At 57.7% G+C, this 229,795-nt stretch carries 213 protein-coding genes, 4 tRNA genes, 1 other RNA gene, 2 pseudogenes and 1 riboswitch (2 of these 221 only partly in view); of the genes and pseudogenes, 131 read left to right on the top strand and 89 right to left on the bottom strand.

The annotated features are described in order from the left end of the window. Positions 1–677: the 3' portion of a DUF2235 domain-containing protein gene (locus J7399_RS05155; protein WP_209065222.1), read on the top strand. The gene continues 415 nt to the left of window position 1, outside the view; the window shows 677 of its 1,092 coding nt (coding positions 416–1,092); its start codon lies off the left edge, out of view; the stop codon is at positions 675–677. 20 nt (positions 678–697) lie between these two features. Here J7399_RS05155 and J7399_RS05150 read toward each other — a convergent pair whose 3' ends face one another. The 7 genes from J7399_RS05150 to J7399_RS05120 form a co-directional block, all read right to left on the bottom strand. Continuing rightward, on the bottom strand, positions 698–1,369 hold the full coding sequence (locus J7399_RS05150) for a nitroreductase (protein WP_209084477.1): 672 nt from the start codon (positions 1,367–1,369) through the stop codon (positions 698–700). A gap of 17 nt (positions 1,370–1,386) precedes the next feature. Further along, positions 1,387–2,493, bottom strand: coding sequence for a TFIIB-type zinc finger domain-containing protein (locus J7399_RS05145; protein WP_209084476.1), 1,107 nt, complete (start codon positions 2,491–2,493; stop codon positions 1,387–1,389). Positions 2,494–2,602: 109 nt separating this feature from the next. Next, positions 2,603–3,766, bottom strand: a complete 1,164-nt coding sequence (locus tag J7399_RS05140) for an SPFH domain-containing protein (protein WP_209084475.1) — start codon at positions 3,764–3,766, stop codon at positions 2,603–2,605. Between the two features lie 24 nt (positions 3,767–3,790). After that, positions 3,791–4,687, bottom strand: coding sequence for a DUF2927 domain-containing protein (locus tag J7399_RS05135; RefSeq protein WP_209084474.1), 897 nt, complete (start codon positions 4,685–4,687; stop codon positions 3,791–3,793). Positions 4,688–4,707: 20 nt separating this feature from the next. Then, positions 4,708–5,904 (bottom strand): toxic anion resistance protein, encoded by a 1,197-nt coding sequence (locus J7399_RS05130; protein WP_209084473.1) that lies wholly within the window; start codon positions 5,902–5,904, stop codon positions 4,708–4,710. Between the two features lie 29 nt (positions 5,905–5,933). Beyond that, positions 5,934–6,824, bottom strand: coding sequence for a 5-bromo-4-chloroindolyl phosphate hydrolysis family protein (locus tag J7399_RS05125; RefSeq protein ID WP_209084472.1), 891 nt, complete (start codon positions 6,822–6,824; stop codon positions 5,934–5,936). A gap of 217 nt (positions 6,825–7,041) precedes the next feature. Next, positions 7,042–7,941: a pseudouridine synthase gene (locus tag J7399_RS05120; RefSeq protein ID WP_209084471.1), complete on the bottom strand. Its 900-nt coding sequence runs from the start codon at positions 7,939–7,941 to the stop codon at positions 7,042–7,044. A 76-nt stretch (positions 7,942–8,017) separates the two neighbouring features. On the opposite strand from J7399_RS05120, the gene J7399_RS05115 reads away from it, so the two are divergent. Further along, complete coding sequence (locus tag J7399_RS05115) at positions 8,018–8,467, top strand: nucleoside deaminase (protein ID WP_209084469.1); 450 nt, start codon at positions 8,018–8,020, stop codon at positions 8,465–8,467. A gap of 5 nt (positions 8,468–8,472) precedes the next feature. Here the strand turns inward: J7399_RS05115 and J7399_RS05110 are convergent, their stop codons facing one another. Together J7399_RS05110 and J7399_RS05105 are read right to left on the bottom strand one after the other, a co-directional pair. Further along, positions 8,473–9,642: a M24 family metallopeptidase gene (locus J7399_RS05110; RefSeq protein ID WP_209084468.1), complete on the bottom strand. Its 1,170-nt coding sequence runs from the start codon at positions 9,640–9,642 to the stop codon at positions 8,473–8,475. Continuing rightward, positions 9,642–10,337, bottom strand: coding sequence for a metal-dependent hydrolase (locus tag J7399_RS05105; RefSeq protein ID WP_209084467.1), 696 nt, complete (start codon positions 10,335–10,337; stop codon positions 9,642–9,644). The genes J7399_RS05110 and J7399_RS05105 overlap by 1 nt, the downstream gene beginning before the upstream one ends. 81 nt (positions 10,338–10,418) lie before the next feature. On the opposite strand from J7399_RS05105, the gene J7399_RS05100 reads away from it, so the two are divergent. The 10 genes from J7399_RS05100 to J7399_RS05055 all read left to right on the top strand — a co-directional run bounded on the left by J7399_RS05100 (position 10,419) and on the right by J7399_RS05055 (position 18,617). After that, positions 10,419–11,096, top strand: a complete 678-nt coding sequence (locus J7399_RS05100; protein ID WP_209084466.1) for a ceramidase domain-containing protein — start codon at positions 10,419–10,421, stop codon at positions 11,094–11,096. A gap of 85 nt (positions 11,097–11,181) precedes the next feature. Further along, complete coding sequence (gatC, locus tag J7399_RS05095) at positions 11,182–11,469, top strand: Asp-tRNA(Asn)/Glu-tRNA(Gln) amidotransferase subunit GatC (protein WP_058239744.1); 288 nt, start codon at positions 11,182–11,184, stop codon at positions 11,467–11,469. A gap of 69 nt (positions 11,470–11,538) precedes the next feature. Beyond that, on the top strand, positions 11,539–13,026 hold the full coding sequence (gene gatA, locus J7399_RS05090) for an Asp-tRNA(Asn)/Glu-tRNA(Gln) amidotransferase subunit GatA (protein WP_209084465.1): 1,488 nt from the start codon (positions 11,539–11,541) through the stop codon (positions 13,024–13,026). Positions 13,027–13,060: 34 nt separating this feature from the next. After that, positions 13,061–13,858: a hypothetical protein gene (locus J7399_RS05085; protein ID WP_209084464.1), complete on the top strand. Its 798-nt coding sequence runs from the start codon at positions 13,061–13,063 to the stop codon at positions 13,856–13,858. Positions 13,859–13,862: 4 nt separating this feature from the next. After that, positions 13,863–14,525: an N-acetylmuramoyl-L-alanine amidase gene (locus J7399_RS05080; RefSeq protein ID WP_247742726.1), complete on the top strand. Its 663-nt coding sequence runs from the start codon at positions 13,863–13,865 to the stop codon at positions 14,523–14,525. A 102-nt stretch (positions 14,526–14,627) separates the two neighbouring features. Continuing rightward, an RNA gene (gene rnpB / locus J7399_RS05075) (RNase P RNA component class A) lies at positions 14,628–15,007 on the top strand. Positions 15,008–15,075: 68 nt separating this feature from the next. Beyond that, entirely contained in the window at positions 15,076–15,786 is a 711-nt protein-coding gene (locus tag J7399_RS05070; protein ID WP_209084462.1) for a lysoplasmalogenase, read from the top strand. Between the two features lie 48 nt (positions 15,787–15,834). Further along, complete coding sequence (gene ftsY / locus J7399_RS05065) at positions 15,835–17,001, top strand: signal recognition particle-docking protein FtsY (protein ID WP_209084460.1); 1,167 nt, start codon at positions 15,835–15,837, stop codon at positions 16,999–17,001. A gap of 79 nt (positions 17,002–17,080) precedes the next feature. Continuing rightward, positions 17,081–17,983: an EamA family transporter gene (locus J7399_RS05060; protein ID WP_209084458.1), complete on the top strand. Its 903-nt coding sequence runs from the start codon at positions 17,081–17,083 to the stop codon at positions 17,981–17,983. 25 nt (positions 17,984–18,008) lie between these two features. Next, a complete protein-coding gene (locus J7399_RS05055; RefSeq protein WP_209084457.1) occupies positions 18,009–18,617 on the top strand; it encodes an inner membrane-spanning protein YciB in 609 nt (202 codons plus the stop codon). Positions 18,618–18,623: 6 nt separating this feature from the next. Here J7399_RS05055 and J7399_RS05050 read toward each other — a convergent pair whose 3' ends face one another. Next, on the bottom strand, positions 18,624–19,316 hold the full coding sequence (locus J7399_RS05050; protein WP_209084456.1) for a glutathione S-transferase N-terminal domain-containing protein: 693 nt from the start codon (positions 19,314–19,316) through the stop codon (positions 18,624–18,626). A 146-nt stretch (positions 19,317–19,462) separates the two neighbouring features. Continuing rightward, positions 19,463–19,540: riboswitch (SAM riboswitch) on the top strand. A gap of 67 nt (positions 19,541–19,607) precedes the next feature. On the opposite strand from J7399_RS05050, the gene metZ reads away from it, so the two are divergent. The 4 genes from metZ to J7399_RS05030 all read left to right on the top strand — a co-directional run bounded on the left by metZ (position 19,608) and on the right by J7399_RS05030 (position 25,278). After that, a complete protein-coding gene (gene metZ / locus J7399_RS05045) occupies positions 19,608–20,795 on the top strand; it encodes an O-succinylhomoserine sulfhydrylase (RefSeq protein ID WP_209084455.1) in 1,188 nt (395 codons plus the stop codon). 178 nt (positions 20,796–20,973) lie between these two features. Next, complete coding sequence (folE2, locus tag J7399_RS05040; protein ID WP_209065201.1) at positions 20,974–22,074, top strand: GTP cyclohydrolase FolE2; 1,101 nt, start codon at positions 20,974–20,976, stop codon at positions 22,072–22,074. Positions 22,075–22,189: 115 nt separating this feature from the next. Further along, positions 22,190–23,638: a TrkH family potassium uptake protein gene (locus tag J7399_RS05035; RefSeq protein ID WP_209065200.1), complete on the top strand. Its 1,449-nt coding sequence runs from the start codon at positions 22,190–22,192 to the stop codon at positions 23,636–23,638. Continuing rightward, positions 23,638–25,278, top strand: a complete 1,641-nt coding sequence (locus J7399_RS05030; protein ID WP_247742725.1) for a 5-guanidino-2-oxopentanoate decarboxylase — start codon at positions 23,638–23,640, stop codon at positions 25,276–25,278. Before J7399_RS05035 ends, J7399_RS05030 begins: the two co-directional genes overlap by 1 nt. A gap of 69 nt (positions 25,279–25,347) precedes the next feature. On the opposite strand, the gene J7399_RS05025 is transcribed toward J7399_RS05030, so the two are convergent. Further along, a complete protein-coding gene (locus J7399_RS05025) occupies positions 25,348–27,129 on the bottom strand; it encodes a trypsin-like peptidase domain-containing protein (protein WP_209084454.1) in 1,782 nt (593 codons plus the stop codon). Between the two features lie 152 nt (positions 27,130–27,281). Here J7399_RS05025 and J7399_RS05020 point away from each other — a divergent pair, with 152 nt between their 5' ends. After that, entirely contained in the window at positions 27,282–28,211 is a 930-nt protein-coding gene (locus J7399_RS05020; protein WP_209084453.1) for a glycine--tRNA ligase subunit alpha, read from the top strand. A gap of 8 nt (positions 28,212–28,219) precedes the next feature. On the opposite strand, the gene J7399_RS05015 is transcribed toward J7399_RS05020, so the two are convergent. Further along, positions 28,220–28,858, bottom strand: coding sequence for a MarC family protein (locus J7399_RS05015; RefSeq protein WP_209084452.1), 639 nt, complete (start codon positions 28,856–28,858; stop codon positions 28,220–28,222). Between the two features lie 107 nt (positions 28,859–28,965). On the opposite strand from J7399_RS05015, the gene J7399_RS05010 reads away from it, so the two are divergent. The 8 genes from J7399_RS05010 (at position 28,966) to glmM (ending at position 39,757) form a co-directional block, all read left to right on the top strand. Next, the gene (locus J7399_RS05010) at positions 28,966–29,487 is read left to right on the top strand and encodes a DUF6446 family protein (protein WP_209084451.1); all 522 of its coding nucleotides are present in this window, start codon (positions 28,966–28,968) and stop codon (positions 29,485–29,487) included. A gap of 12 nt (positions 29,488–29,499) precedes the next feature. Beyond that, positions 29,500–30,711, top strand: a complete 1,212-nt coding sequence (gene gltS / locus J7399_RS05005; protein WP_209084449.1) for a sodium/glutamate symporter — start codon at positions 29,500–29,502, stop codon at positions 30,709–30,711. Positions 30,712–30,720: 9 nt separating this feature from the next. After that, complete coding sequence (gene glyS / locus J7399_RS05000; RefSeq protein WP_209084447.1) at positions 30,721–32,883, top strand: glycine--tRNA ligase subunit beta; 2,163 nt, start codon at positions 30,721–30,723, stop codon at positions 32,881–32,883. 133 nt (positions 32,884–33,016) lie between these two features. Then, on the top strand, positions 33,017–35,509 hold the full coding sequence (locus J7399_RS04995) for a putative PEP-binding protein (RefSeq protein ID WP_209084802.1): 2,493 nt from the start codon (positions 33,017–33,019) through the stop codon (positions 35,507–35,509). Positions 35,510–35,658: 149 nt separating this feature from the next. Then, positions 35,659–36,300, top strand: a complete 642-nt coding sequence (locus tag J7399_RS04990) for a cell wall hydrolase (protein ID WP_209084445.1) — start codon at positions 35,659–35,661, stop codon at positions 36,298–36,300. 125 nt (positions 36,301–36,425) lie between these two features. After that, positions 36,426–37,361 (top strand): dihydroneopterin aldolase, encoded by a 936-nt coding sequence (locus J7399_RS04985; RefSeq protein ID WP_209078598.1) that lies wholly within the window; start codon positions 36,426–36,428, stop codon positions 37,359–37,361. Positions 37,362–37,401: 40 nt separating this feature from the next. Continuing rightward, entirely contained in the window at positions 37,402–38,421 is a 1,020-nt protein-coding gene (folP, locus tag J7399_RS04980) for a dihydropteroate synthase (protein WP_209084443.1), read from the top strand. Further along, complete coding sequence (glmM, locus tag J7399_RS04975) at positions 38,411–39,757, top strand: phosphoglucosamine mutase (protein ID WP_209084441.1); 1,347 nt, start codon at positions 38,411–38,413, stop codon at positions 39,755–39,757. Before folP ends, glmM begins: the two co-directional genes overlap by 11 nt. 6 nt (positions 39,758–39,763) lie before the next feature. Here the strand turns inward: glmM and J7399_RS04970 are convergent, their stop codons facing one another. Both J7399_RS04970 and ilvC read right to left on the bottom strand, forming a co-directional pair. Next, positions 39,764–40,690 (bottom strand): DMT family transporter, encoded by a 927-nt coding sequence (locus J7399_RS04970; RefSeq protein ID WP_247742724.1) that lies wholly within the window; start codon positions 40,688–40,690, stop codon positions 39,764–39,766. 73 nt (positions 40,691–40,763) lie between these two features. Next, entirely contained in the window at positions 40,764–41,786 is a 1,023-nt protein-coding gene (ilvC, locus tag J7399_RS04965) for a ketol-acid reductoisomerase (protein ID WP_209065189.1), read from the bottom strand. Positions 41,787–41,917: 131 nt separating this feature from the next. On the opposite strand from ilvC, the gene J7399_RS04960 reads away from it, so the two are divergent. The 3 genes from J7399_RS04960 (at position 41,918) to J7399_RS04950 (ending at position 44,034) form a co-directional block, all read left to right on the top strand. Next, a complete protein-coding gene (locus tag J7399_RS04960) occupies positions 41,918–42,373 on the top strand; it encodes an Lrp/AsnC family transcriptional regulator (RefSeq protein WP_209078601.1) in 456 nt (151 codons plus the stop codon). Beyond that, positions 42,370–42,825, top strand: coding sequence for an Lrp/AsnC family transcriptional regulator (locus tag J7399_RS04955; RefSeq protein WP_209065187.1), 456 nt, complete (start codon positions 42,370–42,372; stop codon positions 42,823–42,825). Before J7399_RS04960 ends, J7399_RS04955 begins: the two co-directional genes overlap by 4 nt. Positions 42,826–42,915: 90 nt before the next feature. Continuing rightward, a complete protein-coding gene (locus J7399_RS04950) occupies positions 42,916–44,034 on the top strand; it encodes an aminotransferase class V-fold PLP-dependent enzyme (RefSeq protein WP_209084440.1) in 1,119 nt (372 codons plus the stop codon). A 78-nt stretch (positions 44,035–44,112) separates the two neighbouring features. On the opposite strand, the gene purD is transcribed toward J7399_RS04950, so the two are convergent. Beyond that, positions 44,113–45,375, bottom strand: a complete 1,263-nt coding sequence (gene purD, locus J7399_RS04945) for a phosphoribosylamine--glycine ligase (protein WP_209065185.1) — start codon at positions 45,373–45,375, stop codon at positions 44,113–44,115. An 83-nt stretch (positions 45,376–45,458) separates the two neighbouring features. On the opposite strand from purD, the gene xseA reads away from it, so the two are divergent. Next, positions 45,459–46,997 carry an exodeoxyribonuclease VII large subunit gene (gene xseA, locus J7399_RS04940; RefSeq protein ID WP_209065184.1) on the top strand — a complete coding sequence of 513 codons (1,539 nt, stop codon included), beginning with the start codon at positions 45,459–45,461 and terminating at the stop codon, positions 46,995–46,997. Between the two features lie 3 nt (positions 46,998–47,000). Here the strand turns inward: xseA and J7399_RS04935 are convergent, their stop codons facing one another. Then, entirely contained in the window at positions 47,001–47,408 is a 408-nt protein-coding gene (locus J7399_RS04935; RefSeq protein ID WP_209084438.1) for a hypothetical protein, read from the bottom strand. A 39-nt stretch (positions 47,409–47,447) separates the two neighbouring features. Further along, positions 47,448–48,479, bottom strand: coding sequence for an alkane 1-monooxygenase (locus J7399_RS04930; RefSeq protein ID WP_209084436.1), 1,032 nt, complete (start codon positions 48,477–48,479; stop codon positions 47,448–47,450). 220 nt (positions 48,480–48,699) lie between these two features. Here J7399_RS04930 and rpmG point away from each other — a divergent pair, with 220 nt between their 5' ends. Together rpmG and J7399_RS04920 are read left to right on the top strand one after the other, a co-directional pair. Further along, a complete protein-coding gene (rpmG, locus tag J7399_RS04925; protein ID WP_007814563.1) occupies positions 48,700–48,867 on the top strand; it encodes a 50S ribosomal protein L33 in 168 nt (55 codons plus the stop codon). A gap of 109 nt (positions 48,868–48,976) precedes the next feature. Next, positions 48,977–49,504: a GNAT family N-acetyltransferase gene (locus tag J7399_RS04920; protein WP_209084434.1), complete on the top strand. Its 528-nt coding sequence runs from the start codon at positions 48,977–48,979 to the stop codon at positions 49,502–49,504. A 74-nt stretch (positions 49,505–49,578) separates the two neighbouring features. Here J7399_RS04920 and J7399_RS04915 read toward each other — a convergent pair whose 3' ends face one another. Together J7399_RS04915 and J7399_RS04910 are read right to left on the bottom strand one after the other, a co-directional pair. After that, the gene (locus J7399_RS04915; RefSeq protein ID WP_209065180.1) at positions 49,579–50,355 is read right to left on the bottom strand and encodes a Bax inhibitor-1/YccA family protein; all 777 of its coding nucleotides are present in this window, start codon (positions 50,353–50,355) and stop codon (positions 49,579–49,581) included. A 360-nt stretch (positions 50,356–50,715) separates the two neighbouring features. Further along, positions 50,716–50,925, bottom strand: coding sequence for a DUF1127 domain-containing protein (locus J7399_RS04910; protein ID WP_209078608.1), 210 nt, complete (start codon positions 50,923–50,925; stop codon positions 50,716–50,718). 160 nt (positions 50,926–51,085) lie between these two features. On the opposite strand from J7399_RS04910, the gene J7399_RS04905 reads away from it, so the two are divergent. After that, positions 51,086–51,979 (top strand): LysR family transcriptional regulator, encoded by an 894-nt coding sequence (locus J7399_RS04905; RefSeq protein WP_209078609.1) that lies wholly within the window; start codon positions 51,086–51,088, stop codon positions 51,977–51,979. On the opposite strand, the gene J7399_RS04900 is transcribed toward J7399_RS04905, so the two are convergent. Beyond that, positions 51,972–52,934, bottom strand: coding sequence for an NADPH:quinone oxidoreductase family protein (locus J7399_RS04900; protein ID WP_209084433.1), 963 nt, complete (start codon positions 52,932–52,934; stop codon positions 51,972–51,974). The genes J7399_RS04905 and J7399_RS04900 overlap by 8 nt on opposite strands. A gap of 331 nt (positions 52,935–53,265) precedes the next feature. On the opposite strand from J7399_RS04900, the gene J7399_RS04895 reads away from it, so the two are divergent. The 3 genes from J7399_RS04895 to J7399_RS04885 all read left to right on the top strand — a co-directional run bounded on the left by J7399_RS04895 (position 53,266) and on the right by J7399_RS04885 (position 55,995). Beyond that, positions 53,266–53,634, top strand: a complete 369-nt coding sequence (locus J7399_RS04895; RefSeq protein ID WP_209065176.1) for a helix-turn-helix transcriptional regulator — start codon at positions 53,266–53,268, stop codon at positions 53,632–53,634. Between the two features lie 57 nt (positions 53,635–53,691). Then, the gene (gene hisN / locus J7399_RS04890; RefSeq protein ID WP_209084432.1) at positions 53,692–54,486 is read left to right on the top strand and encodes a histidinol-phosphatase; all 795 of its coding nucleotides are present in this window, start codon (positions 53,692–53,694) and stop codon (positions 54,484–54,486) included. A gap of 159 nt (positions 54,487–54,645) precedes the next feature. Next, a complete protein-coding gene (locus J7399_RS04885; RefSeq protein WP_209084431.1) occupies positions 54,646–55,995 on the top strand; it encodes an 8-oxoguanine deaminase in 1,350 nt (449 codons plus the stop codon). A 66-nt stretch (positions 55,996–56,061) separates the two neighbouring features. On the opposite strand, the gene J7399_RS04880 is transcribed toward J7399_RS04885, so the two are convergent. Continuing rightward, a tRNA-Gly gene (locus tag J7399_RS04880) sits at positions 56,062–56,136 on the bottom strand. Between the two features lie 179 nt (positions 56,137–56,315). Next, positions 56,316–56,390: transfer RNA gene (locus J7399_RS04875), tRNA-Gly, on the bottom strand. Positions 56,391–56,541: 151 nt separating this feature from the next. Between J7399_RS04875 and J7399_RS04870 the strand changes: the two genes are divergently transcribed. Both J7399_RS04870 and J7399_RS04865 read left to right on the top strand, forming a co-directional pair. Then, a complete protein-coding gene (locus J7399_RS04870) occupies positions 56,542–56,892 on the top strand; it encodes a hypothetical protein (protein ID WP_209078613.1) in 351 nt (116 codons plus the stop codon). A 77-nt stretch (positions 56,893–56,969) separates the two neighbouring features. Next, on the top strand, positions 56,970–57,821 hold the full coding sequence (locus J7399_RS04865; RefSeq protein WP_209084430.1) for a YHYH protein: 852 nt from the start codon (positions 56,970–56,972) through the stop codon (positions 57,819–57,821). 39 nt (positions 57,822–57,860) lie between these two features. On the opposite strand, the gene J7399_RS04860 is transcribed toward J7399_RS04865, so the two are convergent. Further along, complete coding sequence (locus J7399_RS04860) at positions 57,861–58,703, bottom strand: isocitrate lyase/phosphoenolpyruvate mutase family protein (RefSeq protein ID WP_209084429.1); 843 nt, start codon at positions 58,701–58,703, stop codon at positions 57,861–57,863. Positions 58,704–58,958: 255 nt separating this feature from the next. On the opposite strand from J7399_RS04860, the gene ctaD reads away from it, so the two are divergent. From ctaD to J7399_RS04840, 4 genes are all read left to right on the top strand, one after another. Then, positions 58,959–60,632, top strand: a complete 1,674-nt coding sequence (gene ctaD / locus J7399_RS04855; RefSeq protein WP_209065170.1) for a cytochrome c oxidase subunit I — start codon at positions 58,959–58,961, stop codon at positions 60,630–60,632. Positions 60,633–60,725: 93 nt separating this feature from the next. Continuing rightward, positions 60,726–61,355 carry a class I SAM-dependent methyltransferase gene (locus J7399_RS04850; RefSeq protein WP_209084428.1) on the top strand — a complete coding sequence of 210 codons (630 nt, stop codon included), beginning with the start codon at positions 60,726–60,728 and terminating at the stop codon, positions 61,353–61,355. A gap of 114 nt (positions 61,356–61,469) precedes the next feature. Then, positions 61,470–61,979: a DUF2244 domain-containing protein gene (locus J7399_RS04845; protein ID WP_209084427.1), complete on the top strand. Its 510-nt coding sequence runs from the start codon at positions 61,470–61,472 to the stop codon at positions 61,977–61,979. Between the two features lie 239 nt (positions 61,980–62,218). Beyond that, positions 62,219–62,527 (top strand): EthD family reductase, encoded by a 309-nt coding sequence (locus J7399_RS04840; protein ID WP_209084426.1) that lies wholly within the window; start codon positions 62,219–62,221, stop codon positions 62,525–62,527. A gap of 31 nt (positions 62,528–62,558) precedes the next feature. Here J7399_RS04840 and J7399_RS04835 read toward each other — a convergent pair whose 3' ends face one another. After that, entirely contained in the window at positions 62,559–63,635 is a 1,077-nt protein-coding gene (locus J7399_RS04835) for an Mrp/NBP35 family ATP-binding protein (protein ID WP_209084425.1), read from the bottom strand. A 244-nt stretch (positions 63,636–63,879) separates the two neighbouring features. On the opposite strand from J7399_RS04835, the gene J7399_RS04830 reads away from it, so the two are divergent. Then, positions 63,880–64,095 carry a DUF1127 domain-containing protein gene (locus J7399_RS04830; protein WP_209065166.1) on the top strand — a complete coding sequence of 72 codons (216 nt, stop codon included), beginning with the start codon at positions 63,880–63,882 and terminating at the stop codon, positions 64,093–64,095. A 597-nt stretch (positions 64,096–64,692) separates the two neighbouring features. On the opposite strand, the gene J7399_RS04825 is transcribed toward J7399_RS04830, so the two are convergent. Continuing rightward, a complete protein-coding gene (locus J7399_RS04825; RefSeq protein ID WP_209084424.1) occupies positions 64,693–65,322 on the bottom strand; it encodes a glutathione S-transferase in 630 nt (209 codons plus the stop codon). 79 nt (positions 65,323–65,401) lie between these two features. Then, the gene (locus tag J7399_RS04820; RefSeq protein WP_209084423.1) at positions 65,402–67,840 is read right to left on the bottom strand and encodes a UvrD-helicase domain-containing protein; all 2,439 of its coding nucleotides are present in this window, start codon (positions 67,838–67,840) and stop codon (positions 65,402–65,404) included. 125 nt (positions 67,841–67,965) lie between these two features. Between J7399_RS04820 and J7399_RS04815 the strand changes: the two genes are divergently transcribed. Further along, on the top strand, positions 67,966–69,096 hold the full coding sequence (locus J7399_RS04815; protein WP_209084422.1) for an alpha-hydroxy acid oxidase: 1,131 nt from the start codon (positions 67,966–67,968) through the stop codon (positions 69,094–69,096). A gap of 177 nt (positions 69,097–69,273) precedes the next feature. After that, positions 69,274–72,714: a pyruvate carboxylase gene (locus J7399_RS04810; RefSeq protein ID WP_209084421.1), complete on the top strand. Its 3,441-nt coding sequence runs from the start codon at positions 69,274–69,276 to the stop codon at positions 72,712–72,714. 119 nt (positions 72,715–72,833) lie between these two features. Here J7399_RS04810 and J7399_RS04805 read toward each other — a convergent pair whose 3' ends face one another. Together J7399_RS04805 and lipB are read right to left on the bottom strand one after the other, a co-directional pair. Next, positions 72,834–73,244 carry a cytochrome C gene (locus J7399_RS04805; RefSeq protein ID WP_209065161.1) on the bottom strand — a complete coding sequence of 137 codons (411 nt, stop codon included), beginning with the start codon at positions 73,242–73,244 and terminating at the stop codon, positions 72,834–72,836. Between the two features lie 250 nt (positions 73,245–73,494). After that, positions 73,495–74,166, bottom strand: a pseudogene (gene lipB / locus J7399_RS04800) (lipoyl(octanoyl) transferase LipB); the annotation flags it as partial. A gap of 201 nt (positions 74,167–74,367) precedes the next feature. Here lipB and J7399_RS04795 point away from each other — a divergent pair. The 4 genes from J7399_RS04795 to J7399_RS04780 all read left to right on the top strand — a co-directional run bounded on the left by J7399_RS04795 (position 74,368) and on the right by J7399_RS04780 (position 77,108). After that, a tRNA-Leu gene (locus J7399_RS04795) sits at positions 74,368–74,454 on the top strand. 240 nt (positions 74,455–74,694) lie between these two features. After that, on the top strand, positions 74,695–75,519 hold the full coding sequence (locus tag J7399_RS04790; RefSeq protein WP_209084418.1) for an ABC transporter substrate-binding protein: 825 nt from the start codon (positions 74,695–74,697) through the stop codon (positions 75,517–75,519). Beyond that, positions 75,520–76,380, top strand: coding sequence for an amino acid ABC transporter permease (locus tag J7399_RS04785; RefSeq protein ID WP_209084417.1), 861 nt, complete (start codon positions 75,520–75,522; stop codon positions 76,378–76,380). Next, on the top strand, positions 76,377–77,108 hold the full coding sequence (locus J7399_RS04780) for an amino acid ABC transporter ATP-binding protein (RefSeq protein WP_209084415.1): 732 nt from the start codon (positions 76,377–76,379) through the stop codon (positions 77,106–77,108). Before J7399_RS04785 ends, J7399_RS04780 begins: the two co-directional genes overlap by 4 nt. An 89-nt stretch (positions 77,109–77,197) precedes the next feature. Here J7399_RS04780 and J7399_RS04775 read toward each other — a convergent pair whose 3' ends face one another. The 18 genes from J7399_RS04775 to J7399_RS04690 all read right to left on the bottom strand — a co-directional run bounded on the left by J7399_RS04775 (position 77,198) and on the right by J7399_RS04690 (position 93,716). Beyond that, the gene (locus J7399_RS04775) at positions 77,198–77,764 is read right to left on the bottom strand and encodes a chemotaxis protein CheD (protein WP_209065156.1); all 567 of its coding nucleotides are present in this window, start codon (positions 77,762–77,764) and stop codon (positions 77,198–77,200) included. Positions 77,765–77,840: 76 nt separating this feature from the next. Next, the gene (locus J7399_RS04770; RefSeq protein WP_209084413.1) at positions 77,841–79,964 is read right to left on the bottom strand and encodes a methyl-accepting chemotaxis protein; all 2,124 of its coding nucleotides are present in this window, start codon (positions 79,962–79,964) and stop codon (positions 77,841–77,843) included. A 44-nt stretch (positions 79,965–80,008) separates the two neighbouring features. Continuing rightward, positions 80,009–81,220, bottom strand: a complete 1,212-nt coding sequence (locus tag J7399_RS04765) for a PAS domain-containing protein (protein ID WP_209084411.1) — start codon at positions 81,218–81,220, stop codon at positions 80,009–80,011. 39 nt (positions 81,221–81,259) lie between these two features. Further along, positions 81,260–81,604, bottom strand: a complete 345-nt coding sequence (locus J7399_RS04760) for a hypothetical protein (RefSeq protein ID WP_209065153.1) — start codon at positions 81,602–81,604, stop codon at positions 81,260–81,262. 23 nt (positions 81,605–81,627) lie between these two features. After that, positions 81,628–82,014, bottom strand: coding sequence for a response regulator (locus tag J7399_RS04755; RefSeq protein WP_209065152.1), 387 nt, complete (start codon positions 82,012–82,014; stop codon positions 81,628–81,630). Further along, the gene (locus J7399_RS04750; RefSeq protein WP_209084409.1) at positions 82,011–82,919 is read right to left on the bottom strand and encodes a protein-glutamate O-methyltransferase CheR; all 909 of its coding nucleotides are present in this window, start codon (positions 82,917–82,919) and stop codon (positions 82,011–82,013) included. The genes J7399_RS04755 and J7399_RS04750 overlap by 4 nt, the downstream gene beginning before the upstream one ends. Next, positions 82,916–83,386: a chemotaxis protein CheW gene (locus J7399_RS04745; protein WP_209065150.1), complete on the bottom strand. Its 471-nt coding sequence runs from the start codon at positions 83,384–83,386 to the stop codon at positions 82,916–82,918. Before J7399_RS04745 ends, J7399_RS04750 begins: the two co-directional genes overlap by 4 nt. Then, the gene (locus tag J7399_RS04740) at positions 83,379–85,574 is read right to left on the bottom strand and encodes a chemotaxis protein CheA (RefSeq protein WP_209084408.1); all 2,196 of its coding nucleotides are present in this window, start codon (positions 85,572–85,574) and stop codon (positions 83,379–83,381) included. Before J7399_RS04740 ends, J7399_RS04745 begins: the two co-directional genes overlap by 8 nt. 13 nt (positions 85,575–85,587) lie before the next feature. Beyond that, complete coding sequence (locus J7399_RS04735; RefSeq protein WP_209065148.1) at positions 85,588–85,953, bottom strand: response regulator; 366 nt, start codon at positions 85,951–85,953, stop codon at positions 85,588–85,590. Next, positions 85,950–86,252, bottom strand: coding sequence for an STAS domain-containing protein (locus J7399_RS04730; RefSeq protein ID WP_209065147.1), 303 nt, complete (start codon positions 86,250–86,252; stop codon positions 85,950–85,952). Before J7399_RS04730 ends, J7399_RS04735 begins: the two co-directional genes overlap by 4 nt. Before the next feature lie 415 nt (positions 86,253–86,667). After that, positions 86,668–87,309 (bottom strand): DsbA family oxidoreductase, encoded by a 642-nt coding sequence (locus J7399_RS04725; RefSeq protein ID WP_209084406.1) that lies wholly within the window; start codon positions 87,307–87,309, stop codon positions 86,668–86,670. 72 nt (positions 87,310–87,381) lie between these two features. Next, the gene (locus tag J7399_RS04720) at positions 87,382–88,311 is read right to left on the bottom strand and encodes an AEC family transporter (protein ID WP_209084404.1); all 930 of its coding nucleotides are present in this window, start codon (positions 88,309–88,311) and stop codon (positions 87,382–87,384) included. Positions 88,312–88,338: 27 nt separating this feature from the next. Further along, positions 88,339–89,142: an MBL fold metallo-hydrolase gene (locus J7399_RS04715; RefSeq protein WP_209084403.1), complete on the bottom strand. Its 804-nt coding sequence runs from the start codon at positions 89,140–89,142 to the stop codon at positions 88,339–88,341. Continuing rightward, positions 89,139–89,945 (bottom strand): TatD family hydrolase, encoded by an 807-nt coding sequence (locus J7399_RS04710; RefSeq protein WP_209084401.1) that lies wholly within the window; start codon positions 89,943–89,945, stop codon positions 89,139–89,141. Before J7399_RS04710 ends, J7399_RS04715 begins: the two co-directional genes overlap by 4 nt. A gap of 3 nt (positions 89,946–89,948) precedes the next feature. Beyond that, entirely contained in the window at positions 89,949–91,100 is a 1,152-nt protein-coding gene (locus tag J7399_RS04705; protein WP_209084399.1) for a DNA polymerase III subunit delta', read from the bottom strand. Next, a complete protein-coding gene (gene tmk, locus J7399_RS04700; RefSeq protein WP_209084397.1) occupies positions 91,097–91,732 on the bottom strand; it encodes a dTMP kinase in 636 nt (211 codons plus the stop codon). The genes J7399_RS04705 and tmk overlap by 4 nt, the downstream gene beginning before the upstream one ends. Continuing rightward, entirely contained in the window at positions 91,729–92,898 is a 1,170-nt protein-coding gene (locus J7399_RS04695) for a D-alanyl-D-alanine carboxypeptidase family protein (RefSeq protein ID WP_209084395.1), read from the bottom strand. Before J7399_RS04695 ends, tmk begins: the two co-directional genes overlap by 4 nt. A 14-nt stretch (positions 92,899–92,912) precedes the next feature. Next, positions 92,913–93,716, bottom strand: coding sequence for an SPOR domain-containing protein (locus tag J7399_RS04690; protein ID WP_348539431.1), 804 nt, complete (start codon positions 93,714–93,716; stop codon positions 92,913–92,915). Between the two features lie 277 nt (positions 93,717–93,993). Between J7399_RS04690 and J7399_RS04685 the strand changes: the two genes are divergently transcribed. The 7 genes from J7399_RS04685 to J7399_RS04655 all read left to right on the top strand — a co-directional run bounded on the left by J7399_RS04685 (position 93,994) and on the right by J7399_RS04655 (position 101,733). Then, a tRNA-Ser gene (locus tag J7399_RS04685) sits at positions 93,994–94,083 on the top strand. 408 nt (positions 94,084–94,491) lie between these two features. Beyond that, entirely contained in the window at positions 94,492–95,574 is a 1,083-nt protein-coding gene (locus J7399_RS04680) for a hypothetical protein (RefSeq protein WP_209084391.1), read from the top strand. A 29-nt stretch (positions 95,575–95,603) separates the two neighbouring features. Further along, positions 95,604–96,653 (top strand): TAXI family TRAP transporter solute-binding subunit, encoded by a 1,050-nt coding sequence (locus J7399_RS04675; RefSeq protein WP_209084389.1) that lies wholly within the window; start codon positions 95,604–95,606, stop codon positions 96,651–96,653. A 282-nt stretch (positions 96,654–96,935) separates the two neighbouring features. Next, positions 96,936–98,495 carry a sugar ABC transporter ATP-binding protein gene (locus J7399_RS04670; protein WP_209084388.1) on the top strand — a complete coding sequence of 520 codons (1,560 nt, stop codon included), beginning with the start codon at positions 96,936–96,938 and terminating at the stop codon, positions 98,493–98,495. An 8-nt stretch (positions 98,496–98,503) separates the two neighbouring features. Next, positions 98,504–99,793 (top strand): ABC transporter permease, encoded by a 1,290-nt coding sequence (locus tag J7399_RS04665; protein ID WP_209084386.1) that lies wholly within the window; start codon positions 98,504–98,506, stop codon positions 99,791–99,793. Positions 99,794–99,876: 83 nt separating this feature from the next. Beyond that, positions 99,877–100,833 carry a substrate-binding domain-containing protein gene (locus J7399_RS04660; RefSeq protein ID WP_209084385.1) on the top strand — a complete coding sequence of 319 codons (957 nt, stop codon included), beginning with the start codon at positions 99,877–99,879 and terminating at the stop codon, positions 100,831–100,833. A 102-nt stretch (positions 100,834–100,935) separates the two neighbouring features. Further along, a complete protein-coding gene (locus J7399_RS04655) occupies positions 100,936–101,733 on the top strand; it encodes a helix-turn-helix domain-containing protein (protein WP_209084384.1) in 798 nt (265 codons plus the stop codon). Positions 101,734–101,940: 207 nt separating this feature from the next. Here the strand turns inward: J7399_RS04655 and J7399_RS04650 are convergent, their stop codons facing one another. The 4 genes from J7399_RS04650 to J7399_RS04635 all read right to left on the bottom strand — a co-directional run bounded on the left by J7399_RS04650 (position 101,941) and on the right by J7399_RS04635 (position 107,284). Beyond that, the gene (locus J7399_RS04650; protein ID WP_209065127.1) at positions 101,941–102,819 is read right to left on the bottom strand and encodes an SGNH/GDSL hydrolase family protein; all 879 of its coding nucleotides are present in this window, start codon (positions 102,817–102,819) and stop codon (positions 101,941–101,943) included. Between the two features lie 28 nt (positions 102,820–102,847). Further along, a complete protein-coding gene (locus J7399_RS04645) occupies positions 102,848–103,711 on the bottom strand; it encodes an SGNH/GDSL hydrolase family protein (protein WP_209084383.1) in 864 nt (287 codons plus the stop codon). A 312-nt stretch (positions 103,712–104,023) separates the two neighbouring features. After that, entirely contained in the window at positions 104,024–106,135 is a 2,112-nt protein-coding gene (locus tag J7399_RS04640) for a methyl-accepting chemotaxis protein (RefSeq protein WP_209084382.1), read from the bottom strand. A gap of 240 nt (positions 106,136–106,375) precedes the next feature. After that, positions 106,376–107,284 (bottom strand): LysR family transcriptional regulator, encoded by a 909-nt coding sequence (locus J7399_RS04635; protein ID WP_209084381.1) that lies wholly within the window; start codon positions 107,282–107,284, stop codon positions 106,376–106,378. 342 nt (positions 107,285–107,626) lie between these two features. On the opposite strand from J7399_RS04635, the gene J7399_RS04630 reads away from it, so the two are divergent. The 15 genes and pseudogenes from J7399_RS04630 (at position 107,627) to J7399_RS04570 (ending at position 118,584) form a co-directional block, all read left to right on the top strand. Next, the gene (locus tag J7399_RS04630; RefSeq protein ID WP_247742788.1) at positions 107,627–108,643 is read left to right on the top strand and encodes an extracellular solute-binding protein; all 1,017 of its coding nucleotides are present in this window, start codon (positions 107,627–107,629) and stop codon (positions 108,641–108,643) included. A gap of 66 nt (positions 108,644–108,709) precedes the next feature. Continuing rightward, complete coding sequence (locus J7399_RS04625; protein ID WP_209084380.1) at positions 108,710–109,816, top strand: ABC transporter ATP-binding protein; 1,107 nt, start codon at positions 108,710–108,712, stop codon at positions 109,814–109,816. Between the two features lie 3 nt (positions 109,817–109,819). Further along, a complete protein-coding gene (locus J7399_RS04620) occupies positions 109,820–110,686 on the top strand; it encodes an ABC transporter permease (RefSeq protein ID WP_209084378.1) in 867 nt (288 codons plus the stop codon). Next, positions 110,683–111,540: an ABC transporter permease gene (locus J7399_RS04615; protein WP_209065121.1), complete on the top strand. Its 858-nt coding sequence runs from the start codon at positions 110,683–110,685 to the stop codon at positions 111,538–111,540. The genes J7399_RS04620 and J7399_RS04615 overlap by 4 nt, the downstream gene beginning before the upstream one ends. A gap of 200 nt (positions 111,541–111,740) precedes the next feature. After that, a pseudogene (locus J7399_RS04610) lies at positions 111,741–112,916 on the top strand (substrate-binding domain-containing protein). 68 nt (positions 112,917–112,984) lie between these two features. Beyond that, entirely contained in the window at positions 112,985–113,752 is a 768-nt protein-coding gene (locus tag J7399_RS04605; protein WP_209084377.1) for an ATP-binding cassette domain-containing protein, read from the top strand. 140 nt (positions 113,753–113,892) lie between these two features. Beyond that, positions 113,893–114,090 carry a hypothetical protein gene (locus tag J7399_RS21165; RefSeq protein ID WP_348539443.1) on the top strand — a complete coding sequence of 66 codons (198 nt, stop codon included), beginning with the start codon at positions 113,893–113,895 and terminating at the stop codon, positions 114,088–114,090. Positions 114,091–114,165: 75 nt separating this feature from the next. Further along, the gene (locus J7399_RS21160; protein WP_348539430.1) at positions 114,166–114,360 is read left to right on the top strand and encodes a hypothetical protein; all 195 of its coding nucleotides are present in this window, start codon (positions 114,166–114,168) and stop codon (positions 114,358–114,360) included. Positions 114,361–114,539: 179 nt separating this feature from the next. Beyond that, positions 114,540–114,809 (top strand): hypothetical protein, encoded by a 270-nt coding sequence (locus tag J7399_RS04595; protein WP_209084376.1) that lies wholly within the window; start codon positions 114,540–114,542, stop codon positions 114,807–114,809. A gap of 292 nt (positions 114,810–115,101) precedes the next feature. Next, entirely contained in the window at positions 115,102–115,593 is a 492-nt protein-coding gene (locus J7399_RS04590; RefSeq protein ID WP_247742723.1) for an alpha/beta hydrolase, read from the top strand. Beyond that, positions 115,593–116,012, top strand: coding sequence for a TetR/AcrR family transcriptional regulator (locus J7399_RS04585; protein ID WP_247742722.1), 420 nt, complete (start codon positions 115,593–115,595; stop codon positions 116,010–116,012). Before J7399_RS04590 ends, J7399_RS04585 begins: the two co-directional genes overlap by 1 nt. Positions 116,013–116,392: 380 nt before the next feature. Then, a complete protein-coding gene (locus J7399_RS20915) occupies positions 116,393–116,701 on the top strand; it encodes a hypothetical protein (RefSeq protein ID WP_247742721.1) in 309 nt (102 codons plus the stop codon). Beyond that, a complete protein-coding gene (locus tag J7399_RS04580) occupies positions 116,590–117,873 on the top strand; it encodes an AMP-binding protein (RefSeq protein WP_348539442.1) in 1,284 nt (427 codons plus the stop codon). Before J7399_RS20915 ends, J7399_RS04580 begins: the two co-directional genes overlap by 112 nt. Further along, positions 117,866–118,222, top strand: a complete 357-nt coding sequence (locus J7399_RS04575; protein ID WP_209084375.1) for a MaoC family dehydratase — start codon at positions 117,866–117,868, stop codon at positions 118,220–118,222. The genes J7399_RS04580 and J7399_RS04575 overlap by 8 nt, the downstream gene beginning before the upstream one ends. Then, on the top strand, positions 118,216–118,584 hold the full coding sequence (locus tag J7399_RS04570) for a phosphate acetyltransferase (RefSeq protein ID WP_209084374.1): 369 nt from the start codon (positions 118,216–118,218) through the stop codon (positions 118,582–118,584). Before J7399_RS04575 ends, J7399_RS04570 begins: the two co-directional genes overlap by 7 nt. A 63-nt stretch (positions 118,585–118,647) precedes the next feature. On the opposite strand, the gene J7399_RS04565 is transcribed toward J7399_RS04570, so the two are convergent. Then, entirely contained in the window at positions 118,648–120,411 is a 1,764-nt protein-coding gene (locus tag J7399_RS04565) for a PQQ-dependent methanol/ethanol family dehydrogenase (RefSeq protein ID WP_209084373.1), read from the bottom strand. A gap of 325 nt (positions 120,412–120,736) precedes the next feature. Between J7399_RS04565 and J7399_RS04560 the strand changes: the two genes are divergently transcribed. Beyond that, positions 120,737–121,666 (top strand): ABC transporter substrate-binding protein, encoded by a 930-nt coding sequence (locus J7399_RS04560; protein WP_247742785.1) that lies wholly within the window; start codon positions 120,737–120,739, stop codon positions 121,664–121,666. A 59-nt stretch (positions 121,667–121,725) separates the two neighbouring features. After that, on the top strand, positions 121,726–122,265 hold the full coding sequence (locus tag J7399_RS04555; RefSeq protein WP_348539429.1) for an ATP-binding cassette domain-containing protein: 540 nt from the start codon (positions 121,726–121,728) through the stop codon (positions 122,263–122,265). Here J7399_RS04555 and J7399_RS04550 read toward each other — a convergent pair. The 5 genes from J7399_RS04550 to J7399_RS04530 form a co-directional block, all read right to left on the bottom strand. Next, complete coding sequence (locus J7399_RS04550) at positions 122,262–123,053, bottom strand: ABC transporter permease (protein ID WP_209084372.1); 792 nt, start codon at positions 123,051–123,053, stop codon at positions 122,262–122,264. The two genes, J7399_RS04555 and J7399_RS04550, sit on opposite strands and share 4 nt — an antisense overlap. Beyond that, positions 123,050–123,763, bottom strand: coding sequence for an ABC transporter ATP-binding protein (locus J7399_RS04545; RefSeq protein ID WP_209084371.1), 714 nt, complete (start codon positions 123,761–123,763; stop codon positions 123,050–123,052). The genes J7399_RS04550 and J7399_RS04545 overlap by 4 nt, the downstream gene beginning before the upstream one ends. Continuing rightward, positions 123,760–124,179 (bottom strand): hypothetical protein, encoded by a 420-nt coding sequence (locus J7399_RS04540; protein ID WP_247742781.1) that lies wholly within the window; start codon positions 124,177–124,179, stop codon positions 123,760–123,762. The genes J7399_RS04545 and J7399_RS04540 overlap by 4 nt, the downstream gene beginning before the upstream one ends. Positions 124,180–124,301: 122 nt before the next feature. Continuing rightward, complete coding sequence (locus tag J7399_RS04535) at positions 124,302–125,228, bottom strand: YVTN family beta-propeller repeat protein (protein WP_247742780.1); 927 nt, start codon at positions 125,226–125,228, stop codon at positions 124,302–124,304. Positions 125,229–125,292: 64 nt separating this feature from the next. Continuing rightward, positions 125,293–126,465, bottom strand: coding sequence for an ABC transporter substrate-binding protein (locus J7399_RS04530; protein WP_209084368.1), 1,173 nt, complete (start codon positions 126,463–126,465; stop codon positions 125,293–125,295). 163 nt (positions 126,466–126,628) lie between these two features. Between J7399_RS04530 and pedF the strand changes: the two genes are divergently transcribed. Together pedF and J7399_RS04520 are read left to right on the top strand one after the other, a co-directional pair. Further along, entirely contained in the window at positions 126,629–127,291 is a 663-nt protein-coding gene (gene pedF / locus J7399_RS04525; RefSeq protein WP_247742779.1) for a cytochrome c-550 PedF, read from the top strand. Further along, a complete protein-coding gene (locus J7399_RS04520) occupies positions 127,292–128,185 on the top strand; it encodes a transporter substrate-binding domain-containing protein (protein ID WP_209084365.1) in 894 nt (297 codons plus the stop codon). Positions 128,186–128,210: 25 nt separating this feature from the next. Here J7399_RS04520 and J7399_RS04515 read toward each other — a convergent pair whose 3' ends face one another. Continuing rightward, entirely contained in the window at positions 128,211–130,253 is a 2,043-nt protein-coding gene (locus J7399_RS04515) for a 4Fe-4S binding protein (RefSeq protein WP_247742720.1), read from the bottom strand. A 114-nt stretch (positions 130,254–130,367) separates the two neighbouring features. Between J7399_RS04515 and J7399_RS04510 the strand changes: the two genes are divergently transcribed. Beyond that, positions 130,368–131,162, top strand: a complete 795-nt coding sequence (locus J7399_RS04510; RefSeq protein WP_209084361.1) for an ABC transporter permease — start codon at positions 130,368–130,370, stop codon at positions 131,160–131,162. Positions 131,163–131,184: 22 nt separating this feature from the next. On the opposite strand, the gene J7399_RS04505 is transcribed toward J7399_RS04510, so the two are convergent. Then, positions 131,185–131,772 carry a VWA domain-containing protein gene (locus tag J7399_RS04505; protein ID WP_209084359.1) on the bottom strand — a complete coding sequence of 196 codons (588 nt, stop codon included), beginning with the start codon at positions 131,770–131,772 and terminating at the stop codon, positions 131,185–131,187. Between the two features lie 280 nt (positions 131,773–132,052). Here J7399_RS04505 and J7399_RS04500 point away from each other — a divergent pair, with 280 nt between their 5' ends. The 12 genes from J7399_RS04500 (at position 132,053) to J7399_RS04445 (ending at position 147,229) form a co-directional block, all read left to right on the top strand. Next, the gene (locus J7399_RS04500; protein ID WP_209084357.1) at positions 132,053–134,203 is read left to right on the top strand and encodes a S8 family peptidase; all 2,151 of its coding nucleotides are present in this window, start codon (positions 132,053–132,055) and stop codon (positions 134,201–134,203) included. Positions 134,204–134,493: 290 nt separating this feature from the next. Next, the gene (locus J7399_RS04495; RefSeq protein ID WP_209084355.1) at positions 134,494–135,801 is read left to right on the top strand and encodes a serine/threonine-protein kinase; all 1,308 of its coding nucleotides are present in this window, start codon (positions 134,494–134,496) and stop codon (positions 135,799–135,801) included. 11 nt (positions 135,802–135,812) lie between these two features. Beyond that, positions 135,813–137,042 (top strand): FHA domain-containing protein, encoded by a 1,230-nt coding sequence (locus tag J7399_RS20910; protein WP_247742719.1) that lies wholly within the window; start codon positions 135,813–135,815, stop codon positions 137,040–137,042. Beyond that, positions 137,026–137,985: a protein phosphatase 2C domain-containing protein gene (locus tag J7399_RS04485; RefSeq protein WP_209084353.1), complete on the top strand. Its 960-nt coding sequence runs from the start codon at positions 137,026–137,028 to the stop codon at positions 137,983–137,985. Before J7399_RS20910 ends, J7399_RS04485 begins: the two co-directional genes overlap by 17 nt. Continuing rightward, entirely contained in the window at positions 137,982–139,178 is a 1,197-nt protein-coding gene (locus J7399_RS04480; protein WP_209084351.1) for a hypothetical protein, read from the top strand. Before J7399_RS04485 ends, J7399_RS04480 begins: the two co-directional genes overlap by 4 nt. Continuing rightward, entirely contained in the window at positions 139,175–141,265 is a 2,091-nt protein-coding gene (locus J7399_RS04475; RefSeq protein ID WP_209084349.1) for a dynamin family protein, read from the top strand. Before J7399_RS04480 ends, J7399_RS04475 begins: the two co-directional genes overlap by 4 nt. Beyond that, positions 141,262–142,215: a dynamin family protein gene (locus tag J7399_RS04470; protein WP_209084347.1), complete on the top strand. Its 954-nt coding sequence runs from the start codon at positions 141,262–141,264 to the stop codon at positions 142,213–142,215. Before J7399_RS04475 ends, J7399_RS04470 begins: the two co-directional genes overlap by 4 nt. 66 nt (positions 142,216–142,281) lie before the next feature. Next, a complete protein-coding gene (locus J7399_RS04465; RefSeq protein WP_209078680.1) occupies positions 142,282–142,641 on the top strand; it encodes a hypothetical protein in 360 nt (119 codons plus the stop codon). Positions 142,642–142,670: 29 nt separating this feature from the next. Further along, a complete protein-coding gene (locus J7399_RS04460; RefSeq protein ID WP_209084345.1) occupies positions 142,671–143,420 on the top strand; it encodes a hypothetical protein in 750 nt (249 codons plus the stop codon). 489 nt (positions 143,421–143,909) lie between these two features. Next, a complete protein-coding gene (locus J7399_RS04455; protein WP_209084343.1) occupies positions 143,910–144,887 on the top strand; it encodes an efflux RND transporter periplasmic adaptor subunit in 978 nt (325 codons plus the stop codon). A 3-nt stretch (positions 144,888–144,890) separates the two neighbouring features. Next, positions 144,891–146,081 (top strand): ABC transporter permease, encoded by a 1,191-nt coding sequence (locus tag J7399_RS04450; protein WP_209084342.1) that lies wholly within the window; start codon positions 144,891–144,893, stop codon positions 146,079–146,081. Beyond that, a complete protein-coding gene (locus tag J7399_RS04445; RefSeq protein ID WP_209084341.1) occupies positions 146,078–147,229 on the top strand; it encodes an ABC transporter permease in 1,152 nt (383 codons plus the stop codon). The genes J7399_RS04450 and J7399_RS04445 overlap by 4 nt, the downstream gene beginning before the upstream one ends. Before the next feature lie 5 nt (positions 147,230–147,234). Here J7399_RS04445 and J7399_RS04440 read toward each other — a convergent pair whose 3' ends face one another. The 3 genes from J7399_RS04440 to J7399_RS04430 form a co-directional block, all read right to left on the bottom strand. Continuing rightward, entirely contained in the window at positions 147,235–147,756 is a 522-nt protein-coding gene (locus J7399_RS04440; RefSeq protein ID WP_209084340.1) for a CBS domain-containing protein, read from the bottom strand. 323 nt (positions 147,757–148,079) lie between these two features. Beyond that, positions 148,080–148,328, bottom strand: coding sequence for a (Na+)-NQR maturation NqrM (gene nqrM, locus J7399_RS04435; RefSeq protein ID WP_209065098.1), 249 nt, complete (start codon positions 148,326–148,328; stop codon positions 148,080–148,082). 14 nt (positions 148,329–148,342) lie between these two features. Next, positions 148,343–149,602: an FAD:protein FMN transferase gene (locus tag J7399_RS04430; RefSeq protein ID WP_247742717.1), complete on the bottom strand. Its 1,260-nt coding sequence runs from the start codon at positions 149,600–149,602 to the stop codon at positions 148,343–148,345. Between J7399_RS04430 and J7399_RS04425 the strand changes: the two genes are divergently transcribed. The 9 genes from J7399_RS04425 to J7399_RS04385 all read left to right on the top strand — a co-directional run bounded on the left by J7399_RS04425 (position 149,594) and on the right by J7399_RS04385 (position 159,539). Beyond that, the gene (locus J7399_RS04425) at positions 149,594–150,937 is read left to right on the top strand and encodes a Na(+)-translocating NADH-quinone reductase subunit A (RefSeq protein WP_209084339.1); all 1,344 of its coding nucleotides are present in this window, start codon (positions 149,594–149,596) and stop codon (positions 150,935–150,937) included. The genes J7399_RS04430 and J7399_RS04425 overlap by 9 nt on opposite strands. A 2-nt stretch (positions 150,938–150,939) precedes the next feature. Beyond that, entirely contained in the window at positions 150,940–152,139 is a 1,200-nt protein-coding gene (locus J7399_RS04420; RefSeq protein WP_209084338.1) for an NADH:ubiquinone reductase (Na(+)-transporting) subunit B, read from the top strand. Next, positions 152,132–152,941: a Na(+)-translocating NADH-quinone reductase subunit C gene (locus J7399_RS04415; protein WP_209084337.1), complete on the top strand. Its 810-nt coding sequence runs from the start codon at positions 152,132–152,134 to the stop codon at positions 152,939–152,941. The genes J7399_RS04420 and J7399_RS04415 overlap by 8 nt, the downstream gene beginning before the upstream one ends. Then, positions 152,941–153,594, top strand: a complete 654-nt coding sequence (locus J7399_RS04410) for an NADH:ubiquinone reductase (Na(+)-transporting) subunit D (protein ID WP_209078689.1) — start codon at positions 152,941–152,943, stop codon at positions 153,592–153,594. Before J7399_RS04415 ends, J7399_RS04410 begins: the two co-directional genes overlap by 1 nt. Continuing rightward, positions 153,594–154,202, top strand: coding sequence for an NADH:ubiquinone reductase (Na(+)-transporting) subunit E (nqrE, locus tag J7399_RS04405; RefSeq protein ID WP_209065093.1), 609 nt, complete (start codon positions 153,594–153,596; stop codon positions 154,200–154,202). The genes J7399_RS04410 and nqrE overlap by 1 nt, the downstream gene beginning before the upstream one ends. A 13-nt stretch (positions 154,203–154,215) precedes the next feature. Beyond that, positions 154,216–155,439, top strand: coding sequence for an NADH:ubiquinone reductase (Na(+)-transporting) subunit F (gene nqrF / locus J7399_RS04400; RefSeq protein WP_209084335.1), 1,224 nt, complete (start codon positions 154,216–154,218; stop codon positions 155,437–155,439). A gap of 160 nt (positions 155,440–155,599) precedes the next feature. Beyond that, a complete protein-coding gene (locus J7399_RS04395; protein WP_209084333.1) occupies positions 155,600–156,202 on the top strand; it encodes an NAD(P)H-dependent oxidoreductase in 603 nt (200 codons plus the stop codon). Continuing rightward, positions 156,199–158,148 (top strand): cation:proton antiporter, encoded by a 1,950-nt coding sequence (locus J7399_RS04390; protein WP_209084331.1) that lies wholly within the window; start codon positions 156,199–156,201, stop codon positions 158,146–158,148. The genes J7399_RS04395 and J7399_RS04390 overlap by 4 nt, the downstream gene beginning before the upstream one ends. Before the next feature lie 35 nt (positions 158,149–158,183). Then, entirely contained in the window at positions 158,184–159,539 is a 1,356-nt protein-coding gene (locus J7399_RS04385) for an MATE family efflux transporter (protein WP_209084329.1), read from the top strand. A gap of 6 nt (positions 159,540–159,545) precedes the next feature. Here J7399_RS04385 and eda read toward each other — a convergent pair whose 3' ends face one another. From eda to gap, 4 genes are read right to left on the bottom strand one after another with little or no spacing between them, the layout of a single operon-like run. Beyond that, positions 159,546–160,193 (bottom strand): bifunctional 4-hydroxy-2-oxoglutarate aldolase/2-dehydro-3-deoxy-phosphogluconate aldolase, encoded by a 648-nt coding sequence (gene eda, locus J7399_RS04380; protein ID WP_209084327.1) that lies wholly within the window; start codon positions 160,191–160,193, stop codon positions 159,546–159,548. Next, positions 160,193–162,007, bottom strand: a complete 1,815-nt coding sequence (edd, locus tag J7399_RS04375) for a phosphogluconate dehydratase (RefSeq protein WP_209084325.1) — start codon at positions 162,005–162,007, stop codon at positions 160,193–160,195. Before edd ends, eda begins: the two co-directional genes overlap by 1 nt. Before the next feature lie 34 nt (positions 162,008–162,041). Further along, complete coding sequence (gene zwf, locus J7399_RS04370; protein WP_209084323.1) at positions 162,042–163,496, bottom strand: glucose-6-phosphate dehydrogenase; 1,455 nt, start codon at positions 163,494–163,496, stop codon at positions 162,042–162,044. 5 nt (positions 163,497–163,501) lie between these two features. Continuing rightward, positions 163,502–164,509 (bottom strand): type I glyceraldehyde-3-phosphate dehydrogenase, encoded by a 1,008-nt coding sequence (gene gap / locus J7399_RS04365; protein ID WP_209084322.1) that lies wholly within the window; start codon positions 164,507–164,509, stop codon positions 163,502–163,504. Between the two features lie 155 nt (positions 164,510–164,664). Between gap and J7399_RS04360 the strand changes: the two genes are divergently transcribed. Beyond that, positions 164,665–165,663, top strand: a complete 999-nt coding sequence (locus J7399_RS04360) for a LacI family DNA-binding transcriptional regulator (RefSeq protein WP_209084791.1) — start codon at positions 164,665–164,667, stop codon at positions 165,661–165,663. Here J7399_RS04360 and J7399_RS04355 read toward each other — a convergent pair. From J7399_RS04355 to J7399_RS04335, 5 genes are all read right to left on the bottom strand, one after another. Then, positions 165,660–166,361, bottom strand: coding sequence for a CbiX/SirB N-terminal domain-containing protein (locus J7399_RS04355; protein WP_209084320.1), 702 nt, complete (start codon positions 166,359–166,361; stop codon positions 165,660–165,662). The genes J7399_RS04360 and J7399_RS04355 overlap by 4 nt on opposite strands. Then, positions 166,358–166,927 (bottom strand): DUF4202 domain-containing protein, encoded by a 570-nt coding sequence (locus J7399_RS04350; protein WP_209084319.1) that lies wholly within the window; start codon positions 166,925–166,927, stop codon positions 166,358–166,360. The genes J7399_RS04355 and J7399_RS04350 overlap by 4 nt, the downstream gene beginning before the upstream one ends. A gap of 136 nt (positions 166,928–167,063) precedes the next feature. Continuing rightward, complete coding sequence (locus tag J7399_RS04345; protein ID WP_209084318.1) at positions 167,064–169,277, bottom strand: PAS-domain containing protein; 2,214 nt, start codon at positions 169,275–169,277, stop codon at positions 167,064–167,066. Between the two features lie 4 nt (positions 169,278–169,281). Continuing rightward, complete coding sequence (locus tag J7399_RS04340) at positions 169,282–170,436, bottom strand: FIST N-terminal domain-containing protein (RefSeq protein WP_209084317.1); 1,155 nt, start codon at positions 170,434–170,436, stop codon at positions 169,282–169,284. 56 nt (positions 170,437–170,492) lie between these two features. Next, positions 170,493–171,179, bottom strand: a complete 687-nt coding sequence (locus tag J7399_RS04335) for a response regulator transcription factor (RefSeq protein ID WP_209084316.1) — start codon at positions 171,177–171,179, stop codon at positions 170,493–170,495. Positions 171,180–171,385: 206 nt separating this feature from the next. Here J7399_RS04335 and J7399_RS04330 point away from each other — a divergent pair, with 206 nt between their 5' ends. Together J7399_RS04330 and J7399_RS04325 are read left to right on the top strand one after the other, a co-directional pair. Next, positions 171,386–172,138, top strand: coding sequence for an META domain-containing protein (locus tag J7399_RS04330; protein ID WP_209084315.1), 753 nt, complete (start codon positions 171,386–171,388; stop codon positions 172,136–172,138). Between the two features lie 91 nt (positions 172,139–172,229). Further along, positions 172,230–172,412 carry a CTP synthetase gene (locus J7399_RS04325; RefSeq protein ID WP_209065079.1) on the top strand — a complete coding sequence of 61 codons (183 nt, stop codon included), beginning with the start codon at positions 172,230–172,232 and terminating at the stop codon, positions 172,410–172,412. A gap of 22 nt (positions 172,413–172,434) precedes the next feature. Here the strand turns inward: J7399_RS04325 and J7399_RS04320 are convergent, their stop codons facing one another. Continuing rightward, the gene (locus J7399_RS04320; protein WP_209084314.1) at positions 172,435–173,193 is read right to left on the bottom strand and encodes an alpha/beta fold hydrolase; all 759 of its coding nucleotides are present in this window, start codon (positions 173,191–173,193) and stop codon (positions 172,435–172,437) included. Between the two features lie 172 nt (positions 173,194–173,365). Here J7399_RS04320 and J7399_RS04315 point away from each other — a divergent pair, with 172 nt between their 5' ends. Beyond that, positions 173,366–173,740 carry a hypothetical protein gene (locus J7399_RS04315; RefSeq protein ID WP_209084313.1) on the top strand — a complete coding sequence of 125 codons (375 nt, stop codon included), beginning with the start codon at positions 173,366–173,368 and terminating at the stop codon, positions 173,738–173,740. 5 nt (positions 173,741–173,745) lie between these two features. Here the strand turns inward: J7399_RS04315 and J7399_RS04310 are convergent, their stop codons facing one another. The 8 genes from J7399_RS04310 to iolD form a co-directional block, all read right to left on the bottom strand. Continuing rightward, complete coding sequence (locus J7399_RS04310) at positions 173,746–174,918, bottom strand: crosslink repair DNA glycosylase YcaQ family protein (RefSeq protein ID WP_209084312.1); 1,173 nt, start codon at positions 174,916–174,918, stop codon at positions 173,746–173,748. A 52-nt stretch (positions 174,919–174,970) separates the two neighbouring features. After that, positions 174,971–175,846, bottom strand: a complete 876-nt coding sequence (locus tag J7399_RS04305; protein WP_209084311.1) for a LysR substrate-binding domain-containing protein — start codon at positions 175,844–175,846, stop codon at positions 174,971–174,973. 329 nt (positions 175,847–176,175) lie between these two features. Next, complete coding sequence (gene iolG / locus J7399_RS04300) at positions 176,176–177,162, bottom strand: inositol 2-dehydrogenase (RefSeq protein ID WP_209084310.1); 987 nt, start codon at positions 177,160–177,162, stop codon at positions 176,176–176,178. Between the two features lies 1 nt (position 177,163). Next, entirely contained in the window at positions 177,164–177,994 is an 831-nt protein-coding gene (locus J7399_RS04295) for a class II fructose-bisphosphate aldolase (RefSeq protein WP_209084309.1), read from the bottom strand. Continuing rightward, a complete protein-coding gene (locus J7399_RS04290) occupies positions 177,991–178,848 on the bottom strand; it encodes a 5-deoxy-glucuronate isomerase (RefSeq protein ID WP_209084308.1) in 858 nt (285 codons plus the stop codon). Before J7399_RS04290 ends, J7399_RS04295 begins: the two co-directional genes overlap by 4 nt. Before the next feature lie 11 nt (positions 178,849–178,859). After that, positions 178,860–179,837 carry a PfkB family carbohydrate kinase gene (locus J7399_RS04285; RefSeq protein ID WP_209084307.1) on the bottom strand — a complete coding sequence of 326 codons (978 nt, stop codon included), beginning with the start codon at positions 179,835–179,837 and terminating at the stop codon, positions 178,860–178,862. Further along, the gene (locus tag J7399_RS04280; protein ID WP_209084305.1) at positions 179,834–180,673 is read right to left on the bottom strand and encodes a phytanoyl-CoA dioxygenase family protein; all 840 of its coding nucleotides are present in this window, start codon (positions 180,671–180,673) and stop codon (positions 179,834–179,836) included. The genes J7399_RS04285 and J7399_RS04280 overlap by 4 nt, the downstream gene beginning before the upstream one ends. Further along, positions 180,673–182,541: a 3D-(3,5/4)-trihydroxycyclohexane-1,2-dione acylhydrolase (decyclizing) gene (gene iolD, locus J7399_RS04275; RefSeq protein ID WP_209084303.1), complete on the bottom strand. Its 1,869-nt coding sequence runs from the start codon at positions 182,539–182,541 to the stop codon at positions 180,673–180,675. The genes J7399_RS04280 and iolD overlap by 1 nt, the downstream gene beginning before the upstream one ends. A gap of 133 nt (positions 182,542–182,674) precedes the next feature. Here iolD and J7399_RS04270 point away from each other — a divergent pair, with 133 nt between their 5' ends. From J7399_RS04270 to J7399_RS04260, 3 genes are all read left to right on the top strand, one after another. Beyond that, on the top strand, positions 182,675–183,778 hold the full coding sequence (locus tag J7399_RS04270) for a Gfo/Idh/MocA family oxidoreductase (protein WP_209084301.1): 1,104 nt from the start codon (positions 182,675–182,677) through the stop codon (positions 183,776–183,778). Positions 183,779–183,797: 19 nt separating this feature from the next. Continuing rightward, positions 183,798–184,691: a TIM barrel protein gene (locus tag J7399_RS04265; protein ID WP_209084300.1), complete on the top strand. Its 894-nt coding sequence runs from the start codon at positions 183,798–183,800 to the stop codon at positions 184,689–184,691. A gap of 104 nt (positions 184,692–184,795) precedes the next feature. Beyond that, positions 184,796–185,929, top strand: a complete 1,134-nt coding sequence (locus J7399_RS04260) for a Gfo/Idh/MocA family oxidoreductase (RefSeq protein WP_209084299.1) — start codon at positions 184,796–184,798, stop codon at positions 185,927–185,929. Between the two features lie 60 nt (positions 185,930–185,989). On the opposite strand, the gene J7399_RS04255 is transcribed toward J7399_RS04260, so the two are convergent. Next, positions 185,990–186,997 (bottom strand): LacI family DNA-binding transcriptional regulator, encoded by a 1,008-nt coding sequence (locus tag J7399_RS04255; RefSeq protein ID WP_209084298.1) that lies wholly within the window; start codon positions 186,995–186,997, stop codon positions 185,990–185,992. Positions 186,998–187,182: 185 nt separating this feature from the next. On the opposite strand from J7399_RS04255, the gene J7399_RS04250 reads away from it, so the two are divergent. From J7399_RS04250 to J7399_RS04240, 3 genes are all read left to right on the top strand, one after another. Next, the gene (locus J7399_RS04250; RefSeq protein ID WP_209084297.1) at positions 187,183–188,133 is read left to right on the top strand and encodes a sugar ABC transporter substrate-binding protein; all 951 of its coding nucleotides are present in this window, start codon (positions 187,183–187,185) and stop codon (positions 188,131–188,133) included. A 106-nt stretch (positions 188,134–188,239) separates the two neighbouring features. After that, positions 188,240–189,364, top strand: a complete 1,125-nt coding sequence (locus J7399_RS04245; RefSeq protein ID WP_209065061.1) for an ABC transporter permease — start codon at positions 188,240–188,242, stop codon at positions 189,362–189,364. 1 nt (position 189,365) lies between these two features. Further along, a complete protein-coding gene (locus J7399_RS04240; RefSeq protein WP_209084296.1) occupies positions 189,366–190,154 on the top strand; it encodes an ATP-binding cassette domain-containing protein in 789 nt (262 codons plus the stop codon). A 64-nt stretch (positions 190,155–190,218) separates the two neighbouring features. Here J7399_RS04240 and J7399_RS04235 read toward each other — a convergent pair whose 3' ends face one another. Beyond that, complete coding sequence (locus tag J7399_RS04235) at positions 190,219–191,166, bottom strand: sugar kinase (protein ID WP_209084295.1); 948 nt, start codon at positions 191,164–191,166, stop codon at positions 190,219–190,221. Positions 191,167–191,394: 228 nt separating this feature from the next. Here J7399_RS04235 and J7399_RS04230 point away from each other — a divergent pair, with 228 nt between their 5' ends. From J7399_RS04230 to ugpC (J7399_RS04205), 6 genes are all read left to right on the top strand, one after another. Continuing rightward, positions 191,395–192,528, top strand: coding sequence for a LacI family DNA-binding transcriptional regulator (locus J7399_RS04230; RefSeq protein ID WP_247742716.1), 1,134 nt, complete (start codon positions 191,395–191,397; stop codon positions 192,526–192,528). 21 nt (positions 192,529–192,549) lie between these two features. After that, a complete protein-coding gene (locus tag J7399_RS04225) occupies positions 192,550–193,902 on the top strand; it encodes an extracellular solute-binding protein (protein WP_209084293.1) in 1,353 nt (450 codons plus the stop codon). A 72-nt stretch (positions 193,903–193,974) separates the two neighbouring features. After that, positions 193,975–195,210, top strand: a complete 1,236-nt coding sequence (locus J7399_RS04220; protein WP_209084291.1) for a sugar ABC transporter permease — start codon at positions 193,975–193,977, stop codon at positions 195,208–195,210. Next, complete coding sequence (locus J7399_RS04215) at positions 195,211–196,419, top strand: carbohydrate ABC transporter permease (RefSeq protein WP_209084288.1); 1,209 nt, start codon at positions 195,211–195,213, stop codon at positions 196,417–196,419. Between the two features lie 4 nt (positions 196,420–196,423). Further along, a complete protein-coding gene (locus J7399_RS04210) occupies positions 196,424–197,668 on the top strand; it encodes a hypothetical protein (protein ID WP_209084286.1) in 1,245 nt (414 codons plus the stop codon). Further along, complete coding sequence (ugpC, locus tag J7399_RS04205) at positions 197,668–198,729, top strand: sn-glycerol-3-phosphate ABC transporter ATP-binding protein UgpC (protein ID WP_209084285.1); 1,062 nt, start codon at positions 197,668–197,670, stop codon at positions 198,727–198,729. The genes J7399_RS04210 and ugpC (J7399_RS04205) overlap by 1 nt, the downstream gene beginning before the upstream one ends. Positions 198,730–198,838: 109 nt before the next feature. Here the strand turns inward: ugpC (J7399_RS04205) and J7399_RS04200 are convergent, their stop codons facing one another. Continuing rightward, positions 198,839–199,666, bottom strand: a complete 828-nt coding sequence (locus tag J7399_RS04200) for a methyltransferase domain-containing protein (RefSeq protein ID WP_247742715.1) — start codon at positions 199,664–199,666, stop codon at positions 198,839–198,841. Between the two features lie 274 nt (positions 199,667–199,940). Between J7399_RS04200 and J7399_RS04195 the strand changes: the two genes are divergently transcribed. After that, positions 199,941–200,840, top strand: coding sequence for an FAD:protein FMN transferase (locus J7399_RS04195; protein WP_247742714.1), 900 nt, complete (start codon positions 199,941–199,943; stop codon positions 200,838–200,840). A 203-nt stretch (positions 200,841–201,043) separates the two neighbouring features. Then, complete coding sequence (locus J7399_RS04190) at positions 201,044–202,480, top strand: methyl-accepting chemotaxis protein (RefSeq protein ID WP_209084284.1); 1,437 nt, start codon at positions 201,044–201,046, stop codon at positions 202,478–202,480. Between the two features lie 64 nt (positions 202,481–202,544). Here the strand turns inward: J7399_RS04190 and J7399_RS04185 are convergent, their stop codons facing one another. From J7399_RS04185 to J7399_RS04160, 6 genes are all read right to left on the bottom strand, one after another. Then, positions 202,545–203,381 (bottom strand): NAD(P)-dependent oxidoreductase, encoded by an 837-nt coding sequence (locus J7399_RS04185; protein ID WP_209084283.1) that lies wholly within the window; start codon positions 203,379–203,381, stop codon positions 202,545–202,547. Positions 203,382–203,383: 2 nt separating this feature from the next. Further along, entirely contained in the window at positions 203,384–204,160 is a 777-nt protein-coding gene (locus J7399_RS04180) for an HpcH/HpaI aldolase/citrate lyase family protein (RefSeq protein WP_209084282.1), read from the bottom strand. Next, positions 204,160–205,377 carry an FAD-binding oxidoreductase gene (locus tag J7399_RS04175; RefSeq protein ID WP_209084281.1) on the bottom strand — a complete coding sequence of 406 codons (1,218 nt, stop codon included), beginning with the start codon at positions 205,375–205,377 and terminating at the stop codon, positions 204,160–204,162. The genes J7399_RS04180 and J7399_RS04175 overlap by 1 nt, the downstream gene beginning before the upstream one ends. After that, positions 205,378–207,096, bottom strand: a complete 1,719-nt coding sequence (locus tag J7399_RS04170) for a hydantoinase B/oxoprolinase family protein (RefSeq protein WP_209084280.1) — start codon at positions 207,094–207,096, stop codon at positions 205,378–205,380. Continuing rightward, entirely contained in the window at positions 207,093–209,180 is a 2,088-nt protein-coding gene (locus J7399_RS04165; RefSeq protein ID WP_209084278.1) for a hydantoinase/oxoprolinase family protein, read from the bottom strand. The genes J7399_RS04170 and J7399_RS04165 overlap by 4 nt, the downstream gene beginning before the upstream one ends. Before the next feature lie 93 nt (positions 209,181–209,273). Beyond that, a complete protein-coding gene (locus J7399_RS04160; protein WP_209084277.1) occupies positions 209,274–210,182 on the bottom strand; it encodes a LysR family transcriptional regulator in 909 nt (302 codons plus the stop codon). Between the two features lie 209 nt (positions 210,183–210,391). Between J7399_RS04160 and J7399_RS04155 the strand changes: the two genes are divergently transcribed. The 15 genes from J7399_RS04155 to J7399_RS04085 all read left to right on the top strand — a co-directional run bounded on the left by J7399_RS04155 (position 210,392) and on the right by J7399_RS04085 (position 227,143). After that, the gene (locus J7399_RS04155; protein ID WP_209084276.1) at positions 210,392–211,396 is read left to right on the top strand and encodes a Gfo/Idh/MocA family oxidoreductase; all 1,005 of its coding nucleotides are present in this window, start codon (positions 210,392–210,394) and stop codon (positions 211,394–211,396) included. Continuing rightward, complete coding sequence (locus J7399_RS04150) at positions 211,393–212,964, top strand: CoA-transferase (RefSeq protein WP_209084275.1); 1,572 nt, start codon at positions 211,393–211,395, stop codon at positions 212,962–212,964. The genes J7399_RS04155 and J7399_RS04150 overlap by 4 nt, the downstream gene beginning before the upstream one ends. Further along, positions 212,961–213,728, top strand: a complete 768-nt coding sequence (locus tag J7399_RS04145) for an enoyl-CoA hydratase/isomerase family protein (RefSeq protein WP_209084274.1) — start codon at positions 212,961–212,963, stop codon at positions 213,726–213,728. Before J7399_RS04150 ends, J7399_RS04145 begins: the two co-directional genes overlap by 4 nt. A 3-nt stretch (positions 213,729–213,731) precedes the next feature. Then, on the top strand, positions 213,732–215,267 hold the full coding sequence (locus J7399_RS04140; RefSeq protein WP_209084273.1) for an aldehyde dehydrogenase family protein: 1,536 nt from the start codon (positions 213,732–213,734) through the stop codon (positions 215,265–215,267). Between the two features lie 31 nt (positions 215,268–215,298). After that, positions 215,299–216,549, top strand: a complete 1,251-nt coding sequence (locus tag J7399_RS04135) for an ABC transporter substrate-binding protein (protein ID WP_209061976.1) — start codon at positions 215,299–215,301, stop codon at positions 216,547–216,549. A gap of 89 nt (positions 216,550–216,638) precedes the next feature. Continuing rightward, on the top strand, positions 216,639–217,532 hold the full coding sequence (locus J7399_RS04130) for a sugar ABC transporter permease (RefSeq protein WP_209061973.1): 894 nt from the start codon (positions 216,639–216,641) through the stop codon (positions 217,530–217,532). Further along, positions 217,532–218,413: a carbohydrate ABC transporter permease gene (locus tag J7399_RS04125; protein WP_209061972.1), complete on the top strand. Its 882-nt coding sequence runs from the start codon at positions 217,532–217,534 to the stop codon at positions 218,411–218,413. The genes J7399_RS04130 and J7399_RS04125 overlap by 1 nt, the downstream gene beginning before the upstream one ends. A 6-nt stretch (positions 218,414–218,419) precedes the next feature. Continuing rightward, positions 218,420–219,532, top strand: coding sequence for a sn-glycerol-3-phosphate ABC transporter ATP-binding protein UgpC (ugpC, locus tag J7399_RS04120; RefSeq protein WP_209084272.1), 1,113 nt, complete (start codon positions 218,420–218,422; stop codon positions 219,530–219,532). Next, positions 219,532–221,025: a GMC family oxidoreductase gene (locus J7399_RS04115; RefSeq protein ID WP_209084270.1), complete on the top strand. Its 1,494-nt coding sequence runs from the start codon at positions 219,532–219,534 to the stop codon at positions 221,023–221,025. Before ugpC (J7399_RS04120) ends, J7399_RS04115 begins: the two co-directional genes overlap by 1 nt. After that, positions 221,022–221,780, top strand: coding sequence for a 3-ketoacyl-ACP reductase (locus tag J7399_RS04110; protein ID WP_209084268.1), 759 nt, complete (start codon positions 221,022–221,024; stop codon positions 221,778–221,780). Before J7399_RS04115 ends, J7399_RS04110 begins: the two co-directional genes overlap by 4 nt. A 9-nt stretch (positions 221,781–221,789) precedes the next feature. Continuing rightward, positions 221,790–223,382, top strand: coding sequence for a GMC family oxidoreductase N-terminal domain-containing protein (locus tag J7399_RS04105; protein WP_209084267.1), 1,593 nt, complete (start codon positions 221,790–221,792; stop codon positions 223,380–223,382). Continuing rightward, positions 223,379–223,687, top strand: a complete 309-nt coding sequence (locus J7399_RS04100) for a Dabb family protein (RefSeq protein WP_209084266.1) — start codon at positions 223,379–223,381, stop codon at positions 223,685–223,687. Before J7399_RS04105 ends, J7399_RS04100 begins: the two co-directional genes overlap by 4 nt. A 24-nt stretch (positions 223,688–223,711) precedes the next feature. Further along, positions 223,712–224,872 (top strand): dihydrodipicolinate synthase family protein, encoded by a 1,161-nt coding sequence (locus J7399_RS04095; protein WP_209084265.1) that lies wholly within the window; start codon positions 223,712–223,714, stop codon positions 224,870–224,872. Between the two features lie 12 nt (positions 224,873–224,884). Beyond that, positions 224,885–225,892 (top strand): LacI family DNA-binding transcriptional regulator, encoded by a 1,008-nt coding sequence (locus J7399_RS04090; RefSeq protein WP_209084264.1) that lies wholly within the window; start codon positions 224,885–224,887, stop codon positions 225,890–225,892. A gap of 3 nt (positions 225,893–225,895) precedes the next feature. Further along, positions 225,896–227,143 (top strand): glycerate kinase, encoded by a 1,248-nt coding sequence (locus J7399_RS04085; RefSeq protein WP_348539441.1) that lies wholly within the window; start codon positions 225,896–225,898, stop codon positions 227,141–227,143. Between the two features lie 38 nt (positions 227,144–227,181). On the opposite strand, the gene J7399_RS04080 is transcribed toward J7399_RS04085, so the two are convergent. Next, positions 227,182–228,537 carry a hypothetical protein gene (locus J7399_RS04080; protein WP_209084261.1) on the bottom strand — a complete coding sequence of 452 codons (1,356 nt, stop codon included), beginning with the start codon at positions 228,535–228,537 and terminating at the stop codon, positions 227,182–227,184. 347 nt (positions 228,538–228,884) lie between these two features. Between J7399_RS04080 and J7399_RS04075 the strand changes: the two genes are divergently transcribed. Both J7399_RS04075 and J7399_RS04070 read left to right on the top strand, forming a co-directional pair. Further along, entirely contained in the window at positions 228,885–229,571 is a 687-nt protein-coding gene (locus tag J7399_RS04075; protein WP_209084259.1) for a D-lyxose/D-mannose family sugar isomerase, read from the top strand. Between the two features lie 9 nt (positions 229,572–229,580). Then, positions 229,581–229,795: the start of a carbohydrate kinase gene (locus tag J7399_RS04070; protein ID WP_209084257.1), read on the top strand. 715 nt of this gene lie beyond the right edge of the window; only the first 215 of its 930 coding nucleotides appear in the window; it begins with the start codon at positions 229,581–229,583; the stop codon falls past the right edge of the window.

The following is a 229,795-nucleotide window of genomic DNA, read 5'->3' as shown; positions in this document are numbered from 1 at the left end:
TGAAAGCAAGCTGCGCCACAGAGCGCAATATCCGCACCGCCTATCGTCATTATGAGCTGACGCCTGACAGCGCCGCCGCCGCCGATTTTGCGCAGGCCCATTGCCACGAGAGCGTCGACATCGAGATGATCGGCGTCTGGGACACGGTCAAGGCGCTGGGCGCGCGGGTGCCGCTGCTGTGGCGGTTCACCGAGCGGCGCCATGCCTTTCACAACCACCATCTGTCACCAATCGTGCGCCACGGCTTTCAGGCGCTAGCGCTGGATGAAACTCGCGAGGTGTTTGAGCCGGAAATGTGGATGTGTCCCACCCGCTGGGACGCGCGGATCGAACAGGTCTGGTTTCGCGGCTCCCATGGCGACATTGGCGGCCAGCTGGGAGCGTTTGAGGAGGCGCGCCCGCTGGCCAATATCCCGCTGGTCTGGATGCTTGAGCGGCTGGAGATGTGCGATTTGAAGCTGCCGGACGGCTGGCGGGATCGCTTTATCATGGACCCGCATGCGCCCTCCGTTGGCACCTGGCGGCACTGGGGCAAGTTTTTCCTGTTTCGGGCGCGGCGTCTGGTCAGCGCGGATCGCTCAGAAAGCATTCACCCAACGGCGCAGCCCTTCGTGAATGCAGGTGACACCAAGGCGCGCCTGCCGGAGCAGCAAGGTACGCTTGCGGCGCAGGATTAAGCCCCGCGCCATCGCATTGGTCAGCCGCGCCAGTCCACAAATTCGTCAAGCGCGGCCCGCTCGGTGCGGAAGGTGTTGATCGCGGCGGCATCATCGGGAAAGCCAAAGGAGATCGCGGCCAGCATGTTGTAGTCTTCAGCGATGTCAAAATGGCGGCGCACCACATCGGAAAAGAGCGATAAGGCCGCCTGTGGCACGGTGCCAATGCCCTGTGCTTTGGCCGAGAGGCAAAAGGCGGTGATGAAACCGCCGCAATCCAGCACACCATAGGGGCCAAGCTCCTTGGGGCAGGAGATCACCGCCACGTGGGGCGCGCCAAACAGAGTGTAGTTCTCCCGCATCTGCTGGGCGCGGGCATCACGGTCTCCACGTCCGATGCCAACCGCCTCATAGAGCTGCATGCCGCAGGTGCGGCGGCGTTTCTGATGCGCGCCGGTGTAGGTTTCCGGGAAAGGGTAGTCCGGCGCAGGCGCGCCGCTGTCAAAGGCTTGGGCCATGGTGGCACGAAACGCATCGGTTTCAGCACCCGAGGTCACGGTGACCTTCCAGGGCTGCGCGTTGCACCAGCTGGGCGCGCGGCCTGCATCCAAAAGAATTTGCGCAATGGTGTCCTGCGGCACCGGATCAGGCCGAAAGGCGCGGCAGGAATGGCGGGCGTGCAGCAACGCCTGTAATGCGGCGTGGGGGCTCATCACTTGTCTCTCAAAACTTACTGGTTTTGGGCGATGATATAGCCAAAGGCCGCGGCTGCAAGGGCTGTGCACGCAACGGCAAAGGCGATTTTCCAAGTTGAGTAGGGGCGTTCGCCCTGAACGCGACCGGTTTGGCCGTTGACCACAAACCGATAGGACTTGCCGCGGTATTTGTAAGCCGCCAGCCAAACCGGCAGCAGGATGTGTTTGAAGGTCACATCGCTGACAGCGGTTTGTACATTGTGAATGCGCTGGCGGTCCCCGCCGATGTCAAAAGCCACATCGCGCCGGATCACACGATCCATATGGGCGCGGGCCTCCTCATAGCCTTCGGTGAGTTCGACCGTGTAGCCTTCGGCTTGAAATCCCGCGAGAAATTCCGGGCTGTAGGGCTCCAGCGCAGAGAGATCCCAGGGCTGCAGCGCATCGGTGTATTTTTTGGGCAGCGCTTTTGAAGCCAGCACCAGAATGTCGTCAAACCAGCGCGCCACACGGCCGGAGGCAGGCCGCCAGCGGATTTTCTGCACCCGGCGCTGCTCCGCCTTGCCGTCACGCATCACGGTTTCGGTGACGTAGTAAACTGTGCCGCGCTCGCCGCGATAGCTGGATTTCGTGTCCGCATCATAGGTCCAGTAAGGCACATAGATGCCGTCCATCTTACGCCCCTTGCGGGCGTAATCCTGCAGGCCATTTGGGGCAAACCAGAGCCCGCCCAGCCAGTCGTTCATGGCGTCGTGCGCCGCAGGCTCGGCGAGTTGAAACGGCAGCACCGCCCGCGGTTTGATCTGCCGGTGGGTGCCGGTATCCACCACCACAGGTGTCGCGCAAAAGGCGCATTCCGTGGCGTGGGTGCCCCCGTCAAAGACCACATGGGCTGCGCAATTGGGGCAGGTGGTGGCGCGGGTTTCCATAACTTCCGCCGCCGGAAGCTGCTCTGCCAGAGCGGCGCGAAAATCCAGCTCAGTGATGGCGGCGGCACGGTCGCCCTGTTCGGTGGCTTCCTCATGGCCGCAATGATCGCAGATCAACTTGCCCTGCGCGGGCGCAAACCTGTAGTCCGCCCCGCACTGTGGACATGGGAAGCGGGTGGTCTCTTGGGGGGCGGGCGGCGGTGTGGCGGTCATCTGAAAGGTCGGTGCTGTCTGGGTTGGAGCGCGTGTGTGGCAGAGAAAGTGCTGCGCCCGGCTGCGTTATCAAGAACGTGTGCGCAGCCGGGTACAGGAGATTTTCAGTTCAGCTTCCCGGTGGCGGGGGCGGAAGAATGGTGAAGAGCTGGGCCAGCTCCGCCACGTCTTCAGCGTGTTTCCAGCCGTCCTGACCGGCGGTCCAGACATGGGTCTGGCGGGTGATCTCACCAGCGGTGGCCATCCGGCCCAGCGCGGCCTTGGAGAACGGGCCTCGGGTCTGCCCGTTTTCGGCGACATGCCAGACATGTTCCACCGGTGGTGGCGGAGGTGGGGCCGCATGGGCTGCTTGCGGAGCAGGCGCTGCCTGCGCGGCAGGGCGGGCGCCCCATGGTCCGGGCTGATGGGCGGCGTGGGGTTGCGCGGTTTGAGCCGCCATCTGCTGTGCCATCGCCATGCCCATCCCCATGCCAAGGCCTGCGCCCATGCCGGAGTTTGGCGTCTGCGCGGCGGCGGTCATCGCCTCTGCGGCGGAAAACTGTGTGTATTTGCCCAGATCGCCGACAATGCCCATGGAGGTGCGCTTGTCCATCGCGGCCTCCACAGCGGCGGGCAGCGAGATATTTTCGATATAAAGCTCGGGGATCGCGAGGCCGTATTCGGCGATGGTGCCGGAGATTTCCGCCGCCACCAGCTTGCCCAGATCTGCGGTGTTGGCGGCCATGTCCAGCACTGGAATGCCAGAGGCCGCGATCACGCGGGAGAATTCCTGCACGATGATATTGCGGATCTGGAAGCTGATCTCATCCATGGTAAATTCGCCGTCGGTGCCCACAATCTCGGTGAGGAACCGCGCCGGATCGACCACGCGGATCGCATAGGTGCCATAGGCGCGCAGTCGCACCGGGCCGAACTCCGGATCACGCACCATGATCGGGTTCTTGGTGCCCCACTTCAGATTGGCAAAGCGGGTGGTGTTGACGTAGTAGATCTCGGATTTGAACGGGCTTTTGAAGCCGTGATCCCAGTGCTGCAACGTGGTCATCACCGGCATGTTGTTGGTTTCAAGCATGTAAAGCCCCGGCGTGAACACATCCGCCAGCTGGCCCTCATGCACAAACACCGCAGATTGCCCTTCGCGCACGGTGAGTTTGGCGCCGTATTTGATCTCATGGCCCTCGCGTTCAAAGCGCCAGACCAGCGTGTCGCGGGTGTCATCCACCCAATGGATGACGTCGATAAATTCGCCGGTGAGAAAATCAAAAATTCCCATTTGTTAGTCCTTTCAATGGGCGCATTAAAATCCTTGGCCGGTCTGCTCGCGGGCCAGGATGTAGAGCACAGGGCGGGCGTCCTCCGCGCTCATACCAGTGGCAAGGCGCGGGTCATAGAGCATGCCCAAAAGCATTTCGTCATGGGTGGTCAGAAGCGCAAATTCCTCGTCATCATTAAAGATCGAGGGCCGCGCGCGCGGGCTGTCATTGGTCAGGCCCAGACCCTGCGCGATCTCTTCCTGCAGGCAGGATTTGCGCATCAAATCAGGGTGTTCCGCACGGATCAGCGCCACTGCGGACGTATAGGCATTGGGCGTGGATCCAGAGGCTTGCGCCACCACAAAACAATAGATCGAGCGCGGCGCATTGGTGAACAGCGCGCGGGTCTGCGGTGACGCATTGGGCAAGAGAACATCCAGTCGCTTCTCAAGCGTTGCGCGGTCATTGGCGCCCATCACAAGCACATGGAAATTGGCAGAGCCGCTGGTCTGGCGGATCGGATGCCCGGTGACGCGGGCCAGCCTTGGCACATAAGCGGCGAGGGTTTCGCGATCTGTGGCGCGCTGGCTTTCCGGCACCGAGGGGCCAAATTCAAGGTTCACGCGCACCGGACCGTCCCAGCGGCGCAGCTGTCCCGGCGTGGCGGCGGCGCGCTCAAGACCGGCATCAAGCACGTATTCGTCGTAAAACGCGATCTGTTCGAAGTTGCGCGCCAGCATGTCTGGCGTGAATGGCGTGTCCGGCCCGCCGCCGTCGGTGCGCAGCAGCCCGCGCGCCAGCAGATCGGCCTGCACCTGACTGTAGTAGGTGGCAAGCCGCTCGCTTTCGACCGGCACGGGCTTTGGCTTGGGCGCTTTGGGCGCAGGAATAGAGACGCCTGCTTCCTCACAGGCGGCCAGCAGGCCCAAGGTGAGCCCCATGGCTATGGCAGTGGCGCGCCTCACGCCTTGGGCACGGAGGTTGCGGCGGTGTCTCCCAGACCGTCCTGGCGGGCTTTGGCAGAGGCCAGCGTGTCGCGCAGCTCCGCTTCCATCTTCTTCATGTCCTCTTCCGCAGCGGCGCGTTTGGCTTTGCCGGCATCCGCGATCTGCAGCGATTCATTGATGGTGGCAATCAGCTCCGCATTGGCGGTTTTGACCGTCTCAATGTCAAACACGCCGCGCTCCATTTCGGTGCGCACCGCCTTGTTGGTGTCGCGCAGGTTCTTGGCGTTGGCGGTCAGAAGCTCATTGGTGAGGTCATTGGCATCGCGCACCGCAGCCGCCGCCTCGGCTGAGCGCTGAATGGTCACCGCCTGCGCCAGCTGGGTTTCCCAGAGCGGCACCGTGTTGACCAGAGTGGAGTTGATCTTGGTGACCAGCGATTTGTCGTTTTCCTGCACAAGGCGGATCGAAGGCAGGGACTGCATGGTGACCTGACGGGTCAGCTTCAGGTCATGCACCCGCCGCTCCAGATCATCGCGTGCGGCGCGCAGATCGCGCAGCTCCTGTGCTTCCATCACCTGCGCATTTTCATCCGCAGCGGCGACCTCGGCCTCTTTGGCAGGAATGTCGGTGCCATCCAGCTCGGCAATCTTGGCCTCGCCCGCCGCGATATAAAGCGCCAGCTCGTCATAGAAGTTCAGCGTTTTTTCATAGAGCAGATCGAGCGATTTGATGTCTTTGAGCAGAGTGTGCTCATGCCTCAGCAGGTCGTCGGTGATCCGGTCGATCTGATCCTGCACCTCTTCAAACCGGGCGGTGAATTTTGCAAAAGGCGCAGCCCGGCCCACAAGCTTCTCCCAGAAGCTGCGCTCGCGGCGCACATCCAGCTCAGAGACAGAGAAACCGCGGATCGTGGTCACGATATTGCGCAGGCTGTCCCCGGCGGGGCCAACATCCTTGTTGCGCACATCCTGCAGCATGGCCTGCGAAATCGTTTGCAGTTCTGCCTGCGCCGCAGAGCCGAAAGAGACAATCGACGTGGTGTTGTCCATATCCAGTTCAGCCATGCGTTTGCTGATTTCCGCAGACACCGGCGCGTCTGCCTCGGCGAGCGGCACAACCGCGTTGGCCTCCACAGGTTCGGGCAGGGAAACGGTCGCTTCGGTGATTTCCGCCACAGCGGCTTGGGCTTTTTTGCGCACGGTCTCAGACATTTAAATCCACCTTTCCGGTCGGTAATCGCTTACAGAGTGTCCTGATGCAGGCCTTCGCGTTCCAGGCGCTCCCGCAGGACATCAATTTCCACATTCAAGTCCCCGCGATCCTCCAAAAGCAGCTTTTGGGTGCGGGCGGCAAAGTTCTTTTCCAGATCATCCAGCAGCGCGGCATAATCGGCACGCGCTTTGGCGTCCTGCGTCCGGCTGTAGAGATCGGCAAATTTGGTCGTCGCGTCACGGGCGCCAAGCAGATAGACGCCGAGATAGCGCCGCGCTGCGGTCAGGTCGCGGGGGTCTTCTTCAACCGTGCGAAAGAGATCGCGTGCGGTGGTCTGAAACGCATCCACACGCCGCTCCAGCGCCCGGTCGCCCGCCCGCATGATGGCCTCACGCATGGCAGACAGATGCGCTTCGGCCTCTTCCACGGCCCGCGCTACACGGTCGGTCTGGTGGCTGTTGACCCCCTCCATGCCCTTGTCCCGCATGGGATCAAAGCCAAAGGCAAAGCTATGCAGCACTCCGCCAATCACCGCAAAGATAATGGCATCCAGCGGGCCATGACCTGCGATGCCCGCCAGACCAAGGCCAGCGGCGGTCAGCACAGAGCCGAGCATCTTGCGCGGCAGGGCAGGGCGTCGGGCCACTTTGCGGGCGTCATAGGCCTCCTGGGCAAACAGCCCTTCGCGGGTCATCCAGGCCGCCAACAGCAAAACACCAAGCGCTGCCAGATATTGCAGCATGACCACCGGCTCTGAGGTAAATGCCTGCCAAATCAAGGGCAAAGGCGCGATGAACAGCAGGTTGACGCGGCCACCGACGCGGCTGCGTTTGGCACCGCGAAAACCCCCGCCTGAGGCGGGTTGTTGTCCTTGCTGCTGCCCGTCAGGGCTGTATTTTCCGCCGAACTTCTGCGCCATCACGCGCCTCCTGTCACGGAGACATATAAGATCAACATGACAAGCAGACCAAAGGCCAGCCGTTGCAAACCGCTTGAGGACATGTGGCTCCAACCCTCGCTAAGTTACAGAGAAACTTAAGAACTCTGCCCCCCAAAGGCTAGGGGGAAGTTCTGCGGGGATGGCTCATTCTTGCGGAACTTCGCCCAAAGCGCAGAGCTTGGGCGCCAAGGCAGGGTCAGCGGCGGCGGCGCGTGGGTTTGCGGCGGGTTTCCGGGGCCACCGCATCCTCAAGGCCCAGCTGGTCGCGCACCACGCGGCGGCGTACCTCTTCGACCTCGCCGGGTTTGAGCTGGCCCAATTGGAACGGGCCATAGGAGGTGCGAATGAGGCGGTTCACGGTGAGGCCGATGGCCTCCATCGCGCGGCGGATTTCGCGGTTTTTGCCTTCGCGCAGACCAATGGTGACCCAGGCGTTTGCGCCCTGCTGACGGTCCAGCGTGATGTCCATAGGCTGGAAGCGCTCGCCCTCAACCTCGATGCCCTTGCGCAGCGGCGCAAATGTCTCGTCGGTGGGGCGGCCGTTGATGCGCACGCGGTATTTGCGCAGCCAGCCGGTGCTTGGCAGCTCCAGCTTGCGTTTGACCCCGCCATCATTGGTCAGCAAAAGCAGGCCTTCGGAGTTGAGGTCAAGTCGCCCGACGGTCATCACACGCGGCAGATTTTCCGGCAGCTTGTCAAAGATGGTCTCGCGACCCTTCTCATCGCGGTTGGTGGTCACGAGGCCAGAGGGCTTGTGATAGAGCCAGAGCCGTTCGTGATCTGGCGTGCCTATGGCTTTGCCGTCGACCGTGATGCGATCTTTGTCGGTCACATTCAGCGCGGGGCTTGTGAGTTTTTTGCCGTTCACGCTGACCCGGCCCGCCTCGATCATGCGCTCCGCATCGCGGCGCGAGGCCACACCGGCACGTGCCAGAACCTTGGCAATGCGGTCGCCATCTGGGCTGGGCTTTGCGGCGGCTGGCTTTGCCGTGCCGGGCTTTGCCCCACGCGTGCCGGATTTGTGAGGCGCTTTCGCAGGGCGATCAGGGCGCTGTGGTTTGCCAGCGCGGCGGGAGGAGGGCGGTTTTTGGGTCATGGCCCCCATGTAGCGGGGAAAGCGCAAGCGGGGAAGGGGGATTGCGCAGCCGCGCGCGGCAAGGCATTTCAGGGATATGACATTTACCTCCCATATGGATCTTGCGCTGGCAGAGGCCCGCGCTGCCGCTGCACGCGGTGAGGTGCCCGTGGGGGCGGTGGTTGTCGGTCCGGATGGGCAGGTGCTGGCAAAGGCAGGCAATCGCACACGCGAAGACCATGACCCGACCGCACATGCCGAGATTCTGGCCATGCGCGCGGCCTGCGCGGCGCTTGGCAGCGAGCGGCTGGTGGGCTGTGATCTCTATGTGACGCTGGAGCCTTGCCCGATGTGCGCCAGTGCGATCAGCCAGGCGCGGATTGCGCGGCTCTATTATGGCGCGGGCGATCCCAAAAGCGGTGGCGTGGCGCAGGGCCCGCGCGTCTTTGCGCACGCGCAATGCCACCATGTGCCCGAAATCTATGACGGCCTCGCAGCGGCGGAAAGCGAAGCGCTTCTCAAAGACTTCTTTGCCGCGCGCCGTTGAGCTGCCTAAGTCTCTGCCACAAAAATTTCGCGCGGGATCTCGGCCAGCGGCACGCCGCCAGCTTCAGTGACTTCAAAGCTCTCGGTGATCGCCACACCCCAGTCAGGTGTCCAGAGACCGGGCATGAGGTGAAAGGTCATGCCTACTTGCAGCTCCGTGGTATCGCCGGGGCGCAGGCTCATGCTGCGCTCCCCCCAATCGGGTGGATAGCTGAGGCCGATGGGATAGCCGGTGCGATTGTCCCTTTTGTAGCCCGCACGCGCAAAGCTGTCATAGACGCAGGCGGCGACCTCTTCGCAGGTGGCACCGGGTTTGGCCGCTGCAAAGGCATCCTCAATTGCCCGCAAAACTGCCTCTTCGGCGCGGCGGATGTCTGCAGGCGGCGTGCCCATGTAAAGCGTGCGGCTGGCGGGGCAATGGTAGCGGTGAAAGCAGCCTGAGATTTCAAAATAGGTCGCTTCGCCAGAGCGTAGCGGGCGGTCGTTCCACGTGATATGTGCGGCAGAGGCCTCTGTGCCAGAAGGTGCGATGGGGGCGATGGCGGGGTAGTCGCCGGCGATCCCGTCTATGCCCGCAATACCGGCGGCTTGCACCTCCGCGACCAACTCGTTTTTACGGCGGCCTGCGCGAAAGCCGGCACGCAAAGTGGCATGCATATGCGCGGTGAGCTGTCCGGCTTTGCGCATCATCGCCAGTTCGGCAGGGCTTTTCACCGCGCGCTGCCAGTTCACGAGGCTGGTCGCATCGGTGAGCGGCCCAAACGCCTCCGTCAGCACCGCATGGGATTTGGCGGAGTAGTAGTAATTGTCCATCTCCACGCCGATGCTGCGGGTCAGCCCGCGCGCCTGAAGATGCGTCACCAGCGCCTCATAAGGGTGATGGTCGGGGTGTTGGACATGGGCCTCCGGCCAATCAAGGAGGTTATCTGCCGACAGCCATGTGGTTTGCGCCGCGCCAGCCTTGTCCTGCGGGCGGCCCCACCAGATCGGATCACCCGCCGCAGGGACAATCACCGCCTGCGGCACGTAAAAGCTCCAGCCGTCATAGCCGGTGAGCCAGGCCATGTTGGAAGGGTCCGCCACAATCAGCGTGTCGATGCCTCGCGCCGCCATGGCGCGGCGGGTCTTGGTCAGCCGGGCGCTATATTCTTCTGCGGAAAAGTCAGTGGCGGGCATCAGAGATCGATGGCCTGCATAACCTTGGGTTCGATGACCTCCACATCCGGCAGACCCGCGCGCAAATCATCAGCGGATTGCGCCAGAATCGGGAAGGTGCGGTAGTGGCACGGGATCACGATTTTGAAGTTGAAATAGCGCTTGGCCGCATAGGCGGCGCCTTTCATGTCCATGGTGAAGTGACCCCCTGCGGAGAGGATGCCGATGTCGGGCTGATAATAGTCTCCCATCCAATCCATATCGGCCATGATGTCTGTGTCACCGGAGATATAGACCGTGTGTCCTTCCGCCTTCAGCATATAGCCCACTTCCGAGCCTGCCGCCTTTGGGCCTTCATCGCTGCCGAAGGTGGAGCTGTGGGACGCCGCAACCATGGAGAGGGTCACCCCGTCTCCCAGCTCCACCGTGCCGCCTTTGTTAAAGCCGATGGTTTCCAGATGTTCGTGTTCATTCCAGTAGGCCATCAGGTCATATTGGCCAACGATGGGGCAGGACAGCTTGCGGGCAAGGGGCAGCATGTCGGCCACATGGTCAAAATGCGCATGGGTCAGAATGAGATGCGTCGCCCCTGCGACAGCGGCCTCATGCTGATCCTCAAGCAACATCGGATTGCCGGTCAGCCAAGGATCGATCAGCAGCACCAGATTGGCGGTTTCAATGCGAAAAGAGCCATGCCCCAGCCAGATGATTTTCATACTGTTTCTCCTTCTGATGTATGGTCAGACTAGCACGGGCGCGTGACAAGAAAAGAGATCAGGACGGAAGGGGCAGGCCACATGGATTGGACAGCGCAGGTGGACGCCTATTGTGAGCGCATGGGCCCGGCTTTCTGGGCGGAACCCGTGAATGCGGTGACAAATGCCGCCTTTGTTCTGGCCGCGCTCTGGATGTGGGGACGTCTGCGCGATGTGCCTGTGGGCAGTGGGAAAACACTGGCGCGCACGCTCTGTGTCATTCTCGCGCTTATCGGCATTGGCAGCTTTCTGTTTCACACCTACGCGACGCGCTGGGCCGGAGTGGCGGATGTGGCGCCGATTGCGATCTATGTGCTGCTCTATATTTACGCGGCCAACCGGCACTACTGGCGGCTGCGCCCGCTCTGGGCCATTGTCGCCACGCTCGGCTTCTTTCCTTATGCCGCGCTGACCATCCCGCTGTTTTCCCACCTGCCGCTGCTTGGGGTCTCGGCCGCCTATATACCGGTGCCCGTGATGATCCTCGCCTATGCTTTCGCGCTGAGAGGGCGCTTGCCCACCGTGGCGCGCGGCTTGGCGATTGGAGGTGGCCTTTTGCTTGCCTCTCTCACCTTCCGCTCGCTCGATATGCCGATGTGTGAGGCGGTGCCCTTTGGCACCCATTTCATGTGGCATGTGCTCAACGGGATTATGCTGGGCTGGATGATTGAGGTTCTGCGCCGCCATCTTGTGCAACAGGCCGATCCGCGCGCGCAGTGAGGCCAAGCGCTTGCACCGCTGCGGTGCGCGCGCTAAAGGCTGAGCATACGTTCGCAGAAAGCCCGCAACAAAAGAGTCTTGCCCCATGTCGATTGATGAAAGCACCGCCGCCAAAGTGGCCAAACTGGCCCGCATCAAGGTTGAAGAGAAAGACCTGCCCGCGCTGGCGCAGGAATTCAACGCTGTGCTGGGGTTCATTGAGCAGCTCAACGAAGTGGATGTTGAGGGTGTGGAGCCGATGGTGTCCGTCACCCCGATGCGCCTGAAGCGCCGCGAGGATGTGATTTCCGATGGCGATCAGCAGGAGAAAATCCTGAAGAACGCGCCGGACGCGCGTGAAGGCTTCTTTGCCGTGCCCAAAGTGGTGGAGTGATCCGGCCCACGCCGTTGATCCGATCCTGACCACCTGACCCGAATTTTGCCCCAGAGAGAGGCGACCGAAATGACCGAATTGACCAAACTGACGCTGGCAGAAGCACGTGACAAACTGCGTGCGGGCGATGTGACCTCTGTTGAGCTGACCGAATCTTTCCTGAAAGCCATCGACGAGGCGGACGCGCTGAACGCCTATGTGCACAAGACGCCGGAAATCGCGCTTGAGCGCGCCAAGGCTGCGGATGCGCGCATTGCAGAAGGCGACGCGCCGGACATGTGCGGCCTGCCGATTGGCATCAAAGATCTGTTCTGCACCAAAGGTGTCGCGAGTCAGGCGGCCAGTGGCATCCTCGAAGGCTTCAAGCCCGAGTATGAATCCACCGTCTCCCAGAAACTGCAGGATGCTGGCGCGGTGATGCTCGGCAAGCTCAACATGGATGAGTTTGCGATGGGCTCTTCCAACGAGACCTCTGTTTATGGCAACGCGGTGAACCCATGGCGTCGCGGCAATGATGACACTGCGCTGACCCCGGGTGGTTCTTCCGGCGGTTCCGCAGCCGCTGTGGCGGCAGACCTCTGCCTTGCAGCCACCGGCACCGACACCGGCGGTTCCATCCGTCAGCCTGCGGCCTTCACTGGCATCACCGGCATCAAGCCGACTTATGGCCGTTGTTCCCGCTGGGGCATCGTGGCCTTCGCCAGCTCGCTCGATCAGGCAGGCCCGATGACCAAAGACGTGCGCGATGCGGCGATTATGCTGGAAGCCATGTGCGGCCATGACGCCAAAGACAGCACCAGCGCAGAACTCGCCGTGCCAAACTTTGAAGCCATGCTGACCGGCGACATTCGCGGCAAGAAGATCGGTATCCCGAAAGAGTACCGCCTTGATGGCGTGCCTGCGGAGATCGACAAGCTCTGGCAGGACGGCATCGACATGCTGAAAGCGGCCGGTGCTGAGATCGTCGACATCTCCCTGCCGCACACCAAATACGCGCTGCCTGCTTACTATGTGATTGCGCCTGCGGAGGCCTCTTCCAACCTCGCGCGCTATGACGGTGTGCGCTATGGCCACCGCGCCACTTTGGCGGCAGGTGACGGCATCACCGAGATGTATGAAAAGACCCGCGCCGAAGGCTTTGGCCATGAGGTGCAGCGCCGTGTGATGGTCGGCACCTATGTGCTGTCCGCAGGTTTCTATGACGCCTACTACAACCGCGCGCGCCGCGTGCGCACGCTGATCAAGCAGGACTTCGAGAACGTCTTTGCCAAAGGCATCGACGCGATTCTCACACCGGCCACCCCGTCTGCGGCCTTTGGTCTGGGCGAAATGTCTGAAGCCGATCCGATCCAGATGTATCTGAACGACGTCTTCACCGTCACCGTGAACCTCGCCGGTCTGCCGGGGGTTTCCGTGCCAACGGGCCTCGATTCCCAAGGTCTGCCGCTGGGTCTGCAGCTCATCGGGCGCCCATGGGAAGAAGGCGATCTGCTGAACACCGCTTACGCGCTGGAGCAGGCCGCCGGATTTGTGGCCAAACCCGGCAAATGGTGGTAAGTCTGCCGCCAAGCAATAAGCAGGCAGAGCAGAGATGACACGGACATTTGGGGCAATCTGCGCCGTTGTGGCGCTGGCGGCATGTCAGCCGCGCATTCCCGACAGCGCGGCAGGCGTGGGTTTTGACAATGCGGTGAACGCGCCACAATCGCAATCACAGTATGATGGCGCCCGTGCCGGTGGCGCGCTGCCACCCGCGCAGGCGGTCTCAACCGAGACCGTGCCCGCCGCCCCTCAGGTAACCACCGCTCTGCCGGCTGCATCGTCTGCGCCAGCGACCCCGCTGGCCACCACGGCCACGGCAGCGCCGCAGCCTGCCTCAGAGGCGGCAGCGATCGCCAATGAAACCACTGCGGCGTTGGCGGCGGCTTCGGCCAACTCCGGCGTCTTGCCGCTTGAGGCCAGCCCGTCAAACCCGGCACCGCAGGTGTTCTCCAACCCCGGCATTTCGGATGAAAACGATTTTGCCGCCGTGGGAGAGCGTCGCTCGATTGAGGCAGACGCCGCCTTGCGCGCTCAGAATCAGGCCAACTACACCGTGATTGCGCCCACCGCCGTGCCGACACGCTCTGGCGAGCAGGGCCCCAATGTGGTGGCCTATGCACTGGCGACAAACCATCCGCGCGGCACCAAAGTGCACAGCCGACTGGGGCTGACCGGTGCTTCGCGCTATCAAAAAGCCTGCGCCAAATTCTCCAGCGATCAGGCCGCCCAATTGGCGTTTCTGGAACGCGGCGGCCCGCGTGTGGATCGTCTCGGCGTTGACCCAGACGGCGACGGCTATGCCTGTGAATGGGATCCAAGCCCCTTCCGCAAGGCTGCACGGAACTGATCTCTTGGCATCGCGCCTGCAGATCTCCCAATGCTCCTCCCCGAATTTCGGCCCGCGCCGCGGTGAGGCGCGCCCGGAGCTGATTGTGATCCACTACACCGCAATGGCGAGCACGCAGGCCGCCATTGACTGGCTGTGCAATCCAGAGGCGGAAGTGTCGGCGCATTACGTGATCTCTCCCCAAGGGGATGTGACCCAGCTGGTGGCAGAAGAGATGCGCGCCTGGCACGCCGGAGCCGGACAATGGCGGGGGCAGGGGGATGTGAACTCCCGCTCCATCGGGATCGAGCTCTCAAATCACGGCGACCATCCTTTTGCCGCGCCCCAGATGGCCGCGCTGGAGACACTTCTTGGCGGGATCATGCAGCGCTGGGATATTGGCCCGGCAGGGGTCATTGGCCATTCCGATTTGGCTCCGGGCCGCAAGATTGACCCCGGCCCGCGTTTTGACTGGCGACGGTTGGCGCGCCAGGGGCTGGCGGTCTGGCCGGATGATGCGCCCGCAACGCAGGATTGGGCAGAAGGCGCGGCGTGTTTTGGCTATGATGTTGACAACGCGGCCAGCTTTGCCGCCTTCCGCGACCGGTTTCGCCCCTGGGCTTCCGGCCCCTGCGACGCCGAGGACGGCCGCATCGCCGCGCGGCTTGCCTCCGCAGTGCTGTCCTGACTTCATTCTGCCAAAAATACTCACTGCGCACCATCTCTCCCGAATGCGCCGCAAACGGGGGGCGATTGACCTCTCCGCTGCAACCCCCTACACCGCCCTTGCACAGAGGGCTGGATGGCCGCAGGGGCGCAAGCCCGTGAGGAAAGTCCGGACTCCACAAGGCAACGGTGCCGGGTAACGCCCGGCCGGGGCAACCCGAGGGAAAGCGCCACAGAGAACAGACTGCCCTGATCCGTCAGGGTTAAGGTGAAACGGTGGGGTAAGAGCCCACCGCGCGGCTGGCAACAGCAGCGGCACGGCAAGCCCCACCGGGAGCAATGCCAAATAGGGATCGCGCGTGGCGTCAGTCACAGGGGTGTCTTGCCCCGAGCAGATCCGGGTTGGCAGCTGGAGGTGTCTGGTAACAGGCATCCTAGATGAATGGTCATCGGCGCCGGGGCAACCTGGCGCGACAGAATCCGGCTTACAGGCCCTCTGTGCAAATATCTTAGCCTTCGTTGGAGTGCCCCAGCGTTATGCAGGAAATCTGCTTGCGGCGCGCAGCCTTCACATGGCTAGAATACAAGAAAAACGGACCAAAGTTGGTATGAGTGTTATTGAGGAAATCGCCTTTCGGCAAAATCTGCGTCTGATTTTGTTGGCGGTGGGTGTGCTGGCCGCGCTGATCTACGGTGCATTTTACTGTTATCGGCCGCAAAGCCTTGCAAAATCCATTGTCAAAACCATCCCGTTGCTCGCCTGGGCCGGGGCTGTTGCAATCAGTTTCGGGGCCGGCACCATTGTGGTTGCGCTTGTGCTCTCAGCCATTGGCGATCTGGTGCTGTCACGGGATGGCGAGCGGCCGTTTCTCTGGGGGCTTGCCGCCTTTGGCTTGGTGCATGTAGCCTATACCGTGCATTTCTGGATGCTGGGGGGCAGTGCGATCACAGCGTCGCTGCTGTTTCCCGCGATCGTGGCCCTTGGCCTCTCCACCGAGATCTGGCTCAGCCCCTACACAGGCACGTTGCGCTGGATTGTGCGCGGCTATGTCGTGCTGATCTGCGCCATGGGTGTGGCCGCTCTTGGGCTCGACATGCGGGTCTGGGCGATGGTCGGGGCAATGGGCTTTATCCTGTCAGACACCATTCTCGCGATGCAGCTTTTTCGGATGAAACCCAACACCGGTCTGCATCATCTCACCTCCGTCGCGGTCTGGGCGTTTTATGCGGTCGGACAGTTTCTCATCGTGGCCGGGGTCGGCTGGCAGACGCCGCTCTTTTAAATCCTGCAAATTCAGACTAACTGAGTCCCAACAGTTTCGGAGACCCACATGGCGTTTTTCTCAAAGCTCAAGGACAGGTTGTTCAAATCCTCTTCCAAACTGGATGAGGGGCTGGAGGCGATTGTCGAAGATGGCGGTGAAGTGGAGGCAGAAGCCCCCGCAGAATCCCACGCTACGCAAGAGCCATCCCCTGAGGCACCGGCCGCGTCTAGTGCCCCCACCACTGAAACGCCTGCTGAAGCGCCAACCCCCGTTTCAACACCCGCGCCAAGCCCGGCCCCAGCGCCCGCACCCAAACCTGAGCCGCAAGCTGCACCTGCCCCCAAACCAGGCCTGCTGTCGCGCCTGACCGGACAGGGCCGCAGCGCGCCTGTGGTGAAGCGTGAGCTTGACGACGACATGCTGGAGCAGCTCGAAGAGCTGCTGATCGCCTCTGATATGGGGGTGGACACCGCTTTGCGCGTCACCGCGAACATCGCCGAAGGCCGCATGGGGCGAAAGGTTTCCACCGCAGAGATCAAAGGCCTTCTGGCGGGCGAAGTGTCCCGCATCATGGAAACCGTGGCGCGCCCGATGCCGCTTTATCCGTCAAAGCCACAGGTTGTGCTGGTGGTTGGCGTCAACGGCTCCGGCAAAACCACCACCATTGGCAAGCTCGCCAGCCAGTTCCGCGCGGCAGGCAAATCCGTGGTGATCGCTGCGGGCGACACCTTCCGCGCCGCCGCTGTGGAACAACTGCAGGTTTGGGGCGAACGCGCCGGTGTGCCGGTGCTGACCGCGCCGGAAGGCTCTGATCCGGCAAGCCTCGCCTTTGATGCCATGACCAAAGCGGAGGCCGAAGGGGCGGATCTTCTGATGATCGACACCGCTGGCCGTCTGCAGAACCGTCAGGATCTGATGGAAGAACTCGCCAAGATCGTGCGCGTGATCCGCAAGAAAGACCCGGATGCGCCCCACAACACACTTCTGGTGCTGGACGCCACAACCGGTCAGAACGCGATCAGCCAGGTGGAGACCTTCCAGAAGCTCGCAGATGTCAGCGGCCTTGTGATGACCAAACTGGACGGCACCGCCAAAGGCGGCATTCTGGTCTCGCTGGCGGATAAATTTGGCCTGCCGATCCACGCCATTGGCGTGGGGGAGCAGATTGATGATCTGCAACCCTTTGATCCGGAAGAGTTTGCCACGGCCCTGATCGGCGTGGAGCAGAGCTGATCTTCCTCTTGCCTGAAATATCCTCCGGGGGTCCGGGGGTGGAAAACCCCCGGCGCTTGCGCGCGGCGGATGACACAGAATGAGCGCATGGCTTGTGTCGCTCGCAGGGACCGAGGCCGGACAGCAGCTCGCGCTGATCCTGGCCGTGTCCGCCGCCTTCCTGCACGCGGTTTTTGGCGCGCTTCAGAAGGGGCGGCATGATCCCTGGCTGACACGCGGCGCGATTGATTTCAGCTACGGAGCAATGGCGCTGCCGTTTGCGCTGTTTGTGGTGCCTTGGCCGGAGCCGCATATGTGGCCGATCTTTGCCGGGGCCTTCGTGATCCACACCGGCTACAAGCTGTTGCAGGGCTGGGCCTACACCAAAGGCGCCTTCACCGTGGTCTATCCGGTGGTGCGCGGCACGGGCCCGTTTTTCACCGTGATTGGCGCCTATCTGATCTTTGGTGAAACCTTTAGCGCGGTGCAGTGGCTGGGCGCGGCCGTCCTGATGTCGGGCATTCTGGGGCTTGCGGTCTATAACATGGTTTTTATGACGGAAGGCCGCGATACGCTCGTCTCTGCCATGGTGCTCGCCGTCTTCACCGGATTGTTCGTGGCGCTTTACACCACGTACGATGCCTATGGCATTCGCGCGACTGCAGACCCATTTACCTTCTTGGCGTGGTTCTTTTTCATCGACGGTCTGGTGTTTCCGGTCATAGCCGCGCGCCGCTGGCGGCGGATGGAAAACCCGCCCACATTGGGCCCGCTCATGACGCGGGGCTTCTTTGGCGGGCTGGTAGCCTTTGCAAGCTTTGGCTCGGTAATGCTGGCCACGCGGCTTGATAAGGTTGGCGAGGCCGCCGTGCTGCGGGAGACCTCGCCTGTGTTTGCGGCGCTGATTGGCTGGCTGGTGCTGAAAGAGACCGTGGGCCCGCGCCGGATTGCCCTGATGGCATTGATTGCGGCCGGGGCTGTGATAGTGGAAATGGGCGGATAGGACGCCTGAGGAGAGGAAACGCGCGATGGCAGAGAAGAAGATCAATCCGGTTTTTAAGATGGTGCTGGAGATGGGCCCGATCGTGGCCTTCTTTGTGGCCTATATGCGGATGCGCGATCAGACTTTTGCCGTTGGCGGCACCGAGTATGACGGCTTCATTCTGGCCACCGCCGGCTTTATCCCGCTCCTGACCCTGACGACGGTGATCCTCTGGCGTCTGACCGGCAAGATCAGCAAGATGCAAATCGCCACGCTTGTGCTGGTTGTGGTGTTTGGCGGCCTGTCGGTCTGGCTCAATGATGAGCGCTTCTTCAAGATCAAGCCCACCATGATCTACCTGCTGTTTGGCGGCATCCTTGGCTTTGGGCTGCTGCGCGGACAGAGCTACCTGAAAGTGGTCATGGAAGAGATGATGCCGCTTAAGGAAGAGGGCTGGGTGCTGCTCACCAAGCGGCTGACCTATTTCTTCTTTGGTCTCGCGGCACTCAACGAAATCATCTGGCGCACCCAAACCACCGACACTTGGGTCTATTTCAAGACCTTCGGTCTGACGGCGGCGGTGTTTGTCTTCTTCATGACGCAGGGCAAGATCTTTCAGGATTACGCCATTGAAGAAGACACCAAAGAAACCTGATCCGGCTTAGGCCTCGGTCCCAAACAGGTCGGCCTGCACCCAGGTGTCAGAGCGGTCTGCGCGCAAATCTGCGTGCAGGGCGCGGCCCCGGCGCAGGGCAGGGCGGTCCCACAGGGTTTTCAGCCAACGCGCCATATGGGGTTTGTCCTCAAGGGTTTGTTCCTGCCCTTCCCAGAGCGAGGCCCAACCCCAGATCGCCATATCCGCGATAGAGTAGAAATCTCCGGCGACATATTCGTTGTCCGCCAGACGCCGGTCGAGCACGCCGTATAGTCGCGCGGCCTCGGAGCGATAGCGATCCTTGGCATAGGCAATGTCTTCAGGCGCGTATTTGAGGAAGTGGTGGGTCTGTCCGGCCATGGGGCCAAGGCCGCCCATCTGCCACATCAGCCATTCTTCCACCGCGATCCGGTCGCGTTCGCTCTGTCCCATGAACTGGCCGGTTTTGCGCGCGAGATAAGTCAGGATCGCGCCGCTTTCAAACACGGAAACAGGTTTGCCATCCGGGCCGTCCGGGTCGACAATCGCGGGCATCCGGTTGTTGGGCGCAATGCGCAGGAAATCGGGCGCAAACTGATCGCCTTTGCCGATGTTGATCAGATGGGTTTCATAAGGCAGCCCCATCTCCTCCAGCGCGATGGAGATTTTCCAGCCGTTTGGCGTGGGCCAGTAGTAAAGATCAATCGGGTCAGATGACATGGGCGCTCCTCCTGAGATGTGCGCCATGATGCCGGTTTCGCGCGGTGCCGCAAGAGGGGGTGCTGAGACAGCCTTTTGAGGCGGCAGGGAGTAAAGCAAATGTGACCGCAGCGCTGCAGCCTTGACCTTTATAGAGCTGAGGCGTAAAGCGCGGGCGTGGCGATTTGTTACCGGATTGCGGGCCACGTAAAACATGCCGCTAAAGAGGTCAGGATGAAGGAGCCCCCTTCCGCTTGGCCGGAACGGGGCTTTTTATTTGGGCCAGCCAGAGACGGCCCGGGAGATGATGACATGAGCGATTGGAACAAACGCACGAAGCTTGTGCACGGCGGCACGCGGCGCAGCCAGTATAACGAGGTGAGCGAGGCGATCTTCCTCACCCAGGGGTTTGTCTACGAGACCGCAGAGCAGGCCGAGGCGCGCTTTATCGAAACCGGACCGGATGAGTTCATCTATGCGCGCTATGGCAACCCGACGGTTGCGATGTTTGAAGAACGCATTGCCGCGCTGGAAGGGGCAGAGGACGCCTTTGCCACCGCAAGCGGTATGGCGGCTGTCAGCGGCGCGCTGACCTCGATACTGCAGGCCGGTGACCACGTGGTCTCCGCCAAGGCGCTGTTTGGCTCCTGTCTCTATATTCTTGAAAACATCCTCGCCCGCTACGGTGTTGAGGTGACCTTTGTGGATGGCACCGATCTCGCGGCCTGGAAGGCGGCGATGCGGCCCAACACCAAGGCGGTGTTCTTTGAAAGCATGTCCAACCCGACGCTTGAGGTGATCAACGTCACCGCCGTGGCGCAGATCGCCCATGAGGTTGGCGCGCTGGTTGTGGTGGACAATGTGTTCTCCACCCCTGTCTTCAGCTGCGCCATCGAGCAGGGGGCCGATGTGGTGATCTACTCCGCCACCAAACATATCGACGGTCAGGGCCGCGCTCTGGGTGGTGTGGTGCTTGGCACCAAAGACTTCATCCGCGGCACGCTTGAGCCCTACATGAAGCACACCGGCGGCAGCATGAGCCCGTTCAATGCCTGGGTGATGCTCAAGGGTCTGGAAACCATTGATCTGCGGGTGCGGGCACAGGCGGAAAGCGCGCTGGCCATTGCCGAGGCGCTGCAGGATCATCCGGCGCTGGCACGCACCATCTATCCGGGGCTGGCAAGCCACGCGCAGGCGGCACTGGTGCAGAAGCAGCTGGGTGGCAAAGGCGGCACTGTGCTGTCCATCGACCTTAAAGGCGGGCGTGAGGCGGCATTCAAATTCCTCAACGCGCTGGAAATTGCGGTGATCTCCAACAATCTCGGCGATGCAAAATCCATTGCCACCCATCCGGCCACCACAACGCACCAGCGTCTGTCGGATGCGCAGAAAGACGAGCTTGGCATCACGCCGGGTCTGGTGCGCTTCTCGGTTGGTCTGGAAGACACGCAGGACTTGATTGTTGATATTTCCCGCGCACTTGAAGCGGCCCAAAGCTGAGCCCATGTAATCGTGATGCAGGAGCGGCGCTTGAGGCAGACACTCGGGCGCCGCTCTTTTCTTTGGGGCGCGAAGTATGAACCAAGATGCCGTTTTACGCGTATTGGAATTCGAAATTAGCTATTTTTTCCCTGACGGACTAAGGTAGTCAGGGTCAGGACGCAAAGGGTGCTTGGTCATGAACATTCAGTCTCCCAAGAATGACGGGAAAGTGACGCTGGAAGAAGCCGAAGACGCGCTCGCGCGGCTGCGCTCATGGGCCCAGACCGCCTCCGTGACCGAGATCGCAGAGCTTGACCCTGCCATTTCCCGCCTGCTGCCCGATCAGCCTCTGGTCAATTACCCGTCGCTCTCACGCGAATATCCGCATGATTTTGAAGCGACCCCGGACTATCGCGCTACCCTGCCGGACCTGCAGAACGGCCCTTCCAGCCTGATCAAAGGCGAGAAGCAGCAGATCCAGCACGTCGGGATTTCCAATTTCCGCCTGCCGATCCGGTTTCACACCCGCGACAATGGCGACATCTCGCTGGAAACCAGTGTCACCGGTACGGTGAGCCTTGAGGCCGACAAAAAGGGCATCAACATGTCCCGGATCATGCGCTCGTTTTACAAACACGCCGAAAAAACCTTCAGCTTTTCTGTGATGGAGGCCGCGCTGGCGGATTACATCACCGATCTGGAGAGCTTTGACGCCCGCCTGCAGATGCGGTTTTCCTATCCGATGAAGATCGAGTCCCTGCGCTCGGGCCTTTCGGGATATCAGTACTACGACATCGCGCTGGAGAAGGTGCAGAATGGCGGCACGATGCATAAGATCATGCATCTGGACTATGTCTATTCCTCAACCTGCCCCTGCTCTCTGGAGCTGAGCGAGCACGCGCGCATGTCCCGTGGTCAGCTTGCCACCCCGCATTCGCAACGCTCTGTGGCGCGGATCTCTGTGGAAGTGGTGGATCAGCCCAAACTCTGGTTTGAGGATCTGATTGATCTGGCCCGCGCCGCGGTTCCGACAGAGACGCAGGTGATGGTGAAGCGCGAGGATGAACAGGCCTTTGCCGAGCTCAACGCCGCAAATCCAATCTTTGTGGAAGACGCCGCGCGCCTGTTCTGTGAACAGCTGAAAGCCGATCCGCGCATCGGAGATTTCCGTGTGATCGCCAGCCATCAGGAAAGCCTGCACAGCCACGATGCGGTGTCGGTGCTGACGGATGGGCCGCTCTTTGCCGCTGAAAGCCTTGATCCCAAGCTTTTCACCACGCTGTTCCACGTGGGCTGACCAAACCACCTAGTGTGGGCGTCGGCCGAAAAGGGTGGCGCACAGACTGTTTTCGCCAAGCGCAAACCGCTCTAGTTGCTTGACAGCGGCTTTGGCAAACGCCAACGCTGCGCCCATGCTAGACTTGCGACCTGTTGGATATGTCATCGGCCTGCTGGTGGCCATTTTGGGGGCGACCATGTTCGTGCCCATGGCGGTGGACCTGATTGACGGCACCCGCCATTGGGAAGCCTTTTTTGTCAGTGCTGTTGTGACCTGTCTGACGGGCGTGCTGGTGTCGCTGTCCTGTCACAACGGGCGCGGCAACGGGCTGACCCTGCAACAGACCTTCCTACTGACCACCGGTGTCTGGCTGGCCCTGCCGCTGTTTGGCGCGCTGCCTTTCATGTTTGGCGCAACAGAGGCGCGTGTGGTGGATGCGGTCTTTGAATCGATGAGCGGACTGACCACGACCGGTGCCACCGTGTTTTCCGGTCTGGAGGAGCTGCCGCGCGGTATGCTGTTGTGGCGGGGCTTGCTGCAATGGCTTGGCGGTATCGGCATCATTGTGGTCGCCATGGTCTTTTTGCCCGAATTGCGGGTCGGCGGGATGCAGATCTTCCGCTCTGAGGGCTTTGATACCATGGGCAAGATCCTGCCCCGTGCCACGGCCATTTCGGGCCAGATCTCAACCATTTACGCGGGGTTGACCTTTGCCTGCATGCTCGCCTATATCGTCATGGGCATGGCGCCCTTTGATGCTTTGGTCCATGCGCTGACCACGATCTCCACGGGTGGTTTTTCCACCTATGATGCGTCCTTTGGGGCGTTTTCCGGCCCGCTGGAATATGTCGCCACGCTGTTCATGATCCTCTCCGCCCTGCCGTTTGTGCGCTATGTGCAAATGGTCAACGGCAACACAACGCCGCTGTTCAAAGACAGTCAGGTGCGCCTCTTTCTGCTGACCATTGCCATTCTGGTGGTGATGTTCACGCTGATCCTGACCACCTTCTTCCCCCACAGCTGGGAACAGGCCTTCCGCGAGGCGCTCTTTAACATCACCTCCATCATCTCCGGCACCGGCTATGCCAGTGTCGACTACATGAACTGGGGCTCTTTCATCGTCGCCATGTTTTTCTTTATCGGCTTGATCGGCGGCTGCGCGGGCTCCACCGCCTGTTCGGTGAAAATCTTCCGCTATCAGCTGCTCTTCTCTGCGATCCGTGTACAGCTGCGCCGCATTCAGCACCCCTCAGGCGTCTTCATCCTGCGCTATCAGGGCCGCAAGGTGGACGAAGAGGCGCTGAACTCGGTGATGACCTTCTTTGTCTTCTTCACCGTGAGCCTTGGCGCGTTGGCTGTGCTTCTGAGCATGACCGGTCTTGATTTTGTCACCTCGCTCTCCGGCGCGGCCTCCGCGATTGCCAATATCGGGCCGGGGCTTGGCGACATTATCGGCCCTGCGGGCAATTTCTCATCTCTCAATGACACGGCCAAATGGCTTCTGTCGGCTGGTATGTTGCTGGGCCGGCTGGAGCTGCTGGCGGTGTTTGTTCTCTTTACAGTTCAATTCTGGAGGGCCTGATGGCAACGACTGGGCAGGAGATGCGCCCCTTGGGAGCGCAGATTTCGCACATGTTGAAAGCGCGTGGCGTGGATGTGATTTTTGGCATCCCCGGCGTGCACAATGTGGAGATGTACCGCGGCATTGAAGAGGCGGGCATCACCCATGTGCTGGCGCGCCATGAGCAGGGCGCGGGCTTTATGGCTGACGGCTATGCCCGTGCGAGCGGCAAGCCGGGGATGGCCTATGTGATCACCGGTCCGGGGCTCTGCAATATTCTGACCCCTCTAGGGCAGGCCTATTCCGACAGCGTGTCGGTGCTGACTCTTTCCAGCTGTCTGGACGAACACGTGGGCCATCGCGGGCAGCTTCACCAGATGCGCGATCAGCGCGGGGCAGCTGCCACCGTGTGTGACTGGTCTGAAGAGGCGCGCACAGCCCGCGCCGCCTATGATCTGATCGACCGTGCCTTTGTGGAATTTGAGGGCAAACGGCAGCGCCCCAAACACATTCAGGTGCCCATTGGTCTTCTTGGCAGCATGGCGGTTGAGGCGAGCGCGCATGCCCCCGGTGCCGTCAGCGCAGAGTCCAGCGTTTCTGGCGCGCCAAATCTGGCAGGTTTGGAGGATAAGCTCGCAGCTGCACGAAAACCGCTCTTTGTCTTTGGCGGCGGATTGGTGGCGCACGGGCAGCATGCGCGCAACGCCACGGTGGATGCCGCCGTGCGCGAGCTGCTGCGACGCAGCGGAGCAGCGGCGTTCATGACCTACGCGGGCTGTGGCCTGCTGTCTGCGGATGAGCCTCTGAGCTTTGGCACCTATCTCGGTCGCGGCGAAAGCGAGCGCATCATTGGTGGTGCGGATCTGGTGATCGCCATTGGGACGGAACTATCTGAATGTGACCTGTGGCGCGACACATTGGGCCATCAGGGCAGTTTGGTGCGGGTTGATGTCGATCCAGAAGTCTTGGCCGACCGCCACCGCGCTGACATCACCTTCCAATGTGACGGCAAACAATTTGTCGAGGCCTTGTTGAGCACTCTCCCGGAGGCAGCCGCAACGCCCAAGTGGGATGTCGCAGAGATCGCCAAAACCAAGGCCCGCTTCCGCGCTGAAACGGATGCAGAGCGTCCCGGAATTGCAGAGATCTGCGATGCGCTTGGCGATGTGATGCCGGATGAGGCGATGATCTATTCGGATATGACACAGTTTGCCTATGTCGCCAAAGAGGTTTGGCACATGCCTTGCTCTGGGTTTTGGCATCACCCCACCGGCTTTGGGACGCTGGGTTATGCGCTGCCTGCCTCCATTGGCGGCGCAATGGCGCGTCCTGGCAAACCCACGGTCTGCATCGCGGGTGACTATGGCTTTCAGTACACCGTGCAGGAACTTGGCGCCGCCGTGGAGATGAAGCTGCCGATCCCGATCCTTCTGTGGGACAACCACAAGCTCAAAGAGATCGAAGACAGTATGGTCGAAAGCCAGATCGCCCCGAATGCGGTGATCGCGCACAATCCGAATTTCTGTCAGCTCGCGGAAAGCTATGGCTGTCTGGCGCAGGAACCCGCTTCGCTCAAAGAGCTCCAGCAGGCTCTGACCAAGGCGTTTGAAGCAGATCGTCCAACCCTGATCCGCATGACATCCGCATTGTCCGCCCGCTAAGAGGAGCGTATTTAAACAAAAAAGGCGGCTCCATTTGGGGCCGCCTTTTGCATGTGAGGGGGAGAGGTCTTACCAGCAGCTGACCAGTACAGTCATGTCGCTGGCGCGTTTGCTGAGATCCTCAGGCGCGAGGCTTTGGGCGCTGCTTGCCAGACCCGCGTTGATGCCTTCTTGCGCCAGCAAGGCGCGCAGCGCATCAGAGTTGACGGCAAAGTTCACGTCACTTGGCAGCTGCTGGGCGCTCTGGGCATCCCGTGGCAGCAGCATGCCAAAAACCGCGCCGCCTGCGTCAAACACCGGGCCGCCCCAGTCGCCGGGTTCGATCTCAAGCGCCAGCCGTGCCAGCTCGCGCTCACCGCGCAGGCCTTTCACGTCCGCCAGTTTGCCAAAGGTCACGGTGGGGGCTCCCAGCGCGCCTTCAAAGGAGTAGCCAGCCACTGCCACATCCGATTGGATACGCGGCGCACCGTCGCGCAATGCGGCCACATCAATCGGCGCGAGCGGGCTCACGGGGGCGAGAATGGCAACGCCAAGCGCCTCATCCAGCACGGCGACCTTGGCGTCGTAATCTTCTTCGATGGTGATCTTGGAGCAGCTCTGCACCGCTTCCGCAGTGGTCAGCACATGGCCGTTGCGGTCAATGAAGAAGCCGGAGCGTGATTGCTTGGGTTTGCGGATCTGAAGCCCCGCCAGCAGATCGATGTCCTGCGCGGTGCTGTCGCCCGCGGCCGGATCCAGAGTGCCGCCAAGACGGGTGAAGCTTGCGCGCATTTCGCCAAGGATACGTTTGCGGCGCTCTTCATCGCCATTGGGCCAGACCAGCGTGAAGCCTTTGACTTCGCCATCCTCCAGCGACACCTCTGTGTGGCTGATCACCTGACCGTTCTGACCGGTCAAAACGAAGCTGCTTTTCTTGCGCTCACGCGGTCCGTTCAGCGGCACGATTTCGAGCGTCTGCATGATGTCATAGAGGCCAAACAGCGTGTTCTGATCGCCTGCCTGACTGATCAGCAGCACCTTCGCAGGGCCGTTTGCCGCCTCATATTGCACAAACGGGTATTCAGCACCTGTCTTGGACACGGCGCCCAGCGGCACCAGCATCTCAATGCCCGCGTCCAGATCGCGCACCACCTGAAGGTCCATGCCTTCCAGCACGGCGTAATATTGCTGGCGCAGCGTGTCGCGCTGACGCGTGGTCAGAACGCCGGTTGCGTCAAACCCGTTGTCGGCTTGCCAATTCGCCATGGAGGCGCGGGTGCCACGGCCAAAGGCGCCGTCAATTGCGGAATTGTAGTAACCGGCCCACTGCAGCCATTCCTGAAGGCGCATCTTTTCTGCGCGAGTCAGCTGAGCTTCGCTGGCGCGGGCTTGGCCCACGGTTTCATCCGGCAGCTGCTGCACCACAGGCTGTGTTGGCTCAGGAGTGGCTTCAACCGGTTGCTCGGTGATCTCCACGCTGGCGCTCTGCTCAGCCTGCGCGCCCGGCGTGATGCTTTCCGGATTGGTCAGCAGATTGGCCCCCACAGGCCAGAACTGGCTGCGATAGTCGCGGGACAGGGCGATGTAGCTGTCAATCGGGATCAACCCTTCAGAGCGGTACACCCGCAGCACGTTCTCGGCGTCTTCCCGGCGGTATGGCCCCAGTGCCACCGCATACCAGCCGCCGCCAAGCGAGAATCCGTTTACGTCATCCATCCGTTGGGCATAGCCGCGAATATTGGCGCTGGCTTCGGTGAGGCTTGGGCGGGCTTCCAGCTGGACCCAGACGATGTCATCCTGAGAAGACTGTGCGAAGAGGGCGGAAACGCTGAAAATGAGCGCCGCAAACAGCGACAAAACAGTGCGCAACATAGTGGTCGTAGTCCCTAAAACTCGTGACGTTGGTAGTTCTCGGCCTGTTTAACAGGTTCTTGTACTCATGCACCTCTATTTTACGCCATGCTGCAATTGACCCCGCGAAGGGTTGCGCATAAGCAAGACCCGCGTTTGTAAGGGGCATAAAAATGGCACATAGCGACAGCAAACCTCGCAGCTTTCAGGAGATCATTCTGCGGCTTCAGAATTACTGGGCCGAAAAAGGCTGTGCCATCATGCAACCCTATGACATGGAAGTGGGCGCAGGCACGTTCCACCCGGCCACCACCTTGCGCTCTCTGGGCAGCAAATCCTGGGCCGCAGCCTATGTGCAGCCGTCGCGCCGTCCGACCGACGGGCGCTATGGGGAGAACCCAAACCGCCTGCAGCACTACTACCAGTATCAGGTGCTGATCAAACCGAGCCCGCCCAACCTGCAGGAGCTTTATCTTGGCAGCCTTGAGGCCATCGGCATCGACATGGAAATGCACGACATCCGCTTTGTTGAGGATGACTGGGAAAGCCCGACCCTTGGCGCGTGGGGCCTTGGCTGGGAAGTCTGGTGTGACGGGATGGAAGTCAGCCAGTTCACCTATTTCCAGCAGGTCGGAGGGCACGATTGCCATCCTGTGTCCGGTGAGCTGACCTATGGTCTGGAGCGTCTGGCCATGTATGTTTTGGGCGTCGATCATGTGATGGATATGCCTTTCAACAGCCCAGATGCGCCTATTGCGTTGAAGTATGGCGACGTTTTCAAGCAGACCGAGCAGGAATACAGCCGCTGGAACTTTGACGTGGCCAACACCGACGTGCTGCTCAAACAGTTTGAAGAGGCCGAGGCCGAGTGCGAGAAGATCCTCGCGCAGGAGTATATGGATCCCAAAACCGGCAAGCGCATCATCATGGCGCATCCGGCCTATGACCAGTGCATCAAGGCCTCCCACCTGTTCAATTTGCTCGATGCACGTGGGGTGATTTCTGTCACCGAGCGTCAGGCCTATATCGGCCGCGTGCGCGCGCTGGCCAAACAATGCGCGGATGCGTTTGTGCAGACAGAGGCAGGTGGCTACGCGGCGTGAGGCTTATGCTAGGCAAAGCCCGGCAACAGCACTTTCACGCCGTCCGCGACCATTTCAATCGCGATGGCGATCAGGATCAGCCCCATAAGGCGCGTCATAATGGTGCGCGCCGTGGCGCTCAGATGCTTGCCAATATTGCCTGCAAACAGGAACACCACCGCCAAAAGCCCGACCACCAGCGCAACGCAGGCCGCGTAAATCGCCCAGCCGGTCGCGCCACTGGCCTGATGGGCATAGAGAATCAGTGTGGTCATCGTGCCGGGGCCCACCAGCATGGGGAAGGTCATCGGATAAAACGCGATGCTCTCCACCGGCGCCTTGGCCACGGCGGCTTGCTCATGTTCGGTGCCATGATGCGCGCTGCTGTTGTTGCCGTTCAGCATGTGAAAGCCGATCTGCAACAGCACCAGCCCACCCGCGACGCGAAACGCGTCCACCGAAATGCCAAAAAAATCGAGGATGGCGGAGCCCGCCACGGCGACAATCGCGCAGGCAATGCTGGTGTAGACCACCACCTGAAGCGCGGTTTTGCGCTGCGCGGGGGGCGCAAGCTCCTCTGTCAGGCTCAGGAAAATCGGGAGATTTACAAACGGGTTCATGACCGCAAAAAGGGCCCCGAACATGGCCACGGCAAAGCTATCGGGCATCACAATCTCTTGGTAGGTTCAAATCAACTCAATCACTTGGCTTTGACTGTGCGCCGCGCAGCGGTTTCGCGCAACATAAGCCTGACGGAAATTCAGGGGGCAACCGCATGACGGGCAAATTGCTGGGAGGTGTGATCGTGCTGACAGCTTTGGTGGGCGGGATCGCCATGTATTGGCTGCAAATCTATGGCTACTACGACGAGGTGCGCGTGTCTGACCTCAAAGATGACGTGCAGCTCACCCTGCTGGTCAGCGAACAGCCGGAGCCCATTCTCTATGAGGACTTCAAGGCGATTGATAGCGAAAGCTCCCCGATCCGCTATCGCGCCTGTTTCACCACCCCCATGGGCGCACCGCTGCTGACAGAAACCTACATGCTGCTGGAGAAGGCGGAGCCGCGCAATGCGCCGGGCTGGTTTGACTGTTTTGACGCCAAAGAGATCGGCGCGGCGCTGGAAAGTGGCGAGGCGCTCGCGTTTTTGGGTGAAAAAGAGGTGCAATACGGTATTGACCGCATCGTCGCCATTCTGCCCGATGGGCGTGGATTTGCCTGGAACGAAATCAACGCCTGTGGCGAAATCGCCTTTGACGGAAAACCTTTGCCGGATCACTGCCCGTCAAAACAGTAGGAGCACAGCCAAGTGCCTGAGATATTTGTCTTCCCCGAATTCATCACCTCGACACTTGGCTTTGCAGTTTACCTGCTGGGCGCGCGCCTGACGCGCGAAGTGGCCTTTCTGCGGGAATTCAACATTCCCGAGCCTGTCACCGGCGGGCTGATCGCCTCGACCTGCTTTGCGATTTATGCCGCGCTGTCAGGGCAATCGCTGCATTTTGAGGTCGCCGCGCGGGACTATCTTCTGGTGCTGTTCTTTGCGGGCATCGGCCTCAATGCGCGCCTGTCTGATCTTTTGCTGGGCGGGCGGGTGTTGCTTTTGCTGCTGGTGCTGACGCTTGGTACGATCCTCATTCAGAATGTCGTTGGCATCGCAGGCGCGCAGCTCTTTGGTCTGCCTGCGCAAACCGGCGTGCTCTTTGGCTCGGCTTCGCTGATTGGCGGGCATGGCACGGCGATTGCCTGGTCGCCCAATGTGGCCGAAGTCACCGGCTTTGCCAGCGCCCCGGAACTGGGCGTGGCGATGGCGACCCTTGGGCTGATTGCCGCCTCACTGATTGGCGGCCCAATCGCAAAATATCTGATCTCGCGCCACAATCTCTCGCCCAGCCGCCCCGATGACGGCGACGTGGTTGGCGTGGCTTATGAGGATGAGCGCGACGGCCTGGAAATCACCCATGTGAGCCTGATGCGGGTAATGTTGGCGCTGCATCTGGCGATTATTCTGGGCTACGCCATGCATGGCGTGCTGCAACAGCTGGGGCTGATGCTGCCTTTGTTTGTGCCCTGTCTGATCAGCGGCATCATTCTGGCCAACCTGCGGCCCATTCTGGCGCCCAAGATCCCTTCTGTTGCGCGGACGCCTAGCTTGGCCATTGTCTCGGAATTTGCGCTTGGCACCTTTCTGGCGATCTCGCTGATGACCATGGATTTCTCCACCCTGAGCGAGGCGGGCTGGGCGATTGTTGTCACCCTTGTGGTGCAGACCGCGGCCACCATCGCGCTGGTGATTGTGATCCTGTTCTATGCCCTCGGGCGCAACTACACGGCGGCGGTGCTGGCAGCGGGCTTTGCCGGCTTCTCACTGGGCGCAACCCCCACCGCCATCGCCAATATGACCGCCGTGACCAAGAGATATGGCCCGGCCCCCATCGCTTTTGTCGTTTTGCCCTTGGTTTCGGCGTTTTTCGTCGATATTGCCAACGCGGTAGTTATTCAGACCATCGTGAACTTCTAAGGATCCGTCATGCCTGATCTCTTGATCGAACTCTTTTCTGAGGAAATCCCCGCCCGCATGCAGGCGCGGGCCGCTGAAGACCTGAAAAAGAAAGTGACGGATGGTCTGGTCGAGGCCGGTTTGACCTATGCCCACGCACGCGCCTATTCCACGCCGCGCCGTCTGACACTGGCGCTCGAAGGCCTGCTGGCCGAAAGCCCGACCGTGAATGAAGAGCGTAAAGGCCCGAAAGTTGGCGCGCCTGACAAAGCCATCGAAGGCTTCTTGCGTGGCGCAGGTGTGGCGCGCGAAGATCTGGAAGAGCGTGAGACCCCGAAAGGCGCGGTCTACTTTGCCACCATCACCAAGCCGGGCCGCCCGGCGGCAGAGATCGTGGCCGAGGTGCTCGAAGACACCATTCGCAATTTCCCATGGCCCAAATCCATGCGCTGGGGTGCAGGCAGCCTGCGTTGGGTGCGCCCGCTGCATTCGATCCTATGCATTCTGTCCGCAGAGGACGGCCACAGCATTGTGCCGCTCGACATCGACGGGATCACCTCTGGCGACACCACTGAAGGCCACCGCTTCATGGGCGAGGGCCGCTTTGCCGTGACCAGCTTTGAGGACTACGAAGTCAAGCTCAAGCGCAGCAAAGTGGTTCTGAACGCCGAAGAGCGCGCCGAAACCATCTGGAACGACGCCACCAACATGGCCTTTGCCCAAGGTCTCGAAGTGGTCGAAGACAAAGGCCTTCTGGCCGAAGTGGCCGGTCTGGTTGAATGGCCGGTGGTCCTGATGGGTGACATCGCAGAGGATTTCCTCGGCCTGCCACCTGAGGTGTTGCAGACCTCGATGAAAGAGCACCAGAAGTTCTTCTCCGTGAAGAACCCGAAAACCGGCCGCATCGAGAAATTTGTGACCGTTGCCAACCGTGAAACCAAAGACGACGGCGCCACCATTCTGGCGGGCAACCAGAAGGTGCTGTTTGCGCGTCTGAGCGATGCGAAGTTCTTCTGGGAAAACGACGTGCGTACGGTGCAGGATCAGGGCTTTGAGCCTTGGGTTGAGAAGCTCGAAAACGTGACCTTCCACGCCCAGATCGGCAGCCAGGGCGCGCGCGTGATGCGGGTTGCCGATCTTGCGACCACGCTGGCCCCATCGGTGAAGGCCGATCCGATGCTGGCGCAGATGGCCGCGCAGGCCTGTAAAGCCGACCTGAGCTCGGAAATGGTCTATGAGTTCCCGGAACTTCAGGGCCTGATGGGGCGCTATTATGCGCAGGCGGCCGAGCTGCCTGCGGAAGTTGGTCAGGCCAGTGAAGAGCATTACTCCCCGCTGGGCCCATCCGATGACGTGCCAACCGCCCCTGTGTCTGTGGCTGTGGCCATGGCAGACAAGCTCGACACGCTGTCAGGTTTCTGGGCGATTGATGAAAAGCCAACCGGCTCCAAAGACCCGTTTGCCCTACGCCGTGCGGCCTTGGGTGTGATCCGTCTTGTTCTGGAAAACGGTCTGCGCATCAACCTGTTGGACATCACCCAGACCGCCGTTGCGGCCCTGCTGAAAGTGGATGACTGGGAAGCGGCTGCCAAGGCGGCTGAGGGCGACGAAGCCAAGCACATGGAAATGCACGCCGCTCAGGCGCGCGGCATTGCCAATGCAGCGCCTCAGGATCTGCTCACCTTCTTCCATGACCGTCTCAAGGTCTATCTGCGCGATCAGGGCATCCGCCACGATGTGATCGACGCCTGCATCGCGATGCCCGGCAACGATGATCTGGCGCTTCTCGTGGCCCGCGCCCGCGCGCTGCAGGATTTCATGTCCACCGAGGATGGCGAGAACCTGCTGCAGGGCTTTAAGCGTGCCAACAACATCCTGAGCCAGGCCGAAGAGAAAGACGGTGTGGAATATTCCTTTGGCGCAGATGTGAAATTTGCCGAGGACGACAGCGAGAAGGCCCTCTTTGCCGCGCTTGATGGGGCGGAAGGGGCGATCTCTTCGGCCATCGAGACCGAAGATTTCGCGTCAGCCATGTCAAACATGGCCTCGCTACGCGCGCCGATTGACGCGTTCTTTGAAGCGGTTCAGGTCAACAGCGACAACGAAGTGGTGCGGCGCAACCGCCTCAACCTTCTGTCGCGCATCCGCACAATCTGTCTGCAGGCCGCAGATCTGACACGTGTGGAAGGCTAAGGCGTAGTTCTACGTGCGAGGCAGCTAAGACTTGCCTCGCGCCCCATGCGGTTTATGCTGCGACGCGCAATGAATAGGTGCCGCAGTGCAGCAGAATGACCCGCATATCACCCTGATCACCCCCACAGCGCCCATGGCGCCTGCAACCCATGGCGGGCGGGCCAAATGTCTGCAACGTCTGGCGCGGCTTGATCTGCCGGTGCCGACAACCGTCGCGCTGTCCTTTGATGCGGTGCATGGGCTTGCGGCGGGGGAGCAGCCCGATATGGCGCAGGTGCTTGCCCCGTTTGAAGATGGGCAGCTGTTGTGCGTACGCCCAAGTTCCGAAGACCCCGATTGGGGCGGCCCCGGTGCGATCCTGAACATCGGCATGAACGATGAACAGCTTGCCTCTTTGAGCGAGACCATCGGCGCAGAAGCGGCGGCCAAACTCTATCTGAAATTCATTCAGTCTTACTCCACCCATGTGGCGCGACTGGATCCCGACATCTTTGATGATCTGGACAATTCCGATCCCGACGCGGTCGCGGATTTTCTTGAAGCTTATGAGGATGAGGCCGAAGAACCGTTCCCGCAGGACCGCAGCGCACAGCTGATCGGGGTGTTGCGCTCCATGGCACGCGCTTGGGAAGGCACCACCGCGCGGCTCTTGCGTCAGGCCAAAGGCGCGCCTGCGGATGCGGGGCTTGGCCTTGTGATTCAGGCAATGGCGCTGGGTGTCGGCCATGGCGAAAGCGGCAGCGGCGTGCTCCAGCTGGTGAACAGCGACACAGGTCTGCCGCAGATCACCGGGCGCTACATGAGCCAGAGCCAGGGTCGAGACGCGATGAAATCCGGGGCAGGGGCGCTGTTTCTGCAAAAGGATGCGCGCGGTGCATCCCTTGAGGAAAAGGTGCCGGACGCCTTTGCGTTGCTGACGGAATATGCCGGGCTGATGCGGGCCCGCCTGCGCGAAGAAATGCAGATCGAATTCACGCTGGAAAACGGCGAGATTCACATTCTGGACGGTGTGCGCGTGCAGCGTAGCGCCCGCGCGGCGGTGCGGATTGCCGTGTCGCTGGCCGAAGACAAGATCATCACGCGCGAAGAGGCGGTGATGCGGATCGAGCCGCGCGCGCTCAATGAACTCCTGCACCGTCAGGTCGACAGCGAAGCGGAGCGGGATGTGATCGGCAGCGGCATTGCCGCCAGCCCCGGCGCGGCAACCGGCCGGATCGTGTTCACCGCCGCAGAGGCGCAGGCCTGTGCGGCGCGCGGTGAGGCCTGTGTTCTGGTGCGCCGGGAGACAAACCCCGAGGACATTCGCGGCATGCACGCCGCCAGCGCCGCCTTGACCGAGCGCGGCGGCATGACCAGCCACGCGGCGGTGATCGGGCGGGGCCTAGGTTTGCCATGTGTGGTTGGGGCCACCTCCATGCGGTTTCAGATTCGCAAAAAGCGGATCATCGCAACCGATGGCCGGATTTTCCGCGAAGGTGATGTGATCACCGTGGATGGCACCACCGGCAATATTCTCGCGGGTGAGCCCAAAATGATGGAAGCCGCGCTGGATGATGCCTTCCAAACCCTGATGAGCTGGGCCGATCTTAGCCGCGACATCGGCGTGCGCGCCAATGCGGACACCCCGGCAGACGCCACAACCGCGCTGATGTTTGAGGCCGAAGGCATCGGCCTCTGTCGCACCGAACATATGTTCTTTGAGGCCGATCAGCTGATCGCCATGCGCGAGGTGATCTTTGCCAATGCCTCGGCGGATCGCGCCGTGGCCCTGCAGGCCCTGCTGCCCATGCAGCGGGAGATGTTTGTCGAGCTGTTCAATATCATGGGCAAACGTCCGGTCTGCATCCGTCTGTTTGACCCGCCGTTGCATGAATTCTTGCCCACCGACCGCGCTGGCCTGCGCGATCTGGCCGAATCGCTCAACCTGCCGCTGTCCGATGTGACACGCCGTGTGGAGGCGCTGGGGGAATACAACCCGATGCTGGGCATGCGCGGTGTGCGCCTGGGCATCACGGTGCCGGAAATTCTCGATATGCAGGCGCGCGCGATTTTTGAGGCGACGCTGGATGCCTGTGGCGACAACGAGCCTTTTGTGCCGGAAATCATGATTCCGCTGGTCTCGGCCAAGCGCGAAGTGGAGCTGGTGAAAACCCGCATTGATGCGGTGGCCGCCGCCGTGCGCACCGAGCGCGCGCGCGATTTTGACTATCGCCTTGGCGTGATGGTGGAGACCCCGCGCGCCGCGCTGCGGGCCGAGGATATTGCGCAGCATTGCAACTTCTTCAGCTTCGGCACCAACGACCTCACACAGATGACTTACGGCTTGTCACGCGACGACGCCGGGCGCTTTATGAGCCCCTATGTGCAGCAGGGCGTTTTCCCCGAAGATCCGTTCCACACATTGGATCAGGAAGGCGTGGGCGAATTGCTGCGATTGGGGGCCGAGCGTGGCCGCCGTGCGCAGCCTGATCTGACGCTGTCTGTCTGCGGTGAACATGGCGGCAGCCCCGAATCGATTGCCTTTTGTCGGCAGATTGGGCTTGATTACGTGTCATGCTCCCCGTTCCGGGTGCCCGTGGCGCGACTGGCAGCGGCCCAATTGGCGATCAAAGATAAGCTTCAGTAAAATAACACTTTTTTCACACTCTCTCTTTAGGAGCCAGCGCAGTGTTTTGGCTGTGACAAGCCTGTGAGTGGACGTTTCGTTTATTTTTCGTTAACAACACCCCCGTTTTAAAGCTGCCGGGGTCATAAACCCCATAAAACGAGGTCATCATGCGCTACTTGATTGCATCCTTTTTGGCTGCGGCCCTGACTGTGGGCAACAGCTACGCGGAGACGACACCAGCGACCGAATCTGCCTCCACCAAACCACGACAATTGGTACTTTTTGATGGCAAGACTTTGCGCGATATTTTCGCGCCGAAAAAGCCTAAGCCAACCGAAATCAGCTACAGCCGCGCGTTTATCGACAGCCTGCCAAAGGTGAACGATGAGAAACGCACAGCGGAATGGCAATGCATGGCCGAGGCGCTCTATTTTGAGGCGCGCGGTGAAAGCGTCAAAGGCCAGTTCGCTGTGGCCGAAGTCATCCTCAATCGCGCCGAACACTCGGCCTTTCCCGGAAGCGTCTGTGGCGTGATCAATCAGGGCACTGCGAGCGGTCGCAAATATCAGTGCCAGTTCACCTACAACTGCGATGGCCTGTCCGACAAAATCCGCGAACACGGCGCTTATGAGCGTGTTGGCAAAGTGGCCGACCTTCTGCTTGCCGGCGCGCCTGCGGAACTCACGGATGGGGCAACCCATTATCACACCAAGGCGGTGAACCCGCGCTGGTCGCGTGTCTATGAACGCACCACAACCATTGGTGTTCATCACTTCTACCGGATGCCCACACGGTTGTCTCAGAACTGACGCTTCTTTCGGTTTCGCGATTTGATGTGCCGCGTTTGCCCTATGGCCGCGCGGCACATGGCCTGATAAAGGCCGCACCACCGCCCGGTGGCGGGATCGAAACAACAGCGCGTGGAAGAGAGATCATGAGCAACGAAATCCGATTGGCGTTTGCCCATCCTTCTGAGCGTGCCGAGGCCACCTCGTCAGATGACCCGCTTGATCGCATCTCCCTGCGCGACCACACCGTTGAGGTGGAAATCGGCGCATTTCAGGCAGAGCGGGGCACCACCCAGCGGATTTGCTTCAACGTGGTGGTTGAGGTGTTGCCGCTTGGTCCGGTGGTCGAGGACGATGTGGATCGCATCCTGTCTTATGACAAAGTCACCGAAGCCATTGCCTTTGAACTCTCTGCCGAGCGTCTGAACCTGCTGGAAACCCTTGCAGCCCGTGTCGCCGACCGCATCCTGCTTGAGCCGCAGGCCCATCGGGTTTTTGTGCGCATCGAGAAACTGGATCGCGGCCCTGGTGCTCTGGGGGTCGAGATTGTCCGCAGCCGCAAGGCGCATCTCGCGCCAGTTGAGGAGATCATTGAAGAAGAAGCACCGCAGCCGCGTGTTGTCTTTGTGTCTAATGAGGCGCGCATGTCCGAGCAGCTCGCGGGCTCTATCGACGGGTTCCTGCAAACCGATGTGCCGCTAATCCTCTGTGTGGGTGCGCCTGATCTGGCAGCGCCTCAAACCGGCCACGCCATGACCCAACGCCGCGTGGATCTACTCGCCATTGAGCAAAACGCATGGATGCTGGCGGCCCGTGACTCCCGCTGTGTGGTGGTCGACACCCGCACCGAGCTGGACTGGGCGATGAAAAATGACCAGACCTGCGTCTGGGCGCCCTCCAAAATTGTGCTCGATGCGGTGGATGGCCCAACAGCCCCTCCGAGCGACGCGCTCGCGCTTGCGCTTTGGTTCGCTGAGGAGATGCAGGCGGTGGAGTTTGTGGTGCTTGGCTCGGGCAGCGCGCATGCGCTTGAGACCGACATTCCGGTCCGTCATCAGTCTCTGGATGCCGCAGCGCGTTGAACCGCTTGCCTTTTGAGGGCGCATTGGTCATGCAGCGCGCATGACTGTGTATTATCGAGCCATCCCGCAATATGACGTGGCCCGCCCCGCCAATGCGCATCGCTTGGCGGATGGCTGGTGCTGGTTCACCCATGTTGAACGCCTCACCCGTGGCCAGGCGGCGGAGATTATCGCCGCTGATGTCGTGCCCGATGAGGTGCTGCAGCACATGGTGGCGCCGCGCACCGCTGTGACCGGCCTGTCGATGGCGCGCCCCAACCTGATGGGCATTCTGAACGTCACGCCCGACAGCTTTTCTGATGGTGGGGCGCATGAAGGTGCCGAGGCCGCGCTCAGCCATGCGCGCGCCATGACGGAAGCAGGCGCTGACATGATTGATGTCGGCGGAGAATCCACCCGCCCCGGTGCCGCCTTTGTGCCGATTGATGAAGAGATTGCCCGCACGGCCCCGGCCATTGCCGCAATCTCAAGTGCGCTTTCGGTCCCGATCAGCATCGACACCCGCAAGGCAGAGGTGGCGCAGGCCGCTGTTTCCGCAGGCGCGGCCCTGATCAACGATGTGTCCGGTTTCACCTTTGACGCCGCACTGGCCCCCCTCGCGGCCGCGCAGAATGCGCCGGTCTGTGTGATGCATGCGCAGGGCGATCCGGCCACGATGCAGCAGGACCCGCAGTATGAGGACGTGCTTCTGGATGTTTATGACTTCCTTGAAACACAAATTGAGCATCTGCAAAGCCTCGGCATTACGCGTGCGAACATCGTGGTGGATCCGGGCATCGGCTTTGGCAAAACACAGGCGCATAACCTTGCTTTGTTGGCCCGCCTGAGCCTGTTTCACAGCCTTGGCTGCGCGATCTTGCTGGGCGCGTCACGCAAACGCTTTATTGGCACCATCGGCAACGCTCCGCTTGCGGACCAGCGCGCGCCGGGATCCATCGCAGTTGCCCTTGCAGGCATCGCTCAAGGCGCGCAAATTCTGCGCGTCCATGACGTAGAAGAAACCCGTCAGGCCCTGAAATTGTGGCAGGCCGTGACAACAGGAGACGCAGATGACGCGTAAGTTTTTTGGAACCGACGGGGTGCGTGGCACCGCCAACACCTATCCGATGACCGCCGAGATGGCATTGCGCATCGGTGCGGCCGTGGGGCGGTACTTCCGCAACGATGGCGGCACAGAACACCGCGTGGTGATTGGCAAAGACACCCGTCTGTCCGGCTACATGTTTGAACATGCGCTCACCGCGGGTCTGACCTCCACCGGTATGAACGTGCTGTTGCTTGGCCCGGTGCCAACACCCGCGGTCGGCTTGCTGACCACCTCCATGCGCGCCGATCTTGGCGTGATGATCTCCGCCAGCCACAACCCCGCCGTGGACAATGGTATCAAGTTCTTCGGGCCGGACGGGTTTAAACTGTCCGATCAGGCCGAAGCTGAGATTGAGCATCTGATCGAAACCGGAGTGGAGCCCGCACAGGCGCAGAATATCGGTCGCGCCAAGCGGATTGATGACGGCCGCTTCCGCTATATCGAGCGGGTCAAAAGCTCACTGCCCCGCGCCTTGCCACTGCGCGGCGTGAAAGTGGTGATCGACTGCGCCAACGGCGCGGCCTACCGCGCCGCACCAGAGGCGCTTTGGGAACTTGGCGCAGAGGTGATCTCCATCGGGGTTTCTCCCAATGGCCATAACATCAATGAAAACTGCGGCTCCACCAGCACCCGCACCGCACAGGAAGCGGTGGTGACCCACGGTGCGGATGTGGGCATCTGCCTGGATGGCGACGCGGACCGGGTGATGATCATTGACGAAAACGGCAATGTGGCTGATGGCGATCAGATCATGGGGCTTCTGGCCTCCCGCTGGGCAAAATCGGGCCAGTTGAAAGGCGGCGCATTGGTCGCCACCGTGATGTCAAACCTTGGTTTGGAGCGGTTCATGGAAGGCGAAGGCCTGCGACTGGAGCGCACCGCCGTGGGGGATCGCTATGTGGTCGAGGCCATGCGCAAGGGCGGCTACAACCTCGGTGGCGAGCAATCCGGCCATATCGTGATGACCGACTATGCCACCACTGGCGACGGGCTGATGGCGGGTTTGCAATTCATCGCCGCGATGGTGGAAAGCAACGCGCCCGCCAGCAAGCTCTCTCAAGTCTTTGAAACCGTGCCGCAACTTCTTAAGAACGTGCGCTACGGCGAAGGGCAGACCCCGCTGGAGACCTCCTCGGTGCAAACCGCCATTGCCTCGGCAGAACAGGCGCTGGCCGGGCAAGGGCGTCTGCTCATTCGCAAATCCGGCACCGAACCTTTGGTGCGTGTGATGGCGGAGTGCGAAGATGCGCAGCTCTTGGAGCGCACCGTGGACAGCGTGGTGGATGCGGTGCAGGCCGCCGTCGCCTAGGGCGGCTCAGCCGCCACGCGGGAAGAAGAGGCGTCGCAACGCGCCATATTGGCTGAGCGCGACGCCTGACAGGATCAGCAATGTGGCCCAGATCAGAGAGCCGGGCAGCGGCTCTCCCATCACGGTCACACCAAAAACCACCGACCACAGCGGCACCTGATAGTTGGTCAGGCTCATGAACACCGGCCCTGCCGTTCGGATCACCAAAATGCGCAGCAGGCCCGCCGCTGCCGTCGGCACCAATCCCAGCACCGCGACAATCGCCAGCCCCTCGGCAGAGGGCATCGGGGGCATGCCATGCTGCAGCGCGGCCAGCGGGATCACCAAAGCTGCGCCAAACAGCAATGTGGTGGCCGACAGGCCCACCGGATCAAGCGGGGGCAAGCGCCGCATCAGGATCGAGGAAACCGCATAACAGGCGGCCGCCGACAAGCAGGCCAGCTGTCCCCAACCTTCAAGCGGGCTGCCGCTTGAGGCAAAAGCGGCCGGGCCGATCAGTACCAAAACCCCTGCAAATCCAATCAGAAAGCCCAATGTCCGGCGCAATGTCATGCGCTCGCCCGGCACCAGAAAATGCGCCAGTGGCAAAACGATCAGTGCAACGGCGGCCATCGAGACGCCTGTGAAAGCAGAGGTCACATATTGCTGCGCCCAGGCAAGGAACATGAACGGCACCGCCGCGCTCAGCATCGACACCCAGATCAGCCGGCCCCAATCCCGCTCTTCTGAGCGGAACATCCCGCCGCCACGCATTTGCCAGATCACCGTGGTGATCAGCGCGGCAAAACCAATGCGGCCCGCCGCCACCCAAAGCGGCGGCAAATGCTCCAGCGCCAGTTTCTGCACCATAAAGGTGCCACCCCAGACAAGGCCAAGCGAGGCCACCATAAGCCAGCTGGCGGCAGTGATCTGTGGGCTGGTTTGCTCTGACATAGGGGCTCACAAGTTAGGCGTTTAGACAAAAAAGGGCGCCGGAAGGGCGCCCTTTGAAGTCTCTGAAAAGACGTTAGTTCTTTTCTTTGTCGACCATTTTGCCGGCAGAGATCCAAGGCATCATGCCGCGCAGTTTTGCACCGGTCTCTTCGATCATGTGCTCGTCGTTTGCACGACGGGACGCTTTGATGGTTGGCTGACCAACCGCGTTTTCCAGCATGAAGTCGCGCACGAATTTGCCCTGCTGGATGTCTTCCAGAACCGCTTTCATGCGGGCTTTGGTTTCGTCGTACTTCAGGATGCGTGGGCCGGTGACATACTGGCCGTATTCTGCGGTGTTGGAGATGGAGTAGTCCATGTTCGCGATGCCGCCTTCGTAGATCAGGTCCACGATCAGCTTCACTTCGTGCAGACACTCAAAGTAGGCCATCTCAGGCGCGTAGCCTGCTTCCACCAGAGTTTCAAAACCACAGCGGATCAGCTCAACCAGACCGCCGCAGAGAACAGCTTGTTCGCCGAACAGGTCGGTTTCGCACTCTTCGCGGAAGTTGGTTTCGATGATGCCGGAGCGGCCGCCACCGATGGCGGAGCAGTAGGACAGGCCGATTTCCAGCGCGCGGCCGGTTGCGTCGGTGTCAACGGCTACGAGGCAAGGCACGCCGCCGCCTTTGGTGTATTCGCCGCGCACGGTGTGACCTGGGCCTTTAGGCGCCATCATGATCACGTCCACGCCTTCTTTTGGCTCGATCAGGCCAAAGTGCACGTTCAGGCCGTGGGCAAACGCAATCGCGGCACCTGGCTTGATGTTGTCGTGTACGTATTTCTTGTAGGTTTCTGCCTGAAGTTCATCGGGCATGGTGAACATGATCACGTCACACCATGCTGCGGCTTCGGCAATGCCCATCACCTGCAGGCCTTCGCCTTCGGCTTTCTTCGCGGAAGGGGAGCCTTCGCGCAGCGCCACAACAACGTTCTTCGCGCCGGAGTCACGCAGGTTCAGCGCGTGTGCGTGGCCTTGAGAACCGTAGCCCAGGATGGCCACTTTCATGTCTTTGATCAGGTTGATGTCGCAGTCGCGATCGTAATAAACGCGCATGATGAACGCTCCTCTGTTTGATGTTGCGGCCACAATAGGCATTCCTTTGGGGAAGGAGAGTGTTGTGATCGGCAAAATCAGAGATAATTTCGAGGTTTCTATTCTTTCATGTGTGATTTATCGTCATTTTCATGCTTGATGATCTCGATAGACGCATACTGCGCCACCTTCAGGGCGATCCGAGTCAGTCGGTGCCGGAGCTTGCCGACCGTCTTGGCCTCACCACCTCCCGCCTGTCGCGCAAAATCGACAAGCTGCGCGAGGCGGGCATTCTGCGTGGCCAGCGCGCGGTGATCGACTGGCAGGCCTTGGGCTATGCGGTGGAGGTCAGCCTGCGTGTGACCCTTGATAAAACCCAATCCCGCGCCTTTGACGATTTTCTGGAGGCCGCCCGCGACATTGCCGAGGTCATCGAGATACAGACCTTTCTGGGGCAGGTTGATGTGCGCCTGTCGGTGATCGCCAAAGACATGGCCCATTATCAGGAGATCTACCGCCGCCGCATCCTGACGCTGCCCCATATTGCTGACATTGAGGCGCTCATGCATGTGGCGCGCATCAAATCAGATGAGAGCCTGCCCATATGATTGATCTGGACGATATCGACCGCGCGCTGCTGAAGGCGCTGGCCGAGGACGCGACCCAGAACGCAGGGGCTTTGGGGCGGCGCTTTGGCCTCTCGCAACCGGCCACATGGCGACGCATCAAGCGGCTGCAGGACAGCGGGGCCATTGCCGGGCGCAAGCTGGATCTGGATCGTGAAAAGCTTGGCTTCGGGGTGACGGTCTTTCTAGGCATCAAACTGGCCACCAAGGGCCGCGTCAGTCTTGAGGATTTTGAGCGTGCGGTGACCGCCATTCCCGAGGTTCAGACCGTAGAGCATGTGCTGGGCATGTATGACTACCGCCTGCGCGTCACGGCGCGTGATATTTCTGACTTTGAGCGCGTCCTGCGCCGCCGTGTTATGACTCTGCCCGGGGTGGGCAATGTGGAGGCCAATGTGCTGCTCAGCGAAGAGCGCCGCCCCGGTCCGCTGTGAACGTGGCCTAACAGCTGCGTCGCCAGCATGTGACTTTGCTTTCTTGTGGCTAAAGGCTAAACGCGACACAACAGAGATAGGAGAGCGCAGATGACAAATGACATTGATCCCGGTGGGCTGAGTGAATTTTCCGTGGTCTTTACCGACCGCTCCCTCAACCACATGTCCAAGACCTTTCAGCAGGTGATGCGCGACATCTCCGATCTTCTGAAAGAGGTCTATAACGCCGATGGCGTAGCGCTTGTGCCCGGTGGCGGCACCTATGGCATGGAGGCGGTCGCGCGTCAGTTCGCGGCTGGTCAGAAAACCCTCGTGGTGCGCAACGGCTGGTTCTCTTACCGCTGGAGCCAGATTTTTGAGGCGGGCGGCTTTGCCGCTGAAAGCACCGTTCTGAAAGCGCGCCAGACCGGCAACGATGCCACCGCGCCCTTTGCGCCAGCCCCGATCGACGATGTGGTGGCCAAGATCCGCGCAGAAAAGCCTCAGGTGGTCTTTGCACCCCATGTGGAAACCAGCGCCGGAGTGATCCTGCCCGATGACTATATCGCCGCCATGGCCGCTGCGGCCCATGAGGTTGGCGCGCTGATGGTGCTGGATTGCATCGCCTCGGGCTGTGTCTGGGTCGACATGAAAGCGCTGGGTGTCGATGTGCTGTGTTCTGCCCCGCAAAAAGGCTGGAGCGCCTCGCCCTCAGCGGGCCTTGTGATGATGTCAGAACGCGCGCTGAACCGTTTGGAGGAAACACAGTCTGACAGCTTCGCGCTCGATCTGAAGAAATGGCGCGACATCATGGTGGCCTATGAAAACGGCGGCCACGCCTATCACGCCACCATGCCCACCGATGCCCTGCGCGCCTTCCGCGACACCATGCTGGAAACCCGCGACTACGGCTTTGACAAGCTGCGCGACGCGCAATGGGCGTTGGGCAACGGCGTGCGCGCGCTGCTTAAGGACAAAGGCATCCAATCCGTCGCCGCCGAAGGCTTTGGCGCGCCGGGCGTTGTGGTCAGCTACACCGCTGATCCGGCCATTCAGAACGGCAGCAAGTTCATGGCCGAAGGTATGCAGATCGCCGCCGGCGTGCCGCTCGCCTGTGATGAGCCAGAGGGATTCATGACCTTCCGTCTTGGCCTCTTTGGTCTGGACAAGCTTTATGATGTGCCCGCCACCACCGCGCGGCTGAAAGCAGTGCTCGACACGGTTCTCTAAGAAGCGATAGCCGTCAAAACGAAAAAAAGGCGGTGCATCCTCTGCACCGCCTTTTGCGTTTCTCAAAACCGCCTGCGCTTACAGCGCGCGCCAGCCAATGTCCTTGCGGAAGAAGCCGCCGGGCCAATTGATGCCATCGACCATGGCATAGGCCCGATCCCGCGCTTCCTGCAGGCTTGCACCACGCGCCGTCACGTTCAGCACGCGGCCACCGGTTGCTGTGATCTGCCCATCCGCTTTGGTGGTGCCTGCGTGAAACACCATGTTCTTGCTGTCAGAGGTCAGCGCCTCAAGCCCGCCAATCACCGAACCTTTTTCATAAGAGCCGGGATAGCCATTGGCCGCCATCACCACGGTGATTGCATGGTCATCCGCCCAGTTCACCTGCGCTTCATGCAGGCGCTCTTCAGCTGCCGCATGCATCAGGTCCAGCGCCTGCCCGCCAAGGCGCATCATCAGCACCTGACACTCCGGATCGCCAAAGCGCACATTGTATTCCACCAGACGCGGCTGGCCGTCCTTGATCATCAAGCCCGCATACAGCACGCCCTGATACGGCGTGCCGCGCTTGGCCATCTCATCAATGGTTGGCTGAATGATCTCATCCAGAGCCTTTTGGGCGATCTCATCAGACAGAACCGGCGCGGGGGAGTAAGCGCCCATGCCGCCCGTGTTCGGCCCGGTGTCGCCTTCGCCAACGCGCTTGTGGTCCTGCGCGGTGCCCACCGGCAGTGCGGTCTTGCCGTCACACAGGATGAAGAAGGAGGCCTCTTCGCCCTCCATGAACTCTTCGATCACCACTTCCGCGCCTGCGCCACCAAAGGCACCGCCAAACATATCGTCTACCGCGTCCAGCGCGGTTTGCTCGTCCATTGCGACGATCACGCCTTTGCCGGCAGCAAGCCCATCGGCCTTCACCACAATCGGCGCGCCCTGTTCGCGGATATAGGCTTTGGCGGCCTCGGCATCGGTGAAATGGCCATAGCCCGCCGTCGGAGCCTGCGCCGCATCACAAATCTCTTTGGTGAAGCTCTTGGAGGCTTCGAGCTTCGCCGCCGCTTGGGAGGGGCCAAACACCAGCACACCCGCTTCGCGTAGACGATCCGCAACGCCTGCGGCCAACGGCGCTTCCGGGCCGATGATCACAAAATCAATCGCATTCTGCGCCACAAAATCCGCCACCGCGCCACCGTCTTCGGTGTCAAAATCCGCACAATCGGCGATCTGTGCAATCCCGGCATTCCCCGGCGCCACAATCAGCTTGTCACACTTCGGGTTCTGCATCACTGCCCATGCCAACGCATGTTCACGTCCGCCGCTGCCGAGAATAAGAATGTTCATGTCGCCGCCTTCCGCTTGGCCTTCGCTTTGGGGCGTTCTAAGGTGCGTCGACGCAGGAAACAAGAGAACTGAGCCGCCGCCCCATGTCTGACCTCATCGACGATCCAAGAGAAGGCGAAAACGCCCCGGAATTCAGCGTCTCAGAGCTCTCCGGCGCGATCAAACGCATGATCGAGGGCGAGTTCGCCCATGTCCGCATCAAAGGCGAGATTGGCCGCGTGTCTTTTCCCCGCTCAGGCCATGTCTATCTTGATCTGAAAGACGACCGCTCGGTGATTGCCGCCGTGATGTGGAAAGGCGTCGCCGCGCGCATCTCCACCCGGCCCGAAGAAGGCATGGAAGTGGTCGCCACCGGGCGGCTCACCACCTTTCCGGGCCAATCCAAATACCAGTTGGTGATCGAGGATCTGAAGCCTGCGGGCGTTGGCGCGCTCATGGCGATGCTGGAAAAGCGCAAGGCGATGCTACAGGCCGAGGGCCTGTTTGCACCTGAGCGCAAAAAGCCGCTGCCTTATCTGCCAGAAATCATTGGCGTGGTGACTTCGCCCAGTGGCGCGGTGATCCGCGACATTCTCCACCGTCTGCGCGATCGTTTCCCGCGCAAGGTGCTGATCTGGCCGGTTGCCGTGCAGGGCGAGCAATGCGCGCCGCAGGTTGCCAACGCGATTGAGGGCTTCAACAAGCTCACCCCCGGTGGTGCCATGCCACGCCCCGACCTGATTATCGTTGCGCGGGGCGGGGGCAGTATCGAAGACCTCTGGGGCTTCAACGAAGAGGTGGTGGCCCGCGCCGCCGCAGATTCTGACATTCCGCTGATCTCCGCCGTGGGCCACGAAACGGATACGACGCTGATCGACTTTGTGTCTGACAAACGCGCGCCCACGCCGACCGCCGCCGCCGAACTTGCTGTGCCTGTGCGGCTGGAGCTGCTGGCTTGGGTAGAAGAACAGGGCGCACGCCTCACACGCGGTCTGGAGCAAGGGCTGCGCCAACGCGATCAGCGCCTGCGCGATCTTTCCCGCGCTCTGCCGCGTGCCGATATGCTGCTGCAAACCCCGCGCCAGCGGCTGGATGCGGCGGCAGACGCATTGCCCCGCGCGCTGCAAGCCGGTGTGCAAACCCGCCGCGTGACACTTTCTGAGAAATCCGGCAGCCTGCGCGCTTCCACCCTGACCCGCATGATTGAAAACCGCCGCGAAGCGCTGGGCCGTCGTGCGGACCGCCTCACGCCAGTTGGCTTGCAGCGCGACATCACCCGCCGCCGCGAGAAGGTCACAGAGCTGTCGCGCCGCTTGACCGATGCAGGCACCCGTCAGGTGCAAACCCTGAAGGACCGTCTGGCCTCGCTGGATCGCATGCGCGAAACCCTGAGCTACACCGCCACACTTGAGCGCGGCTATGCCGTGGTGCGCGGCGATGGGGCACTGGTGAAAACCTCCGCCGCCGCCAGTGCGGCCAAATCGCTTGAGATCGAGTTTGCAGACGGGCGTGTCACCGTGGGCGAGGGGACTGCAGCGCCCACATCCGCAACAGCGGCTGAGCCGGTCAAACCCGTGCCAAAAGCTGCGGCCAAGCCAAAACCCAAGAAGCCTGACACGCCGGAGCAGGGCAGCTTGTTTTAAACACTACACACCCACCTCCGGGCCAAGGCACAGCATCTCTTCACCCGCTGCCGGGTCGATCTCATAGAGCACCGTGCCATTTGGCTCATTCTCAAACGTGGCGGTCAGCCCGCGCGCGCTTTCAAAAAAGCTCCAGCATTGCGGGCTGGGATTGTCCTCATAGACAAAGCAGATCTGCGCGCCCTGCTCAAACCACTCACCCTCTTTGCATTGCCCGTCCAGAAAGGACCAGCGCACACGGCGGTTGGGCAGATATTCCTCCACGCCATAGCGCTGCCCGTCCGCCTCAAAGAACAGCGTCTTGCCGGTGACATAGGCTTCAAATTCCGCGCCTGACATGGCGCTTTGCGCCTGCGCGGTGTGGGGCAGGGCAAGGGAGAAGGCGGTGGCGATCAGGGCAAGGCGTTTCATGAAAGCAATGCTGCCTGACAACCGCTGCCCAATCCAGTCTCAATGCCGTGTTGCGCGCAGTTTTGCCACGCGCGGGTCCATTACCCGCCGCCACATGCGCGGCCAAAGCGCCAGCGTGGCCATCAGCGGCAGAGAGTGCGGCAGGATGGGCATTTCGTGGCGGTCGAGCCGCAGCGCCGGATAATCGCGTGTCGGGGTCATATGGTGATCGGAATGGCGCGGCGCATTGAGCATCAGAGCCGAGGTGTAGAGCTGCGGCGCATTCCAGCTGTGCTGCGGCCCCACGGGTTCGGGCTTGCCATTGGCCCTCTTGGTGCGCCGCAGGCCGTAGTGCTGTACATAATCAGACAGCAAAAGCTGCATGGTGCTGTAACTCGCCAGCCCAATATAGGCGATCGCCCCCTTGGGGCCGGCATAGATCGCCGCCAAGGCCAGCATCAGCGCGCCCCCCGCCACATAGGCCACATAGGGGTGCATCCCCTTGGCGCGGCCCTTGGCTCTGGCGCGCATGTCGGTCTCCGCCCGCAGCCCGGCCCGGAAAGAGCCCAGCCAGGCGCGCGGCCAGAAGTGATAAAAGCTCTCGCCATCGCGCGCCGAATTGGGGTCTTTGTTGGTGGCCACCCAGACGTGATGCACCTTGGTGTGCGCTGACGTGTGATGCCCAAACAGCAGCGAGATATAGACCCACATGCCAATCAGACGCGGCAGCTGCGCAGGCTTGTGGATCAGCTCATGGGCGTTGGCGTTGCTGACCTGTCCAAAGAACAGCCCAAAGGCAATGAAGACACAGATCCTGGCCCCGTGGCTCAAGTCCGTGATCCCGGCCAGCGCCGCAACGCCTATGGCCATCAGCGGAAAATGCAGCACGCCCAGCAACAGGGACAGTCGCAGACCTGAGGGGAATTCACCATCTGCACCGACCTTCGCCGCCGCGCCGCTCACCAGACGGTCCATCACATGCACCAGCGTACCCATGTAAACCAGTGCCGCCACCGCCCACAGGCCGCCCAGCATCCCGGCCATCGCCAGCAGGACCACGGGAATCGTTGTTGCGATCCAGAACCAAACCATGTCATCTTTCCCCATCAAAGAGCGCGCGCCCTCTGTAACTGCGCGAAATTACCCATTCGTTGACGGGCTGCAAAGCCGTTCTGGGTGGGAATTTTCCGCGCAGCCCAACTTTCTTTGAGGATTCTCGGGAAAGCCCATTGACTCAGGCCAGACCATCAGTAAAAGGCGGGCTTCAAGAGATTTTCACGGGGTAGCTGTACCCCGGCGCAGGAGAAGCACAATGGCGAAGCCGACGACCATCAAGATCCGTCTGAACTCGACCGCGGGCACGGGCCATTTCTACGTGACCAAGAAAAACGCACGTACCATGACCGAAAAGATGGTCGTACGCAAATACGACCCGGTGGTGCGCAAGCATGTCGAGTACAAAGAAGGCAAGATCAAGTAAGATCCCCCTCTGAGACACATGCAAAAGCCGCGCCACACCAGGCGCGGTTTTTTGCTTTAGGGGAGCCGCGCCTGAAAGAAAAAAACTGTTTCCTTCAGGAGGGTCCCCAATGCCCCACCCATTCTTTATCCGCCCCGCCACGCTTGACGACCGTCAGGCCGTGACCGCGCTGTTTGGCCAGTCCTACCCGGATCTGCTGCCCAATGATTACAGCGCTGATGTGTTGCAAGATGCGCTGCCCCTGATCACGCGGGCACGCGGATCGCTCTTGGCCTGCGGCACCTACTTCCTTGCAGAATGTGCAGAGACCGACGCCATCGTCGGGGCAGGGGGCTGGACCGATCTGTCGCCTTCGCGGGGTGTCAGCGGCATCGACCTTGGACATGTGCGCCATGTGGCCACGCGGCCTGACTGGCTGCGTCGTGGCGTGGCCCGTGCGCTGATTGACGTGACGCTCGCTTCCGCAGAGGCCCACGGCATGCGCCAGATGAGCTGCCTCAGTACCTACACCGCGCGCGATTTCTACGCCTCTATGGGCTTTCAGGAGGCCGCTGAGGTCGAGCTCACACTGGCGCCGGGCGTGCATTTCCCCGCGATCCAGATGACCCGCAAACTGGCGGACCCTGCGTTGGCGTAACGCGCGATCATCTTCGGGCAAAAGAAAAGGGCCGGTCGCTGTGACCGGTCCTTCTATTTGAGCTGTCGCTCGGCTTACTCGCGGTTGCCGAACAGCTGCAGCAGCATCATGAACATGTTGATGAAGTTCAGATACAGGCTCAGGGACCCCATGATGGCGGATTTGCTCAGCCATTCGCTGTCGCCGTGGTGGGCATGTGCGAGATAGGTGTTCTTGATGTTCTGCGTGTCATAGGCGGTCAGGCCAGCGAAGATCAGAACGCCGATCACAGAGATCGCAAACGCCATAGCGGAAGACGCCAGGAAGATGTTCACGATGGACGCGATGATCAGGCCGATCAGACCCATGATCAGGAAGGTGCCGATGGGGCCAAGGTCACGCTTTGTGGTGTAGCCATAGAGCGACAGGCCCGCAAAGGCGATGGCGGTGATCAGGAAGACCTGAATGATGGATTCGCCGGTGAACACCAGGAAGATCGAGCTGATCGACAGGCCCATCACGGCTGCGAATACGTAGAACACCAGCTGTGCCGCAGAGGCGGACATGCGGTTGATCGCGGCGCCAAAGCCAAAGACAAACAGCAGCGGCGCAAACATGATCACCCACTTAAGCGGGGAGCCATAGATCGCATAGCCGAAAGAGGTCAGATATTTGTCAGCGCTGATCTGCGCGGTCGCACCGGAAGGATCCGTGGTCACGGCCAGACCGGAAATGGCCCATGCCGCCGCAAAGGTGATCAGCATGCCCACGGACATTGTGCCGTAGACTTTGTTCATATGGGCGCGCAGGCCCGCGTCAATTTCCGCTGAACGTGCGCCAACAGCGCCGCGCAGTGTTTCAAATTCAGCCATCTCAGCCTCCGAATAATACGTTCCCTCCCCACAACGGCTGTTGCCGGGATGTCCGTCCTAAATATCGGTGAGCATTGAAGCGAATTCAAGGATTTCCGGTGTCAGAGACGCGGAAATCCGACGCATTTTTGCGGTGCTTTTTTAATAAGCGGGGCCTGCGGTTTGCTGGCCTGCGTGGCGTGCTTTCCGTCTCGAGCGTGGATTCGGCCCTAGCTGGCGGAGGTTAGCCTCTGTGAGCGCAAAGCACAGGGCTGTTTTGCGCTCACAGCGTTGTGATGATGCGCCCTGTGTGAGGGGCGGATCTGGCGAAATGGGGCAAGGCCCAAAGGGTGCCAGATGTTCTCGGTGCCGGTTTAAAGGTCAGCCTTTCCAATGCGCGGGCACATCCCAAGCCGACCGTTTCAGCTCTGCCTGCACATCGGCTTCGGTCAGCCCCATGTCAAACAGCGCGGCTTTGTCGAGCTGTGCAAGCTGGCGGCGCTGACGGCGCACGGCAAACACTTTCGCGACGCGGGAGAAAACGGATTTGGATGTGCCGGAGGCAGCTGCGGAGGTGGTGATGAAGGCCATTGAGTCGCTCCTTTCTTAAATTGCGATTGATTTCGTGCTCTGCATCAAATTACTTGATGTATATGGGAGGTGGAGTATATCTTGAAAGCGAATGTTTGTGAGGTATTGCATCACAGATTCTGATGATATATCGGAATCTGTGATTTATAGGGGGAATGGCATGCGAAATCTTGATGTAACCACGTTGCGCAGTTTTGTGGCTGTGGCCGATATGGGCGGCGTCACCAAGGCCGCAGGCTTTCTGCATCTCACGCAATCGGCGGTGTCGATGCAGCTCAAGCGCCTTGAAGAACTGATCGGTGTCGCTTTGCTGGACCGCTCAGGCCGCGGGATCGCGCTGACGCCGGACGGAGAGCAGATGCTTGGCTATGCCCGCCGGATGGTGACCCTGAACGATGAAATCATGCGCCGCCTGTCCCATGACGAATTTGAGGGCACGGTGACGCTTGGCGTGCCACACGATATTGTCTACCCAGCTATTCCGCGCGTGATGCAGCAATTCAGCAGCGCCTTTCCACGTGTGAAGGTCAATCTGGTCTCCTCCTACACGCTGGAGCTCAAGCAGATGTTTGAGAAGGGCGAGATTGATCTGATCCTGACCACGGAATCCAGCACGCCGGACGGGGCAGAGGGGCTTTGCACCCTGCCTTTGGTCTGGATCGGTGCGCCTGGCGGGGCCAGCTGGCGCCGACGCCCCATTCAGTTTGCCTCTGCCCGCCACTGTCTCTTCCGTCCGCGCGCCATTGCGGCGCTGGATCGCGCGGGGATCGAATGGGATTCAGCACTTGAGACAGATTCTGATCGCACCGTTGAGGCGACGATCACCGCTGATCTGGGGATTGGGGAGATGCTGCTTGGCACTGAGCCGCGCCATCTGGAGGTGATCGACCACGGCGGATCGCTGCCCGATCTCGGGGAGCAGCACATCAATATGTATGGGGCGGATCAGGCCAAGGGCGACGTCATCGCCCAATTGGCCAATCTCATTCGCAAAGGGTTCCAGCCCATGCATGCGCAGGTGGAACACCCGGTGCGGCTTGGGGTGGTCAGTTGATGGCCACCACCACCTTGCCGGTGGATTTGCGGCTGCGCAGCAGCTCATAGGCTTCTGCCGATTCCTCAAGCGGCAGAACATGGCTCACATGCGGGGACAGCTTGCCTTCCCCGTACCAGCCAAACAGGGTTCTCATACTGCCAACAATCACCTCTGGTTTAAATGCCAGATACCCGCCCCAATAGAGCCCCATCACCGTGAGGTTTTTCACCAGCAGGTGGTTTGCCGGGATCTGTGGAATGTCACCGGATGCAAAGCCGATCGGCAACAGGCGTGCTTCTGGCCGGCAGGCGCGGAAGGCTGCTTTGAATTGTTCGCCGCCGACGGGGTCATAAACCACATCAGCCCCACCCAGCGCTTTGACCTCCGCGCGAATGTCCGCATCGGTGGCATCAATCAGGTGATCCGCCCCGGCCTTTTGCGCCACCGCAAGCTTGTCCGCCCCCCGCGCACAGGCAATCACATTGGCGCCCATCAGCTTGCCAAGCTCCACCGCCGTCAAGCCAACACCGCCCGCCGCGCCCAGCACCAGCAGGTTCTCACCGGGCTGCAGACGCGCACGGTAATCCAGCGCCACATGGCTTGTGCCATAGGCCACAGGGAAGGCCGCTGCGTCTTCAAAGCTCATCATATCCGGGATCGGCACCGCGCTGGCCGCATCATAAACGCCAAACTCTGCCAGGCCGCCGCTGCCGCCAAACACCAGCACACGTGTGCCAATGGCAGGGCCTTTGGTGTCCGGGCCAAGCGCGTCCACAACACCTGCGACTTCCATGCCAAGGGTGAAAGGCACCGGCGGGGTCGCCTGATAGGTGCCCTTGATCATAAGGAGATCACCGAAGTTCAGAGCGCAGGCGCGGATCTTCACCCGAATCTGCCCGGCTGCGGGTTCCGGCGTGGGCAAGTCCACCAAACGGGGGGCGGTGTCGTGGGAAACTACCTGAAAGGCGCGCATGTCTCTTCTCCTCTGTTTGGCGAGCATTCACATGGGTTCACAATCAAGTCAAAGCTGACGCTGGGAAACGGGTAATTTCGAATGAAACATCACGTAATGAGAGTATTTTACCACCATACCTATCCGAATGGACCTACCCCTTTGGGCATCCGTTCGCCTTTATGTTTAGGAGACCAACACATTCTATCCCTTGATTATAAGGGGAAAACTGTTAAGCTTAAACAATCGCGAATGGGATGCGCGATAGTTGCACTATTTAACTGGAGCCGCGTCTGAGCTTCCGCTCAGGGATTGTCTGTGGCTTGGCAATTTTATTCGAAGGAGACGAGTCATGACACACCCGGTGGATGTGCATGTTGGTAAGAAGATACGGCAGCGTCGCTGGCTGACGGGGATGACCCAGCAGCAGCTGGCCGAGCAGGTTGGTATCAAGTTCCAGCAGATCCAGAAGTACGAAACGGGCGCCAACCGCGTCAGCGCGTCTCGTCTTTGGGACATCTCGGATGCACTTGATGTGCCTGTGAGCTTTTTCTTCGAAGGCTTGGAAACAGACAAAGAGGACGGCACCACTCAATCCGTTCCTTCCGATATCATGGCGGACAAAGAAGCGCTGGATCTGATCCGCAGCTACTACGCCATTCCGGAAAACCAGCGCCGCCGCCTGTTCGAGCTGGCGCGCGTCCTCAGCGACGTCGCTTGAGTCCGGTCCCGCTCTGAGTTAGCCAATGGGCGAATTCAGGGCGGAGGCAAGACCCAAATGACCCCACAGGACCAAACGCAGTTGATGGCCGTGGCAGACGCCATGGCCGATGCCGCAAGACAGGCTATTCTTCCCCATTTTCGGCATCACGCCCTCACTGCGGACAACAAGTTGGATGGCGGGTTTGACCCGGTCACTGTAGCGGACCGCGCGGCCGAAGAGGCCATGCGGTCTGTTCTTGCGCAGATGCGCCCGCAAGATGCGATCTTGGGCGAGGAATTTGGCGAGAAATCCGGCACCAGCGGTCTAACCTGGGTGCTCGATCCGATTGATGGCACCCGCGGGTTTATCTCCGGCACGCCCACATGGGGGGTGCTGATCGCCGTGTCTGATGAGACCGGCCCGATCTTTGGCATTGTCGATCAGCCCTATATCGGGGAGCGCTTCAAAGGTGGCTTTGGCGTCGCCGAAGCCCATGGCCCGCATGGCACCACCCCGCTGAAAACCCGCGCCACCGCCGCGCTGTCAGAGGCGATCCTCTTCACCACCTTCCCCGAAGTGGGCACCCCGGCAGAGCGCGCCGCCTTTGAGCGTGTCGTGCCTGAAGTCAAACTCACCCGCTACGGCATGGATTGCTACGCCTACGCGCTGCTGGCTGCCGGTCAGGTCGATCTGGTGATTGAGGCAGGCCTCAATGCCTATGACATTCAGGGGCCGATTGCCGTAATCGAGGCTGCAGGCGGCATCGTCACCAATTGGCAGGGGGGCCCTGCGCATGAGGGTGGTCAGGTGCTCGCGGCCTCCAATAAAGTGCTTCATGAACAGGCGCTTGCGCTCTTGTCAGCAGGCTGACGCTGCGGCGTCACCTCCCGCTTGCTTTCTCAGGCTTGAAACCGATGCGCCACAGCCGTTAGGGTCGTGGCGCATGACGAGTCCTTTGCCCGCTTTCTGTCGCCATGCCTCAGACCTTGCACCGAATCGGGCCACTGAAATGGCCAAAGGAGTGTGCACATGTCGGCAAACAGCCGCTATCTGATCAAATCCGCCCAGACCATCCTGACGATGGATGACACCCGCCGCGAGCTGGCAGGGCAGGACATTCGCATTCGGGACGGGGTGGTTGCTGAGATCGGCCCAGATCTTGTGGCCGCTGATGGGGAAGAGGTGGTCTTTGCCCAAGATTGCGTGATCACGCCGGGCCTCGTGAACACCCACCACCATCTTTACCAGACCCTCACCCGCGCTGTGCTGGGCGGGCAGGATGCGCTGCTTTTTGGCTGGCTCAAAACGCTCTATCCGATCTGGTCCCGCTTTGGCCCTGAGGAGATGTATGTCTCCGCGCAGGTTGGTCTGGCCGAGCTGGCCCTTTCGGGCTGCACCCTGACCTCTGATCACCTTTATCTTTACCCGAATGGCGCACGTCTGGATGACACCATCGCCGCTGCGCAAAGCCTAGGGATGCGCTTTCACCCCACGCGTGGCGCCATGAGTATTGGCGAAAGTGACGGCGGTCTGCCACCCGATGCGCTGGTGGAGCGCGAAGACGCCATTCTCAAAGACGCCATTCGCCTGATCGACACCCACCATGACGCTGCCGAGGGCAGTATGCTGCGCGTTGGCGTGGCCCCGTGCTCGCCTTTCTCGGTCAGTCGTGAGCTGATGCGCGATGCGGCGCTGCTCGCGCGCGACAAAGGCGTGATGTTGCACACCCATCTGGCCGAAAACGAAGAAGACATCGCCTATTCACTGGAAAACTTCGGGTGCCGTCCGGGGCAATACGCCGAAGAGCTTGGTTGGGTCGGCGAGGATGTCTGGCACGCCCATTGTGTGAAGCTGGACGCTTCCGAAATCGCGCTCTTTGCCCGCACCAAAACCGGCGTGGCCCATTGCCCGTGTTCCAACTGCCGCCTTGGCAGTGGCATTGCACCAGTGCGCGCCATGCGCGACGCCGGCGTACCGGTTGGTCTTGGCGTCGATGGTTCCGCCTCAAACGATGCGGGCAATCTGGTGCTTGAGGCGCGTCAGGCCATGTTGCTGCAGCGTGTCGCCAATGGTGCGGATGCAATGAGTGCGCGCGAGGCGCTGGAAATTGCCACGCGCGGCGGGGCAGAGGTGCTGGGCCGTCCGGATTGTGGCCAGATCGCTGTCGGCAAACGCGCCGATCTGGCGCTCTGGGATGTGTCCGGCATCGAAAGCGCGGGCAGCTGGGATCCTGCGGCGATTCTTCTGGCCGGGCCGACCACCGTGCGCGATCTCTTTGTCGAAGGCCGCCAGATTGTGCGCGACGGCCAGATCACTACGATTGATCTGCAAAGCGCCATACAGCGTCAGAACCAACTGGCCCGCGCGCTCGCGCCGTAATTCTATGAGTGTGTGAAAAGCAAAAGGCGCGAAGGAAAAACCTTCGCGCCTTTTTGGCTGTCCAATTGGAGCGGGCGAGGCGATTCGAACGCCCGACCCTAACCTTGGCAAGGTTATGCTCTACCCCTGAGCTACGCCCGCACCGTTTGGATGGCCGTGATTTAGCGATCCCACCGGGGGACTGCAAGAGCAAAAAGTGAGAAAAATGCGCCGCGGCGCAGATAATTTTTCAGACGGTGATTTTGCGAAAATTTGGCCCGGAAACGCGAAAAGGCGCGGATAAATCCGCGCCTTCTTCAGCACTCCCGATTGGGAGAAATTGGAGCGGGCGATGAGATTCGAACTCACGACCCTAACCTTGGCAAGGTTATGCTCTACCCCTGAGCTACGCCCGCGTCCTTGGGTGAGGCGTGAAATATAAAGACTCACCGAAGGCTGCAAGTGGAAAATGCACCTGTGACAAAAAAAGTTCATTTTCGCGACGGAATCCAAATTCCACGACGTTTCAGTTTAAAATTCCACCTCCGGTCGGCACACAGTTAACCTATGAAGAAACGTAATTTTATCTTGGGCCTTTTGGCCACGCCAGGATTTGCCTTCGCACATGAAGGTCATGGCGCATCTCAGGTATCTGTCAGTGTCGAAGTCATTAAACGCCGCGACAATACCGTACATCTCCTGCTGACAATGCTGAACAAGGGCACCCATACCGCAATGCTGAAAGACGTAAGTGTTGAGGGCGCAGAAGTGCTTAACGCTTATTGGGCCCAAATCCCCTCAGGGGCTTTGGAGGATATGCCGCTTGCGTTGCAGTTCTCCGGTCCCGTTCCGGGCATTTTTACCCTGATGCTGGATTTTGGCGACGCAGGACATGGGCCGGTGGTGGTGAAACTCTAAATCGCACCACAGGAACAAAGGAAACCGGCATGGTCAGGCAAACGCAACTTGAGAATCTAAAGATGGCTTTGTTGGCCATGACCATTTTTATCGGCGGCGCTGCATATTGCGAAGCGCAGGGCCGCCCGCCAATGCGCAAACATACCGCAACAACCACAGAGCCGTTGTCTCTGGCGCGGGCCAATCAATCTGCTGGGCGCAATCAAGTCTCAATCACCACCGAGGGAAACCGCCGTGTGATCGCTGCCAATGGCATTCCGGCGCATAAGGTTGGCCGCTTCCCCAATCGCGGCAATCCGCACAGCATCAGGGCACAAAACTATCGCTTCACGGTGTCCTTGGCCCCCAAAGCCAGCTTCCGCGCCACCTACAACGAGAGGAACCTGTTTGGCGTCGCAGTGAATGGCGTGCCATTTGATCCCGGCGCCGCCGAGTTCTGGCAGGGCAACCGCCGCTCCGGCTGGCAATATGAGGCATTGGGCGGCGCGGTGCCTCTTGGTCTGGATGCCAACTACGCGCATGTGCAGCCCACAGGGGCGTATCATTATCACGGCTTGCCAATTGGCCTTTTGCAGAGCCTTGGCTGGTCTTCCAAGGCCGCGTCCCCGCTGGTCGGCTATGCGGCTGATGGCTTTCCGATCTATGCGATCACCGCAACTGTGAACGGAAAAGTGGTCGAGATGACAAGCTCTTATCGTCTCAAGTCTGGCACCCGTTCGGATGGTCCCGGCGGCAAACATGACGGCACCTTTGTGCAGGACTACACCTATGTCGCAGGCGCTGGCAGTCTGGATGAGTGCAACGGCGCTGTTGTCAAAACGGCGGAATATCCAAACGGCACCTACGCCTATTTCCTGACCGAGACCTTCCCGGTCATTCCACGCTGCCACAAAGCCAAAGCTGACAGCAGTTTCTCCAAACGACGCTGATCATGCGCTTAAGGGTGGGCAGGGGCTTCGTGCCTCTGCTCACCCGTCCCGCCGCTCAAGCGGCGCATCCCGCATGAGGCCCATCAACTCTGCCCCCGGCATCAAACCCTCTGCATAATCAAACCGTCCGGTGCGCAAAATCTCTGCCGTGGCTTTCTGCAGGGTCTCATAGGCCAGCCGCACCAGCGAGCCGCCCACGCTGATCCGCTTCACCCCGGCCTCCGCCAGCTCCTGCACCGAATAAAACGGCGGGCGCAGCCCCATGACCACATTCACAGGTTTGCCCACCTCGGCGCAAACCGTGCGGATCGCCTCCAGATCCGGCAACCCCGGCGCATAAAGCACATCCGCCCCGGCCTCCTCATAGGCCTGCAGCCGCGCAATCGTGTCGTTGAGGTCCGGACGGTCCCAGAGGTAATTCTCTGCCCGACCGGTCAGCAGGAAATGCCGCCCCTTGGCCGCCTCTGCCGCCGCGCGCACCCGCTCTGCCGCCAGCGCGATCTCATGCACGCCGCCCTCCGGCCCGCCGGTCGCATCCTCGATCGAGCCACCCACAAGCCCCACCTCAGCGGCCATCTCTATGGTCTCCGCACAGGTCTCGGGGGTGAGGCCGAATCCATCTTCCAGATCTGCGGAGACCGGCAACGCGGTTGCCGCCACAATCTCGCGCGCATTCTGCAAAAGCCGCGCCCGCGTGACCGCCGCGGCCCCATCGCGCAATCCGGCCGACACCGCGCAGCCCGCACTGGTGGTCGCCAGCGCCTCAAAGCCCACATCCGCAAACAGCCGCGCCGTGCCCGCATCCCAAGGATTGGGCATCACAAAGGCCCCCTCGCGGCTATGTAGTTGGCGAAACTTGGAAAATTTCTCGGCACGTGTCATGGCGCGATCCCCCCTCGCAAAGCATTTTTGTCGTCTTTTGATTGTGCCAGTCTTTGCGCAGCGCGCCTCAAAAACCACTGTTTTCTTGGACCAGACCGGAATTTTGCCGCCGGATCGAGGGGTTGGGGTGCGACAATTTATTTTGATCTATGTCAAATAGGAAAGTTGCGACACCGCCTGCGGGGTTCTACAACTGCGGTGACGGCGGTTTCAGCGAGATTCCGCACACTCTAATAATACAACAGGAGGAGCGGCATGGCAGACGCAGCCCTACAAGGCCACGAGCACCATGACGATAGAGGGTTCTTTACCCGGTGGTTCATGTCCACCAACCACAAAGACATTGGTCTGCTTTATCTGATCGTTTCGGCGCTGGCCGGCTTTATCGCGGTCTTCTTCACCGTTCTGATGCGCATGGAGCTCATGGAGCCCGGCGTACAATATATGTGTCTGGAAGGCGCACGTTTCCTTGGAGGAGGAGACGGACCCTGTACACCAAACGGCCACCTCTGGAACGTGTTGATCACCTACCACGGCGTCCTAATGATGTTCTTCGTGGTGATTCCGGCGCTGTTTGGCGGCTTTGGCAACTACTTCATGCCGCTGCAGATCGGTGCACCGGATATGGCCTTCCCGCGCATGAACAACCTCAGCTTCTGGCTCTATGTGGCCGGCACATCGCTGGGTGTGGCTTCCATGCTGGCTCCGGGCGGCAATGACCAGCTTGGCTCCGGTGTGGGCTGGGTGCTCTATCCACCGCTCTCCACCGGCGAAGGCGGCATGTCCATGGACCTCGCGATCTTCGCGGTGCACGTCTCTGGTGCCTCCTCGATCCTCGGTGCGATCAACATGATCACCACCTTCCTGAACATGCGTGCCCCGGGTATGACGCTCTTCAAAGTGCCTCTGTTCAGCTGGTCGATCTTTGTCACCGCATGGCTGATCCTTCTGGCGCTGCCAGTTCTGGCGGGCGCAATCACCATGCTGCTCACCGACCGGAACTTCGGCACCACCTTCTTTGATCCAGCAGGCGGCGGCGACCCGATCCTCTATCAGCACATCCTGTGGTTCTTCGGCCACCCGGAAGTGTACATCGTGATCCTGCCGGGCTTTGGCATCATCTCTCACGTGATTGCCACATTCTCCCGCAAGCCGGTCTTTGGCTACCTGCCAATGGTCTGGGCGATCATCGCCATCGGCGCGCTGGGCTTCGTTGTCTGGGCACACCACATGTACACCGTGGGCATGTCCCTGACACAGCAGTCCTACTTCATGCTCGCCACCATGGTGATCGCGGTTCCAACCGGTGTGAAGATCTTCAGCTGGATTGCGACCATGTGGGGCGGCTCGATCGAGTTCAAAACTCCGATGCTCTGGGCGCTGGGCTTCCTCTTCCTCTTCACCCTGGGCGGCGTGACCGGCATCGTGCTGTCGCAGGCCTCGGTGGACCGCTACTACCACGACACCTACTACGTGGTGGCGCACTTCCACTACGTGATGAGCTTGGGTGCGGTCTTTGCGATCTTTGCCGGGATTTACTTCTACTTCGGCAAAATGACCGGCCGTCAGTACCCTGAATGGGCGGGCAAGCTGCACTTTTGGCTGTTCTTCATCGGCGCCAACCTGACCTTCTTCCCACAGCACTTCCTGGGGCGTCAGGGCATGCCACGTCGCTACATCGACTATCCGGAAGCCTTTGCATATTGGAACAAGATCAGCTCCTACGGCGCGTTCCTGTCCTTTGCCTCCTTCCTGTTCTTCTTCGGTGTGGTGTTCTACTCCCTGTTCCGCGGCGCGAAAGTGACCGAGAACAACTACTGGAACGAATACGCAGACACTCTGGAATGGACTCTCCCGAGCCCGCCGCCAGAGCACACCTTTGAAATCCTGCCAAAGCAGGAAGACTGGGACAAAGGCCACAGCCACTAACATGGCGTCGGCACTGACCTAACCAAAGAGGCCCCGGCGCATCCGCTCCGGGGCCTTTTCTATCCGCGCCGCCACACATACCAGACCCCCGCGATGCCCAGCCCCCAAGATCTCTCAACCGTCAAAGCCAACATGCACGCGGTCTATGACCGCAACGCCGCCCATTGGGATGCACAGCGCGATCTGTCCCTGCGCGAAGCTGATTGGCTGGCGAAAGTCATGGCAGGCATGCCCCAGCCTGCGGATGTGCTTGATCTTGGCTGCGGCGCCGGTCGCCCGCTTGCCGCGCATCTGGTGGCGCTGGGCCATCGCGTCACCGGCATTGATACCAGCCCCGCCATGATCACCCTTGCCCAGGGCAATGTGCCGGCGGCCACCTTCCACGTGATGGACATGCGCGCACTGACGCTTGAGGGAGGTTTTGACGTCCTCCTGAGCTGGGACGGTTTCTTTCACCTCAGCCCGGCAGAACAACGCGCAGCACTCCCACAGATGCTCGCTCTGCTCCGCCCGGGCGGCAACCTGTTGCTGACCGTGGGACATGGCGAAGGCGAGGTCGCAGGCACCGTGGCGGGGGAGTCCGTCTATCACGGCAGTCTGGATCCCTCCGAATACCTCAAAATCCTGGAAGGTGCCGGATTCGCCCATTCGCGTTACACCCCCAATGATCCCACCGTTCTGGGCCGCTATGTGCTTTTGGCCTGCGGCAAAGGCATGAAGTGAGGCCCCGCCCGCGATGAGACTTCCCACCACAAGCTTCTCATTCCCCCAATATCCCGGGGTGAATTGCCCGCAGGGCAAGAGGGGCTGGCCCCCGCAACCCAAAGGCTCCCGCTGATGCCCCACCGCTGGAAAGACCCCACCGCGCCCGATCAACCGGTGCTCACCCTCTGGCCGCACCGCTCCCTGCCGCGTCGGGGATTCGCCGCCATGGTGCTCTTTGCCTTCACCGCAGGCACCATCCCGCTCTATGGGTTGATTGGCACGGTGCTGTTCTGGGGCCTGCTGCCCTTCATCCTGCTGGTGGTCGGCGCGCTCTGGTTTGGTTTGCAGCGGTCTTACAAGGACGGTGATGTGTTTGAAGCGCTGTCGCTGCGCGCAGACACGCTTTCGCTCAGCCACAAACCGGCCCGTGGCGCGGTGCAGGAGTGGTCCTGCAATGTCTATTGGGCGCGTGCCGACATGCATGTGCACGGCGGCCCCGTGCCCCATTATGTGACTTTGTCAGGCAACGGCCGCACGGTGGAGATTGGCAGCTTCCTGTCCGAGGAGGAGCGCAAGACGCTTTATGCGGAGCTCAGCGATTTTCTGGCCCGCACGGTGGCCACTCAAAATCCTAGCGTCTGATCGACCCGATTCGCGTTGCCCTGCGCCACGTTGCGGCGCGCGGGCCATTAAGGCGGGCGTTTTTCCAAAGGGTCAAAAATCGCACCTCCGCAATACAGCCGCGATACAGACGCAATACCGACGTTGATGTTTTGCGCCTTCCGCAGCGTCCTAAAGTGTTAATGCCCCAACAAAACGCTCGCCGAGTCGGGCGCAGACGCTAGGCTGGGGGCGACACAGTTGAACATTGGGAGGTTGTCATGGCTGTTTCGCTGCAGGTGCTCTATCCGGTTGGGGAAGGCACCACATTTGACCACGCATATTATGCCAGCACGCATATGGATCTGGTCAGGGAGCACATGGGGCCGCATATGGTCTCCGCGCAGGCCAGCAAGGGGCTTGCAGGCGGGCCCAATGTGCCCAGCCCGTTTCACGCCATCGCGACGATTCTCTTTGAAGATCAAGCGGCTATGGATGCCGCCATGTGCGCAGCCGGCCCGGTGATGGCGGACATCCCGAATTTCACCAATGTGCAGCCTCAGATCATGATTGGTGAGGTCATGAGCTGAGCGTGTGGGCTGAGAGCGGGGTAGGGATGGGTCAGGCCATCCCGCCTTTCACTAGGCCCGCTGCGATCTGCCCATAGGCCTTGGCCATATCGCTTTCCCCGGCCGCAATCGGTGTGCCACCGTCTCCGGCCAACCGGGTGTCCAGATCAATCGGCAGCGCACCCAGCAGCGGCACACCCAGTTTTTCCGCCTCTTCGGCCACACCGCCATGGCCAAAGATATGGGCCTCATGGCCACAGTTCGGACAGTGGAAAAGGCTCATGTTTTCAATGAGTCCCAGCACCGGCGTCTTTAACTGATCAAACATGCCAAGCGCCTTGCGCGCGTCCAACAGGGCGACATCCTGTGGCGTGCTCACCACAATGGCGCCGGTCAGTTCGGTTTTCTGGCACAGCGTCAGCTGCACATCCCCAGTGCCCGGCGGCAGATCCACGATCAGCACATCCAGCTCGCCCCATTGCACCTGTGTCAGCATCTGCTGCAGCGCGCCCATCAGCATCGGTCCGCGCCAGACCACGGGTTTGTCTTCCTCCAGCATAAAGCCCAGCGACATGATGGTAACCCCATGGGCGTGCAGGGGAATAATGGTCTTCCCGTCCGGGCTGGCCGGGCGTTTGTTGACCCCCATCATGCGGGGCTGGCTTGGCCCGTAGATATCTGCATCCAGCAAGCCCACCTTGCGCCCCTGTTTGGCCAGCGCCACCGCGAGGTTGGAGGAGACAGTGGATTTGCCCACGCCCCCCTTGCCGGACCCCACCGCCAGAATGCGCTTCACACCGGCTACTTTCATCGGGCCCGCCTGCGGTTTGGGGTGCCCCCCGATCTTGAGATTCGGTGCAGCTTGTTTTGGGGCAGGGGAGGACTCATGCGCGGTCAGCGCCACCTGCACCTGAGACACGCCGGGCAGCTGTGCAACGGACGCTTCCGCGGCTTTGCGCAACGGCTCCATCATCCGTGCTATATCTGCATTGGGCGCTTCAAGAACAAAACGCACCGACTCACCGTCAATCACAAGGGCCCGCAAAAAATCGCGCGACACCAGATCGCCCCCGTCCGGTAAGGCAATTTTTGACAATACGGCCTGCACATCTGCTTTGGTCACTGGCATGCTGAACTCCTATGCTGCAAGTGCACAATGCAGGCACTTATGATTTTGATCATGTAGTAAAACCTTCATATTTCTTCAAGGTTTTCGGCGATTTGCACAATTCTTGTGCGGCGGTTCGTGACGTGGCGTCTGATATTCCGTCCGCGCATAACTGCATTGCGGAGCTGTCTATTGTGCATCTGCAGCATGCTCCCATATAAACTCCACAAGCGAACGGACACACTCAAACGCAAGAGTAACGATTATGGCATATGCAGCAAACAGCGCCCCGGTGGCAGCCCCTAAGGCTTCTGGCTTTTCGGCTTTTATCGCAAACCTGGCAGAGCGCCTGCGCCAATACCGCGTTTACCGCGAGACTTATAATGAGTTGAGCGCGCTGTCTGATCGTGAACTGAACGACCTCGGTCTGAGCCGTTCCATGATCCGTCGTCTGGCCATCGATGCCAGCCAAGACGCTTAAATAGTTTCGGGAAGCCATCTCCTCCCTCAGGCTTTCCAATTCTGCGACGATGCCTCTCCTCCTCCCTGGTATCGTCGCGGCGAACAACGGGCCAAATGGTCCAAAGAGCTCAAGTCTCTCCTCTCCTCCTCCCTGGAGGGACTTGAACATAGCGACGGCGCCTCTCCTCCTCCCTGGCGTCGTCGCAATAAAATTCGGGCTCCGATAGCCCAGCGAGATCAAGCACTCTCTCTCCTCCTCCCTGAGGGTGCTTGTGTCTAGAGCGGCGGCACCTCTCCTCCTCCCTGGTGTCGTCGCCCAAGAATTCCGGGCCCCGATGGCCCAACGAGATCAAGGGTTCTCTCTCCTCCTCCCTGAGAGCTCTTGTGACTAGAGCGGCAGCACCTCTCCTCCTCCCTGGTGCTGCCGCCTCGAAATTCGAGCCACGCGGCTCACCGGTATCAAGGCGCTCTCTCCTCCTCCCTGAGCGTTTTGTGTGAAGCGCGGCGACATCTCTCCTCCTCCCTGATGTCGCCGCTGCATTCTCCCTTCAAAGCATTGTAAGACATGAAAAAAACGCCCCTGAGGGCGCTTGGATGTTTTGTCTTGAGAGCGATGTCAGAGCGCCGCGCTGGGCCTTTCTTGCACCTTGGCATACCAGGCCTGTGTCGCCGTATTCTCTGCCGGAGGGGGAAGTTTCACGATTCGGGCAAAATCGCAGAACACAAAGGCCGTGATGTCCGCCAGAGTGAAGGCATCGCCAGCGAGCCATGGGCTGTCCTGCAGGCGGGTTTCCAGCGTCTCATAAAACAACCCCAGCCGCTTTGCGCCACGCGCAGCGAGTTCTGGGATCTGCTCATAATCCACCGCCCCAGGCAGCGCACGCCCCTTCAGGGCAGGGGTGGAGTTGCGCAGCGCTTCGGCAATGGAAAGCCCGGCATGAAACTCGCACACCGCATTCCACATCGACACCGCTCCCTTTTCCTCAGGCGTCCGTCCCATCAAAGGCGGCTCCGGATGCGCCGCTTCCAGATAGGTGGCAATCGCGATGTTCTCGGTGAGGCTTTGCCCGCCGTCTGTCACCAGAACAGGCACCGTACCCCAGGGGTTGATCGCCAAAAACTCCGGCGTCCGGTGGGCATCATTGCGCAGATCCACTTGCCGTGTCTCTACGCTAAGTCCTTTTTCGGCAATGAACATTCTGGCCCGGCGCGGACTGGGCGCTGTGCTGCAATCATAGAAAATCATGGGCATCCTCCTGTCTGATGCCCACTCAATGGCGCGTGCGCGGCCCTGTCAATGGCGGGGGCCGCATGCCGACGTGTGGTCAGAACGGGATGTCGTTTGGTGCGGAAACAAACCGCGCCACAACCTTCTTCTGCCCCGCTTTCTCAAAATCCACGGTCAGCTTGTCGCCTTCGATATCAGCCACTTGGCCGTAGCCGAACTTCTGATGGAACACACGATCGCCAACCATAAAGCTCGAGATGGCTTGCATGTCGATGGCGGAGGCTTTGGTCTCTTTCGGCTGGCTTGTACCATATTGACCCGCGCGTGATTGCAGGCGCTTCCAGCCCGGGGAGTTGTAGCCGTCAGCCCGCATGGCCGATTGCTCAAGCCCGGAGGTGCCAAACCCGTCGCTGTCCCGCGTATTGCCGCTGTGCCCATAAAGCCCGGGTGGGGTCAGCACTTCGACATTCTCGTCAGAGAGTTCATCGATAAAGCGCGAGGGCATTTGGCTTTGCCATTGGCCAAACACACGGCGATTGCCCGCAAAGGAAATCGTGCAAATTTCCTCAGCACGGGTGATTCCCACATAGGCCAGCCGCCGCTCTTCCTCCAAACCCTTGAGGCCGTTTTCGTCCATGGAGCGTTGTGACGGGAACAGCCCATCCTCCCAACCGGGTAGGAAAACAGCGGGGAATTCCAAGCCTTTGGCGGCGTGCAGGGTCATGATCGAGATCTTCTGCTCCGCATCCTCGCTTTCATTGTCCATGATCAGGCTGACGTGCTCCAGAAAGCCCTGAAGGTTGTCAAAGCTTTCCAGTGCCTTGACCAGTTCCTTGAGGTTTTCCAAGCGCCCCGGCGCCTCGGGTGTTTTGTCATTTTGCCACATCGCGGTGTAGCCCGATTCATCGAGAATCACCTGCGCCAGTTCCACGTGGCTCAGTTCCGCATGGCCCTCTTGCAGGCGCATTGCGGTCTGGGTGGCGCCGTCATCAATCACCGCGTCATCGTCCAGCGCAACTTCCACTTGGGGTGGGGTACCTTGCCGCCGCCAGCGATCAAGCCCCTCCAGCAGGATGCCAAGTTCCTTCGCACCCTTGCCGCCAATGCCCTTTTCTTCGAGTAGGATACGGGCGCCCTCCACGAGGCTCACGCCATTGGCGCGGGCGCAGGTCTGGATCTTTTGCTGCGCCACATTGCCAAGCCCACGTTTGGGGGTGTTCACAATGCGCTCAAAGGCCAGATCGTCCTCCGGGCTGACCACCAGCCGGAAATAGGCCATGGCATCGCGAATCTCCAATCGCTCATAGAATCGCGGGCCACCAATCACGCGGTAGGGCAGGCCGATGGTCAGGAAACGGTCTTCAAAGGCGCGCATCTGATGAGAGGCCCGCACGAGAATCGCCATGTCCTCCAAAGACTTTGGGGCGCTGCCACGTGTGCCACGCTGCATGGCTTCGACTTCTTCGCCAACCCAGCGCGCCTCTTCGTCGCCGTCCCAATGGCCGATCAGGCGCACCTTTTCGCCCATGTCGGCTTCGGTCCAAAGTTCCTTTCCAAGGCGGTTTTCATTGCCGCGGATCACGTTGGACGCGGCGGCCAGAATATTGCCGGTTGAGCGGTAATTCTGCTCCAGTCGCACCACATGCGCGCCGGGAAAATCCTTTTCAAACCGGAGGATGTTTCCAACTTCCGCCCCGCGCCAGCCATAGATCGACTGGTCATCATCTCCGACGCAGCAGATGTTTTTATGACCGCTCGCTAGCAAGCGTAGCCAGAGATATTGGGCGACGTTTGTGTCCTGATATTCGTCTACAAGGATGTAGCGGAACCAGCGCTGATAGTTCTCAAGTACATCCGGGTTGTCCTGGAAGATGGTAACCATGTGTAAAAGCAGGTCGCCAAAATCCACAGCGTTCAGTTCTTTGAGGCGGGTCTGATATTGGGCATAAAGCTCGCCACCTCGGTGATTGTAGGCACCAGCATCTGCCGCGGGCAGCTTTTGCGGGGTTAAGGCTCTGTTTTTCCAGCCGTCTATGAGCGACGCGAGCTGCCGCGCGGGCCAGCGTTTGTCATCTATATTGGCCGCAGCCACCAACTGCTTGAGCAGGCGCAGTTGATCGTCGGTGTCCAGAATCGTGAAGTTGGATTTCAGCCCAACCAGCTCGGCATGGCGGCGCAGGAGTTTGACGCAGATCGCGTGAAAGGTGCCCAACCATGGCATACCTTCGATCTGGTGCCCCAACATGTTGCCGACGCGGTTTTTCATCTCGCGTGCCGCTTTGTTGGTAAAGGTCACCGCCAAAATCTCATTGGGCCGCGCCCGTGTGGTGTTGAGCAGATGCACAATCCGCGCCGTCAGCGCCTTGGTTTTGCCGGTGCCCGCACCCGCCAGCATCAAGACCGGTCCGTCCATTTGCTCCACAGCTTCCCGCTGCGCCGGGTTGAGTTCGTCCAGATAGGGGCTCGGGCGCGCCATCATCGCGCGCGCCGAAAGCGACGCGCCTTCAAAGGCGTCAAATTCGTCAAAACTGCTCATGGTGCCAACTTACCGCAAAGCGGCAGGATGCAAAAGGTCTGTTCCGCTTATGTTCCAGAGGCAAAACACAGTTTCTTTCACAGGTTGTTCTGGACTTTTGAGTGGAGACGTCAGACACAAATATCATGGACTTACATGCCAGATACCCAGCCCTGAGCGATCTGAAGAACCGCGCGAAACAGCGTTTGCCCAAGTTTGTTTGGGAGTACTTGGACAGTGCGACGGGGGAGGAGCGTACCAAGCATCGCAACCGTGCTCAGTTTGATGCGGTACAGCTCATGCCGTCGATTCTGCACGGTGAGATTGCGCCGTCTTTGGAAACGGCGCTGATGGGGCAAACTTATGCGCTGCCGCTTGGGGTGGCGCCTGTGGGTATGTCCGGTCTTATGTGGCCCGACGCGGAAAGGCTGCTGGCTCAGGCCGCGACCAAGGCGCGAATTCCCTATTGCCTGTCCACAGTGGCCACGCAGACACCGGAAGAGATCGCGCCGCATTTGAATGGGAATGGCTGGTTTCAGCTTTATCCGCCGCGCGATGAAGGGATTCGCAAGGACATGCTGAAGCGGGTCGGGGAGGCCGGATACACCACATTGGTGCTTACGGTGGATGTGCCGGTTGCCAGCCGGCGTGAGCGGCAGGTGCGCTCCGGCCTCACGACACCGCCCAAATTGACGCCACGGTTGCTGGCACAGGTGGCGATGCGTCCGACATGGGCATTGGGAATGGCGAAGCAGGGCATGCCGCGGATGCGCCTGATTGATGAGTATGCAGGCAATGTTACGGGGCTAAGCTCTACGGCCCATGCCGGATACTTGCTGCGCACTTCGCCTGATTGGGACTACGTCCATTGGCTGAGAGAGCATTGGCCTGGCAAATTGGTCGTTAAAGGCGTCATGCGCGCTGAGGACGCCACGCGCCTCAAAGAGGCCGGAGTGGACGCTATTTGGATCTCCAACCACGCCGGTCGCCAATTTGATGCTGCACCTGCAACAATTGAAGTGCTGCCGCACATTCGCGCAGCTTGTGACTTGCCCATCATTCTGGACAGCGGCGTTGAGACCGGGCTCGATATTTTGCGCGCAATCGCACTTGGCGCTGATTTTGTCTTTATGGGAAGCGGTTTTCACCATGCGCTGGCCGCATTGGGACGCCAGGGGCCTGCCCATCTTTTGGAGGTGCTCTCCAAAGATTTGGAGGCGAATATGGGCCAACTTGGGATCAGTGATTTGCAGGATGTGACGAAGAATCTTCTCTAGATGACCCCTCTGTGTCGCAGGTGCAGAAAAATCTGCCGGATTTTGAGGCGTTTTCGTGAACACATCCTTTCACAAATCTTACATGTTTACGCAGTCCTTGGTATTGCGCGGCCCCGGTCGCCTGACTTAAGGCCTTCACACACACTCGGACAGACACCAGCGAGGGGGAGCCTGCCCATGACCGAATTTTCCAAAATCCTAATTGCCAACCGTGGCGAGATCGCGATCCGTGTGATGCGCGCTGCCAATGAGATGGGCAAGAAAACTGTGGCCGTGTTTGCCGAAGAGGACAAACTTGGCCTGCACCGCTTCAAAGCGGACGAAGCCTATCGGATCGGCGAAGGGATGGGGCCTGTTGCGGCCTATCTGAGTATCGACGAGATCATCCGTGTCGCCAAAGAGTGCGGCGCAGATGCGATCCACCCGGGCTACGGTCTGCTGTCGGAGAACCCGGATTTTGTGGATGCCTGTGCAGCCAACGGAATCACCTTCATTGGCCCGAAAGCCGAAACCATGCGCGCGCTGGGCGACAAAGCCTCTGCACGGAAAGTGGCGATTGCAGCAGGTGTGCCAGTTATCCCGGCGACCGAAGTGCTTGGCGATGACATGGAAGCCATCAAGACAGAGGCAGCCGAGATCGGCTATCCTCTGATGCTCAAAGCCTCTTGGGGCGGCGGCGGTCGCGGCATGCGTCCGATCCACGGCGAAGATGAGCTGGAAGAGAAGGTGCTGGAAGGGCGCCGTGAAGCCGAGGCCGCTTTTGGCAATGGCGAAGGGTATCTGGAGAAGATGATCACCCGCGCCCGCCACGTCGAGGTGCAGATCCTTGGTGACCAGCAAGGCAATATCTACCACCTCTATGAGCGGGATTGCTCGGTTCAGCGCCGTAACCAGAAAGTGGTTGAGCGCGCGCCTGCGCCTTATCTGTCTGAAGCTCAGCGTGAGGAGCTCTGCGAGCTTGGCCGTAAGATCTGTGCGCATGTGAACTACGAATGCGCCGGTACTGTTGAATTCCTGATGGATATGGAAACCGGCAAGTTCTACTTCATCGAAGTGAACCCGCGTGTTCAGGTGGAGCACACCGTGACCGAAGAGGTCACCGGCATCGACATCGTGCAGGCGCAAATCCTGATCGCGGAAGGCAAATCCCTTTCTGAGGCGACCGGCAAATCCAGCCAATACGACATCCGCCTCAATGGTCATGCGCTGCAGACCCGCGTGACAACCGAGGACCCGCAGAACAACTTTATCCCGGACTATGGCCGGATCACGGCCTATCGTTCCGCCACCGGTATGGGCATTCGTCTTGATGGTGGTACGGCGTACGCGGGCGGCGTGATCACGCGCTACTACGACAGCCTCCTGACCAAGGTGACCGCATGGGCGCCGACTCCGGAAAAGGCCATCAAGCGGATGGACCGCGCGCTGCGCGAGTTCCGTGTGCGTGGTGTGTCGACCAACATCGCCTTTGTTGAAAACCTGCTGAAGCATCCGACATTCCTGTCCAATCAATACACCACCAAGTTTATTGATGAGACACCGGATCTGTTCCAATTTGCCAAGCGCCGCGACCGGGGCACCAAGGTGCTGACGTATATCGCTGATATCTCTGTCAACGGGCACCCGGAAACAACGGATCGGCCCATGCCGGCTGCCGATCTGAAAGCGCCGCTGCCGCCAGAGAAACGCGGCGATGTGCGGCCGGGCACACGCAATTTGCTGGAAGAGCAGGGCGCACAGGCTGTTGCTGACTGGATGAAAGCGCAAAGCAAGCTGTTGCTGACCGACACCACCATGCGTGATGGTCACCAATCGCTGCTGGCAACACGGATGCGTTCGATCGACATGATTAAAGTCGCGCCAAGCTACGCGGCCAATCTGCCAGAGCTGTTCTCTGTTGAGTGCTGGGGCGGGGCGACCTTTGATGTGGCTTACCGCTTCCTGCAGGAATGCCCATGGCAGCGTCTGCGCGATCTGCGCACAGCCATGCCAAACGTGCTGACACAGATGCTGCTGCGCGCGTCCAACGGCGTTGGGTATACCAACTATCCGGACAATGTGGTGCAGGCCTTTGTGAAGCAGGCAGCTGAAACTGGTGTGGACGTCTTCCGCGTGTTTGACAGTCTCAACTGGGTTGAGAACATGCGGGTCGCCATGGATGCAGTGGTTGAAAGCGGCAAGATTTGTGAGGGCACGATCTGTTACACAGGTGATCTGCTTGATCCGGCCCGCAGCAAATATGACCTGAACTACTATGTTGGCATGGCCAAAGAGCTTGAGGCCGCAGGCGCGCATGTGCTGGGTCTGAAAGACATGGCCGGACTGCTGAAGCCAGCCTCTGCGCGCATGCTTGTGAAGGCGCTGAAAGAAGAGGTCGGCCTGCCGATTCACTTCCACACACATGACACTTCCGGGATTGCCGGTGCGACCATTCTGGCCGCGGCAGAAGCAGGTGTGGACGCGGTTGATGTGGCTATGGATGCCTTCTCTGGCGGTACCTCGCAGCCATGTCTTGGCTCTATCGTGGAGGCGACACGCAACACCGATCGCGATACAGGTCTCGACATTGGCGCGATCCGCGAAATCAGCGCTTACTGGGAAGGTGTACGTGCGCAGTACACCGCCTTTGAAAGTGGTCTCGCGGCACCTGCATCGGAAGTCTACCTGCATGAGATGCCGGGCGGTCAGTTCACCAACCTGAAGGCCCAGGCGCGCAGCCTTGGTCTCGAGGAGCGCTGGCATGAGGTCGCTCAGACCTATGCGGACGTCAACCAGATGTTTGGCGACATCGTGAAGGTGACCCCATCGTCAAAGGTTGTGGGTGACATGGCACTGATGATGGTAAGCCAAGGCCTGACCCGCGAAGAAGTCGAGGATCCAAGCGTCGAGCTGGCTTTCCCGGACAGCGTTGTGGACATGATGCGCGGCAATCTTGGCCAGCCACACGGCGGCTTCCCGTCTGCAATCATCGACAAAGTGCTGAAAGGCGAAAAGCCCAATACCGAGCGCCCCGGCAAGCATCTGAAGCCGATTGATCTGGAGGCAACCCGCTCAGATCTGTCCGCGGAGCTTGAGGGCTTCAAAGTGGATGATGAGGATCTGAACGGCTACCTGATGTACCCTAAGGTGTTCCTTGATTACATGGGGCGCCACCGTCAGTACGGACCGGTTCGGTCGCTGCCAACCCGCACGTTTTTCTATGGCATGGAACCTGGCGAAGAAATCACGGCGGAAATCGATCCAGGCAAGACCCTTGAAATCCGTTTGCAAGCCATCGGCGAGACAGACGAGAACGGCGAAGTGAAGGTGTTCTTTGAGCTGAACGGTCAGCCTCGTGTGATCCGCGTGCCAAACCGTCTGGTCAAATCGTCGACCGCATCGCGCCCTAAAGCTGAAGTTGGCAATGCCAACCATATCGGCGCGCCAATGCCGGGTGTTGTTGCCTCTGTTGCGGCAGTTGCGGGGGCTCAGGTCAAGGAGGGCGACCTTCTGCTGACCATTGAGGCGATGAAGATGGAAACCGGGATCCATGCTGAACGTGACGCGGTGATCAAAGCCGTTCATGTCTCTGCAGGTGGCCAGATCGATGCAAAAGATCTGCTGGTAGAACTCGAGTAATTCTCAGTCAGGCTGGGGGCATTTGCCCCAGCCACCACATCAAAAAAGCCCCATGTCAGCGGTCTGACATGGGGCTTTCTGTTCAGTTGGGGACGTTGCCGGCGGCAACGTGCTCCGAATTACTCAGCAGCAGGCGCGACAGACGCCAGATACGCGGCAACGTCTTCGCCACCCTTTTTGAGTTTGAAAGTCATCTTGGACTTGGTTTCGTAGCCATTGTCTGACAGCCACGCTTTAGGATCGACCACATAAGCGGCCAGCATCTCTTCTGTCCAAACCGCACCGGCTTCATTGGCGGATTGCAGTCCTGCGCCGTATTTGAAGTCCTCAGAGCCAACCGCGCGGCCGATCACGCCATAAAGATTCGGACCGGTCTTGCCTCCTTTGAAGATCACCTCTCCATCAGGAGAAGCGATTGTGTGGCATGCTTTGCATTTCTTGAAGCCTTTTTCGCCCGCCTCCACGTCGCCTTCTGCGAGAACTGGCGAAGCGACGAGAAGTGCCGCTGTTGCTGCTGCTAGGAATTTCATGAGAGTAACCTCGTTGATGAATGGGTGTTCGACGCGTTGCGCAAGATAAATTTCTCAAGCAAGGGACGACCAAGTGCAACTGAAAATGGGGCGAAAAAGCCCTATTTCCAGCACCCGCGACGATCCGGCGCGCTTTCTAATGCCTTTGTGGGGCATCGTGTTTGTTGAGCCGCGAGCGCCCCTAGCGAGCCTTAGAAAAGGCTCAGCGGCAATCCCGACAATGGTCTCAGATCAAGGAGGTGTGAGGCTCTTAAACTTCTGCAGGGGAGGGGAACGCCAACTCAAAATTGCGTTTCAAAGCAACGTCGACATCGTCCATCGTGACCGGCAGGCCGAGGTCGACAAGTGAGGTGACCCCATGTTCAGTGATGCCGCAGGGCACGATACCACCAAAGTGGGAAAGATCCGGCTCAACGTTGATCGAAATGCCGTGAAAGCTGACCCAGCGCCGGAGGCGGATACCAATTGCTGCGATCTTGTCTTCGGATTTTGAGCCGTCAGCGCGCAATGGTTTGTCATCGCGTTCGATCCAGACGCCCACGCGGCCTTCGCGAATTTCGCCTTTCAGATTGAATTCCGCCAGGGTCTGTATCACCCAGGTCTCAAGCTGTTTCACAAAAGCGCGGACGTCTCTGCCGCGTTTGCTGAGATCGAGCATCACATAAACCACACGCTGGCCGGGGCCATGGTAGGTGTACTCGCCCCCGCGTCTGGCCTGATACACAGGAAAGCGCTCTGGATCGACCAAATCATCAATTTTCGCAGAGGTGCCAGCCGTATAGAGCGGGGCATGTTCCAACAGCCAGATGCACTCTTCAGCCTCGCCGGCGGCAATGGCTGTTGCGCGTTGCTCCATAAATTCAAGCGCGGTTTCGTAGTCAACCAAACCGTCGCTGTGGATCCATTCTACCATGTGAACCTGCCGTTTATGCTGTTGATAGGCACCTAAGTGTTTTTTGGCTCGGCTTCAATTGAGGATTGGCGAACCACACCGTTGAACCTTTGAGATCTGCACCGCATTTGATGCTCTGAGGCGCAGCCAAAAAAATATCTGAAGAAGCGCATTTTTCGCTTCACTTCCCCAGCGAGCCTAGGTATTAGCCCCTCACCCACCAGGGCAAGTGCGGTCGTGGCGGAATTGGTAGACGCGCAGCGTTGAGGTCGCTGTTCCTTAACCGGAGTGGAAGTTCGAGTCTTCTCGACCGCACCATTTAGCTGAAAATGTCGTCAGCTAAATAGCTTATAAGATTTTCTGGACAGTCGTGCGTACTTGGCCTGGTTTGGAAACCTTGGTTTCTTGCTGTCCATGTCGCATCTTTAGATTTTTGACGCTGATTTTTGCAGGCTGTGAAGTTGAGTGCAGGTCAGGGCGATTGATCCCGTGCTGGTCTGGACAATTCCCTTCGCGCGTAAGAACCTGTCACCAAATAGAAATTCGTGGAGATGTTTGATGAGATTGATAGCAAGTTCAGCTTTGGCGTTGATGTGCACGTCGGTTGCAGCCTTCGCAATGGGAGAGGGCACCTGTGCTGCGGGCAAGACGCTTTCTGAGGGCACGCTGACAATCGCGACTGGCAACCCGGCTTATTATCCTTGGGTTATGAACGACGCTCCTGAGAGCGGCGAAGGGTTCGAGGCCGCTGTAGCCTATGCAATTGCGGACAAAATGGGGTTCAGTGCAGATCAAGTAACCTGGGTGCGGACGAGTTTTGATGAGGCGATCCAGCCTGGTGCAAAAAACTTTGATTTCAATATGCAGCAATATTCCATCACGCCGGAGCGCGAGGAAATGGTGGATTTCAGCCTGCCGTATTATGTCTCTTCAATGGCTGTTCTGACCACACAGAGCGTGGTGGATGCAGGTGCTGAAGCAACTTTGGACAGTTTGCAGGGCCTCAAATGGGGGGCTGTGGCCACCACCACGGCGCTTCCGATCCTGGCCGAAGTGGTCAAGCCGGCAAGTGATCCCTTGCTTTACAATGACAATGCTGACGTGAATGCAGCCATTATGGCGGGGCAGATTGATGCAGCGCTTTATGATCTGCCGACCGCGCTTTATCTGTCTGCCGTGGTTGTTGATGGTGGCACGCTGCTTGGGCAGTTTCCGCCGGAACAGTCTGAAAACCCTGATAAGTTTGGCTTGCTGATGGAAGAGGGTAACCCGCTCCGGGAATGCGTGGATGCTGCAATAACGGACCTCTCCGAAAGTGGTGCGCTCGCTGCGATTGAGGCGGAATGGCTTGCCGACGCCACCGGCGTTCCGGTCATCAAATAAATGACTACCTCCAAGGTCGGTAAAGGCGCGGTGACTGACCGCGCCAAAACGCCAACACGGCGCGAGCTTTATGAGGCCAATGTGCGGCAGCGTGCCACCCGCATCGCGCTCATCTCCACGATCAGCGCGGGGCTGGCCATCTTTTTTCTTGTGCCGTTGGCACCGGGGTGGGAAGCGGTTCAAAGGTCGTTTTTCAACGGCCGGGTCTTTGTCGCGACATTTCCCGGACTGGTTGAAGCCTTTTTGCTGAATGTGATGATCTTTGCATGGTCTGCTCCGCTTATCGCGGTGACAGGTCTTGCGATTGCGCTGTGTCGGGACACGCGCGCGCCTGCGCTCTTTCCACTGCGGCTGTTTGGGATGGCCTACACGGATGTGTTTCGCGGTCTGCCGGTTGTCTTGGTGATTTATATCATCGGCTTTGGGGTGCCCGGATTGGGGCTACCGAGGCCTTGGAACAGCCCGTACATTTGGGGCACTTTGGCGCTGGTACTGGTCTACTCTGCTTATGTGGCGGAAGTCATCCGCTCGGGCATTGACTCCATCCATCATTCGCAGCGCTCTGCCGCAGCGTCTTTGGGGTTGAGTGATCAAGACATAATGCGTTTTGTGGTACTGCCGCAGGCCATTCGCAATGTGGTGCCTGCGAATATGAACCTGTTCATTGCGCTGCAAAAAGACGTGGCGCTGCTGTCGTTCATTGGGCCGGTGGAGATTTTTAGGCAAGCGGGTGTCTATAAGTCGCTTTATGCGAATTTTACACCCTACGTTGGCGCCGCACTTATCTTTCTGGCGCTCACCATACCGGCCACCAGATACGCGGATTATCTGATGAACAAGCAAAATAGGGCGCGTACATGACGGCAAAATTGTCCTTGCGCGGGGTGCGCAAGTGGTTTGGGGAAAACGAAGTCTGCAAAGGCATCGACTTGGATGTCGCTGACGGCGAGATGGTCTGTTTGATCGGGGCCTCGGGCTCCGGAAAATCTACGCTTCTGCGCTGTATGAATCTTTTGGAGCCGATTGATGACGGCGCGATTTTTCTGGATGGCGTGGACATTGCAGAGCCGGGGTTGGACCCGCAGCCCATTCGTCAGAAAATCGGTATCGTTTTTCAGAGCTATAATCTGTTTCCGCATATGACCGCACTGGAGAATGTGATGCTCGCGCCGCGTCGCGTGCATGGACATGGGCGAGAAGAACTTCGTCCCAAAGTCGCTCAAATGTTTGAGCGTTTTGGGCTTGGGGATCGCACGGACCACTATCCTGACCAGTTGTCGGGTGGGCAGCAGCAGCGTGTGGCCATCATTCGCGCCTTGGCGATGGAGCCGCAGATCATGCTGTTTGACGAGATCACAAGCGCGCTTGACCCCGAATTGGTTGGCGAGGTGCTGGACGTTCTGCGAGACCTTAGGAAGCAGGGGATGACCATGGTGCTGGCCACCCATGAGATGGGTTTTGCGCGGGAGCTGGCAGACAAGGTCTGTTTTCTTGAGGCAGGGCGCATTTTGGAGCAAGGCCCGCCAGATCAGTTGTTTTCTGCTCCGCGCGAAGAGCGCACCAAGGCGTTTCTTTCCCGAGTGCTCTGATCCCTTCGACTTCGAACTGACTGGAGTTCAATAAAAAATTGCCGCCAGAAAGGCGGCAACCAAAGTCAGATATGTGTTTGAAACGGTGTTTAGAACAGCTGCACGTCGCCAACGCTTTTGTCGACCTTTGGCTTTTTGGCGGCCATACGCTGTGCGCTTTCTTCTTCGACAAGTCGGGTGTCTTTCATGAAACGCCGCTGGATCCGGCCGCCAACGGGCCAGAACCGCAAGTTGCGGCCGCGTTGTCCGCCAAGGCAGCAATCCACCAGCTCAAAGCCTTCGTTTTTGACAAACCAAGTCGCAAATTCCGCGTTCTTGGTACCGATGTCGATGCGGCTGTTGAACATTTTCGCGCCGCCTAGCAACTTCACACGCAGCCGATCACGGCGGGCGCCTGCCTGAATGAGGCCGTTCACCAAGAGTTCCATCGCATGAACACCGTGGCTCATGCCGCCGGAGGAGTCATTTTCGGTACCCGGCAGGAGGAAATGGTTCATGCCACCGACACCTGCGACTTCGTCCCACATACATGCGGCGACACAAGAGCCAAGGATTGTGGTCATCACCAGCTGGTTATCATCGGACACCTGTACATCGCCCTGCAACAGGGGTTGCACGTTAAATCCTTTGATCGCTTCTGCTTCAGCTAGGCTCATGGCGCGTTCCGTTCTATTAATTGGTGTGTCAGGGTTTCGGTCCTGGAATTTGTGCTGATTTTCAGCTCACGGATTGTCAAAAGTCTTCCCAGTCTTCGCTTGAGAGATCGTTGGGCGATTGGTTCACAACCGCGGCCTTTGTCGTTGAGGTTGGGGGCGCGACCTGCGTTGCAGCTGCGACGTTATGGGGCTTTGGATCGGTTTTCGTTTCGGGAACTGGCGCCGGCGCCTTTTTCACTTTGGCCTTTTGGGCCGGTTTGGCCTTGGCTGAAGCGGGGTTCTTTACCTTTGATTTGACCTCAACCGCATCACGCGCTGCGTCCTCATCCCATTCTTTTGCCTTGGCTTCGGCGTCTTTTGCGGGTTTTGGAGCGGCCGGCTCTTTGGACTTCATCTTGTTAGCAGCTTCTGGAGCTGGTTCGGGCTGTTGTTGCGGTTTTTTCACTGCAGTTTTTGGAGCGCTTGCGGTTGCAACAGCTTCGCCGGAAAGTTTGAAGGTCTGGAGTACATCGGCCATGCGGTTGGCCTCTTCGGAAAGGTTGCGGCTTGCGGCCGAGGCTTCTTCAATCATCGCGGCATTGCGTTGCGTGACGCGATCCAGCTCTGTCACGCTTTCCTTGATCTCGATGAGATTGTCGGCCTGATCTCGTGAACCCGTTGCGATTTGGGCTACCAGATCGGATGCATGGTTCACGCCGGTGATGATCTCCTGCAGGGCTGCACCAGCTTTGTTGACAAGCTCACTGCCCTTGGTGACCTGCTCTCCAGAGCGATGGATAAGGTCTTTGATTTCGTTTGCTGACTCTGATGCACGCTGCGCGAGGGCGCGCACTTCTGAGGCGACCACCGCGAAACCACGGCCGGCTTCGCCTGCGCGTGCGGCTTCAACGCCGGCATTGAGCGCGAGAAGGTTGGTTTGAAAGGCGATATCGTCAATCACCCCAATGATGGCTGTGATTTGCTCCGAGCTTTGCTCAATGTTGCGCATCGCTTCCACAGTGAGCTCGACCACTTCGCCACCGGCCTGCGCCTGATGGCGGTTGTTCACAATGCGTTCACTGGCCTCGGCGGCATTTTCAGCAGTTTGCTCGACAGAAGCGCTCAGCGTTTCGATGGCTGCTGCAGATTCCTCAAGGGTCACAGCTTGCGCTTCCGACCGTTTGGATTGGTCCACCACGCTCTCAGAAATCTCCTGTGCGCTGGCGCGGACAGATTCTGCGGTCTGCGAAGCCGCTGAAAGCACCTTGTGCAGGTTTACTTGCAATGCATTGTAGTCTTCACAGATCCGGAGCTGCTCCTCCTTGAGGGCGCCGAACTCTGAACTGTTGATCGAGCAACCAACCTGGCCATTTGCAATTTCTGCAAGCCCTTCGGCCAGACGGTTGAAGACCTTCTTTTGAGTTTCATCTTCTTGGGCGCGTTCTTTGCGGGCCTTTTGGTCGTCTGCTAGACGATCGCGGAAGGTTTCGAGCTTTTGCGCAATTACACCGATTTCGTCAGCGCGGTTGGTGTGAGATATTTCTGCGTCAAAATTTGTATTCGCGATTTCCTCGACGGACTCTCCGAGGTCCTTGAGCGGGCGACTGACAAGTCTGCCGAGCTGGAAGATGATCAGCCCAACAGCGAGCAGGGAAGCAACCGCAGTGCGGACCATGTCGAGAATGACTTCCTGTAACGTCGCTGCGCGATCTGCGGAGATGTCGACGGCGTAGCTCAGTTGCCCCACGATGCCACGCGCGCCTGGCGCCTGAATGGGCAGTTGAGCCGCGTATACGTCAGCCTTAAGAACAGTTGCTTTGCCAGAGGCGGTGTCAGAGACCGCGTCAAGTCCGTTGATGGCATCAGTTGTTGCCTGATCCCGCGTACCTGAAACATCATAGCTGTAGAGCAACTCGCCTAAAGGTGCGTGTACATCTACTGCAGAGACTTGAGGGTCTTTTTCCAGAAGTTTGGCGACCGTCGCCCGAATACGATCAGGATCTTGGAACTGCGTCGGCGCAATGAGCTGAGTTGCGAAAAGATCGGCGACCAAGTCATAACGCTGGCTCAAACGCCGTTCGGTGTTGCCCTGCTCAAGATAGTACTCAAATACCGTCCCAGCGCCCAATCCCAGCAAGGCGCAAACGCCAACAGCGACCAGAAGTTTGGTTTTGATGCTCGTGTTGGCAGTCTTGGAGTTTTTCTTCTTGAAGCCGATCATGTGCGCGCCCTGATGGTAAATCCTAATCGAGAAAAGGTTGACTGTTAGATCGTCGCCCCTTTCTGCGTGACCTGTGAGGCTTTTCCGGACAGCTCCGCCAGATGGCGGTCGGTGTTGTCGTGGAAGTTCTCCAAACGGGCGATGATCCCGTCCAGACCACTGTCGACATCGCGCATCCGGCCGCTTTCCACTTTGCAAAGGAGCTTCACTACATCGAGACCGTTGATCCGGCGGCGGAGGCTGCGGCAGATATCAGGGATGGATTTGCCAATGGAGGAAATTTCAATGATGCGGGAGCGGCAGAGCGATTGAAGCTTTTCTCCATGCTCTTGGAGCATTCGCGCATCAGCTTCGGATTGGTTCTCTTGCGCTTGAGCTGCTTTGAAGGCTTCATCAAACAGCTGAGATGTTTGTAGCGTTGATCGCCCGTAGACAACGGCCTTGTACATCTGCTGTAGAGCGCCGGTTTCAGGGTCATGGAGGCGTCCGACCAATCCGTGCATCTCTTTGGCCATCGCATCGTAGTTTTGCGAAATAGTCCCAAGTGCCGCGCCTGCGCCTTCCAGCCGGCCTGCGAGGATGCGCAGGTTAACCGGTTCGCCGCGCACGCGTTCGAAGCCTTGTTCGATGTTGTCGACAAGATTCTGCATATCGCGGATCAGGAGTTCCAAGTCATCCATGGATGCGAACGACTGGGCAAGTTCAGGGCTGATGATGTTACGGCTTTTGAACTCAGCGTTGAGGGCAAATCCGCTATAAGCTTCGAGATTTGGGAAACCCTCCTCTGCCAGCATTTCCTTGAACTTTGCCGCACTTTGCTCTGGAGTGAGTCCTTGAGCTTCCTCGCGCAGAAGCGTGGAATAAATCTGTTTGGTTTTTTCAAAAAGCTCGGCTTCAGGCTTGATCCGGGAAGAGAGGAAGCCGTTTTCAGTGATCGTCATCACCGCCAAAACCCAGTAGTAGTCGCCGGATTTGGTCTGGTTTTTCACGTAGGTGCAGATTGGACGACCAGCTTTGAGTGTTTCCCAAACCAGATAGAAAACGCCCTTTGGCATGTCTGGATGGCGAACAATCTTATGAGGAGCGCCCATCAGCTCGTCACTGCTATAGCCAGCGATTTCGCAAAATGACTCGCTCACACAGGTGATGACGCCACGCTGATCTGTTGCAGAAACAAGAATTTTTTCAGCTGGAAAACGGACCTCTGTTTCCGCAGAGTCTGCGCCAGTGCTGGCGATCTTGGTCATGGCGTTCATGGTTGTTATCCCAATAATTCGTTGCTGAGTCTTGGTGGATCAGAAGAGGTTAACAGCGCCTGCATCAGGCGACATTTCGATGGATTGGTCCGCGTTGGCGAGACGAGATTTGAGGTAGTCCAAGCGGACGCTGTCCTTCAGATCCTGCACATTGAGATCTGGGCCAGCGCCAATCATATTGGACATGTTGCCGAGCAAAACCGCGATGTCATCGAGATGCTGAAACAAGGCATCCACGCGCTGTAAATCCCGAATTTTTGACTGATCAGCGCCGCTCAAATCCAACTCACTGGTCAGATTGTCCAACGCATGAGCGATGGAAGCGAGATCAGCCACATCCTTGGAAATCGTGGCCAAAACATCTGCGGTGGTACGAGTTGTCATACGCGATCCTCTATGGGAGCCCCTTACAGGGGCCCCACGACCTTTTCGATGCAGGCCTTAAGCTGGGCGGTTTGGAATGGCTTTTTGATGAAGTTGTTCATCCCAAGTTTGACGCCTTTGTTGATGGTTTCGGGGTCTGCACGGCCGGTGATCAGGATGAAGCCTGTACGCGCAGTCGCCTTGTTGGAGCGGATACCTTCGAGAAGCTGAAGACCATCCATGCCAGGCATGTTGTAGTCTGACAGGATCAGGTGGACAGGTTTCGATGCCAGGCTGCGCCAAGCATTTGCACCATCGTTTTCTGTGCGGTAGTTGACGACCCCGATTTCATCGAGCGCCTGCGTGATTAGACCACGGCTGGTGGACATATCATCCACTACCAGGACATGTAGCTTATCTTTCAAGCTCATTTTGGGTTCCCCATGTGCATTGATGCGTGAGCGTTCGTGCCGCCGACGCGGGAGGTGCTTGTCGAAAAGACGCCTCGACCTACTGTGTGAAACAGTTCGGCATGTTCCGGACCGATCCCTTCGGAATGGCCCAAGAAGAGCAGCCCGTCGTCGCAAAGTTGTTCACCAAACCGGCGCCATAGGCGGCTTTGGGTTGGTGCATCAAAATAGATCGCAACATTGCGACACATGATGATGTCAAACTTGCCTTTGAACGGCCACTCACCATGCAGGTTAAGACGCCTAAAGCTGATCAGGTCGCGTGCTTTGTCGCTGACTGAACTACGGTCTCTCGCCCCTTCGTGAGGGGAGAAGTATTTTTCTGCCTGTCCGTTTGGCAGGGCGGTGGTTGAGGATGTCGGATAGATACCCTGCTTGGCGGTCGCCAGAATTTCGGTGTCGATATCCGTCGCCAGAATTTTCACATCCAAGCTTGCGGCCTCTGGGCAAGCATCCAAAACATGGAATGCCAAACCATAGGGTTCTTCACCGCTGGAACATCCAGCAGACCAAATCCTCACTCTTTTGCCGCGGCGCGCCTTGTCCATGAGATCAGGCAGAAACTCTTCCGCCAGTTGCTCGAAATGATGCCCTTCGCGATTGAAGCGCGTCATGTTGGTCGTATAGGCGCTTACAAAGCGCGATTGTTCGTCTTTGCCCTGCGGGGACAGCATATAGTCGATGTATGCGTCAACGGTCTCAAAACCGGTGGCGCGCAGGCGCTTAGACAATCGAGAGGCAACCATCGTACGCTTGTGTGGTTGCAGGTCGATGCCCATCATTTCCCGCACAAGCTGGGCAATACGGGTAAAGTCCGCATCGCTGATTGTTCCCTCTTCAAGGGTATGTTGCGCCACCTGGTTCATGCTGCTGACAGAGCTTCCTGAGGCATGATCTGGTGCACATCGATTGCACGCACGATCGTCTCTTCAAGAGTGTAGACGCCGCGAATGAAGGCCGAGGTCTTGGACGAAGACACTTCAGGTGTTGGCTTCATCTCTTCGGTGTTGACCGTGATGATGTTGGATACAGCATCCACCAAGAAGCCAACGCTCTTCTCATCGATATGCGCGATGATGATCACGTGACGTGACTCCGGGATGGTTTTGCCAAGGCCAAGGCGCATGGAAAGGTCAATCACTGGCAGCACGGCGCCGCGCAGGTTCATCATACCCACAACGTAGTCAGGGGCATGAGGAAGCGTGGTTGTGCTTGTCCAGCCGCGGATTTCCAGGACGTGTCCGATGTCGAGGCAGAACGCCTGTTCACCGATGGTGAAAGACACGATCTCGATGCGGTTATCGGTCTTTTCAATGGTTGCTTGTTCAGACATAGGAGTTCACCTCTACAAGTTCGGACCCTTTGCGCAGTCCTGGGTTGCCATTACCCGGTGAGGGGATCATTTGGTCGGTGTCCACGATCAGGGCGATTTTGCCGTTGCCGAGGATGGTGGCCGCTGCAATGCCGGGAATGGAGTGATAGTTCTGTTCCAGACCTTTGATCACGACTTCGCGCTGCTCGACGATGCCGTCTACGGCAAGAGCGGAGCGTCGCCCGGATTCACCTTCGATCAACAGCAGCGATTGATCACTGAGATCTTCCAGCGGTGTCCGGAAGCCCAAGGCCTCGCCAAGATCCACAATCGGCAACATTGAATCGTTCACGGAAAGACCACGGTCACCGTCGCAGAAGTCATGGATATTGGCCTGACCCGGTTGCAGCGTTTCCCGCAGCGCCACAGTTGGCACAACGAGAGATTCGCCAGCCACTTCGATCAGCATGCCCTCCATGACCGCAAGTGTAAGCGGCAGGGAGATTGTGATCGTGGTGCCTTTACCAGGCTCGGATTGCAGGTTGATGCGGCCGCCAAGCGCCTGAATTTCAGAGCGCACAACATCCATACCAACGCCACGGCCAGACAGCTGAGAGATCTCATCTGCTGTGGAGAAGCCCGGACGGAAGAGCAGGTTGTCGATATCGCTGTCCGTCAGGTCATCCTCAGGACGTACCAACCCCTTTTCTTCAGCTTTGCGACGCACTTTCTCGCGGTTTACGCCAGCACCGTCGTCAGACAGGGAGATGACAACACGGCCAGAGCGGTGTGCAGCTTCCAGTTTGATGGTGCCCATTTCCGGCTTGCCCGCAGCGACCCGATCTTCCGCCTTTTCAAGACCGTGATCCACGGAGTTTCGGATCATGTGGGTCAGTGGTTCAACCAAGCGCTCGGTCACGGTTTTGTCGACCTCGGTCGCTTCGCCAACCATGACCAGACGAGAGGTCTTACCCGCCTGACGAGAGGATTCCCGCACGATGCGGCTCATACGTTGGAACAGGCCGCGTACAGGTTGCGCACGGATGGCCATAACGCTTTCCTGAAGAACACCTGAGAGCGTCTTGAGCTGACCAATGGCTTCGCTGACCGCGCTGTTGGCCGAAACCGGTAGCTCGTTCATCGACTGGCGCAACATCGCTTCGCTGATCACAAGCTCGCCGACGAGGTTAATCAAACGGTCGACACGATTCAGATCCACACGGATTGTGCTGTTGCGCGGTTCAGAGGACTTTTTTCCGCCGTCTCCGCCTTTGGCCTCCTGTTTCGCTTCCTTGTCAGCAGGTTCGGGCTTTGCACGGCTTGCAGGCTTAGGGGCAGCTTCCGGCACAGCGGCGATCTCTTCTACAACAGGGGCAGCTTCAACCACAGGTGCGGCTTCAGCGGCAACTTCGGTGATGTCGAGCTTGCATTGGCCTTCCACAAATTCGAAAATCTCGCGGATCGTGCTTTCGTCAATCCCGTCGTCTGGGCGCAGCGTAAGCGTCCATGCGATGGCCGCAGGTGCGTCTTGCAGGCTTTCCAGAGGTGCAACTGTTGAGGTGTCAGCCTCAACGGTCATTTCACCCATTTCACCCAAGGCACGGAATAGCAGCGCTGGATCGTGCCCACGTGCGTAGAGCACTGGTTCTGCAGAGAATTTTACCACGAAGTGAGTGGCGCCTTCTGCGACTGGCTCAAGGGAAGGCAGGCCCGGAAGATCACCGGGGCCATCGCCGCCGAGATCGAGGTCCAGCCCCATGTCCAGCGTCACCGCTACGAAATCGTCAGAGGACACTTCTGCGGCGTCGTCTTCTTCCGAAACGCCACCATTGGCATTTTGGGTGACAAGCTTCAGGTCGGAAAGCACTGACGCGCCTTCGCTCTCTGGCATGTCGTTGTCTTCCCGCGCGGCGTCCACAAGATCGCTCAGGTGGTCGAAACCCGAGAACATCAGTGCGGTGATGTTAGGGTCGACATCGATTTTGTTTGAACGCAAATCGTCCAACACGTTTTCGAATGCGTGGGCAAACTTGATCAGGCGATCCAGGCCAAATGCGCCGGCGCCGCCTTTGATGGAATGCACAGAGCGGAACATCGCGTTGATGGTTTCCGCGTCTGAATTGCCGTTCTGGAGATCATCCAGACCGGTCGACAGAACCTCAAGAAGGTCGTCGCATTCCTCAAAGAACATGTCACGAAGATCGGACATCACTCAGTTCCTTTCAGACAACCAGACGATTGATGATGGCAACCAGCTTTTCGGCATCAAATGGTTTGACGATCCAGCCAGTTGCACCGGCGGTGCGGGCACGTTGTTTCAGCTCTTCACCGCTCTCGGTGGTCAGAACGAGAATTGGCAGCGAAGCGCATTCTGGGCGCTCACGGACACCTTCGATCATGCCGAAACCATCGAGGCGTGGCATGTTGATGTCGGTGATCACCAGATCAGGATCGGAACCGGACAGTTTGTCCAGCCCGTCGATACCGTCTTCGGCCAAGTCCACGTCAAATCCAGCGTCGGTAAGAGCGGTTTGAATCATCGCTCGCATCGTGCGGGAATCATCAACTGCAAGAATCTTGGTTGTCATGCGTTGCCCCTTTCAAGAAGACTGGAATGGGGCAGGCCGAGCCGCTCCATACCTTTTAGAAAATCATCGGATGGTTGTTTGACTTCGAATGCCAGGCCGCGTGCGGCCCATTCGGCACGTGTTGCCAGCAAAAGCTCGGCACCTGCGCCTCCAAGAAACTCCACGTGGAGCGCATCCAAGGCCAAAGGTTGACCACGGGAAGCTTCAATAGCCTGGCGTAGTTCTGAGCAATGGGCGAAATCCAGCTGCTGCGGAAGCGCTATGCAGTCTGGTTGAGGGGAAGAGTTTGCTGTGTTCATGGGTTTGGTTCGATACCGTTTTCGGACTGGCTGATTGAAGGCAACGTATGCTGGGAGGCCTTAACACCGCGTTACCCCGAAACAGTCCGGATGAGGCGGTTCTGAACAATGCGAAACATCTGCGATAAGGGAGCGAAGGGGCCGGTGAAGGGCTGGACAACAGTTTGAAAAAGGGCAGTTTTTCGATTTTTCCTGCGCGGGTTCGTTTGGTGCCCTGCACCTCAGAGCATGAACCAAGTCTCAAGGAAAAAGGTCGAATTTTGAGGAATGGGGCAGCATGAGCTGCGAAAAAAAACGCCGGAATCGCTGATTCCGGCGTGTCAAATCTTGCATGGAAATGGACCGGCTCGGATTGTTCTGCCGGATGCATTTGGTTCTTAGACTGAAGACGTTTTGCTGGCTGTAAGTAGTCCGTTTAACGCGCCGAAAGTTGGGTGAGGATATTGGCGAAAGCTGCCACTCCCTGGGCGCCAGATGTCGCATGTTTGGCGTCAAAGATCATCGTGGGGACGCCTGACACACCGCGCGAGGTCCAAAAGTGTTCTTTCTCGCGCACCACATCCGCAAATCTTTGATCCTCCAATGCGGCTTTCGCTTCTTCATCGTCTAGGCCGAGGCTTTGGGCGACCTCGATCAGCAAATCTCTGTCGCTCACGTCCTGTCCTTCGACGAAGTAGGCGTCAAAGAGGGCGAGCTTCATAGATTGTGCTTTTCCTTGTTCACTGGCCCAGTGAATGAGCTGGTGCGCATCGAAGGTGTTGTAGATGCGGCTGGTTTCAGACCAAGCAAAAGCAATGTCCAACTCAGAGCCAATATCGGACAAGCGCTTGCGAGAGTCCTCGGATTGCTCGGCCGATGACCCATATTTTCGCATAATATGGTCCCGAAGGTTTTCGCCTTCCGGCACCATGTCTGGGTTGAGCTCAAACGGATGCCAGTATGTCTCAACATCAACTCCCGTGGCTTCAGCCGCTTTCATAAGTTGGCGATAGCCAACGATGCACCAAGGGCAAACGACATCAGATACGATGTCTATACGGATGGGAGTTTGGGTCATGAGCGCGTCCTATTCCTTAACATCTTTGGAATTGGTGGCTCCGATGTTGGTATACAAGAGTTTCGGATGGACTTAAGGCAAAACGCCGAGCCACAGCCATACGGTGAGCACGGAGAAGGCGGTTCCGATCAGCACTGTGGAGGCTGCGACTCTCATCGCGCGGCCATACATATTGGCAAAGAGATAAGCATTGATGCCTGGAGCCATAGAGGCGGTGACAATAGCCGACCGCATATTTTCGACGGAGATAGAGGACAGAGAGCCAAATAGGAACGTGAGCGCTGGGTGCAGGCCCAATGAGACAGCGCAGCAAAACAGGATTGTGCGCATGTCGCCCTCTGGGCGATAGCGATAAAGCACACCCCCCATCCCAAAGAGTGCTGCAGGCAATGCGGAGGATGCCAACAGGTTCACGGCGTGCATGGCAGGTGCTGGCACGGGGACCTTGCCAAGGTTGACGATAAATCCCAATGCGATGCCCAATATCAGCGCATTGGAGAACATCGCTTTCAACACAGTTGGCACGATCCGCGCCTTGCTTGTGCGCCGAGCGCGCATGATCTCCATGGTGGCAATGCCAAGCCCGTAGCAGAAGGGCGCGTGGATGGAGATGATAGCGTAGTTCCCGGTCAGGCTGTCAGCACCATAGGCACGCTCCATAATGGCAAGCCCAAGGAGCAAAGAGTTTGAGAATAGGCATACAAACCCAATCGCTGTGGCGTCTTCCCAATCACGGCCAAAAAAGAACTTTGCTCCCAGCATGCCGGTGGTGAAACAGATAAACGCTGCACCATAGAAGCTGCCGAGCAGGTTGAGATTGTACTCTGCCGCAAGATCAAGAGTTGAGATGGCGCGAAACAGAAGTACAGGGACAGCAAAGTTCGTGGCAAAGCGCATGAGACCATCAACGTTGGATGCGCTGAAATAGCCGCGCCACGCAGCCAAATACCCAAAGCCAATCAGAATGAAGACCGGCATGATCACCGATATCAAGGTTTGCATCGTGAGAGCCTTTGGGCGGTGAGGTCGCTAAAGATCGACGGTAATTTTCATTCCGTCATATGCTGGTGTGATGTGATCTGCGGTTTCGGCGGCGACCGTTTCATAGTCCAGATCGATATGCATGTTTGTGAGGACCGCACGCTTGGGTGCAAGCTGCTCGATCCAGGCGAGAGCTTGATCCAAATGCGCGTGCGTGGGGTGCGGTGCTCTGCGTAAGGCGTCCACGATCAGGCAGTCGAGGTCTTTGAGCTGGCCCCATGATGTCTCATAAATTTGAGAGACGTCTGGCATATAGACAACGTCGTTTATGCGAAATGCCAGTGCATCGATGCTGCCGTGGTCTACGCGTACCGGTTCAAATGTGATATCGCCGCCAGCGCCGCTGACGCTAAAGGGCTCATCACCAATGGTGTGCATCTCAAGGATGGGGGGGTAGGGCGAGTCTTTTGGCTGAACAAAGGCGTAGCCAAAGCGCGAAAGCAGGTCGTTTTGTGTGGCACCGTCCGCCCAGACCGAAATCCGTTTGCGCATGTTAAAGACCACCATGCGCAGATCATCTATGCCGTGCACATGGTCCGCATGTGAATGCGTATAAACGACCCCGTCCAAGGCGCCGACATTCTCTGACAATAGCTGATCACGCATGTCAGGGGATGTGTCGATCAATACGGTCGTCTTGCCCTCGGATGTTTGCTTCTCAACCAGCATAGAGCAACGACGACGACGGTTTTTTGGGTTTTTGGGGTCGCAGTCCCCCCAGTGGCCACCAATGCGGGGCACTCCCCCCGAGCTGCCACATCCGAGGATGGTGAAAGTCAGCGTTGCGCTCATGCGGCGTTGGCTTTCTGAAAGACTTTGCTGAAAAGGCGTTCAAAGTTCGCCTGTGTTTGGGCTGCGAAATCGGCATAGTCCATGCCAAAAACCTCGGCCCCAACACGGGCCGTTTTCTCCACATATGCCGGCTCGTTGCGCTTGCCGCGATAGGGTGGGGGAGCAAGGTAAGGTGCGTCGGTTTCCACCAAAATGCGGTCGACGGGTGCTGCCGCAAAAATATCCCGAACCTCTTGTGAGCGCGGGAAGGCGGCAATGCCCGACATGGAAAGATAAAAGCCGAGATCAAGCATCTGCTGCGCGAGTTTCGGCCCAGAACTGTAGCAATGCATCACGCAGCCAAAACTGCCGGTTTTGTGCTCCTCTGTGAGGATCTGCGCCATGTCCTCGTCTGCGTCGCGGCTGTGGATAATGAGAGGCAAACCAGTTTGGCGCGCGGCCTCGATATGTATCCGCAACGAGACCTGCTGCACCTCTTTGGTCTCGGCGGTGTAGTGATAGTCGAGACCGGTTTCACCTATGCCCACCATTTTTGGGTGTTGCGCGATGGCCACCAGCTCATCAACCGTTGCCATGGGTTCATCCGCTGCACCCATGGGATGGGTGCCTGCGGCATAGAAGATTGGCGCGTGAGCTTCAGCAATGGCACGGACCGCAGGTTCATTGCGCAGCTTGGTGCAGATTGTCACCATGCGTGTCACACCCGCGTAGGCGGCGCGCGTGATGATGTCGTCGATCTGGCCCTCAAAATCGGGGAAATCGAGGTGGCAATGGCTGTCAGTGATCTCAGGTAGGTCAGTCAAAACTCAAGCAACCGCTGTTTCGTGAATCTTAAAGACCGTATCGAGTACCAAAGAGGCGGGGTCAAGGTTTACAGATTTTCCGTGTTGTGTTCTGTCTGATATTTCTTGCGCGACCTGCGCCCATTGGCGCGCCTTGTGAGGGGAGTGGGCCAGTTGGCTCAAAATTTGGGCCTCGTTGGGTACTGCTTCGACCATTGGTGGTTGGCCGAGTGCGCCAGTGCGCGCCAAGCGCAACAAAAATATGTCCAGCAGCGTCAACAACATCTCAAAGCGCGCCTCAGCCCCACGCCCGACCATCGTGTTGGCCAGATTTAGAGCTCGTGGGCGATCAAAGCCCTGACGTGCGGAAAACAATGCAAGCAGTTCGGAGTAAAGCGTCAGCCCATCCTGCTGCAGCAGCCGCAATGCTTCACCAACCGAACCGCCGGCAAGTTCGGAGAGTGCCGGAGACTCTGCGGCCTCAAACCCTGCTTGAGTGAGGGCGGCGTGCATATCCTCCGGCGTGAGCGGATTTAGGCGTAGTTCGCGACAGCGGGAACGGATCGTCGGCAGAAGGCGTGAAGGTTGATGCGATAGCAACAACATCACAGTGCGTGTAGGTGGCTCTTCCAACATTTTCAGAAGAGCATTGGCTGCGTTTACATTCAGCTCGTCAGCGCTGTCGACGATCACAACCCGACGGCCGCCATCTGCCATTGACATGTGCAGGAAACCGGTCAGCTCGCGGACTTCGTTTACGCGGATTTCGGAAGCAAATTTACCCTCTTGTCGGGATTTGTCGCGCGCGCTGTCGGTGCTGCCTGCCCAACCGCGGCGCAGAAGGAACACGCCAGGTTCAGACAGGGCTCGGATACGATGAGAAACCGGGTGTTCGTGGTCTACGTTCAGAGAGGTGTGCTCTGGCGTAGCATCACCAAACAGGCCTCCTTCTGCCTCTGGGGGCAGCGTCAGCAAGAAGCGTGCGATCCGCCATGCAAGGGTCGCTTTGCCCACACCTTTGGGGCCGCTGATCAGCCACCCGTGATGCAGTCTTTGCGAATTCACGGCCGTCAGGAAATCAGCCTCAGCGCTCTCCTGCCCAAAAAGGGCATATGTCTCGCGCGGATGCGGCGCGCCCTCAACGCGATCAGGTTCTGGCGCTTGTTCGTCGCTCACGCGGCCAGACCTTTAAGCTGGTTGGTGGTGTGGTTCAGCACATCAGCAGCTACCTCATCTTGGCTGCGTGCACCGTCAATCACGATGAAGCGGTCGGCGTATTCCTTTGAAAGCTCCAGAAAGCCCTGGCGCATTTGCCGTTGCAGGCCTTCACCGAAGTCTTCAAAGCGCTCCTCTGAGGTATTTCGCGATTTTGCCCGTTTCAGTCCTTCCGCAGGGTCCATGTCGATAAGAATGGTCATGTCTGGCTCACGGCCAATCATCAAGCTGTGCAGCTTGTCGACCAACGCACGCAGATCGCCGCGTGACAGGCCTTGGTACATCCGGGTGCTGTCTGCAAAGCGATCACAGATCACCACTTTGCCTGCAGCGATCGCAGGCAAAATTGTGCGTTCCAAATGATCGCGTCGGGCCGCGGTGAAGAGCAGGATCTCGGTTTCCGCAGACCACCGGTCGGGGTCTCCTTCCAGCACCAATGAGCGGATTTGCTCGGCCCCTTCCGAGCCACCGGGCTCACGGGTCAGCACAACTTCAAAACCCTGAGATCTCAGAGTTTCGGCGAGCTTTTTGGCCTGCGTTGATTTTCCCGACCCATCAATGCCCTCGAAGGTGATAAAGCAGCCAGTGGTCACGAAGCTTCCTCAACCAAAAGTCCAAATTGAGACATCAACACGCTCGATGCCGCCCGCAGACGCACGCCGAATCCGCCCTCTGGCACGTCAGTTTCTGCGACGAGCGGAATGCGCATTTTGGGAAGCCCTTCGGGGCTTAGTACCAATTCAGCAAGGCGTTGGCCTTGTGCGATGGGGGCTTCAATCGGGCCATTATAAATCACTTCGCCTTCGACTTTGCCGCGAGACAGGACTGGTAGCAGAACTTCCACGTCTTCCTCGGGTACGAGGCCAACACGCGGTGTCTTCCCCATCCAGACATCCGCTTCGGCCAGACGTTCACCTTGTCGGATCAGTGTCGTTTCTGAAAATTGACGAAAGGCCCAGTTGACAATTTGTTCCGAAATCTCGGCTCTTTCCTGAACAGTGTCCAAGCCTGAGAAGGCGAAGATCACGCGACGGTTCCCCTGTTTGGCGGAGCCGACCAAGCCATAGCCGGCCTCGACGGTATGGCCTGTTTTCAAACCGTCGGCGCCGATATCCAGCTTAAGCAGAGGGTTGCGGTTTTGCGTGTTCTTGGGTGCACGACCATCAAACGCAAACTCCGTCTCTGAAAACATCGGATAGAATTCGGGGAAATCCGTGATCAAATGGTTCGCGAGCAACGCAAGGTCGCGCATGCTCATACGATGACCAGGCGCGGGCCAACCGTTTGAGTTCGCAAAGGTGGAATTGGTCATGCCCATTTGGCGGGCTCGCCGTGTCATCAGGCGTGCGAAACCTGCCTCGGTGCCATCCGGGCTCAGCGTTTCTGCAATCACGGCGCAGGCGTCATTTCCAGATAGAACGATGATGCCGCGGAGCAAGTCTTCGACAGACACCCGATCAGTGGTGTCAAGAAACATGGTCGATCCGCCATAGTTCATCGCGTGTTGAGAGACCGGCAATTTTTCGGTCATGCTCAAACGACCGTCACGCACAGCTTCAAACGCCATGTAAAGTGTCATCAGCTTGGACATCGACGCAGGAGGCAAAGCGTCATCCGCATTTTTCGCCATCAGGACTGTGCCCGTTGTGTGGTCAATCACGAAGGCCGCTTTCGCTTTGGTTTCGAAGGCATGTACCGAGGTGGCGATACCAAGAGCCAAAGCACTGGCGGATAGGAGTTTTAGAGCCGATCGAAACAAATGCTTGGTCTCCCTTAGTTCGTCACTGCATAGGCGTCGGTGAAGCCAATGCTATGCACAGTATCTGTCATCGCCTTCAGGCCTGATTTGCTGCTCGCAGGACCAACGAGGACGCGCCAGAATGTCTTTTCGCCAGAAGTGGTCTTGCGCACGAGTGATGGCAATCCGGCCGCTTCCATTTGAGACGCGGCGCGCTTGGCGTTGTCTTGCACGGAGAAGATACCAATCTGCACGTATGGTTTGGCAAGGGTCGATGAGGATGGGGTCGGCGCCACCTCTGAACGGGCTGTTGTTTCTGGAGCAGCGGGAGACGCGCTGGCTTCCGCCGCAGCGATGGCTGCAGTTGCTGCGGCGATGGGCTCCAGAGGCACCTCAGCAATTTCACTTGGCTCCGCACTTGCCTCTTCAGGAGCGGGCGCGGGGAGTTCTTCAGCCACCTCTTCACGGCGCAAGGCGGTGACGTTCAATTCAACAGGTTGCCCTGCAATCATCCCAAGCGCTTCTGCTGCATCTGATGACACTTGGATGCGCGGGCCTGGAATTTCGCGCTCCCGACGGAACAAAGCACCGATCACAAATTTCCCGTTGGATTGATTGCGGATGATCACGCGCTCAGGATCTCCCACGGCGGGGTGTGCAGCCCACACACCGCCAAGTGAAGGGCGACCATCCCATAGACCGGCTTCGGAGGCTGAAAAGACTTCGGGGGCTTCAACATCGCGTTCAACCAGCTTGGTGGTCTGCCCCGTAACGTCTGAGGCTAGGGCCGCTTCTTCGCCCTTAGCGAAAGGGTTTTCTATTTCAGAGCAAGCGGACAAAAATACCGCTCCGGTCAAGCTAAGGCCAATAAGCCAACGTTTTGAATTGTCGCGCAAAACGCTTTTTTTTGTATACATCTTTTGTCCTCTGCCCGCTCACGCCTGTAGCTCCGGTTGCATCGTGGAATGTGATCATCCCTTTGTTAGATGCCGGAGCGCTTTGGGGGAGTGTAGCCTGCGGTTCCTTGCATGGAAAGTCTGTCCAAAGTGCTCTGCAAGTTTTTGCGCAGGTTTTTCGCTTGAAACCATGCGCTGGGCCAATTAGGGAGAGGGCGTCGGAGGAGTGGCAGAGTGGTCGAATGCACCGGTCTTGAAAACCGACGAGGGTTAACGCCCTCCGTGGGTTCGAATCCCACCTCCTCCGCCACTTTGGTAGTTTTCCCAGCTCTAGCGCTGAAGTTTGCCTCCCATTAATGTGATCGCTTTTCTCCCGCTCGGACGAGAGGGGTGACTGTCGGTGTTAGGCGCTAGAGAGACCGCATCTGAACGGCAGATTGGCGGCGAAGCACATCTACGCGTCCAGTCCGATTTTCTGCAAAATGCACGTATATTTGGTGACCACCCATTGGCACGAAATAGTGGGTAGGCTTTTTGGCCGCTTGGACGGGCTTTGCGGGTATCCAGTTATTCGCATGCGACGAGACACCGAAAACCGCGCTGCAAACACGAGAGATTTGTTTTGATCTTTTGGTCCCAAAATCAGCAGCGCCTTGATTTTGAACCGTGTCTAAATGATACTGACGCTTATTTAGCTAGTTAGCGTCAGGTGATGGTTGTGGGTCACTCGGTTAAATTGATGCTTGCGGCCCTTTCGTTTGTGTTTTTGTTCGAACCGGTCAGTGCGCAAGAAGAGAATGCTCAGAGCGCTGTTTCAGCAGAGGCGGATACGCTTGGTGAGCCGGCTATTCAAGAATCTTCAGACAAGCTTCGGAGTGAGGCGGCGGCGCTGAGAGCAGAGCTTGATCAGGCGCGCGCGGAAATATCTGAGCGACAGGGTTTGATCGAGCAACTTCGAAGAGAGCACGAGGTTATAGAGGCGCGCAAGCGCGAGAAGACAGAAGAGCTTGCCTCGCTAAATTCTGAATTTCTGGATCGCCAAAACAAGCTCGGTCAGTTTCAGAAGCGTGCTGAGGCTGAAATGCAAAGGTTGGAAAGCCAAAAGCAAGATTTGCAGCAGAAGGTTTCAGAACTTGCCGCATTACAGTCCGCGGCCCACCTTGACCTCGAAAGTGTAGGTGCAAGCAAAGATAGCCTGATCAGCGAGATCGAGGCTCTCCAAACGGATTTAAAGGTCGCGAGGGCTGAATATGTTGATGTTCAGGATCGTTTGGAGCGCGCAAGTCAACAGCTCGTCGCGGCCAATCTGGATTTGCTCGCGGCTGAAAAAATGGCGAGTGAAATGGCTTTTGAAGCCAGTGCCGTTGCCAGCTCCGTTGGGGAAGCGAGGGCGCAGCTGGCCGCAGAAGAGCGATTGAAGAGGGAAGTCCTTCTCGATCTGGAGCTAGAGCAAGTTAAGGCGGAAGACACGCTTGCAGCAGTTTATAGCCGGATTGAAGGTGCCAAAGCCGAATTGGAGGAGTTGAAGGCTTCGATGCAGACTGTGCCTACGCCCGCTCCCGAGATCCCTCCGGTGCCATCATCTGGACCTGCCGCGTACGGCACTTCCAAACCAGCCAGCCTGGTTGCCTCAGCTTTGCGCCAAGCTCCTGGCTTGGAAGTGCTTCGTTCGGAAGATCTTGAGAAGCTTCAGACGGTTTTGCAGGAGGGGATGTGTGTCCATGAGGCCCTTGAAACGGTGATGGACGTCATTAATCGACAAACTTTGTTGTCGCTGGTGCGAAGTCTTGGGCGGTGTTGAGTTAATTGGTACGTTTTTTAGGGGGCAAAATGAAGTTTTTAGCGGTATTTGCGTTTCAGGTTCTATGTGCTTCGCTTCTTCTGGTGGGCAAAGTGGCGCCGCTTTCCGCGCAAGAGTTTGAGAAGAACATTCTTACCGGCGGGCCGACTGGCACATACATTCAGTTTGGCCAGGACATTGCAAATTTGCTGTCAGAATGCGGGCAGACCCTGAATGTGCGAGAGAGTGCCGGTTCGTTGGAGAATTTTCTGGGCGTTCGGACGCGACGCGCTACGCAGTTCGGTATCGTCCAAAGTGATGTGCTTGAATATCTAAAAACCTATTCGGCCAGCGATAGTGGTATTGCGAGAGCCATCGCCGGCGTTCGTATAGCATTTCCACTTTATAACGAGGAGGTGCATCTGATTGCGACGCGTGTGATCGCGTCTGCATCCGATCTAAATGGCAAGCGTATTGCGATCGGCGTTGAGGATAGCGGGACCTTTCTTACCGCATCCTTGTTTATGGACTTGTTGGGCATAGATGCCGGAGAGCTGCGAACAATTGGCCCTGATGAATCGTTGGCGCAATTGCTGGCAGGGGAGCTGGATGCATTTTTCTATGTTGCCGGAGCGCCCACAAAGATCTTTCTGAATAGCCAGATCGATCCTGAGCGCTTTCACCTCGTGCCCATTGAAGACCCCGTTTTGCAGTCTGTCTATGTGCCAACAGAAATTCCAGCACAGACCTATCCGTTTCAAGAGGGCGCAATTCCCGCGGTCGCGGTCAAAGCGGTTTTGATGACTTTTGAGTACGAGCCGCGTCGCAACGGTTACCACCGTGCCAGTTGTAGAGCTGTTTCTGACGTGGCGCATACGGTTTTGTCTCGGTTTTCTGAGCTGCGCCAAAATGGCCATTCAAAATGGCAACAAGTGGATCTCAACGACATTCCTCCCGGTTGGGATGTGGCCAATTGTGTCAATCGAGGTGTGGCTGCGAACTATGTGATGGAATGCCCATCACAAGGGGTGCCTGCTGCACCAGAAAGTGCGGCCAATTCAGCTTACCGTGCCAGGATTTGCGCGGCGATCGGCTGTTAATCAGCTTGGCGTGACATAGGTTTTAATCAGCTTTGTGATGAACCGCCTCTGGGGCGCTTGGGTGGCGTTCGCTCTTGCCGCGACCTTGTGCTGGCCGCGCCGTCATTTAGCGGCTTGATTTCACCTTGACTGGCAGTTTGTGGGATGCGTCTTTCCATCGATGCGGGCTGGGGAAGGGGTGGTCCAAGCCGCCTATTTGTGTTCCGAACTCCCAAAATCCTGTTGACACTTCATATTTGAAGCAGCTTTATATATGAAACGTCAGCCTTTGGGAGGAGGAGGATGATTCTAGCATCCACGCTGGCGCGAGAGGATTTTCTTGCGCAGAACAGTAAGATCACAATGCAGCTTCACGGGATCGGAAAATCGTTTTCCGGAGTGAGTGTACTGCGTGATGTAACGCTCCAGATTTCCGGTGGTGAGATCCATACGCTGATGGGTGAGAATGGCGCCGGAAAAAGCACGCTTGTGAAAATCATCAGCGGTGTGCAGGGGCAGAGCTTCGGTACACTTGAGATCGATGGGCAGGAGGTGCAGTTCAACTCTCCCGCAGAAGCCAACGACAATGGCATCGTGATCATGCATCAGGAGTTGAGCCTGATCCCGGAGATGACTGTCGCGCAGAATGTGATGCTTGGGCAGGAGCCCATGATTGGTGGAGTGATGGTGGATCAGCGTGCGTTGCGCGAGACAGCTCAAAATGCGCTGAAGAAATTTGGCTTTTCTCTGGAAGTTGACACCTTGGTGAAAGACTTGCGTGTGGGAGAACAGCAGCTGGTTGAGATTGCGCGTGCACTTTTGATGGATGCGCGTCTGCTGATCATGGATGAGCCCACAAGCGCGCTGTCGCAAGCGGAGGCGGATATCCTGATGGAAGTGGTTCGCGATCTGGCGCAGCAAGGCGTAGCGATTGTCTATATCTCGCATCGGATGGATGAGGTCTTTGAGATTTCTGATCGTGTCACCGTGCTGCGTGATGGAGATATGATTGGCACCACATTGGCGGCAGATACGACGCCGGAGGAACTGGTGCAAATGATGGTGGGGCGTTCGGTTGAGATCAAACCGGTTGCCCGCGAAACACCAGCGTCTGCTGAGACGGTATTGTCGGTGCGTGACCTGACAGCTGAAGCTGGTGGTCGCAAAGTGCTGCAGGATGTTTCCTTTGATCTGCGTCGCGGAGAGGTCCTGGGAGTCGGTGGGTTGCTGGGCGCGGGCCGGACGGAGCTTTTGGAAACGATTTTCGGCGCGCGGGGTGATACCTTCTCTGGTGAAATTGTGGTGCATGGTGAGAGTGTGCGGCTATCCACTCCCTCTGATGCTGTGCGTCATGGTTTGGCCCTGATCACCGAAGATCGCAAAGGCAACGGGTTGCTGCTGGACCGCTCTATCGCAGACAATGTGATCTTGCCGCTCCTGCCCTTGAAGTCGCGATTTGGCATGCTCTCCAAGACGCAGCGAGACGCAGAAGCGCAGAGTGCGATTTCCCGACTACGCGTCGCTGCCACTGGTGTCGAGCATGTGGTTGGACGCTTGAGCGGGGGCAACCAGCAGAAGGTCGTAATTGGCAAATGGCTGGCCACAGGGCCGAGTATCCTGCTTCTGGATGAGCCCACCCGTGGGATCGATATTGGTGCCAAAGACGAAATCTACGATCTGATCGGACAACTGGCGGATCAAGGGATTTCCGTGCTGTTTGCGAGCTCAGAAATACCGGAATTTATGGCGGTCTGCGATCGCATGATCGTGCTCTGTGACGGGCATGTCGCAGGAGAACTGACGCGGGACGAAATGACCGTTGAAGCGATCAAAGACCTTTCGATGCAATTTGACCAAGCGTGAGCCGAGACATGAGTATGACAGACGCCCGACCACCCGCTGCCTCCAAATCCGGCTCTAGCCATAAGGCTGACCGCAACTGGTTGTTGCAGATTTTGGACAAAACCAAGCTCTATTGGGGGCTTGTCGCACTGATTGTGTTTGGTGCCTTGACCTCGCCACTTTCATCAAAGGGCAATAATATCTTTCTGTCGATAGGGAATCTGACAGACATTCTGCGGCAGGTCTCCGTAACAGGCATTGTGGCGGTGGGTATGACGCTGGTGATTTTCATTGCCGGGATTGATCTGTCGGTTGGCTCGATCATGGCGTTGGGGACGGTGATCTGCGCGATGTTGTTGACCCAATCGGGTTGGACCGCAGCGAGCATGTTTTCGGTACCCGCCGCAGGGGTGATCCTATTTGTCGCTGTGGCCGCACTGATCTTCTTTGTGCAATCTCAGATGCGTGCCGCAGGCACCAAGGACCAGCCAAGTGCACCTTCCAAGTTGCCATCGATGGCGATTGGACTGGTGGTAGCACTTGCAGCAATGTTGTGGCTGGGGTTGCAGGTAGATGACAAGTTTGGCGTGATGGGTGTGCTCATTGCAGTGCCTTGTGTGGGCATCATCATGGGAACACTCAATGGCGCGCTCATTGTTTATGGTCGCCTGCAGCCGTTTATTGTGACGCTTGCAATGATGGTGGGAGCGCTGGGACTGGCGCGGGTCATTGCGGGGCAGGATACGGCGGTTTATCCGGTTTATACTGGGAGCAACGCGGTGCAGGAATTTGACGTGCTGCGTAGCTTGCTGTGGGGCGTAGTGCCGGTGCCCGGGCTGTTCTTCCTCGCAATCCTTGCAATATTCTTTGTGCTGACGCGGTTCACCACCTTTGGCAGCTACTTGCTGGCAATCGGGGGCAATGCAGAAGCCGCGCGTCTGGCCGGGATCAATGTGAAGCGCAATACGATTGTGACCTATGCAATTGCGGGCGGGCTGTCGGCACTGGCGGGCATCCTCTATGTGGCGCAGTTCCGTCAGGGGAAACCGGATGCCGGGCTTGGACTGGAACTCGACGCGATTGCTGCGGTGGTGATTGGTGGAACCAGCTTGATGGGGGGCAGAGGCGCGATTTTGGGCACCTTTGTAGGTGTGCTCATCTTTGGCTTCCTAAGCAATATTTTGCAGCTCAACAACATCGACAGCAACACGCAGTTGATCCTGAAAGGTGTGATCATTATTGCCGCCGTCCTGTTGCAGGAAGGTCGGATAGAAGAATTCCTCTCTGCGGTGAAACGCAAGATCCGTGGAGAGAAATAGCCCTGACCTCGCAGTTTGGAGGACCGGAGATCAGGGCATTTGCCAAACAGCCAAATGGCTGAAACATGACAAGGGAGAAGATTATGCAAAGAAGAACTTTCGGCAAGAGCCTTTGTGTGGCTGCACTCGCACTCACAACCAGCGCAACGGCCCTGCTGGCGGCGGACAACTACGTTATCGGGTTTTCGCAGGTAACAACTGTTGAGCCATGGCGTGTGCAGTTTAACAAAGACCTGCGGGCAGAAGCGGCGCTGCATGATAATGTGGAGTTGTTGATTGCCGATGCCAATGACCGCACCGAGAAGCAGGTGGCGGACGTAGAAAACTTCATCCGTCAGGAGGTGGACGCGATCCTGATTTCTCCGAAGGAATCTGCGGGTCTGACCGGTGTCGTTGAGCAAGCCACCGACGCGGGAATTCCTGTGTTTGTGCTGGACCGCAATGTAGATACTGACAAGTTTGTGCAGTGGGTAGGCGGCGACAACGAGCTGATCGGTCGTGCCGCAGGCCAGTTCGCGCTTGAGAAACTCGGCGGTGCGGGCAGCGCATCCGGCACCATCGTGGAAATCTGGGGTGGTTTGGGAACTCAGGCGGCGCACGACCGCGCCAACGGTTTCCATGAAGCCTTTGAGGGCGAGAACGGCGTGACATTCCTGCTGGATCAGCAATCCGGCGATTGGAAGCAGGACACGGCGTATGACATTATGTCCACGGCCCTACGCAACTATGAAGACATCTCTATGGTCTATGGCCACAACGACCCAATGGCCTATGGCGCTTATCTGGCCGCCAAAGATGCGGGCCGCGCAGATGACATCTTGTTCATCGGTGTGGATGCGCTTCCTGGAGAAGGTGTGACATGGGTGGCCAATGGCGAACTTGCGGCAACCTTCCTCTATCCGACCCCGGGCGCGGAAGGGCTGCGTCAGGCTCTGGCATATCTGGGTGGTGCGAGCGTTGAGAAGTCCGTGGTTATGGGGACAGAAGCTGTAACGTCGGAAAATGCGGATGATATTCTCAAGCGTAATGGCTTGAAGTGATCCCAGTGCGACCCTTGCCCTCCCCCAAGGGTCGACAACAGCTGCGCAGGAGCTTAAGCCTCCTGCGCAACTTGCTTTAAATTCCAGAGCTTAGCGACCCTCTTGACCGAACCGATCACAAGACTTCAGAAATACTCTGCCCCCGCCCTTGAGAAAGGGTTGGATATTTTGGAGCTGCTGTCGCTGCGACCAGGGGTGTCGCTGACACATGCGGATATCGCCAAAGGAATTGGCCGATCCAAAAACGAGATCTTCCGGATGATGGTGGTCTTAGAGGAGCGCGGATACATACGGCGTGGTGACGGGGATGTTTTCTTTCTCACACCGAAGCTCGGTGAGCTTGGCGGTGCGCGCAACCCGACGGGGCAAATGATCGAGATTGCCCGACCTTTCATGGCGCAACTGTCCCAGAAAACGGAGCAGTCCAATCATCTTTGGATCGTTGATGAGAATAAAATGCGTGTGGGTGCCGCTGCGCGGGCTGCCGGATCCTATAGCCTTGCCCTAGGCGAAGGTGTTCAAGCATCGATGTTTGGCGCCTCTGCCGGAGCATGTTTCTTAGCGGGGTTGCCAAGTAGCGCGGCACGCATGGAAAGGCTTGTGCAGATGGAAGAGTTCGTTAGCGAAGATGCGTTTGCAGCTTTTGATCTGGAGGTCGAACGTTGCGCTGCTAATGGCTTTTGTGTGCTTTCAAATGCTGAGAATGCTGGGATTGTAGAGGTATCGGCTCCGCTTGCTTCAAAAGGAAGTGCCGGTGTTGTGGGCGCGTTGAGTGTACCGATGATCCAAGGGGCAGATCGGCCCAATGAAGTCGCTGCGGTGGTAGCAGCGCTGAAAGAAACCGTAGAGGCGATTTGTGCAAAACTGACGCTCCTCGCAGTCTTTGAACGGACGACTTGAGCGGTTTCTTGGTTTGGAGCGCCTTGAAGCTGAGTAGCCGCGGATGAGCTGCAAACCTCAGAGAGCAACGAGCTGAGTTTTTTGCACTTGAATGTCCAAACTTTGCGAAGCTGACATCTATTCTATGCTTAGAATTACCGACTACTCAGGAGCTGTACAAAGCAGGCTCTAGTTTATCGATTGTTACCGGACGTGGAGCGTCTATCTTTAGCTCTGTTCTTTTGACGGTTCGATCTGGTCGAAAATCGCTGTGCAAATTTGATCCATTTCCAGTGCGAAGAAGTTCTTCGCAGCGGCAGCATTTGGATGATAGGGGTCCTTCACCATGCCGTTCTTATTGAGGCGGAAATAGTCTTTGTTTCCTTGATTGGCAGCAACTGTCTCTGGTGTGGCGCCGGGCACAAAAGAGCATCGCAGCCCAGTGGTCTTAAAAGCGTCCATAAGGTTCTTTTGCGCGCGCAAGCGCAAATCTACGATCTTTTTCTTATAGGCGGGCGCAGTGGTCATGAAAATGCAGGGCAAATCTGCTGGTAATTGCGCCTGCAAACGCTCCACATCTCTGACTGCAGCTTCCGGGCTGTTCGCCCAACGCTTTGCCGAATTGCCAAGAAACGTCATCAGGATCAGTTTCGGGTCGTAGTACCCTTCTCTCAGCATCTCCTCGAGCGGTGAGGTGCTGGGCGCGCAGAATTGATATTCTTTACCCTGGCCGATTTGCACGTATTTGTTGCCGGACTTGTTCACAAACCCATATGTTCCGGCGTTTACCTTCCATTTTGGATCCACTTTGCAGATCGTGTCTTTTGCGCGACCCGACCGTGCGGTCCAAGAGTCAATTGAGCTGGATCTGACGCCGATCACACCAACGCGCATTTCACCAAGACGTTTGAGGTGTTTCTTCTGTTCGCTATCGGGGTGACAATGTTCTTTGATGTCGCTGAAAAATTCCAGAAACGCAGGCCCCGATCCAAATGAGATTTGGCTATCGCCAATGATAAGAATTTCGGGAGACGTAAAGCTGTCAGCCATTGCTGCAGAAACGCCAATCGTGAGAGCGCCAATGGTTGCGACAATCTTCTTGATCATTGGTTTCCTCTTCCTCAGGCGAGTGGTCTTACTTCAAGACCCGAAATACCGCATCGCAAATGTCTATTGTGTTAATGTCCAAAAACGCTCGGATCGCAGCGGGTTTCGGATGGTGCGGATCCTTGACCTTTCCAGCATCATTTCGCCGGAAATAGACTGGTTGACCCTCTATGGCGTTGCGGGTGCGTGCGTTGAAGCCTTCCACCACTGCGCATTGTTTGCCTGCTTTCTGAAATGCGCGCGCGATTTCGGTTTGGCCTTTCATGCGCTTGTCGTTTGTTTTCTTGAGGTAAACTGGCACGCTTGAGATGAACACGCAGGGCACATCATCCGGTATTTGTTGCAGCGTCCGACGAGCGTCCTCTAAGGCGAGTTCAGGTGAATTTGCCCAGCGATCTGCGGAGTTTCCGAGAAAGGTTAGCACAAGCAGTTCCGGCGCGTAGTAGCCGTCGGCGAACATCGCTTCGAAGGCTGTCTGCTTTGGCTTGCAAAACTGGTAGGCCTTTCCTTTGCCGATCTGAATGAAAACCCGTTTGTTGTTTCCATCAATGCCATAGGCCCCAGCGTTCACACCAAATTTCTTGTCGACATCGCAAATTGCGCCTTTGGCAGCTCCCTTGGGGGTTGTCCAGGATTGCAGAGACGTTGAGCGGACACCTATAGCTGCGGTTTTTCGGTTCCCCAGCGCGGCCAAAGCCCTTTTACGCTTGGGCGTCATCTCACATCTTTCGGGGAGTCGTTCGAAGAACCGGAGATATTCTTTGCCTGCTCCAAAAGAGATCTGGCTGTCACCTAAGACCAATATGTTGGGTTGGGCGGTGGCTTGCAGGGCACTAAAGGCGCATATGGCGAACAGCCAGGTTCGGAAAGCTGATGATTTAGGTGACGTCACATGGCTACCTATTTCGCACTGCCATTTATGGGATGGCTCGGGTCTGCGCGATATACTGCGACATCATTCAAGGTAATGCCATTCAAAATCTGGTTAGCGATTTGAGGGGGAGGGTGCTGACAGTCCTTCAAGGAATTTCAGCAGGAGAAAGCGTTAAGTAACGTGGGCTGTACGCTAAGCTCCCTGGAGGTAACTTTCGATTTGAAAATCAACGTGCTGTCCGCTTGGCGGCCCGCTCGCAACCAAGTCCTGTAATTTCTGCGCAGCCTTAAAAACGGCTACGCAGCTTGGGGCAAGCGTGATCTCGGACGATTATGCGGCTTCTTCTTGAATTGAGCCGATTTCTTTGCCGTACTGCAGCTTGAATTGAGCCACCAGACGCTCGAGTTCATTGGCTTCTTCTTTCAAGGTTGCGCAGGTGTCGCTGACATCTTGGGCCATCACCGCATTTCGCTGCGTCGCCTCTTCTAGCTGTGAGACGCGCGTATTGATTTCGCCGAGGGTTTCGGCCTGCTGTGCCGTGCCTTCAGCCATGTTGGAGACCAAAGATGACACATGACTGACCCGGTTGACGATAACTTCGAGAGCTTCGCCGGTTTCATTCACCAAACCTACGCCATTGCTTACGCTCGTGGTACTTTCACCGATCAGCTCTTGGATTTCACGAGCGGCGTCAGAGGATTTTTGCGCCAAAGCACGCACTTCTGAGGCCACAACTGCAAATCCGCTTCCAGCATCACCCGCTCTTGCCGCTTCAACCCCGGCGTTCAGCGCCAGCAGGTTCGTTTGAAAGGCGATGTCGTCGATCACACTGATGATTTGAGCGATCTGGCTTGAAGATTCCGATATCTTGGCCATAGCGTTTACCGCCTCTTTGACCACTTTGCCGCTTTCAGTCGCGTCTGTTTTTGCAGAGTTCGTGGTGTCCTGGACATCCCTCGCGCCGGAAGCCGCAGATTGCACGCTTGTGGTGATGCCTTCTAGTGCCAAGGCAGTTTGTTCAATTGTGCTGGCCTGATTTTCAGTGCGGCGCGACAGATCTTCGGAGGATTGGCTGAACTTGATGGTGCCCGAGCGAATGCTGGATGTCACTTCAACAACATTGACGAGTGTTTCATTCAACTTACCGACAGTCTTGTTGAAGTCTGTGCGCAGGCCTTCGTATTCTTCCGGGAAAGGCTTTTCGAAGAAATGTGCCAGATTGCCATCTGCCATCTCTCCGAGGCCCTGGCGAATTTCGCCGACCACATAATCCTGTTCCGATTTAAGACGTTCTTGTTCCGCCTTCAACGCCTCTGCATCGCGCCGCATTTGCAATGTATCTTGCTTGAAGTGATAGACCGCTTTGGCCATTTTGCTGAGTTCGTCTTTGCCTTCGATGCCTTCGACGAACACTTCGAAATTGCCGCTCGTGAATTCATTGATGACTGAAATCAGGTACTTAATCCGAGCAACCATGCGCTCAAAGGAGAAGATCGCGAACGATAGAACCAGCACGGTCACAGCGGATCCGAGCCAGATCAGCCTGTAAAAGCTTGCATCAGCTTCTGCTTCAATTTGCTGAGTCAATTCGGCAACATCCGCAACAAAGGCGAGTTCTTGGGATCGGAGTTGGTTGATCCAAGCTGTGGAGATCTTGAACCATCCGGGTGCGGTGAGGTTTCCGTAGTTCTGTGCTTCATATCCAGAGCGGATTATCTCTCGCGCAGACTGCACAGCTTTGTATTCACTGGTGGCTTTGAGCCCTTCGAGCCACGCGGGCTCGTCCAGCGCGCCGGCAGTTTCGCCAATCAACGCCATCTGAGCTCCGCCCAGATAGATAAAACGGTCATGCACTACCGTTGAGAAGCCGCCGCCCAGTCCCGTAGCGCCCATGGCGCGCTCCAGGCCGGCGTTCTCTTTGGCTGAGCCAATCAAGGCACGTGCGCTCAGTAAGGCTTGGACCCTGCTGTCTTTGTCTTGAATGCCTGATGGCCGAGAGAATTCAATCAAGTTATTGATCGTCGCTGTATAGAACTTCGCCATTTCGGGGACAGAAAGTTCTAGGGCGTCGACCCGCTCCCTCATGCCGTTCAGCTGCGAGAGCTGGTTTTCGATATCTTCAAGACGCTCTGGTCGTTGCGTCGCGAGAAGGGAGATCCCTTGCTGGAACTGATCAAGGGCTTGCAGAGTCAGAATGCGCTGCTCAGTGAGCTCGCCAGGGAAGTTGGCACCTTTCGAGGCTATAAAGCCAGCGGAATACCCGCGCTCTTTTTGAAGCTCATGGATCACCTCTCCAACAACAGCGCCCTCGTTCGCCCGCAAGGTGGTATCGTGAGCGCTATCCACAAAAGCCTTCTGTCGATTGATGTCATCAAACATCAAAAAACCTGCGAGGGCGAAAATTGGGCCGATCACAAGCAGCATAACTACGCGCAGTTTCATAAGAGGAGCCTATTCTCTAACAATCACACTTATTGGTTGATAACAGCGTGGGTTTTAAATTTGTCTGAAGCTCCTACTCAGACAAGGTAAGATTCGAAGAAAATGCATGATTGTCGCGCGCAACCCTTACGGACATGTCGGGTTTGTCTGGTAGGTAGAGGCCTCATGCGGGGAAGGTTATATGGTCGCCATTGCCGCGAGTTGGATGCGAGCGTGGGAGGCGCTGATCGACCCTATTCGCTAGTGCACCGAGAAGGGTTGCAGACTCTTCTCAAAGTTGGACAAGAATTCCAGCGTAAGCACGGATGTGGCTTTGTGATTTGGCCAGATCAGCGAAAGTTGATGCGTGAGATTGGCAGAGTAGGGCCGATAAGAGACGCCACGGCCGACGTATTCTCGTGCATCAAGTTCGCTCAATACGGAGACACAAACCCCCTTCGCTGCGAGCTCGCAGGCGCAGGTGAACTGTCGGGTCTCAATAAAACTGTCCATGGGGACGTCTTCGCGTTCTAGAGTTTCGCGTAGACGCAAATAGAATTCACTACCTATGCGATCGTGGGCGATACGCTCTCCGGCAAGGTCACTGGGTGTCACTACATCCAGTTGTTCAAGTGGGTGACCTTCCGGAAACACGCAGACGCAACGGATCGGGATCGTCTTACTGTTGAGTGCATGGTGAGTGCGAAACGTATCTGTGATTCCACAGTCATATTGCTCCCCGATCACCCAATCCAAGATCCGCTCGGGCCTGTCCGGCTCAATTGTCACGGTGACATCCGGGCGGGCTTTGAGGAAATCCGCGATCACCGAGGGCAGATGGCTTGTAGAAAACCCAGGTAGACACGCCACTTTCAAGTGTCCGCTGGTGCCACCTTGAACGTTGTGTCCCAGACTGCGGATTTGCTCCATCGAGCTGAAAATACGCTCAATTTCCGGCAGTAGATATTGAGCCTCTCGCGTGAGCACCATCCTGCGCCCTGATCGCTTAAACAGCGGATACCCCAGCTCTTTGGAGAGATCTGAGAGCAATCTGCTGACAGCGGGCTGAGAGATGTTCATCGCCTTGGCTGTGAGGCTGATGGTGCCACTCTCCCCAAGCAGGCCGAGGGCCTGCAGTTGCCGAATGCGCAGTGGCTCGATGGCGCTCATAAGGTTGGCTTTCTCTTCTAGCTTTGACAGGGCATTGCTAGTATAATTTCATGCTATATGTAACAGAAATAATAATGTTGAATTATAGATTTAGCTGCGGCACGTTTTGGCCGTCCAGTCAGGTGTCGGCATGATTCACACCTGAGGCGTATGAAGGGAGTGCAACGCGTTCACACGGGCTGTTGGTTTGGGTCGGCATGACACAATGCTAATGCCCTAAGAGAAGGTGGTGAAAGACCGCAACACGTTGGTACCTCGCTAGCAACACAGGGAAATGACATGATGTTTGATAATTTTGGAAAATTTGGAGCCGTCGCACTTACCGCGACCGCCATCTATACAATGCCAATGTCAGCCGGCGCTGACACGCTGCGCCTGCTGACCTGGGGCGGCTATGCACCGGAAGAGGTGATCGCGAAATTTGAAGCCGAGACCGGCCACACCGTTGAGGTGACCACCTCCAACAACGAGGAAATGATCGCAAAACTGCGCGCCACCAACGGCGGCGGCTTTGATCTGGCGCAGCCAAGCCAAGACCGCATTACTAGCGCGCAGGAAGAGTTTGGCATCTACAAACCCATCGACATGTCGCGCATCGAGGCAGACCTGTTCATCCCGTCCATGCTGTCCGCCACCGCAGACAACACCACCTTTGACGGCGAAGTCTATGGTCTGCCACATGTCTGGGGCACCAGCGGTCTGGTTGTAAACACCGCCAAAGCCGGTGATGTGACCGACTACACCGATCTGTGTGAGGCGTCTGTCTCGGGCAAGGTTTCCTACCGCCTGAAGCGCCCGACCCTGATCGGCTTTGCCTATTCCATGGGCCTTGATCCCTTTGGCGCCTATGGCGATGCAGACGCCTATCAGGAGATCCTGGATCAGGTCGAAGCCAAGCTGATCGACTGTAAGCCAAACGTCAAAACCTACTGGGGTGGCGGCGATGAAATCAAACAGCTGCTGCGCTCCGGCGAAGTGGTCGCCTCCATGGCGTGGGACACCGGCGGATGGCAGCTGAACGCCGATAACGCCGACATCACCTTTGTTGCCCCGGAAGCAGGCGCGCTTGGCTGGATCGACACCTTTGTGCTGCCCGCACGTGGCCGCGCGGATGACGCAGCTTACGACTGGATCAACTTTGTGATGCGTCCCGACATTGCTGCGATGATCACCAACAACGCAGGCAACTTTACCGCGGCTGTGGATGGCGACGCGGGCGTGAACGCCGATCTGAAAGCGCGCTATCAGGGCAGCTTTGATCAGGCCGCCATCGACAACATCAAATGGTACCCGCCTGTTCCAGCCGGTCTGGAAGCGCTGGAAGGCGCCACCCTGGATCGCGTGAACGCAGCCAAGTAAACCATTATAAATCCAAGCAAAGGGTGTCCCTTGTGGGCGCCCTTTCACCAATTTTGAGGCCCCCAAGTGAGCAACAGCACCCCCGATCTTTCCTGCAGCAATCTGGTGAAATATTTCACCGATTTCCGCGCCGTTGATGGCATCAGCTTTGATGTGCCCAAAGGATCGTTCTTCTCCATCCTCGGCCCGTCAGGCTGTGGCAAGACCACGCTGCTGCGTATGATCGCAGGGTTCCAGTCACCCACTAGTGGGGATTTGCGGATCAAAGGCACCTCCATGATTGGCGTGCCGCCCAACAAACGCCCGGTGTCGATGGTGTTTCAGCATCTTGCGCTCTTCCCGACCATGAACATCGGCGACAACGTCGGCTTTGGTCTACGCCAGCGCGGTGTTGGTAAAAAAGAGATCGGGAAGAGGGTGGATGAAGCGTTGGAGCGTGTAGGCCTTCCGGGGGTTGCGAAACGCCGTGTCGACCAGCTGTCTGGCGGCCAAAAACAGCGTGTGGCGATTGCCCGCTGTATGGTGCTGGAGCCAGATGTTTTGCTGCTAGATGAGCCGCTTGGCGCGCTTGATCTAAAGCTGCGCGAACATATGAAAGTGGAGCTAAAGGCGCTTCAGGCCGCTTTTGACACCACCTTTGTCTACATCACCCACGACCAATCCGAGGCGCTGGTGATGAGTGACAATATCGCGGTGATGAATAAAGGCCGTTTTGAGCAGGTGGGTGCGCCTCATGAGGTCTACCATGCGCCGCAAACCGCTTTTGTCGCCGGTTTCGTTGGCGAGGCAAATAAGCTTGCCGCCAAAGTCACCGCCATCAATGGTGCGATGCTTTCGCTTGTGACCGATGCAGGCAGCGAGGTGCAGGTCGCCGCCCCCAACGCCGGGCTGGCCGTTGGCCAAAAGGCGCAAATTTTCTTGCGGCCCGAAGCCATTGACCTTTTGCCGCTTGGCTCCGGCCAAGCCGCTGGCAGTAATGCCGCCGAAGCCGTGGTGGAAACCGTGCTGTTTAATGGTGCCAACAGCACCGTCACCCTGCGCGACGCTGCAGGCGGTCTCATCATCGCCGCCTTGCCACAAACCGGCGCGATGGCGAACTTGAAAAAGGGCGACCGGCTCATGACCAGTTGGAGCGCTGACCAAGCGCGTTGTTACGCTGCCGGGGAGGCTTAAGTCATGAGTTCTGACGCCTCCCGACTTGGGTTCTACCTTTTGCTGGCCCCGATCTTGTTGTGGTTGGTGCTGCTGATCATCTTGCCCCATGTTGGGCTGTTCATTGTGTCGATCAGCGAAAAAGTCGGCCCGCGTGAATATGAATATGGGCTTGGCAACTATGCCGCCTTCTTTGGCGAGCCACTTTACTGGCGTACATTTGCGCGCACGGCGATCATGTCGATCCTCGCCACCGCGCTCACCCTGATCTTGGGCTTTCCTATCGCCTATTACATCGCAAAACTCACCAAAGGGCGCACCAAAACCACGCTGTTTTTGATGTGTATGATCCCGTTTTGGGTCTCTGAACTTGTGCGGACCTTTGGCTGGATGATCTTGCTGCGTGAAACCGGCGTGTTCTCTAACTTGCTGCAATCTCTAGGTTTGGCAAGCGGTGGGGTTGAGATGCTCTATAACGATGCCGCCATCATGGTAGGTCTGGTTTACACCTCCATCCTCTTTATGGTGGTGCCGCTGGTTACCACGCTGGACAGTCTCGACGACAGCCTTATTGAGGCTGGCTATGACCTTGGCGCCAACAGCAGCGCCATCATGCGCGAGATCGTCATCCCCCACGCCATGCCCGGCATCGTGTCAGGCTGCATCGTGGTGTTCATGCTGTCACTCGGCAATTACCTCACCCCGATCCTGCTGGGGGGCAAAGACAGCCTGTGGTTCACCGGCATGATCTACACCCAGTTCATCACCCGCTTTAACTGGGAACTGGGCGCGGCCTTTGGTTTCCTGCTGCTGGGCCTGTCCTCGCTGGTGGTTTTTGTTGGCCTGAAGCTCTCCGGCCAGTCGCTTTCTGAAACGATGGGGCGGTCATGATTCCAACAATTTCCCAATCCCGCTTCACCCTCTGGGCCTACCGCGCCTATGTGGCGCTGTTCTTTGTCTACCTCGCCCTGCCGCTGGCGGTGGTCTGTGTCTTTGCCTTCAACAATAGCGTCTTCCCGTCGCTGCCATGGGAGGGCTTCACTCTGGCGTGGTTCTTTGGCACTGAAGCACCGTTTGTGGGCGTCTTCCATGAACGCGCCATCCTGCGCTCTATTGGCACCTCCGCCTTTGTGGCCGCTTGGGTCTCTGCCCTTGCGGTCGCGGTGGGCACCTGCAACGCCTTCCTGTTTGTGCGCCATGAGTTCCGCGGCAAAGCCCTGCTTTACATGCTGATGCTGCTGCCGCTGATCATCCCCGGCGTGATCCTTGGCATCTCGATCCTGGTGTTCTCAAGCTCCATTGCCAACACGCTAGAAGACGCCACAGGCCTCTGGTTTGACGGGCTGCGCCCCGGCCTGCCGCTGGTGATCCTCGGGCAGTTCTCCTTTATCACCACCTTTGCCACGCTGGTGATCTCTGCCCGCCTGCAAAAGTTTGACCCCAGCTTGGAGGAAGCTGCGCTGAATCTTGGGGCGAGCAAATGGGGGGCTATTAGACAGATAACGTTGCCATTTCTGCTGCCTGCCATTGTGGCCAGTGCTGTGGTCTCCGTGCTGATGAGCTTTGAAAACTTCAATACGACGCTGATCTTGGTTGGTTCTGACAGTCCGCTGACGATCACCATGTTTGATAAGCTCAAACAGGGCTCCACGCCGGTTCTCAACGCGGTCTCGTTGTTGCTTATAGTGGCGTCGGCAATTCTGGGCCTCTTGTCATTGGCCTTCCAGAAGCGAGACGATCGCTGATGTACCCGCTTAACGAAAGATAATATCGTCCGATACTGGCTAGGCTGGTGCGGTTTTTATTGGGGGCTTCCCCTATCGGAGAGCCCCCTTTTTCATTTCTTGTTCTGTCCGGTTTCACAGGCAGTCCGCACCGTTCTTGGGGGCATATTGATATGAATAATGTTTCATATTTTGTAGAGGAGAAATCGGGAGGAGTTCCTATGTTGCGCTTTTTTGCGTTGACGGCGGCCGGTGCGTTGATGACGTCTGTGGCCTCTGTAGAAACTCGGATTGCTCATGTCTACGGTAAAACCGGCCCGTTTGAGGCCCATGCGGCTCAATCGCATAATGGGCTGATGTTGGGGCTGGAAAACGCCACCGATGGCAACATGGAGATCAACGGAGCAAAGATCGTCGTGATCGAGAATGACACGCAGCTGAAACCGGATATTGGTCGGGCGCAGCTTGAAGAAGCTTATGGCGATGATTACGCGCATATTGCAGTGGGGCCAGTGAGCTCTGGCGTCGCCCTGGCGATGTTGCCAGTGGCTGAGGAATATGAGCGGCTGCCGATTGTTTAGCCTGCGGTTGCCGACTCGATCACCGAGGCCAACTAGGAAACTCTATATTTTCCGCACAGGGCGCAACTCTTCGCAGGCCGCAATTGCCAATGCAGTCACGCTGGGCGGCGAAGGGGCGACCAGGGCCACGCTGGCGCAGGACTATGCTTTTGGACGTGATGGCGTGGCCGCTTTCAAGAAGGCTCTGGAACCCACTGGTGCGAAGGTTGCGCATGAAGAATATGTGCCCACTGACACCACGGATTTCACCGCGGCGGCGGAGCGGATTTTCACCAAGATAGGAAATTGGAAGGTGACAAGAAGCTCTCCATCATCTGGGCCGGTGGCGGCAACCCAATGGGCAAGATCAGCGCCGTGGAACCTGAGCGCTTTGGCATTAAAAATGCGACTGGAGGCAACATCCTTGCAGCTCTGAAAGCTTACAAAGAGCTGCCAGGCATGGAAGGCGCGACCTACTACTACTATGAAATCCCAAAGAACCCTGTAAACGAATGGCTTGTGAAGAACAATTTTGAGCGTTTTGACAGCCCGCCGGACTTTTTCACCGCGGGTGGCATGGCATCTGGCTTGGCTATTGTCGAGGCAATCAAGAAAGCCGGTGGTGCAGAAGATACCAATGCGCTGGTTGCCGACATGGAAGGCATAGCATGGGAGACCCCCAAAGGCTCCATGCAATTCCGTGCTGAGGATCATCAGGCGATGCACACCATGAATCATTTCCGCACGGAAATTCAGGACGGCCAGGACTATGGCGTGCCGGTGCTCGTGCGCGAAATTGGCATGGATGAAATGAAAATTCCGGTGCGCAACAATTAAGCGGTGGAGTATTTCCCAATCACAACACGGGGCCGCTGTGTGCCGCCCCGTGGCCAGGGGAAAGAAAGATGACCCAGACACTTTTGCAAACAGAGGCGCTGACTGTACGCTTTGGCGGCTATGTGGCGGTGGATGCTGTTTCCTTCAGCTTTCATGTCGGAGAGCTGACCGCCATCGTGTGGCCTAATGGCGCGGTGAAGACCACCTATTTCAACTTGATTATTTCAGGGCAAATTCCGGCGAGCGCTGGCACTGTGAAGCTGATGGTCGAGGACATCACGCGCCTTGGGGCGGCGGAGCGTTGTCGGCGTGGGCTTGGAGGTGCGTTTCAGCTGACTAATCTTTTTCCCGGCTTGTCGGTTTTGGAGAATGTGCGGCTGGTGATCCAATCGCGCCCGCACAAGGGCTTTGGTCTGTTCTCGATGGCGGACAGCCACCCGGAACTGACGATTGCGGCCAAATCGATTCTGGAATGCGTGCGGCCGGATCGGCGGCAAGATCAATTGGTGTCGGAATTGTCCTGCGGGGATCAGCGCAAGCTGGAGGTGGCTTTGCTGATCGGGTTCGAGCCGATGGTCTACATGTTTGATGAGCCAACTGCGGTCATGAGCGTGGATGAAACGCCAGTCATTCTGGATCTGATTGCAGAGATCAAAGTGGATCGGGAGCGCACTGTGCTGCTTATCGAGCATAAGCTTGATTTAATCCGCAGTCTCGCAGATCGGTTCATTGTTTTGCACAACGGCGCGTTGGCCGCAGATGGGCCACCTGCGGAGGTCATGGCGTCATCGGTGGTACAGGAGGCCTATTTGGGGAAGGAGTTGGTGGATGTCTGATCCGATCTTTTCTCTAAACGCTGTGCACATAGATATCGCGCAGTATCACATTCTGCAGGGCGTTGATTTGGAGGTGCCAGGTGGGCAAGTGACCATGCTTTGGAGGCGCAACGGGGGGCAAGACCACGACGCGCAAAGCGATCATTGGGCAGTGGACCGCCAAATCTGGCGATATTCTCTACGACGGACCAGTCAAACGCCTGCCGTCCTCTAGACGGGCGCGGGCTGGGATTGGCTTTTTGCCTGTGGATATGGGCGTTTTTAGCAATATGACCGTGGAAGAATATATGGTGCTGGGCTGCACCCCTGGCCAGCTTGATCCAAAGCGCAAAGAGTAGCTGCTAACCGCTTTGCCGGCGCTTGGGAGCTTTTGGCAAAACGAGGCGGGAAACCTTTCTGGCGGGCAGAAACATATGCTCTCCATCACGCGGGAGATGGCGGGGGATCGCGGGCTTTGTCTGATTGATGAGCCCAGCAAAGGCTCGGCCCCGGCGATTGCCTCGACTATGGCGCAGGCATTGCGGCAGTTGAAGGTGCAAGGAGCCTACATCCTTTTGGTCGAGCAAAATTTTCGGTGGCGAAAGCGCTGGGTGATCGAGCGGCGGTGATGGGTGACGAACGCGCCAATTGAACCGGCGAGATGGCGGTACTGGCAGAAAACAAAGATCTTTTGGAAAGGCTGAGCGAGGCGACGCCGCTTCTGTTTATCCAGTAGCTGGTGGTCTTTGGCTTTGAGGCCATTGGTGTGCCATCCTCCTGGCTGAAGTTGACAGTTTCGGGCCTTGCTATGGGCGTGATGATTTTTGTGATGTCCTCTGGGTTGACGCTTGTGTTTGGCGACATGGGCATGATGTACGGGGCTGTGTTGGGCGCAACGCTATTTATTCGGGCGCAGACCTATTTGCAAAATCTGATGGGCAGCGCGTCCGAGGCCACCGCTTTCCTGCCGTTGATCCCGTATCTGTTGGACCCGGATCGCTGGCTCATGTGGCTGGGCATTCTGTTTATTCTGAGCGTCTACCGTCTTTCCGACGGGCATTGTGGATCGCCTGCGTGAACGGTGCGCATCATGAGCATTCCGGTATTATTTCTGCATGGATGGGTCATGAATGGGGCGGTGTTTGACGATGTAGCCGCGCGTCTGGGGCCAGATTTCACCTGCCATGCACCGGATTTGATAAGGAGGCGATGGCATTGCGAGACTTGAGGACTGTGCCTCAGTTGCAGAGCAGTGGGACGCGCGGTTGTATCGACCTATTCTTGTGGGCTGGTCGGTGGAAGCCAGCGCCGCGTGGCGTTATGTTACGCGACACGGCACGTCGGCTTTACGCGCGCTTGTGACTATGGACATGAGCCCGCGCATGTTGCCGGATGCGGCGTGGGATTTGGGACTGATTGGGCAGAGCGCAGAGGCGATCCTTGCAACCTCCGAGAAGATCATCCCGACCTGGCCACGGCTTTCTCAGAGTATTTCGCGCAATATGTTTGCCCGCGGCAGTACCCCGACCCTGAGCCGGGAGCCAGCACATGCGCTTTTGCGCTTGCAAGACCCAGCCGGGTTGCGCCCGCTTTCGGACGATCTGGTGGCGATGGATGAGCGCGAGGTGATTTCGCAGATTGATGTGCCTTATCTTGTTTTCACGGGGGCGCCGAGCCGACTTTACAGTGAGGCGGTGGCACATTGGATCACTGCAAAGGTACCGTGGGCGGCGGTGGCACGTTTTGAACACTCCGGGCATTCGCCGCATTTGGAAGGGCCAGAAACTTTTTTTGATGCCATCCGAGGTTTTGTCGCGGTTGAGGACCTGACGACACCGTTGAAATACCGAGAAGAAATCTGATGACCAAACCAGCCAGTGCACAGCCCAAAACTAAACTAGGTGTCGAGCGCCGCGCCAAGATCCTTGCTGCGGCGGAGCAGGTGATTGGGGAGAAGGGCTTTGGGGCCGACTCCATCGCGGACATAACCCGCGCTGCCGAGACAGCGCTGGGCACCTTCTATATCTATTCTTCAAGTAAGGATGAGGTCTTCCGCGAGTTGGTGCAGAGCATGGGGCAAGCGACGCGCTCTCAAGCGGCGGAGCGGATCGCTGGTGCCGCCAATCGACTTGAAGCGGAGCGCGCAGGGCTTGAGGCTTATCTTATCGTCGTGCGGTACCGCCCGATGCAGCCGCATCGTGGAGGAGGCGCGCTTTGTCGATCCGGAAGCCTACGGCGATTACTACATGGCGTTTGTGCAGGCGTATGCAGAGCAGCTTGAACAGGCGGTACAGAAGGGTAAGATTTCCGCGGGCGATGCGGAAGTGCGCGCTTGGGCCTGATGGGGATTGCAAAGACCCTTGGGAAACGCTTCGTGCTTTGGGAGGAAAAGGTTGACATCGATCGCGTGGCAGTCGAATTGGCGCGGATTGGCCTAGTACAGGCGGTCGATGAGGCAGCCGAGTAGCGCGCGCTGGCTTTGCTGTCGGCCGTTGATACTGGCACTGCATTGGCAACAAAGGCGATGTTCTGGAACGACGCGCGCCTGGCCACCGTCCGGGCGGGACTCACCGCTGAGGCTGAATCCTTTCGCCAGTTGATTGGGCGGCAGGAAACCCTGACTCGCATGCAGAAATTTCCCCAACCAACCGGGTAAGAGCGATGTTTGATGTGATCCCAGACATGGCAACCAAACGGGCGGAGTTAAGTCCTAATGCGCTTGCATTTCATGACACCACCACAGGCCGAGACTGGACCTTTGAGCAGATCAATTCAGCGGCCAATGCGGTCGCGGCGGGATTTATTGCGCAAGGCCTGAATGAAGGGGGATCATCTGCCTTAACCGCGCGGAGTTTTTTATCGCACTGTTTGCCTGTCAGAAAACTGGGATCATCCTGTGCCCACTCAATTGGCGACAACCGATGCCGGAACTTGTCGAAACGCTGGATGGTATTGGCATCAAGCTTATAATCACGGATGCGGAATTTGAGAGCATCGCGCGTGAGGTAGCTGCAGAATGCGGCGCGGCGCTAGTAAAAATTGAAGGTGACTTCGCAGAATGGATAGAGGCCGGCTGTATACCGTTAAATGCGCCGGTTCCGATGGAGCGGCCTTGGTATCTGCTCTTCACATCTGGCACCACTGGGCTCCCGAAAACGGTGATCCAGACCGCTCGGATGGCTTGGGCAAATGCGATCAATATCGGGCAAGCCATCGATATTACGTCCACAGATCGCGCGGTGTGTTTCCTGCCGCTGTTTCATACGGCGGGGATCAATCTCTATACACTACCTGTGTTTCTCTATGGTGGCAGTTCGACAATCCTGCCCAAATTCGAAGAACAGGGGGTGTTTGAGCTGCTGGTCTCTGACCGGATCAATCAATTTTTTGGCGTCCCCGCGATTTATCAGGCGCTGTCGCTAATGCCCGAGGCGGGTACGTTGGATTGGGCGTCGATCCGCTGTGGTTGTGGTGGCGCGCCTTTGCCGGAACCGTTGATCCGTTTCTTCGCCGCAAAAGGCGCGAAGGTGCTGAACGGTATGGGGATGACTGAAACCGGGCCAACGGTGTTTTTGATGGATCAGGTTCATGCGGCAGAGAAAATTGGCTCGGTGGGGCGACCGCAGAGCCTGGTCGATGTGCGGCTTGCTGGCGTGTCGGATGGCAAGACCGGTGCGGGCGAATTGCAGCTGCGCGGGCCGGGGGTCACGCCGGGTTATTTTGGCAGCTCGGAAGCGACGGCGAAGACCTTCACAGAGGATGGTTGGCTGGCAACCGGTGATGTCGCGCGGCGGGATGAGGACGGTTACTACTATATCGTGGACCGCATCAAAGACATGTTCATCTCAGGTGGAGAAAACGTCTATCCGGCAGAAGTGGAGCGGGTGCTGAACGCGCACCCAGCCATTCTGGAAACCGCAGTCGTAGGTATCGCGGATAACAAGTGGGGCGAGGTAGGGGCCGCTTTTGTGATGCTGCGCCCTCAAGAGAGACTTGAGCCGGAGACGCTGCGCCCTTGGTGCCGCGAGCGATTAGCGGGCTACAAGGTTCCTGCGCATGTCCGCATCGTGGAGGACTTCCCGCGCACGGCGGCGGGCAAGGTCTGTAAACCAGACCTCAGGGAGATGTTTCACCATGATTGATCTGCACGAACGTTGGGTGCCCACGCAAGCGGAGTTTGATGCTTTTGCTGAGGTGTCTGGCGATGACAATGCAATCCATGTGGATCCCGACTTTTGCGCCACAACGGCTTTTGGGCGCACGGTTAGCCATGGTATGCTGATTTACAGCAAGCTTTGGGGCTTGCTGAAACGCTATGACCCCAAAATTGCACATGTGAACCAGAGTATGATGTTTCCCAGCCCTGCCTTCGCGGGTGAAGCCTTGAGCCTACGGATAGTCGAGGAGAGGGCGGGTTATTTGCAAATGCGAGTCACCAGAGAAACGGATGGTGCAGAATGCCTGATCGGGGAGGCAGAAATCGCATGCTGAGGGTTGGGCAATCTGCCGAAATCACACGCACTTACAGGCGCAATGATCTTGCGCTTTACGAGACGCTGAGTGGTGCGCAGGCAGAGAGCGTACCGGAGCCGCTGATTGCCGCTCTGTTTTCCTATTTGTTGGGCGTAAAGCTACCAGGTTCTGGGACAAACTATCTGAAGCAAGAGCTGGCATTTAAAGCGCCAGCTCCACTTGAGGTCGCGTTGCAAGCCAAGGTGGAGATAACGCGCTTGCGGCCAGAGAAGCATCTTGTGGACTTGTGGGCCAGCTGCCTTACTCCGGATGGTAAGGTAATTTGCGAGGGACGTAGCCTGGTGAAGGCTAGAGATGTCGCTGACGCATTCGCCGCGTGAACGTATTCAAAGCAAACGGCGCGCCAAACGCGCGCCGTCTAGATTTCGTAAAGGTTTGCTTAATTAGTCCGCAGAGGCCAGTTGCTTGGGCAGGCGGAACGTCCAAAGCATGCCGCCTTGGTTCAGATAGTTCACCTTCTTGGCAACTTCTCCGCCCCAAAGTGGAACCGCGCCGCCCCAACCGGAAATGATTGAGACATATTGTTCGCCGTTTTGTTCCCAGGTGACGGGCTGACCAACGATGCCGGAACCGGTTTGGAACGACCAGAGAATTTCACCTGTGGCGTCATCGAAGGCGATAAATTTGCCTTCGGGAGTGCCTGTGAAGACCAAACCGCCTGCAGTGGTCATTACGCCGCCCCATAGAGGGGCATCGTTCTTGAATTCCCAAACCAGTTCGCCTGTATCCGGGTCGATCGCTTTCAGACTACCGATGTGATCTTCGTAGTTGGGTTTGATCGTGAAGCCAGCACCAAGATAGGCGGCACCCTTTTTGTAGGTGATCGGCTCATTCCAAATGTCCATTCCCCATTCATTGGAAGGAACATAGAAGTTGCCGGTATTTTGGCTAAACGCCATTGGCATCCAATTTTTTCCGCCCAAGAAAGAGGGGCTCGCGAAAATCACCTCACCTTTTTGGCCATCAGCTGCCGCGGCTGGATCACCCGGGCGATTTTCCTCAACCCAGATCGGACGGCCGTTTTCATCAAGGCCGGATGACCAACTGATGTTCTTTACAAACGGTACACCGCGCACAAAATCCCCGTCTGCGGCATCCAGTACGTAGAAGTAACCGTTGCGATCTGCGGTCGCCAATCGCTGCTCACCGGTGCGATTGTCATAGGCGACAACCTCATTCACGCCGTCATAGTCCCATCCCTCACGCGGTGTGGTCTGGAAGTGCCATTTGATCTCGCCAGTTGCCGGGTCGATGCCGATGCGGGAAGCTGCATAGAGGTTATCGCCAGAGCCATCGTTTTTCTGTCCGGCATCACGCAGCCAGGAATTCCACGGCGCCGGGTTCCCCGCACCCATGATGATGGTGTCGGTGCGGGCATCATAGGATCCACCAAGCCAGGTGGCGCCGCCACCGGTCTTCCACATGTCGCCGGGCCAGGTGGCATTAAGTGTACCGGTCATGGTGCTTTCTTCACCATTAAGGGTACCCATGTGCCCCTCAATGACCGGGCGTTCCCAAACCATCTCACCGGTCTCTGCATCACGCGCTTGCACTGCGCCTACAATGCCAAATTCGCCGCCCGAATTGCCTGTTACCACCAATCCGTTCACAATCATTGGTGCTGCGGTGTAAGAATACCCTGCCTTGTAGTCTTCGATTTTGTCACGCCAGACCACATCACCTGTGTCTTTGTTGAGCGCCACAATGCGTGCGTCGAGTGTGCCGAAGATCACGAGGTCCTTATAGAGCGCAGCGCCGCGATTGACGACGTCACAACAAGGGAGAATACCTTCAGGGAGACGCGCATCATATTGCCAAAGCTCTTCACCGGTTTCGATGTCAATTGCGTACATCCGGCTGTAGGAACCGGTGATATACATCACCCCGTCGTAGACAAGCGGCTGGGTTTCCTGCCCGCGTTGCTTCTCGCCGCCGAGCGAAAATGCCCAAGCAGGGACAAGGTTTTTGACGTTGTCTTTGTTCAGAATATCCAACGGAGAATAACGCTGGAGCGCGCGCCCCATACCATTGGTGACAATCTGGTTGGTGATCGTTGAATCATTGGCGATGTCGTCATCAGTCACCTCTGCTGAGGCGTAGCCGAACGAAAATACCGCAGCCGTCGTGGCCAGCAATAAACTTCTCATAATGTCCTCCCTGTAGAATGCGCTGAAACGGTCAATGCGCGCGCAAATTCTGATGTCACTATCTTTGAGATCACTCGTTCGTGAAATTGCACAATGGTCGTAAAGCTCGCCGAGGCACTTTGGAGCCTTTCTGGGATACTCCCCCCAGGCAGCACCAAAAGTACTTCCGGGTGTTTGGAGGGCTTTGCTTTCTACAGGCGAGGCCCATGCTTTGGTCGTATTCCGGAGAAAAGCCCTAGTGCTAGTATGCGGCAAACGGGAGGATATGATGTCATATTTTGACAGAATGGTTGGCTTGGTCGCCGGCGCTTGTTTGAGCATTGGAATGACAGCAAGTGCGGTGGTCGCAGAGACGCAGGTTCTACGCGCGGCAGTTCTTAAGTTTGGGACGGTGAACTGGGAGTTGGATACGATCCAGCATCACGGATTAGACACCGCGAACGGATTTGAGCTTCAAGTCAGTGGCGTGGCCGGTGGCTCTGCCGCCAAAGTGGCATTTCAAGGTGGTGAGACAGATGTGATCGTGTCTGACTGGATCTGGGTCGCGAGGCAGCGTGCGGCAGGCAAAGACTACGTCTTCATTCCTTACTCAACTGCAGTTGGCGGATTGATGGTCCCTGAACGCAGTTCAGCACAGTCCCTTGCGGACCTCAGTGGCCGAAAAATTGGTATTGCTGGTGGCCCGCTCGATAAAAGCTGGCTGATCCTAAGAGCTTATGCGCAGCAAGAATATGGGGTCGATCTTGCCGCAGATACGGAACAAGTCTTCGGAGCACCACCGCTGATCTTTAAGACCGCGTTGTCTGGCGACCTTGGTGGGGCGATCAACTTTTGGCATTTTATGGCAAAGATGGAAGCTGGCGGGATGCGCAAGCTGATCGATGTATCTGATGCTGCTCAGGCGCTGGGGCTTGATCCGAAAACCCCTCTGCTCGGTTACGTCGTGCGGGGTGAGATGCTGCGCGAGCAGCCGGACCTGGTGAATGGGCTAGCGGCCGCGTCGCGTGGTGCGAAAGAGCTTTTGGTAGCAGACGAGGGAGAGTGGGAGCGCTTGCGCCCTCGCATGAACGCCAAAACGGATGCGCAATTTGAGGCGTTGAAAGCAGGGTTTCGAGCGGGCATTCCCTCTGGCGTCGCTGTGGATGAAATCGCTGCCGATAAAATGCTTCGCTTGATGGCTGAATTTGGCGGAGACGATCTTGTTGGTGAGGCCAAAAGCCTCCCGCCCGGTCTATTCGCGCAGCTCACCAACTAGTGCCAGAGACTGTTCTTAACCTAGATCTGCATGGGCTGTCCTTATCAGGGCAGCCCGTTTTGGCAGATCTGTCCCTGACCCTTTCAGCAGGCGAAACTGTTGCAATAACGGGGCCTTCGGGTATCGGAAAAACCAGCATGTTGCGAATATTGGCTGGGCTGGAAACAGGTTTTTCCGGAACAGTCCAAAGGCCCGAGCGTGTCGCAATGGTTTTTCAGGAGCCTACATTGCTGCCATGGCGTAGCTTGAGGGACAATTTATACCTCGCAACCGGAGCCAGTGCACAAAAGGCTGAAGCAAAGCTCATTGATGTCGGGCTGAAAGGCCTCGGAGATCGCTTTCCTGGACAATTGTCCCTCGGACAACAAAGGCGACTTTCGCTTGCACGTGCCTTTGTTGCTGATCCACAAATTTTGCTTATGGATGAGCCATTTGTCTCGCTTGATGAAGCGCTGGCGGAAGAGATGATGGGCCTTTTTGAGGAATTGCGGGCAGGCACCGATGTAGCGACGGTTCTCGTGACACATGTCCCAAAGGAGGCAGAGCGCTTGGCAGATCGCGTCTTGCGCTTGGAGGGACGTCCAGCGACCTTCCGCTAGCCTCTTGGACGTTTCATCCCGCGCGCGGGATCATATCCCCATATCGCGAGGGTGCCAAAACAGGCCGCTGCGAATAAAACCCAACACGTCGCTTGTAGGTTGATCTGTTGGTGCAAGGCAAAGCGGATCAGTTCCACCCCATGTGTAAACGGATTTACGGCGCAGATATCATGCAAAAGCTCCGAACTTTCGGCCATTTTCCAAAGCGGATACAGTGCCGACGATAAGAAGAACATCGGGAAGATAACGAAGTTCATCACACCTGCGAAGTTCTCTAGCTGTTTGATAAAGCTGGATAACGCCAACCCCAATGCGCCAAGCATGAGGCCGGTCAAGATCAGCGCTGGTAAGACAGTAAGGTATCCCAAAGTGGGCCAGCGTAGCCCGTAGAGATCGGCGATAAGTAGGAAAGTGTAGACCTGTGTAATCGAGATGATTGTGGAACCTAAAAGCCTGCAGAAGAGCAGCCACCAGCGTGGCAAAGGTGTGGTTAAAAGCAATCGCATTGAGCCCATTTCGCGGTCGTATACCAAGCTGAGGGAAGACTGCATCCCATTGAAAAGCATAATCATTCCGCACAATCCGGGAACAATGTAGGTCTCATATTGGATGTAGGTTTGGTACGGAGGCGTGATGGAGAGACCGAGTGCTGTGCGAAAGCCAGCGGCAAAAACGAAGAGCCAAACGAGGGGGCGTACGAGCGCTGCAACAAAACGCCCGCGTTGCTGGATGAACCGCAGTGCTTCGCGTGTGACGATCGCTTGAAGCGCGACGAAATATGGTTTCACGCTTCAGCTCCGGTGAGTTCAAGAAAGGTTTCGGTGAGTGAACTGTTGCCCGTTATGTTCTTGGCCTTGTCGTTGGCTAAAATGGCACCTTCATGGAGGATAACCAGTTGATCTTTTGAAGATATTTCGTCTGTTAGATGTGTTGCCCAAAGTACGGTATAGCCTTCCTCCGCCAGCGCGTGTGCATGTTTGGTGATTGCTGAGCGGCTGGCAGCGTCGAGGCCTACGGTGGGTTCGTCAAAGAGCAGGACCTTCGGGTTGTGTATCAGAGATCTGGCGATCTCAGCGCGCCTGCGGTGGCCTCCATTGAGCTTACGAACAGTTTCTCCCGCACGGTCCGCCATCGACATTTTTTCAAGGGATTCCATGATCTTGCTCTCAGCTCGCGCGCCTGAAATCCCTTGCAGCGCAGCAAAGTACTTGAGGTTGCGGTAGACGGTCAGATCAAGATCCAGCGTTGGCTGTTGAAAAACCACACCGATCTGCTTCAGCGCTGAAAGAGGCTTATTTGAGAGGTCTTGGCCTGCGATTTCAATCGTGCCTGAATGTGCTGTGAACAATCTGGTAAGTATCGAAAAAAGCGTAGTTTTTCCGGCCCCGTTCGGGCCGAGCAAAGCGCAGAATGTGCCAGAAGCGACGTCAAAGGACACGTCATCCAGCGCTTTTTTTGCGCCGTAGGCGTAAGACAGTCCTTTGACACTCAGGCTCACTTGATTTCGATTTCAATGCGTTGGGTTTCGCCAGTCGATCCGGGGATTTTCATGTGGTAACTGCCTGGTTTTATTGCCAAAAAGCCTATCTCCATTGTACCTGCTTCGTCAAACTCTACGGAGTCCAGTCCCAGCGGGCGGATTTCCAAACCCTCGATCACGATTTCATCAATCCAAATGGCGCGAAAGAACTCTGCGCCGACAAGGGCAAGCTCCTGACTGCCGTCGGCCTCGATCTCAAATTCATAATAAGTACCTGATTTTAATTCCCAATTCTCTTCAGAGAGAGGCACTCCCGCGCTGAGAGTGATGGGGGATAGGTCCTCTTTGTTTTTGGCAGAGAGGATGCCAGCAAGCCCAAAACCGTCATCATCATCGTCATCAGCAAAGGCACCTGTTGCAGCCACGCAGCTCATAGCGGTCACGGAAATCAATGTGCGTAAGAAAGTCATTTTGCCCTCATTTTGTGGTCGGTATTGCGTATGTATTGCGTCGTTATCGCGGTGTTATCACGTCGGTGCATTGTCGGTCTTTTTGCTTAGGGACGCAGCGCCGCGCCCCAAGGGAAGCGACCGACCTTAATGGTCTTAACCGCGGCGCGCTCGGCCACGTCAATCACGGTCACATCGCCGGAGACACCGTTTGTCGTGAACAAGAGAGATTTGTCCGTGTTGAAAGCCATGTGCCAGACACGACGTCCAACCAGAATGTACTCTTCAACTTCGAAGGTTTCGGCATTCACGACGGCGACGTGATTGGAAGGGCCAAGCGCGACGAAGGCTGTTTTCTCGTCGCCAGTAAATTCAAAGCCTACAGGCTGCACACGGTCCGGATGAACGCCATGTACTTCAAACTCGATTTTGGCCTTCTCGGCTTTACTCTCCACATCAAAGACAGAGAGGGTGCCCCCAATCTCAGCACTTACCCAAAGTTCGGAGCCGCCAGCCGCAAATTCGGCATGGCGCGGGCGTGAATCGACAAGGGTATTGGCCACGAGTTCCTGAGTTTCAGTGTCGATCCAATGTGCCATATTGGTCGTTTCCGATGTGGTGATGGCGTATTTGCCATCAGGTGAGACAGCCATGCCTTCGGGTTCGATCCCCACATCAATTTGAGCGACAACCTTACGGGTCTCTACGTCCACCACCGTTGTGATCGCGTCGTCTTCGTTCGCGATATAGAGGTGGCGATTGTCTGGATGCAGCACAAACTGTTCTGGATCTTCACCAGAAGGCAGGTCGTGCAGGATCTGTCCGGTTTCAGGATCCATCACCTGTACGGCATCGCTGTCTGAGGCGCAGATGTAGAGGACCTTGTGGTCATGGCTGAAGGTGATGCCGCGGGGGCGCTCTCCGGTTTCGATGGTGCGGATAACCTCCAGAGTGGCCACATCAATGACCGAGATCGTGTCGTCCTTTTCGTTGGAGATCCAAATCTCTTCGGCCTGTGCATGGCTGAAGGGCATCGCAAGGCAAAGGGTCAAGGCGGTTGTTTTGGTGATATTGGACAGCAAAGGCATGGCGGGCCTCCTATTCAAAAGCCGTGCAAGTGGTTTCGGGCTGGTCCTGACCCAAAGTGTCGAGTTCGGAGACCGGGTGCAAAAAACCTTCGAGTGGCGCCATGGACACCAAGGCGCGGGGATGTGTCAGCGGGATCGGTTGGCGCAGCTGGCCGTTCCACGGGCGGAAGGACAGGGGGCGACCTTTGAAACCTGCCAGTTCAAACTCAGGGCTGAGAATAAACGCGCGTAGGGTTTGCAGATCTGCGGAACTCGTGCGGGTGACAGCCTCGCCAATCGAGCGCACAGCTGCCCAAGCTGCGTAGTCTTGAGGGAGCATTTTTCGCTCTGCTGCTTTTTCAAAACGCGACTGGAGCTGGGCTGCGCCCCATTGCTCTACCACGGGTGCCCAAGCGGTGGCGGTCATGCCATCTGAGCCGGCAATGGGGCGTGGCTCCCAGGTGTTGAAGGCAATGTAGCGGCCAAAATCATGGACCTCATCAGCCACGAGCAGAACATCATGGTCTTTCAGCTCTTGTGTGAAGAGGGGCACTTCTTGGGCTGCATTGCGGCGCATGTCAGCGTCAAAGGCCCATGTTTTTGATGATCTCAAGCCGAGGCCAAATTTGGTAAGGCTTTCGCGCAGCGCGTTTGCATAGGCTTGATCCTGCGCATAGGTGCCTTCGATTAACGCGAGCCGGTCCCAGCGGCGTTTGACGAAGAACTGTGCCAATGCATCGGTGCGCATCGCGAGGCTGGGCGCGGTGTGCAGCACATTGCGGCGGCAATTTTCGCGACGAAGCGGATTGTCAGGGGCGGCGACGTTAAAAAGCAGCGCGGATTGTGCTTCGGGCAGATCAGCAATTGCCGTCACGATCTCTGCTGGGGCGTCGATGAGGAGGAGCGGAGTTGCTTCAAGGGCCTGCTTCGCGCTGGCGAGCGGGTCTTCTCCCAGATAGACCTCGGTGGTTTCCAAGACGTAGTCATGACCGAGAAAACGACCGGTGGTGGCGTTGTCTTTGAGCGCCACCTCTGCTCCGGAAACACCAAGGTCTTCTGGCACAGGGTCGAGGTTTGATAAGGTCGGGGGCAACGCGCGTTCGACCTTCAGATAATGCACGTTCACATTGATCTCGGCCGAGGCGGCGGCGCTCAATCCAAAGGCTAGCAGCGCTCCAAAAGCAATGGGTTTCAAAATACTCATGGCTGCAGGCTATCTAGACGCATTTGCGGCACCATAGGACTTTAGTCGAAAGAGGTGCCTAATCGAAACTTTGGTCTAATAGCCGCGTGCCCAAACCCCGCTCTAGAACATGAGCAACTTGTGTAAACTGTCTATGGAGGGTCTCATGGCAAATCGGGTTGTGATGGCAATTTCAGTGGTGGCGCTGAGCGCAACGTCTGTTTTTGGGCATGGAGATGTGGCCCCGCAGCCGGTGAACACGGAGGCGTTGCCGGATGTGGGGGAGGAATGGCTGATCGAAAATCCGTATCGGGCCATGGGCGAAGAGGTGTGGTCTGAGGCCGTGCGCATTGGGGCGTCAGGCTACAATCAGAATTGTGCGCGCTGTCATGGCCTGGAGGTGATTTCTGGCGGTCTGGCTCCGGATTTGCGCTATCTGGAAGCCGAGGAATACGGGGATGAATGGTACGTGGAGCGGTTCCGTTATGGCTATACGCAGAACGGGATCACCAAGATGCCGGCTTTTGACGAGTTGCTGGGGCAGAAAGCGGCTTGGGCAATCCGGACCTATATTGAGGCCCGTCCTGACGATGGGGCGCTAGATGATGTGACGCCAAGGCTTAAGGAAATTCGCGACGCTCTGGTATCGATTGAGACTGGTGGTGCGGGAGATGTCAGTGCCTTGCAGGTGGAACTGGCGCAGATTGCTTCTGGTGTTGAAACGGGCTCAGGGGCGCCGGTGGCGGACAGTGCGCCGTTTCGAGCGGCAAAATATCTTGCGGCAGAGGCCGTTGACGTCAAAAGTGCTCATGAAGCACTCACCATTGGACTATCGGCGGCACAGTAAGTGAAGAAATACTCCCATGTTTTGATATGTGCAGCGCTGGCCTTTCCCGGGTTGGCGCAGGCGCGTTGTGAGAACCATGTCCCCCAACCCAAGCCGCAAAACGCGAGCCGGGATATTGTGGGCGTAGATCTGGACACCATCCAGGAGCGGGGGTGGATCGAGTTCGCGGTCTACGAGGATTTCCCGCCCTATTCCTTTGAGGAAAATGGCGCGCCTGCCGGGATTGATATCAAGATTGGCGAGCTGATCGCTGAGGACCTCGGCGTCAAAGCCAGGTTCAAATTTGTATCGCCTGATGAAAACCTTGAGGCCGATCTGCGCAACACGCTGTGGAAGGGGCCAATTGTCGGGGGCGCAGTTTCCAATGTGATGTTGCGTGTGCCCTATGACAGCGAATTCACCTGCCGCGTCGAGCAGGTGGTGTTCACAGGGCAGTATGCCTCGGAAACGATTGCGATTGCTTATGATGAGGCTAAATATCCCGAGGACAAGCCGGTTCCGGCATATTTCCGATTTGACACTGTGGCGGTCGAAAATGACTCGATCGCGGACTTCTACCTGACGAGCCTGATTGGCGGTCGGGGCGGTGGTGACAAGATCCACCGCTTTCCTTCGATGGCCGAGGCGATGGCGGCACTGCAGGCTGGTGAGGTGATGGCGGCAATGGGGCCGCTGGCGCAGCTGGAATACGGAGCAGGCGACGGTGTCGGCGTGCATCAGCCGCCGTTGCCGGGCTTTGCTGTTGGCAAATGGACCATCGGGCTGGGCGTGAACTTCCGCTATCGGCCGCTTAGCTATTCGGTTGATGATGCAATTTATGCGGCCTTGCAGGATGGGCGGATCGCAGAGATCTTTGCGGGCTACGGGCTGACCCATTTGCCGCCTGAACGCTAGGATTTAATTGCAAACGAGCGCCGCGTCATGCGGACATACGTTCGCGTGCCCGTGCCGCGAGGACCAGCGGCACACACGTCTGAGCGTCGTCGTGGATGGTCACGCAATCCAAACAGCCGAAGCACTCTGAATATTGGATCTCTCCTTTGGGGGCGATGGATTTGTAGTTGCAGCGTACTTTGCAGAGTTGGCAGGGGGAGCCGCATTCCTCGCGGCGCGCAATCCAGTCACGTCCGCGCAGAAGGCCGCCAATCGCCATGAAGGCCCCCAATGGGCAGACATAGCGGCAGAAGCCTTTGAAAAGCACGGTTGAGAGCAGTAGCAGCCCGACAGCGTAGGCAACGTAGTACCATTCGCGAATGAAGAAGGTGGTGATTGCAGTTTTGAACGGCTCGACTTCTGCGGCTTTGTCGATGTGTTGAGGGGATATGAATATCAACCCCACCAAGCTGGCAAGAATGACATATTTTAAAGCCTTTAGGCGTTTGTCCCAGAAGGCTGAGGGTTCAATTTCCGGTAGACGTAATGCGCGGCCAATGTGGTGCGCGAATTCCTGTAACGCGCCAAAGGGGCAAAGCCAGCCGCAGAAAAGAGCACGTCCCCAGAGGATAAACCCGATAATGGCCGCGCCCCAAACCAGAAGCGAGAAGGGGTCGTAGAGCAGAAAGGCGTAAGTGCCTCCTTCCCAAGCGGTACGCAGCACTCCGATGACAGTGACAATCGACAGCTGTCCTTGTCCCCAGAGCCCGACAAAGCCGGTCATGACGGCGAGAAATGTCAGCCGCGCCGGGGTGAACCAGCGCCAGCTGGCGAGCGCGTGCATTTTGGAAAACAGAGCGGCGAACAGAGCGATGAGGCTGACGCCAAGAACAATAAGGTCGGTCTGCCGATTGCGAAGTGCTTCGCGCCATGGCGGCAACGGCTTGGGGACTTCGGGGCGCGTGAAGAAGCGTGCGTCGGTTGAATGTGTGACTGAGAGTGTTTCGCTGCCGATCTGAGGCATGAAGGTGCCGTGTTCGCGCAATGCCAGCACATTAAGCTGCCATTCTGAAGTGGGGTCAAAGCCAAGCCTTCTGTCCGTGCGCAGGATCATCGTGGTGGCGTCGTGCAGGTGATTGGGCACATCACGGTGGAGACCGACAAACAGGTCGCTGTCTCGCAAGGCGACTGGCAGGCCAAATTGCTCCGCTGATAGCCAGTCTGGCGAGGTGTTGCGGATGAAGTCTTCTGAAACCAATCCATGACGGCCCGCTTCCAGCAAAAGCAGCGGTTCGTCAAAGTCTGAGATTTCAAGAAATTCCTGAAGCTCTGCGAAGGTGTCTTCGTCCAGAATTGCACGCGCAATGGAAGGGGGGCCGACATCGACGATCCAGAGGTCAAGATAGGCCCCGTCTGGATCATCTTGCGCTTCGGGATCGTCATCGGCCCAGAGGGTGCCTTCAAACACAGCTTCGATTTCAGCGTTGGTGACCAGAAAGCGCTGGGCGAGGCCCTGTTCAACCAGATCGTTCCAGGTCAGGTCTTCGACATAATCCGGGGTCGGATGAGCAGGCGGACCGGCGGCGACACCCTGCATTTTCTCGCGCGCAATCTGTGTGGTTGCCGCTAGAATGGATTCATGGGCGATCCGCACGCTTGCCGTCGCCTTGGTCACCCCATCAAGGTAGACCAGTGAACCACTTGCGCTTCCGGCATCGCCATAGGGTGTCCCAACCACAAGAGAGGATGCAATGTTATGGCCGCGGTATTGCTCAAAGAATTTGTGGAAAGCGGCGTTGCCGAGACCGGACACAAAGATGGGCTCGTTGTGCTGCAAGAGCCGCATATCCAGATAGTTGCCCTCAAGATCAAGGGTCACCAACACGTTGATTGGCGCGCCGGCGAAACCGGGCAAAGGGGCGAGTGGCTCTGTTTCAAAGATGTAGCCCGCGTGTTGACCGCCTGAATTGTCGAGCTCCCACAGCCCTTTGTCATTCACCTGATCGCCCAGACTGTATGGGGGGATAACAAGTTCTGAGAGCTCATCCTTGGTTAGAACTTCGGCCTGAGCGGCGGAAACCAGTAGCATGAAAATTGTGACGAGAACCCGCATGTCGGAGACGCTAAACTCTGGTGGGGCAACTCTAAATGCGACCTTTGTCTAAATTCCAAAGCGGCGCCCTTTCTGGACTGGATGGCACTTATGGCGAAGGCTTTTCAAAACGCAGGCGCATCAGGCACCGCGCGACGTCCCGTCGTGGTGGCGATTTCGCTTTGCGCGTTGATTACACTTTGGTGGGCTTGCGCCCTAGGGATGGCGGACCCAACGGTCCTGCCATCCCCCGTGGAGGTGATGAAGGTGACAGTCGCGGAGGCCAGTGCCGGCGATTTGTGGCACCACATGAGCGCGACACTCCTGCGTGTGGCAGCAGCTTTCACATGCGCCATGCTCTTTGGCACCGTGATCGGGATAGCACTGGGTCTGATGCCGCGGTTGAACCAATGGGCTGACCCATGGGTGGTCGTGTTCTTGAACCTGCCTGCTTTGGTGGTGATCGTTCTGGCCTACCTCTGGTTGGGTTTGAACGAGTTTGCAGCCATTTTGGCGGTGTCCGTGAATAAGACGGCCATGGTGATTGTGACCATTCGCGAAGGTGTGCTGGCGCGAGACCGTGCGATTGCAGAGATGGCGCAGGTGTTTCGCATGTCATTGTGGAAGAGGTTACGCCATGTGATTTGGCCGCAGTTGGCACCCTATGTCTCGGCATCTGTGCGCAACGGTATGGCGATGATCTGGAAGATCGTGTTGGTGGTCGAATTTTTGGGGCGTGGGAACGGTGTTGGATTTCAGATCCATCTCTATTTCCAGCTCTTTGAGACAGCGCATGTGATGGCCTATTCCTTGAGCTTCGTGGCGGTGATGTTGCTGATCGAGTATTTGCTGGTTCAGACGGGGGAGACCCGCGCGCGCCGGTGGCGGGGCGCAGAGGTGAAGTAGTGTTCTGGCACTTCGTGCGCATTCAGAACAGCAGCGGACACCCAAGTGTGCGTTGCAGCGCGCTCACCAATTCATCGACGGTTTCGGTCCCGACATAGTATCCGCCTGTGCGCTCTGACAAGCACTGTGCCACGCTGATTTTTTGGTCGTAGTCACTGTCTTCCGCCCAGCTAAACCGATCCCCGCGTACTTTGAAGCCGATGACATGTACGGTGAGATCAGTGGTTGCGGCCAATTCTGCGGCAACTTGGCATGGCGCACCTCCGCAGGTTTCTTTCCCGTCGGTCACGAGAACAATTGTGCCCTTACCATTGAGTGTCTTAGCAGCAAGGCTCACTGCGTCAGCGATCGCCGTTTCGCCAGCGGGCTGCAAGCGCTCGATGGCTGTGATGATGGGCCCAGCGGCATTCCTCGTCGGGGGGAAGCGGAGATCAAGTCCGGTGCAGGCGTTTTCTCCGCCGGGGCCATAGACAATCAGGCCGAGGCGGCGTGTTAGCGCGATGTCGGGGACTGCCCGTTTGATCGCGCGCCGGGCTTCGAAGATGCGCGGCTCGGAGATGTTGTTAAAGCCCATCTCAGCCATAGAGCCAGAGCCGTCAAATACGATCATGGCGTCTTCGGGGCAGTGATTTTGAGCTGCGGCGACTGAGGTGATCAGACAGAAGGAAAGAGCGAAGCGGAGCATATCGTCAGGGTCGGACCACAGCCTGTAGCCTGTCAATCGCGCTTTGGTCGGAAATGTGCGATTTTTGAACGTTGGCCTGCATGTGCATGAAGTCCACACATGGAGATTTATGATCAGCTTAAGATTGTATTTCTGTTTAAACATTGGCTAGCTTTTTTGGCGCATTGTTGCGCGGCAGATTTTACTGAACTGAAGGTCGAGCAAAGTGAAACTATCCACGTCCAAACTGATCGCATTTGCTTTGCTACCGGCACTCGTGGCCGGATGTGGTGGCGGAGAGGACGACTCCTCGAGCACCAGTGGCGGGGGAAGTGCGGGATCTGGCGCTTCGCTCCCCTTCACAAACAACCCGACATTGCTTGCGTCCTTCATTGATAATTTGGACGCGGTGCGCGGCACTGCCAATCGGCTTTTGACCCGCGATGCACGTTACCGCCTGCAAAATGCTCCGGCGGGCGTATATGTAGATCGGAATGGCAACAACCGCCTGGATGCGGGTATCGACGTTGAGTTGAAAGGCAATCCTATAGAGACGGCAGGCATTCACTATGCTCATGCCGCCGGGCTCACCGGGGCAGGCCAGATCATCGCCTTCTCAGACAATGGGTTCCTGACCTCACATGAGGCCTTCTCCGGCAAATCGATAACGACAGGATCCAGCCTGTCTGTGGACGATCACGGGACGTTTGTGGCGTCGGTCGCCACAGGGAATTCCTCAGATATGATTGGCGTTGCACCTGAGGCTGCTGCGATCTTCGGGAGCTTCGATACATTTGAGCAACTGACCGAGACAGCAAATGCCGCCCGTAGCGCGCGTGCGGTCGCCCTGAACAATTCCTGGGGATTTGCCAGCCGTCGCGCGAGCCTATCGAACTACAATAGTCTTGTGAGCACGTCAGCGGGGTCTGACTACGTGGATGCGTTGTCGCGCTATGCCCAAGACGGGATTGTGTTGTTTGCGATCTCCAATGACTCGACAATTTCAAATGTAGGTTTGCTTCCAGGGCTGCCTATTTTTGAGCCTACGTTGCAGGACAGCTGGATCGCAGTGGTCAACGGCGTTCCCGTCTTGAATGGAGACGACATCGTGGCAGCAGAGCGCGTGTCGGGAGCCTGCCTTGAAGCTGCAGCCTGGTGTATTTCTGCCAACGGCAGTTGGACAGGAGCCAATGCGAATTCAACCAGCAGCTATGGGTTTGGCACAGGAACTTCTTTTGCTGCGCCAACCGTAGCAGGGGCACTGGCGCTTTTGGCAGAAGCCTTTCCAACTATGACAAACAAAGAGCTGCGTGTTCGGCTGCTCGCCACCGCCGACAACGAGTTTGACGGCTTTTCCCAAGATGGCACCGTGGAACTGGTCCCCGGTTTTGAGCACGCCTATAGCAGCGAATGGGGACACGGGTTTCTCAATGTTGGCGCAGCGCTTTTGCCGATTGGACAATCCACCGTCACGACAGGGAACGGCACGGTCTTAAATATGGATAAGCCCCTCGTTGTGGCGGGTGGCGCGAGCGGGGATGCGGTGTCACGGGCACTTCGCAATGTCGACCTTGTCAGCCGCGATGCGTTGTCTGCCAACTTTGTGGTAAACGCTGCGCAATTCGTGGCGGAGCGCCAGTCGGCACCGCTGTTTTCGCTCGCTGACATCGCAGCTTTTGACCGGATCGAGACGCGCCAGTCTGGTGGCGCTGCGTTCTTCGGAGATCGGCGCAGCATCCCGCTCTTCACAAACAACACAGACCTCGACATTCGGCTTTTCCAGTCGACCGGCGACGGCCAAGACAATATGGGGTTTGGCGTCACGCGCGGGTTTGATCTGGGCCTTGCCAGCTTGCACGTCAGTGCGACCTACGGTGATGACACCGCAACCCTCCTGTCGGACTGGAATGGCGGTACCAACTCTTCGATCTTTGCAGTCGATATGGCCTTGTCCGCGGATATCACTGAGGCGGCGCAGCTTAGTTTTGAGTTCGGCTATGCCTTGGGCGAGGAGAACTCTGGCCTTGGTCAAGCTGCGGATGTTCTTATGAATGCCGGAGCGCTCAGGTTGTCACATCATGGGGTGTGGGCACACAATGACCGGCTGAGTGTGGCGGTGTCGTTGCCTGCGGCGATTTCATCTGGCTCCACCTCTGTTGCTTTGCCGGTGCTGTCCGCCAATGGTGTTGCCTCGACCCGAAGTGTTGCGATTGATTTGGCACCAGAAGAGCGCGAAATGCGGATCGCGCTGAACTATGTGCGGCCGCTCACCGATCATACGAATTTTGGGGTATCACTCGCGCATGCTCAGAATCGGGGCAACATCGCTGGGGAGCGTGAAACGGCCATTTTGTTCGGGTTCAGAACGCGCTTCTAAAGAAGCTGTGACTTGCGGTTGATACGACTTTATTAGCCGAATTAGGTGTTTGTTAATGCTCCCTTTTGTGAGTTCCGCCTTTGAGTGCGACTGCAAGGGGCGCACTCTCCCCTTGAGGGATCTTCGGGCCAGCCTCTAAATATTCGCATCAAACCTGAATGGAGTGTCACACCCATTGCGCGGTGATGACACGATCAAAACACATTTCGTTCACAACTTGGCCCTGTCGGTGGGGATCTGCACTCGCATTTCTGAGCCAACAGCCATAGGAGCCAAGGGGATGAGCGTGCATGCACGACGCTGAAGAAATATATGCTGCGTTGGCGTCAGGCACCGAGTTACTGCGTGGTCAGTACAAGATCATTCGCCCGCTTGGTCAGGGGGGCTTTGGGCTTACTTACTTGGCGCATGACAGCCTGAACCGCACGGTGGTTATCAAAGAGTGTTTCCCGTCTCAGATTTGTGGACGAAATGGCATCTTCGTGCAGCCGTTTGAGGCGCAGGATGCCCCGTATTTCAGCGCCATTTTGGAACAGTTTCAAGGAGAGGCCTTACGTCTCGCGGAACTCGATCATCCAGGTATCGTCGGCGTCCACCAGACCTTTGCCGAAAACGGCACGGCTTATACCGCAATGGATTTTGTGGAGGGCGTTGACCTGCTGGATTTGGTCGAACGGGCACCTGGGCGGTTGACCCGGAGCACCATCGACAGCGTTTTGCGACAGGTTTTAGACGCGCTTCGGTATTTGCATGATCGAGGCATTTTGCATCGCGACATAGCGCCAGACAATCTCATTCTCAGCGAGACAGGCCAAGTCACCTTGATCGATTTTGGTGCGGCCTATGCTTCTAGTGAACACGAAGACGGGCAAAAGCGCCGGATGTTGGCGGTGAAGGACGGCTATTCCCCGCCAGAGTTCTATACGGCAGAGGGTAGTCAGGGCTCCTATAGCGACATTTATTCGCTGGGGGCGCTCTGTCATCTGATGTTTGTGGGAGATCCCCCGCCGGATGCGCAGACCCGGGTTGAGATGATCGAAGCCGATCAGGGTGATCCTTACGCGGCATTGGAAACGACAAACTCTGATCTGGATATTCGGCTGTTGATCGCAACGGATCGTGCTTTGACTTTGGACGCTACAGAGCGTCTTCGGAGCGCGGATGACTGGATCCGTGTGATGGATGGGCCGGTTCCCAAACCTTTGGCCGCGTTTGACCCTGCAGTGGTTGGGGTCATCAAAGATCTCGTGAGTGATACAAATCGCGTGCTGCAACCTGGCTTGCCGCAAGCGCTCAAAGCGCAGCGGAAGATCGACCAGCCGATAGCGCCGAAACCTCAGAAGCAAAAGCAGTATGTCGATGTTTTTGGCGATCCGATAGAGGACGTTGAGGCCTATCTGGCTGAGCAAGACAGACTATGCAGTGCGCGCGCGCGACCGTCCGAAGCGCCGTTGAAACATGGCGATATGCTGACTGCCGCTGCTGGCGGCCGGAAAGCTCCAAGGAATAGGTCAGGCAAAGTCTCTTTGTTCCACCGTTTCTGCGACCGCTTCAGAGCACGCCATGACGTCCCCGAAACCCGTATTCTCCAAACGTGAAGGAACAGCACATGAGGTTCATTCGAGATATCATCAATGAAAAGACGCAGGCCGCCAGCGGTGGTGATGCCTCAGCACTGCGCTATCCGCTGCGCTTGAGAGAAGAGGATCGCACTGACCTCTCACCAGAGCCGGAGTTGGTGGAAGAAGAGTTGTCCTCAACGGAGGCCGAGCTGGAACATGGCGCCTTTTTTGATGTCCCTGAGGCGACTCCAGCGGCAGATGAGTTCGAGGCTCCCACGGAGGAGCCTTCTATTGATTTCTCATCCATTGCTGATGCGCTGGGCCCGCAATCTTCTATGGTTCAAGGAAGTGTCCAGACCCCGGCACAGGAGCCTCAGGAGGCCGGGCCCGTTATGGAAGGGGGTTCAGCAGGTTTGAGCCCTGAAACCGTTGAGCCTGACGTTTTTCCCGATGTTGAAGATAGCGTTTCGCAGCCAAGCGAGATGCCTAAATTGGTTGAGGCCGATGCGTTCAATTGGGCGGCGCAGAAACCGTCGACTGCGCCGACACCGTCGTTTACCCAGCCTGCGGAAGAAGAGCCAGTGCGCGTACAGCAGAAAGCTCCGGAAGCTGTCGCGTCACACATCGCGGAACCACTGGCAGAAAAGCCTGCTATGGTTCGCCACTCGCTTGAGCGTTCTCAGGACGCTGGAAGAACGCAGGAGGTCCCAAGTGTTTCTGAGCAGAAGCCGTCTCCGGAAATGGCTCCCTTGCAGGCTTCGGTGACTGCGCATCGCGCCAGTGGCGGTCGCGGCTCCAAAGGTCGTGTTAAAACTCGCTTGCTTGGATTTAGCGGTCCACAAAGCACAGTTCATGATCCCATGAGCCAATCGCGTGAAGCAGCCCCGGCGGTGCAGGCGCAATTCCCGGTTGGATGGCTTGTCGTGGTCGATGGCCCCGGGAGAGGCGCTTCTTTTGCTTTGTTTGACGGGCTGACACAAATCGGTCGTGGCGAAGGCCAGACGGTCCGATTGGATTTTGGCGACAATACGATCTCTCGCGAAAACCATGCGGCCATTGCTTTTGATGGCGAGCAACGCCGGTTCTTTTTTGGGCATGGCGGCAAGGCCAATCTGGTGCGTCTGAACGGTCGTCCTGTTCTGAGCACAGAAGATTTGGCGACCAACAGCGTGATCCGCATCGGCGAAACCACACTCCGCTTTGTGGCGCTGTGTGGCGAAGATTTCTCTTGGGTGGGCCAAGATATGGAAGCTCCCGGACATGCCCAATTTGGATGATGTTTGCTTTGATGTCGTAACCGGTCTGAACATCGGTAAGCGGGAGCGCCAAGAGGATGCGGTGATTGCCGATTTTCCTCTTGGGTCGCCTCTAGGCTTTGCGGTGCTTTCTGATGGGATGGGAGGCCATGCGTCAGGCGATGTGGCCAGCGGCATCGTGGTCACGGAACTGTTTAGCGAGCTGAAAATGCTCGCTGAAAATCCGGAGGCGCTTGAGGCCAATATTGGCGATGCCTTGCAGGTCGCAGTGGCGGGCGCCAATGACTGCATTCGGCTCTATGAAAAAGAGAATCCGAACGCGCGCGGGATGGGGGCAACCCTTGTGGCGCCGATCCTCTTTGGAAATCGTCTGTATTGGGTGTCGATTGGGGATTCGCCTCTGTTTTTGTTCAGAGGCGGGCGGCTTTTCCGGCTGAATGAAGATCACTCCTACGCGGCGCAAATCGATGAGCTTCATGCGCGTGGTGTCATCCCATTGGAAGAAGCTCTGAACCACCCAGACCGCAGCTGCCTGATTTCGGTGATGTCTGGCGGGCAAATTGCCAAGGTCGACTACCGCACTGAGCCGATGCGATTGCAGGAAGGGGACATACTGCTGGCTGCCAGCGATGGGCTTCTCTCCCTGACAGAGAAGGAAATCAGTGAGGTATTGAGCGATCAAAGCGATGCCTCCAGCCAGCAGGTCGGCGCGGCTCTTATGCAGGCTGTTCATGCAGCTGGAGATCCTGAACAGGACAATCTCTCAATTTGTTTGATCAAGGTGCAAAGCCGCGAGGCCATGCTTGCGCGCAAACCTGATGAAGATGCTGAGGTATGTGCTGTTGAGGACCGCTCAGAAGATGAGAGCCAAGTGGCCAGCGAAGTCATGCATATCGACCGAACGGCGCGCGCTGGCCGTGTCCACACTGTCTTAAGTCTTTCGCGGAAAGTGAGAAACGCATGAGGGGTCAACAGCAACGCGTTGTACAGGAGTTGCGTGAAGCGCTTGATCAGGGCCGCATTGCTGGACGGCATCAAGCCATCGGCGCCCAACTGATCGATCATCTATCCGATGCGGTGCGCGTTGTGCTGCTCGGAAGACCTGGTAGCGGAAAATCTTCTGTTGTGAATATGATGCTGGGTGAGGATCTGTTGGTTGGATTGCCACAGGCGTTGGTGACCGAAGTGTCTTATGGAGACACCGCGCAATTTTCGGTGGAATGGCATGATGGCATGGTACAGCCCTTAGAAAGTAACCAAGCACATCAGAGGGATGTGCGCCGTCTGATCGCCACCGTTCCGCACTCGCTGCTAAAAACACACAGTTTTTGTGAAGTGAGCCTGCCAGAAGACGTCAGTAAACAGGCGGATTTGTTCGATTATGCGTTGCAAAAAGGCCAGGTGTTTGTCTGGTGCAGTGAGGCTTTTGATGAGACGGAGCAAGGCATTTGGGCAAAGGCGCCGGATGCGGTCAAAGATCATAGTGTGCTCGCTCTTACGAAAGCGGACCGTCAGATCATGAAAGGTGATCTGGCCCAGAAAATTGCGGATCTCGAAGCCGTCACCGAGGATGAATTCCTTGGCCTCTATCCTGTCGCCGCGCTGCACGGACTGACAGCACGAATGCCTGAAAGCGAACAGCCGGAGCTTTGGGAAGCGTCAGGCGGGAAAGATTTGTTTAATGCGGTTCAGGCGCAGGTGAATTCCGGCAGAGCGGCCGAGTTGGATCGTGCGGCTTTGTTGCTTGCGCAATTGGCGTCTGAAAATGGGAACTCAGCCAAGGCCTCGTTTGACGCGCCGACCCGCTCAATCGAGATTTTAGATCCGGTGGCTGAACAGCAGGCAGAGATGCTGGAGCAGTTGCAGGGGCAACTGGTCTCTTTTGCAAAGGGTCTCATGGCAGAGCTGGATGAAGGCAAGACGCCAGATGCCAAGATCGTGCTGCAGCAATGCACAAATGCGGTGCGTGAGATTGTGGGGACATTGGAACCTCAGGTCGGGCAAAGCGCTGATTTTGCGTCTCTGCTTGATGACGCGAGAGATGGGGAAGACATGCTGATGTTGTTGCAAGTGGAGCAAGGTCCAACCGCTGCCGAGGATGCGATCTTCTTGATGTTGCAGCTGAAAAAAGAAATCGGAGCGAGGACGCAGGCATGAACGTTCAACTGAGACAGGCCCCTGAAACTGAGGTGCGCGCTCCAAAACGGCTTGTAGACCTGCGATCTGGCTTGGAAACGCTGGAGAATTTCGGTGCAAATCTTGGCGCTTTGGATGAGCTGCTGAGAGACTTGTCGCAAATGACCGGAGATAACGCGACGCGTGCGGTGGAGCGTTTGCGTAAAGATATAGCCGGGTTCGAACCTACGATCACTGTGTTAGGGCAGGTCAAATCCGGCAAAACAACGCTGGTCAATGCTTTGGCGGGCTGGTCCGATCTACTGCCGTCTGATGTGAACCCCTGGACCTCTGTTGTAACGTCGTTGCATTTGAAACCAGCTTCCAAACCATCTGAAACCGGTGCGTCCTTTCGTTTCATGAAGGAAACGGATTGGGACCGACTCCTCAATCAGGGCGGACGGATTGGCGAGATGGCCAGCCGTGCGGGTGCAGAGAGTGAGCTCAAAAAGATCGGCGAGCAAATCGAGAAGGTGCGGAGCAAAGCGCAAAACCGTCTTGGGAAGAAGTTTGATTTGCTGCTTGGGGAAACCCATGACTACGGCTATTTCGACAAAAATCTGCTCGAGCGTTATATCGTTATGGGAGATGACTTTGGCGTAGAAGATGACGCGCAGGCTGAGCAAGGGCGCTTTGCTGACATTGTCTCCTCTGCTGATCTGTTCCTGAATTGTGAAACCGTGCCGGTGCCCTTGTGCCTGCGGGATACACCAGGTGTGAATGACACCTTTATGATGCGTGAGCAGGTCACCATTCAAGCTATTCGCGACAGCAAGATGTGCGTGGTTGTATTGTCTGCGGGGCAGGCTCTGACATCCGTGGACATGGGCCTCATCCGCCTGATTTCGAACCTTAAATCGCGCAATGTTCTGATCTTTGTGAACCGCATTGACGAACTCTCCAATCCTGCACAGCAGATCCCGGAGATCGAAGCGAGCATCCGGCAAACGCTGCGCGACAAGCAAGGGCCAGATGACGCACAAATTCTCTTTGGCAGCGCTTATTGGGCCAACAAGGTGTTGACCGGCAGCATTGAGGGTATGCCTGAGGTGTCGAGCCGGGCGCTGTTTGAGTGGGCCGAAGTCGCGCTTGACCCGCAATACAGCCAGACTGATCCCAATGAAATGGTGTGGGAACTTTCAGGTGTGAGCGCGCTGTTTCGTGCCGTTTCTGAGCGGATATTGGAAGAGCAGGGCGTGCCGTTTCTGGAGAAAACAACAGGTGCCGCGCTGACGATTGCCACCAGCCAAATGGCGGCTGGCATGGTCAATATCTCAAGCGACGGGAGTCGTGCGCAAACGCTGACGACATATGATGCCATTCAGGCCTTTGAAAAACTCGCGGCCTTCCATGCCGATGCGTTTCAGAAGGAGTTGGGTGCGGCGATAGCTGAGTTTCATATGAGAGCAGACCGAGCCCATGCCAAATTTATAGACCGGGCCTTGCGATCTCTCCTGAGCCACTTGGAAAACTATGGCAATCATATCGTCTGGGACTACGACCCGGTTGGACTGCGGATGTTGTTGAGATCTGCTTACACCGTGTTTGGTGCGAACGTACGATCTGCGTCTGAGGGGCGGTTTGAGGCGGCCATGACGGATATTGCTATGCTCTATGCCGATGCGTTTGGTAGCGCAGTGCAGGGCATACAGATGGCGCCACCAGCCCTACCAAACATGCCTGCGCCGGTTGCGTTTGGTCAAACCATCGCGCTTGATTTCAATGATGGCTGGTGGATTTCCTGGTGGAACCGCATCCGCGGCTACAAGGCCTTTGCCAAGCGGTTCCAGAACCTCATTGCACGCGAGACTGAGGATTTCATGCGCCAGTCCAAGGAAATTCAAACGGCTCAAGTGCGCGAGATGGCAGCGGTCACCTTGCAAGATTTCTTTGCGCAACACCGGGACATCATGAAGGAAATTAGCGTGGACCCTCGCGGTGGTGACTTGCAGAAGCTGTTCCACAGTGGAGAAGAGGGCCAGAAACGCGAAAAACTTGAGCGGCTGATAACGGAATTCGAGGAATTGCGAGATAAAAGCAGGATTGGGCTTGAAGGACACCACGCATGACACAACCGAACTCCGACCATGTGGCCAACCCTGCAGGTGTGGCTCACCGTAAGCCACGGATTGCTTTGATGGGTGAATTCAGTGCCGGTAAGAGCACGCTGATGAATCTCCTTCTTGGTGGAGAGCCTATGCCTGTGCGTATTACGGCGACACGCGTTCCGCCCGTTTGGGTGACTTTTGGTACTGATGCAGCGACCCGTATTCTTGAAGATGGCTCCTCAGAAGCCCTCGAAGTGGAAGGGTTTGCGGAAGCGCCGGTTGAAGGGACGCGCTTGATCCAACTGGCAATGGATGCGGACATTCTACAGCTTTGTGACTTGATCGATATCCCCGGGATTTCCGATCCAAACATGAAGCACGAAGACTGGATGGGTTTGCTGGACGAGGTAGATTGCGTCCTTTGGTGTACCCATGCAACGCAGGCTTGGAGACAGTCGGAAGCCGCGTTGTGGGAGCAGGTTTCCGCTGCCGTAAAAGGGCCGAACTATCTGGTGGTCACACAGTATGACAAATTGCGTGCCGAGCGTGACCGAGCGCGGGTTCTCGCGCGGCTCAATGCGGAAACGGAAGGACTTTTTGCAGCCATACTCCCGATTGCGACATTGGACGCAGTAAATGCAGGACAGGATGAAGAGGCCTGGAAAGCAAGCGGTGGCGCCGATTTGGTGGCGCAAATCGTGCAAGCGTTGGTGGCGTTGACACAATCAGAGGGAGATTTGGGGGGTGAAGTCCACTCGGGCGGTGAGCTGCAGTATGAAGAACATCCGCTCGATGCTGATCTGGCGATTGAGGATGCGCCAGACGAAGAGCAGGCAACCGCAGAAGCTGTGTCGCAAAACCGTGTTGTGCCACGCCGCGTGCGCCCGAAAATCAGCAACCCAGAGCGACCGCCAGCGCCGCCAAAGGAGCTGCCGCCCTTGAGCGTGGTCACGCCATTGGAGGATCACTGATTTGTTTGGCGGGGGAAGATCAACTGTCTCGGGTGCGTCGTGTGAGAGGAAAGGTGGGCGACAAGCGTGAATATTGCAGCACAAATTGATGTGTTACGCGCAGAAATTCCAGGATGCCGTGTGGTGGCTTTCGCGGACCTAAAAACACGCCTTGTGCTCAAGGCCTCTCACCAACCTGATGTGCGGCGTGAAACGCTTGATCAGCTCTGCATCCAGGCAGCGCAGAGCTTTGATCTGTTGTCGGGTGAGGGCGTTTCCATTCCGGAAGACGCGTTTGCATTGTCGCCCGAGGACATGCGTATTTTTATGCGTGATGCGGCGGGCACGTCCGATTTGTTGTGTTTTGTTTGTGGCCTAGAGAGCGACCCTGATCAGGTCGTGGCTATGGGGCGTAAGGTGCTTACTTCTTTGACGGTCCCGTCATGATGGCCGCGCGGAAGGGGCATAAGGCCGAGGTGAGTCAAGTCGACGATGGCTTTGCCGATGCGATCCGATTGTTTGCACAAGATCGGGACGGGTACTATGGCACGTGGCATGCCTTTGAAAGCACTCAAGATCTTTTGGCGGCAATTGTCGCTGAGATAGGTGAAACGGTTCTCGCACGTCGCATCGCTGTGTTTGGGAAAGAGCAAAATGTGCGGGTGCTTCTGACCGTGAGCAACCGCCACCTTGTTGATCTCGAGGGCGTTGGCCCGCAATTGGAAGATGCCAATGGCGCGGCGGTAATCGAGCTGTTGAGTAAAGCTTTCGCGGGATGTGCTACGCTGAAGTTTGAGATCGTTGAGCGCAGCCCGGAGCTGCCCGAAACAGACCGCTCTTGGTCGCATGCGTCACTTTTGAAAGTCTTGCATGAGGAGATTGCACCAGTCGGGCAGAGGCAAGTCTTGGAGACACTCAGAGACAAGCTAAAAGCTATGGCTCTGTCTTGGCGTGATGTCGCTCCTATATCTGGGCAGCCAATCGAAGGTGGTAACCCCGAAGATCTTGGACTGATTGACCAATGTCTCACGCGCGCTTCAGAAAACACCATCCAACAAAAGCTCTGGAAACCTGCGAATGCGACCCTTAATATGTTGTCTATTGCGGACGATCGTGTGCTTGTTCTCCTTGAAACGCCTGAAGGCAACTTGGGTGTCGTATGTCGCGCCAGTCACCGTGCCGCGATATTTGAACTTTGGCGCGCGTTCGTAGCAGCCACGTCATAGGGCTGCGGTGAAGAGCTGGTGTCTTGATTTGGTGACCTCTGTTCGGTCCGAATCTCACAGTTGCTCTGTCCGAAAGTGCTAATCTCTTGTCCGTCCTAATCATGTGCGGTGTGAATGGAATTGCCCATATTTGCTGTAACCTAAAGTGGGGATCTGAGCCGGATCGAACGGCATTCGTTTGAAGGAGTGTACCAACACAGAATGCTGTTGATCTTAGCGAGCGACGTAGCGGAGCTAAAATGATCTGCCGTGTCTCGTTATAATCGCCTTAAAAATAGGGGCGTTTCAACCAGCTTCCCAAATTCGCCTTTGCGGTAGTAGCATTTTTACTTCCGCGCCCCGATTATCCACGTACCCTCTCTCTCTCTTCCTGCCACGTGGATGATCGGGGCTCTAATTTCAGGCTTCCCGAGCATGCGGTAGCCTCTTTCATAGGTTCGTTGAGTGGTTTGCTACTCAGGGGGCAGCAAACACAGACGGAACGATCACATGTCGGTAAAAAAACTTCTTGCCGTTTTTCTAATCCTTGCGGCCGCCATTGGCGGTTATTTTTACTATGAGACGCAGGGGCCTGCCGCCTTGGTGGTGCAGGGTGAAGTTGAGGCCACGCGCATCGATTTGGCGGGGAAGGTTTCCGGCCGTGTCGCAGAGGTGAACGCTGACTTTGGTGACCGTGTTGTTGCCGGAGATGTCTTGGTTGTTTTGAACAGCCCCCAGCTTGAAGCGTCGCTTGCCAGTGCACAGGCTGCACAGCGTGTGGCGGTCGCGAATCGTGATCTTATCTTTGCCACCCGGCCAGAGACGATTGATGCACGTGCAGCCGAGTTTGAGCGTGCGAAAGCCGATCTGGTGCTCGCCGAGAAAGTCTATGAACGTATCCGTCAGCTTACAGAGCATTCCACGGCGTCTATTCAGCGCCTTGATGAGGCATCTAATACTCTAAGTGCCGCAAAGCAGAATGTTCTGGCCACAGAGGCCAATCTGCGCCTTGCGCAAAACGGCAATAGCGTGGAGCAGAAAGCGGCAGCAGAGGCGCAAGTTCTGCAGGCGGATGCAAGTGTGTCGCGCACAAAGACGGATATTGCGGAACTGACCATTTATGCGCCGATCAACGGGCAAGTCACCGCGCGTCTTGCCGAACCTGGCGAACTGTTCTCTTCCGGTGCGATTTTGATGTCGATTGTGGATATTGATAATGCCTGGTTCACCTTTAACCTGCGCGAAGACTTGTTGAACGGCCTCACCGTTGGGCAGGAGCTCGATGTTCAAATCCCAGCACTCAACAACCGTGTGATCCCCGCGAAGGTCACTGCCGTCAATGCCGAGGGCAATTATGCAAACTGGCGCGCGACCAAAGCCACGGGTGATTTTGATCTGCGTACGTTCTCTATTCGTCTGGAGCCGATTGAGCGTGATTTGGAGCTGCGCCCTGGCATGAGTGCGCTGATTGCCTGGAAGAGACGCTGAGCGATGGCTCGCTCACTCCCTGCCGGTTTCTGGCGCGTTTTTCGCAGAGAACTCAGACGGATACAGGCACGCCCCAACCTGGCGTTTATGCTGGGGCCGTTCCCCTTGTTTCTGATGCTGCTGTTATCCGTGGTTTTTTCCGCGGGGTTGCCGCGTGATCTGTCGGTGGCTGTTGTCGACAACGATGGTACGTCGTTGTCGCGACAGGCGATCCGTATGGTGGATGCAACACCGGATGTCACGGTGACACTGCAGTTGGCAAACCTGGCAGAAGGCAAACAGGCGATCATTCGCGGCGATGTCTATGCGGTCATCCTCTTTCCCGAAAACATGGAGAGAGATTTGCAGAGCGCGCGTCAGCCAGAAGTCGTTACCTTCTATAACAATCAGCTTTTGACGATTGGTGGCATTGTCTCCCGCGCAACGCGGCAAGCGCTTTCTACCTTTTCCGCCGGTGTCTCAGTGCGTGTGTTGACAAGCAATGGCTTGACCCAAGAGGCGGCGCTTGAAGCTATTCGCCCAATCCCCTTGCAACAAAGCCCGCTGTTCAACCCGGCGCTGGATTACACTCAGTTTCTGCTTGCGGCGCTTATGCCGACGGTTCTTTTGATTTTTATCAGCGCGGGAGCCGCGCTGAATGTCGCGCGGGATCTTCAACAGCACAATGGCGCGCGGAATTTGGTGCGTTTGGGAGGCTCGGCGCTGCCTGCTTTGGCGGGCAAACTGACACCTTACCTATTGGCGTTTTTGCTGACGCTCATCTTTGGCGACGCCATTCTATTTGGCCACTTTGATGCCCCGTTTCAGGGGAGTATGCTGCTGCATGTGGCGTACTCATTGCTGTTCATCGCAAGTTCCCTTTGCTTGGGGGCATTCATTGCGACGGTTGCTGGCGATACGGTTGCTGCACTTGGCATGACCGGCGTCATGACTGGCCCTGCCTTTGGTTTCGCCGGGATCAGCTTTCCACGCATTATGATGAACAACTTTGCCTGGGCCTGGGGCGGTTTGCTGCCCTTGATTCCATATCTGCAATTGCGGGTCGATCAGGTTTTGCGCGGAACCCCAATTGAGACGTCGCTTCCAACCTTGGGATGGTTGGCGCTACAAATGCTGGTGTACGGCGGATTGGCGCTGTTACTGCTAAAGCGCAAAGCTTCGCGTGCTGAGCCGTCCAAGGAGGCTGCCACATGAAGATGTTTGTGTTGGCTATGATGGATGCCCTTAAGCGACTTTTCGCAAACAAGGGCGCCCGGATGACCATGGTGGTGTCCATTCTAATTTATGCTTGCCTGTACCCGCAGCCTTATCGAGGCGAAGTGGTGCGCGATGTGCCGATTGTGGCGGTTGATCAGGACGGATCCACCGCGAGCCGTGAGTTTTTGCGCCGGATACACAACAGCGATAGCGTCGATATCATTGCCACAGTCGACGGGCTGCCTGTGGCAGAGGCAATGTTCTTTGATCGCCAGGCTTATGGTGTTGTGATTGTGCCTCCGTCATTTGAGCATGATCTTCTGAAAGGGCAAAATGCGCCGGTGGCCGTTTATGGCGATGGTGGCTACTTTTTGATCTATGGAGCATTTGTGGCTGCGGCGAACAACGCAGCGCAAAGCCTCGGCGCTGAAATTCGACAGCAGAGGCTGACATTCGCAGGATTGGATACGGATGCGGCACAGACGCTTATTTCGCCGATTAATCAGACATCTGTGGCGCTCTTCAATCCGCAAGGCGGTTTTGGCAGCTATGTTGTGCCAGCAGCATTCGTTCTGATTTTGCAGCAGACCCTGTTGATGGGCATCGCCATCATGCACGCCGGCCAACCGGCCCGCCCCGGTATCCAGCGAGTTGCGACTCCTGCCGCCTATATACTTTTGTATCTTGTTTGGATCGTTGTGACGCAGCTGGCATTGCCTGCGATCTATGGCATTCCCTGGATTGGCAACCTCTGGACGCTGTTTGCCGTCGCGGTCCCCTTTTTGATTGCGGTGAATGCTATGGGATTCGCGTTGACCCATTTGATCCGAAATCGAGAAAGCGTGGTCTTCTTCCTTGTCGTGCAGGGAATGCCGCTTTTCTTCATTGCCGGTGTTGCCTGGCCGATGGAGAGCATTCCTTGGTGGATCGCCTGGGCCGCCCATATTGTGCCATCAACGTCAGCGATTGATGCTTTCTTGCGTGTCGATCAGATGGGGGCGTCTGTTCAGGACGTACTGCCAACCATCCGTCTGCAATTGGCGTTGGCTGTTGGGTATTGGTGTATCGCGTATGTTTTACACGATCGGCAGTTCCCCAAAGGGCAGGGGAACCACCTTAAATCCGCTGATACGCAGGCTCCGTAGGCGTATCAGCCAACGATAAGCTGTTTGAGTTGGAGCGCTTCGTGTTCCAGCTCTACCAGACGGTAATTGACCACATCCCCGATGGTGACCATTCCGGCCAGACCGGTCTGGTCCATCACCGGCATGTGGCGAAAACGGCCTTCTGTCATGCGCCGCAGAACGTCGACCAGCGAGTCGTCAATCGTGCAGGTCTGGACATCGGTGGTCATCACGTCTTCGACCTTTTGTGGAAGCGTCTGGCCGGGTGTTTCCGCGAGTTTGCGGACGATGTCGCGCTCAGATAAAATGCCGATCAACGTGCCATTCGCATCAGTCACGAGCAAAGCACCAATGCGGCGCTCTTTCAGGACCTTTACCGTTGCTCCCAAAGTGTCTTGCGGACGGATCGAGAAGACGTCTTTGCCTTTTTGGTCGAGCACCATTTGCACGGTGGCCGTAGTGGCCGAGGTATTCGTGCTTGCGGTCTGGCTGAGCGTCCGCTGTTTTTCTTCGGATTGGCGGTTTGGGGCCTGATAGGAACTTGGCATGTTTGGGCTCCTTGCGTGTTCAATATTCTAACGATATGCCACCAGCCTATACGCAAGATCCGCGTTTTGGGGACTTTTCTTTGCCTGATTTGATTCTTTCGCCCGTTGTTGCAACGGTTCTGTTTGTGCTCGCCTGTTTGGCGGGGCACCGCTATCGGCGTGTTTGGAAAGAAGAGGGGCCAAGGTGGCAGCTTTGGCTATTCGGCCTTGTTGCTGCGTCCTGCCTGCTACTGGTGGCTTTGCTGCCAGTCTCCACAGGCTAAGCTGGCCACAAAAAAGCCGCACATGGTGTGCGGCTTTGGGGGGCGATCTTTGCCAAGCGCTTAGCTGTCAGCAGTTTTCTCAGTTTCCATCTGCTCAAGCATTTTGCGCGCGCGTGGGCACTGAAGGCGCTCACGCAAGGGGCTGTCTGGATCAATATCCTTGCTGCAAACCACGCATTTGTCCGCACCGCTGATGGCGTTCAACCCGCCGCAGGAGCCTTTGATCGTGCGGCCCATCATGATCACGCCAAGGGACATGCCCAGCGTGACGAGCATCAAAAGAACAAATGCGAAGAGGAAAGTTTCCATAAGAGTAGTGCCTTTTAGCCAGCGATGATGGCGTCGAACTCTGTGCTCGGCGTCGCGTTGAAGGTTACATGGTCTGTCTTTGCTGAACGTTCAATAAACAAAGCTGCGATCTTGTGTTTTTCTGCGACATCAAGGCCACGCTCTTGGCCAAGTGCAAGCAAAGCGGTCGCCCAAGCATCTGCCAACATCGCGTTTTCCGCGAGCACCGTCACTGATGCAGTTGCGTGGGTGACAGGACGTCCCGTGTTCCGGTCGATGATGTGGGAATAGCGAACGCCGTCTTTTTCAAAATAATTGCGGTAGTCGCCTGATGTGGCCATGCCCAGGTCTGCCACACCAACCACTTGATGAATGCTGCGGGCAAGTGCGTCAGGTGTTTCGATGGCGATCTGCCAGGGCTGGCCTTGCGCGTTGGTACCTGATGTGACGATGTCGCCGCCAATTTCGACCATGTAGTTGGTGAGCCCAAACTGCGCGAGTGTATCGCCAAGGCGGTCTACGCCAAATCCTTTGCCAATGGCCGAGAGATACATGGCTGCGTCAGGGTGGCCTTTGTAAAGTTGGCCGTCTTTGACTTGCAGCATCTCCTTTTGACCTACGCTGCGCATGGCGGCGGTGATCTCGGCATCTGCCGGGATGATCCCGGGAGGGCGCGCCGCGCCGAATCCCCAGAGATCAATCAAAGGACCAAGTGTAATATCAAACTGACCTTCGCTCGCTGCGTGCACGCTGTGTGCCGCCTCTAAAAGCGATGCCATGTCCCGAGAGAGTGGCAGCGGTGTTTTAAGGGCGTGCGCGTTGATTGTGGAGACCTCTGATGCGCTGTTCCAATTGGACATCTTGGTGTCGACATCCAATAAGGTCTTGTCGATTGCGTCTTTGAGTTCTGCTTCGACGATGCCGGAAGAATTCACGCCGACAATTGAATAGCTTGTCCCCATAGTCTGCCCGCTGAGCAGAATATCTGCAGCCCCGCGCTTACATGCCGCAACGGCCAGCGCCATAAAAATGAAACTGCGACGAGAAAGAGAGGGCATTGCTAACACTTCGTTGTGAGCTTGGAGGTATGAGACGTGTCGTCGATGACGCATTGCGGCAAAAACGAGCTCTTTTTTTTGTCGGCGGGACATTATTGCTCTGAGGGACGAGAAACAATAGAAAAATGGTCGAATTGCACTGGCTGTCTGGCGAGACTCCGCGTATACGCAGCCGCAATCAGTCGCGACATTCGCAACACTAACCAGCAACGACAGGATGACATTGGCGTGCAGCATTTTGCGCTACGAAAAGGCCTGAATCTTCCAGTCACCGGGGCTCCCGGCGAAGGAATACATGAGGGAGCGGCGGTCAATTCCGTGGCTGTCCTCGGGGCCGACTATATAGGATTGAAGCCACGCATTGCCGTCGCAGAAGGCGACGTTGTGGCTGCAGGAGCGCCGATCATGGCGCATAAAGATTCGCCGGAAGCCAAAGTGGTTTCACCGGTTTCTGGTCGTGTGAAGGCGATCAACCGCGGTCCGCGCCGAGTGTTGCTCAGCGTTGAGATCGAGGTTGATGCATCCGCTGCAGAACCGATGGACTTCTCGGCTGTTGGCGATGTCGCCACACGCGAAGGTCTGGTTGAACGCCTGTGTGCCGCGGGCCTCTGGACCTCTTTCCGGACACGGCCTTACTCCAAGGTTCCAGCGAGCGACGCGCAGCCTGCAGCGATCTATGTCAATGCGATGGACACAGAGCCTTTGGCTGGCGACCCTGCTGTTGTGATTGCAGATGCTGGTGAAGCCTTTGCCAAAGGTCTGGCCGCAATTACTGCACTGACAGATGGTAAAACCTATCTGTGTCACGCCAATGGTGCGCAGATTTCTGGTGCCGATGTTGCTGGTGTGACCGTTGCGACCTTCTCCGGTCCGCACCCGGCCGGTCTGGCAGGAACGCACATGCACTTTCTTGAGCCACCCAGCGCATCCAAGACTGTCTGGACCATCGGCTATCACGATGTGATCGCCATTGGCCGCCTGCTGGAGACTGGCAAGATCGATTCGTCGCGCGTGATCGCGCTGACCGGTCCGCTGAGCAAAACTCCGCGTCTTGTACGCACGATTGAGGGTGCCTCGCTGACAGAGCTCACCGAAGGCGAGATCGCCGGTGACGCGCCTGTGCGTTTGGTCTCCGGCTCGATCCTGAGCGGTTATGCAGGCGAAAGCGTCGAGGCCTTCCTTGGCCGCTACGCGCGCCAGGTCACGATCATCGAGGAAGATCATAAGCAGACTCCAATGGGCTGGATTCGCCCAATGCCAAGCAAGTTCTCTTTCTTGCCGGTTCTGGGATCTGCTTTCTCCAAGAAGCTCTACCCGCTGACGTCCAACCTGAACGGTGGTCGTCGCGCGATGGTGCCACTGGGTACTTTTGAAGAGTTGATGCCGCAGGACTACCTGCCAACACAGCTTCTGCGTGCTCTGCTGGTGATGGACACCGATGAAGCGCAGAAATTGGGTGCGCTGGAGCTGGACGAAGAAGACCTTGGTCTGGTCGGCTTCGCGTGCCCTGCGAAATACGAATACGGTGAAGCGCTGCGTGACAGCCTGACCAAAATCGAACGGGAGGGCTGATAATGGGGTTGCGTAACTTCTTTGATCGGATCGAACCGAATTTTGTGAAAGGCGGTAAGTACGAGAAGTATTTCCCTCTCTATGAGATGGTGGAAAGCTTCATCTACACGCCTAAGACTGTCACGACTGCTGCGCCGCATGCACGTTCTTATGTGGATATGAAGCGGATCATGACCTATGTGGTGATCGCGACCATCCCATGCATCATCATGGGGCTTTATAACGTCGGTCTGCAGGTCAACTCCGCTTACGGAACCTTCGAGCCTTCCGGTTGGCGCGCGGGCATCATCTCTGCACTGGGCATTGGTTTTGACGCGAGCAATCCGCTGGCCAACTTTGCGCATGGTTTGCTGTACTTCCTGCCGATCTACATCACGACATTGGTCGTGGGTGGTATCTGGGAAGTGATTTTCGCGACTGTTCGCGGCCACGAAGTGAACGAAGGCTTCCTCGTCAGCTCCATGCTGTTTGCGCTGATCATGCCGCCGTCTGCTCCGCTTTGGCAGGTGGCCCTCGGGATTTCCTTTGGTGTGGTGATCGGCAAAGAAGTGTTCGGCGGTACAGGTAAGAACTTCCTGAACCCTGCACTGACAGGGCGTGCGTTCCTCTACTTCGCCTATCCGGCCAATATGTCCGGTGACACGATCTGGACCCCGGTTGATGGCTTCTCCGGCGCGACAGCCCTGTCTGTTTCTGCTTCTCAGGGTTACGACCAACTGGCCGCGCAGGGCATGAACTGGATGAACTCGTTTGTGGGCACCGTTCAGGGCTCCATCGGTGAAACATCTGCGCTGGCGTGTCTGATTGGTCTGGCGTTCCTGCTGATCACTAAGATTGCCAACTGGCGTCTGGTTGTGGGCTGCATGGGCGGAATGATCGGCTTCTCGCTGCTTCTGAACCTGATTGGCTCTGATACCAACCCGATGTTTGCGATGCCTTGGTACTGGCACTTTGTTGTGGGCGGTTTTGCCTTTGGCATGGTGTTCATGGTGACCGAGCCGGTTTCTGCCAGCCACACCAATGTTGGCCGCTATATCTACGGTGCGCTCATCGGCTTCATGGTGGTTATGATCCGTGTGATCAACCCGGCCTTCCCAGAAGGCATGATGCTCGCAATCCTATTCGGTAACGTTTTTGCGCCTCTGATCGACTACTTCGTTGTGCAGGCCAATATCAAACGGAGGGCCCGTCAACATGTCTGACGCTTCCAACGAAAACAAAGGCGCGATTGCACGCTTCCTCGCGGCACCGCCTGATAGCGTAGGTAAAACAGTCTTTATCGCTGTGACCCTGTGTCTGGTGGCTTCGATGATCGTATCTGCGGTCTCCGTTGCGCTGCGTCCGCTGCAGGAGCAAAACAAGCTCAAGGACAAACAAGCCAACGTTCTTCAGGTGGCGGGTCTCTATGAGCCGGGTATGGATGTGCTGGAAGGTTTCAGCGTGTTTGAGCCCCATGTTCTGGAGCTGGAAACTGGCACCTTCACCGAAGCGTTTGATGCCGCGACTTTTGACGATCGCGCTGCTGCTTCGGACCCAGAACTTTCTGTGGCGCTTAGCGATGACCCCGCGGGCATTGGCCGCCAATCCAAGTTCGTGACAGTTTATCTGCTGCGCAACGACGATGGCTCGCTCGATAAGGTGATCCTGCCGATCCATGGGTATGGCCTGTGGTCGACACTTTATGGCTTCATCGCGCTGGAAGAGAACGGCAACGACATCTTTGGTCTGCAGTTCTACAGCCACGCGGAAACCCCTGGCCTTGGCGCCGAGGTGGACAACCCACGCTGGAAATCGCTGTGGAACGGCAAAAAGCTGGCTGATGACGCGGGTGAGCTGCAGATCACAGTTGCAAAATCTGCCTCGGCTGCGGGTGCCGATCACCATGTAGATGCACTCGCAGGTGCGACACTGACTTCGGTTGGTGTGGACAACCTCGTGCGCTTCTGGATGGGGGAAGCTGGCTTCGCACCGTTCCTTGAAAACCTCAAAGCAGGAGAGATCTGATGGCGCAAACCAAGAGAGACCTTCTGATCGACCCGTTGGTCGACAACAACCCGATCACGCTTCAGGTTCTGGGTATTTGTTCTGCCCTCGCCGTGACCTCCTCGCTGCAGGTGGCCTTTGTGATGGCGCTGGCGGTGACCTCTGTAACCGCGTTCAGCTCCATGTTCATCTCGGTGCTGCGCAACCAGATCCCGGGCTCGATTCGTATCATCGTGCAGATGGTGATCATCGCATCGCTCGTGATCATCGTGGACCAGGTGCTCAAAGCCTACGCCTATGACGTGTCCAAGACACTTTCGGTGTTCGTGGGCCTGATCATCACCAACTGTATCGTGATGGGCCGCGCGGAAGCTTTCGCAATGAAAAACACGCCTATCGATAGTTTCATCGATGGCGCGGGTAACGGGCTTGGCTATGGCGCTTTGCTGCTGGTTGTTGGCTTCATTCGCGAACTGTTCGGCGCGGGTAGCCTGTTTGGTGTCACCATCCTGCCGACCGTGAACAACGGTGGCTGGTATGTGCCTAACGGTATGCTGCTGCTGCCACCTTCGGCGTTCTTCATCATCGGCTTGCTGATCTGGGCTGTCCGCAGCTGGAAGCCGGAACAGGTGGAAGAGCGTGAATACAAAATTCAAGTTGTGGAGGGCCACTAATGGAAGGGCTTCTCTCTCTGGCCGTAAAGGCCGTCTTTGTTGAGAACCTTGCGCTCTCTTTCTTCCTTGGCATGTGTACCTTTATCGCCGTGTCTAAGAAGATTTCGACCGCGCTTGGTCTGGGTATTTCTGTGATGCTTGTGCAGGCTATCACGGTGCCAACCAACAACCTGCTTCTGACATACCTGCTGGCGCCTGGTGCGCTGGCATGGGCGGGCTTCCCGAATGTGGACCTGACCTTCCTGGGTCTGATCTGCTACATCGGCGTGATTGCGGCGATGGTTCAGATCCTGGAAATGGTGCTCGATAAGTTCTTTCCACCGCTCTACAACGCGCTGGGTGTGTTCTTGCCACTGATCACCGTGAACTGCGCCATCCTCGGTGGCTCGCTCTTCATGGTGGAACGTGACTACAACTTTGCCGAAGCCACCACATACGGTCTGTCTTCCGGCTTTGGTTGGGCACTGGCGATCACTGCGATGGCGGGTGTGCGCGAGAAGCTGAAGTACTCCGATATTCCTGACGGTCTGCAAGGCCTTGGGATTACCTTCATCACCGCAGGTCTGATGGCTTTGGCCTTCATGTCCTTCTCCGGCGTGAAACTCTGAAGGGGAAAAGGACATGGAAACATTTACACTAGGCGTCATTCTTTTCACGCTGATCGTTCTGGCGCTTGTGACCATCATTTTGGCCGCGCGCTCCAAGCTCGTGTCTACCGGTGATGTGAACATCACAATCAACGGCGAGAAAACGATCTCTGTTCCTGCGGGTGGCAAGCTGCTGCAAACGCTGGCGGAACAGAAACTGTTCGTTCCTTCTGCCTGTGGTGGTGGTGGTACCTGTGCTCAGTGCCGTGTGCGCATTCACTCCGGCGGCGGTTCGATCTTGCCAACCGAGGAAAGCCACATCACCAAACGTGAAGCGGCTTGCGGTGATCGCCTGTCGTGTCAGGTGGCTGTGAAGCAGGACATGAACATCGAAGTGCCTGAAGAGGTGTTCGGCGTGAAAAAGTGGGAGTGTACTGTGCGCTCCAACGAAAACGTTGCGACCTTCATCAAGAACCTCGTTCTGGAACTGCCAGAAGGCGAAGATGTGAACTTCCGCGCAGGTGGTTATATTCAGATCGAAGCGCCGGCGCACAAGCTATCTTACAAAGACTTCGCGATTGAAGAAGAGTACCACGAAGATTGGGACAAGTTTAACCTGTGGCAGTATGAATCCACGGTGAGCGAGCCAATCGAACGTGCTTACTCCATGGCAAACTACCCGGATGAAAAAGGCCTCATCATGCTGAACGTGCGTGTGGCCTCGCCACCTCCGGGCAGCCAAGGCATCCCTCCGGGTCAGATGTCATCTTACATCTTCAACCTGAAGCCAGGTGACAAGGTGACGATTTCGGGTCCGTTTGGTGAGTTCTTCGCACGTGATACCAACAAAGAGATGGTCTTCATCGGTGGTGGTGCGGGTATGGCCCCAATGCGGAGCCACATCTTCGACCAGCTCAAGCGTCTGGAAAACCGCGATCGTAAGATCACATTCTGGTACGGTGCACGTTCCAAGCGCGAGATGTTCTTTGTTGAGGACTTCGACGGTTTGGCTGAGGAGTTTGATAACTTCGAATGGCACGTGGCGCTCTCTGATGCTCTGCCTGAGGATGATTGGAAGGGCTACACTGGCTTCATTCACAACGTTCTGTTTGAAGAATACCTCAAGAACCACCCAGCACCTGAGGATTGTGAGTTCTACATGTGTGGTCCGCCCATCATGAACCAATCCGTGATCAATATGCTGTTGGATCTAGGTGTGGATCGCGAAGACATCATGCTTGATGACTTCGGTGGCTAAGCCAAACGCTATGAGACATCAAAAACGCCGTCCCTTGGGACGGCGTTTTTCTTTGTGTGGAGAAAACTGAATTCGGCATTCGGCGGACTGTGTTGGGTTGGTCTTGACCACAAGCGGTGGCAATGTGGCGTAACAGCATTGACGTGGGGAGGCGCCGAATATGCGCGTATTGGTCTATCAGGCGCATCCGGGGGCGCAGCATTCGATGGCAAACAAGGCTATGAATGCCGCAACTCAGTCAGTGGAAGGCATCGAATTTGTCGATCTTTACGCCAAGTATCCTCGGTTTGATATCGATGTAGCGGCGGAGCAGGAGAGGCTGCTTCGCAGCGATGTTATCCTCTTTCAATATCCTTTGTTTTGGTACTCTACGCCCTCGATCATCAAGGAATGGCAGGATTTGGTGCTGGAACATGGGTTCGCCTATGGAACGGGCGGAGACAAACTGGCGGGTAAAATCTGGTCGATGGGTATCACCTGCGGCGCGCCAGAGGACGCCTACGGAGCAGATGGCTATAACGGTTTTGGCCTGCGCACTTTGCTGACGCCGATGGAGCAAACGGCACGACTGTGCCATATGCAATTCCTTTCGCCCTTTGTGCTTTACGGCGCTTTGGCCAAGCGCGAGGTGCACGGATTAAGCCCCCATGCAGAAGGGTGGCGACGCTGGTTGGTCGCGTTGCGCGACGACCAAGTGTCGTTTGAAGCGGCCAATGCGCTCGACGTGGTACAAGCCGAAAACCTGAATGAGGTGATCCAATGACCAGCTTCTTGTTGCTAGCCACCGTCATTCTGATTGCAGGCGTCATTGCTGTGCCTTTGGCGTCCAAGCTTGGATTGGGATCTGTCTTGGGCTACCTGTTGGCAGGTATTGCGATTTCTCCCATTCTCCATTGGCTTGATGTGGACATCATTGAGATCCAGCATTTTGCCGAATTTGGCGTGGTGATGATGTTGTTTTTGGTGGGCTTGGAGCTTGATCCGAAGATGCTTTGGGCCATGCGGCGGCGCCTGTTAGGGCTTGGCGGCTTGCAAGTGGGGTTGAGCATTGCATTGATCGCAGCAATCGCGATGCTTTTTGGGCTGCAGCCCACCGTTGCATTGACGCTTGGAATGGTTTTTGCGTTGTCCTCTACGGCCATCGTTTTGCAGACCCTCAACGAAAAGGGCTTGATGCAGGCACAGGGCGGGAAATCTTCATTCCAAGTGCTGTTGTTTCAAGACATTGCCGTGATCCCAATGCTGGCTCTGTTGCCACTCTTGGCGTTGCCGGAATTGGCAGAGCACGGTGCCGATGTGACCCATGGCGGCGGGCACAATGGGGGACATGGGGATGAGCATGGCGAAGGCCATGCAGCGATTAGTTTGGTCGATGGACGTCCGGGCTGGCAGGTAGGTCTGATCACTTTGGCTGCAATAGGCTCAATTGGCGTGATCGGTAGCTTTCTGACACGCCCTTTGTTCCGCTTTGTGGCGCTGGCAAATCTGCGTGAGGTGTTTGTGGCAACCACGCTCGCTCTGGTGATTGGCATTGCTCTGTTGATGAGCCTCGTCGGGCTATCACCTGCATTGGGCACTTTCTTGGCAGGCGTGGTTCTGGCGAACAGCGAATACAGACACGAATTGGAAAGCGACATCGATCCATTTCGAGGGCTTCTTCTGGGGCTATTTTTTATGACCGTCGGGGCGGCGATCAACTTCAGTTTGCTTGCTGAGAACCTCTGGATGGTGGTGGGCATCACGCTTGGTGTGATGCTGATCAAAGCCTTGGTTCTCTACGTTTTGACCCTGATCTTTAAGCTGCAAGGGGCTGATCGCTGGCTTTTCACCTTGGGGCTCGCTCAGGCGGGTGAATTTGGCTTTGTGCTGTTGAGTTTCACTGTTGCCAACAATGTGCTGCCTCAGGAGATCGCCCAGATTGCATTGCTTGTGGTGACACTCTCCATGCTGCTGACGCCGGCGTTGTTCATTTTCTACGATCGGGTGGTTGCGTCTAAGTTTGCCCATGACCAAGAGGCTGAGGCAGACGAGATTGATCACAGCAGCCCCATTATTGTTGTCGGCTATGGCCGCTTCGGTGGCGTGGTAGCGCGTATGCTGCGGCAGATCGGCGAGCAGCCCGTGCTGGTGGACTACTCCGCAACGCAACTTGAAATGGTTCGCCGGTTTGGCACCAAAGTGTTTTTTGGTGACGGCACCCGGCCGGACATGCTGCATGCTGCGGGTATTGATGACGCGAAAATGCTGGTTGTGGCCATCGACGGTAAAGAGCAAATTACGCATCTGGTGGAGTATGTGTCGCGCCATCACCCGCATGTGCATATCGTAGCGCGTGCGGTCGACCGGGAGCATGTCTATGACCTGTACCAGGCCGGTGCAAATGACATTGTGCGGGAAACGTTTGACAGCGCGGTGCGGGCCGGGCGCTCAGCCTATGAAGCTCTTGGGATTCATCCTTACCAAGCGGAGCGCTTAGCGCGAAGGTTCACCAAGGCTGACAGGAAACTGCTTGTCGACACTGCTTCTGTTCATAAACCGGGGGTGCGGGCAGGGGACAATCCTGAGTTTGTAGCCTTGGCGCGTGAGCTGAATGAGCAGATGGAAGAAGAGCTGCGCAATGCCAGCACAGGTTTTGGGGTTCAAGCCTCGGACGGGTGGGTGCCGCCACCGGCGAACCTGAAGAAAGATGAACCGGAACAGGGGCGATAAATTTGGCTAAGGCAGTTTTCCTTCAGGGCGCTTTGATGCGGCATGTCACCGTGATGTCGCTCACCTCGTCCGTCGGCTTGATGGCGATTTTCGCAGTCGATTTTGTCGACATGATTTTCATCTCAATGCTTGGCAACAAAGCACTTGCGGCCGCCGTAGGATATGCAGGCACATTGCTGTTCTTCACCAATGCGATCAATATCGGGCTCTCGATCTCTTCAGGCTCTCTGGTGGCGCGCTCGGTGGGCGCGGATCAGCCGCAGCTGGCACGCGAATATGCCACTTCGGTTGCTGTCGTTGTCGCAATGATCGGCGTGCTTGTGCCGATTGGCGTATTGAGTTCGCTTGATCCGATCATTTCCTGGCTGGGCGCTGAGGCGGAGACCTTAGCGCTGGCAAAGCGATACGTCAGCATCGTGCTGCCAACCATGCCGTTGATGGGCATAGCGATGGCAAGCATGGCAGTGCTGCGAGCATATGGCGATGCGCGCCGATCTATGATGGGGACAGTGTTTGGCGGGCTCGTTAATGCTACGCTGGATCCAATTCTGATCTTTGGCGTCGGGCTTGGACTTGATGGAGCTGCTTATGCCTCAGTGGTGGCGCGGATGGTGATGTGCGGCTACGCGCTCTTTTGCGTGATCCGTATTCACAATGGCTATGCGCGGCCTACGGTACGTCTCCTTGTGCGCGACGCAAAGGCCATTGGTGGGATTGCTGGGCCCGCTGTTTTGACCAATGTGGCTTCGCCTTTGGGAACTGCCATCGTAACCCGTGAAATGGCGCGCTATGGCACCGATGCGGTAGCTGCGATGGCGGTGATTGGGCGGTTGCTGCCGGTGGCCTTTGCCGTGGTATTTGCGCTGTCAGGCGCGATCGGGCCAATCGTTGGCCAGAACTTCGGAGCGAGCCAGTTTGACAGGGTGCGTGGCACCTTGAAGGCCGGTTTGCAGTTTCTGAGCGCCTATACGCTGTTTGCGGCGCTGATCCTTTTTGTGCTGCGCGCGCCGATCGCAGATATCTTTGACGCAGAAGGAGAGATGCGTACGCTGATCCTCCTCTTTTGCGGGCCGCTTGCGCTATTGCAGTTTTTCAACGGTGTGATCTTTGTCTGTAATGCCTGTTTCAACAATCTCGGCCATCCGATCTATTCAACCTATGTGAATTGGGGGCGGCATACATTGGGGACTTACCCCTTTGTGATCGCAGGCGGGGCGCTTTGGGGCGCGTCGGGGGTGTTGCTTGGCCAGGCCTTTGGGGGCGCAGTGTTTGCAATCGTCGGGTTGATCGCGGCCTCAAAGACAATCAACCGGCTCAGTGCACCTGCGCCGGTTGATCCGTTCGCTGAAGAAAGCACGCTGCATCATGTGAGCGGCCGTCGGAATTGGTGAGGAGGGCTAGCGCGGTAGTTGCGATGCTTCTTTGGCCAGCGCTTCGATTTCGTCCCATGCGCCAGCTATGACAAGCTTTGAGGGGGCGACCCAACTGCCGCCTGCGCAAACCACGTTGGGCAAGGACAGGTAATCACCGGCGTTTTGCGGGTTCACACCACCAGTTGGGCAGAAGGAAATTTGAGGTAGCGGGCTTGCCAGGGAACCTAGGAATTTTGCGCCGCCTGCTGCCTCAGCTGGGAAAAACTTCAGCATGTCATAGCCGCGTTCCAGCAGCGCCATGGCCTCACTGGCGGAGGCTGCGCCGGGTAGGAGGGGAAGCCCCTCGGCCTCACATGCGGCAATCAGCGTGTCGGTGGCACCGGGAGAGACGCCAAATGTGGCACCTGCGTCTTTCGCGGCTTTCACATCTGTCGGTGTCAGCAGGGTGCCAGCGCCAACCATCCCGCCAGGCACCTCAGCCATTGCGCGGATCACATCCAGTGCGGCTGGCGTGCGCAAAGTCACTTCTAGCGCGGGCAGGCCACCCGCAACCAGTGCCTCGGCCAAAGGTTTGGCGTCAGAGGCATTTTCGACAACGAGTACAGGAACGATTGGGGCCGCGTTGCAGATATCGCGGGCCTGTGCGCTGGCATCCTTTGGGGTGATCGGCATCAATGTGATCCTTCAAAGATAGAGGCTCCGGTAGTGGCAGAGCCGACGGCATTGCGGAAAGTGGCAAAGAGATCGCGGCCTGTGCCGGATTGATACGCGGTCAGATCTGCAACAACAGCAGGGCGTTCTTCGACACCCTCTGTAAGCACTTCGAGGACACCCGCCTCGGCATCCACACGCACGATATCGCCGTTTTTGAGTTTGGCGATGGTGCCGCCGTCGAGCGCTTCTGGGCTCACATGGATTGCGGCGGGGATCTTGCCTGACGCGCCCGACATACGCCCATCGGTAACAAATGCGACCTTGAGGCCTTTGCCCTGCATGATCGACATCAACGGCGTCAGGCTGTGCAGTTCCGGCATACCGTTGGCCTTGGGGCCCTGGAAACGTACGACGATCACCACATCTTCGGTCAATTCGCCCGCTTGGAAGGCGGCTTTCACTTCGTCCTGGTCATGGAAAACGCGGACTGGAGCTTCGACCAAGCGATGTTCAGGGGCGACGGCGGAGATCTTCATCACAGAGGTGCCGAGATTGCCTGTAAGCCGTGCAAGACCGCCCGTTGGTTGGAAGGGATCAGTCGCCGGGCGGACGATTTTGTCGTTGAGCGAAACCTTTGTCCCCGGTTGCCAGATCAAGGCACCGTCTATCAGTTTCGGTTCTTGCGTGTAGTTTTCCAATCCTTCGCCGGCGACGGTTTTGGTGTCGCTGTGCAGAAGACCCGCGGAGAGAAGTTCTCCAATCATGTATCCAAGTCCACCTGCCGCGTGGAAATGGTTCACGTCAGCAAGGCCGTTGGGATAGACACGCGCCAGCAGAGGGGTCACGTCAGACAATTCTGCAAAATCTTCCCATGTCAGAACGATGCCGCCTGCGCGGGCCATGGCGATCAGGTGGATCAGCAGATTGGTCGAGCCGCCGGTGGCATTGAGGCCGATCATGCCATTCACAAAGGCTTTTTCGTCCAGGATATCGCAGGTTGGGGTGTAGTTGTTGCCGAGCGCCGAAAGAGAGAGCGCGCGTCGTGCACCTTCTTCTGTGAGCGCATCACGCAGATCGGTGTTGGGGGAGACGAAACTGGAACCCGGCAGGTGCAGCCCCATGAATTCCATCAGCATCTGGTTGGTGTTGGCGGTCCCATAGAAGGTGCATGTGCCGGGGCCGTGATACGCCGCCATTTCGGAGGCCATCAGCTCCGCACGGTCAGCCTCGCCTGCCGCGAAGCGTTGACGGACTTTGGCTTTCTCGTCGTTTGAGATGCCAGAGGTCATGGGACCTGCTGGCAGGAAGACCGCTGGGAGATGGCCAAAGCTTTGTGCCGCGATCACAAGACCGGGCACGATTTTGTCGCACACACCAAGGTAGACGGAGGCATCAAAGGTGTTGTGGCTTAGGGCAACCCCGGCGGCGAGGGCAATCACATCTCGGGAGAACAGGGAAAGCTCCATGCCAGCTTCGCCCTGCGTGACGCCATCACACATGGCGGGAACACCCCCAGCCACCTGGGCTGTGCCACCGGCCGCACGTGCGGCATCGCGGATCAGCGTGGGATAGCGCTCAAAGGGCTGGTGCGCTGAGAGCATGTCATTGTAGGCGGTGATGATGCCGAGGTTGCCAGCGGTTCCGGTGGCCAGTGCAGATTGATCTGCGCCCGCGCCTGCATAGGCATGGGCCTGGCCCGAGCAGCTGAGATGGGCGCGGGCCGGGCCTTGGCTGGCCGCTTGTGTCATGCGTTCCAGATAGGTGCCACGGTGTGGTTTGCTGCGCGCAATGATGCGCTCGGTGACTTTTTCAACGGTTGGGTGGAGCGGCATAGGAGCCATCCTTCCTATCTTGGGCCAATTGGCCTTAGTTACCGATCGGACGCCAGCGACGCCCGCCCTGATGCATCAACATGAGTGCCTCTTCGGGGCCGGAACCGCCCGGATCATATGGCACCGGGCGCTGTCCTGCCTCTTCCCACGCGGAAATCAGAGGATCGGCCCAAGCCCAAGCGGCTTCCACTTCATCACCCCGCATGAATAGCGTTTGGTCGCCGCGGATGACATCCATAATAAGCCGCTCATAGGCGTCTTGTGAGATAAGATTTTCACCAAGAGCCTCTGCAAAGGACATGTCCATCGCCACCTCGGTCAGGCGCATACCGCCAGGGCCGGGCTCTTTGATGGTGGTACGCAGGGTGATGCCTTCGTCCGGTTGCAACCGAATGATCAGCGCATTGCCTTTGCGTCCTTCCATCTTATTGGGGAAGATGTTGTGAGGCGGGTCGCGGAAGACAACGGCGATTTCAGAGCTGCGGCCGCGCAGACGCTTACCGGTGCGCAGATAGAAAGGCGTCCCAGCCCACCGCCAGTTTCCTACAGCGAGCTTCATCGCGATAAAGCTTTCGGTGCGGCTGTCGGTGTTTTCGACGTCTTCGAGGTAGCTTCTGCCATCGCGGCCAGCGAGATATTGGCCGCGCACGATGTCGCTGAGCTCAACTGGTTCCAGCGCTTCGATCACCTTGACCTTCTCATCGCGCACGGAATTGGGCGTGAACTTGGAAGGCGGCTCCATCGCGATCAGGCACAGCAGCTGCATCAGGTGGTTCTGCACCATGTCGCGCATGGCGCCGGATTGGTCATAGTATCCGCCGCGACCAGCCACCCCGATGCTCTCTGCAACCGTGATCTGAACGTGGTCGATGTGGGTTGAATTCCACAGCGGTTCAAACAGTGAGTTGGCGAAGCGCAGCGCCATGAGGTTCTGCACGGTCTCTTTGCCAAGGTAATGGTCGATGCGGTAAATCTGTTGTTCGTCAAAATGCGACAGCAGATCCTTATTCAGCGCCTGGGCGCTTGCCAGATCGTGCCCAAAGGGCTTTTCCACCACAATACGGCTGTCGGGCGTGGCGATGCCATGCTGGCTCAGCCGTTGGGCGATAGCGCCAAAGAGTGATGGACTGACAGAGAGATAGAAGGTGCGGATGGTGTCATCCCGCAGATAGTCATTCAGCGCCTGCCAGCCGTCTTCGCCGGTTGCGTCGACGTGAAAGTAAGCGAGCCGCTCAACAAACGTGTCAACCGTGTCGCCCGGACGGAGGCTTTCGTCGACAAATTCAACAATCGCTTCTTTGATCAAGGCGCGGAATGCGGCGTTGTCCATATCGGATCGCGCCGCACCAATGATGCGTGCCTCAGCAGGCATTTGGCCCGCGCGAAATCTGTGAAACAGCCCCGGCAAAATTTTGCGACGGGCCAGATCACCGGTGGCTCCAAAGATCACCAGATCAAACGGAGCAACGGGGATAACGCGCGCGACCATCTGATTTAACCCTTCAGAAGCGCGCCCATACGGCGGCCTGTGTCGAGCATACGGTTGGAGAAGCCCCATTCATTGTCATACCAGCTGACCACGCGCACCAGACCTTCTTCGGTTACGCTGGTCTGAGCCGGAGCAAAGACCGAAGAATGGCTGTCATGGTTGAAATCCGCGGAGACAAGCGGTGCTTCCTCATAGCCGAGCACGCCTTTGAGCGGGCCTTCGGCAGCAGCTTTGACGGCGGCGTTCACGCTTTCCACAGAAGCTTCTTTAGAAGGCACAAATACCAGATCAACCATAGAGACATTGGCGGTTGGCACACGAACGGCGGAACCTTCCAGTTTGCCTTTCAGGTGCGGCAATACGAGAGAGATCGCACGGGCGGCGCCGGTCGAAGTTGGGATCATAGACAGGGCGGCGGCACGCGCGCGGTATAGATCTTTGTGGTTTGTGTCATGGGTTGGCTGATCGCCGGTGTAGGCGTGGATCGTTGTCATGTAGCCGGTTTTGATGCCGAAAGCATCGTCGAGCACTTTGGCCACGGGGGCAAGACAGTTGGTGGTGCAGGACGCGTTTGAGACAATCACATCTTCAACGGTTAGCGCATCATCGTTGACTCCGAACACAACTGTTTTGTCAGCATTTGCGCCGGGAGCGGAGATCAATACGCGCTTGGCACCGCTTTCCAACAGCAGAGCCGCCTTATCGCGTGCAGTGAAAATGCCTGTGCACTCATAGGCTACGTCCACGTCTGACCAAGGCAGTTCCTGCGGGTCGCGGATCGCGGTAAGGCGGATTGACTGGCCCGCGACTTTCATCACGTCGCCTTCCAGCGACACATCCGCGTTCAAGCGGCCGTGCACGCTGTCGTACTTCAGCAGGTGAACGAGGTGGTCGTTCGGTGACAGATCGTTAATGGCTACGACTTCAATATCGTCTACGCCGCTTTCGATCAGGGCACGCAGTACACCGCGCCCGATGCGGCCAAATCCGTTGATGGCTATCTTGGTGGTCATGTCTTTCTCCCAACACCCTAAATAGCGCTTGTGGTAGCGCCACCGTTAGCGCTATCGGTATACTCTAATCTTTCTGGAATCAAGGGGTCTCACGAACTTCTGCGAGGTGCGCTTTCAGGGTTGCGTTGGCGGTGGTTGTGTCAGACGATCTGGGCATGGGAAAAAAGCTACTTCTCAAAGACATCGCCAAGCTCGCGGGCGTGAGTGAAATGACTGCGTCGCGCGCCATGCGTGGTGCTCAGGACGTATCTGAAGCCACGCGTCAAAAGGTCGAACAGATCGCGCGAGAAGTCGGATATGTGCCGAATCGAATTGCCGGAGCTTTGGCTTCGAGCAAAGTGAATCTTGTGGGCGTGGTGGTGCCGAGCCTCAATTCCTCTGTTTTTCCAGAGGTTCTCTCGGGCATTAGCTCAACGCTGAAAGACACGCCGCTGAAGCCGGTGATTGGTGTCACAGGGTATGATCTGCTTGAAGAGGAAGAGGTCATTCGTGAGATGCTGAGTTGGCGCCCCACTGGTGTGGTGGTTGCGGGGCTTGAGCACAATGATGCTGCACGCAAGATGTTGGCGAATGCCGACTGTCCAGTTGTCGAAGTGATGGATGTGGATGGAGAACCCGTCAAACACTGCGTTGGGATCTCGCATCTTGAAGCCGGACGCGTGATGGCGCGCACCATTTTGGATGCGGGTTATCAGAAAATCGGCTTTATCGGCACGAAGATGCCGCAGGATTATCGGGCAGAGAAACGCCTGAAAGGTTTTGAGCAAGCACTTGAAGACGCGGGCGTTTCATTGGTTGATCAAGAGCTTTATTCCGGGGTGTCTTCGATTGAGACGGGTCATGAGTTGACCGAAATGTTGCGGGCGCGAACGCCGGAGTTGGAGTGTATCTATTTTTCAAGCGATGTATTGAGTGTCGGTGCCTATATGCACTGTTTGGCCAAGGGCATTTCGGTTCCCGATGAGTTGGCGCTGGCTGGGTTCAACAATTTGAAACTGTTGCGTGGTTTGCCGATGACCTTGGCAACCACGGATGCCCATCGATTTGAGATCGGCCAGAAGGCGGCGGAGATCATTTTGGCGTCACAGGGGCCGAATTCGCCGGCCCAAACTGTAAAATTGGAGCCACAAGTCACACGGGGCGGGTCGCTTTAGGCACAGTTGCGGAAGGTGTCAGCAACCATTTTTGCCGCTTCGTCCCATGTGCCGAGCGGGGGCATGAGGTGTCCAGAAAAATTTGCTTCTTCAAGCGCTTCTGGGATGTCCTCCCGGCAATGTTCTCCTTCCAGCGCGAAGAACGGCAAGCAAAGGCTCTGCTTTGGTAGGTTCCGCGCGGCGTCGGCTATGAAGGGCGCTTCTTCGACAAAACCTGTGGTGATTTTCAGGTCCTGGAGGCGGTCTCTGAGCTGTTGAGCAAAGGCATTGGCTGAGGCTGCAGCTTTCGGACCTTTGGCCGAGCCATGAGCCGCCAAAAGCAAGTGACTCTTGGTGTTCTCCCAACCTAACGAGATGAGCTTCTTTCGGATGCTTGCGGCTGCTACGTCGGGTAGAGCAGGGTGAAATCCGAGCGGTGGCAGAATGCTGAAATCAGCACCGTTGAGGCGTCGGGGAAGCACCTTGGAGACAAACCAACCCTCCGCCATGAACATTGGGAAAATTGGAGAACCTGTTGGCATTTCAGACACTTGCCGCTCCAGAGCGTCAGGCATTGCCAAGGTGGCTGCGCGAATGTGCCAACCAGGCAGATGCTTGCCAACCGCTGCGGCGAATCCTTGTAGCCACAGTTCGGGAGGAACGGGCACAGACGGCTGTCCATGTGCTACGATAAGAGCTTCCCGTTGCTGATTGCTCATGCGTTGGGGGCTTCGAAAGCTGCAGCAAGATCAGCGGGCAGATCGAATTCAGCGAGCACGCGGGCGCGGGCGTCAGCGGACATTTTTCGCGCCGTTTTGACCACGATATCGAGCACTTTTTCTTCAGGATGCTTGGCTGCGAAAGGCGCGAAGTACCACTTCAAAAAGACAAAACAGATAATGTCTTCAAGAGCTTGAACCTGATCGTTGCGTTTGATGCCTTCTTTGCGCAGCATCGCTCCGGTCTCAGATATCTCATCTTCCGAGAAACCTGAATCTCCCATGATGGTCGAAACACGATCGGCGTGATGCACCGCGAGGTCGCGACGCCATTTGAGATAACCTGCGCGGCCTTCCGGATAGTCGGCCCGTTTCAAGACCCAGCGCTCGATGTGCTGCCCCCGTGCTGCAATCTGTAAGCTCTCGGACGCATTGGGAAAAAGCCGGTTGGCTTCCTCCGACATCCGCGTCCCATAGAGCAGGGCTTCGGGCTGGCCTTCATCCAGTCTGGGGTCTTTTGCGTTGGCTTCGTCAATGGCGTCCAAGGCGGTTTGAAGGCGGGTCATGGCTGGCTCCGAGCTGCTGCAATATCATTTATTTAGGCGGTGTCAGGGCGCGCGGAAAGGGGCAAATTTGCGCGTCGGTATCACGTCGGTATTGCGTCAATATCGCGTCTGTATCGCGGGTGTGTATTGTCGGTGTCTAAGTCGACGGAGTTGGGGCGTTCTGAAGGGCGTCTCGCAGGGCTTCCAGATCCAGTGGTTTGTGCAGAAGTGGCGCATGCAGGGCAGCACAGAGCGCGGACAGATCGGGGGAGCGGTTTGCAGAGATAACGCAGGCTGGCAAAGGTCCGAACAGCTCGCGCAGGATGGAAACGAGATCAGTCCCTGTCGCACCATTGTCGAGTTGGTAGTCTGCTAGAACGACATCGGGGGCGATGTCGATTTCCCGTAGGAGGTCGAGGGCTTCTACATCGCTGCCGCAAGAAAGAACATCCGCGCCCCAGTTTTCAAGTGTCATGCTGATCGCTTGCCTAAGAGCTTCGTCATTTTCGACAAGCAGGACGATCCGGTGGGTCAGTGGCTCGCTTGACTGAGTTGGCAGAACCTCCGTAGGAGGAGGGGTTTCATGCACGGCGGCCAGAGGCAGGGTGACGCAAAACCGTGTGCCGCGGCCGGGTGTGGAGTGAAGTTCCAAGGGGTGTTTTAAAAGACGGCATGCACGCTCAACAATCGCGAGGCCAAGTCCCAAACCTTCGGCGGGGCTGGCGGCTGCGTTGACGCGGTGGAACTCGTCAAAGACCTTTTGGTGTTGTTCAGGCGGAATACCGGGGCCGGTGTCCCAGATTTCCACCACGACGGTGTCGCCCCGCTGCCTTGTGCCAACCAATACCCGGCCGGTATTGGTGTAGCGCAGCGCGTTGCCCATCAGGTTCTGCAGAATCCGACGCAAATAAGTGGCATCTGAGGTGACGGAGAGGTCGGCGGTTCGCAGGTCAAATCGCAACCCCTTTTCAGCTGCAGCAGGGGACAATTCGCTATGCAGCTGCTGCAGCAATTCATTGAGAGGGATGCGGCTCTCATGGACGGCGACACGTCCGGAGTCCAGTTTGGAGATGTCCAGAAGTGCTCCGAGTATGTCTTCAACACTTTGCAGCGCGCCGGTCGCTTTCATGAGGCGTTCGCGCTGATCAGGGGCTTCAAGATCGTTTTCCAAAGAGGAGAGATACAACTTCGCCGCGGAGAGCGGTTGCAGCAAATCGTGACTGGCGGCGGCAACGAACCGTGATTTTGACGCGTTGGCGCGCTCGGCCTCGGCCAGGGCGTCGCGCAGTTCCAAAGTGCGTTCCTGCACGCGGCGTTCCAGCGTTTCATTGACCTGAGAGATCGCGCGCAATGCCCGACGTTCGGTTGTGATGTCTGTGAAGGAAATCACGAAGCCACCATCGGGCATGTGCTGGGCAAAGACGGCCAGTGTGCGGTCTTCCCCCAATGCGACTTCAAAAGACAGCGGTGCGCGGCGGCCCTGATGGGCGGACCATTCAAAGAGGTCCACCGCGTCGGTCGCGTTGCGGAAGGTCACGATGCGGGAGAGTTGGTCATAGACTGTGCGAAAAGGCAGGCCCAAGCGGAAGCGGCGTAGCGGGATCGACAGAAGCTCGCCCAATCGGCGGTTCCAGCCGACCAGTCTGGCTTCGCGATCAAAGATGCCCACGCCTTGATTGAGGTGTTCCAGGGTTGCTTTTACCAGCCGGGCCTGATCGTCCAGCAGGCGTTCGCGTTCCTGCCGCTCGATCAGCATCATGTCGGTGACATCGGTTTGCAGCACCACGGTGCCGCCGTCGCGGGTGCGGTGCTCTGACACCTGCAGCCAGCGGTCGCCCGCCATGCGGGCGTTGAAGACCACATGCTGTTCGCGGTGGCGGATCATGCGGCGTTTCTGCCAATCCTCCGAGGTGGTGCCTTGGGGAAGTTCCAAATAGGGGCTTGCAGAGACGATGCGCACATATTCGGCAAAGGGCAGGCCGGGTTTGAAAAGGTGGTGCACATCGCGCATGTGTTTGCCAAAGCGGCTGTTACACATCACCAAATTCTCGTTTGCATCAAAGAGCGCAAATCCCTCTTGCACCGTTTCAATGGCGTTGGCGAGGTTGGCGCGCGCGGCCTCGGCCTCGGCATTGGCTTGCGCAAGAGATGCATTGGAGGTGTTCAGAAGATCCAGAGCACGCTCAAGCTCGAGCGTGCGGGCGCGGACCTCCTCTTCAAGCATCACAGCGCGTTCAAATTGCGCATATGCCACGCCGGTGCTGTCAGGGCTGGCTTCAGCCCGTCGCATCAGCGTGTCAACGATGGTCAGCAGTTTTTGGTTTTGCCGCTCAAGCGTGTCGGCGGGATCTACTAGGGACTGAGGCGCCATGGGCTTAGTCTTCCAGTGGCGGATAGATGGCGACACCAGTGAAGGTTTGGTTCACGTGCATGGAATTGATCTGTTCACCGTAGGTCGAAAAGCCAACGACATTGTGTTTTGCCAGCACACGGGAAATCTCTGTGGTGACCTGCTTTTGCGTGGCTTCGACGCGCCGGAGCAGGCAGTCGCAGCCCAGGATCATATCGGGGGGGCGCTGGTCAGACAGCACAGAGAGTTCGCGTTCCAAATGGGAGACCATGTCTTCTGGTTCCGCGAGGGTGAGAACAACCCCCTCGTCAATGGCTGAGAAAAACACCAGATCGCCGTTGTCCGCCACACGTTGAATGGCGCGGACGTGGGTTTGGTCGCCGATCCGCACTACAACGGGATGTGCGGCAAAAGTGAATGTTGTGAGCTGTTCCGGATCTTTGCCAAGGATGCGGGCGTATTCACGTGCGGCGGGCTCTGCGTTGATTTCGTGGACCAAGCGTGTGGTAGGGTCTGCAGCTGTGACCACCATGCGTTGCTCGGTGGGCTGAAGATGGTCGGTCTTGAACACATGTACGGGGCAGTTGGACCGAATTTGGATGAGAACGGCCGCGTTGGTGTGAAAGGCACCTTCATAGAAAATATGCGTTACGCCAAAATCCTCTCCGTCACCAGCAGAGCCGCCGAACAACGGCACTGGCCCCAATCCCATCGCCAGCTCGGCGGCCAGTGCGTCTTCGCAGGTGGAAAGCCCGTCTACAAGCAAAAACGCAAATTCTGATGTCCAGCGTGGGTGATCGGCTGCGAGCGCATTACGGTTTTGGATCATCTCACTGATCCGCTCCTGAGCCTGCAGTTCAGAGAGATCATCAATGAAAAGCGACTTGATGGCAAAATGCGCGGTGGGCAGGCCGACGGCGACAATTTCACCCTCTGTGTAGCCCTTCGCGCCCAGTTCTCCTGCGGTGGTGCAGCCCACAACTTTTGTCTCTTTGAAGTGGGTCTCCGCTTGGGCAACGAACTCAGGCAGGTTTGTCTCGGGTGACACAAAGAGGATGACCAGCGCCAAAGGGTCTGATCCAAGAGCGTTGGCCAGTTGCGCCAAGGCATAGGGCGCGCGGCAATCCGCAAAGCCCGTGCGCACAATTGTAGCTTCCGTAAATGGCGTGCTGGCGTCCATAGCTGGCAATGTCCTCCCGTGACCGCTCCCCCGGTCACCTCCACAAGGTAGCCATGCTAACCGCTGCTGCGCAAGTGTTCGTCAAAACTGGCTTCTTTCGCTATGAGTACAGCTTGGGTGCGGCTGTGGACCCCAAGTTTGCGCATGATGGCAGTGACATGTGCCTTGACGGTGGTTTCCGCGATGGAGAGCTCATAGGCGATTTGCTTGTTGAGCCTGCCTTCGCAGATGAGATCAAGGATGCGCGACTGCTGGGTGGTGAGAGAGGCGAGACGGGCCACGGCGTCCTGGGTCGCGTCCTCGGGTTCTGAGCTGTTTACGTGGCCTTCCGGGGTGAAAGTCTGCCCGGATCCGATCGCCTCAAGAGCGCGGCGGAACATTTCGCGCTGGCTGTGCTTCGGGACAAACCCAGCGGCCCCTGCCTGAAGGGCGGCGTTGACCGTACGGCTGTCGGCCATTGAGGAGACCACCAGAACCCGTGCTGAGGTGGCTTTGCCGAGACGGAGCAGGCCGTCAAAACCGTCAACATCTGGCAGGTTGAGGTCAAGCACAACAAGGTCCGGTGCTGGGTTCGTTGAAAGCCAGGTGATCGCATCGGTGAGGCACGGAGCTGTGGCAACCTGTTTGATTGGCGAGATGGCCTGCAGCGTCATCACAAGTGCGTCGCAAAAGAGCGGGTGATCGTCCACCACAAGGGCGCTGGAGAAGCGGGTTTGCGTGGTTGTCGCGTCAGAATGGAGCATGGAGGCAGGTTAGCAGAGAGATGCAGAAGTCCAAGAGGGCCAAAGGTCGTAAAATGTGCTGCGTTGACTTGGCGTGATGGGCGGCGGTTCGCCGCACGGCCCCCGTTGGCTTGGAAAGCGGAGAGGGCTGTGCTTAGGTTGTGGCGGAAGAGGTTGATTTCTCTCTTGGAAATTTCGTGCCACGTTGCGCTAGGAGGGTAGATTTTATGCTGTTTGGTCAAACAGTCGCAAAGTTGATTTTAGGTGCTGGGCTGGCGCTACCACTGATCGCCGGGAGCGCAGCGGCCGACATTCAGGATTTGCTTGGCATTGTTTCCTATCGAGAGCGGGTGGCTTTGCCGCCGGAAGCTTTGGTGGAAATCACGCTTGAGGATGTGAGCAAGATGGATGTGGCCTCCGTCGTTTTGGCACGACAGGTCTTGAAGCCGGAGGGGCAGGTGCCGATTGCCTTTCGACTGGCCTATGATGATGGGATGGTCGCTGAGAACGGGCGGTATTCGGTGAGAGCAATTATCCAGGTCGGAGAGGATGTGCTATGGCGCAGTACGCAGAGCTTTGCGGCCCTGACCCAAAATGCGCCGGAGGAGGTGGAGGTCATGGTGGAGCGAATGCCGTCTCGTGGAGATGTGGACCTGACCATCGGCAGCTGGCTGGTGGTCGTGATGAACGGCGAGGTCGTGCAAAGTGAGCGTGTGCCCCAGATTGAATTTGACGCAGATGGTCGCGTGAGCGGGAGCAGCGGCTGCAATCGGTTTACCGGCAGCTACACGCGCACGGGTGATCGTTTGAGCTTTGGGCCTTTGGCGAGCACGCGAATGGCGTGCAGTGATGAGCTGAACGCGCAGGAAACGGCTTTCTTCAAAACACTGACACAAGTCTCCTCTGTCGGTATCATGGATGGTGGCACGGTGCTCATTGATGAGCGGGGCGCGGTTGTGATGCGGTTTTTGGCAGAGTGAACTGTTAATAGCGGCTCAAAGCTGATCCAAATCAAGGATTTGAGGGCTGCCTGTGATAGGCCACCGGGGAACAAGAGAAGGAGCTTTCCCGATGCTGAGACTGGCCACTATTTTGCATATTTTCATTGGCTCGACCTGTGCAGGTGTAGCCGTTATTGCCGCGCTGGTTGCTGGTATGAATACCGGCCTCGGGCTCTTTGGTGCAGCACTGATCGGCTTTCTGGTGGCTTTTCCGGTCAGCTGGAAAGTTGCGCAGGCGCTTTACGCCCGCTGAGGCAAGGGCGAGCGTCTCGCGTTCAAAGATCCAGCCAGGCCTGTACTGAAGCGATAAACTCGCGGGGTTTTTCCGCGTGCAACCAATGGCCCGCATCGCGAATTTTTGCGAAGCGGGCTTTGGGAAATTTCTCCCGGATGGTTGGGCGATACTCGGTGGCGACATAGTCGGAGTCTGCACCGCTCAAAAAAAGAGTGGGTCCCTCAAAGGCGCCTGGAATGTCTGGAAAGCTGAGGATTTTCGGCATTTCACTGTCCAGAACATCGAGATTTAAGCGCCACCGCTGTTCTTTCACGTCCAGCGACTGGGTGAAAAAGGTCTGCAGAGTGGTGTCTTCAAGGTGCTCGGCCAGCTGTGCGATCGCGTCCGCACGTTTTGTGACCACAGAAAGATCTACAGCGCGCATGGCGGCAATGTTCTGGTTCTGATCATGGGCATAAGCCACAGGTGCGATGTCGGCCACGATCAACCTGTTCACAAGGCTAGGCTGGCTCAGGGCAAGCACCATGGCCGCTTTGCCGCCCATAGAGTGGCCGAGCACATCCATTGGTGCGCCTTGGGCTTTGATCACCTCAGCCAGATCCGCGGCCATGTCCTCGTAGGAGTGGCTGTCGTGCCATGGGCTTTGCCCATGGTTGCGCTGATCCACGCAGATCACACGACGTGAGGCAGACAGCCGTTTGGCAACCGCGCCCCAATTGCGGCCTGAGCCAAAGAGGCCGTGTACGATCAGCAAATCAGGTTCGTCGGTGGCGGTGCCATGGGTGATCACATTCAACATAACCGCGTGATAGCGTGGCTTGGTCGCGGGTACCAGCGCTGAGTGTGGTGGTGCAAAGCTTGGAGATTGTTTGTTGAGAGCTCTGTTGCCAAGGCGTCGCGATCTCATGCGCTTGTGTGAGCCAAGCTGAAAATCGGTTTCCCCTTCGGGGATTGCGATTTAGGCTAAGCTGATGATGACAGGTGATGAAATTGAAGCAAAGGTGGCTCGTCTTTTGGAGCTGACGCGCGAGAAATATGGCGTTCGGGCCAAATCTCTTGAGCGGGCCATGCGCAAAATTGGCCGCCGCGCACCGGCACGCATGCATCGACAAGCCGGTGTGATCGCTGAAGCTCATAAGCTGGGTCAGCACCCCAAACTTATGATGCAGGTTGATGGCGCGGCGGTGAAACGGGCCTTTGCTGAGATTGAAGCGCATTTGAAGGCGGTGGACGTGCGTGAGAGGCGCGTTGACCGCATTTTGGATGTGCTGGGTTCCGTGAGCTTCAACCTGATCCTTTTTGCGGCTTGCCTGATCGTGTTCTTGCGTTGGCATGGTGTGCTTTAAGGGGCTTAGGCGTTGGGCCTTTGGCACGTCCACCGAATGTCTGTTGTTCCGATAAACCGACCCATGCGCGTAAGTTCCGCGTCCAATTTGCGCGCCCTCGCATCTGTCCAGCGCACGCCGGATTCCGCCCAAAGCTGCGTCACGGTCAACACGCCTTTCTTTCGATCAGCCTTGCATTCGATTCGGCCCACGAAACGGTCGCCTTCCAAAAGAGGATAGACATAGTAGCCCCAGATGCGTTTGGCGGCGGGAACGAAGATTTCGATGCGGTAGTCAAAACCAAAGAGGCGCGAGAGCCGGTCGCGGTCCCTGATAGCCGGATCAAACGGGTTAAGGAGGCGAAGGCGGCTGGTGGGGGCTGGTGCGCTATCCAGTTGTGCCTCGATTTCCGGCGTGGCGAGCATGGGGATCCAATCACGGTTGGCCGTCTGGATTTCTACGGGGATCAGATCAGATGCTTCGACCCAAGCGCGGACATCGGGCGTATCAACGGCTTCCCAAAAGCGCTTGATGTCGCCAGAAGTGGCAAAGCCCAATCGCGCAACGGCCTCGCGGCAAAGCCAGTCAATTTGGTCTGTGCGCGGGATGTCGTGGGTGCGAAAAGCTTCGGGAATGACCCGTTCAGGTAGGTTGTAGAACTTTTTGAAATTCTGCCGATAGCAGGTGGCGAGTTCTCCTGCATACCACATGTAGTCGAGAGCGCGTTTGTGTGGTGGGCGGGACCACATCTCCTTTGGGCCTTCGATTTTGGTGTCAAATGCCTCGGTGGAAAGCGCGCCTTCGGCTGTGATGCGGTCTTTGATGCCAAGATCGGCACAGCTGGTCAGCGCATCAGCATACCAGCCTTTTTCATCCATCTTTGCCTTTCGCCGGGCAAATTGCGCGCGCCAGTACGGGTATGTTTCAATCGGTAAAACAGAGGCGTCATGGGTGAAATGTTCAAACACGGCGCGATCCTCGGCGAGAAGCGTGTTGAGCATTGGCTCCCGGTAGTTCTGATTGCGCGACCACAGGATGTGGTGATGTGCGCGGGACAAAACCTGAATGCTATCGAGCTGCACAAAGCCAAGCTTGCGGATCGTGGCGCGTGGATCAGCGGGGCCTGTCGGCGTTTCAGCCAATCCCTGCAAAGAAAGCCAGAGGCGGCGGGCGTCGCGGTTTGAGATGCGTAGATCCATGCGGTGACGCTAACGTGCTGGTTGGAACAAAGAAAGAACAATTTGCGGATGGTCAGCTTTTTGCGGCCTTCATCAGCCATTTGCGAAAAGTGCGCAGGTTGGGGCTGCCACTGCCCGGAAGCGTGACGATGTGGTAGCCCAGCTCCTCACGCATCAAGGAGCAAATATGCGTGAGCGTGCCTGCGGCGACGTCGCGCTCAACCAGCGATCTGGGGTGTACTGAAACGCCAAGACCCGCGAGGGAGGCGGAGATGACAAGCTCATTGGTTTCCAGAACGGTAAGATCGATTGTTGATAGGTCGAGATCCGCATCTTCGATGACGCGGCGCAGCTCCAGCATGTGGTTTTCCATCAGCCATGGAAGATGGCTGACATCCTGCATGGTTCTGGGTGTTTGGCCTGCGAGGAGTGTCGGTGATGCGACGACCCAGAATTCGCCTCTTGTTAGTAAGGTGCTCTCCAGTCCTGGCCATTGGCCGTCACCAAAGCGTATGGCCATGTCAAACCCGTCGCGACGGAGGTCAATCAGCGCAGAGTTGGGGGTTAGGCTGACGGTGACCTCGGGGTGCGCCTGCCAGAAGCCGCCCATGCGGGGCATCAGCCAGTTGATTGCAAAAGACGGGGTGAGGCTGACGGCAAGCGGCCGCGCGTTGGTTTGTTGGCGCAAGGCGTCTACGCCCTCTGAAATGATGGAAAATCCCTCGCTGAGCTGGCGGGCCAGTTGTTGGCCAGCCTCTGTAGCGGCCACCCCGCGACCGGACCTGTAGAGCAGCGGTTCTGAGAGCTCAGCCTCCAATTGGCGCACGTGTTGGGCAATGGCCGCGTGGGTGACATTGAGCTCGCGCGCGGCGGCGCTGAGGCTTTCATGACGGGCCGCCGCTTCAAATGCGCGTAGGGCGGAGAGGGAGGGGAGGGCGGACCAATCCATATGTAATTCCAACTTACAATATGGAAATCATATTGAATCGCATGAATTAAGAATGTCCAGCAATATCGGATGCAGAGAGACTTCTAGGAGTGCATGATATGTTGGGAATTATTTCAAATACGCTGCGCGTTGCGACACGGGAACAATCTTGGAGTGGGCAGGACGCTGCAAAAGAGGATGCGCCTGTTTTGCCGGATCATTGGCGTGAGCGTGAGACATGCTTGCGAAAGTGTGTTTCTGAGCGCCCCAAACTCTTTGGCAAGTGATGCAGAAACGCCCGGTTATGCTGCTGGGCGTTTGAAATTTTGGGAGACCCCGCAGGAGCGTAGTTAGACCGCGACCGGTGCGCCACTCTCCAGGGATTGCGCAGCGGCGTCAGCCAAAACCTGAGCGCGGAGCCCGTCCTTGATGTTGGGCGAGGGTGTGGTTCCGTCTGAAACCGCTTGCACAAAATGGGCCATCTCAGCGCGGTAGGCGGCTTCGTAGCGTTCTAGGAAGAAGTGCTGGGCAGGCGCGCGGCGGAAGCCGCTTTCTGTTGCCACTTCCACGGTGGTTTCCAGCATGTTTTCCGCCCGCAACATACCCTTAGCGCCATGCACTTCGATGCGCTGATCATAGCCATAGGTCGCGCGGCGGGAGTTGGAGATCTGGCAGATTTTACCGCTTGCGGTGGTGAGCGTGACAGCTGCCGTGTCCACATCACCAGCTGCGCCGATTTCCGGGTCTACCAGCGAGGAGCCCACCGCGAACACGCTGACCGGCTCTTCGTCGAGCAGGAAGCGTGCCATGTCGAGGTCGTGGATCATCATGTCGCGGAACAGGCCGCCAGAGGTTTTGATGTAGGACACCGGGGGCGGAGATGGGTCGCGCGACTGGATGGTTACCAGCTCGACGCCACCGATTTCGCCAGCCGAAATCCGCGCCTGAACCTGCGCGAAGTTGGGATCAAACCGGCGGTTGAAGGCTGTCATGAACGCAACGCCCGATGTCTCCACCGCGGTCATGCATTCGCGGATACGATCTGCTGACATGTCGACTGGTTTTTCGCAAAAGATCGCCTTGCCAGCTTCACATGCCGCGTGGATTAGATCGTAGTGGGTGTCGGTTGGGGTGCCGATCACAACGGCGTCTACATCCGCACTTTGGATCAGATCCTCAGACGGCAACACCTTAGCGTTGGCTTTGGAAGCCAGATCGGCGGCAGGTGCATTAAATGCGTCCGCCACCGCGGTGACGGTGACGCCGTCGAGTTGAGAAACGGAGCGGGCGTGTACCTGGCCGATGCGGCCGCACCCCAGAAGTCCGATTTTGAGCATGTTAAGCCCCTTTGAATGCCCGCAGCACAGTCCGAGTGGCCGTGACAAGCGGGTCATGGGTGTCCTTGAGGATTTGAACGCGGTCAAAGCGTGCCGGATCAGCATTCACAGCCTCGCGCATCGCGTTGCCAAAGGCCATACGGAGTTCTGTGCCGATGTTGAACTTGCAGATCTTCGAGCCACGCGCCAGCGATGTGCGCTGGGCAACCGGCACGCCGGAGCCGCCGTGAATAACCAAAGGAACCTCGGTCAGGGCTTCGATGGCGCGGATGCGCGGCTCATCGAGGCCGCCTTCCTTGTCCTGTTGCAGGTGCACATTGCCAACCGAGATGGCCATGGCGTCGACGCTTGTCTCACGGGCAAACTGGGCGGCCTCGTCGGGATCGGTGCCATCGGAGTTTTCGCCGCCTGAGTAGCCTACAAAGCCGATTTCTCCTTCGCAGGACACACCTGCGGCATGGGCTATTTCCACAATCGCGGCGGTTTCAGCGATGTTTTCCGCCAAAGGCTTGCGTGAGCCGTCAAACATCACGGAAGAAAACCCGCTGTCGATGGCGATGCGGCATTCTTCAGCCGTGTAGCCGTGATCTAGATGCGCTACCACGGGCACGGAGGCGCGCTCTGCAAGGTGGGTGAACATTTTGCCTAAGACCGGCAAAGGTGTGTGCTCGCGACAGGACGGACCCGCTTGCAAAATCACAGGGACGTTTTCTGCCTCGGCAGCTGCCACATAGGCGCGCATGTCTTCCCAACCAAGTGTCACGAGTCCAGCCACAGCGTGGCCCTGCTTCAACGCCGGTTGAAGCACTTCAGAGAGTGTTACGAGGCTCATTTGAACTTGGCCACCATGTCCATGATTCCGGGGATGGTGTGCAGCTGTTCCGCGTGTGTCGGCTGGAAGTATTGCTTCAGGCTGCGCTGGGACAGACCACCAAGGATGGTGAAGTAATACATCTCATAGCCCGGCAGAACCGCGCAGGGGTGATAGCCTTTGTCCAGCAGGATCGTGGAGCCATCCATGATGTGATAGGCATCGCCCGGCTTGTTGTCTTCACGCTGAAGCATTTGTACGCCGGAGCCATAGTTCGGCTTGAAGCGGAAGTTGTAGGTTTCATCATGGCGAGTTTCGATCATCTCGCCATCTTCGCCTTTGCGGTCGGTGTCATGTTTGTGGCTTGGGAAGCCCGACCAGCCACCTTGTCCAACTGTGTAGAGCTCACTTACCAGAAGGCGGCCCACTTTGTCGTGGTGGTTTGCGCCCAGGATGTGCTTGATTTTGCGGTGGGTTTTGGTGTCGTCAGAGCCGTATTGCACGAGGTCCAGCTCTGGCACACGCACGTCAAAAGGTTCGAGCACCTTGTCGTATTTTGCGCCGGCGATGAAAGTTTCGGTGGAGTCCGTTACGCAAGTGATGCGCACCTTGGCGCCGGTCGGAACGTAAACGCCTTCCGGTTCGCCATCCCAGACATCAACCGTACGGTTGCCGAGGTTCTCATAGACCGCACCTTCGACGTCCACATGTACTGTGCCGGTGGCCGGAACGATGCAGGTTTCATAGCCTGGCACGGCATAGTCAAAGCTTTCGCCTTTTTTGAGTTTGACGATATTGAAGTAGTTTAGCGGCACCAGATCGTGTTCTGCGTCCACGATGGGTTTGTTTTCATTGTTATAAGGCGCGATATGCATGGGCCTCTCCTTCAGGGATGCGTGGGGCCGGCGTGCGCGGCGAGGAACGCCTCAAGCTCGGCTGGTGTGGGCATGGCCGGGGCGCAGCCCGGCTGGGAAACAACGATGGACGCGCAGGCGGAGCCTTGCAGCACGGCGTCTCGCAGGGACAGACCGTCAGCTATGCCTGCCAGCAGGCCTGCCATAAAGCTGTCGCCCGCACCGTTTGGTTTGACCGCTGTGACCGGGTAGATGCCGGTGCGGATTTCTTCGCCATCTGCGAGGGTGATCGCGCCTTCTTGGCCCATTTTGTAGATCACCATTTTGCCGGAGGCGGCGAGCTCACGGGCTTTGTCCAACCCTTTTTCGATGCCGCCTGCCATGAAGCCGAACTCTTCGTCATTGCCGACAATCAAGTCGCTGGCGTCACCGGCGCGCGAGAGCACGTCGGCCGCGACCTCCGGTGAGGGCCAAGAATAGGGGCGGTAGTCGATGTCAAAGATCACAGGCATGCCAGCGGCGCGCGCGTTTTCAAAGGCACGGAAGGTGGAGCTGCGGGACGGCTCGGAGGCAAAGACGGTTCCTGCGGTGATCAGTGCGCCAAAGGTATTGTAATCCACGCGATCCACGTCGTCATTGGTTACCTGAAAATCCACCGCGCCGTTGCGGTAGATCACATTCTGAAAGTCCTCAATACAGCTTTCGTAAACAGCGAGAGAGAGGCGATACTCACCTCCAACTGTCCGTAGGTATCGCGTGTTCACGCCGTAGTGCTCTAACCGATTTTGAGCAAAGCGGCCCACAGCATCATCAGAGATGGAGGTCACCAACGCGGCCTCGCACCCAAGTTTTACGAGGCCGGCGCAAATATTGGCGGAGGAGCCGCCAAGGTCGGCGCGAAAGGTCTCTGCCAGTTCCGATTTTGTGCCCACGGGGTCGGCAAACATGTCCATCCCAGCGCGGCCAAAGACCACAAATTTGCGGGAGGTGATGGCGTCGATCAAGTTCATGTGCGACCCTCGGTATTGCCCGCTTTGGCCGCGTCCAGCACTTCGGGGTAGGGGTAGTCGAGGCCCAAAAGTTGGCGCATGTCCGGGCTCGCGGCGTCGATGAACGACTGCGACAAAGCTGCGGGCATGTCCTCCATCGGTTTCACCCATTTGGGCAGATATTGGATCAGGATTGCGCTGCGGTCGTGATCTGCGTTGTTGGGCATGGCGCAGTGCCAGGTGACACCGTAAAACAGCGCTACATCCCCTGGCTCTCCGGTCATACGGGCGCAGGTGTCGTAAAACCTGTCTTCAGGCGTTGGGTAGCGCAGCTCTTTTTGGGAGCCGGGCATATAGGCGGTTGCGCCGCTTTCTTCAGTGAAGGGATCCAGCAACACAGAGACCTGCGCGTTCATAGGAAAAGAGCCGTTCAGACCAATAGGGTGGGTCTCAGGTTTGTGAAAATCCCAGTAGGGGTAGTCCACATGCGGCTCCTGACCCGGCCCGCCGGGCAGGATACGGTTGGCCGCGATGGACCCCATAATGAATTCAGAGCCGAGGAATTGGCGTAGGATGGTCATCAGGGTTGGGTGCGCGGCCATGCGGGAGAAAACCTCTCCTTTGGCCAGAAGATTCCAAACCCGCCGCTGCAAGTTGATCTTGCCATCGTCTTCGGCAGCACCTTGAAAATGTGTGACCTTTGGCGCCTCTTGCTCTGAGTGCTCCATAACGATGGCGCGTGCCTCTGCGATGTCTTCTGGCGAGAACAGGCCAGAGATTCCGACTGCTCCGCGGCCGTGCAGAAGCTCTTCAACAATTGTGGCCGGGTCCGCGTTATCTTTGGTGAAGCGGCGCATCAGACACCTCTGCGCTGCTTTGAGCGTTCGGCCTCGATTTCGAGGTGTTTCTCGCGGACCTTTGCGTTTTCGGTTACATGCGGCGTGCCAACTTCCCACCAAGCGTGTCCTTCCGTTGTCCACCCTTCGTAGGCGTCCACATCCATGACAATCACATAGGTTTTGTCACTGGCCTTGGCGCGCTTGAAGGCTTCGCCCAACTCAGCAGGGTTCGAGACTTTTTCTGAAGTAGCGCCCATCGATGCGGCGTGAGCCGCGAAGTCGACGCCAAAGGCTTCGGGGATTGTGGGACAGTCTTCGAGAAGGTTGTTGAAGCTCTCGTTGCCGGTGTTGTTCTGAAGCTTGTTGATCACCGCAAAGCCGCCGTTGTCGAGCACCAGTACAATCATCTTTTTGCGGCTCAGCACAGATGAGTAGATGTCTGAGTTCAGCATCAGATAAGAGCCGTCGCCGCAGAAGGTGATGGTGTCTTGATCCGGTTCACGCTCGGACTGCGCAATGCGCGCGCCCCAGGCGCCTGCGATTTCATAGCCCATGCAGGAGAAGCCGAACTCCACGTCGACTGTGCTGATGTCCAGCGTGCGCCAATTGGCGGTGACCTCGGCCGGCAGGCCGCCTGCGGCGGCAACAATGCGGTCGCGTGGGTCACAGAGGTCGTTCACCACACCAATGGCTTGGGCATAGGAATTGGGGCGGTTGCCGTAGGAGACATTGTCTTTCACATAGGCGTTCCATTTGGTGCGCTCTTCTTGTGCGAAGTCCAGCCAACTTTGGGGGGTAGATACAGCGAGTGCTGCGTCAAGTGCCTCAAGAGCCAGTTTGGCATCGCCGACGACAGGCAGTGACATGTGTTTCCCGGCGTCGTGGCGGGCGGCGTTGATTGAGATAAATTGCGCGTCCTGATCAAAGGCTGTCCAGCTGCCGGTCGTGAAGTCCTGCAGGCGCGTACCAACCGCGAGGATCACATCAGCCTGCGCCGCAAGCGCATTGGCGCTGTCAGAGCCGGTCACGCCGATGGGGCCGCAGTTGAGCGGGTGAGTTGCCATCATATTGGCGCGGCCAGCGATGGTTTCGACCACCGGGATTTTATGTTTTTCTGCAAAAGCGGCGAGTTCTGCCGTGGCTTGGGCGTATTGCACGCCGCCACCTGCAATGATCATTGGGCGCTCAGCTTTTGACAGTGCGGTGGCAGCATCTGCAATCTCTGCGCTGTCAGCAGCCTGTCGCCGGATGCGATGCACTTTTTTCTCAAAGAACTTTGCCGGGTAGTCGTAAGTCCACCCCTGTACGTCCTGAGGTAAGCCAAGGAAGGCGGGGCCGCAATCGGCCGGGTCCAGCATGGTGGCTAGGGCATTTGGCAGTGATTGAATGACCTGCGCAGGGTGCGTGATGCGATCCCAGTAGCGCACAACCGGTTTGAAGGCATCATTCACCCCGAAAGTCGGGTCGTTGAAGTTTTCCATCTGCTGCAGCACCGGATCAGGCAGCCTGGTCAGGAATGTGTCGCCGCAGAGCATGAGCATGGGCAGGCGGTTGGCGTGGGCAAGTCCGGATGCGGTGAGCAGGTTTGCGGTGCCGGGGCCGGCGGAGGCGGTGCAGAACATAAAGCGCTGGCGCAGCCATTGTTTGGCATAGCCCGCTGCCGCAAATCCCATACTCTGCTCGTTTTGTCCGCGATACAGGGGCAACTCTTCACGGACCTCGTTCAGGGCCTCACCAAGGCAAGTCACATTGCCGTGCCCAAAGATGCCAAAACCGCCGCCGCAGACGCGCACTTTCTGCCCGTCAATTTCGATGAACTGATTGGAGAGCCAGCGAATAATGGCTTGCGCCGTGGTGAGGCGGATCGTGGAGTTTTCTGTCGTCATTTGAGCGCGAACCCTTTGGAGTTTTCGGGGAGAATTTTGCGACCTCCCTCGAATGCAGCTTGCGAGCTTTCGATTCTCACGATACAAGTTTTGCAACCGGTTGCAAACTGAATTTCAAAACGGAGCGCCAAAGGTGACAGAGATTGGCATAGGCATATGTGGCGGTGGCTACATGGGAAAAGCCCATGCGGTTGCGATGTCCGCAGTCGGCGCTGTGTTTAATACGGCATTGCGGCCGCGGCTTGAGATGGTCTGTGCCTCGCGGTCTGAGAGTGCAGAGCGATATCGTGTTGCGTTTGGGTTTGCGCGGGCGACGGCGGATTGGCGGGCGCTGGTGGCGGATCCGAAGGTGGAAGCAATTGTCATTGCGACGCCGCAAGAAACTCATCGTGACATTGCTGAAGCCGCTTTCGCGCTGGGCAAACCTGTTCTCTGTGAAAAGCCTTTGGGTGCGTCGATTGCGGATGGGGCGGCTATGGTCTCTGCTGCTGAGGCGGCCGGTGTCGCCAATATGGTCGGTTTCAACTATGTGCGCACGCCTGCAACGCAATTTGCGCGCAAGCTGATTGCGGATGGCGCGATTGGGGATGTGACCTGGTTTCGCGGGGAGCACACCGAGGATTTCTATGCAGACCCGGAGGCGCCAGCGAGTTGGCGCACCGAAGGCATGGCCAATGGCACCATGGGCGATTTGGCGCCGCATATGGTGAATGCCGCACTCGCTTTGTTGGGACCGATTGCAAAGGTTATGGGGGAGGTCGAGACAGTTCATGCGGAGCGCCCGGGTGGTCGTGTGACCAACGACGATCATGCGCAGATCATGTGTCGGTTTCAGAATTGCGCCATGGGTCATATGTATTTCTCGCGGATCGCAACGGGTCGCAAGATGGGCTACGCCTATGAAATCACGGGGACAAAAGGGGCGATCCGTTTTGATCAGGAAGATCAGAATGCGCTTTGGCTCTATCGCATGGACGGCCCTGAAGAGGCGCGCGGATTTGTGAAAATCCTAACCGGTCCCGCACATCCGGATTATGAGCCCTTCTGCCAAGGGCCGGGGCACGGTACCGGCTATCAGGATCAGATCATCATCGAGGCGCGGGACTTCCTGCGCGCGATTGAAACCGGGGAAGCGGTCTGGCCGACCTTCCGCGATGGACATGAGGTAAACCGCGTGATCGCGGCAGCTTTGGCGTCAAGCGAAGCCAAGAGCTGGAAAGATATCAAAGGCTTCTGAATTTTCGGAGTGACAAGCAATGACGATGCGAATTGGCAATGCACCCTGCTCTTGGGGTGTTGAATTTGCGGAAGATGACCGCAATCCAAGCTGGAAAACTGTTTTAAAGCAATGCGCTGAAGCGGGATATAAGGGCATAGAGCTGGGCCCGGTGGGCTTTATGCCGGAAGATCCTGCCGTGTTGTCGGATGCTTTGGCAGAGCATGAGCTGGAGTTGATTGGTGGCGTGGTGTTCCGTGCCTATCATGATCCAAGCGCTTGGGAAGATGTGCTCGACGCCACCCATCGGACAGCTAAGGCTCTGAAGGCGCATGGTGCTCAACATCTTGTTTTAATTGACTCAATCTCTCCTCGTCGGGCGCCAACTGCTGGGCGTGCGGGTGAGGCGGAGCAGATGGATCAGGCTGAGTGGAGCGCCTATCGTGACCGTATTGCGGAGACGGCGCGCATCGGCTCTGAGGAATACGGGCTCACAGTTGGTATTCATGCGCATGCCGCGGGGTTTATGGATTTTGAACCAGAACTTGAGCGTCTTCTGGATGAAGTAGACGAGAGCCTTCTGAAGATCTGTTTTGATACGGGGCATCATTCCTATGCAGGATTTGATCCGGTTGCCTTCATGAAAAAACACGTGGGGCGCATTTCTTATATGCACTTCAAAGACATAGACCCGAAGGTCAAGGCTGAGGTGATCGCCAATCGCACGGGTTTCTATGACGCTTGCGGGCAAGGGATTTTCTGCAACCTTGGTGATGGGGATGTGGATTTCCCGGCAGTTCGCCAGGTTCTGTTGGGTGCTGGATTTGAGGGGTGGTGCACAGTGGAGCAGGATTGTGATCCGCTCTTGGATCCAGACCCTGTCGGAGATGCGCGCAAGAACCGAGAGTATCTGGAAACCATTGGTTTTATCTAAAATGTGGCGTCGGTATCGCGTCTGTAAGGCGGCGGTATCGCAGCAGTATTGCGGGGGTGCGATGTCGGTGCATCTCCGCCGACATCATGGGGAGGAGAGAGCTCATGAAAAAGCTGAAATGGGGCATGATTGGTGGCGGCGAAGGCAGCCAGATCGGACCAGCTCACCGATTGGGGGCGCTGGCGGATGGGCGCTTTGAGTTTACCGCTGGCGCGCTGGATCATCGGCCTGACGTGGGCAAGGAATATGCGCAGCGCCTCGGTGTGGCTGAAGATCGTGCTTATGGCGATTGGACTGAAATGCTGGCGGGTGAGCGAGCTCGAGAGGATCGCGTCGATCTGGTCACGGTGGCCACACCAAACTCCACTCATTTTGAGATCACCAAGTCGTTTTTGGAAGCAGGTTTTAACGTTCTTTGCGAAAAACCTATGACCATGACTGTGGAGGAGGGGGAGGAGATCGTGAAGATTGCCGCTGCCTCGGGCAAGATCTGTGCGGTGAACTATTGCTATTCCGCCTATCCGATGGTGCGTCAGGCCCGCGCAATGGTGCGTGCGGGTGAGATCGGCAAGGTGCGTTTGGTGGTGACAAACTTCAGTCACGGCCACCATGGGGATGCCGCGGACGCTGACAATCCAAGAGTTCGCTGGCGCTATGATCCTGCGATGGCTGGCGTGTCCGGGCAATTTGCGGATTGCGGGATTCACGCGCTGCATATGGCGAGCTTCATTGCGGATGACGAGGTGGAAAGCCTGTCGGCAGATTTTGCGTCGACCATTGCGAGTCGCGAGTTGGAAGATGACGCTATGGTCAATTTCCGCATGAGCGGTGGCACCGTCGGGCGACTTTGGACTTCTTCGGTGGCCATCGGGCGGCAGCATGGCTTTGATATTCAGGTGTTTGGTGAAACCGGCGGGCTGCGCTGGGCGTCTGAGCAGCCGAACCAGTTGATCTACACGCCTGTTGGTGGCCGCACGCAGGTGATCGAAAAGGGTGAGGCGGGGCTCTATGAGGATGCGCAGCGGCTGAGCCGTGTCGCGATAGCCCATCCGGAAGGCTTCCCGTTGGCCGTTGCCAACATCTACTGCGATTTGGCTGATGCGATTGCGGGCGAAGTGCGTGACGGTCTGCCGAATGCTGCCGCGGGTGTGCGCTCCATGGCTGCGGTTTATTCCGCTGTGGCCTCTGCCAAAGACGGTGGCACCTGGATGGATGCGCGGCCACCGATGTTTCGGTAGGGCCCTTGATCTTTCCAGATGTTAAAACACTACATGTGTGGAGGGGCACGCATACCGCTTTCAATCGCCTTCAATAAGTGCGCGCAAGGTGCCTCTTTCTACAATCGAACAAGGGAAGATCCGCGTTTCCGGGTAGCGCTCGGGATCGTCGAGCATTGCGACCATCAGTTCAATGGATGACGTTACAATTTGCCGGATTGGCTGGTGGATGGTTGTGAGGTCGATGTTCTCCCAGCGCGACATTTCCATGTCGTTGAGGCCGATGAGGCCGACATCCTCCGGGCAGCTCAAGCCGCTGTCATCAATTGCGGAAAGTGCACCGATTGAGAGAACGTCATCCCCGCAAAAGTAGGCTTGCGCGGGGCTGTTCTTGAGGAGGTGCAGCATTTCACGCCTTCCGGCATCAAAGGAATATTGGTCGGCAAATGAATAGCTGACTTTCACATTTGGGTGCGCTGACATCTCTGACATGAAGCCGGTGTAGCGATCTTGGGTCGAGGTCGCGCCTTCTGGGCCGCCCATGAAACCAACATGGGTGTAGCCGCGCTCAACAAGCTCGCGGGCTGCCATGCGGCCGCATTCTGCGTTGTCGATTCCCACCACATGCACTTGGGGGGATGAGGAGGCGCGGCCAAAGGAATGCACTACTGGCACACCCGCATCGCGGAACGCTTTGGCAAAGCCCGGGGGCAGGGTGGAGGAGGCCACCACAACCCCATCTACGGAATACTGGCGCAGCATGCGCACGGAATTTTCCGGGTCGGTTTCGTCTGTGAGGTTCACCAGCAGGGGGCGCAGACCGCGATCTTGAAGGCCGCGTGTGAAGAGATCAAAAACCTCAAGAAAAATCGGGTTGTGGAAGTTGTTGGAAATAAGACCGATGAGTTTTGTGCGGCCTGTGGTGAGTGAAGATGCCAGCGCATTTGGGCTGTAGCCCAGCTCGCGCGCTGCCTTTTCCACTTTGCGGCGCATCTTGTCAGAAACGGAAGCGCCGTCCGTGAAGGTGCGTGACACCGCGGAGCGGGAGACCCCGGCGCGTTCTGCAACCTCTTTCAATGTCACGGCCATAATGTTCCGATCTTAAATCTGCGTTTTGGCGTGTCTACTCTGTTTCCCCAGTGAATGCAGCATGAAATGGAAATTCACTTTTTGCAACCGGTTGCAAAGTGAACTGGGATGTGCTTAAACTTGGGTCGGAGAAGGCGGATTGGAGCCGCCTGCGTGCCATGAAGACGTAATTTTGGGAGGAAAACATGACTTCATTTACCAAGAAGCTGGCTTTGGCGGCTGCCGTTGTGGCTGCGCCCTTTGCGCTGGCCAGCACCGCTGCCGCTGATGGCGAAAAATATATTCTGGTTAGCCATGCACCAGACAGTGACAGCTGGTGGAACACCATCAAAAATGGCATCGCGCTGGCGGGCGACCAGATGGGTGTCGACGTCGAGTATCGCAACCCGCCAACCGGCGACCTGGCGGATATGGCGCGGATCATCGAGCAGGCGGCAGCTTCTGGGCCAAATGGAATTATCACCACACTGAGCGACTATGATGTGCTTTCCGGCCCGATCAAAGCGGCTGTGGACAGCGGTGTGGATGTGATCATCATGAACTCTGGTACGCCAGATCAGGCGCGCGAAGTTGGCGCGCTGATGTATGTTGGTCAGCCAGAGTATGACGCCGGTTACGCCGCAGGTCTGCGCGCCAAAGGTGACGGTGTTGGCAGCTTCCTTTGTGTGAACCACTACATCTCCTCGCCTTCCTCAACGGAGCGCTGCCAAGGATTTGCGGATGGTCTGGGCATTGATCTGGGGGACCAGATGATCGACAGCGGCCAAGACCCCGCGGAGATCAAAAACCGCGTGCTGGCTTATCTGAACGCAAACCCAGAAACCGACGCGGTTCTGACGCTTGGCCCAACATCTGCTGACCCGACTCTGCTGGCGCTGGATGAAAACGGCATGGCCGGCGACATCTACTTTGGCACCTTCGACCTCGGTGAAGAGATCGTGAAGGGCATCAAAGCGGGCGTGATCAACTGGGGTATCGACCAGCAGCCTTTCCTGCAGGCGTACCTGCCAGTTGTGGTTTTGACCAACTACCATCGTTATGGCGTGCTGCCAGGCAACAACATCAACTCCGGTCCCGGCTTTGTAACCGCCGATGGTCTTGAAAAAGTTGAAGAGTTTGCGGGTGAGTACCGCTAAGCCACTGGCTTGATAAGTGAAAATAGGCGAGGGGCGCCGACACATCCGGTGCCCTTTGCCCCCCTGACAAACCAATCCAAAATTCACAGCAGATGGGAGATGTCGCATGACAAACGCGACGCAACCCGCGGCCAATGCCGATGAGCGCATCAAGGAAATCTCGCGTTTCCGCAAAGCGCTGATCCGTCCGGAACTGGGCGGGATCGTTGGCACCGTTGCCGTGTTCACCTTTTTCCTTTTGTTCGCTTTTGACAGCGGCATGTTCAACAGCCAAGGCATTATGAACTGGAGCCAGATCTCGGCACAGTTCATGATCATTGCGGTCGGGGCCTGTCTGCTGATGATCGCTGGTGAGTTTGACCTCTCCGTCGGGTCGATGATTGGTTTTGCCGGGATGTTGATTGCGATCTTCAGCGTCACTCTGGGTTGGCCGGTCTGGATGGCCATTATCGTGACCTTTGCGATTGCGGTCTCTATCGGTGCGTTGAACGGTTTTATCGTGGTGCGCACGGGGCTACCGAGTTTCATCGTGACGCTGGCATTTCTGTTCATTCTACGCGGCTTTGCGATTTATCTGCCGCAGACCATTGAGCGTAAAACCATCATCGGTGGCGTCGGTGAGGCGGCAGAAGGTGACTGGTTGGCGGCCGTTTTTGGGGGCAAGATCTTCACTGGATTCTTCCAGTGGATGGGCGATGCGGGGATCATTGCCGTGTTTGAGCGTGGCACCCGCAAAGGCCAGCCCGTGGTGGACGGTTTGCCGATGCTGATTGTCTGGGCAATCCTGCTTGTGATTGTTGGCCACATCATCCTGACCAAGACCCGCTTTGGCAACTGGATCTATGCCGCTGGCGGTGATGCGGAAGCGGCGCGCAACTCTGGTGTGCCTGTCGACAAGGTGAAGATCCTGATGTTCATGTTCACGGCCTTCTGCGCAACGGTCTTTGCGACTTGTCAGGTGATGGAGTTTGGCGGTGCCGGCTCTGACCGCGGCCTTCTGAAAGAATTTGAAGCTATCATTGCTGTGGTGATTGGCGGCGCGTTGCTGACCGGGGGCTATGGCTCAGTGATCGGAGCGGCATTGGGCGCGCTGATCTTTGGTGTGGTCCAGCAGGGGCTGTTCTTTGCAGGCGTTGAGAGCTCGCTGTTCCGCGTGTTCCTCGGAGTTATCTTGCTGGGAGCCGTGATCCTGAACACCTATATCCGTCGCATCATTACGGGGGAGCGTTGATATGAAACCGGAAAAAGCTCCGATCATCCAGATGCAAAACATTGCCAAACACTTTGGTCGCGTGATTGCGCTCGCCGGTGTGTCCGTCGATGTTTACCCCGGTGAGTGCCATTGCCTGCTTGGTGACAATGGCGCGGGGAAATCCACCTTCATCAAGACCATGTCCGGCGTACACAAGCCGACCAAAGGGCAAATCCTGTTTGAAGGCAAGGAAATGCATTTCGCTGATCCTCGCGATGCAATTGCGGCGGGGATCGCGACAGTTCACCAGCATCTGGCGATGATCCCGCTGATGTCGGTGAGCCGGAACTTCTTCATGGGCAACGAGCCGGTGAAGCAGATCGGTCCGATGAAGTTCTTTGATCACGACTATGCCAATCAGGTCACGATGGAAGAGATGCGCAAGATGGGCATCAACCTGCGTGGACCGGATCAGGCTGTTGGAACCCTTTCAGGCGGAGAGCGGCAAACGGTTGCCATCGCGAGGGCGGTGCATTTTGGTGCGAAAGTTCTGATCCTTGACGAGCCGACCTCCGCGCTTGGAGTGCGCCAAACGGCCAATGTGCTCGCCACCATCGACAAGGTGCGCAAGCAGGGGGTCGCGGTTGTGTTTATCACGCACAATGTGCGCCATGCGCTGGCCGTTGGCGATCGCTTTACGGTGCTCAATCGTGGTCAGACGCTTGGCACTTCGCAGAGGGGCCAGATCACGCCAGATGAGCTGCAAGATATGATGGCAGGTGGTCAGGAACTAGTGGCGCTGGAAGACAGTTTGGGCGGCACGGTTTAAGCTTTCTGCCAAAGCACTTCAGGAGCCCCGGTGCTATCGCTCTGGGGCTTTTTCGTTGCATGGATTAGGTCAAAGCGACGACGCAATGATCAGGGAGATCTACAATCGCGCCCGGTTGGGTGATCACATGGGCGGCGAGTTGGTGGCCCGCGCACATAGCCGTTTGGATGTCCTTGCCAAGGCAGGTGGCGGCGAGCAAGCCTGCGTTGAAGCTGTCGCCTGCCGCGGTGCTGTCCTTCATTTTGGAAGCCGGGCCAGGATTGTCGAGTGGTGCGCCTGTCGCGATATCGCGCGGACCGTCGGGGCCACGTTTAAGGGCGCCATAAGTGAGACCGTAGGACTGTAGACGGGCGTAGGCTGCATCTTCGGAGGTGTCGCCAAAGAGCGCCAATTCATCATCTACGGAAGGCAGGGCGATGTCCGTGCGTTTCCACATCTGGGTGTTGATGTCGCGGGCGACCTTAGTGCTTTCCCAAAGGCGAGGGCGGTGGTTGCTGTCATAGGCAACGAGTCCGCCTTTCGCGCGAAAGGTGTCGATCCAGTTGAGGATCGTGGTGCGAGTCTCAGGCGTTAAGATTGCCATGCTGATGCCGGTGAAAAGCACCAGATCAAAGCGATTGAGGGTGGAAAGCGGCACGCCACAAGGCTCGGAGAAAAGCGTGCGGGCGGCGGAGGCGGAGCGCCAATAGCTGAAACTACGCTCCCCAGTTTCGTCGGTTTCGATGGCATAGAGGCCTGGCATCCGGCCTTTGCGGGTTTCGATACAATCGGTTTTGATGCCGTGCCCTGCGATGGTGCTGCGGATGCGGTCTGAGAAGACATCATCCCCCAGAGCCGTGACATAGGTGGTCGAAACCCCTGTCTCTGCAAGAAGCCTGTTGAGATAATAGGCCGTGTTAAACGTGTCTCCTGCCACGCTGAGGCGCGCAGTGGCTTGATCTTGCAGGGCCATTTCAATCATCACTTCTCCAACACAGGCGATGGACCGGATCGGGCGGTGATGTGTGAGCATGAGTGGTCCCTGCGCGACAAAGTGAGGCTGTGTGAACGCTACGTGCAACCGCTGAGATGGCAAGAGTTTTGCGTTCCATTCGGGGTGGTTTTGCTGAGTTAGGAGATTTTTAGAGCGCCTGAAAAACAGGACGCGTTGCGCCTTTTGCGGCCAAAACTTGGGCTGAGTGCATAAGTTCGTGCCCTGATATTGCTTGCCGAAACCGGTTTCGGAAAAAATAGTCATGCCATGTCAGCGATTCGAAACCCTTCCGAAAAAGATATGCGCGCGCCGCAGAACCGCGCGGGGCGTCGGGTGACGATCAATGATCTGGCAGCACACCTGGGCATGTCCAAAAGCACGGTCTCGCGCGCGATGAACGGCTATGCCGATATTTCTGAAAGCACCCGGAAGCGCGTGGCGAGCACCGCGCAGAAACTTGGGTATCAACCACTGAGCCATGCGCAGGCGATCCGCACCGGGCGAGTGCGCGCGTTGGCTTTGGTGCTGCAAATGGACGAGCCGGACCGGCACAACCCGTTTTTGCAGGAGTTCCTGATGGGGGCGTGTGAAACCGCAAGTGGTTTTGGCTGGACAGTGACTGTTTCGACGGCGACCTCTGACGCAGATATGCAAAACGTGCTTGGGCGGCTGGTTGATGAGCGTAAAGCGGACGGATTTATTCTGCCCCGTACCGAAGTGAGGGACGCGCGGATTTCGCTGTTGCAGGCGCGGGGCGTGCCGCACGTTTTATTCGGGCGCACCGAACACGGCGTGCCAACTGCGCAGCAAAAAAGCTCTTGGTATGATATTCTCGGAGAGGCGGCAATGTGCAGCGCGGTGACGCGGCTTGCCGGGCTGGGCCACGAGCGCATCGGCTATGTCGGCAGCACTGCAAACTTTAACTTTACCCAACTGCGCCGAGAAGGGTTCAAGGCCGGGCTCGCGGCTGCAGGGCTGACGTATGACGCCGCGCTTCTGCGGGAAGGGGCGCGGACACGCGAAGAAGGGGCTGAAGAAGTCCATGCGTTGATGCGGCTTGAGCGCCCTCCAACAGGCGTGGTGTTTGCCACTGATATGGCGGCGCTTGGCGGTTATGATGCGCTCAGCGATTTGGGTCTTCAGGTCGGGCGGGATGTTTCGGTCATCGGCTATGATGGGGTACCTGAAGCGGATTATGTGCGCCCTGGCTTGACCACCTATCACGTTGATACGCGAAAAGCTGGCGCGCGGCTTGCGGAATTGCTGATCCGCCAGATCCGGGGGGAAGCTCCGGAGACACTACGAGAGGTATCTGACGCCATTCTGGTGGAGCGGCAGTCAGATGGGCCACCGGCACTGCGCCCGGATCAACTCGCTGAAAAGATTAAAAATACGCAATAACGACAACACGGGAGGACAATCATGTCACGTTACTTTACTTCGAAACTGATGGTAAGCACCTCGCTTGCCCTGGCCTTGACGGCGATGTCGGTACAAGCCGACACGATCCGCTTCTGGACCACCGAAGAGCAGCCCGAGCGGCTTGCCAAACAGCAGGAAATGGCAGAGCAGTTCAAATCCGCAACCGGCACAACCGTTGAGGTGATCCCTGTCACGGAAAGTGATCTGGGTACGCGTGCCACAGCAGCCTTTGCCGCGGGCGACCTGCCGGATGTGATCTATCACACCCTGCAATATGCGCTGCCTTGGGCTGAGGCGGGCATTCTGGACACAGAGGCGGCCTCTGAGGTCGTCGAGGATCTGGGTGTGAGCACCTTTGCACCTGGCGCGGTGGCGATGGCCGATTTCAATGGAGAAGTGGCCTCTGTGCCCGTTGATGGCTGGACGCAGATGGTGGTCTACCGCAAAGACCTGTTTGATGCGGCGGGCCTCGAAGCGCCTAGCAGCTACGCCAATGTGCTGGCAGCACTTGAGAAGCTGCACAACCCGCCAGAAATGTATGGCTTTGTCGCCGCCACCAAAGTGGATGAAAACTTCATGAGCCAGGTGTTGGAACATGTGTTCCTTGCAAATGGTGTCAGCCCGGTTGGTGCAGATGGGTTCCAGCCGCTGGATGAAGCCAAGACTACCGAGGTTCTGGATTTCTACAAAGCAATCTCCAAAGCCTCGCCTCCGGGTGAGCTTTACTGGAAGCAATCCCGCGAGCTCTACTTTGCGGGCAAAGCTGCGATGATCATCTGGTCCCCGTTCATTCTGGATGAGCTTGCAGGTCTGCGCGATAGCGCTCCGCCCACCATCACCGACGATCCAACCTCCAACAAGCTGGCGGGTATGACCGGTATTGTGACCAACTTCTCCGGGCCTTCCAATCCTGATGGGGCTGCCTGGGGCGACGTGCGTTATTTCGGCATTACCTCTGACGCAGACACCGATGCGGCGATGGATTTTGTGAAGTTCGCAATGGATGACGGCTACACCCAAACGCTGTCGATTGCGCCTGAAGGCAAGTTCCCGGTGCGCCGCGGTACGGCGGACAACCCAACTGCCTTTGCGGATGCATGGTCCAAACTGCCGGTTGGTGTGGATCGCAAAGCGCCGCTTGGTGAGCTTTACGATCAGGCAATGATCGACGAGATCGTTGGCGGCCTTGATGTGGCGCAGCGTTGGGGTGTGGCGGAAGGCCAGCTGTCTCTCGCATCAAAGATCATCAACAGCCAAGCGATCAACCGCATCGTGCGTCAGTACATCGATGATGAAATCGATGCCTCCGCTGCGGTTGCCGCCATGAACGACGCCCTGTCCAAGGTTCAATAACCAAAGACATAATTGCAGCGGCCTGCCGATTTGCAGGCGGGCCGCTCGCGCTCTTTTCTCTTGAGGTTCTCCATGTCTACGGCTCTCCCGCCGACAGGCACGGGCGCATTGGCCAAACGCGAGGCACGGCTGGCTTGGGGCTTATTGGCTCCGACGCTGATCAGTGTTGCTTTGGTTGTCGTGCTGCCCCTGCTGGCTGTCATTTGGATCAGTTTCAAACCGTTTGCGCTGTCTGACCTGCGCCCGCCTGCGCCGATTGTGCGTGAGAGCCTGCGCGGCAGTGGCGATGACTTGCGGATTGAGTACCGTGTGCGGAACTCGTCGCAAGCAGAGACACTCAAAGGGGTAACCCTGTCCGATCGGCTGCCAGAAGGAGTTGCCCTTGTTGGGGATCTGCCTGAAGCCTGTGCGCTAACTGGTCGGGATCTGTTCTGCGACTTTGGTGACATGGAAGGGGGCGAGCGGGAACGGCTCCGTTTGTCTATCTCCTCCGATCTGGACGAAGACTCTTTGGAAGCGGCGGTGGAAGACGGTGAGCCGGACATGACCGGCGCAGGCAAAAGTGTCCTGACAACACCGCAGCTGTCGATGGAGAACTATCAGCGGCTGTTCGATGGCGGCGAGTTCTGGACAGTTTTTGGCGTGACCATGTTCTACACCGTTTTTGGCACGGTTGGCGCATTGGTGATGGGGCTGTTTGCAGCGCTTCTGCTGAACAAGAGCTTTACCGGACAGGGCATCATTCGAGGACTTTACCTATTCCCTTATGTGGCTCCAGTGATTGCAGTCGCCTTTACTTGGGTGACGTTGTTTGACCCATTCTCTGGGTCGGCAAATGCGCTGCTCATTCAGATGGGCGTTACGGAAAGTGCGATCAACTTCTTTGGGGAACGCCCGCTTGCGCTGATCATGGTGACGGTGTTTGAGATCTGGCGTTACTTCCCACTGTCATTCCTGTTCATTCTTGCACGGATGCAGAGCATCGATTCCTCGATGTTTGAGGCGGCGGATATGGATGGCGCGTCTCCGTTCCAGAAGTTCTGGTTGCTGAGCTTGCCACAGCTGTTGGGCATTCTGTCGGTGCTGTTCCTGCTGCGCTTCATTTGGACCTTCAACAAGTTTGACGACATCTTCCTGCTGACCGGAGGTAACGCGGGCACGCGGACCTTGACGGTGAACGTTTATGAACAGGCCTTTGCGATTTCCAACATCGGCGCGGGGGCGGCGGTAGCGGTGGTGATCCTGCTGTGTCTGCTGTGTTTCTCCTTCTTCTTTTTTAAATTCATCAGCCGCGAGGAGGGCCTCTAAATGCGCAAAGGGTTTATCACTGGCCCCGTGCTGGGGGCACTTTGGCTTATCGTTATGGCGACAACGGTTGCGGTGGCGATGTCATTTGCCACCGGGGCGGCCTTTCGTCCGCAGCTGTTGCTCTGTTTGGTGTGGGGCGCCGCAGCCGGACTGATTTATGTGCGCTTTCCGGGGCAGCATGCACCCGCGCGGCTTGCGATCAGCGCACTTATGGCGATTGCCATGGCGTCGCCCGCTGGGCCGGTTGTGACTGGTGAGGGTGTTTCCTTTTCAGCCATCATCGTGGCGATGGTTGCTCTTGCGGCAGGTATGCATTTCGCCATGGCCGCGATCTTGCAGGACACGCCGTTTGGCGCGCTGACACGGCATGAGTATGAGGCGGCGGTGATCCGTTTCCTCACTGGCTTTGGCTATATCTTTTTCACCGCGATCGTGCTGATCCCATTCTACGTGATGGTGATGACCAGCCTGAAGTCACAACAGGCCTTGCTGCAAAACCCGCTCGATTTCTCGATTGAAATCAGCAAAGGCACAGAGCTGTTTCGCAGCTATGTGGAGCTGTTCCGGGACTTCAACTTTGGGACTTATCTCTGGACGTCTTTCTACGTGTCGGTGCTGACAGTTTTCATCACCTTGGCGTTCAGCGTGCCTGGGGCCTATGCTGTGGCGCGGTTCCGGTTCAAAGGGCAGAAGGCATTCTCGCGCTCGATCCTGCTGATTTACATGGTACCGATGATTGTTTTGGCGCTGCCGATTTACATCGCCTTTTCGATGACAGGGCTTCGCAATTCGATCCTTGGCATTGTGATGATTTATCCGGTCACCACGATCCCAGTCGCGCTTTACATGCTACAGGGGTATTTCCGGGGGCTGCCAACCGAAGTCGAAGAAGCCGGTCTTATGGATGGGCTGTCGCGTCTCGCGGTGATCTGGAAAATCACGCTGCCGCTCAGTCTGCCTGCTCTGGCCTCTGTATCGCTCTATGTATTCATGATTGCGTGGAACGAGTTCCTGCTCGCTTTCATGCTGCTGGATGATCCGTCCAAATTCACGCTCACACGCGGTGTGGCGATGCTCAACTCTTCTGAAATTCCCAGACAACATCTGATGGCGGGCGCAGTGATCGCGACCTTGCCGATCATGGTGCTGTTCCTGGGACTTGAACGCTTCATGACCAAAGGCCTGACAGCCGGGTCAGTCAAAGGATAAGACAATGACTTCCGAAAACACACTCACAGATCAGGCCCAGCAGATCCTGATCGATAACGACCGGGGCGGCTACACCGTGCCTACGGCGGGGCTTTACCCCTACCAGTGGAATTGGGACAGCGCCGTGGCTGCGTTTGGATTTGCACAGTTTGACGTCGAGCGTGCCTGGGTCGAACTCGAGACCCTGTTTCAAGGTCAATGGGCCGATGGCATGGTGCCGCACATCCTGTTTCACAAGAATGATCCCGGCTATTTCCCAGGCCCGGATGTCTGGGCCTGTGAGGGGCCGATCCCTTCGTCTGGCATCATTCAGCCACCAATCGCGGCCACAATGGCACGGTTTGTCTGGGAGCAGGACCGGGAGATGGGGCAGGCACGTATGGCTGTGCTCTATCCAAAGATGCTGGCCTGGCACAATTGGATCATGCGTTGGCGTCTGCATATGGGCGCTGTTTGCACCACGCATCCTTGGGAAACCGGTCGTGACAATGCGCCTGACTGGGACAAGACCATGGCGCGCATGGATGCGTCTGATGTGGGGGAATACACCCGGCGTGACACCGCCCATGTGAACAGCGAAGATCGCCCGACCAAATTTGACTATGACCGTTACATCAAACTGGTGCAGCTTGGTCGGCGGCTGAAGTGGGATCAGGCGGCGATGATGGCGGAAAGCCCGTTTCGCGTGGCGGATCCGACCATGACATTTACCACTCTGCGTGCGGCACGTGACCTTCACGCAGTTGGCGAAGCGCTGGGCAAAGACGTGTCGCAGATCGCGGCAGATATCAAGCGGCTGGAGGCTGGTGTCTCAACGTTGTGGAACAAGGATCTTGGCGGGTTTGACAGCCGAGATGTGCACAGCGGTGAATGGGCAGGGTGTGTATCAAATGCCTCGTATCTCTGCTGGTTTGCAGGTGTCGAGAACCCGGCGATGTTGGCGCGATTGCGTGATGTTCTGGAGCGGGTGCCGTATCCGGTGCCAAGCAATGATCCCGATGCGGAGACCTTTGATGCGCGTCGGTATTGGCGTGGCCCAACCTGGGCCATTGTGAACATGCTGATTGGCCTTGGCCTGAAAGACATGGGGCACGAAAAAGAAGCGCAGGCCTTGGCAAAGAAGACCGCCGATTTGATCGCGGAACACGGATTTGCTGAATATTTTGATCCATTTAGCGGCGATGCTGCGGGCGGTGGGTCCTTCACCTGGACCGCAGCGGTATGGCTTGCATGGGCGGGGAGAGACTGATGGGGAGTATCCATCTAAAAGCTGTAGAAAAGTGGTTTGGTGACATTCAGGTCATCAAAGGGATCGATCTGGACATTCAGGACGGTGAGTTCGTGGTTTTCGTTGGTCCGTCGGGTTGTGGCAAGTCGACTTTGCTGCGCATGATTGGTGGCCTTGAAGACATCAGTCGCGGCGCGCTGGAGATTGACGGAAATGATGTCACAGATCATCCGCCAAGCAAGCGTGGTCTGACCATGGTGTTTCAGTCTTATGCGCTTTATCCGCATCTGACTGTTGCCGAGAATATGGGGTTTTCCCTGAAAGTTGCAGGGGTTAGCAAGGATGAGATTGCGCGTCAGGTTGGGCAGGCGGCAGAGATCCTGAAGCTGACAGATTATCTGGAGCGGCGCCCGAAAGATCTCTCTGGTGGGCAGCGGCAGCGGGTTGCGATTGGACGGTCGATTGTCCGGGATCCGACGGCCTTTCTGTTTGATGAGCCATTGTCAAACCTTGACGCCGCTCTGCGGGTCGAGATGCGCTATGAGATCGCCAAGCTGCACCAGAGCCTGAAGCGCACGATGATCTATGTGACCCACGATCAGGTCGAAGCGATGACGCTGGCGGATCGCATTGTGGTGCTGGAGTATGGACATATCGCGCAGGTGGGCACTCCGCGCGAACTCTATGAAAAGCCTGGGAATTTGTTCGTGGCGCAGTTCATCGGTAGCCCGAAAATGAACATTCTGGACTGCCGCGCCGCCGCAGGGGATGCACAGTATCAGCTGGCGATCGGTGGCAGCGGACCCTTTGGCAAAGCCAATGCGGCGGCCAAGGTCGGCGTTCGGCCAGAACATATTGAGGTTTGTGCGTCGGGTGCTGGTCAGTGTGACGGCACCATTGAGGTGGTGGAATACCTCGGCGCGGACACGTTCCTTATTCTGGACGTTGGTCAGGAAGAGAAGATCGTGGTGCGCGTGACGGGTGGGAATGTGCCTCATGGTGTCGGAGATCAGGTGGGGCTGAGCTTCCCAGAAGCGGCTTGTCATTTCTTTGATGCCGCCGGTCAGCGGGTGGGTGATTAGCGTTAACACTTGCCAAAATGGAGGGTCTGTATCGCGTCGGTATTGCGACGTTATCGCGGCGGTGGATTTTCGCGTTAACCAATTAGAGCGCATCGGGCCATCGTTGGTGTCAACAGCGCGTGGCTGAGACCATCACACAGAGGGCTTGGACATGGTATCCATCGGCCTCGTGCCGGCCCAGCATCTGGACGCGTTCTGCAAGTGTGGCTCGAATGGCGTTGCGGGTGTCTTCGGATTGTTCGCTCAAGAGCACCGCGGCGCGCACGGCCCCTTTGTCGAAAACGTCAAACAGATCTGTGGGCGATTGTACCAACAGCTCTGAAGGGACATCTTGTGATGTGATGTCTTCAAAACCTGCCGTTTCCAGCGTTTCTCTAACCAGGCCTTGATCGGTGAATTGGTGGGCGTCTGGGCCGTCTGGCAGTTTGATGGAAGCGTCGGCCAATCGGCCATAAGCTTCAAATAACCACCCGAAAGCACCTGCAGAACCTTGGCCGCGCCAGATCGAGAACGCGAGGCGACCTCCGGGTCTGAGAACGCGCGCGATCTCTGCAAAGCCGCGCGCCGGGTCGGGGAAATGGGGAACGCCGAAACCGACAGTGACCGCGTCAAAGGAGTGATCGGCGAAGGCCATCTCCATTGCGTTGCCTTGGACAAAGGTTGCGCCGGGCGCAGTTTCTTTGGCGAGTGCAAGCATCGCTTCAGAAAAATCCAACGCCACGACGGATGCTCTGGCTGCGAGGAGTTCAGCGGCGACAATGCCGTGACCGGTGCAAAGATCGAGAATATGTGTGTCAGGTCCAGCAGCTACCGCAGCCGCAAGATGGCGCGCAGTCAATCGGGTGGCTGTGCCGAAGCCGTCGGCGTAGCCGCGTGCGATTTTGGGGTCTGTCCAACCCTTAAACTCCATGTCTTCAAAGGTGCTTTGGTTGGGCATGTTCTTCCCATACTGAGCAGCAGACACAGTGCATTGCATGCCTGACTAGGCAGAGTAGCCTCTTATTGTAGAGCGTGCAGTCGTCTGCTTGTTTTCATTCAGCATCTATACCTTTGCTTTAATATTCTACATTATCCGACGAAAGCGGCCAAGAAGGCCGTTTTCCCGCGAATTTTGCGGGTTGGTGGGGTGGGCAGTCCGGGAATTGGATGATATGCCCCCGCCAACCGCGCATGGCGCACCTCGATTTTGACCCGATTCTGGAGACCTTTTCATGACCCGGATGCATCGCCGCCGTTTTCTGACCATCGCCGCAGCCAGTGCTGCTGTGCCTGCTGGCCTGAGCCACGCTGCTACCGTTACCGAAACCGCCAAATGGCAGGGTGTGGCGCTGGGCGCGCCTGCTCAGATGTCTCTGGTCGGCCTGACCGAAGCGCAAGCCGCGCCGATCGTGGCAGCTGTCACCGCAGAGCTTGATCGTCTTGAAGGCATCTTCTCTCTGTACCGTGACAGCGAGCTGAGCCAGCTGAACCGTGACGGTGTGCTTTCCGCGCCTTCCGCTGATCTGCTGAACGTTCTTGAGCTGAGCGATGCGCTGAACAAAGCCAGCGGTGGCGCGTTTGACCCAACCGTTCAGCCGCTTTGGCTGGCGAAAGGTGGTCAGGGCGATGTGACCGATGCCAAGGCACGTGTTGGCTGGGACAAGGTTGCCTTTGACGCCAATGAAGTGCGTTTTGGTGCAGACGGCATGGCGCTTACACTGAACGGTGTGGCGCAGGGCTATGTGACCGACCGTGTCGCCGCGATCCTGCGTGAAGCTGGCCTGAAAGACGTTCTGCTGGATATGGGCGAAGTTGCAGCGCTGGGTCACCGCGCAGATGGCGCCAAGTGGACCGCAGGCGTGAGCACTCCGGCAGGCGACGTTGTTGCACGTGTCAAGCTGACCGACCGCGCGCTGGCGACCTCTGCACCGATGGCGACCGTTCTCTCCGGCAGCGACGCACATATCTTCCGCCCCGACGGTCGGGAAGGTGCGCTTGAGCTGGCATCTGTGTCTGCGCCATCCGCAGCCGTTGCTGACGGCCTGTCCACAGCGTTGTGCCTCGTGGATGAAGCCACCGCGCACGCCATGGTGGCCCAGTTTGCAGGCGCGCGCATCGAGACCGCCGCTTAAGAGACACCGGTCTGCGAAGACTGAGATTTCAGAACACCGCTTGCAGCCTTTGCAGGCGGTGTTTTTTATTGCAGCGCCTTTATTGCATTTGCGATTTTTTGCCCAGCTCCCCCTCTTTTCGGTTTGGTTAAGGTTTCTGTTAACCAACTCTCTTCTACTGAGGGAGAAGAGAAAAAGCGTCCGGGAAGAAGGGGCTCGCCGATATGGCCAACGCGTTGGAAGAATTCACAACAAATATGCGTTTGGATAAGGATGATCTGGCTCTGCTGGAAAGCATTGGTGCCAAGTTGGCGCCTGAGTGGGATGCAGCGCTTGAGATTTTCTATCGCGAGACCGATGCGGAATTGACCGTGGTTGCGGCGGCCAAAGCGGCCATGAAAGACCATTGGCAGCGCTTGTTGAGCAAAGATGCCGAGGCCTCCTTTGCAACGTCTGTAGAGCGACTGTGCACCCTGCATTTTGAGCAAATGGCGCTGCGCCTTGACGCCTACTTGACGGCGCATGCGCGGGCATCGTCCTATTTGCAAAGGGTTTTGATCCAAAAGGCGGGCCTGATGATTTTTGGGGGCGGTAAAAAGCGTCTCGCCAAGCGGGCAGCCCTCTTGTCGCAAATCATGCAGTTGGATCAGGCGGCGGCAGCAGTGGCTTATACCGCTGCGAAGAAAAACCAGCAGACGCAGGCCTTTGCCTATCTCGAGGCGGGGATGCAGCGGGTGGCGCGTAAGGATTTGTCAGAAGACATTCCAGCTCCGGACGAGAGTGATTTCCCGGAAGCCTTTGACGGGCTTCGGGTGGCGTTTAATGAGCTGCAGCGCGGGCTGCGGTCGGTGATGAAGACCATCAAATACGCGACAGATGACCTGAACCTGACCGCGTCAGAAATGAATTCCAGCGCGGGCGATCTGGCACGGCGCACGGAAACGCAGGCTGCGACGCTTGAGCGTACCGCGTCGTCCATCTCGGAAATCAGTACGCGGCTGCAATCGTCTTCTGAGGCGACGCAAAAGACTGATGTGATGATGCGTCAGACCCATGCGCAGGCCAAGACCGGTCAGGAAGTGATGGGGGAGACGGTCGGCAAGATGCAGGAAATCGCCCAGAGCTCGGCGCAGATTTCCCAAATCACGGGCGTGATTGATGACATCGCCTTTCAGACGAACCTCTTGGCCTTGAACGCCGGTGTTGAAGCTGCGCGTGCGGGAGACGCGGGGCGCGGCTTTGCGGTTGTGGCCTCTGAAGTGCGCGGGCTTGCGCAGAAGGCAGGCGATGCGGCGAAAGAGATCAGCGAGTTGATCAAGACATCGTCAGAGCTGGTAGAGACCGGTGTGACGCTGGTGGACAGAGCGGGGCATGTGCTTGAGGAAATCGTGGAGGACGTGGAAAACGTCTCAGCGCTAAGCTCTGAAGTCGCGCAATCGACCAGTGCTCAGTCAGACGGGCTTTCGGAGATCGCGCAGGGGCTGGGGCTTCTTGATGAGGCCACACAACAGAACGCTGCGCTGGTGGAAGAGGTGGTCGCCGTGGTAGACAATATGCGGCGCGACACATCACAGGTGGCAGACATGGTGAAAGGGTTTGAGACCCGCATGTCACATGAAGAAATGCCTGTGGAGATTTTTGCAAGCATAAGAGCCGCTTAGAGCTCTTTAAACATCAGCGCGGATTGGGAATGCAAAAGGGCGCGTGATGCGCCCTTCGTTGTGGTTAGAGTTTTTTGCGGTCATCCACGATGGTCATTTTCGCCAGCCCACTTTCCCCAAGCTCAATGGTGGTGAACGGGCCGCCGATGCACATCTGAGCCGGATCGCTTGGGTCCGCAGGTGGCGCGGCAGCGAGGATTTCGGGGGCAAATTGTTCGGCATTGTCCTGTGGCCGATACCCGAGGTGGGACGCGCCGGCATTGTTGACGGGCATACGGTCGTTGTCGGAGATGCCGTAAACGATGGAGAAGCCCGTTGTGGGCGTGTCAATTGCGCGGGTCACAAGCCTGATCAGGTCGTCATAGCTGAGCCAAGTCGCGAGGGAGCGGGTGCTGACCACTTTGGCGCAGGAGAAGATGCGCATATGTACACTTTCCAGCCCGCGTTTCTCCCAATAAAGGCGGCCGAGGTCTTCGGCGAAGCACTTGGCGAGACCGTAGAAGCTGTCGGGGCGGTGGGGGGCGTCAATGCCAATGCAATCGGCGGATGGGTACATGCCAACCGCATGCACGGAGCTGGCGTAAACCACGCGGCGCACACCGTGCCGATGGGCGGCTTCCCAGACGTTGTAAGCACCGATGATATTGGGGCCGAGGATCTCATCAAAAGGGGCTTCATCCACGATTGCGCCAAAATGGATAACCATATCAGCGCCTTCCAAAACTGCGCTGATTTGCTCCAGAGAGGCAAGATCGGCTTGCATGTAGCTCTCGCCGGGATACAGGGTCCCGATGTCTTCTGCGATGTCAGTGGAGACAAGCTCGTCCGCCATTTTGCTGAGCGGTTCGCGCAGATAGGAGCCTAGGCGGCCAGCGGCACCGGTGAGGACGAGCTTTTTCATGGTCAGGATCCTGTGTTTGGAGCTTTGAGGTCGGCGAGCCGCTGGTCTGCGGCCTGGGCAAGAAGGCCCGTGTCAGATCCGCACGCGACAAAGGTGAAGCCTGCGCCAAGCAGGCGGCGGGCAAAGGCCAGATCAGAGATCACAGTGCCAACCGGGATCTTCTTGCCAATCAGGCGCATGGCGGCGGGCAGGATTTTTGCCCAAACCTGATCATGCATCGGCTGGCCGAGATGACCCATATCTGCGGCGATGTCAGCCGGGCCAAAGAAGATCCCGTCCACACCGTCAACGGCGGCAATAGCTTCAATGTTTTTCAGCGCTTCAAGGGTTTCGGCCTGCACAAGCACCGCAGTTTGGTTTTCAACCTCAGAAAAATAGCTCTTATCCCGGCCGTAGGCGGTGGCACGGGTTGTACCGCCCACACCGCGCACGCCGCGCGGCGGATAGCGCGTGGCCGCAACAGCAGCCTCTGCCTCCTCAACGGTGTTGACCATGGGAAAAAGCAAACCGGGCGCGCCCATATCAAGCAGGCGCTTGACCTTCACGGGGTCGTTCCAATCCGGGCGGACAAGTGCTGTGGTCGCAAATCCTTCCAGCACCCGCAGCTGATCCATCACGGTGGAAAGCTCATTGGGAGAATGCTCCATATCGATGAGCGCCCAGTCATAGCCGGAATGCGCCACGATTTCTGTGGCCTGTGCGTTGGCCATGCTAAGCCAGATGCCGATTTGCGCATTGCCTGCGCGAATTTCGGCGAGGAAGGGATTGGGCGCTACCATCAGATCACGGCCTTTTCGACGATTGGTGTGTTGGTGAGCACACGTTCAAATGCAAAAGGCGACATGTCCAGAGCGCGGTATTCGCCGTAGGTGAGCCATTCCGCCATGGCGCGGCCCATTGCGGGGCTTTGCTGTAGCCCGTGGCCGGAGAAACCGTTTTGGAACAGGAAGTTGCCGATCTCTGGATGGGGGCCGAGAATGGCGTTTTGATCCAGCGTGTTAAAGGCGTAGTGCCCGGCCCACTCGGTGACCACTTTGATGGCCTCAAACTGAGGGATGCGGGTGGCAATGATCGGCCAGACATGATCCTGCCAGCGGTTGTGATCCATGTGGAAGTCATCATAGGCAACGGCTGGGTCAGGGTCGGCAGCGCAGCCTGCGAGGTAGGTCTCCGGACCATCCTGGCGGAAGTGAACCCCGCTTGGATCAATTGTGAGCGGCAGTTCCATCGGCAGAGGCTGCTCTGCGGAGAAAATCCAGGTGAAGCGCTTACGTGGCTCAACCGGGAGCGCGATGCCTGCCATTTCAGCGGTGCGCGCGGCGCGCGGCCCTGAGGCATTGACCACTTGACCACATGAGATCACATCGCCGGAGGCCAGCGTCACGGATGTGATCTTGCCTGCTTCGCGTGCCATGGCGACAACTTCGCCCTGCACATATTCCACGCCGCGTTCCCGCGCGGAGCGGCGGAACCAGTCAAACACCACGCCGCCATCCCAATAGCCTTCGTCTTTGGTGTTGATGGAGCCGAGTTTGATGTCTTCGACGTTGTAAAACGGGTAGCGTGCGGCAATCTCTTCGGCTGTGAGCAGCTCGGTTTCAGCACCTGCGGCGCGTTGGATTTTCTGGTTTTCGCGCAGTGTTTGGGCAAAGGCGTCATTGTCGGCGAGATAGAGATAGCCGTAGCTCTGAATGTCGAGTGCAGGAACGCGATCATCCCCGCCCATGTAGCTGCGCAGGTTCTTTACAAAATCAGCCGCGAATTGTGAAATCTCGACGTTCAGCTGATTGGAGAACTGCTGACGCATGCAGGAATTGGTGTGGGCCGTAGAGCTGAACTCGTAGCTTGGGTCCTTTTCAACCACGAGCACCGAGCCGGTGAAATCCGGATTGTCAGAGAGGAACCATGCGGTTGAAGACCCCATGATGGCGCCCCCGATGATCACCACATCATATGAGTTTTTGGTCGGTTTGGTCGCCCAAGTGCTTGCTGCCATTTACAGAGTGTCCCCCAGTTTTGCCCGCGCTAGGGCCTCGGCGATGTCATCTGCCGAAAGGTTGTAGTGCTGTGCGGCGTGCTCTGGTGTGATGTAGCCAAGGGCCAGATCGCGTTTCACCATGTCGGCATCGCGCGCCTGAGGGTTACCGTAGCCTGCGCCGCCGGGGAAGGCCATTTGTACAACTTCACCGTGTGAGATGAAATGCTTGCCTTTTCCCGGGATCGGGGTTCCGTCATTGCGTTGGATGGTGGTTGCACCTCCTGCAAGACCGTCGCGGCGTCCAAGCGCCGGGTGGTCCACACGATCCAGCATCAGAGAAATATCAAATTCGTGTCCTTCGCGGGCACCAACGTCCATATATTGCCCGAGACCGCCGCGATACTGACCGGCACCGCCGCTGTCCGGGCGCAGCTCTTTGCGCCAGATGATCACCGGGCCGACCTGTTCGGTGGCCTCCACGGGCATGGTCATTACACCGGATGGGAAGGCCGTGGCGCTCATGCCATCCAGAGCCGGGCGTGCACCGGAGCCGCCGGAATTGAAAGTGAGCACTTCGGCGCGTGTGGCGTCTGGCGGGGCAGGGGCGTCCATTCGGGGCCGGAGGGACAGTTGGAAATTGCACAGGCACCCGGCGCCCTCGGCGGGAACCACACCGGGCAGGAGTTTGTCGAGCGCGTTGTAAACCGTGTCAGGCACCATATGGCCAATCACATGGCGCAGGGCCACGGGGGCCGGGAACTTGGCATTCACAATGCTGTTTTCCGGCGCGCTGATTTCAAATGGAGCCAAAGACGCGGCATTGTTCGGGATTTCCGGCGCGATGGCGCATTTGAGTGCGTAGCAGGCGTAGGCCTTGGTGTAGACCAGAGGGACGTTGATGCCTTTTTTGTCGAGGCCGGACGTGCCGCCCCAATCGCTGACAATGCGGTCTTTCTCGATGGTCAGCGTGACGTGCAGATCAATCGGTTTGTCGTAGCCGTCGATGCGCAGATGTCCGGAGGCGGTGCCGGGGGCGAGGGCATTGATGCGCTCTAGTGTGGCTTTGCGCGAATTGGTCAGGATGAAATCCGAGATGCCGGTCAGATCTGGCAGATCAAACTCCTGCACCATGTCGATCAAGCGACGGTGGCCGATATCGTTGCAATTGGCCAAAGCGTAGATGTCGCCGACCAGCTGATCCGGTTCGCGCACATTGCCGCGAATGAGCGCGATCAAGGTCTGATCGACTTCGCCGCGATTGGCGAATTTCATGATCGGGATATAGAGACCTTCTTCGTGGACATCATTGGCATCTGCGCCAAAGCCACGACCGCCAATATCGGTGACATGGGCCGTGCAGGCAAAGAAGCCGATGAGCTGGCCTGCATAAAACGAAGGGGTGACTACCGTGATGTCGTGTTTGTGGCCGGTGCCCTCCCAGGGATCATTGGTGAGGTAAACATCGCTTTCGCGCATGTTGTCGCGCCCGATGCGGCGGATAAAGTGCCCCACAGCATCTGCCATTGCGTTCACATGACCCGGGGTGCCGGTGACGGCCTGAGCGAGCATATCTCCGGCGGCGTTGTAGACACCGGCGGATAGGTCGCCCGCCTCACGCACCGATGTGGAAAAGGCTGTGCGCACCAGCGCTTGTGCCTGTTCTTCGACGACGGAGATCAAGCGGTTCCACATGACCTGATTGGCGACTTTGCTGTGCCCGGTTTCTGGACGGTTCATTGGGCGGTCTCCTTCAGGTGGACATCCAACGTGCCGTCGCTGTGGGTGCAGACATCGCGGCTGCTTGGGACAACAACGGTGGTTTCGTCCTCTGTGATCAGGGCGGGGCCGTGTGCCATGTGGCCTGCAGGCAGATCAGCACGCGCAAGCGCGGCGGCCTCTACCGTTGCGGCGCGTGCCGGATCAAAGAGCGGGCGTGTTGTGGTTGCGTCAACTTTGGTCAGTGCGCCAAGTTCATTGAGCGGTGTTGTGGCAGTTTGCGCGGTGTAGGCGTTGACGCTCCAGACCGTGATTTCGACCTCCATCCCCTCGACCGCGCGACCAAAGAGGGCTTCGTAGTCCGCTTCAAAATGGCGGAGGAAGGTGGCGGCGTCAGGTGCCGCGGCCTGTTCGGCGGTTAGAGAGATTGGAATTTCCCAGCCCTGACCCGCATAGCGCATGTATATCTTGTGGTCGCGCAGGATTTCGGCATCTGCATCGCAGGAGCGCACAAATCCTGTGGCTTCTTCAGACATTTCGGCAAAGAGGGTTTTGACCTGCGCCGGATCAAATGCGTTGAGGCGCATGAACACAGAGCGGTTGGCTTCAAAACTAAATGGCGCGCGCAGGAAACCGATGGCCGATCCAACACCGGCGCCTTGGGGGACGAGGCAGCGGGCAACGCCGAGCTTTTCGCAAAGCCTTGCCGCGTGAAGCGGGGCGGCACCACCAAATGCAATCATGGTGTATTCGCTAAGGTCTTCGCCGTTTTCGACCGCGTGGACACGGGCGGCATTGGCCATATTTTCATCGACAACCTCGGCCAGCCCAAAAGCGGCCTCCATCGCGTCCATGTCCAGAATGTTGCCGATGACAGTGTCCAGAGCCTTTGCAGAATTGTCGGGGTGTAGCGGGATTGAGCCGCCCGCGAAATTGTTGGGATCAAGCTTGCCAAGGATCAGATCCGCATCGGTCACAGCAGGGTTTTCACCGCCACGCCCATAACAGGCCGGGCCGGGCTCTGACCCCGCGCTTTCGGGGCCGACGCGGATCTGGTTCATGCCGTCGACATGGGCGAGCGAGCCGCCGCCCGCGCCGATTTCCACCATGTCGATCACGGGGATCGAGATGGGCATGCCGGATCCCTTTTTGAAACGGTAGGTACGGGCCACTTCAAACACGCGGGCGGTTTTTGGGGTATGGTCCTTGATCAGGCAGATTTTGGCGGTGGTGCCGCCCATATCGAAACTCAGGACTTTGGAAAGCCTGTGTTTGGCGGCGATGTCTGCGGCAAAGATGGCACCGCCAGCCGGCCCGCTTTCCACCAGACGCACGGGGAAGTCCGCCGCGCTTTCCAGAGACATGATGCCGCCGCCGGAGTGCATCAGGAAGACGGGGCAAGCCGCGCCTTCGTCTGCCAAGCGGGATTTCAAACGGCCGAGATAAGATTTCATCAGCGGTTTGATGTAGGCGTTGGCGATGGTGGTGTTGAAACGCTCGTATTCGCGCATCTGTGGCGACACTTCGCAGGAGAGCGAGACCATCACGCCGGGCAGCTTTTCTGCCAGAACTTCGGCAATCAGGCGCTCGTGGGCATCGTTCACGTAGGAATGCAGCAGGCCCACCGCGATGCTTTCATATTCCGCTTCGGCAAGCTCATCGGCGAGCTGTTCGATCTCAGCGCGATCCAGCGGGATTAGAGAGGCACCGGTGGCGTCCATGCGCTCGTTGACCACATAGCGGCGGTTGCGCGACAGCAGCGGTTCGGGGAGCGTAAGGTTGAGATCATATTGCTCAAAGCGGCTTTCGGTGCGCATTTCGATGACGTCACGAAAGCCCTTGGTTGTGATCAAAGCTGTCTTTGCGCCGCGCCGTTCGATCAGAGCATTGGTGGCCAGCGTGGTGCCATGGATGATCTGCGTGATAACCGCTGGGGTGACACCTGCTTTGGCGCAGACCTTGTGCATCCCGTCCACGATGGCGTTTTCCGGGGCGGCGTAGGTGGTCAGCACCTTTGTGGAGTACCGATCTTCGCCGATCTCCAACACCACGTCGGTGAATGTGCCGCCAATATCTACGCCCAAGCGGGCCGCTGGTGTGGGCATGATGCGCCTCATTGCTGTCTTACTAAGATCAGCCTAGTGGCAGGCGGGTCATGAAATCCAATTATTAGATTGAATGTGAAGGATAAAGAAAATTTATTCTTTGATGGTGCTCGCGTGAGTTTGAGCCTCAATCTGGGCGAGCTCTGCAGCGGCGCTTACAAAACTGGGGCAGGTGTCGGCATCAAAGCGGGCAAAGAATTGCAGGGCGTCCGGCACCCAGAGATAGCGCAAGGGCACGAGCGTGCCTTGGGCGAGATCATCGCGCACCATCGCTTCGGGCAGGCAGGCCACGCCAAGGCCGTCGCGTGTCATCTGATGGCATGCCGCAAGGTTGGATGACGACACATGACGGACCGAGATATTGGGGAAAGCGGCAAAATGCTCCTGCATCTGACGGTAGGGAATGGTGCCGCGGGCGTGGGTCAGGACGGGATGTTGCGCAAGGTCGCGGAGTGAGAGCACTTTGGTGCCCATCTCCAGCTTCGGCGATCCCACCCACATCATGGGTAGAGGGCCAAGATCCGTGTTGCCTGTGGTCTCGTGGTGAAAGGGACCATTCTGCAGAGCAAGATCAATGCGGCGCTCCAGCAGGGCATCAGACAGATTGAGGGAGAGATCGACGGTGAGATCCACGTCGATGTTGGGGAAGCGGGCCTTCAGCGCGGCGAAGAAAGCGCCCAGCCACGTATGTACGATCATTTCCGTGACACCTATACGCAGGGTGCCGTCAAACAGGCTATCGTCTTCTGCAGTCAGCAAAAATCCATCCATTGCCTGCAAAACTGCGCGCGCTTGTATGAGCAGTTTTTCCCCCATTGGCGAGAGGCGCACGGAGCCTGCGTCGCGGGCCATCAGGCGGTGGCCGATTTGCGCCTCAAGCGTGGTGATGCGGCTGGAGATATTGGGCTGCGTTGTGTTGAGTTTGTCCGCTGCGCGGCGGAAGCTTTGCAGGTCGGCAACGGCCACGAAGGCCTGGAGCTGTTTGAAGCTGATCTGAGCCACGTGCGTGTCCTGTCGGCATGTTCTTGAGAAACTTAGTGCCGCGCAAACTGCGTGGAAAGCAATGGGGTTGTTGCGGGCTTTGCTGCTGAATGAGAAAAAACCCAAAAAAGGGGATTGTCAAATTTAGAACGTTCCAATTATGGTGTGACTCGGAAATTGGATCGTTCCAATTCGGTTGAGAGCGATCTGACAGGGAGGCGAAGTTTCTTATGCGTTGGGTTTTTGTCGGGGCGAGCACGATCGCGTCCCAATACATGTTGGGAGCAGTGCGCGCGCAAGAGGGCGGTGACGTCGCTTGGGTTGCGAGCGGTTCAGCGCAGCATGGTGCGGATTGGGCGTCGGCCCACAATGTGCCTAAGTCTACAACGGATCTTGCCGAAGCGCTGGCCGATGAGAGCTGCGATGCGGTTTATATCTCTTCCACCAACGAGAAACACTTGCCTCAGGCCATGGCGGCCATTGCTGCGGGCAAACATGTGCTTTGTGAAAAACCTCTGGCGATGAGCGTTGCGGATGCGGCGGATATGGTGAAGGCCGCGGAGGCGGCAGGCGTTACCTTTGCAACCAATCACCACCTGCGTTGCTCCGGCACACACCGCGCGATGCAAGCGCTGATTGCGGAGGGCAAGATTGGCAAAGTGCTGTCGCTAAGGATTTTCCATGCGGTGCATTTGCCACCGCATTTGCAGGGATGGCGGATCAATGATGCCACTGCGGGTGGCGGTGTGATCCCCGACATTACGGTACATGATGCGGATGTGGCGCGGTTCTTGCTGGGTGAAGACCCTCAGCGTGTCGTGGCGCAGATGGCGGCCTCGGGCATGGGCGAGGGAGTGGAGGACAGCGCCATGTCAGTCTGGACCATGCCAAGTGGTGCCATGGTGATGAGTCATGAAAGCTTCACCCATCCTTTTGCGGGCAGCGGGTTGGAGGTGCATGGCACCGAAGGGTCGATTTTCGCAAAAGGCGTGATGACACAGGAGCCGGTTGGCGATGTGGAGCTGGTGACTGCGGCGGGACGTACAGCTGTCGAGGTGTCCCGACACAACCTTTATGAACAGGGGCTTGAAGATTTCTACAGCGCTGTCGCCGGGACCGGGCGCGCCGCAGCGGATGGGCCGGATGGCGTGAAATCTCTGGCGGTTGCCATGGCGGTGCGTGACGCGGCGCAGACGGGTCAGGCAGTGGATGTGGACTACGGAGATCTGACATGAGCAAACTGGTTTCAGCAAGCGAGGCAGTCGCACGTGTCAAAGATGGCGCTGTTGTTACGGTGTCCTCGAGCTCGTCGCTTGGCTGCCCGGATCTTGTTTTGAAAGCCATCGGAGCGCGGTTTGAAGCCGAGGGACATCCGCAGAACATCACGTCAATCCATCCGATTGCTGCCGGTGATATGTATGGCGTCAAGGGAATGGATTATCTGGCGCAGGACGGTTTGCTTTCGCGTGTGATTGCAGGGTCTTATCCGTCTGGTCCCTCAAGCCTTGAGATGCCTGCGATTTGGAAAATGATCGTTGAAGATCGGGTGGCGGCCTACAATGTGCCATCAGGCATCCTGTTTGACATGCATCGCGAAGCGGCGGCGAAACGGCCTGGGGTGCTCACGCAGGTTGGATTGCAGACCTTTGTCGATCCCGTGCGCGAAGGCTGCGCGATGAACGACAGAGGCGCGGCAGCACCGATTGTGAGCCGAGAAGATTTTGGCGGGCAAACCTGGCTGCATTTCCCAAACATCGCACCGGATGTTTGTATCTTGCGGGCGACCACTGCGGATGAGCGCGGCAATCTGACCTATGAGCACGAAGGGGCCTATCTTGGTGGGCTCGAGCAGGCGATTGCGGCACGTAACAATGGCGGGCTGGTGATTGCGCAGGTGCAGCGGATGACCGCGCGCGGCAGCCTGCGGCCACATGATGTGCGGGTGCCGGGACATCTTGTCGATTTGGTGGTGATTGACGCAGACCAAAAGCAGACCTGTGAGACCCCTTACGATCCAGCGATCAGCGGGCAGATCATGCGCCCGTGGGACAGCTTTGCTTTGGCAGACTATGGCGTTGAGAAAGTGATCGCGCGCCGGGCGGCGATGGAGCTCGCCAAGGGTCAGACTGCCAATCTCGGCTTTGGCATCAGCGCCATGGTGCCGCGCATTCTGCTTGAAGAAGGCCACCCGGAGGCGGTGACCTGGGCGATTGAACAGGGTGCCGTTGGTGGCGTGCCATTGACCGGATTTGCCTTTGGCTGTGCGTCCAATGCGGATGCGTTTGTGCCAAGTCCACAGCAGTTCATCTACTTCCAAGGGGGCGGGTTTGATATGTCTTTCCTCTCTTTCCTTGAGGTCGATGTGGAAGGCAATGTGAATGTCTCCAAACTGGGCAAGAAGCCTTATTTGACAGCAGGTTGCGGTGGCTTTGTTGATATCACCGCGGGCGCGAAGAAGATCGTCTTCTCGGGCTGGTTCGAGGCCGGGGCGCAGATGGATTTGTCTGAGGATGCGCTAAAGGTGGCAACGCCGGGCAAGTTTACCAAGATGGTGGATCAGGTCGAACATGTAACCTTCTCCGGTGCGCGCGCACGAGAGACGGGTCAGGAGGTGCTTTATATCACCGAGCGCTGTGTGATCCGGCTGACCGATCAGGGGCTTGTTGCTACGGAGATTATGCCCGGTATCGACGCACAGGCGGATATTGTGGGGCCAACCGAGGGCCGTGTGACCGTGGCGGAGAACGCTGTTGTCATGGACAAAAAACTGTTGAGCCAAGCACCTATGGGGCTGTCGCTGTGAGCGGGGTCGCGCTTGAGGTCAAAGGCGGGGTCGCCACGCTGACGCTTCAGAATGAAGCGAAATACAACGCGTTGGATGTGCCCATGCTGGAGGCTCTTGAGACCCATATTGACGCGATTGAGCGGGACAGCGCCGTGCGTGTGCTGATTTTGACGGGCACGGGGCAAAAGGCCTTTTGCAGCGGTGCGGACATTGCGGCTTGGGGCAGCCTGAGCCCGGCCGAGTTTGCGCGCCATTGGGTGCGTGACGGGCATCGCCTGTTTGATCGTATTGCGAGATTATCCAAGCCGACCATCGCGGCGATCAACGGCCATGCCTTTGGTGGCGGGTTAGAGCTGGCAACGGCCTGTGATCTGCGGATCGCGGCTCCCAAAGCGCTGTTGGCGTTGCCTGAGGCGCGTGTTGGGATTGTTCCTGGCTGGTCGGGCACCCAGAGGCTGGTGCGGCTGATCGGTGAAGTGCTGGTTAAGGAATTGGCGTTGTTTGGACGTCGGATCAGTGCTGAACGCGCTCAGCAGGCCGGGTTTTTGGCGGAGATTTCCGAGGATCCGCTGCAAGCGGCGCAGGCATTGGCAGAAGAGCAGATGGCGCTGTCGCCGCGTGCGGTTGAGATCACAAAATCCATGATTTTGGCGGGAAGCGGTGAGGACAGCGGTGCGATGATTGAGGCGCTGGGCAGCGCTGCCATTGCTGCGAGTGAAGACAGAGACGAAGGCGTGGCGGCGTTTATGGAAAAACGCGCTGCGCAGTTTACAGGGAAATAGAGAATGAACGAGCTTGCGATACGGCCTTCGGTTGGCTTTGTGCCCGCAGCGGATCCTTTTGAGGGGCGCCATCTGATTGATGGCATCTGGCAGATCAGCGCAGATGGTGGGACGTTTGAACGGGTTTCGCCGAGCCATGGCGTTGTGGTGAGCCGCTCCGCGATGGGCGGAGAAGCCGAAGCGGAAGCCGCGATCCAAGCGGCACGTAAGGCATTTGACGCAGGTGTTTGGAGCCGCATTTCCGGCAAAGAGCGCGCCACTGTTTTGCTCAAAGTGGCGGATCTGATCGAAGCCAATGCAGATCGCATGATTGAGCTTGAGGTGCTGGAAAGCGGCAAGCCGATTGCGCAAGCGCGGGGCGAAGTGACCGGGGCGGCGGATTTGTGGCGCTACGCGGCAAGTCTCGCGCGGAGTGTTCACGGCGACAGCCACGATACGCTTGGCGAAGACATGGTTGCGATGGTTTTGAAGCAGCCGATTGGGGTTGTGTCGATCATCACACCTTGGAACTTCCCTTTCTGGATCCTGAGCCAGAAATTGCCTTTTGCGCTCGCGGCGGGCTGTACCTGTGTCGTTAAACCCTCGGAGATGACGCCGAGCACAACGGTTATGTTGGGCGAGCTTCTGATTGAAGCGGGCTTGCCTGCGGGTGTGTGCAACATCGTGTTGGGGCACGGCGAGCCGGTAGGCAGCGTGATGGCTGCACATAAGGATGTGGACATGGTCAGCTTCACTGGGTCCACCCGTGTGGGTAAGCTGATCAGCAAAGTTGCCGCGGATACACTCAAGAAAGTGGCGCTGGAACTGGGTGGGAAAAACGCGCAGGTCATTTTTCCGGACTGTGATCTGGACGAAGCCGTGGACGCGGTGGTGTTCGGCACCTACTTCAACGTCGGACAGTGCTGTAACGGCTCCAGCCGAGTGATTGTGCACAAGGATATTGCTGAGGAATTCGTTGCCCGTGTTGTCGCGCAGTCTCGCAACGTGCGCTTTGGAGACCCGATGGATGAGGCCACTCAAGTCGGCGCAATTGTGACAGAAGCGCATAACGCGCAGATTCACCGGCATGTTGAGGCAGCACAGGCCGCCGGTGCGAAAATTGTTTTGGGAGGCGGACCGCTGTCTGTGGACGGATTGGACGGTCAGTTTTACCAACCAACTGTTTTAACTGATGTGAGCGCTCACATGGGGGCTGCACAAGACGAGATTTTTGGTCCAGTGTTGTCTGTGATGACATTTGACACGCTTGAGGAGGCGGTCACGTTGGCCAATGGCACGGATTACGGTCTGTCTGCTGGTGTGTGGAGCACCAATGTCCACACCTGTCTGGCGTTTAGCCGTCGTGCCGAAGCGGGCACCGTTTGGACGAACACATGGATGGATGGATTTCCTGAGGTCACATTTGGAGGGGCCAAGCAATCCGGTCAGGGGAGAGAGATCGGACGCTATGGCTTTGAAGAATTTATGGAGGTGAAATCGGTTGTGATGCGGATCGGGAATACCCGGGCGCGTTGGGTGACCGACACAAACGACGAATAACGAAAGAAACTTCGCAGATTGGGAGGATAACATGCGAATTTTTACAAAAACTAAGGCCGCCGTTGTGGGCGCACTTCTGGCCAGCACCAGCATGGTGCAGGCTGCAGACGTTGAGGTGCTGCACTGGTGGACATCCGGTGGTGAAGCCGCCGCGCTGAACGTGCTGAAGCAGGATCTGGAAGGCCAGAGCGTGGGCTGGCAGGATATGCCGGTCGCCGGCGGTGGTGGTGAACAGGCGATGACAGTTCTGCGCGCACGGGTTACTGCGGGCAACCCACCAACCGCCGTACAGGCGCTGGGCTTTGATATTCTTGACTGGGCCAACCAAGGTGCTTTGGCGAACCTCAATGACGTGGCTGCCAAAGAAGGTTGGGACGAGGTTGTCCCTGATGCGCTGAAGGCATTTGCCAAAGCGGACGGCAAGTGGGTCTCTGCACCGGTGAACGTGCACTCAACAAACTGGGTCTGGGCCAACAAAGCCGTGCTGGACGCCAATGGCATTGCGCAGCCAACCTCATGGGATGAGTTTGTGTCTGCCGTTGAAGCTCTGAAAGCTGCTGGCGTGACACCGATTGCTCATGGCGGTCAGGCCTGGCAGGACGCTACCGTGTTTGACGCCGTAGCAATGGGCGCGCTTGGACCGGATGGCTACAAAGCCGCTTTCATCGATCTGGACAGCGAGACCCTTGGCAGCGACGCCATGAAAACAGCTTTTGATCGCATGGCATTCATCCGAGACAACGTGGATGACAACTTCTCCGGCCGTGACTGGAACCTTGCGACAGCTATGGTGATCAACGGCGAAGCTGGCTTCCAGATGATGGGCGACTGGGCAAAGGGTGAATTCCTGAACGCCGGTAAAGTACCGGGCGAGGATTTCCTGTGCTTCCGCTTCCCTGGCACGGCGGAGCAAGTAACGTTTAACGCCGACCAGTTCATGATGTTTGATCAAGGCGGCGAAGTTTCCTCCGAGCAGGCCGCGCTCGCAAGCGCGATCCTGTCGCCAAGCTTCCAGTCCGCGTTCAACGTGGTGAAAGGCTCCGTACCAGCGCGTACCGATGTCTCTGACGCCGACTTTGATGCCTGCGGCAAGCAGGGCATGAAGGATCTCGCTGCGGCAGCTTCCAGCGGCAATCTGTTTGGTTCCATGGCGCATGGCCACGCGGCCCCGGCCTCTGTCAAAAACGCGGTTTATGACGTGGTGACAGCGCATTTCAACGGCGAATACGACAGTGAAACTGCCGTGCGAGAGCTGGTGGATGCGGTGGATATCGCGAAGTAATCCATAGGGTTACCTCCCCTGGCGGGGCTGTCACTTTTGGCCCCGCCACCTAAAACGGACTTATCTACTTTCCCAATGGAGGTCGCGTCATGGCGCAGACTGCTGAGGCGGATTTCAAAACCCGTCTACAGAATTGGATTCCCAAACTGGTGCTTTCGCCCTCGCTGGCGGTGATCCTTGTGTTTGTCTATGGGTTTATCCTGTTCTCCGTTTATCTGAGTTTCACCGACAGTCGTTTGTTGCCGTCTTATGGCTGGGTTGGCTGGGAGAACTACTCCAAGCTTTGGCGTCTGAGCCATTGGGAGATTTCGCTGACAAACATGGGCATATTTGCCCTGCTTTATATCACGCTTTGCACCGCCATTGGCTTGGGACTTGCGATCTTTCTGGATCAGAAAATCCGTGGTGAGGGCCTTTTGCGTCCCCTCTACCTCTATCCGATGGCGCTGAGCTTTATCGTGACAGGGACGGCCTGGAAGTGGTTTCTTGATCCGGGGATCGGGCTTGAAAACGTGATGCACACCTGGGGCTGGGAAAGCTTCAAGTTTGACTGGATCAAAAACCGGGACTTTGCAATCTACACCGTGGTTCTGGCCGCTGTCTGGCAGACCTCCGGGTTTGTGATGGCGATGTTTTTGGCCGGATTGCGCGGGATCGACAATGAGATTTTGAAGGCGGCGCAGATGGACGGCGCCAGCAATTGGAACCTCTACCGGCGCATTATCATTCCGCAGCTGCGGCCCGCGTTTCTGTCGGCCTTCGTGATCCTGAGCCACCTCGCGATCAAAACCTTTGACCTGGTGATCGCGTTGACAGGTGGTGGACCGGGGCGAGCCACCGAGCTGCCGGCGACTTTCATGTACTCCTACACGTTTACGCGCAACCAAATGGGGATTGGTGCTGCATCTGCCACCATCATGTTGATGGCGATTGCCTCAATCATGATTCCCTATCTCTATTCTGAACTGCGGGAGAAACGGTGATGTCTGTTGCGACCCAAGACACAGCTATCCGCACGGGACGTTTCACGCGCACGCTGATCTATGTGGTGCTGATCCTGTTTGCCCTGTTTTACCTGCTGCCGCTTTACGTGATGCTGGTGAATTCGGTGAAGCCGCTTGATGAGATCACCGGCGGCGGCATGATGAGCTTGCCTGATGCCTTCACGCTTGAGCCGTGGAAGCAGGCCTGGGCGAGCGCGCAGATTGGTGTGGAGCCAACCGGCCTCAAGCCCTACTTCTGGAACTCGATCAAGATGGTGGTGCCTGCGGTGGCAATTTCCACCGTGCTTGGCGCGCTGAATGGCTATGTCCTCACCAAATGGCGCTTTAAAGGCGATACGATCCTCTTTGGTCTGATGCTCTTTGCCTGCTTCATCCCGTTTCAGATCGTTCTGATCCCTATGGCACGGATGCTGGGGCTGATGGGGCTCGCCGGATCAACCTATGGTCTGTCCTTTGTCCACATCGTGTTCGGTATTGGTTTCACCACGCTCTATTTCCGCAACTATTACGCGGTGTTCCCAACCGAGTTGATCCGCGCGGCACAGATTGACGGGGCGGGTTTCTTTCAGATCTTCTGGCGCATTCTGTTGCCAAGCTCCGGTCCTATCGCGGTGGTGAGCGTGATCTGGCAGTTCACAAACATCTGGAATGACTTCCTGTTTGGGGCCTCTTTCGCGGATGCGAGCAGTCAGCCGATGACCGTGGCACTCAACAACCTCGTGCAATCGAGCACGGGCGTCAAAGAATACAACGTGCATTTTGCCGGGGCGATCCTGGCGGCGATGCCCACTCTCTTCGTTTACATCGTGGCTGGACGGTACTTCGTGCGCGGCCTGATGGCGGGCTCAGTTAAAGGATAAGACGTCATGGGCTTTCTCGACATTGATAAGGCAACCAAATCTTACGGTGCCATCGAAGTGCTGCACAATGTGGACATCTCGATTGAGGAGGGTGAGTTCCTTGTGCTCGTAGGGCCATCGGGGTGCGGTAAATCCACTCTGCTGAACATGATTGCAGGGCTGGAGGACATCACCGGCGGCGAAATCCGGATCAAAGATCGGGTGATGAACGGGGTACACCCGTCCAATCGCAACATCGCGATGGTGTTTCAGAGCTACGCGCTCTACCCAAACATGACGGTTGGGCAGAACATCACCTTTGGTCTGGAAATGCACGGCGTGCCAAAGCCAGAGCGTGAAAAGGCCATGAATGATGTGGCCAAGCTGTTGCAGATTGAGCAGCTGCTGGATCGCAAGCCGGGTGCGCTGTCTGGTGGTCAGCGGCAGCGCGTGGCCATGGGGCGCGCGCTGGTGCGGGATCCGGATGTGTTCCTGTTTGACGAGCCGCTGTCAAACCTTGATGCAAAGCTGCGCGTGGACATGCGTACGGAAATCAAGAAGCTGCATCAGAAGCTTGGCACGACGATTGTTTATGTGACCCACGATCAGATCGAGGCGCTGACGCTATCGACACGGATTGCGGTGATGAACGGCGGCTATGTTCAACAGCTCGGCACGCCGCAAGAGATCTATGAAAACCCTGCCAATATCTTTGTGGCGACGTTCATGGGGTCTCCCGCGATGAATGTGGTGCCTGCCAAGGTGGTCATGCAGGATGGGCGTCCTGCTGCGCAAGTTGCGTTGGCTGACGGAAGCCCGGCAATCCTTCCGTTCAGTCAGGACAATCTGGCCCCTTATGAAGGGCGTGAAATCCTGCTGGGTATACGACCTGAAACCATCACTGATCCGGACAGCGCGGACCGCAAGTCCAGCAATATCGCGGAGCTCACCAACCGCATTGATGTGACGGAGCCAGCGGGATCTGACACTTTTGTGTCGATGCAACTTGGCGGGCGCGATGTGATTTCACGTATGCGGTCCGATGTTCCGGTGGCTGCGGGGCAGCAGTTTGCTTTCGCCGTCAACATGGAGAAGGCGGTTGCGTTTGATCCTGATACCGAGATGCGGATTGCCCCCTAATGGACGCGGATGTGGTCATCATCGGCTCCGGTATTGGCGGTGCAAGCATGGCGGCAGCTTTGGCGCCGAGCGGTAAGCGCATTGTTGTGCTGGAACGTGGCGAAAGACTGCGCCCTTGTCCGCAAGATAGGGACGCCGAGGCCATCTTTGGTCAGGGGTACTTTCGGCCGGATGAAACCTGGTTGGATGGCTCGGGGCGCGCTTTTTCGCCAGGGAACTACTACAATGTGGGCGGCAATTCGAAATTTTATGGCGCGGTGATGCTGCGCTATCGGGAAGCAGATTTCCGCCCCATTGTGCACATGGAAGGCACCACGCCGGGATGGCCGATTTCTTATGCGGATCTGGAGAAAGACTATGCTGCAGCCGAAGCGCTTTTTGACGTGCGCGGGGCGGCGGATGAAGATCCAACCGATCCGGCGCGCGCAGGCAAGCTGCCCTATGGAGCGGTGCCGGACGAAGCTGACATTGCCTATTTGCGCAGTCGCCTGAAGCGCGTTGGATTGAAGCCTGCATCCCTGCCGTTGGCGGTGGATATTGAGACTTGGCTGGCCAATGGGCAGACCACTTGGGATGCCTATCCCAATACGTGCTCAGGCAAGCAGGATGGTGAGACCGTGCTGATGAAAGCCAGCGCCAAGGGGCGTATTGCGCTTTGGACGGGTTGTGATGTGCAGCGACTGGAGATCGGCACGGACGGCCGCGTTTCGGCCGTACACTATAGGCAGGGGGGCAGAGAGAAGCGGATCGCCGCGCCGATCGTTGTGCTGGCGGCAGGTGCCGTGCGCTCGGCCGCGCTGTTGCTTTCGTCTGCCAATCACAATTGCCCCTCGGGTGTGGCGAACCGATCTGACCAAGTTGGACGTAACTTTATGAACCACAATTGCAGTGCGGTCTTGGCAATTCATCCGCTGCGCCGCAACCGGTCGATCTATCAGAAGACGTTGATGGTGAATGACTACTATCATGATGACGGGGAAGGGGGGGCGCCTCTGGGCAATGTGCAGTTGCTTGGCAAAATCACTGGGCCGATTTTGTCGGCGACGTCGGGGCTGCCCAGTCTTCTTGCCAATTGGATCGCCGCGCGGAGCTTTGATTTCTATGCGATGAGTGAAGATCTGCCGCATTCTGATAGCCGCGTCACGGTCAAGAATGGGCAGATCAGTCTGGTGTGGCAACGCTCCAACTGGGCGGCGCATGAGGCTTTGGTGAAGCAGTTGAAAGTGAAACTGCGGCAAGCTGGGTTCCCCGTGGTTTTGAGCCGTGCCTTTGACCGATCTACGCCTTCGCACCAATGCGGCACAGCCCGCATGGGATCTGATCCGAAGCAATCCGTTGTGGACAGCTTTGGGCGCAGCCATGACCACCCCAATCTCTTTATCACGGATGCCTCCATTCTGCCGACCTCTGCGGCGGTGAACCCGGCGCTGACGATTGCGGCCCTTGCCCTGCGTGCCGGTCGGCATATCGCGGAAACGGAGTTTGCAGCATGAGTGGTGTGGCGCTGATAACAGGTGGCCAGCAGGGTATCGGACTTGGCATTGCTCAAGCGTTGCAGGGGGCGGGTTTTCGCATCGCTGTTGCCTCTCTGCCTGAAGCAGATGCGCCATCGGTGCAGGCTGGACTTGCGGCGCTTGATGGAGGCGCTGTCTATTTCACCCATGATGTCAGTGACATCGCGGCCATCCCGCGACTGCTTGATCATGTGGAGACGGCGTTGGGGCCGGTCACCGCATTGGTGAACAATGCGGGCGTCGGAGTGCCCGTGCGCGGTGATTTGCTCGATCTGCAGCCAGAGAATTGGGATTTTGTGCAGAACATCAACCTGCGCGGGGCTTTCTTTCTCGCGCAAGAGGTTGCGCGCCGCATGGTGACGCAGGGCGGAGAAAACTATCGCTCGATCAGTTTTGTCACCTCTGTAAGTGCCGAAATGGCCTCTCCTGAACGGGCCGAATACTGCGTCTCCAAAGCCGGGGCTTCGATGGTTGTGAAGCTGTTTGCAGCGCGTCTGGCCGCAGAGAACATCGGTGTTTTTGAGATACGCCCAGGCGTGATTGCCACGGAAATGACGGCAGGTGTGAAAGACAAATACGACGCGCGGATCGCAGATGGGCTGATCCCGGCGGCGCGCTGGGGCAAGCCTGCAGATATCGGTCAAGCGGTGGTGCCGCTGGCGACGGGGCAGATGGCATATTGCAGCGGATCGGTGATCGCCGTGGATGGCGGTCTGTCGATTGCGCGGCTTTGAGGAACGGACATGAAGACGGACTTTGATTTCATCGTTGTGGGCGGCGGCTCCGCCGGGTCGGTGATTGCTGCTCGGTTGAGTGAGGTGGCAGACGTTTCAGTGCTACTGCTTGAAGCAGGCGGGACGGATCGCCATCCGTTTTTCCACCTGCCAGCCGGATTTGCCAAAATGACCAAGGGTATTGGCAGCTGGGGATGGACGACGGTTCCTCAGAAACACATGGAAAATAAAGTGTTTCCCTACACGCAGGCCAAAGTGATTGGCGGCGGGTCTGCCATCAATGCGCAGATCTATACCCGGGGTGCGGCGCAGGATTATGACGATTGGCGTCAGATGGGCTGTGAGGGCTGGGGCTATGACGATGTGCTGCCCTACTTCCGAAAGTCTGAGGACAATGACACCCATAACAACAAGTTTCACGGGCAAGGTGGACCGCTAGGCGTAAGCCAGCCCGCTGCGCCGCTGCCGATCTGTGATGCGTTTATCGCGGCGGGTGGTGAAATGGGCATCCCGGCAGCGGGTGACATGAATGGCGAGAAACAGGATGGGGTGGGCTACTACCAGCTGACACAGCGCAATGCGCGGCGCTCTTCTGCGGCGATGGCCTTTCTGGCGCCCAATCGCAATCGGCCCAATTTAACCATTCAGACCGGCGCTCAGGTGCGTCGCTTGAGTGTTGAGAGCGGGCGTGTGACCGGGGTCGAGTTGATGGATGGCACCAAGCTGCGCGCGGCGCGCGAGGTTGTTTTGTCTTCTGGCGCTATTGGGTCGCCAAGATTATTGCAGCTGTCCGGTATAGGGCCGGCAGATGCGCTGTCTGAGTTGGGCATCAAGGTGCAGCTCGACCAACCAAACGTTGGGGCGAATTTGCAGGATCATCTTGATCTCTATGCGATTTGCGAAGTGAGCGGACCACATACCTATGACCGATTTGCCAAGCTGCATATGTCTGCGCTTGCGGGGCTGCAGTATCTGTTTGCGCGCAAAGGGCCGGTGGCGAGCAGCCTGTTTGAGACTGGTGGATTTTGGTACGCCGATGAAAACGCGCGCTCACCTGATATTCAGATGCATCTCGGGCTGGGCACCGGCATTGAGGCGGGCGTGGCGGCCATGCCCAACGGGGGCGTGACACTGAACGCCTGTTTCCTGCGTCCGCGCTCGCGTGGATCGGTGCGCCTGCAGAGTGCTAATCCAAATGATGCACCGTTGATTGATCCAAATTATCTGGCCGACCCTTATGACCGGGAAATGTCGCTGCGTGGTTTGCAGCTGGTGCGAGACATCCTCGCGCAGGACGCGCTCAAGCCATATATTCTGGCGGAGCGTTTGCCGGGGCCGGAGGTGCGCACCGAGCAGGACGCGTTTGAATTCATCTGTCAGCATTCCAAGACCAGTCATCATTGCGCAGGCACGTGCCGCATGGGGCCAGATGAGGCCGCCGTTGTGGATATTCGACTGCGATTTAATGGGCTGGAGGGGCTGCGTGTGGCGGATGCCTCGATCATGCCAACCGTCAACTCATCCAACACCAATGCACCATCCATCATGATCGGCGAGAAGGCTGCCGATATGATCAAAGAAGATCAAGGGCTTACAACATGATCAAACATATCGTTTTGACCCGGTTCCGCTCCGACGTGTCTGAGGACACCATTTCGGAAATCTACGCGGGCCTTGCAGGTGTAACTGCGCGGCTTGAAGGGGCCTCAGGCTTTCATGGTGGTCGCTCAACCAGCCCAGAGAAGATTGAACGTGGCTACATGCACGGTTTCACGATCGATTTTGATAGCTTTGACGATCTGGCAGCCTATTCCGACGATGCAGAACACAAGCGCTGGGGCGCGGAGATTGTTGCGCACGCTGAGGGCGGGCTCGATGGGGTTCTGGTGCTGGATGTGGAGGCCTGAACCGATGATCGGAGGAGTGATGTCATGCTGAAGCTGCCAACACAGGATGGGCGCATTGAGGACTATCGCCTTCATGGCACGCCGCTCGTGCCACGCGCGCCCAAGGTTGCGCTGACCCGCACGGCCTTTGCCGCGGCGCATGTGGTTTCAGATCCGGTCGCAGAGCGAGATCCTTGGACAGGCCGTCCAGCAGTTGATTGGGACACCACTTTGGCGTTTCGCCAAGGTCTTTGGGATCAGGGGCTTGGTCTGGCAGAGGCCATGGATACAGCGCAGCGTGGCATGGGCGTTGACTGGGCCACTGCACTTGAGTTGATCGAGCGCACAATGGTGGCAGCCAAGGCGCATCCGCAAAAGCCACGTGTGGCGTGTGGTGCCGGGACCGATCATTGTGAGCTGTCTGAGCTGACCACTTCGGAGGCCATCACCGCCGCTTACGAGCATCAGGCAGAAGTCATTGAGGCGGCCGGCGGGCAGTTGATTTTGATGGCGACCCGGGCGTTGCCGGCAATCGGTGCGGACAAAGAGGTCTATCGCAAGGTTTATCGCCGCTTGATCGATGGGGCTGCGCAGCCTGTCATCCTGCATTGGCTGGGAGACATGTTTGATCCCGCGCTCAAAGGGTACTGGGGCTGTAACTCTGTTGAGGCCGCCAGTGACTTTGTTCTGGAGCTGATTGGCGAGAACCCCAGTCAGGTTGATGGCATCAAGATCTCACTGCTGGATCAGGCGCATGAGGAGGCCTTTCGGGCGCGGCTGCCTGAAGGCGTGCGTCTTTATACAGGGGATGATTTCAACTACGCGCCACTGATTGAGGGGGATGGCACACATCACTCCCATGCGCTGTTGGGGATTTTTGCCGCCATCGCTCCAGCGGCGAGTCAGGCGCTTGAGGCTTTGGCGATGGGCGACATGCACCGCTACCATGCTTTGCTGGCGCCGACAGTTCCATTGTCCCGCGAAATCTTCCGAGCACCAACGCGATTTTATAAGGCTGGCATTGCCTATCTTGCCTGGCTCAATGGCGCGCAGAGCCATTTCATTATGCCGGGCGGGTTTCAGGCGAGCAGAGATATCAGGCATTATGCAGAGGTGTTTCGTCTGGCCGATGCTGCAGGGCTGCTTTCGCAGCCGGAATTGGCGGAAACCCGCATGAAAGCCTTGCTTTCCCTGCATGGTATCTGACACCTAGCGACCATGGAGCGCAGACCGACGATCAAAGATGTGGCCCGCGAGGCTGGGGTGTCCAAATCCACCGTTAGCCTCGTGTTGCAGGGCAGCAGTTTGGTGAAGTCCGAAACGCGTGAGCATGTGCAAAAGGTGATGGCCGAGATCGGTTATGTTTATAACCGCGCCGCAGCGAAACTGCGTTCCGGTTCAACCGGTCTGATTGGTCTCGTGATCAATGATCTGCGCAACCCGTTTTTTTCTGAGCTTGCAGCCTCCCTGCAGCGCAGTCTGAGTCAGCAGGATTACGCGGCTGTGGTTGCCAACACCGAAGAAGATCCCGCCCTGCAGCAAAAGATGATCAATGCATTGATCGAGCACGGTGTGTCTGCCTTTGTGATCTGCCCCACCTATGATGATAGTGGGCAGACCTTGGAGCCGATCGCGCGCGCAGGGCTTCCTGCGATGCAGGTGTTTCGGCGCGTGGATAACCGGTTGGATAAGTTTCCCTTTGCCGCCCCGGACTATGCCGAAGGCGGGCGGCTGGCGACCAAGCATTTGCTTGAGCAGGGGGCGAAACGGATTGCGTTTGTCGGCGGGCTTGACGGGCGACCTGTCACGCAGGAGCGGGTGTCGGGATATCTCAAAGTGATGGAAGAACGTGGTCAGCAGTCGGTGGTCTTGACCGGGGCTGCCACAAGACAGTTTGGGCGCGAACAGGCGCAGGTGCTTCAAGAACGGTTTCCGGAGGTTGACGGGGTCATTTGCTTCAATGACTTGGTCGCGCTTGGGCTCGTCGCATCTGCATCGGCGCAGGGACGTGTGATCGGAGCGGAATTAAGGGTTGTCGGCGTCGATAACATCGAAGAATGTGCGCATAGTGCACCGCCGCTGAGCTCGGTGAGCTGCCGTATCCCCGAATTTGCCACCCATATCAGCGATACGTTGCTTGGGTGGCTCAACCAAGGCCCGGCGCCTGCGCCGGACGTGCGCACACCCGTGTCATTGATGGTGCGGGCCTCCAGTGGAGAGAGCTAAGTGATTGATGACCCGAATGACTTCCTGAGAGCGCTTTTTGCCAAGGCTGTGGCTGTTGCCGATCCTATGGCGGCGCTGCCGGACGCATTGCCCTCCAAACCGTCAGGTCGGTTGATTGTTGTAGGCGCTGGCAAGGCGAGCGCGCGGATGGCGGAGGCTTTGGAAGCGGCTTGGGGTCCCTGTGAAGGGCTGGTGATCACGCGCTACGGATATGAGCGCCCTTGTGCGGGCATTCGGATCTCCTCGGCCGCCCATCCGGTGCCGGACGCCGCCGGTGAAGCGGCGACGCTTGAAATGCTGGAGCTGATGCGTGGACTTGGCGCCGAGGACACGGTGATCTGTTTGATTTCGGGAGGTGCGTCCTCGCTCTTAACAGCGCCTGTTCCGGGTGTGACCTTGGACGAATTGCAGCAGGTGAACGCTGATTTGCTGGCGTCGGGTGCGCCAATTTCAGCGATGAACGCGCTGCGCAAACATTTGTGCCAAGCCAAAGGCGGTCAGTTGGCTGCGGCGGCCTATCCCGCCAAGGTGGTGTCTTTCCTGATCTCAGATGTACCGGGTGACGCGCCTGGTATGATTGGTTCTGGCCCGACGGTTGGAGAACTCTCGGATTTGGATGCCGCGTTGGCAGCGGTTGCGCCATTTGGCTTGAGCTTGCCCGCGCATGTTGAAGCGGCGGCACGGGCGCATGGTGGCGTTGTGGCGTTGGATGATGCGCGTCTTTCGACCACGGAGAATGTGCTCTTTGCCTCGCCGATGCAGTCGCTTTTGGCGGCCAAGGCGCTGGCAGAGGATGCCGGATGTGCGGTAGAGATTTTGGGCGACGCCTTGGAAGGCGAAGCGCGTGAGGTTGCCGCAGAGCATGCAGCTCTGGCAAAAGCGCGCGCCGCAACAGCCACGGAGCCTGTGCTTCTTTTGTCTGGTGGGGAGCTTACGGTGACGCGTCGTGGTGACGGTGTAGGCGGGCCAAACGCGGAATATGCGCTGGCACTTGCCTCAGCTTTGGACGGCGCGGCAGGGATTCATGCGCTGGCCTGTGACACGGATGGTGTCGACGGTGCGGCGGAGGTGGCCGGGGCGGTCATTTCGCCGAGCACTTTGACAGAGGCAGAGGCGCGTGGTGTTGATGTGGCAGAGGCCTTGGCGATCAATGATGCGCATGGGTTCTTTGCCAAGCTGGATACACAGGTTGCGCCGGGCCCGACATTGACCAACGTGAATGATTTCAGGGCGATTTTGATCACCCCGTAATGTAAATGCGCCGCAGAGAGGTCTTCGGCGCTTTCTGTTTACTTGAGGTAGTCCAGCCAAGGGCTTTGTTCAGCAATCATATGATCCACCAAGGCTCCCATGCCTTTGGATTTGGTCACTACCGGATCAACGAGCAGAGCCTGCACCACGAGATCCCGACTGCCTTGCAGGATGGCTTCGGCGGTCATGTCGTGGATGCCAATCTGGTTGGACAGAAGGCCGCGCACACCGGCTGGGATATCGATCGAAATGCCGTGCAGCCCGTTGGTGTCGATCATCGCCGGAACTTCAACGCAGATCCACTTTGGCAAGTTGGTGATGAAGCCCTTGTTTGGGATGTTGACGGCGGCCTCTTCGTAGGCTGGCGCGCCTAGCAGGGCTTCCATGATGGGGACCACGCGCTCTTTCAGAACAGGTTCGATCACCGGGTCTGTTTTGCCGAGGAAGTTGCGGTAGTAGGTGTAGAAATCCAAAATGCCCTGATGGTCAGAGCAGTCATGTGCCCACTGGATGTATTCGCCAAAGTGGCTGTCATAGGTGATTGGCAGCGCGCCGAATTTCTCAAGGATTTCGGCAAACAACCAGCGGTCAGACCATGGGCGAACAGTGTCGATCATGCTCAGGTCGATGTCCATCCAACCCTCTGTTTCAATCGACGTGCCGGTTTTGCGCGAAGCTTGCAGAATCTCTGAGTAGCCTGGCATTTCACCGAAGTAGTCTTCAGCCTTGGCGCGGACATCCTCATAGGCGTCCGAGCCATCTTTGACATAGGTGCAATCCGTCATCACCGAGAAGTGGTTTAGTCCACCTGCTCGATAGGCAATGTCAGCGCGTTCAACGCCCAATAGCGGCGCGAGGTGACGCTCCAGAGACGCGATTTCGTGGCACATGCCCACAAAGGTGAGCTCTGGGAATTTTCGGTGCACTGTCGTGCAGATCCGGCTCATGGGGTTGGAATAGTTGAACACCGTGGCGTCAGGACAGATGTCCATAACCTGCTGGCAGATGTCGAGAATTGGCGGGATGATGCGCAGGCTGTGAAACAGACCGCCGGGGCCGCCGTTTTCGCCGTAGACCTGTTGAATGCCGTATTGTTGCGGGATTTTCCAGTCCATGTCCCAAAGGGCAAAACGGTCGCCAACTTCGATAGAGATAACGACGAAGCGTGCGCCTTTGAGCGCAGCAGGAAGATCTGTGGTTGCGGTGAGCGCATGCTGGAGATTGTTGGCGGCGACATAGTCCTCAGCAACTTTTAGCGTGCGCTGGGCGGCGTCCAGATTGATGTCATGCAGGACAATCTCGGCTTGCTCTAAATGAGTGCTTTGGAAAATATCGCCCAGCATTCCTGTGCCAAATTGCAGGCTGCCCGCCCCCACGAGTACGATTTTGGTCATGCGTTTATGTCCTTTGAGATGCCTCAGGAGGCTTGGGTTGGTTTTGCAATATGAGAAATGCCAGCGTGACCTTTCGGGAAAGTCCAGTGGGTCGCACAGGCTGGTCGGCGAAGGGCCGTTATCGGTAACATGTGCGGCGAAATTGGTTTCGGCAAGTGTGTTTTTGAACGTGCATGTTGCGAAACAAGTTTCGGACGGGTTTGGAGTGGACTGAAGCATGCGAGTGCGTGATTTCAGTTGCCCCAAGGGCGGCCTTTTGCCATAGCATATTGGAAAATGTTAGCGCTAATGGTCGGCTTGCTTGGGGCATCCCATATGTGAGAGGCCAGTTTGCGAGGGAGATTGCGATGAAACGCTCAACCATCAATGAGATCATGGCCGCTGCGGACGAGATGATCCGTTCTTATGGTTTCAAGCTGCCACCATTTGCCTATTGGACGCCAGAAGAGTTCGCAGCGCGCAAGCAGGCTGCCAAAGCGCTGGTTGATGCGCGCTGCGGGTGGGACATCACCGACTACGGCGCTGGCAATTTTGATGAAATGGGCTTGTTTCTCTTCACGCTACGCAATGGCCGGTTGGCTGATCTTCAGCGAGGTGGTGGCATGTGCTACGCGGAGAAGCTCCTGATTTCACGTCAGGATCAGCTGTCCCCGATGCACACGCATGTGATTAAGGCCGAGGACATTATCAATCGTGGTGGGGCGACCATGGTGGTGGAGCTTTATGGCTCTGATGATGACGGGAACTTTGCCGAAGATCGCGGGGGCATGATCATGTGTGACGGTATCGCGCGCGAGTTTGCACCGGGAGAGAAGATTAAGTTCGCGCCCGGAGAAAGCCTCACGCTGATGCCCGGCGATTGGCATGCCTTCTGGGGCGAAGGCGGCGATGTTCTGATTGGAGAGGTCTCGACGGTAAACGACGATGAGACCGACAATATCTTTCGTGAGCCGATTGGGCGGTTTGCTGATATCGAGGAAGATGTGAATCCGACGCATCTGCTTGTGAGCGACTATGCAAAGTGGCTTGGATAAGGAAACACCATGATCCTGTGTTGCGGAGAAGCTCTGATTGATATGATCCCGGAAGCGACGGTGGGCGGAGCGGAAGGTTTTGTGCCACATGTCGGAGGCGCGGTGTTTAACACAGCGGTCGGGCTTGGTCGACTTGGCGCCGATGTCGGGCTTTTGAGCGGTATCTCAGAGGATAGATTTGGTGCGCAATTGATCGCGCGGCTTGAACAAAGCAAAGTTGCAAC

Origin of the sequence: Shimia sp. R9_1, from assembly GCF_017743775.1 — a bacterium.
GTDB lineage: Bacteria > Pseudomonadota > Alphaproteobacteria > Rhodobacterales > Rhodobacteraceae > Shimia.
The sequence above is the reverse complement of the archived record's forward strand: the minus strand, read 5'-3'. Positions and strand labels throughout refer to the sequence as shown.

Bases quoted from the DNA above. Each gene is read 5' to 3' on its own strand.
- J7399_RS04340 (WP_209084317.1), bottom strand. From the start codon at position 170,436: ATGGACGCCAGCACGCCATTTACGGAAGCTACAATTGTGCGCACGGGC.
- J7399_RS05055 (WP_209084457.1), top strand. From the start codon at position 18,009: ATGGCAGAGAAGAAGATCAATCCGGTTTTTAAGATGGTGCTGGAGATG.
- J7399_RS04910 (WP_209078608.1), bottom strand. From the start codon at position 50,925: ATGGCCTTCATCACCACCTCCGCAGCTGCCTCCGGCACATCCAAATCC.
- metZ (WP_209084455.1), top strand. From the start codon at position 19,608: ATGAGCGATTGGAACAAACGCACGAAGCTTGTGCACGGCGGCACGCGG.
- J7399_RS05110 (WP_209084468.1), bottom strand. From the start codon at position 9,642: ATGCCCGCCACTGACTTTTCCGCAGAAGAATATAGCGCCCGGCTGACC.
- J7399_RS04100 (WP_209084266.1), top strand. From the start codon at position 223,379: ATGATCAAACATATCGTTTTGACCCGGTTCCGCTCCGACGTGTCTGAG.
- folE2 (WP_209065201.1), top strand. From the start codon at position 20,974: ATGAACATTCAGTCTCCCAAGAATGACGGGAAAGTGACGCTGGAAGAA.
- J7399_RS04605 (WP_209084377.1), top strand. From the start codon at position 112,985: ATGACCCAGACACTTTTGCAAACAGAGGCGCTGACTGTACGCTTTGGC.
- J7399_RS04415 (WP_209084337.1), top strand. From the start codon at position 152,132: ATGTCTGACGCTTCCAACGAAAACAAAGGCGCGATTGCACGCTTCCTC.
- J7399_RS04125 (WP_209061972.1), top strand. From the start codon at position 217,532: ATGTCTGTTGCGACCCAAGACACAGCTATCCGCACGGGACGTTTCACG.
- J7399_RS04790 (WP_209084418.1), top strand. From the start codon at position 74,695: ATGAGATTGATAGCAAGTTCAGCTTTGGCGTTGATGTGCACGTCGGTT.
- J7399_RS05100 (WP_209084466.1), top strand. From the start codon at position 10,419: ATGGATTGGACAGCGCAGGTGGACGCCTATTGTGAGCGCATGGGCCCG.
- J7399_RS04615 (WP_209065121.1), top strand. From the start codon at position 110,683: ATGATTCCAACAATTTCCCAATCCCGCTTCACCCTCTGGGCCTACCGC.
- J7399_RS04870 (WP_209078613.1), top strand. From the start codon at position 56,542: ATGAAGAAACGTAATTTTATCTTGGGCCTTTTGGCCACGCCAGGATTT.
- J7399_RS04450 (WP_209084342.1), top strand. From the start codon at position 144,891: ATGGCTCGCTCACTCCCTGCCGGTTTCTGGCGCGTTTTTCGCAGAGAA.
- J7399_RS04505 (WP_209084359.1), bottom strand. From the start codon at position 131,772: ATGATCGTATTTGACGGCTCTGGCTCTATGGCTGAGATGGGCTTTAAC.
- J7399_RS04835 (WP_209084425.1), bottom strand. From the start codon at position 63,635: ATGCCAGTGACCAAAGCAGATGTGCAGGCCGTATTGTCAAAAATTGCC.
- J7399_RS04755 (WP_209065152.1), bottom strand. From the start codon at position 82,014: ATGAGCTTGAAAGATAAGCTACATGTCCTGGTAGTGGATGATATGTCC.
- J7399_RS05150 (WP_209084477.1), bottom strand. From the start codon at position 1,369: ATGAGCCCCCACGCCGCATTACAGGCGTTGCTGCACGCCCGCCATTCC.
- J7399_RS04535 (WP_247742780.1), bottom strand. From the start codon at position 125,228: ATGCCCTTCAGCCATGCACAGGCCGAAGAGATTTGGATCTCCAACGAA.
- J7399_RS04285 (WP_209084307.1), bottom strand. From the start codon at position 179,837: ATGAACTTGATCGACGCCATCACCTCCCGCAAATTTGTGGTCTTTGGC.
- J7399_RS04210 (WP_209084286.1), top strand. From the start codon at position 196,424: ATGACTTCCGAAAACACACTCACAGATCAGGCCCAGCAGATCCTGATC.
- J7399_RS04635 (WP_209084381.1), bottom strand. From the start codon at position 107,284: ATGAGCGCCATCGAGCCACTGCGCATTCGGCAACTGCAGGCCCTCGGC.
- J7399_RS04345 (WP_209084318.1), bottom strand. From the start codon at position 169,277: ATGGCGCCTCAGTCCCTAGTAGATCCCGCCGACACGCTTGAGCGGCAA.
- J7399_RS04255 (WP_209084298.1), bottom strand. From the start codon at position 186,997: ATGGCCGTGACATTGAAAGAGGTTGCAGAACGCGCCGGGGTCTCCCGC.
- J7399_RS04235 (WP_209084295.1), bottom strand. From the start codon at position 191,166: ATGCTCACACATCACCGCCCGATCCGGTCCATCGCCTGTGTTGGAGAA.
- J7399_RS04885 (WP_209084431.1), top strand. From the start codon at position 54,646: ATGTCGGCAAACAGCCGCTATCTGATCAAATCCGCCCAGACCATCCTG.
- J7399_RS04760 (WP_209065153.1), bottom strand. From the start codon at position 81,604: ATGACAACTCGTACCACCGCAGATGTTTTGGCCACGATTTCCAAGGAT.
- J7399_RS04730 (WP_209065147.1), bottom strand. From the start codon at position 86,252: ATGAACACAGCAAACTCTTCCCCTCAACCAGACTGCATAGCGCTTCCG.
- J7399_RS04780 (WP_209084415.1), top strand. From the start codon at position 76,377: ATGACGGCAAAATTGTCCTTGCGCGGGGTGCGCAAGTGGTTTGGGGAA.
- glyS (WP_209084447.1), top strand. From the start codon at position 30,721: ATGCCTGATCTCTTGATCGAACTCTTTTCTGAGGAAATCCCCGCCCGC.
- xseA (WP_209065184.1), top strand. From the start codon at position 45,459: ATGTCTGACCTCATCGACGATCCAAGAGAAGGCGAAAACGCCCCGGAA.
- J7399_RS04840 (WP_209084426.1), top strand. From the start codon at position 62,219: ATGGCTGTTTCGCTGCAGGTGCTCTATCCGGTTGGGGAAGGCACCACA.
- J7399_RS04900 (WP_209084433.1), bottom strand. From the start codon at position 52,934: ATGCGCGCCTTTCAGGTAGTTTCCCACGACACCGCCCCCCGTTTGGTG.
- J7399_RS04960 (WP_209078601.1), top strand. From the start codon at position 41,918: ATGCTTGATGATCTCGATAGACGCATACTGCGCCACCTTCAGGGCGAT.
- J7399_RS04295 (WP_209084309.1), bottom strand. From the start codon at position 177,994: ATGAGCCTCGTAACACTCTCTGAAGTGCTTCAACCGGCGTTGAAGCAG.
- J7399_RS04715 (WP_209084403.1), bottom strand. From the start codon at position 89,142: ATGAGCGCAACGCTGACTTTCACCATCCTCGGATGTGGCAGCTCGGGG.
- J7399_RS05085 (WP_209084464.1), top strand. From the start codon at position 13,061: ATGACACGGACATTTGGGGCAATCTGCGCCGTTGTGGCGCTGGCGGCA.
- J7399_RS04920 (WP_209084434.1), top strand. From the start codon at position 48,977: ATGCCCCACCCATTCTTTATCCGCCCCGCCACGCTTGACGACCGTCAG.
- J7399_RS04895 (WP_209065176.1), top strand. From the start codon at position 53,266: ATGACACACCCGGTGGATGTGCATGTTGGTAAGAAGATACGGCAGCGT.
- J7399_RS05115 (WP_209084469.1), top strand. From the start codon at position 8,018: ATGACATTTACCTCCCATATGGATCTTGCGCTGGCAGAGGCCCGCGCT.
- J7399_RS05020 (WP_209084453.1), top strand. From the start codon at position 27,282: ATGGCACATAGCGACAGCAAACCTCGCAGCTTTCAGGAGATCATTCTG.
- J7399_RS04420 (WP_209084338.1), top strand. From the start codon at position 150,940: ATGGGGTTGCGTAACTTCTTTGATCGGATCGAACCGAATTTTGTGAAA.
- J7399_RS04735 (WP_209065148.1), bottom strand. From the start codon at position 85,953: ATGACAACCAAGATTCTTGCAGTTGATGATTCCCGCACGATGCGAGCG.
- J7399_RS04190 (WP_209084284.1), top strand. From the start codon at position 201,044: ATGGCCAACGCGTTGGAAGAATTCACAACAAATATGCGTTTGGATAAG.
- pedF (WP_247742779.1), top strand. From the start codon at position 126,629: ATGGCAATTTCAGTGGTGGCGCTGAGCGCAACGTCTGTTTTTGGGCAT.
- ugpC (WP_209084272.1), top strand. From the start codon at position 218,420: ATGGGCTTTCTCGACATTGATAAGGCAACCAAATCTTACGGTGCCATC.
- nqrF (WP_209084335.1), top strand. From the start codon at position 154,216: ATGGAAACATTTACACTAGGCGTCATTCTTTTCACGCTGATCGTTCTG.
- J7399_RS05120 (WP_209084471.1), bottom strand. From the start codon at position 7,941: ATGACCCAAAAACCGCCCTCCTCCCGCCGCGCTGGCAAACCACAGCGC.
- J7399_RS04785 (WP_209084417.1), top strand. From the start codon at position 75,520: ATGACTACCTCCAAGGTCGGTAAAGGCGCGGTGACTGACCGCGCCAAA.
- J7399_RS04845 (WP_209084427.1), top strand. From the start codon at position 61,470: ATGCCCCACCGCTGGAAAGACCCCACCGCGCCCGATCAACCGGTGCTC.
- iolG (WP_209084310.1), bottom strand. From the start codon at position 177,162: ATGCTCAAAATCGGACTTCTGGGGTGCGGCCGCATCGGCCAGGTACAC.
- J7399_RS04485 (WP_209084353.1), top strand. From the start codon at position 137,026: ATGCCCAATTTGGATGATGTTTGCTTTGATGTCGTAACCGGTCTGAAC.
- J7399_RS05030 (WP_247742725.1), top strand. From the start codon at position 23,638: ATGGCAACGACTGGGCAGGAGATGCGCCCCTTGGGAGCGCAGATTTCG.
- J7399_RS04410 (WP_209078689.1), top strand. From the start codon at position 152,941: ATGGCGCAAACCAAGAGAGACCTTCTGATCGACCCGTTGGTCGACAAC.
- J7399_RS04850 (WP_209084428.1), top strand. From the start codon at position 60,726: ATGCCCAGCCCCCAAGATCTCTCAACCGTCAAAGCCAACATGCACGCG.
- J7399_RS04115 (WP_209084270.1), top strand. From the start codon at position 219,532: ATGGACGCGGATGTGGTCATCATCGGCTCCGGTATTGGCGGTGCAAGC.
- J7399_RS04075 (WP_209084259.1), top strand. From the start codon at position 228,885: ATGAAACGCTCAACCATCAATGAGATCATGGCCGCTGCGGACGAGATG.
- ugpC (WP_209084285.1), top strand. From the start codon at position 197,668: ATGGGGAGTATCCATCTAAAAGCTGTAGAAAAGTGGTTTGGTGACATT.
- J7399_RS04935 (WP_209084438.1), bottom strand. From the start codon at position 47,408: ATGAAACGCCTTGCCCTGATCGCCACCGCCTTCTCCCTTGCCCTGCCC.
- J7399_RS04150 (WP_209084275.1), top strand. From the start codon at position 211,393: ATGAGCAAACTGGTTTCAGCAAGCGAGGCAGTCGCACGTGTCAAAGAT.
- J7399_RS04860 (WP_209084429.1), bottom strand. From the start codon at position 58,703: ATGACACGTGCCGAGAAATTTTCCAAGTTTCGCCAACTACATAGCCGC.
- J7399_RS05130 (WP_209084473.1), bottom strand. From the start codon at position 5,904: ATGTCTGAGACCGTGCGCAAAAAAGCCCAAGCCGCTGTGGCGGAAATC.
- J7399_RS04320 (WP_209084314.1), bottom strand. From the start codon at position 173,193: ATGTTGAATGTGATCACCCATGGCACCGCCACCGACGAACCTGATTTG.
- J7399_RS04155 (WP_209084276.1), top strand. From the start codon at position 210,392: ATGCGTTGGGTTTTTGTCGGGGCGAGCACGATCGCGTCCCAATACATG.
- J7399_RS04750 (WP_209084409.1), bottom strand. From the start codon at position 82,919: ATGAACCAGGTGGCGCAACATACCCTTGAAGAGGGAACAATCAGCGAT.
- ilvC (WP_209065189.1), bottom strand. From the start codon at position 41,786: ATGCGCGTTTATTACGATCGCGACTGCGACATCAACCTGATCAAAGAC.
- J7399_RS04515 (WP_247742720.1), bottom strand. From the start codon at position 130,253: ATGCTACTGGTTTCCGCCGCTCAGGCCGAAGTTCTAACCAAGGATGAG.
- J7399_RS04325 (WP_209065079.1), top strand. From the start codon at position 172,230: ATGCTGAGACTGGCCACTATTTTGCATATTTTCATTGGCTCGACCTGT.
- J7399_RS04740 (WP_209084408.1), bottom strand. From the start codon at position 85,574: ATGTCCGATCTTCGTGACATGTTCTTTGAGGAATGCGACGACCTTCTT.
- J7399_RS04955 (WP_209065187.1), top strand. From the start codon at position 42,370: ATGATTGATCTGGACGATATCGACCGCGCGCTGCTGAAGGCGCTGGCC.
- J7399_RS04590 (WP_247742723.1), top strand. From the start codon at position 115,102: ATGAGCCCGCGCATGTTGCCGGATGCGGCGTGGGATTTGGGACTGATT.
- J7399_RS04930 (WP_209084436.1), bottom strand. From the start codon at position 48,479: ATGGTTTGGTTCTGGATCGCAACAACGATTCCCGTGGTCCTGCTGGCG.
- J7399_RS04475 (WP_209084349.1), top strand. From the start codon at position 139,175: ATGAACGTTCAACTGAGACAGGCCCCTGAAACTGAGGTGCGCGCTCCA.
- purD (WP_209065185.1), bottom strand. From the start codon at position 45,375: ATGAACATTCTTATTCTCGGCAGCGGCGGACGTGAACATGCGTTGGCA.
- J7399_RS04280 (WP_209084305.1), bottom strand. From the start codon at position 180,673: ATGCGCCGCTTCACCAAAGATAACGCGGACCCGGCCACAATTGTTGAA.
- J7399_RS04725 (WP_209084406.1), bottom strand. From the start codon at position 87,309: ATGACCCAAACTCCCATCCGTATAGACATCGTATCTGATGTCGTTTGC.
- hisN (WP_209084432.1), top strand. From the start codon at position 53,692: ATGACCCCACAGGACCAAACGCAGTTGATGGCCGTGGCAGACGCCATG.
- edd (WP_209084325.1), bottom strand. From the start codon at position 162,007: ATGCCGCTCCACCCAACCGTTGAAAAAGTCACCGAGCGCATCATTGCG.
- J7399_RS04260 (WP_209084299.1), top strand. From the start codon at position 184,796: ATGAAAAAGCTGAAATGGGGCATGATTGGTGGCGGCGAAGGCAGCCAG.
- J7399_RS04865 (WP_209084430.1), top strand. From the start codon at position 56,970: ATGACCATTTTTATCGGCGGCGCTGCATATTGCGAAGCGCAGGGCCGC.
- J7399_RS04745 (WP_209065150.1), bottom strand. From the start codon at position 83,386: ATGTCTGAACAAGCAACCATTGAAAAGACCGATAACCGCATCGAGATC.
- J7399_RS05135 (WP_209084474.1), bottom strand. From the start codon at position 4,687: ATGGGGCTCACCTTGGGCCTGCTGGCCGCCTGTGAGGAAGCAGGCGTC.
- J7399_RS04650 (WP_209065127.1), bottom strand. From the start codon at position 102,819: ATGATCAAGAAGATTGTCGCAACCATTGGCGCTCTCACGATTGGCGTT.
- J7399_RS04250 (WP_209084297.1), top strand. From the start codon at position 187,183: ATGACTTCATTTACCAAGAAGCTGGCTTTGGCGGCTGCCGTTGTGGCT.
- J7399_RS04175 (WP_209084281.1), bottom strand. From the start codon at position 205,377: ATGGCAGCAAGCACTTGGGCGACCAAACCGACCAAAAACTCATATGAT.
- J7399_RS04445 (WP_209084341.1), top strand. From the start codon at position 146,078: ATGAAGATGTTTGTGTTGGCTATGATGGATGCCCTTAAGCGACTTTTC.
- J7399_RS04135 (WP_209061976.1), top strand. From the start codon at position 215,299: ATGCGAATTTTTACAAAAACTAAGGCCGCCGTTGTGGGCGCACTTCTG.
- J7399_RS04765 (WP_209084411.1), bottom strand. From the start codon at position 81,220: ATGAACGCCATGACCAAGATCGCCAGCACTGGCGCAGACTCTGCGGAA.
- J7399_RS04970 (WP_247742724.1), bottom strand. From the start codon at position 40,690: ATGTCAGAGCAAACCAGCCCACAGATCACTGCCGCCAGCTGGCTTATG.
- J7399_RS04105 (WP_209084267.1), top strand. From the start codon at position 221,790: ATGAAGACGGACTTTGATTTCATCGTTGTGGGCGGCGGCTCCGCCGGG.
- J7399_RS05035 (WP_209065200.1), top strand. From the start codon at position 22,190: ATGCTAGACTTGCGACCTGTTGGATATGTCATCGGCCTGCTGGTGGCC.
- J7399_RS04430 (WP_247742717.1), bottom strand. From the start codon at position 149,602: ATGCTGCACGCCAATGTCATCCTGTCGTTGCTGGTTAGTGTTGCGAAT.
- J7399_RS21160 (WP_348539430.1), top strand. From the start codon at position 114,166: ATGCTCTCCATCACGCGGGAGATGGCGGGGGATCGCGGGCTTTGTCTG.
- J7399_RS20915 (WP_247742721.1), top strand. From the start codon at position 116,393: ATGTTTGATGTGATCCCAGACATGGCAACCAAACGGGCGGAGTTAAGT.
- J7399_RS04080 (WP_209084261.1), bottom strand. From the start codon at position 228,537: ATGACCAAAATCGTACTCGTGGGGGCGGGCAGCCTGCAATTTGGCACA.
- J7399_RS04350 (WP_209084319.1), bottom strand. From the start codon at position 166,927: ATGACCCGCCTTCAAACCGCCTTGGACGCCATTGACGAAGCCAACGCA.
- gap (WP_209084322.1), bottom strand. From the start codon at position 164,509: ATGACCACCAAGATAGCCATCAACGGATTTGGCCGCATCGGGCGCGGT.
- J7399_RS04170 (WP_209084280.1), bottom strand. From the start codon at position 207,096: ATGAACCGTCCAGAAACCGGGCACAGCAAAGTCGCCAATCAGGTCATG.
- J7399_RS05025 (WP_209084454.1), bottom strand. From the start codon at position 27,129: ATGTTGCGCACTGTTTTGTCGCTGTTTGCGGCGCTCATTTTCAGCGTT.
- J7399_RS05050 (WP_209084456.1), bottom strand. From the start codon at position 19,316: ATGTCATCTGACCCGATTGATCTTTACTACTGGCCCACGCCAAACGGC.
- J7399_RS04390 (WP_209084331.1), top strand. From the start codon at position 156,199: ATGACCAGCTTCTTGTTGCTAGCCACCGTCATTCTGATTGCAGGCGTC.
- J7399_RS04230 (WP_247742716.1), top strand. From the start codon at position 191,395: ATGTCAGCGATTCGAAACCCTTCCGAAAAAGATATGCGCGCGCCGCAG.
- J7399_RS04540 (WP_247742781.1), bottom strand. From the start codon at position 124,179: ATGAGCTGCGTGGCTGCAACAGGTGCCTTTGCTGATGACGATGATGAT.
- J7399_RS04815 (WP_209084422.1), top strand. From the start codon at position 67,966: ATGGACTTACATGCCAGATACCCAGCCCTGAGCGATCTGAAGAACCGC.
- J7399_RS04720 (WP_209084404.1), bottom strand. From the start codon at position 88,311: ATGCAAACCTTGATATCGGTGATCATGCCGGTCTTCATTCTGATTGGC.
- J7399_RS04570 (WP_209084374.1), top strand. From the start codon at position 118,216: ATGCTGAGGGTTGGGCAATCTGCCGAAATCACACGCACTTACAGGCGC.
- folP (WP_209084443.1), top strand. From the start codon at position 37,402: ATGACTGTGTATTATCGAGCCATCCCGCAATATGACGTGGCCCGCCCC.
- J7399_RS04620 (WP_209084378.1), top strand. From the start codon at position 109,820: ATGAGTTCTGACGCCTCCCGACTTGGGTTCTACCTTTTGCTGGCCCCG.
- J7399_RS04825 (WP_209084424.1), bottom strand. From the start codon at position 65,322: ATGATTTTCTATGATTGCAGCACAGCGCCCAGTCCGCGCCGGGCCAGA.
- J7399_RS04810 (WP_209084421.1), top strand. From the start codon at position 69,274: ATGACCGAATTTTCCAAAATCCTAATTGCCAACCGTGGCGAGATCGCG.
- ctaD (WP_209065170.1), top strand. From the start codon at position 58,959: ATGGCAGACGCAGCCCTACAAGGCCACGAGCACCATGACGATAGAGGG.
- nqrM (WP_209065098.1), bottom strand. From the start codon at position 148,328: ATGGAAACTTTCCTCTTCGCATTTGTTCTTTTGATGCTCGTCACGCTG.
- glmM (WP_209084441.1), top strand. From the start codon at position 38,411: ATGACGCGTAAGTTTTTTGGAACCGACGGGGTGCGTGGCACCGCCAAC.
- J7399_RS04830 (WP_209065166.1), top strand. From the start codon at position 63,880: ATGGCATATGCAGCAAACAGCGCCCCGGTGGCAGCCCCTAAGGCTTCT.
- J7399_RS05060 (WP_209084458.1), top strand. From the start codon at position 17,081: ATGAGCGCATGGCTTGTGTCGCTCGCAGGGACCGAGGCCGGACAGCAG.
- gatC (WP_058239744.1), top strand. From the start codon at position 11,182: ATGTCGATTGATGAAAGCACCGCCGCCAAAGTGGCCAAACTGGCCCGC.
- zwf (WP_209084323.1), bottom strand. From the start codon at position 163,496: ATGGTCGCGCGCGTTATCCCCGTTGCTCCGTTTGATCTGGTGATCTTT.
- J7399_RS04385 (WP_209084329.1), top strand. From the start codon at position 158,184: ATGCGGCATGTCACCGTGATGTCGCTCACCTCGTCCGTCGGCTTGATG.
- J7399_RS04480 (WP_209084351.1), top strand. From the start codon at position 137,982: ATGAGGGGTCAACAGCAACGCGTTGTACAGGAGTTGCGTGAAGCGCTT.
- J7399_RS04290 (WP_209084308.1), bottom strand. From the start codon at position 178,848: ATGCATATCGCGCCTTATAACAATGAAAACAAACCCATCGTGGACGCA.
- J7399_RS04510 (WP_209084361.1), top strand. From the start codon at position 130,368: ATGGCGAAGGCTTTTCAAAACGCAGGCGCATCAGGCACCGCGCGACGT.
- J7399_RS04670 (WP_209084388.1), top strand. From the start codon at position 96,936: ATGATTCTAGCATCCACGCTGGCGCGAGAGGATTTTCTTGCGCAGAAC.
- J7399_RS04240 (WP_209084296.1), top strand. From the start codon at position 189,366: ATGAAACCGGAAAAAGCTCCGATCATCCAGATGCAAAACATTGCCAAA.
- J7399_RS04560 (WP_247742785.1), top strand. From the start codon at position 120,737: ATGACAGCAAGTGCGGTGGTCGCAGAGACGCAGGTTCTACGCGCGGCA.
- J7399_RS04805 (WP_209065161.1), bottom strand. From the start codon at position 73,244: ATGAAATTCCTAGCAGCAGCAACAGCGGCACTTCTCGTCGCTTCGCCA.
- J7399_RS04495 (WP_209084355.1), top strand. From the start codon at position 134,494: ATGCACGACGCTGAAGAAATATATGCTGCGTTGGCGTCAGGCACCGAG.
- J7399_RS04110 (WP_209084268.1), top strand. From the start codon at position 221,022: ATGAGTGGTGTGGCGCTGATAACAGGTGGCCAGCAGGGTATCGGACTT.
- J7399_RS04660 (WP_209084385.1), top strand. From the start codon at position 99,877: ATGCAAAGAAGAACTTTCGGCAAGAGCCTTTGTGTGGCTGCACTCGCA.
- J7399_RS04530 (WP_209084368.1), bottom strand. From the start codon at position 126,465: ATGAGTATTTTGAAACCCATTGCTTTTGGAGCGCTGCTAGCCTTTGGA.
- J7399_RS04095 (WP_209084265.1), top strand. From the start codon at position 223,712: ATGCTGAAGCTGCCAACACAGGATGGGCGCATTGAGGACTATCGCCTT.
- J7399_RS04675 (WP_209084389.1), top strand. From the start codon at position 95,604: ATGAAGTTTTTAGCGGTATTTGCGTTTCAGGTTCTATGTGCTTCGCTT.
- J7399_RS05145 (WP_209084476.1), bottom strand. From the start codon at position 2,493: ATGACCGCCACACCGCCGCCCGCCCCCCAAGAGACCACCCGCTTCCCA.
- J7399_RS04220 (WP_209084291.1), top strand. From the start codon at position 193,975: ATGTCTACGGCTCTCCCGCCGACAGGCACGGGCGCATTGGCCAAACGC.
- J7399_RS05140 (WP_209084475.1), bottom strand. From the start codon at position 3,766: ATGGGAATTTTTGATTTTCTCACCGGCGAATTTATCGACGTCATCCAT.
- J7399_RS04565 (WP_209084373.1), bottom strand. From the start codon at position 120,411: ATGAGAAGTTTATTGCTGGCCACGACGGCTGCGGTATTTTCGTTCGGC.
- J7399_RS05010 (WP_209084451.1), top strand. From the start codon at position 28,966: ATGACGGGCAAATTGCTGGGAGGTGTGATCGTGCTGACAGCTTTGGTG.
- J7399_RS05015 (WP_209084452.1), bottom strand. From the start codon at position 28,858: ATGCCCGATAGCTTTGCCGTGGCCATGTTCGGGGCCCTTTTTGCGGTC.
- ftsY (WP_209084460.1), top strand. From the start codon at position 15,835: ATGGCGTTTTTCTCAAAGCTCAAGGACAGGTTGTTCAAATCCTCTTCC.
- J7399_RS04470 (WP_209084347.1), top strand. From the start codon at position 141,262: ATGACACAACCGAACTCCGACCATGTGGCCAACCCTGCAGGTGTGGCT.
- J7399_RS04905 (WP_209078609.1), top strand. From the start codon at position 51,086: ATGCGAAATCTTGATGTAACCACGTTGCGCAGTTTTGTGGCTGTGGCC.
- eda (WP_209084327.1), bottom strand. From the start codon at position 160,193: ATGCCGATCACCCCAAAGGATGCCAGCGCACAGGCCCGCGATATCTGC.
- J7399_RS04990 (WP_209084445.1), top strand. From the start codon at position 35,659: ATGCGCTACTTGATTGCATCCTTTTTGGCTGCGGCCCTGACTGTGGGC.
- J7399_RS04200 (WP_247742715.1), bottom strand. From the start codon at position 199,666: ATGCCCAACCAAAGCACCTTTGAAGACATGGAGTTTAAGGGTTGGACA.
- J7399_RS04630 (WP_247742788.1), top strand. From the start codon at position 107,627: ATGCCAATGTCAGCCGGCGCTGACACGCTGCGCCTGCTGACCTGGGGC.
- J7399_RS04950 (WP_209084440.1), top strand. From the start codon at position 42,916: ATGACAAATGACATTGATCCCGGTGGGCTGAGTGAATTTTCCGTGGTC.
- iolD (WP_209084303.1), bottom strand. From the start codon at position 182,541: ATGACGACAGAAAACTCCACGATCCGCCTCACCACGGCGCAAGCCATT.
- gatA (WP_209084465.1), top strand. From the start codon at position 11,539: ATGACCGAATTGACCAAACTGACGCTGGCAGAAGCACGTGACAAACTG.
- J7399_RS04355 (WP_209084320.1), bottom strand. From the start codon at position 166,361: ATGAGCAATCAGCAACGGGAAGCTCTTATCGTAGCACATGGACAGCCG.
- J7399_RS04455 (WP_209084343.1), top strand. From the start codon at position 143,910: ATGTCGGTAAAAAAACTTCTTGCCGTTTTTCTAATCCTTGCGGCCGCC.
- J7399_RS04665 (WP_209084386.1), top strand. From the start codon at position 98,504: ATGAGTATGACAGACGCCCGACCACCCGCTGCCTCCAAATCCGGCTCT.
- J7399_RS04305 (WP_209084311.1), bottom strand. From the start codon at position 175,846: ATGGATTGGTCCGCCCTCCCCTCCCTCTCCGCCCTACGCGCATTTGAA.
- J7399_RS04585 (WP_247742722.1), top strand. From the start codon at position 115,593: ATGACCAAACCAGCCAGTGCACAGCCCAAAACTAAACTAGGTGTCGAG.
- J7399_RS04775 (WP_209065156.1), bottom strand. From the start codon at position 77,764: ATGAGCCTAGCTGAAGCAGAAGCGATCAAAGGATTTAACGTGCAACCC.
- J7399_RS04770 (WP_209084413.1), bottom strand. From the start codon at position 79,964: ATGATCGGCTTCAAGAAGAAAAACTCCAAGACTGCCAACACGAGCATC.
- J7399_RS05125 (WP_209084472.1), bottom strand. From the start codon at position 6,824: ATGGCGCAGAAGTTCGGCGGAAAATACAGCCCTGACGGGCAGCAGCAA.
- J7399_RS04245 (WP_209065061.1), top strand. From the start codon at position 188,240: ATGACAAACGCGACGCAACCCGCGGCCAATGCCGATGAGCGCATCAAG.
- J7399_RS04265 (WP_209084300.1), top strand. From the start codon at position 183,798: ATGACGATGCGAATTGGCAATGCACCCTGCTCTTGGGGTGTTGAATTT.
- J7399_RS04225 (WP_209084293.1), top strand. From the start codon at position 192,550: ATGTCACGTTACTTTACTTCGAAACTGATGGTAAGCACCTCGCTTGCC.
- J7399_RS04310 (WP_209084312.1), bottom strand. From the start codon at position 174,918: ATGGATCTACGCATCTCAAACCGCGACGCCCGCCGCCTCTGGCTTTCT.
- rpmG (WP_007814563.1), top strand. From the start codon at position 48,700: ATGGCGAAGCCGACGACCATCAAGATCCGTCTGAACTCGACCGCGGGC.
- J7399_RS04985 (WP_209078598.1), top strand. From the start codon at position 36,426: ATGAGCAACGAAATCCGATTGGCGTTTGCCCATCCTTCTGAGCGTGCC.
- J7399_RS04140 (WP_209084273.1), top strand. From the start codon at position 213,732: ATGAACGAGCTTGCGATACGGCCTTCGGTTGGCTTTGTGCCCGCAGCG.
- J7399_RS04360 (WP_209084791.1), top strand. From the start codon at position 164,665: ATGGGAAAAAAGCTACTTCTCAAAGACATCGCCAAGCTCGCGGGCGTG.
- J7399_RS04575 (WP_209084375.1), top strand. From the start codon at position 117,866: ATGATTGATCTGCACGAACGTTGGGTGCCCACGCAAGCGGAGTTTGAT.
- J7399_RS04185 (WP_209084283.1), bottom strand. From the start codon at position 203,381: ATGAAAAAGCTCGTCCTCACCGGTGCCGCTGGCCGCCTAGGCTCCTAT.
- J7399_RS04995 (WP_209084802.1), top strand. From the start codon at position 33,017: ATGGCGCCTGCAACCCATGGCGGGCGGGCCAAATGTCTGCAACGTCTG.
- J7399_RS04640 (WP_209084382.1), bottom strand. From the start codon at position 106,135: ATGAAACTGCGCGTAGTTATGCTGCTTGTGATCGGCCCAATTTTCGCC.
- J7399_RS04090 (WP_209084264.1), top strand. From the start codon at position 224,885: ATGGAGCGCAGACCGACGATCAAAGATGTGGCCCGCGAGGCTGGGGTG.
- J7399_RS04820 (WP_209084423.1), bottom strand. From the start codon at position 67,840: ATGAGCAGTTTTGACGAATTTGACGCCTTTGAAGGCGCGTCGCTTTCG.
- nqrE (WP_209065093.1), top strand. From the start codon at position 153,594: ATGGAAGGGCTTCTCTCTCTGGCCGTAAAGGCCGTCTTTGTTGAGAAC.
- J7399_RS05105 (WP_209084467.1), bottom strand. From the start codon at position 10,337: ATGAAAATCATCTGGCTGGGGCATGGCTCTTTTCGCATTGAAACCGCC.
- J7399_RS04915 (WP_209065180.1), bottom strand. From the start codon at position 50,355: ATGGCTGAATTTGAAACACTGCGCGGCGCTGTTGGCGCACGTTCAGCG.
- J7399_RS04335 (WP_209084316.1), bottom strand. From the start codon at position 171,179: ATGCTCCATTCTGACGCGACAACCACGCAAACCCGCTTCTCCAGCGCC.
- J7399_RS04195 (WP_247742714.1), top strand. From the start codon at position 199,941: ATGACCCGGATGCATCGCCGCCGTTTTCTGACCATCGCCGCAGCCAGT.
- J7399_RS04395 (WP_209084333.1), top strand. From the start codon at position 155,600: ATGCGCGTATTGGTCTATCAGGCGCATCCGGGGGCGCAGCATTCGATG.
- J7399_RS04330 (WP_209084315.1), top strand. From the start codon at position 171,386: ATGCTGTTTGGTCAAACAGTCGCAAAGTTGATTTTAGGTGCTGGGCTG.
- J7399_RS05070 (WP_209084462.1), top strand. From the start codon at position 15,076: ATGGCTAGAATACAAGAAAAACGGACCAAAGTTGGTATGAGTGTTATT.
- J7399_RS04130 (WP_209061973.1), top strand. From the start codon at position 216,639: ATGGCGCAGACTGCTGAGGCGGATTTCAAAACCCGTCTACAGAATTGG.
- J7399_RS20910 (WP_247742719.1), top strand. From the start codon at position 135,813: ATGAGGTTCATTCGAGATATCATCAATGAAAAGACGCAGGCCGCCAGC.
- J7399_RS04180 (WP_209084282.1), bottom strand. From the start codon at position 204,160: ATGGTAGCGCCCAATCCCTTCCTCGCCGAAATTCGCGCAGGCAATGCG.
- J7399_RS04595 (WP_209084376.1), top strand. From the start codon at position 114,540: ATGGGCGTGATGATTTTTGTGATGTCCTCTGGGTTGACGCTTGTGTTT.
- J7399_RS04440 (WP_209084340.1), bottom strand. From the start codon at position 147,756: ATGCCAAGTTCCTATCAGGCCCCAAACCGCCAATCCGAAGAAAAACAG.
- J7399_RS04165 (WP_209084278.1), bottom strand. From the start codon at position 209,180: ATGCCCACACCAGCGGCCCGCTTGGGCGTAGATATTGGCGGCACATTC.
- J7399_RS04215 (WP_209084288.1), top strand. From the start codon at position 195,211: ATGCGCAAAGGGTTTATCACTGGCCCCGTGCTGGGGGCACTTTGGCTT.
- J7399_RS04315 (WP_209084313.1), top strand. From the start codon at position 173,366: ATGATGACAGGTGATGAAATTGAAGCAAAGGTGGCTCGTCTTTTGGAG.